Source organism: Pseudoclavibacter sp. CFCC 11306, from assembly GCF_008831235.1.
Taxonomy (GTDB): domain Bacteria; phylum Actinomycetota; class Actinomycetes; order Actinomycetales; family Microbacteriaceae; genus Pseudoclavibacter_A.
The window spans coordinates 1320164-1550849 of the sequence record NZ_WBKF01000001.1 but is presented as its reverse complement, the minus strand read 5'-3'; the positions used below and the strand labels follow the sequence as shown (position 1 = coordinate 1550849).

The 230686-nt window shown below is 64.2% G+C and carries 188 protein-coding genes, 2 tRNA genes, 1 other RNA gene and 2 pseudogenes (2 of these 193 cut by a window edge); 129 read left to right on the top strand and 64 right to left on the bottom strand.

The genetic code is table 11. From position 1 onward, the window contains the following. The 5 genes from F8O09_RS06855 to F8O09_RS06835 form a co-directional block, all read left to right on the top strand. Positions 1–122, top strand: the 3' portion of a protein-coding gene (locus F8O09_RS06855) for a DUF2304 domain-containing protein (protein WP_158054391.1). The gene continues 361 nt to the left of window position 1, outside the view; only the last 122 of its 483 coding nucleotides appear in the window; the start codon falls outside the window, past its left edge; it ends in the stop codon at positions 120–122. Beyond that, the gene (locus F8O09_RS06850; RefSeq protein ID WP_158054390.1) at positions 119–1288 is read left to right on the top strand and encodes a hypothetical protein; all 1170 of its coding nucleotides are present in this window, start codon (positions 119–121) and stop codon (positions 1286–1288) included. Before F8O09_RS06855 ends, F8O09_RS06850 begins: the two co-directional genes overlap by 4 nt. A 63-nt stretch (positions 1289–1351) precedes the next feature. Continuing rightward, entirely contained in the window at positions 1352–5431 is a 4080-nt protein-coding gene (locus tag F8O09_RS06845; RefSeq protein ID WP_158054389.1) for a family 16 glycosylhydrolase, read from the top strand. 197 nt (positions 5432–5628) lie between these two features. Continuing rightward, positions 5629–6657: a dTDP-glucose 4,6-dehydratase gene (gene rfbB, locus F8O09_RS06840; protein ID WP_158030491.1), complete on the top strand. Its 1029-nt coding sequence runs from the start codon at positions 5629–5631 to the stop codon at positions 6655–6657. A 199-nt stretch (positions 6658–6856) separates the two neighbouring features. Then, on the top strand, positions 6857–7867 hold the full coding sequence (locus F8O09_RS06835) for an adenosine deaminase (RefSeq protein WP_158030492.1): 1011 nt from the start codon (positions 6857–6859) through the stop codon (positions 7865–7867). Between the two features lie 146 nt (positions 7868–8013). Here the strand turns inward: F8O09_RS06835 and argG are convergent, their stop codons facing one another. Both argG and F8O09_RS06825 read right to left on the bottom strand, forming a co-directional pair. Next, entirely contained in the window at positions 8014–9435 is a 1422-nt protein-coding gene (gene argG, locus F8O09_RS06830; protein WP_158030493.1) for an argininosuccinate synthase, read from the bottom strand. A gap of 147 nt (positions 9436–9582) precedes the next feature. After that, complete coding sequence (locus F8O09_RS06825) at positions 9583–10506, bottom strand: LysR family transcriptional regulator (RefSeq protein ID WP_158054388.1); 924 nt, start codon at positions 10504–10506, stop codon at positions 9583–9585. A 390-nt stretch (positions 10507–10896) separates the two neighbouring features. Here F8O09_RS06825 and F8O09_RS06820 point away from each other — a divergent pair, with 390 nt between their 5' ends. The 6 genes from F8O09_RS06820 to F8O09_RS06795 all read left to right on the top strand — a co-directional run bounded on the left by F8O09_RS06820 (position 10897) and on the right by F8O09_RS06795 (position 17788). Then, positions 10897–12243 (top strand): flavin-containing monooxygenase, encoded by a 1347-nt coding sequence (locus F8O09_RS06820; RefSeq protein ID WP_158054387.1) that lies wholly within the window; start codon positions 10897–10899, stop codon positions 12241–12243. Further along, positions 12240–12713 (top strand): RidA family protein, encoded by a 474-nt coding sequence (locus F8O09_RS06815; protein ID WP_158054386.1) that lies wholly within the window; start codon positions 12240–12242, stop codon positions 12711–12713. The genes F8O09_RS06820 and F8O09_RS06815 overlap by 4 nt, the downstream gene beginning before the upstream one ends. Next, entirely contained in the window at positions 12713–13387 is a 675-nt protein-coding gene (locus F8O09_RS06810) for a DUF1028 domain-containing protein (RefSeq protein ID WP_158054385.1), read from the top strand. Before F8O09_RS06815 ends, F8O09_RS06810 begins: the two co-directional genes overlap by 1 nt. Before the next feature lie 20 nt (positions 13388–13407). Then, the gene (locus F8O09_RS06805; protein WP_225732905.1) at positions 13408–14547 is read left to right on the top strand and encodes a M20 family metallopeptidase; all 1140 of its coding nucleotides are present in this window, start codon (positions 13408–13410) and stop codon (positions 14545–14547) included. Between the two features lie 49 nt (positions 14548–14596). Next, positions 14597–16117, top strand: coding sequence for an aldehyde dehydrogenase (locus tag F8O09_RS06800; RefSeq protein ID WP_225732904.1), 1521 nt, complete (start codon positions 14597–14599; stop codon positions 16115–16117). A gap of 72 nt (positions 16118–16189) precedes the next feature. After that, the gene (locus F8O09_RS06795; RefSeq protein WP_158054383.1) at positions 16190–17788 is read left to right on the top strand and encodes a GMC family oxidoreductase; all 1599 of its coding nucleotides are present in this window, start codon (positions 16190–16192) and stop codon (positions 17786–17788) included. Here F8O09_RS06795 and F8O09_RS10670 read toward each other — a convergent pair whose 3' ends face one another. From F8O09_RS10670 to F8O09_RS06765, 6 genes are read right to left on the bottom strand one after another with little or no spacing between them, the layout of a single operon-like run. After that, a complete protein-coding gene (locus F8O09_RS10670) occupies positions 17789–18769 on the bottom strand; it encodes an alcohol dehydrogenase catalytic domain-containing protein (RefSeq protein WP_225732931.1) in 981 nt (326 codons plus the stop codon). A 29-nt stretch (positions 18770–18798) separates the two neighbouring features. Then, the gene (locus F8O09_RS06785) at positions 18799–20235 is read right to left on the bottom strand and encodes a flavin-containing monooxygenase (protein WP_192497599.1); all 1437 of its coding nucleotides are present in this window, start codon (positions 20233–20235) and stop codon (positions 18799–18801) included. A gap of 50 nt (positions 20236–20285) precedes the next feature. Further along, on the bottom strand, positions 20286–21422 hold the full coding sequence (locus F8O09_RS06780; RefSeq protein WP_158054380.1) for a tyramine oxidase subunit B: 1137 nt from the start codon (positions 21420–21422) through the stop codon (positions 20286–20288). After that, positions 21419–22195, bottom strand: a complete 777-nt coding sequence (locus F8O09_RS06775) for an ABC transporter ATP-binding protein (protein WP_158054379.1) — start codon at positions 22193–22195, stop codon at positions 21419–21421. The genes F8O09_RS06780 and F8O09_RS06775 overlap by 4 nt, the downstream gene beginning before the upstream one ends. After that, positions 22192–23040: an ABC transporter permease gene (locus tag F8O09_RS06770; protein WP_158054378.1), complete on the bottom strand. Its 849-nt coding sequence runs from the start codon at positions 23038–23040 to the stop codon at positions 22192–22194. The genes F8O09_RS06775 and F8O09_RS06770 overlap by 4 nt, the downstream gene beginning before the upstream one ends. A 50-nt stretch (positions 23041–23090) precedes the next feature. After that, on the bottom strand, positions 23091–24101 hold the full coding sequence (locus F8O09_RS06765; RefSeq protein ID WP_192497598.1) for an aliphatic sulfonate ABC transporter substrate-binding protein: 1011 nt from the start codon (positions 24099–24101) through the stop codon (positions 23091–23093). 353 nt (positions 24102–24454) lie between these two features. Here F8O09_RS06765 and F8O09_RS06760 point away from each other — a divergent pair, with 353 nt between their 5' ends. The 5 genes from F8O09_RS06760 (at position 24455) to F8O09_RS06740 (ending at position 32305) form a co-directional block, all read left to right on the top strand. Then, a complete protein-coding gene (locus F8O09_RS06760; protein ID WP_192497597.1) occupies positions 24455–26101 on the top strand; it encodes an amidohydrolase in 1647 nt (548 codons plus the stop codon). Positions 26102–26148: 47 nt separating this feature from the next. Then, complete coding sequence (solA, locus tag F8O09_RS06755) at positions 26149–27315, top strand: N-methyl-L-tryptophan oxidase (RefSeq protein ID WP_158054375.1); 1167 nt, start codon at positions 26149–26151, stop codon at positions 27313–27315. Between the two features lie 142 nt (positions 27316–27457). After that, entirely contained in the window at positions 27458–28261 is an 804-nt protein-coding gene (locus F8O09_RS06750) for an SDR family NAD(P)-dependent oxidoreductase (RefSeq protein ID WP_158054374.1), read from the top strand. Between the two features lie 773 nt (positions 28262–29034). Next, on the top strand, positions 29035–31491 hold the full coding sequence (locus F8O09_RS06745; protein WP_158054373.1) for an immunoglobulin-like domain-containing protein: 2457 nt from the start codon (positions 29035–29037) through the stop codon (positions 31489–31491). A 22-nt stretch (positions 31492–31513) separates the two neighbouring features. After that, positions 31514–32305, top strand: coding sequence for a hypothetical protein (locus tag F8O09_RS06740; protein ID WP_158054372.1), 792 nt, complete (start codon positions 31514–31516; stop codon positions 32303–32305). A gap of 456 nt (positions 32306–32761) precedes the next feature. Here the strand turns inward: F8O09_RS06740 and F8O09_RS06735 are convergent, their stop codons facing one another. Together F8O09_RS06735 and F8O09_RS06730 are read right to left on the bottom strand one after the other, a co-directional pair. After that, positions 32762–34402 carry a D-serine ammonia-lyase gene (locus tag F8O09_RS06735; RefSeq protein ID WP_225732903.1) on the bottom strand — a complete coding sequence of 547 codons (1641 nt, stop codon included), beginning with the start codon at positions 34400–34402 and terminating at the stop codon, positions 32762–32764. Positions 34403–34564: 162 nt separating this feature from the next. Next, the gene (locus F8O09_RS06730; RefSeq protein ID WP_158054371.1) at positions 34565–35335 is read right to left on the bottom strand and encodes a tyrosine-protein phosphatase; all 771 of its coding nucleotides are present in this window, start codon (positions 35333–35335) and stop codon (positions 34565–34567) included. A gap of 81 nt (positions 35336–35416) precedes the next feature. On the opposite strand from F8O09_RS06730, the gene F8O09_RS06725 reads away from it, so the two are divergent. From F8O09_RS06725 to F8O09_RS06705, 5 genes are all read left to right on the top strand, one after another. Then, a complete protein-coding gene (locus F8O09_RS06725; RefSeq protein ID WP_158054370.1) occupies positions 35417–36595 on the top strand; it encodes an FAD-dependent oxidoreductase in 1179 nt (392 codons plus the stop codon). A gap of 258 nt (positions 36596–36853) precedes the next feature. Next, positions 36854–38275: a Na+/H+ antiporter NhaC family protein gene (locus F8O09_RS06720; protein WP_158054369.1), complete on the top strand. Its 1422-nt coding sequence runs from the start codon at positions 36854–36856 to the stop codon at positions 38273–38275. Between the two features lie 134 nt (positions 38276–38409). Further along, complete coding sequence (locus F8O09_RS06715; RefSeq protein ID WP_158054368.1) at positions 38410–40005, top strand: N-acyl-D-amino-acid deacylase family protein; 1596 nt, start codon at positions 38410–38412, stop codon at positions 40003–40005. Further along, positions 39998–41203 (top strand): amidohydrolase, encoded by a 1206-nt coding sequence (locus F8O09_RS06710; RefSeq protein ID WP_158054367.1) that lies wholly within the window; start codon positions 39998–40000, stop codon positions 41201–41203. The genes F8O09_RS06715 and F8O09_RS06710 overlap by 8 nt, the downstream gene beginning before the upstream one ends. Positions 41204–41243: 40 nt before the next feature. Beyond that, positions 41244–42602: an aminopeptidase C gene (locus tag F8O09_RS06705; protein ID WP_225732902.1), complete on the top strand. Its 1359-nt coding sequence runs from the start codon at positions 41244–41246 to the stop codon at positions 42600–42602. Between the two features lie 18 nt (positions 42603–42620). Here the strand turns inward: F8O09_RS06705 and F8O09_RS06700 are convergent, their stop codons facing one another. From F8O09_RS06700 to F8O09_RS06670, 7 genes are all read right to left on the bottom strand, one after another. Continuing rightward, positions 42621–44213, bottom strand: coding sequence for a serine hydrolase domain-containing protein (locus F8O09_RS06700; protein WP_158054365.1), 1593 nt, complete (start codon positions 44211–44213; stop codon positions 42621–42623). Continuing rightward, complete coding sequence (locus F8O09_RS06695; protein WP_158054364.1) at positions 44210–44965, bottom strand: type 1 glutamine amidotransferase; 756 nt, start codon at positions 44963–44965, stop codon at positions 44210–44212. Before F8O09_RS06695 ends, F8O09_RS06700 begins: the two co-directional genes overlap by 4 nt. Positions 44966–45071: 106 nt before the next feature. Next, positions 45072–46160 (bottom strand): dipeptidase, encoded by a 1089-nt coding sequence (locus F8O09_RS06690; RefSeq protein ID WP_192497596.1) that lies wholly within the window; start codon positions 46158–46160, stop codon positions 45072–45074. Between the two features lie 109 nt (positions 46161–46269). Continuing rightward, positions 46270–47148 carry an aminodeoxychorismate lyase gene (locus tag F8O09_RS06685; protein ID WP_192497595.1) on the bottom strand — a complete coding sequence of 293 codons (879 nt, stop codon included), beginning with the start codon at positions 47146–47148 and terminating at the stop codon, positions 46270–46272. 100 nt (positions 47149–47248) lie between these two features. After that, positions 47249–48421, bottom strand: coding sequence for an o-succinylbenzoate synthase (menC, locus tag F8O09_RS06680; RefSeq protein WP_158054362.1), 1173 nt, complete (start codon positions 48419–48421; stop codon positions 47249–47251). After that, complete coding sequence (locus F8O09_RS06675; RefSeq protein ID WP_225732901.1) at positions 48418–49212, bottom strand: MurR/RpiR family transcriptional regulator; 795 nt, start codon at positions 49210–49212, stop codon at positions 48418–48420. Before F8O09_RS06675 ends, menC begins: the two co-directional genes overlap by 4 nt. Continuing rightward, positions 49209–50063: a GNAT family N-acetyltransferase gene (locus tag F8O09_RS06670; protein ID WP_192497594.1), complete on the bottom strand. Its 855-nt coding sequence runs from the start codon at positions 50061–50063 to the stop codon at positions 49209–49211. The genes F8O09_RS06675 and F8O09_RS06670 overlap by 4 nt, the downstream gene beginning before the upstream one ends. 171 nt (positions 50064–50234) lie before the next feature. Here F8O09_RS06670 and F8O09_RS06665 point away from each other — a divergent pair, with 171 nt between their 5' ends. Continuing rightward, the gene (locus F8O09_RS06665; RefSeq protein ID WP_225732900.1) at positions 50235–51467 is read left to right on the top strand and encodes a M20/M25/M40 family metallo-hydrolase; all 1233 of its coding nucleotides are present in this window, start codon (positions 50235–50237) and stop codon (positions 51465–51467) included. Between the two features lie 9 nt (positions 51468–51476). On the opposite strand, the gene F8O09_RS06660 is transcribed toward F8O09_RS06665, so the two are convergent. Beyond that, positions 51477–52619 carry a C39 family peptidase gene (locus F8O09_RS06660; protein WP_192497593.1) on the bottom strand — a complete coding sequence of 381 codons (1143 nt, stop codon included), beginning with the start codon at positions 52617–52619 and terminating at the stop codon, positions 51477–51479. A 326-nt stretch (positions 52620–52945) separates the two neighbouring features. Between F8O09_RS06660 and F8O09_RS06655 the strand changes: the two genes are divergently transcribed. The 14 genes from F8O09_RS06655 (at position 52946) to F8O09_RS06590 (ending at position 65453) form a co-directional block, all read left to right on the top strand. Then, entirely contained in the window at positions 52946–54793 is a 1848-nt protein-coding gene (locus F8O09_RS06655; RefSeq protein WP_158038660.1) for an ABC transporter substrate-binding protein, read from the top strand. Between the two features lie 119 nt (positions 54794–54912). After that, positions 54913–55956: an ABC transporter permease gene (locus F8O09_RS06650; protein WP_158030514.1), complete on the top strand. Its 1044-nt coding sequence runs from the start codon at positions 54913–54915 to the stop codon at positions 55954–55956. Beyond that, the gene (locus F8O09_RS06645; protein WP_225732899.1) at positions 55953–56879 is read left to right on the top strand and encodes an ABC transporter permease; all 927 of its coding nucleotides are present in this window, start codon (positions 55953–55955) and stop codon (positions 56877–56879) included. The genes F8O09_RS06650 and F8O09_RS06645 overlap by 4 nt, the downstream gene beginning before the upstream one ends. Positions 56880–56881: 2 nt before the next feature. Further along, positions 56882–58534: an ATP-binding cassette domain-containing protein gene (locus tag F8O09_RS06640; protein WP_158054359.1), complete on the top strand. Its 1653-nt coding sequence runs from the start codon at positions 56882–56884 to the stop codon at positions 58532–58534. Beyond that, the gene (locus F8O09_RS06635) at positions 58531–59541 is read left to right on the top strand and encodes a S66 peptidase family protein (RefSeq protein ID WP_158054358.1); all 1011 of its coding nucleotides are present in this window, start codon (positions 58531–58533) and stop codon (positions 59539–59541) included. The genes F8O09_RS06640 and F8O09_RS06635 overlap by 4 nt, the downstream gene beginning before the upstream one ends. 21 nt (positions 59542–59562) lie before the next feature. Continuing rightward, a complete protein-coding gene (locus tag F8O09_RS06630) occupies positions 59563–60093 on the top strand; it encodes an Lrp/AsnC family transcriptional regulator (RefSeq protein ID WP_158054357.1) in 531 nt (176 codons plus the stop codon). Then, positions 60090–60911: a serine hydrolase gene (locus F8O09_RS06625; protein WP_225732898.1), complete on the top strand. Its 822-nt coding sequence runs from the start codon at positions 60090–60092 to the stop codon at positions 60909–60911. Before F8O09_RS06630 ends, F8O09_RS06625 begins: the two co-directional genes overlap by 4 nt. Further along, entirely contained in the window at positions 60908–61999 is a 1092-nt protein-coding gene (locus F8O09_RS06620; RefSeq protein ID WP_158054356.1) for a C45 family autoproteolytic acyltransferase/hydolase, read from the top strand. The genes F8O09_RS06625 and F8O09_RS06620 overlap by 4 nt, the downstream gene beginning before the upstream one ends. Next, a complete protein-coding gene (locus F8O09_RS06615; protein WP_158054355.1) occupies positions 61999–62796 on the top strand; it encodes a serine hydrolase in 798 nt (265 codons plus the stop codon). Before F8O09_RS06620 ends, F8O09_RS06615 begins: the two co-directional genes overlap by 1 nt. A gap of 143 nt (positions 62797–62939) precedes the next feature. After that, positions 62940–63275, top strand: coding sequence for a 30S ribosomal protein S6 (rpsF, locus tag F8O09_RS06610; protein ID WP_225732897.1), 336 nt, complete (start codon positions 62940–62942; stop codon positions 63273–63275). 2 nt (positions 63276–63277) lie between these two features. Continuing rightward, entirely contained in the window at positions 63278–63907 is a 630-nt protein-coding gene (locus F8O09_RS06605; protein WP_158054354.1) for a single-stranded DNA-binding protein, read from the top strand. An 80-nt stretch (positions 63908–63987) separates the two neighbouring features. Next, positions 63988–64251 (top strand): 30S ribosomal protein S18, encoded by a 264-nt coding sequence (gene rpsR / locus F8O09_RS06600; RefSeq protein ID WP_158030521.1) that lies wholly within the window; start codon positions 63988–63990, stop codon positions 64249–64251. A 30-nt stretch (positions 64252–64281) separates the two neighbouring features. Further along, a complete protein-coding gene (rplI, locus tag F8O09_RS06595) occupies positions 64282–64734 on the top strand; it encodes a 50S ribosomal protein L9 (RefSeq protein ID WP_158030522.1) in 453 nt (150 codons plus the stop codon). Between the two features lie 218 nt (positions 64735–64952). Further along, positions 64953–65453, top strand: coding sequence for a hypothetical protein (locus F8O09_RS06590; RefSeq protein WP_158054353.1), 501 nt, complete (start codon positions 64953–64955; stop codon positions 65451–65453). A gap of 26 nt (positions 65454–65479) precedes the next feature. Here F8O09_RS06590 and F8O09_RS06585 read toward each other — a convergent pair whose 3' ends face one another. Both F8O09_RS06585 and F8O09_RS06580 read right to left on the bottom strand, forming a co-directional pair. Further along, the gene (locus F8O09_RS06585) at positions 65480–66919 is read right to left on the bottom strand and encodes an aminobutyraldehyde dehydrogenase (RefSeq protein ID WP_158054352.1); all 1440 of its coding nucleotides are present in this window, start codon (positions 66917–66919) and stop codon (positions 65480–65482) included. Positions 66920–67024: 105 nt separating this feature from the next. Then, positions 67025–68488 (bottom strand): APC family permease, encoded by a 1464-nt coding sequence (locus tag F8O09_RS06580; protein ID WP_158054351.1) that lies wholly within the window; start codon positions 68486–68488, stop codon positions 67025–67027. A gap of 209 nt (positions 68489–68697) precedes the next feature. Between F8O09_RS06580 and F8O09_RS06575 the strand changes: the two genes are divergently transcribed. The 5 genes and pseudogenes from F8O09_RS06575 (at position 68698) to F8O09_RS06555 (ending at position 73023) form a co-directional block, all read left to right on the top strand. Beyond that, on the top strand, positions 68698–70155 hold the full coding sequence (locus F8O09_RS06575) for an aldehyde dehydrogenase family protein (protein ID WP_225732896.1): 1458 nt from the start codon (positions 68698–68700) through the stop codon (positions 70153–70155). A 134-nt stretch (positions 70156–70289) separates the two neighbouring features. Beyond that, on the top strand, positions 70290–70766 hold the full coding sequence (locus F8O09_RS06570) for an Lrp/AsnC family transcriptional regulator (protein WP_158054349.1): 477 nt from the start codon (positions 70290–70292) through the stop codon (positions 70764–70766). Positions 70767–70793: 27 nt separating this feature from the next. Then, positions 70794–71099 (top strand): annotated as a pseudogene (locus F8O09_RS06565) (DMT family transporter); the annotation flags it as partial. Between the two features lie 125 nt (positions 71100–71224). Beyond that, positions 71225–72658, top strand: coding sequence for an NAD(P)/FAD-dependent oxidoreductase (locus F8O09_RS06560; RefSeq protein WP_158054347.1), 1434 nt, complete (start codon positions 71225–71227; stop codon positions 72656–72658). Next, entirely contained in the window at positions 72655–73023 is a 369-nt protein-coding gene (locus F8O09_RS06555) for a cupin domain-containing protein (protein ID WP_158054346.1), read from the top strand. The genes F8O09_RS06560 and F8O09_RS06555 overlap by 4 nt, the downstream gene beginning before the upstream one ends. An 85-nt stretch (positions 73024–73108) precedes the next feature. On the opposite strand, the gene F8O09_RS06550 is transcribed toward F8O09_RS06555, so the two are convergent. Continuing rightward, positions 73109–74500: an NAD(P)/FAD-dependent oxidoreductase gene (locus tag F8O09_RS06550; RefSeq protein WP_158054345.1), complete on the bottom strand. Its 1392-nt coding sequence runs from the start codon at positions 74498–74500 to the stop codon at positions 73109–73111. A 297-nt stretch (positions 74501–74797) separates the two neighbouring features. Between F8O09_RS06550 and F8O09_RS06545 the strand changes: the two genes are divergently transcribed. Both F8O09_RS06545 and F8O09_RS06540 read left to right on the top strand, forming a co-directional pair. Beyond that, positions 74798–75370 (top strand): cupin domain-containing protein, encoded by a 573-nt coding sequence (locus F8O09_RS06545; RefSeq protein WP_158054344.1) that lies wholly within the window; start codon positions 74798–74800, stop codon positions 75368–75370. A gap of 132 nt (positions 75371–75502) precedes the next feature. After that, positions 75503–76978: a peptide MFS transporter gene (locus F8O09_RS06540; protein ID WP_158054343.1), complete on the top strand. Its 1476-nt coding sequence runs from the start codon at positions 75503–75505 to the stop codon at positions 76976–76978. A 66-nt stretch (positions 76979–77044) separates the two neighbouring features. On the opposite strand, the gene F8O09_RS06535 is transcribed toward F8O09_RS06540, so the two are convergent. Beyond that, positions 77045–77689, bottom strand: a complete 645-nt coding sequence (locus F8O09_RS06535) for a TetR/AcrR family transcriptional regulator (RefSeq protein ID WP_158054342.1) — start codon at positions 77687–77689, stop codon at positions 77045–77047. A 567-nt stretch (positions 77690–78256) separates the two neighbouring features. Here F8O09_RS06535 and dnaB point away from each other — a divergent pair. The 6 genes from dnaB (at position 78257) to F8O09_RS06505 (ending at position 86437) form a co-directional block, all read left to right on the top strand. Further along, positions 78257–79711 carry a replicative DNA helicase gene (gene dnaB / locus F8O09_RS06530; RefSeq protein WP_158031742.1) on the top strand — a complete coding sequence of 485 codons (1455 nt, stop codon included), beginning with the start codon at positions 78257–78259 and terminating at the stop codon, positions 79709–79711. Between the two features lie 277 nt (positions 79712–79988). Beyond that, positions 79989–81821, top strand: a complete 1833-nt coding sequence (locus tag F8O09_RS06525; protein ID WP_192497592.1) for an N-acetylmuramoyl-L-alanine amidase — start codon at positions 79989–79991, stop codon at positions 81819–81821. Positions 81822–81879: 58 nt separating this feature from the next. Further along, positions 81880–83475 carry a C39 family peptidase gene (locus tag F8O09_RS06520; protein WP_192497591.1) on the top strand — a complete coding sequence of 532 codons (1596 nt, stop codon included), beginning with the start codon at positions 81880–81882 and terminating at the stop codon, positions 83473–83475. A 46-nt stretch (positions 83476–83521) separates the two neighbouring features. Next, positions 83522–84178, top strand: coding sequence for an HdeD family acid-resistance protein (locus F8O09_RS06515; RefSeq protein ID WP_158054339.1), 657 nt, complete (start codon positions 83522–83524; stop codon positions 84176–84178). Further along, entirely contained in the window at positions 84175–84705 is a 531-nt protein-coding gene (locus tag F8O09_RS06510; RefSeq protein WP_158054338.1) for a hypothetical protein, read from the top strand. The genes F8O09_RS06515 and F8O09_RS06510 overlap by 4 nt, the downstream gene beginning before the upstream one ends. A gap of 280 nt (positions 84706–84985) precedes the next feature. Continuing rightward, entirely contained in the window at positions 84986–86437 is a 1452-nt protein-coding gene (locus F8O09_RS06505; protein WP_158054337.1) for an aspartate ammonia-lyase, read from the top strand. Between the two features lie 232 nt (positions 86438–86669). Here the strand turns inward: F8O09_RS06505 and F8O09_RS06500 are convergent, their stop codons facing one another. Then, entirely contained in the window at positions 86670–87680 is a 1011-nt protein-coding gene (locus tag F8O09_RS06500) for a proline racemase family protein (RefSeq protein WP_158054336.1), read from the bottom strand. 1045 nt (positions 87681–88725) lie between these two features. Between F8O09_RS06500 and F8O09_RS06495 the strand changes: the two genes are divergently transcribed. The 13 genes from F8O09_RS06495 to F8O09_RS06435 all read left to right on the top strand — a co-directional run bounded on the left by F8O09_RS06495 (position 88726) and on the right by F8O09_RS06435 (position 101748). After that, positions 88726–89595, top strand: coding sequence for an amino acid ABC transporter ATP-binding protein (locus tag F8O09_RS06495; RefSeq protein WP_318655752.1), 870 nt, complete (start codon positions 88726–88728; stop codon positions 89593–89595). A 2-nt stretch (positions 89596–89597) separates the two neighbouring features. Then, positions 89598–90236, top strand: coding sequence for an amino acid ABC transporter permease (locus F8O09_RS06490; protein WP_158030535.1), 639 nt, complete (start codon positions 89598–89600; stop codon positions 90234–90236). A 1-nt stretch (position 90237) separates the two neighbouring features. Further along, on the top strand, positions 90238–90882 hold the full coding sequence (locus F8O09_RS06485; RefSeq protein ID WP_158030536.1) for an amino acid ABC transporter permease: 645 nt from the start codon (positions 90238–90240) through the stop codon (positions 90880–90882). Between the two features lie 120 nt (positions 90883–91002). Continuing rightward, complete coding sequence (locus F8O09_RS06480; protein ID WP_158054335.1) at positions 91003–91872, top strand: substrate-binding periplasmic protein; 870 nt, start codon at positions 91003–91005, stop codon at positions 91870–91872. 265 nt (positions 91873–92137) lie between these two features. After that, on the top strand, positions 92138–93373 hold the full coding sequence (locus F8O09_RS06475; protein ID WP_192497590.1) for an NAD(P)/FAD-dependent oxidoreductase: 1236 nt from the start codon (positions 92138–92140) through the stop codon (positions 93371–93373). A 374-nt stretch (positions 93374–93747) separates the two neighbouring features. Beyond that, entirely contained in the window at positions 93748–94122 is a 375-nt protein-coding gene (locus tag F8O09_RS06470) for a RidA family protein (RefSeq protein ID WP_158054333.1), read from the top strand. Then, positions 94119–94910, top strand: a complete 792-nt coding sequence (locus tag F8O09_RS06465) for an aspartate/glutamate racemase family protein (protein ID WP_158030540.1) — start codon at positions 94119–94121, stop codon at positions 94908–94910. The genes F8O09_RS06470 and F8O09_RS06465 overlap by 4 nt, the downstream gene beginning before the upstream one ends. A 79-nt stretch (positions 94911–94989) precedes the next feature. Beyond that, complete coding sequence (locus F8O09_RS06460; protein ID WP_158054332.1) at positions 94990–95979, top strand: C-terminal binding protein; 990 nt, start codon at positions 94990–94992, stop codon at positions 95977–95979. Positions 95980–95990: 11 nt separating this feature from the next. Continuing rightward, the gene (locus F8O09_RS06455; RefSeq protein ID WP_158054331.1) at positions 95991–97376 is read left to right on the top strand and encodes an NAD-dependent succinate-semialdehyde dehydrogenase; all 1386 of its coding nucleotides are present in this window, start codon (positions 95991–95993) and stop codon (positions 97374–97376) included. A gap of 73 nt (positions 97377–97449) precedes the next feature. Beyond that, entirely contained in the window at positions 97450–98598 is a 1149-nt protein-coding gene (locus F8O09_RS06450) for a tyramine oxidase subunit B (RefSeq protein WP_318655751.1), read from the top strand. 39 nt (positions 98599–98637) lie between these two features. After that, positions 98638–99792 carry an N-methyl-L-tryptophan oxidase gene (solA, locus tag F8O09_RS06445; protein WP_158054329.1) on the top strand — a complete coding sequence of 385 codons (1155 nt, stop codon included), beginning with the start codon at positions 98638–98640 and terminating at the stop codon, positions 99790–99792. A 79-nt stretch (positions 99793–99871) separates the two neighbouring features. Next, on the top strand, positions 99872–100810 hold the full coding sequence (locus F8O09_RS06440; protein ID WP_158054328.1) for an NAD(P)-dependent oxidoreductase: 939 nt from the start codon (positions 99872–99874) through the stop codon (positions 100808–100810). A gap of 74 nt (positions 100811–100884) precedes the next feature. Further along, the gene (locus tag F8O09_RS06435) at positions 100885–101748 is read left to right on the top strand and encodes a universal stress protein (RefSeq protein ID WP_158030546.1); all 864 of its coding nucleotides are present in this window, start codon (positions 100885–100887) and stop codon (positions 101746–101748) included. Positions 101749–101767: 19 nt separating this feature from the next. On the opposite strand, the gene F8O09_RS06430 is transcribed toward F8O09_RS06435, so the two are convergent. Next, positions 101768–102955, bottom strand: coding sequence for an MFS transporter (locus tag F8O09_RS06430; protein ID WP_225732930.1), 1188 nt, complete (start codon positions 102953–102955; stop codon positions 101768–101770). 544 nt (positions 102956–103499) lie between these two features. Here F8O09_RS06430 and F8O09_RS06425 point away from each other — a divergent pair. Further along, a complete protein-coding gene (locus F8O09_RS06425; RefSeq protein WP_158054326.1) occupies positions 103500–104378 on the top strand; it encodes an urea carboxylase-associated family protein in 879 nt (292 codons plus the stop codon). A 54-nt stretch (positions 104379–104432) separates the two neighbouring features. Here F8O09_RS06425 and F8O09_RS06420 read toward each other — a convergent pair whose 3' ends face one another. Next, positions 104433–105671: an MFS transporter gene (locus tag F8O09_RS06420; RefSeq protein ID WP_192496595.1), complete on the bottom strand. Its 1239-nt coding sequence runs from the start codon at positions 105669–105671 to the stop codon at positions 104433–104435. Positions 105672–106481: 810 nt separating this feature from the next. Next, positions 106482–107186, bottom strand: a complete 705-nt coding sequence (locus tag F8O09_RS10665) for a FadR/GntR family transcriptional regulator (RefSeq protein WP_158054325.1) — start codon at positions 107184–107186, stop codon at positions 106482–106484. A 269-nt stretch (positions 107187–107455) separates the two neighbouring features. Between F8O09_RS10665 and F8O09_RS06410 the strand changes: the two genes are divergently transcribed. Genes F8O09_RS06410 through F8O09_RS06390 form a run of 5 tightly spaced genes read left to right on the top strand, consistent with a single transcriptional unit; the run spans position 107456 to position 112183 of the window. Next, positions 107456–108250, top strand: a complete 795-nt coding sequence (locus tag F8O09_RS06410) for an amino acid ABC transporter permease (RefSeq protein ID WP_158054324.1) — start codon at positions 107456–107458, stop codon at positions 108248–108250. Then, a complete protein-coding gene (locus tag F8O09_RS06405; protein WP_318655750.1) occupies positions 108247–109032 on the top strand; it encodes an amino acid ABC transporter ATP-binding protein in 786 nt (261 codons plus the stop codon). Before F8O09_RS06410 ends, F8O09_RS06405 begins: the two co-directional genes overlap by 4 nt. A gap of 12 nt (positions 109033–109044) precedes the next feature. Then, positions 109045–110583, top strand: coding sequence for a gamma-glutamyltransferase (locus F8O09_RS06400; protein ID WP_192497588.1), 1539 nt, complete (start codon positions 109045–109047; stop codon positions 110581–110583). After that, positions 110580–111287, top strand: a complete 708-nt coding sequence (locus F8O09_RS06395; protein WP_158030553.1) for a YoaK family protein — start codon at positions 110580–110582, stop codon at positions 111285–111287. Before F8O09_RS06400 ends, F8O09_RS06395 begins: the two co-directional genes overlap by 4 nt. Further along, entirely contained in the window at positions 111284–112183 is a 900-nt protein-coding gene (locus tag F8O09_RS06390) for an ABC transporter substrate-binding protein (protein ID WP_158030554.1), read from the top strand. The genes F8O09_RS06395 and F8O09_RS06390 overlap by 4 nt, the downstream gene beginning before the upstream one ends. 91 nt (positions 112184–112274) lie before the next feature. Here F8O09_RS06390 and F8O09_RS06385 read toward each other — a convergent pair whose 3' ends face one another. Further along, positions 112275–113327, bottom strand: a complete 1053-nt coding sequence (locus F8O09_RS06385; protein WP_158054322.1) for an Lrp/AsnC family transcriptional regulator — start codon at positions 113325–113327, stop codon at positions 112275–112277. A 205-nt stretch (positions 113328–113532) separates the two neighbouring features. Here F8O09_RS06385 and F8O09_RS06380 point away from each other — a divergent pair, with 205 nt between their 5' ends. Then, positions 113533–114438 carry a substrate-binding periplasmic protein gene (locus F8O09_RS06380; protein WP_192497586.1) on the top strand — a complete coding sequence of 302 codons (906 nt, stop codon included), beginning with the start codon at positions 113533–113535 and terminating at the stop codon, positions 114436–114438. Between the two features lie 143 nt (positions 114439–114581). Beyond that, positions 114582–115178, top strand: coding sequence for a short chain dehydrogenase (locus F8O09_RS06375; RefSeq protein ID WP_225732894.1), 597 nt, complete (start codon positions 114582–114584; stop codon positions 115176–115178). Between the two features lie 130 nt (positions 115179–115308). On the opposite strand, the gene F8O09_RS06370 is transcribed toward F8O09_RS06375, so the two are convergent. Together F8O09_RS06370 and F8O09_RS06365 are read right to left on the bottom strand one after the other, a co-directional pair. Continuing rightward, positions 115309–115713: a tautomerase family protein gene (locus F8O09_RS06370; RefSeq protein WP_158042270.1), complete on the bottom strand. Its 405-nt coding sequence runs from the start codon at positions 115711–115713 to the stop codon at positions 115309–115311. 142 nt (positions 115714–115855) lie between these two features. Beyond that, positions 115856–117202: an aminotransferase class III-fold pyridoxal phosphate-dependent enzyme gene (locus tag F8O09_RS06365; RefSeq protein WP_158054319.1), complete on the bottom strand. Its 1347-nt coding sequence runs from the start codon at positions 117200–117202 to the stop codon at positions 115856–115858. 303 nt (positions 117203–117505) lie between these two features. On the opposite strand from F8O09_RS06365, the gene F8O09_RS06360 reads away from it, so the two are divergent. Further along, positions 117506–119146 carry a PucR family transcriptional regulator gene (locus tag F8O09_RS06360; RefSeq protein WP_192497585.1) on the top strand — a complete coding sequence of 547 codons (1641 nt, stop codon included), beginning with the start codon at positions 117506–117508 and terminating at the stop codon, positions 119144–119146. On the opposite strand, the gene F8O09_RS06355 is transcribed toward F8O09_RS06360, so the two are convergent. From F8O09_RS06355 to F8O09_RS06340, 4 genes are all read right to left on the bottom strand, one after another. After that, a complete protein-coding gene (locus F8O09_RS06355; RefSeq protein WP_158054317.1) occupies positions 119112–121082 on the bottom strand; it encodes an amidase in 1971 nt (656 codons plus the stop codon). The two genes, F8O09_RS06360 and F8O09_RS06355, sit on opposite strands and share 35 nt — an antisense overlap. Positions 121083–121155: 73 nt before the next feature. After that, positions 121156–122727 (bottom strand): amidase, encoded by a 1572-nt coding sequence (locus tag F8O09_RS06350; protein WP_158054316.1) that lies wholly within the window; start codon positions 122725–122727, stop codon positions 121156–121158. A 4-nt stretch (positions 122728–122731) separates the two neighbouring features. Next, positions 122732–124207, bottom strand: a complete 1476-nt coding sequence (locus F8O09_RS06345) for a sodium:solute symporter family protein (protein WP_158054315.1) — start codon at positions 124205–124207, stop codon at positions 122732–122734. Beyond that, positions 124204–124437: a hypothetical protein gene (locus F8O09_RS06340; protein WP_158054314.1), complete on the bottom strand. Its 234-nt coding sequence runs from the start codon at positions 124435–124437 to the stop codon at positions 124204–124206. The genes F8O09_RS06345 and F8O09_RS06340 overlap by 4 nt, the downstream gene beginning before the upstream one ends. A gap of 228 nt (positions 124438–124665) precedes the next feature. On the opposite strand from F8O09_RS06340, the gene F8O09_RS06335 reads away from it, so the two are divergent. Then, positions 124666–126306 carry a helix-turn-helix domain-containing protein gene (locus F8O09_RS06335; protein WP_158054313.1) on the top strand — a complete coding sequence of 547 codons (1641 nt, stop codon included), beginning with the start codon at positions 124666–124668 and terminating at the stop codon, positions 126304–126306. Positions 126307–126323: 17 nt separating this feature from the next. Here F8O09_RS06335 and F8O09_RS06330 read toward each other — a convergent pair whose 3' ends face one another. The 5 genes from F8O09_RS06330 to F8O09_RS06310 form a co-directional block, all read right to left on the bottom strand. Beyond that, the gene (locus F8O09_RS06330; RefSeq protein WP_158054312.1) at positions 126324–128123 is read right to left on the bottom strand and encodes an acetyl/propionyl/methylcrotonyl-CoA carboxylase subunit alpha; all 1800 of its coding nucleotides are present in this window, start codon (positions 128121–128123) and stop codon (positions 126324–126326) included. 2 nt (positions 128124–128125) lie between these two features. Next, on the bottom strand, positions 128126–129796 hold the full coding sequence (locus F8O09_RS06325) for a carboxyltransferase domain-containing protein (protein WP_158054311.1): 1671 nt from the start codon (positions 129794–129796) through the stop codon (positions 128126–128128). A gap of 1 nt (position 129797) precedes the next feature. Then, positions 129798–130595, bottom strand: a complete 798-nt coding sequence (locus F8O09_RS06320; protein WP_158054310.1) for a putative hydro-lyase — start codon at positions 130593–130595, stop codon at positions 129798–129800. Continuing rightward, on the bottom strand, positions 130592–131368 hold the full coding sequence (locus tag F8O09_RS06315; RefSeq protein ID WP_158054309.1) for a LamB/YcsF family protein: 777 nt from the start codon (positions 131366–131368) through the stop codon (positions 130592–130594). Before F8O09_RS06315 ends, F8O09_RS06320 begins: the two co-directional genes overlap by 4 nt. 162 nt (positions 131369–131530) lie before the next feature. Next, positions 131531–132838 carry an NRAMP family divalent metal transporter gene (locus F8O09_RS06310; protein ID WP_158042286.1) on the bottom strand — a complete coding sequence of 436 codons (1308 nt, stop codon included), beginning with the start codon at positions 132836–132838 and terminating at the stop codon, positions 131531–131533. A gap of 224 nt (positions 132839–133062) precedes the next feature. Here F8O09_RS06310 and F8O09_RS06305 point away from each other — a divergent pair, with 224 nt between their 5' ends. Further along, the gene (locus tag F8O09_RS06305; protein ID WP_158054308.1) at positions 133063–133725 is read left to right on the top strand and encodes a GntR family transcriptional regulator; all 663 of its coding nucleotides are present in this window, start codon (positions 133063–133065) and stop codon (positions 133723–133725) included. Between the two features lie 3 nt (positions 133726–133728). Here F8O09_RS06305 and purB read toward each other — a convergent pair whose 3' ends face one another. Then, positions 133729–135108 carry an adenylosuccinate lyase gene (purB, locus tag F8O09_RS06300; RefSeq protein WP_158030587.1) on the bottom strand — a complete coding sequence of 460 codons (1380 nt, stop codon included), beginning with the start codon at positions 135106–135108 and terminating at the stop codon, positions 133729–133731. A gap of 258 nt (positions 135109–135366) precedes the next feature. Here purB and F8O09_RS06295 point away from each other — a divergent pair, with 258 nt between their 5' ends. Genes F8O09_RS06295 through F8O09_RS06280 form a run of 4 tightly spaced genes read left to right on the top strand, consistent with a single transcriptional unit; the run spans position 135367 to position 139233 of the window. Further along, positions 135367–136305, top strand: a complete 939-nt coding sequence (locus tag F8O09_RS06295; protein WP_158054307.1) for an ABC transporter substrate-binding protein — start codon at positions 135367–135369, stop codon at positions 136303–136305. A gap of 14 nt (positions 136306–136319) precedes the next feature. Continuing rightward, positions 136320–137576 carry a M20/M25/M40 family metallo-hydrolase gene (locus F8O09_RS06290; RefSeq protein ID WP_158054306.1) on the top strand — a complete coding sequence of 419 codons (1257 nt, stop codon included), beginning with the start codon at positions 136320–136322 and terminating at the stop codon, positions 137574–137576. Between the two features lie 58 nt (positions 137577–137634). Continuing rightward, a complete protein-coding gene (locus F8O09_RS06285) occupies positions 137635–138438 on the top strand; it encodes an amino acid ABC transporter permease (RefSeq protein ID WP_225732893.1) in 804 nt (267 codons plus the stop codon). Then, complete coding sequence (locus F8O09_RS06280; RefSeq protein WP_158054305.1) at positions 138439–139233, top strand: amino acid ABC transporter ATP-binding protein; 795 nt, start codon at positions 138439–138441, stop codon at positions 139231–139233. Positions 139234–139313: 80 nt separating this feature from the next. Here F8O09_RS06280 and F8O09_RS10660 read toward each other — a convergent pair whose 3' ends face one another. After that, positions 139314–140066 (bottom strand): IclR family transcriptional regulator, encoded by a 753-nt coding sequence (locus F8O09_RS10660; RefSeq protein WP_225732892.1) that lies wholly within the window; start codon positions 140064–140066, stop codon positions 139314–139316. 149 nt (positions 140067–140215) lie between these two features. Between F8O09_RS10660 and hutH the strand changes: the two genes are divergently transcribed. The 6 genes from hutH to F8O09_RS06245 all read left to right on the top strand — a co-directional run bounded on the left by hutH (position 140216) and on the right by F8O09_RS06245 (position 148232). Beyond that, positions 140216–141781 (top strand): histidine ammonia-lyase, encoded by a 1566-nt coding sequence (gene hutH / locus F8O09_RS06270; RefSeq protein ID WP_158054304.1) that lies wholly within the window; start codon positions 140216–140218, stop codon positions 141779–141781. 76 nt (positions 141782–141857) lie between these two features. Continuing rightward, a complete protein-coding gene (locus F8O09_RS06265) occupies positions 141858–143057 on the top strand; it encodes an allantoate amidohydrolase (protein WP_158054303.1) in 1200 nt (399 codons plus the stop codon). Next, positions 143050–144387, top strand: coding sequence for a formimidoylglutamate deiminase (locus F8O09_RS06260; protein WP_192497584.1), 1338 nt, complete (start codon positions 143050–143052; stop codon positions 144385–144387). Before F8O09_RS06265 ends, F8O09_RS06260 begins: the two co-directional genes overlap by 8 nt. Then, complete coding sequence (hutI, locus tag F8O09_RS06255; protein ID WP_158054301.1) at positions 144384–145574, top strand: imidazolonepropionase; 1191 nt, start codon at positions 144384–144386, stop codon at positions 145572–145574. The genes F8O09_RS06260 and hutI overlap by 4 nt, the downstream gene beginning before the upstream one ends. Positions 145575–145603: 29 nt before the next feature. Further along, entirely contained in the window at positions 145604–147625 is a 2022-nt protein-coding gene (locus tag F8O09_RS06250; RefSeq protein WP_225732891.1) for a urocanate hydratase, read from the top strand. Then, positions 147618–148232: a HutD family protein gene (locus tag F8O09_RS06245; RefSeq protein ID WP_192497583.1), complete on the top strand. Its 615-nt coding sequence runs from the start codon at positions 147618–147620 to the stop codon at positions 148230–148232. Before F8O09_RS06250 ends, F8O09_RS06245 begins: the two co-directional genes overlap by 8 nt. A 19-nt stretch (positions 148233–148251) precedes the next feature. Here F8O09_RS06245 and F8O09_RS06240 read toward each other — a convergent pair whose 3' ends face one another. Continuing rightward, positions 148252–149025, bottom strand: coding sequence for a nuclear transport factor 2 family protein (locus F8O09_RS06240; protein ID WP_158054298.1), 774 nt, complete (start codon positions 149023–149025; stop codon positions 148252–148254). 278 nt (positions 149026–149303) lie between these two features. Between F8O09_RS06240 and F8O09_RS06235 the strand changes: the two genes are divergently transcribed. From F8O09_RS06235 to F8O09_RS06225, 3 genes are all read left to right on the top strand, one after another. Continuing rightward, a complete protein-coding gene (locus F8O09_RS06235; RefSeq protein WP_158054297.1) occupies positions 149304–150695 on the top strand; it encodes an NAD-dependent succinate-semialdehyde dehydrogenase in 1392 nt (463 codons plus the stop codon). A 102-nt stretch (positions 150696–150797) separates the two neighbouring features. Further along, positions 150798–151970, top strand: coding sequence for a pyridoxal phosphate-dependent aminotransferase (locus F8O09_RS06230; RefSeq protein ID WP_158054296.1), 1173 nt, complete (start codon positions 150798–150800; stop codon positions 151968–151970). A 26-nt stretch (positions 151971–151996) separates the two neighbouring features. Then, positions 151997–152455 (top strand): Lrp/AsnC family transcriptional regulator, encoded by a 459-nt coding sequence (locus tag F8O09_RS06225; RefSeq protein WP_158038616.1) that lies wholly within the window; start codon positions 151997–151999, stop codon positions 152453–152455. Positions 152456–152491: 36 nt separating this feature from the next. Here the strand turns inward: F8O09_RS06225 and F8O09_RS06220 are convergent, their stop codons facing one another. Next, positions 152492–153706, bottom strand: coding sequence for an MFS transporter (locus F8O09_RS06220; RefSeq protein WP_158054295.1), 1215 nt, complete (start codon positions 153704–153706; stop codon positions 152492–152494). A 172-nt stretch (positions 153707–153878) separates the two neighbouring features. Between F8O09_RS06220 and F8O09_RS06215 the strand changes: the two genes are divergently transcribed. The 4 genes from F8O09_RS06215 (at position 153879) to F8O09_RS06200 (ending at position 158746) form a co-directional block, all read left to right on the top strand. Next, complete coding sequence (locus F8O09_RS06215) at positions 153879–154979, top strand: histidinol-phosphate transaminase (RefSeq protein ID WP_158030603.1); 1101 nt, start codon at positions 153879–153881, stop codon at positions 154977–154979. Positions 154980–155008: 29 nt separating this feature from the next. Next, positions 155009–156202, top strand: coding sequence for a thiamine pyrophosphate-dependent enzyme (locus F8O09_RS06210; protein WP_158054294.1), 1194 nt, complete (start codon positions 155009–155011; stop codon positions 156200–156202). Further along, positions 156199–157203: an alpha-ketoacid dehydrogenase subunit beta gene (locus tag F8O09_RS06205; protein ID WP_158030605.1), complete on the top strand. Its 1005-nt coding sequence runs from the start codon at positions 156199–156201 to the stop codon at positions 157201–157203. The genes F8O09_RS06210 and F8O09_RS06205 overlap by 4 nt, the downstream gene beginning before the upstream one ends. A 61-nt stretch (positions 157204–157264) precedes the next feature. After that, a complete protein-coding gene (locus F8O09_RS06200) occupies positions 157265–158746 on the top strand; it encodes a dihydrolipoamide acetyltransferase family protein (RefSeq protein WP_158054293.1) in 1482 nt (493 codons plus the stop codon). Between the two features lie 126 nt (positions 158747–158872). Here the strand turns inward: F8O09_RS06200 and ykgO are convergent, their stop codons facing one another. Then, complete coding sequence (gene ykgO / locus F8O09_RS06195) at positions 158873–158995, bottom strand: type B 50S ribosomal protein L36 (protein ID WP_028245785.1); 123 nt, start codon at positions 158993–158995, stop codon at positions 158873–158875. Positions 158996–159166: 171 nt separating this feature from the next. On the opposite strand from ykgO, the gene F8O09_RS06190 reads away from it, so the two are divergent. The 15 genes from F8O09_RS06190 (at position 159167) to F8O09_RS06120 (ending at position 172707) form a co-directional block, all read left to right on the top strand. Further along, positions 159167–159808, top strand: a complete 642-nt coding sequence (locus F8O09_RS06190) for an ECF transporter S component (RefSeq protein WP_192497582.1) — start codon at positions 159167–159169, stop codon at positions 159806–159808. An 87-nt stretch (positions 159809–159895) separates the two neighbouring features. After that, the gene (locus tag F8O09_RS06185; protein WP_225732890.1) at positions 159896–161107 is read left to right on the top strand and encodes a permease; all 1212 of its coding nucleotides are present in this window, start codon (positions 159896–159898) and stop codon (positions 161105–161107) included. Continuing rightward, the gene (locus F8O09_RS06180) at positions 161094–161876 is read left to right on the top strand and encodes a TIGR03943 family putative permease subunit (protein ID WP_158054291.1); all 783 of its coding nucleotides are present in this window, start codon (positions 161094–161096) and stop codon (positions 161874–161876) included. The genes F8O09_RS06185 and F8O09_RS06180 overlap by 14 nt, the downstream gene beginning before the upstream one ends. Further along, entirely contained in the window at positions 161857–163110 is a 1254-nt protein-coding gene (locus F8O09_RS06175) for a hypothetical protein (RefSeq protein WP_158054290.1), read from the top strand. Before F8O09_RS06180 ends, F8O09_RS06175 begins: the two co-directional genes overlap by 20 nt. Positions 163111–163382: 272 nt before the next feature. Continuing rightward, complete coding sequence (locus tag F8O09_RS06170) at positions 163383–164372, top strand: metal ABC transporter substrate-binding protein (RefSeq protein ID WP_158054289.1); 990 nt, start codon at positions 163383–163385, stop codon at positions 164370–164372. Between the two features lie 231 nt (positions 164373–164603). Then, positions 164604–165449, top strand: a complete 846-nt coding sequence (locus F8O09_RS06165; RefSeq protein WP_158030611.1) for a metal ABC transporter ATP-binding protein — start codon at positions 164604–164606, stop codon at positions 165447–165449. Beyond that, positions 165446–166312, top strand: coding sequence for a metal ABC transporter permease (locus F8O09_RS06160; RefSeq protein ID WP_158054288.1), 867 nt, complete (start codon positions 165446–165448; stop codon positions 166310–166312). Before F8O09_RS06165 ends, F8O09_RS06160 begins: the two co-directional genes overlap by 4 nt. Next, positions 166309–167199, top strand: a complete 891-nt coding sequence (locus F8O09_RS06155; protein WP_158054287.1) for a metal ABC transporter permease — start codon at positions 166309–166311, stop codon at positions 167197–167199. Before F8O09_RS06160 ends, F8O09_RS06155 begins: the two co-directional genes overlap by 4 nt. A gap of 159 nt (positions 167200–167358) precedes the next feature. Then, on the top strand, positions 167359–167775 hold the full coding sequence (locus F8O09_RS06150; protein ID WP_318655749.1) for a transcriptional repressor: 417 nt from the start codon (positions 167359–167361) through the stop codon (positions 167773–167775). Positions 167776–167988: 213 nt separating this feature from the next. Beyond that, the gene (rpmB, locus tag F8O09_RS06145) at positions 167989–168225 is read left to right on the top strand and encodes a 50S ribosomal protein L28 (RefSeq protein WP_158030614.1); all 237 of its coding nucleotides are present in this window, start codon (positions 167989–167991) and stop codon (positions 168223–168225) included. After that, a complete protein-coding gene (gene rpmG, locus F8O09_RS06140) occupies positions 168225–168392 on the top strand; it encodes a 50S ribosomal protein L33 (protein ID WP_158030615.1) in 168 nt (55 codons plus the stop codon). The genes rpmB and rpmG overlap by 1 nt, the downstream gene beginning before the upstream one ends. A 5-nt stretch (positions 168393–168397) precedes the next feature. Beyond that, the gene (gene rpsN, locus F8O09_RS06135) at positions 168398–168703 is read left to right on the top strand and encodes a 30S ribosomal protein S14 (protein ID WP_158030616.1); all 306 of its coding nucleotides are present in this window, start codon (positions 168398–168400) and stop codon (positions 168701–168703) included. Between the two features lie 105 nt (positions 168704–168808). Continuing rightward, positions 168809–169096 (top strand): HU family DNA-binding protein, encoded by a 288-nt coding sequence (locus tag F8O09_RS06130; protein WP_158030617.1) that lies wholly within the window; start codon positions 168809–168811, stop codon positions 169094–169096. A 111-nt stretch (positions 169097–169207) separates the two neighbouring features. Next, on the top strand, positions 169208–171235 hold the full coding sequence (locus F8O09_RS06125) for a cytochrome c oxidase assembly protein (RefSeq protein WP_225732889.1): 2028 nt from the start codon (positions 169208–169210) through the stop codon (positions 171233–171235). Next, on the top strand, positions 171232–172707 hold the full coding sequence (locus tag F8O09_RS06120) for an ATP-dependent DNA helicase (protein ID WP_158054286.1): 1476 nt from the start codon (positions 171232–171234) through the stop codon (positions 172705–172707). The genes F8O09_RS06125 and F8O09_RS06120 overlap by 4 nt, the downstream gene beginning before the upstream one ends. A gap of 21 nt (positions 172708–172728) precedes the next feature. Here F8O09_RS06120 and F8O09_RS06115 read toward each other — a convergent pair whose 3' ends face one another. Further along, positions 172729–174714 (bottom strand): polysaccharide deacetylase family protein, encoded by a 1986-nt coding sequence (locus F8O09_RS06115; protein ID WP_192497581.1) that lies wholly within the window; start codon positions 174712–174714, stop codon positions 172729–172731. A gap of 164 nt (positions 174715–174878) precedes the next feature. Here F8O09_RS06115 and F8O09_RS06110 point away from each other — a divergent pair, with 164 nt between their 5' ends. Then, entirely contained in the window at positions 174879–176969 is a 2091-nt protein-coding gene (locus F8O09_RS06110; RefSeq protein ID WP_158054284.1) for a DUF6541 family protein, read from the top strand. A 77-nt stretch (positions 176970–177046) separates the two neighbouring features. Here the strand turns inward: F8O09_RS06110 and F8O09_RS06105 are convergent. After that, positions 177047–177120 (bottom strand) — tRNA-Gly (locus F8O09_RS06105). 653 nt (positions 177121–177773) lie between these two features. Here F8O09_RS06105 and F8O09_RS06100 point away from each other — a divergent pair. Further along, entirely contained in the window at positions 177774–178925 is a 1152-nt protein-coding gene (locus F8O09_RS06100) for a methylenetetrahydrofolate reductase (RefSeq protein WP_158054283.1), read from the top strand. Beyond that, complete coding sequence (metE, locus tag F8O09_RS06095) at positions 178877–181225, top strand: 5-methyltetrahydropteroyltriglutamate--homocysteine S-methyltransferase (protein ID WP_158054282.1); 2349 nt, start codon at positions 178877–178879, stop codon at positions 181223–181225. The genes F8O09_RS06100 and metE overlap by 49 nt, the downstream gene beginning before the upstream one ends. Before the next feature lie 169 nt (positions 181226–181394). Here the strand turns inward: metE and F8O09_RS06090 are convergent, their stop codons facing one another. Next, positions 181395–182219 carry a DUF2510 domain-containing protein gene (locus F8O09_RS06090; RefSeq protein WP_192497580.1) on the bottom strand — a complete coding sequence of 275 codons (825 nt, stop codon included), beginning with the start codon at positions 182217–182219 and terminating at the stop codon, positions 181395–181397. Between the two features lie 197 nt (positions 182220–182416). Here F8O09_RS06090 and F8O09_RS06085 point away from each other — a divergent pair, with 197 nt between their 5' ends. Both F8O09_RS06085 and F8O09_RS06080 read left to right on the top strand, forming a co-directional pair. Then, positions 182417–182683, top strand: coding sequence for a DUF1049 domain-containing protein (locus F8O09_RS06085; protein ID WP_192497579.1), 267 nt, complete (start codon positions 182417–182419; stop codon positions 182681–182683). A 118-nt stretch (positions 182684–182801) separates the two neighbouring features. Further along, on the top strand, positions 182802–184142 hold the full coding sequence (locus F8O09_RS06080; RefSeq protein ID WP_158054280.1) for a glycosyltransferase 87 family protein: 1341 nt from the start codon (positions 182802–182804) through the stop codon (positions 184140–184142). Here F8O09_RS06080 and metX read toward each other — a convergent pair. Beyond that, positions 184090–185295, bottom strand: coding sequence for a homoserine O-acetyltransferase MetX (gene metX, locus F8O09_RS06075; protein WP_412973582.1), 1206 nt, complete (start codon positions 185293–185295; stop codon positions 184090–184092). The genes F8O09_RS06080 and metX overlap by 53 nt on opposite strands. 125 nt (positions 185296–185420) lie before the next feature. Between metX and F8O09_RS06070 the strand changes: the two genes are divergently transcribed. The 4 genes and pseudogenes from F8O09_RS06070 to epsC form a co-directional block, all read left to right on the top strand. After that, on the top strand, positions 185421–186278 hold the full coding sequence (locus tag F8O09_RS06070) for an SDR family oxidoreductase (protein WP_158054278.1): 858 nt from the start codon (positions 185421–185423) through the stop codon (positions 186276–186278). After that, positions 186275–186970, top strand: a complete 696-nt coding sequence (locus F8O09_RS06065) for a uracil-DNA glycosylase (protein ID WP_158054277.1) — start codon at positions 186275–186277, stop codon at positions 186968–186970. Before F8O09_RS06070 ends, F8O09_RS06065 begins: the two co-directional genes overlap by 4 nt. Before the next feature lie 113 nt (positions 186971–187083). Next, entirely contained in the window at positions 187084–188019 is a 936-nt protein-coding gene (cysK, locus tag F8O09_RS06060) for a cysteine synthase A (protein ID WP_158054276.1), read from the top strand. 81 nt (positions 188020–188100) lie between these two features. Next, positions 188101–188631, top strand: a pseudogene (gene epsC / locus F8O09_RS06055) (serine O-acetyltransferase EpsC); the annotation flags it as partial. A 186-nt stretch (positions 188632–188817) separates the two neighbouring features. Here the strand turns inward: epsC and F8O09_RS06050 are convergent. Beyond that, positions 188818–189522: an aspartate/glutamate racemase family protein gene (locus tag F8O09_RS06050; protein WP_158030630.1), complete on the bottom strand. Its 705-nt coding sequence runs from the start codon at positions 189520–189522 to the stop codon at positions 188818–188820. A 165-nt stretch (positions 189523–189687) separates the two neighbouring features. Between F8O09_RS06050 and F8O09_RS06045 the strand changes: the two genes are divergently transcribed. Next, on the top strand, positions 189688–190941 hold the full coding sequence (locus F8O09_RS06045) for a carboxylate--amine ligase (protein ID WP_158030631.1): 1254 nt from the start codon (positions 189688–189690) through the stop codon (positions 190939–190941). Between the two features lie 39 nt (positions 190942–190980). Here F8O09_RS06045 and F8O09_RS06040 read toward each other — a convergent pair whose 3' ends face one another. After that, entirely contained in the window at positions 190981–191472 is a 492-nt protein-coding gene (locus F8O09_RS06040) for a hotdog domain-containing protein (protein ID WP_225732928.1), read from the bottom strand. 287 nt (positions 191473–191759) lie between these two features. On the opposite strand from F8O09_RS06040, the gene F8O09_RS06035 reads away from it, so the two are divergent. The 3 genes from F8O09_RS06035 (at position 191760) to dcd (ending at position 196275) form a co-directional block, all read left to right on the top strand. After that, positions 191760–192809: an enoyl-CoA hydratase/isomerase family protein gene (locus tag F8O09_RS06035; protein ID WP_158030633.1), complete on the top strand. Its 1050-nt coding sequence runs from the start codon at positions 191760–191762 to the stop codon at positions 192807–192809. Positions 192810–192847: 38 nt separating this feature from the next. Further along, a complete protein-coding gene (locus F8O09_RS06030) occupies positions 192848–195574 on the top strand; it encodes an energy-coupling factor transporter ATPase (RefSeq protein ID WP_158054275.1) in 2727 nt (908 codons plus the stop codon). Between the two features lie 95 nt (positions 195575–195669). Beyond that, positions 195670–196275: a dCTP deaminase gene (gene dcd / locus F8O09_RS06025; protein WP_158054274.1), complete on the top strand. Its 606-nt coding sequence runs from the start codon at positions 195670–195672 to the stop codon at positions 196273–196275. A 43-nt stretch (positions 196276–196318) separates the two neighbouring features. Here dcd and F8O09_RS06020 read toward each other — a convergent pair whose 3' ends face one another. From F8O09_RS06020 to F8O09_RS05980, 9 genes are all read right to left on the bottom strand, one after another. Beyond that, positions 196319–196582, bottom strand: a complete 264-nt coding sequence (locus F8O09_RS06020; RefSeq protein WP_158030635.1) for a hypothetical protein — start codon at positions 196580–196582, stop codon at positions 196319–196321. Between the two features lie 145 nt (positions 196583–196727). Beyond that, the gene (locus F8O09_RS06015; protein WP_225732888.1) at positions 196728–198074 is read right to left on the bottom strand and encodes an MFS transporter; all 1347 of its coding nucleotides are present in this window, start codon (positions 198072–198074) and stop codon (positions 196728–196730) included. Positions 198075–198194: 120 nt separating this feature from the next. Then, positions 198195–199679: a malate:quinone oxidoreductase gene (locus F8O09_RS06010; RefSeq protein WP_225732887.1), complete on the bottom strand. Its 1485-nt coding sequence runs from the start codon at positions 199677–199679 to the stop codon at positions 198195–198197. A gap of 106 nt (positions 199680–199785) precedes the next feature. Continuing rightward, positions 199786–200865: an aspartate-semialdehyde dehydrogenase gene (locus tag F8O09_RS06005; protein WP_158054273.1), complete on the bottom strand. Its 1080-nt coding sequence runs from the start codon at positions 200863–200865 to the stop codon at positions 199786–199788. Next, complete coding sequence (locus F8O09_RS06000; RefSeq protein ID WP_158054272.1) at positions 200862–202127, bottom strand: aspartate kinase; 1266 nt, start codon at positions 202125–202127, stop codon at positions 200862–200864. Before F8O09_RS06000 ends, F8O09_RS06005 begins: the two co-directional genes overlap by 4 nt. 159 nt (positions 202128–202286) lie before the next feature. After that, a complete protein-coding gene (gene recR / locus F8O09_RS05995; RefSeq protein ID WP_158054271.1) occupies positions 202287–202880 on the bottom strand; it encodes a recombination mediator RecR in 594 nt (197 codons plus the stop codon). 61 nt (positions 202881–202941) lie between these two features. Then, the gene (locus tag F8O09_RS05990; protein WP_158054270.1) at positions 202942–205161 is read right to left on the bottom strand and encodes a DNA polymerase III subunit gamma and tau; all 2220 of its coding nucleotides are present in this window, start codon (positions 205159–205161) and stop codon (positions 202942–202944) included. Positions 205162–205269: 108 nt separating this feature from the next. Continuing rightward, positions 205270–205366, bottom strand: an RNA gene (gene ffs / locus F8O09_RS05985) — signal recognition particle sRNA small type. Between the two features lie 25 nt (positions 205367–205391). Beyond that, positions 205392–205476 (bottom strand) — tRNA-Ser (locus F8O09_RS05980). 349 nt (positions 205477–205825) lie between these two features. Here F8O09_RS05980 and F8O09_RS05975 point away from each other — a divergent pair. Continuing rightward, positions 205826–208396 (top strand): isopeptide-forming domain-containing fimbrial protein, encoded by a 2571-nt coding sequence (locus tag F8O09_RS05975; protein ID WP_192497578.1) that lies wholly within the window; start codon positions 205826–205828, stop codon positions 208394–208396. Between the two features lie 499 nt (positions 208397–208895). Here F8O09_RS05975 and F8O09_RS05970 read toward each other — a convergent pair whose 3' ends face one another. Then, positions 208896–209408 carry a glutathione peroxidase gene (locus tag F8O09_RS05970; RefSeq protein WP_158054268.1) on the bottom strand — a complete coding sequence of 171 codons (513 nt, stop codon included), beginning with the start codon at positions 209406–209408 and terminating at the stop codon, positions 208896–208898. 62 nt (positions 209409–209470) lie between these two features. Next, on the bottom strand, positions 209471–211375 hold the full coding sequence (recQ, locus tag F8O09_RS05965; RefSeq protein WP_412973578.1) for a DNA helicase RecQ: 1905 nt from the start codon (positions 211373–211375) through the stop codon (positions 209471–209473). A 416-nt stretch (positions 211376–211791) separates the two neighbouring features. On the opposite strand from recQ, the gene F8O09_RS05960 reads away from it, so the two are divergent. Next, positions 211792–216243, top strand: a complete 4452-nt coding sequence (locus F8O09_RS05960) for a VWA domain-containing protein (protein WP_192497577.1) — start codon at positions 211792–211794, stop codon at positions 216241–216243. A 367-nt stretch (positions 216244–216610) separates the two neighbouring features. Further along, a complete protein-coding gene (locus F8O09_RS05955) occupies positions 216611–217714 on the top strand; it encodes a pseudouridine synthase (RefSeq protein WP_225732886.1) in 1104 nt (367 codons plus the stop codon). A gap of 117 nt (positions 217715–217831) precedes the next feature. Here F8O09_RS05955 and F8O09_RS05950 read toward each other — a convergent pair whose 3' ends face one another. Further along, positions 217832–218341, bottom strand: a complete 510-nt coding sequence (locus F8O09_RS05950) for an endonuclease domain-containing protein (RefSeq protein WP_158054265.1) — start codon at positions 218339–218341, stop codon at positions 217832–217834. Positions 218342–218516: 175 nt separating this feature from the next. Between F8O09_RS05950 and F8O09_RS10410 the strand changes: the two genes are divergently transcribed. From F8O09_RS10410 to F8O09_RS05930, 5 genes are all read left to right on the top strand, one after another. Further along, the gene (locus tag F8O09_RS10410) at positions 218517–218654 is read left to right on the top strand and encodes a hypothetical protein (RefSeq protein ID WP_192497576.1); all 138 of its coding nucleotides are present in this window, start codon (positions 218517–218519) and stop codon (positions 218652–218654) included. 707 nt (positions 218655–219361) lie between these two features. Further along, the gene (dnaK, locus tag F8O09_RS05945; RefSeq protein WP_158030646.1) at positions 219362–221230 is read left to right on the top strand and encodes a molecular chaperone DnaK; all 1869 of its coding nucleotides are present in this window, start codon (positions 219362–219364) and stop codon (positions 221228–221230) included. A gap of 11 nt (positions 221231–221241) precedes the next feature. Next, a complete protein-coding gene (locus F8O09_RS05940; RefSeq protein WP_158054264.1) occupies positions 221242–221910 on the top strand; it encodes a nucleotide exchange factor GrpE in 669 nt (222 codons plus the stop codon). A gap of 120 nt (positions 221911–222030) precedes the next feature. Beyond that, positions 222031–223053, top strand: coding sequence for a DnaJ C-terminal domain-containing protein (locus F8O09_RS05935; RefSeq protein ID WP_158030648.1), 1023 nt, complete (start codon positions 222031–222033; stop codon positions 223051–223053). 21 nt (positions 223054–223074) lie between these two features. Further along, positions 223075–223521, top strand: coding sequence for a heat shock protein transcriptional repressor HspR (locus tag F8O09_RS05930; protein ID WP_158031754.1), 447 nt, complete (start codon positions 223075–223077; stop codon positions 223519–223521). A 10-nt stretch (positions 223522–223531) separates the two neighbouring features. Here F8O09_RS05930 and F8O09_RS05925 read toward each other — a convergent pair whose 3' ends face one another. After that, on the bottom strand, positions 223532–224854 hold the full coding sequence (locus tag F8O09_RS05925; protein WP_158038560.1) for a threonine/serine ThrE exporter family protein: 1323 nt from the start codon (positions 224852–224854) through the stop codon (positions 223532–223534). Between the two features lie 158 nt (positions 224855–225012). After that, positions 225013–225627 carry a DUF5666 domain-containing protein gene (locus F8O09_RS05920; protein ID WP_158054262.1) on the bottom strand — a complete coding sequence of 205 codons (615 nt, stop codon included), beginning with the start codon at positions 225625–225627 and terminating at the stop codon, positions 225013–225015. Between the two features lie 375 nt (positions 225628–226002). Here F8O09_RS05920 and F8O09_RS05915 point away from each other — a divergent pair, with 375 nt between their 5' ends. Next, positions 226003–226929, top strand: coding sequence for a hypothetical protein (locus F8O09_RS05915; protein ID WP_158054261.1), 927 nt, complete (start codon positions 226003–226005; stop codon positions 226927–226929). Positions 226930–226968: 39 nt separating this feature from the next. Here the strand turns inward: F8O09_RS05915 and F8O09_RS05910 are convergent, their stop codons facing one another. Beyond that, on the bottom strand, positions 226969–228573 hold the full coding sequence (locus F8O09_RS05910) for a CYTH and CHAD domain-containing protein (protein WP_158054260.1): 1605 nt from the start codon (positions 228571–228573) through the stop codon (positions 226969–226971). A gap of 201 nt (positions 228574–228774) precedes the next feature. Here F8O09_RS05910 and F8O09_RS05905 point away from each other — a divergent pair, with 201 nt between their 5' ends. Both F8O09_RS05905 and F8O09_RS05900 read left to right on the top strand, forming a co-directional pair. After that, complete coding sequence (locus F8O09_RS05905) at positions 228775–229233, top strand: Hsp20/alpha crystallin family protein (RefSeq protein WP_158054259.1); 459 nt, start codon at positions 228775–228777, stop codon at positions 229231–229233. 248 nt (positions 229234–229481) lie between these two features. Continuing rightward, positions 229482–230686 carry the 5' portion of a circularly permuted type 2 ATP-grasp protein gene (locus F8O09_RS05900; RefSeq protein WP_158054258.1) on the top strand. Its footprint extends 505 nt past the window's final position, so 1205 of the gene's 1710 nt are visible here — the first part of the coding sequence; its start codon is at positions 229482–229484; its stop codon lies beyond the right edge, outside the window.

Here is a 230686-nt window from a genome sequence, read left to right as displayed (position 1 = left end):
ACCAACCTGATGACAGCGGGAGCACCGCATCCTCCGATGCGCCGAAGTCATGCACTGAACGCCTCCCGACGCAGATGCACGATGAGAACGGCGACAACCCGAAAGACGACTCGAATCGATGAAGACCCGCTTTCTCATCAGCTCTGTGACCGGAGCTCTCAGCATCGCCCTGGTGCCTCTGGTGCCCTTTCTGGTCTTCAGCGCCGAGCAGTCCGGCCGCTTCAGCATCATCTACATGGCTTTCATCATCATGTGGTCGACCATGCTGTCGACGACGAGTGACGTGCGACTGCGCGTCGAAGGCCGCGGCGGGTCGGTGGACGACGAGCACTTTCGTGGCGCTCAGACCACGATCGCACTGATCGGCGCGGTGGCGGGTGCGATCATCGCGATGATCCTCGGTGAGCAGCCACTGCTCTGGGCCGTGGTGTTCGTCGCGGTCGGCGCGAGCCTGCTGCGTGTGGCACTTCGCTTCGAGGCGATGAAAACGGCTGTCACTTTGAAACGGGTGATCGTCTCAGACCTGCTGACCGCGGTGTGCTTTCTCGGGGTCGTTGTCGTCGTGCTCGCTCGCGGCATCCAGGACACGGCTTTGGAATGGGTGCTCTGCGGATGGGCAGCTGGTGGTCTTGCCGGACTCATCGCTCTCGCCCCGTTCGCGGTCGGTTCGCCACGAGGCGCCGGACGCTGGATTCGCGACCACCGACGCGAGGCCCTGCCGTTGCTCGGCGACACCATTCTGCTCGACGCAGGCGGCAGCTTCGCGCCGCTGACCCTGCTCTTCTGGCTCAACCTCGGTCAGTTCGGCATCTACCGGGCGCTGACCAGCGTCGGCACCCCCGTGCAGCTGCTGCTAGACCCTGTGCGTCCGAAGATCTCTGGACTCAGCTCACGAGAGTTTCTGAACTGGCGTGTGCTCGGCGGCGTGACCGTCGGCGGGGGAGCGCTCGCCGGTGCCGCGTATGCCGTGCTTGCGATCATCAATAGGCTCGGCGTCTTTCACAGTGTGCTCGGCGACGTCGCGCACTATGCGCTGCCTGCCGCGCTCTACGTCTTCGGCAACGCCTTCGCCTACTTCGCCTATCTCGTGGCTCGCGGACACTTCACCCCGCGGCTGCTGCTGATCGGGCGTCTGTCACAGACCGCGCTGCAGTTTGCGCTGCCGATCGCAGGCGTGCTGCTGGGCGGCCTCGACCTCGCAATCGCAGGGTTTGCCTCGGCGATCGTCGTCGCTGCGGTGGTCTGGCTGCTGCTTCATGTCTGGTGGGTCGCCGCGCACCGTCGTTGAACATGACCTCCTTGGCTGGATCCCACTAGAGGAGACCAGAGACCCTGTGGATATACTGTGTCGATGGGGAAGAATCATGCTTCGCAGACGCTGAGAACAGCGCTCTTTTCACTTTCGGCAGTCATCACGCTTCTCGCGCTTGTGGTGACGCAGGGGCCATTGCCCGCAGCTGCCACGCCCTCGGGTGCAAATGCGGTTGCAGCGGGTGCCGTCACTCCGAAGGGGCCGACATTTCGTGATGAGGGGTCGGCTGTCTCTGTCTATATCCCCTCGGATGCCGGCGTGCGCTATTACATCTATGTTGGCGAGAGCCAACAGCCGGTGGTGAAAGAGGGCCTGGCATACTCGAAGCCAGGCACATACACGTCTGAAGATGGAGTGACTGCGAACGCAGTCATCCGGGTTGAGGCTCGATCCGCAGGGTCGAGTACTGTTCTCACAGGTACTCTCACATGGTCTCATGCTCTCGTCACCGCCGACCAAGCCCCTCAGTTCTCTGACGAGAACACCACGATCACACTGCCGCAGCTGCCCGGGGCGACCTTCGCCGTCAACGGCACCGATGCATCAGGCACTGTCTCTGGGCAACAGGGGCAGACAGCGACTGTCACTGCGCGCTCGACGCAGAGCAATGACGAAGTGGGGGTGTGGACGCACAAGTTCCCGACTCTTCGCACACCTGAGGCACCTGAATTCAACGCCTCTGCGCTGACTGTCAGGATTCCCTATGGCCAGTCTGGAGTTCGCTACTACATTCATGTCGGTGAAGAGAAGTCGCTCGTGGCAAAGGACGGGCTCGACTACTCCAAACCGGGCACGTATTCTGCCGCAGACGGATTGTCGAACGGAGCTGACGTCGCAGTCTCAGCGAAGCCCGCGAGCTCGCAGGATCTCGTGGTGGGGCAGAGCACTTGGAAGACGCATTTCTTCTCCGATGGCCAAGCCCCGGTATTCGATGATGCGCAGGCCAAGATCACGATTCCTGAGGTTTCAGGCATCGTGTTCACCGTCGGTGGGAATGTCATCGAACCTGGAACCCATCAGTACGCCTCTGGCGAATCGGTCGATGTAGCAGCTCGGTTCTCAGCAGAAGGTGAAGTCATCCGGTCTTGGGAGCATGCGTTCCCAGCTGCCGTCCCGACTGTCACCCCCAAGGGTCCGACGTTCCGTGACGATATCTCTGCTGTCTATATCCCGTCGGATGCGGGTGTGCGCTATTACATCTACGTCGGGAATGACACACAGCCTGTGGTGAAAGACGGTCTGCCGTACTCGAAACCAGGCACGTACTCACTTGCCGATGGTGTCGTGCCAGGGCAGGTCGTGCGCGTTGAAGCGAGGGCTGCAGGATCGAGTCCGCAGCTTTCCGGTACGGTCGTCTGGCGTCATCTGTTCTTCGACGAAGCCTCATCGCCAGCGTTTGACGGCAAAGAGACCGCTGTCACCATTCCTGATGTCGCCGGGGTGAAGTTCAGCATCAATGGAGCACAGGCGGATGCAGGCAGACATGAAATGCCCGGCGGCTCGAATGTGAGCGTGGTGGCAAGGCCCGCCGATGGCACCTCCGACGACGTGCTCGGCAGCTGGCAACACCAGTTCGGGTTGGTGCTGACGCCACGTGGACCGGCGTTTCGTGATGACGTATCGACGCTGACGATTCCTTCCGACCCAGGTGTTCGGTACTACATCTATGTCGGTGACAGCCATGTGACGCTTTCGAAAGACGCGTCGCAGGACTTCGCAAAGCCGGGTACGTACACATCGAGCGATGGTCTGGTCGCGGATCAGACGATTCGGGTAGAGGCGAAGCCTGTATCCGCTACGTCAATTCTGTCTGGTGTGACGTCGTGGGAGCACGTGTTCCCCGCGAAGACCCCGATTGGCCCGACGTTCCGTGATGACGGCTCCTCTGTCTACATTCCGTCCGACTCAGGTATTCGGTACTACATCTATGTCGGTGACAGCGATGTCCCCCTGTCGAAGGATGCCTCTCAGAACTTCTCAAAACCCGGTACATACACCGAGTCTGACGGAGTCTCTGAAGGCGTCAGGATTCGTGTCGAAGCGAGACCAGTTTCAGCGACAGCGATTCTGAGCGGAAAGACCGAGTGGGAGCATATCTTCCCTAAACGACCTACGTACTCTCTCACCTCCGGAGACGGATTCGACGATCCTTCGGAGCTGCTGGCCAAAGACTGGTCTGTCTATCGCAACGCGGGCAAAGGGCTGCCGCGAGGCCAGAACACGGTGTACCTCGCCTCAAATGTCAAAGTGAAGGACGGCAAACTCGAGCTGATCACAAAGCGCCATTGTGTCCGAGTGGATGCGGACGGCAGAGTTGACGAAGATCTCAGTGACGAGAACGTCAGTGAGAAGCCATGCGAGGATGGTAAGCGCTCGGTGTTCAGTTCGGGACGGGTGAGCACAGATTTCATCTACAACAGCGCTGCGCACGGCACCCAGGGGCCCTTCACTATGGAAGTGCGCGCCCGGATGAGCGACGGGACGATCCCCGGGCTGCACTTCGCTGGTTGGGTGCGAAACAATCAGCCGTACTGCAGCCCGACGATCAATAAGTCTGATATCGCCGAGATCGACACGATGGAGGTGTTCTCAGATCCAGGCCGCCAGTTTACGACGAACACCTCGCACATCGGCTGTGAAGGCAAATCTTCCACTGACACAAATCGGAACTACAACCAGCTCGACGCTCAGATTGCCGGTGCATGGCACACCTATCGTATGGAGTGGAACGGCTACTCCATTCGCTACTTCCTCGATGGGGTCCCAGTGCCTCTTCGATACAGTGCGCATTCGGAGTATGAGACGACCGCCGCGAGCTTAGGGCTGTCGGACGCTGATTTCAACCGCATGATGAATGACTATCCGTGGCAGCTGATCTTCGACTCGAGAGTCTTTGAAGACAAGACGGGCTGGATTCCCGGGCCCAATCACAACGCCGCGTTCAAGACAAGAACGGATGTTGTCGACTATGTGACGATGACACCGGTTCAGAGCGTCGCGCCTTATGGGGCTATCGGAGCGAAATGGCGCGACAACCAGTGGCTGGGATCTCCACAGTCGGCGGAGGCCACTGACGTCGATGGCACAGGTGCTCGTTTTCAGACGTTTCAGAATGGTGCCATTTTCTGGTCGCCGGATACCGGGGCAGTCGTGGTGTCTGGAGCGATCCGAGATACCTATCTGGGAGAGGCATCTGTGAGGTCAGCAATTGGGCTGCCGACCGGCACTGAGTCCAAGTCTGCAGACGGTCGTGGTGCATACCAGCCTTTCCAGCGTGGACAGATGCATTGGTCGCCGCAGTCCGGCGCGCATGCAACTCGCGGAGCTGTGCAGGACTATTGGGCCCACAGCGGGTGGGAATTCGGGGCCTTGGGGTATCCGATCGGGGAAGAGCTCGCAGTGAGGGGCGGAGCCTCACAACGTTTCGAAGGGGGTACGGTGTTTTGGTCTCCTTCCTCTCAAGCACATTTGGTGAAAGCCGCTGTGCTCGATGAGTACGCCGCCACCGGTTGGGAGGGCGGCGAACTCGGGTTCCCCCTGACCGACGAGATCGGTGGCCTTCGCGACGGTGGTGTTTTCCAGAGTTTCCAGAAGGGGCAGATTCACTGGTCGTCGAGAACTGGCGCACATGCCACGCGTGGAGCGATCAGCTCCTATTGGGGGACGAACAATTGGGAAAACTCCTATGCCGGCTATCCCGTCGGCGATGAGCTCTCTGTTCGCGGAGGGGCCTCCCAGCGCTTCGAGTCCGCGACTCTGTTCTGGGATCAGGAGTCGGGACGGACATTCGGAACGCGAGGGGCTATCCAGCAGAAATACGAATCAGCTGGTTGGGAACAAGGAGAACTCGGCTTTCCTTCAAGCGATGAGCGCGCTCTCTCAGGAGGTGCTTCCCAGAGTTTCCGCAGTGGTTCCCAGATTCACTGGTCGCCGGGCACAGGTGGGCATATCACCAAAGGAGCCATCCAAGGCATTTGGGCAGCTCAGGGATGGGAGACCGGAAGACTCGGCTACCCCACGACAGACGAGCGTGACGACCCGGGAACTCCTGGGGGGAAAGTGCAGTCCTTCTCTGGAGGGGAAATCCATTGGAGTCCGAATAGCAGTTATGTCTCCTGAATTCGGGCATGCCGCCTTCTTGAACACCGTCAGCGCTTGCTGACAGTGCACGCGAAAGCTGCACTGATGATCGTCTCTGTCAGCGACCGCAAAGCATGTGCGGAATCGAATTCGGTCTGTGCTGTACGACGTCTGCTGGGCTGAGCGCATCGCCGGGAAGACGAAGACGGTGCAGGTCTGTCACCTAGCATGACACTATGCACGTACTGATCACCGGGGGCGCCGGTTTCATCGGCAGCAACCTCGTGCGCTGGACGCTGAGACACCGGCCTGACGCTGAGATCACGGTGCTCGACGCCCTGACCTACGCGGGGCACCTGAGCTCGATCGCAGACGTGCGTGAGCGCATTCGCTTCGTTCGCGGAAGAGTCGAGGATGCTGCGCTGGTGAGCACGCTGGTCGGCGAGATGACAGATGCTGATGACGTGGTCATCCACCTTGCCGCCGAGAGCCATAACGACCGTTCGATCGCCGACCCCGCCCCGTTCGTGCAGAGCAACATCGTCGGCACGTTCACGCTGCTCGAAGCCGTTCGCCGTCATGGGGTGCGTCTGCATCACGTGTCGACCGATGAGGTCTACGGTGATCTGCCGCTGAACCCGAGCAGTGCCGCAGGCAGATCTGAGACGGCGGCAGGCGCTTGCCCTGACGAACGAGCAGAGGGGTTTCGCGAAGGCGACCCCTATCGACCGTCGAGCCCATATGCGGCGACCAAAGCCAGTGCCGACCATCTGGTGCGCGCCTGGGTGCGCACGTACGGCATCCGCGCGACGATCAGTAACTGCAGCAACAACTATGGTCCGTACCAGCACCCTGAGAAGTTCATTCCGCAGCAGATCACCCGGGCGCTGCGCGGAGAGCCCGCAGTCGTCTACGGCAGCGGCCTCAATGTGCGGGACTGGCTGCACGTCGACGACCACTGCGAAGCGATCTGGTCGATCATCGAGCGCGGTCGGGTCGGGCAGAGCTACGGCGTGAGCGCGGGCGAGCAGCGATCGAATCTTGCGGTGCTCGAGACGCTTCACACGATCTTGGGCGAGCGGGGCATCCCGTTTCACGTGAAACACATCGCAGATCGCGCGGGACACGATCAGCGGCTGGCGATTGACGCCACCCGACTGTGCGACGAACTGGGGTGGAAGCCGCATCACGCCGATTTTGGGGACGGGCTTCGCGCGACGGTCGACTGGTATCGCAGCAACGAAGAGTGGTGGAGCGCTCTATGACCAGTCGGCGGCGATGAACGACAGCGCCACGCGACGTGGGTTGATCTCACTCGTTCAGGTTGACGACAGCAGGTCGTCGTACGGCGGCTAGACCTAGACTGGTTGCTCGTGGGGGGCACAGCGTGCGAGAGTCGCACCGGCAGTGCTGCGTGAGGCTCTCAGACGAGCCGGCCACAGCACCGAGAGAAAGAACCGAACCATGACATCCACCCGAGAATTCATCACCGGCCTGCCGAAGGCCGAACTGCATCTGCACATCGAGGGCACGCTCGAGCCCGAGCTGAAGCTGCGTCTCGCGCAGCGCAACGGGGTCGACATCGGGCAGACGACAGTCGAGCAGGTGCGCGAGAGCTACGAGTTTCACGATCTGACCAGCTTTCTGGCCGTCTACTATCCCGCGATGAACGTTCTGGTCACCGAAGACGACTTCTACGACCTGGCCATGGACTACCTGCGCCGCGCTGCCGCCGACGGCGTCGTGCACGCCGAGATCTTCTTCGACCCGCAGGCACACACCAGCCGCGGGGTCGCGTTCGAGACCGTCATCGACGGGCTCTGGCGTGCTGTGCAGGATGCTCCCTCGCTTGGCGTCGACGCCGCGCTGATCATGTGCTTTCTGCGCGACTTGTCGGCAGAGTCTGCGATGGAGACACTCACGGCGTCGGCTCCGTACCGCGACCGCATCGTCGGCGTGGGGCTCGACTCAGACGAGCGCGACAACCCGCCCGAGAAATTCGCCGAGGTGTTCGCCCGCGCTCGCGAGCTGGGCTACCGACTGACCATGCACTGCGACATCGATCAGGTCGGATCGATCGATCACATTCGCACAGCGCTGCACACCATCGGAGTCGAGCGCATCGATCACGGCACGAACATCGTCGAAGACCCGATGCTCGTCGCCGAGGCGAAAGAACGCGGCATCGGCTTCACCTGCTGCCCCGTGTCGAACTCGTTCGTCACCGCAGACATGAAGGGCGCAGAGATCGCACAGCTGCTGCACGACGGCGTTAAGGTGTCGATCGCCTCTGACGACCCGGCCTACTTCGGCGGCTACGTCGTCGACAACATCGTCGCGCTCGCCGACAAACAGCACCTCACCCGCGACGATCTGGCGCAGCTGGCACGCAACTCACTCGAGATCAGCTGGGTCGACGAAGGCAGACGAGAGGCGCTGCTCGCTCGACTGGATGCGTATCTCTCTGAGCACTGACCCAGAGCGGCACGGCCTGACGAAAGCCCCAGCATGAGGTGCCGCCGAAGGCCGTCACTGAAAACACTGAACGCCCCGCGGCGCCTGCATGAGCAGAGGCGCCGCGGGGCGTTCAGCGATGTCACTGCCCGAAAGCAGCGGCGAGATCAGTCGGTGCCGGTGTCGAACGCGGCCGAGAGGCCGAGCTTGTCGGCCTTGGGGTCGACGCCGTCGACGCTGCTGGCGATCTCGCTGGCGCCGCCGTTCTCGAGCTCGCCGAGCAGCGCCGCCGTCTCGCCCTGCACCAGGCCGAGGCGTGCATACTGCTCGAGACGCTGGCGCGAGTCGGCGATGTCGAGGTTGCGCATGGTCAGCTGACCGATGCGATCCTCAGGGTCGAACGCTGCGCCGGCCGTGCGCTCCATCGAGAGCTTCTCGGGCTGGTAGCTGAGGTTCGGGCCCTCGGTGTTGAGAATCGTGTAGTCGTCGCCGCGACGCAGACGCAGCGTCACCTCGCCGGTGATCGCCGAGCCGACCCAGCGCTGCAGCGACTCGCGCAGCATGAGCGACTGCGGGTCGAGCCAGCGACCCTCGTACATCAGCCGGCCCAGACGGCGGCCGTCGTTGTGATATGTCTCGATGGTGTCTTCGTTGTGAATCGCGTTCACGAGGCGTTCGTAGGCCACATACAGCAGCGCCATGCCGGGCGCCTCGTAGATGCCGCGCGACTTCGCCTCGATGATGCGGTTCTCGATCTGGTCGCTCACACCCAAGCCGTGCCGACCGCCGATCTTGTTTGCCTCGTAGACGAGCGCGACCGGGTCGTCGAACTCGACGCCGTTGATCGCCACTGGGCGACCGGCCTCGAAACGCACCGACACCTCTTCGGTCACGACCTCGACATCCTCACGCCAGGCGGCGACGCCCATGATCGGCTCGACCGTATCGAGGCCAGCGTTCAGAAACTCGAGCTTCTTGGCCTCGTGCGTCGCGCCCCAGATGTTCGCATCGGTCGAGTAGGCCTTCTCAGTGGCGTCACGGTAGGGGTAGCCGTTCGCGACGAGCCACTCGCTCATCTCGTGGCGACCGCCGAGCTCGGCGACGAACTGCTTGTCGAGCCACGGCTTGTAGATGCGCAGCGCCGGGTTGGCCATCAGCCCGTAGCGGTAGAAGCGCTCGATGTCGTTGCCCTTATAGGTGGACCCGTCGCCCCAGATCTCGACGTTGTCCTCTTTCATCGCACGCACCAGCAGAGTGCCGGTCACGGCACGGCCCAGCGGAGTGGTGTTGAAGTAGGTCTTGCCGGCCGAGCGCACGTTGAACGCACCGCACTGCAGTGCGACGAAGCCCTCTTCGACCAGCGCGCGCTTGGCATCCACGTGACGCGCGATCTCGGCGCCGTACTGCTTCGCGCGACCTGCGACGCCCTCGATGTCGGGCTCGTCGTACTGGCCGATGTCAGCGGTGTAGGTGCAGGGGATCGCACCCTTGCTGCGCATCCACGCGACCGCGCACGAGGTGTCGAGGCCGCCGGAGAAGGCGATGCCGACGCGCTCGCCCACAGGAAGCGCCGAAAGAACTTTGGACATGACTGGATACTCCCTCATCGTTGCACTTGGTCTTTGCACGCCGATACTGTGCCGTGTCGTTGCAATGAGTACTGATTCTAGTCGTGACTGCGCGAGATCGCTGTAGGCGATCCCGTGGGTGGTACGCTGCGCCGTGTGGGTCGACACTCATGACCCTGCCTGCTCGCCTGACTGCTGCACCACCTTGCGACAGATCGAGGTGAATGCCTCTGCCTTAGCGGTGAGATGTTCGCCGGTGCGATATGCGAGAACGACGTTCAGCGGGGTGACTGGCTCAAGCACGGGCACAGCAGCGATCGGCAAGCCCGAGTACGTCAGCTCATGCGAAGGCGCTTGGTTAAGCAACGTGTATCCATGACCACCGGCGACCATGCTGCGCACGGTCTCGAAGCTCTCAAACTCGTAGCTGATGTTCGGGGCCACCCCGTTCGAGGTGAACGCGTTGAGAAAGTACTCGCGGCTGGCCGGCAGATTGAGCAGGATGAAGGGCTCATCGGCGAGCTCGCGCAGTGAGATCGCCGATCGGGAGGCCAGTGGATGGTTGCTGGCCAGCCCGATGTAGGCGGGCCGCTTCTGGAGCACTTCAAAGTGCACCGCCGCGTCGGCGATGATGTCGTACGTGATTGCGACATCGATGCGGCGTTCCTTCAACGCATGAAGCGTCTCTGGGCACGAGAGTTCGGTGACCTTCACCCGCAGCGTCGGGCAGGCGTCGGAGAGCCGCGCCCAGATGGGCGGCAGGAAGAATGGAGCCAGAGTCTTGAAACATGCGGTCTCTAGAACCCCGCTGAGCGCGTTCGGGCTGACTGAGTCGACGGCGTCTCGGATCGAGGTGAGGATTTGCCGGGCCCGGATCAGGAGCTCGCGGCCGTCAGCCGTGAGCTCCAGGCCTTTCGCACGCTTGCGCAGAAACAGAGTCGTCCCCAGCTTGCGTTCGAGCAGACTGATCGACGTCGACACGGCGGACTGCGCGACGAAGAGCTCCTCGGCGGCGGCCGTCATGCTGCCGTTCTCGGCGGCATGCACGAAATAGATCAGCTGAGCGATCGAGACCTCCGAACCAACTCCCACGGCAGCTCCTCAATCGAGTCCTATGCGTCGGCGACCAGACCCTTCATCTGGCATGCGTCGAGGCGTTCCATTCGCTGTTCACGCTACGGGTTCTGTGTTGCAGACTGATTTCATTGATATTGCAGCGAAAGCGTATCTATAACTCTGATGCGGGGCCTCGTCGAAACTGCGAATAGGGACATTCCGGGCGATCAGAGTACGTGCGGTACCACCTGAAGCAGAACCAGTGGGAGTGAGTTGCCCCTGCGCGTTACGAATGCGTTTCAGAGATATTACTGGGGCCGCAGCATCGATTTTTCTGATCGGCAAACCCACTTGTGGTTACTTGCTCTGTTTCACGGCTGATACCTACATTTGGGGCACCAGCGAGCCCAGTGGAATGGAGATCGGATGCCCAAGCAGGAAGAGACCGAAGTCGTCGTCGTCGGAGGAGGTCAGGCCGGGGTGGCGATGAGCGAGCACTTGAGCGCTCGCGGGATGCCGCACATCGTCTTGGAGCGTGGCCGTATCGCCGAGCGCTGGCGCACCGAGCGGTGGGACTCGCTCGTGACGAACGGTCCCGTCTGGCATGACCGGTTTCCAGGTCTGGAGTTCGCCGACGCCGACCCGGATGACTTCGTGCCGAAAGATCGGGTCGCCCGATACTTCGAAGACTATGCCGAAAAGATTCATGCACCTGTGCGATGCGGGGTTGAAGTCACCTCGGTCACGAAGACCGAGGGCGAACCCGGCTTTCTCGTCGAGTACACCGACGGAACGACGCAGGGCCGCATCCGTGCGCGAGCTGTCGTCGCAGCGACCGGCGCCTTCCAACAGCCGTCCATCCCGCCGATCGTCTCTGACGAAGCCGGCCTGACCCAGCTGCACAGCAGCCAGTACCGCAACCCTCAACAGCTGCCTGAAGGGAACGTGCTGGTCGTCGGTGCAGGCGCATCGGGGGTGCAGATCGCCGACGAACTGCAGCAGTCCGGCCGCCAGGTGTACCTGTCAGTCGGGCCGCACGATCGCCCCCCTCGACGGTACCGTGACCGTGACAACGTCTGGTGGCTCGGAGTATTGGGCCTTTGGGGCAAGGCGACGCCGCCTCAGGGCGCCGATCACGTGACGATCGTGGTCAGCGGGGCCAAAGGCGGGCACACGGTGGACTTTCGCGATCTCGCTGCCAGTGGCATCACTCTGGTGGGGCGTACATCAGCGTTCGACGGAACGCGGATGCGCTTCAACGAAGATCTCGCCACGAACATCGCCAAGGGCGACGCCAACTACCTGTCTGTGCTTGACGCGGCTGACGAGTACATCGAACGCAACGGCCTCGATCTGCCCGAGGAGCCCGAGGCGCGCGTGCTCGGCCCGCTGCCGGCCTGCGCGGTCATTCCCATCACCGAACTCGATCTCGCTGCAGCCGGAGTGACTGCGATTGTGTGGGCGACCGGGTTTCGGCTCGACTACAGCTGGCTGCACGTCGATGCGTTCGACCAGCAGGGGCAGCCAGTGCAGCAGCGCGGCGTGTCGAACGAACCAGGCGTCTACTTTCTCGGTCTGCCCTGGCAGTCGAGCCGCGGGTCGAGCTTCATCTGGGGGGTCTGGCACGACGCGAAGTACGTCGCCGACCAGATCGTGATCCAGCATGACTATCAGCAGTACGAATCGCACCGTGACCGTGCGGCGGCCGACACTATGCCTTCCAGCTGCGCCGATGCCCATGTCGAACACCTCGAGAAAGTGAGCCACAGTTGAGCACGCACATTCGCATTCGCCCGTTCAACACGAAAGACACCTACCCAGAGCAGAACTTGGACAATGACCTCTGTCAGGCCGTGGTCGCCGGGGGCGTCGTCTATCTGCGCGGCCAGATCGGGCAGGATCTCGACACCCGAGAGAACGTCGGGGTCGGCGATGCCAGAGCGCAGGCGGAGAAGGCGATGTCGAACATCGCCATGCTGTTGGAAGAGGCGGGTAGTCGCCTTGAAGACGTCGTGAAGGTCACGATCTACCTTGTCGACATTCGTCACCGAGAAGAGGTCTACCGGGTCGTCGGACGCTGGCTGAAGGGCGTCTTTCCCGTCTCGACCGGCCTCGTCATCAGCGCACTCGCACGCCCGGAGTGGCTTGTGGAGATCGATGCCACTGCGGTCGTCAGCGACCCGGAGACCGGGCTGGCGCCAGCATCCGCCGATGCCGACCCGACACGCAGAGTGGGCGCCTGATGACGTTCTCGCTCGCAGCCAAAGACCCGAAGACCGGACGATTCGGGCTCGTGCTCAGCTCGTCCAGCCCCGCTGTCGCCGCACGCTGCGTCAACCTGCGCGCCGGAGTCGGCGCAGTGTCGTCGCAGAACGTGACCAATCCAGGGCTCGGCCCCATCGGTCTCGATCTGCTCGAAGGAGGGGCCACGCCGGACGAGGTCGTCGCCAGACTGCGTGATGCCGACCAGTACATTGAGTATCGGCAGGTGACCGTGCTCGACGCCCAGGGGCGGTCAGCGGTGTTCAACGGCGAGGGAACTCTCGGCGTGCACGGTTTCGCACAGGCCGACGGCGCAGTGGCGGCAGGCAATATGCTGGCCGACCCTGCAGTGCCCCAGGCCATGGTCGATGGCTTTCTCGACAGCACCTCTGCCCAGTTCGAACAGCGCCTGCTCGACGGCATCATTGCCGGCCTCGCACTTGGCGGGGAGGCGGGGCCGGTGCGTTCGGCAGGGCTCGCCGTGGTCGACGACCGACCGTGGCGGCTGACCGATCTGCGCGTCGATGATGCGGATGACCCACTCGACGAACTGCAGCGCCTGCTGACCTTGTGGCTGCCGCAGCGCGACGAGTACGCCTTGCGAGCAGTGCACCCGGAGGCAGCACCGAGTTACGGTGTACCGGGCGACCGATGATCAAGCCGAGAGGCGGTGTCGTGGACGACATCGAACAGCGCATCAGAGATCGAGTGGAGCGGCTCGCTCCTAGCCTGATCGGCGTGCGCGACGCCCTGTTCGCCCACCCAGAGACCAAGTGGCAGGAGTTCGCATCGGCTGAGCTGCTGTGCACTCGGCTCGAAGCTGAAGGGTTCACGGTCACGCGGCGTGCGGCTGACCTGCCTACGGCCTTCGTCGCCAAGGCAGGCGACGGCAGCCGCCGCGTCGGTATCGTGCTTGAATACGACGCACTGCCCGGGCTGGGGCACGCCTGTGGGCACAACATCATCGCGGCTGCCGGGCTGGGCGCGGCGCTCGCGTTGGCATCCGTCGCCGACGATCTCGGCATCACGGTCGAGGCTATCGGCACACCGGCCGAAGAGGGCGGCGGAGGCAAGATCCTCATGCTGGAGGCCGGCGTTTTCGACGGTCTGGACTTCGCCATGATGGTGCATCCTGGGCCCGCTGATTCGGTCTGGGCGCGCCCGCTCGCCGTCGCCCATCTTGACGTGCGCTACACCGGAGTCGGCTCACACGCCTCGGCCTACCCTCAGGCGGGCGTCAACGCCAGTGACGCGATGGTGATCGCACAGGTGGCCATCGGTATGCTGCGACAGCAGCTGCCGCCCGGTGTGCGTGTGCACGGCATCGTCTCAGAGGCGGGAACGGCTCCAAATGCGATTCCAGCATCGGCTGCTGGGCACTGGTACGTGCGTGCGCAGACGTTGGAGCAGCTCGACGAGATCTTCCAGAAGGTCATCCGCTGTTTTGAAGCGGGAGCCCTTGCGACGGGCTGCACCTTCGATTACGAAGAGACCAGCCCCCGATACAGCGAGTTCCGCAACGATCATCGGCTGCTTGAGCGATTCGTGACCCGAGCAGCCGCGGCCGGGCGCGATATGGACGCGCAGGAGCAGCGGCCCGGCGGCATGAACACCGCCTCGACCGACATGGGAAACGTCTCGCGGCGGGTTCGGGCCATTCATCCGTACCTCGGTATCGACTCCCTGCCGGCGGTCAACCACCAGGCTGCGTTTGCCGATGCGACGATGACAGATGCGGGCCGAGAAGCCGTGATCGACGGAGCACTGCTCATGGCGCTCACGGCAGCCGACGAATGTCTCGACACGATTCCCTGACCACATCCGGCAGTGAAGAAGACCACGGCCCACTGACAGACAGGCATTGATGATGAACGCAGGAGACATCGAGAACGGCATGACCTGGCGGCAGCGTGCAGCGAGGCTGCAGCCGCGCACGCAGATCTTCATCGACGGCGCCTTTCGCCCGGCACGTGACGGGCGCACCTTCGTGACTCATGATCCGGCGACGGGGAAGGTGATCGCCGAGGTCGCCCGAGGTGGTGCGGAGGACATAGACGCCGCAGTGGTTTCGGCACGACGTGCCTTTGCCTCGGGCCGTTGGAGCGACGTGACACCGCGAGAGCGCCGGGAGACCCTGCTCGCTCTGGCCGATCTGATCGATGAGCACAGCGTCGAACTGGCGCTGCTGGAAAGCATCGACGGAGGCAAACTCATCTCGCAGACCACCACTGAAGACGTGCCGGGCACTGCGGCCATCTTTCGTTGGTACGCAGAAGCACTCGACAAGATGTACGGAGAAGTCGCTCCCACCGGCGGCGACGATCTGGCCATCGTGACACGGGAGCCTTTGGGCGTCGTCGGTGCGGTGATTCCCTGGAACTACCCATTGGAGATGGCCGCTTGGAAGCTCGCGCCGGCACTGGCCGCGGGTAACAGCGTGGTGCTGAAACCCGCAGAGGAGACTCCGCTCTCGGCATTGCGTCTCGCCGAGCTGGCTGCTCAGGCAGGGGTGCCCGACGGCGTGCTCAACGTCGTGCCTGGGCTCGGAGTCGAAGCAGGGCAGGCACTGGGCCTGCATCATGATGTCGACTGTGTGACGTTCACCGGTTCGACCGCTGTCGGCCGCATGTTCCTGGAGTATGCCGGGCAGTCGAACATGAAGCAGATCTGGCTTGAGTGCGGGGGCAAGAGCGCGAACCTCCTGTTCGACGACGTCGCTGATCTCGACCGGGCAATCGAATATGCGGCACGAGGCATATTCTCACTGAGTGGTCAGGTCTGCTCGGCGAACTCACGCCTACTCGTGCAGCGCTCGATTTACGATCGGGTTGTGGACGGCGTCGTTGCCAAGGCACGAAGCCTGCGTGTCGGCGACCCGCTGGACGAGAACACCGAGATGGGACCGCTGGTGTCGAACCAGCAGCTGCAGCGCGTGAGCAGATTCGTGGAAGCCGGAGAGCAGCAGGCCACGCTCGTGGCCGGCGGTCGGCGGCCGGCCGATCTCGGCGACGAATGCTCTGGCGGCAGCTTCCTGGAGCCGACGGTGTTCAGCGACGTCGCCGCGCATGCCACGATCGCCGTCGAAGAGATCTTCGGGCCAGTGCTGGCGATCATGCCGTTCGAAACCGAAGAAGAGGCTGTTCGACTGGCCAACGCCAGCGAGTACGGGCTGGCGGCATCGGTATGGACTGACAACATCCACCGAGCCCGTCGTGTGAGTCGAAGGCTGAGTGCAGGAACAGTCTCTGTCAACACCGTCGACGCCCTCGACGTGACCGTTCCGTTCGGCGGCGTTCGACAGTCGGGATTCGGTCGCGACCTGTCGCTGCACGCTCTGGACAAATTCACCTCTCTGAAGACGACATGGTTCGCCGCAGAGAGCTGACTGCGGGGCAGAGCGTCGAGATGATGAACGACTGTGCCTGACATGCGGGCGATCGAACCAGAGGAGCAGAAGATGAAGGCGGAACGCACCGACTACCTTGTGATCGGAGGAGGAACTGCTGGATGCATCGTCGCAGGCAGACTGGCCGATCTGCCACATCATCCGCGGGTCACCCTCGTCGAGTGGGGGCCGGATGATGCGCAGGAACCGCGCGCCCAGTCCATTCGCCGGTGGGATGAGATGGTCCAGAGCGAATATGCGGTGCAGCATCGCAGCGTGCCTCAGAGGCGAGGAAACAGCAATATCGACCACACCCGGCTGCACATCCTCGGCGGCTGCTCAACGGCAAACACCATGATCTCGTGGGTGCCGTTTCGCGGGGACCTGCAGGAATGGGAACGTCTGGGCGCCCAGGGGTGGGGGCCTGACGAATTCCTGCCGTATGCGCAGCGGCTGCGCACTCGGATCTCGGTCATCCCTGAATGCGATCAGAACCCTCGGCTGGCTCGCATGATCGTTTCGGCCAGTGAGGCGCTCGGTATCGAGCGGGTCAAAGAGTGGAATGACCATGACTACCGACCGGGTGCCGGCTTCTTCGAGATCGGGTACATTCCCGAGACGAATCAGCGTTCGAGTGGATCCAACGCCTATCGCGACCTGCTCACTCGAGCCGAGATGCGTGGCAACCTCACTGTTCACACGCGTTCGCGAGCTCTTCGGCTGCTCTTCGACCGAGACCGTGTCTCCGGTGCAGTCGTCGCCACAGAGACCGATGCGCAGTCTGTCGACGGAGAGACGCCTGCGCTGCGAGCCGCCGATGAGCGGGTGATCCAGGCTGATTGCGAAGTCGTCGTGTGCGCAGGTGCGTTCGAGACGCCCAGACTGCTCATGCTCTCTGGCATCGGCGATCCTGAGATGCTGCAGGCTGCAGGCATACCGGTACGCGCCGCATCGCCCGGTGTGGGACGCAATCTTCAGGATCACGCCGAGGGCATCGTAGTGTGGGAGGTGAGTCGGGCGGTCGAACCGCAGTCAGCCACGGGCTGGGACGCCGGTTACCTGTACGGAGACGAGCATGCTGACGACCCCGAGATGTCTGATCTTGACCCGGTGCCCGTTGTCACGACGCATCTTCCGAGAGAGCCGTGGGTCGAGCAGCTCGTGCGCACCGGGGTGGCCCTGCCCGAGCACATCGCCGGTGTCGCTCCGAACGTGTCGCGTCCGCGCAGTCGTGGTCGGGTCTGGATCGACTCAGATCGTTCGGACGCCGAGCTGCGCATCGACTACGGATACTTCACCGATGCCGAAGGCCACGACGAAGCAGCGCTTGTGCTGGGCGTGCGCAACGCGCGCCGCCTCGCGCGCCAGCAGCCGTTCGCAGACGAGGTGATTCGGGAGGTGTTCCCCGGCCCTGAGGTTCAGACCGACGAACAGATCTCGGCGTCCCAACGAGCGGTGCACCAGACGGTCTATCATCCTTGCGGCACCTGCCGCATCGGCGCCGCCTCCGATGCGAGCAGCGTCCTCGATAACAGGCTGCGGGTGAGAGGCGTTCAGGGACTCCGCGTGGCCGACGCATCAGCGTTCCCCGCGATCACGTCGATCAATCCAGTCATCACGATCATGATGCTGGCTGAGCGCGCAGTCGATCTTATCGCCGGTGAACAGTAACTAAGCGGTGAAGTCCACTACGACTTTCAGCGCATCCGGAGGAAGGTCGTCTGGCAGTGCTGTCGAGAACTCTTCCAGCGAGAGACGGTGAGTGACAATTGGTGCGAACCGATCGGGGTGTTCAGCAAGAAGCTGTATAGCCATCTCCAAGTCATCGGTGTCGAAACCGTTCGATCCTCTGATAGTGAGATCCTTCTCCACGATTTGCGAAGCAAGAACGGCAGAGGCGGTATGTGCTAGCGCAACCAGGCTGATAGCGGTGCCACGATGGGACAAACGAATTGCATCGTTGAGAGCCTCAGGATACCCCGCGGCCTCTATGATGGCATCTGGAGACAGGGCGCTGTCGGGCTGAAGGATTTGAGCTCCGTTTGCAGCGGCGGTCGTCGCGCGTGCCTGATTCCGTTCGACGACGAACACTGCCGCTGTTGGAAGCAGTAGTTCGAGGGTGGCATGGCATAGCGCTCCGATCGGTCCGTACCCGAAGATGACGACCTGTTGCGGCGAAGCTGCTGATACATGCCGCGTTGCTGCGATCGCCACAGCGAGAGGTTCGGCGAGCACCATAATGCACGGTTCCGTAGATCGGGGGACGAGGTGGACCAGAGAGGCGGGGACGCTGAGCAGCGTACTAAAGCCACCAGCTCGGGACTCACCTAGCCACGTGAGTCTTTCACATAGACGTGCGCTGGTCCGGCACCCTTTGCAGACACCACAGGCTATTCGTGAGTCGACCACCACCTGGTCTCCAGGCGTCAGTTCACGGCCGTTAGGGGACGGTGAGAGTGGCACTTCTCGTACGTACCCCGTCACTTCATGACCAAGTATTGCTGGCCAGTAACCAACCCAGTCACCAGTGTGGATCGCATGCAGATCAGAGCCGCAGAGACCGGCGCAAGAGACATCGATTAACACGTCAGCCGGTGAGCGGACGACATCGACTGACACAATGCTCAGCGTCAGATCCTGGTTCAGCGTCATAGCAGTGGCACAAACCGTGGCTGCGGCCTTCATCGCACTACTCCTCCGATTTTGATGTCACAGGAATGACGGTGTGTTCGCGATCCGGGATCCTGTTGACCTTGGTAGAAGTCGCGATCGTGTACGGAAGGGATCACCACGCCATATCTCTCGGCAATGGTCGCGAAGGCCTCTTCGAGCGCAGGCAGATGCACCTGATTGGCGTTCCTGTCGATGTTCAGGAAAGGGAAGCCACCCGTGAGATCGGGGTGAAAGTCGTTTCGCAGGTGGGCCATGCCATCGGCGTTCTCGCCGGTCAGCTCGGCGTGCGCATCTGCCGCCGCAAGCTGAACGACCCGGTCGAAGGTCGGGAAGGTGCTGCCGCCGAAGTGTATGGCTCCAGCGAAGTACAGCCCGCGTTGTGTCGGCGAGAACGTGCCGAGGTGCGTCACAGGGTGCCCATGGGCAGACGGCACGAGCTCGTCACCCAGCCACGGAAGCGACACGTTGTATCCTGTCGCCAGAACGATCATGTCGATCGCCTCTTCGGTCCCGTCGGAGAACAGCACGGAGTGCTCTCTCACCTCTGCAATGTCAGGTTTGTGAGCCAGCATGCCGTGTGCGAGACAGTGGATGACCTGACCGTTCACGATGGTGTGCGTCGCCCCCAATCGGTGATCCGGGGTAGGCAGCCCATACACGGTGAGGTCTCCGACCGAATCGATGATCATCTGCTCGATCTGTGCGGGAGTCTTGCCTGCCAGCGGCCCGCTCGTCTGGGGCGGAATGTTCCCAGCCATAAGATCGGGAACAGGAAGCCCGAACAGATACTTCGGCAGAAACCAGTAGCCGCGCCGCGTGGACAGATAGGCGTTCCGGCCATGAAAGGCGGCGTCGGCGACGATGTCCACGCCTGAGTTTCCCGCTCCCACGACGAGCACGTTGCGGCCGGCGAACTGCGCCGGGCCCTCGTAGGCAGCTGAGTGGATCACGTCACCCGCGAACGTTGACAGGCCCGGGATGTCGGGGACGACTGGATCCCATTGAGCGCCTGAGGCAACGACTACGCCGCGATAGGACCTGGTCTGCCCATCACTCGTCTGCACCTGCCAGTAGCGACCGGCGTCGTCGGTGTCAACGGGCCAGGCCTTCGTCACGGCGACACCGAAGCGTCCGCCCGAAGTGAGATTGAAATCGCGGGCGAAGGCCTGCACGTAGTCGCGAATCTGATCCCATCGAGGGTACATCGGGTAGTCAGAGGGCATTGGATACCCGATGAATCCGCCGAAGTCGCGGCTTGAGATGAAGTTGCATGAGGTGTACATGGGCGAACCGGGCTGGTCCTTGTTCCAGATCCCACCCGGTTGCGCATGGCGTTCGATGATCTCTGTCTCGATGCCGTAGCGGCGAAAGGCCCGTGCTGTCACGAGACCTGCCGGTCCGCCGCCCACGATGCAGTACTTGGTCGGCAGTCTGAAGTCACGCATTGTTGCTCCTTCGATCATAGGTGTTCTCTTAGTCAGGACCATCTCTGCGGTCAGCGCAGCTCAGGGGTTTCCCAGATCGGCAGTCGCACGCCGAGATCGCTCTCTGTCGCTCGGCGATACAGCTCGGTGGCCCAGGCGATGTCCTCGACGGGCAGTCCTCCGGTGCCGAAGAAGATGATCTCGTCGTCGCTGCGGCGCCCGCTGTGCCTGCCCGAGAAGACGTCGGCGAGTGAGACAGGTGTGGCGGATTCCGGATCGGCCTGGCACCGCTCAGCCAGCTGCACCCCGAAGAGTCCGCGAATTGACTCGCGGGGTGGGGGAACCTCGAGCATCCATTGGTCGTAGAGTTTCGTGCTGTCGACGATGGTGGTCTGCCCCCATGCCTCGTCGTCCAGGCTGATGTCGGCTGGCAGACACACCAGTGCGCCGGGCTTCAGATCGGCGGTGGCGATCGTCGGCGGGTCATCGCTCGAGATCGCGACACTCACGATATCGGCGTCGGCCACCGCCTCGGCGACGGATGCGACGACGACGATCTCGGGAAGCTGACGGATGCGAGCCGAAAGCGCCTGCGCGAAGTGATCGATGCCGGACTGCGAGCGGCCGACGACGACGATGCGTTCTATGCAGGGCCGCGCGACCAGATAGGCCTCGACCGCAGCGATGTTGATGGCACCGGGGCCGATCACTGCGAGCACCCGGGCATCCTCCCGAGCGAGCATCCGTGCGCCGACGCCGAGCACGCCGGCAGTGCGGTAGGCGCTGATCAGGTTGCCCGACATGATGCACAGCGGTGCGCCGGTGTCTTTGTCGTGCAGGGCGATCATGTGAATCGAGCGCGGCAGCCCCTTGTTGCGGTTGTCGACATTCGAGGCGTACCACTTGAGGCCGAGCATGTCGAAGCGTCCGCCGAGGTAGGCAGGCATGGCGGCGAATCGACGATCGGGGCCGTTCATCGGCATGTTCGCAAACGGGCTGCTGTCAGGAAAGCCCATTTCGAGGCCGTGCGATTCGCCGAGTTCGCCGGCCATCACGTAGTCGCCAGACGCGAGCAGGCGGAACATCTCGTCAAGCGTCGACATGCAGGCGGCCATGTCCCTGGCACCGCAGCGCACCAATGCGGGTTCGTCCAGATAGCGAAAGGCGAGGGGTCCGGCCGCGGTCGGCGAATCGACTCGGACGCTCATTCGAACGCGCTCAGAATGTCGGCGTAGAGTGCGCGGAACCGATCGCTGACGATCACCTCTTTGCCGCGTGGCCGAGGCAGGTCGATCGGCACTTCACGCTTGATGGTGCCGGGGCGCGAACTCATGATGACGACGCGGTCAGAGGTGAAGACGGCCTCTTCGATGTCGTGGGTGATCAGCATGACCGTCAGCTTGTGCTGCTCCCAGACGCGAGTGAGCAGCTCCTGCATACTGCGTCGCGTCAGGGCGTCAAGGGCACCGAACGGTTCGTCCATGAGCAGCACCTTGGGGCGGTATGACAGCGAACGAGCCAAGGCGACGCGCTGCTGCATGCCGCCTGAGAGCTGATTGGGAAACTTGTCTTCGAAGCCGTCAAGACCGACGAGGTGAAGATGCTCCTGCGTGATCGTCTTCGCCTCGGACTTGGACATGCCGGGCTCTCCGCGCAACGCGAACATGACGTTGTCGAAAACGGTCAGCCACGGCAGAAGCGTCGCGCTCTGGAAGACCACTCCGCGATCACGGCCGGGGCCGGAGATCTCGCTGCCGCCGACTGTCACGTCGCCTTCCGTAGCCGGTTCAAGACCGGCGATGATCGACAGCAGCGTCGATTTGCCGCATCCTGACTGCCCGACGATCGACACGAACTCGTTGCGGTGCAGGTTGAGCGTCACGTCGTGCAGAGCCGTGACGTCTCCGAAGCGTTTGGTGACCTCGGCGACTTGTACGACCACATCGGTCTGTTCGACGATTGGCTGGGTGGTGGCGTTCATGAGCGTCCTTTCAGATAGCGGAACATCCGTCGCCCGACCCCGCGCATGATCTGGTCGAAGACCAGACCGAGCACCCCGAGCACGATGACGTAGGCGATGATGGTGTCGGTGGCGAGAAAGCGCTGTGCCTGTGTGATGCGGTAGCCCATGCCGCTGGTGGCGGCGACGAGCTCGGCGACCACGAGCCAGGTCCAAGCCCAGCCGAGGCAGATGCGCAGTGTGTCCCAGATGCGCGGCATGGCAGAGGGAAGCACGATGCGAACCAGAATCTGGAATCGAGACATGCCGAGCGTGGCACCCAGATTCTGATATGAGCGTGGCACCTGACGTACTGCATCTGCGACCATCAGCACCTCCTGAAAGAAAGTGCCGAGCCAGATGATCAGAAACTTCTGCGTGTCATCCGTGCCGACCCAGAGAATGGTCAGTGGCACGAAGGCGACGACGGGCATGTACCGAATGAAGTCGACGAAGGGCTCGATGGCCGCCTCGAAGCGCGGGTCTGACCCGGCCAGGATTCCCAGAGGCAGAGCGACCACGCTGGCCAGCAGATAGCCGACCATGACGCGGTAGATGCTCACTGACATATCTCCCCACAGCTGGCCGTTCTCGGTCGTCTTGACGAGCACGTCGAGAACAGCCAGCGGCGAGGGCAGGAACATCTCTTTGACCAGGCCAAGACCGGTGATGATCGACCAGACCACGAGCACGACGACGAATGAGCTGATGGCGATGCCGATGTATTTCGCTCGCGCGATTGGCGTCGGCAGAACGTTCTTGAACCGCCGTGTGGTTCTGCGGCTCTCTGCACTGCTGCTGCCGTTGCTCTGTGCAACCGATGTCATAGCTGTGTGTCCTCTCTCTTCGATCTCAACGGTCTCGGCCTGAGCCAGCGTCACTTCACGAACTGGGTGTCGACGACTTTGCTGAGGTCGGTCTTCTTCGTGAGGATGCCGGCGCTGAGAGCCGACTCCTGAACGCTGGGCAGCACGTTTTCGAGGTAGTTGCCGCCGAGCTCTGTCTTGTTGTCTTCGAGGGAGAAGAACTTCACTCCTGCGAAAGCGGTTTTCAGATCGTCAGCCGACGAACCGATGTTGGTGGCGATGATCTTCTGCGCCTCATCGGTGTTCGAGTTGTAGAAGTCGACTGCGGGGCCCCATGCTGCAATGGTCTTGCGCACCGCTTCGGGCTTCTCTTCGAGAGCCTTCTTCGAGATGAACAGCACGTCCGAGATCAGCCCCTCTTTCTTGTCGGCTGTGTAGAGCTTCTTGATCGACGAGTTCTGAGCCAGCGAATCGGTGATGTAAGGCTCGTAGGTGACCGCGGCATCCACCCGGCCAGAGGAGAGGGCGACAGCGGCATCTGACGGAGCCATCGGCACCGATTCGACGTCGTTGATTGACATGCCGTTCTCAGTCAGCGCGTGATCGAGCAGCAGGTTGCTGACGGAGCCTTCTTCATAGGCGACTTTCTTGCCCTTCAGATCGGTGATCGACGAGATGCCGTCCGAAGCGAGCACTGCATCCGCGGTGAGCGACGTGTCGAGCAGCAGGCCGATATAGCCCTCCTGTCCGTTCTCAAGCCACTGCAGGGCAGAGTGCGAGGCGGCATTCGCGACGTCGACCTGGCCCGAACCGAGTGCCGCGGTCATCTGGGAATCGTCGTCGACGCTGGTGATCTTGGCGTCGACCCCCTGATCTGCAAAGTAGCCTTTGTCCTGTGCGATGTACCACGGCCCGTAGCCGAGCCACGGCTGCGTCGCGATCGTGATGGTGTCGGTGGCACTGTCAGAGCTGTTGGAGTTCGCAGAGCTGCAGCCGACGAGGGCACTTGCAGACAGAGCGGTGATGAGGGCCGTGGCGGCCAGAGCGCGTCGCCGAGAAGGGCGTGATGTGATGGTGAACAAGGTGCTCCTTTGATCGTTCGTCGCACGAAACCGAGCTTCTGCCGTGCGTTTCATGGCTCAAGATTCGACGTGTGGCGGGGCGTAAGCAAATGCGCATCCATTGCTCAAAACATCAGAAAAACTGATACAGCACATTCGTAATAACGAAGAAATGAATGTGTAACACCGCGGCAATGTGGTGCGCCTGCAGGGGCAGATCAGTGTCGCCACGGTTTACAGGAATGACATATCTGAATCCTGTATCCACACCTTGTGCCCAGGTGATTTGCAATGTCTGACTGACAATCGGCTCAATGAGTGTGAGAACGGTTGACCCCAGCCGTCGACCAGCGGCTCACAGCGACAGGAACCTCATGCAGACCGACCGCACTTTCACGATTGTCAACGCGAACCTCTACCTGGGGCAGGGACGCTGGGTCAGAGGACAGATCAACGTGAGCGATGGGCTCATCACCGACGTCACAGAGGATGGGTCCGGTACGTCGCCGACCGGGCGAGTGATCGATGCACGCGGAGGAAGCCTGCTGCCGGGCTTTCAAGATGCGCATGTGCACCCGGAGCATGGCGGCAGTGGCCTTCTCGGCGTCGATCTGGCGCCTGTGCATGACGTCACCAGCTACCAGCGGCTGCTGCGGGACTATGCCGAGCAGCATCCTCACGACGAGGTTATCGTCGGGTACGGCTGGTACGGAGATCTCTTTCCGGGAGGGATGCCGAACGCCGCTGTCCTGGACGAGGTGATCAGCGATCGACCAGTCATCGTGAACGGCCATGATGGTCACAGCATGTGGTGCAACTCACGTGCGTTGGAACGGGCGGGAATCACGGTCACGACGCCTGACCCTCGTGGCGGCCGCATCGTTCGCGACGCAGCGGGTCGGCCTCTGGGCACACTGCTCGACGCTGCAATGGATCTCGCGGCAGCCTTGCGGCCGGTCAAATCTCTGGATGGCGTGAAAGCCGCGCTACTCGCCGCACAGCGTCGGCTCAACTCCGTCGGCGTGACCGCTTGGGCGGATGCCATGGTCGGCGTCAGCGAACTGGGCCCTGACCCGTTCGAGGCGTACCTGCAGCTGGCTCATGAAGGAGCGCTGCACAGTCACGTCTCGCTGGGGCTTTGGTGGGATCGAACGCGAGGCCTGGAACAGATCGAGGATTTCGTCAGGCGGCGTGAGCTGGTGCGTGACGAGCCTCTGCTCAGTGCTTCGACTGTCAAGATCATGCAAGACGGCATGGTCGAGAATCACACGGCCGCCATGCTCGCGCCATACGCCGATGCCACAGATCCGGCGCAGGCCGGTGAGTCGTTCATCGCTCCGCACGAGCTGAACGAGATCTCTCAGCGTCTCGATGCGCAGAACTTCGACATCCACTATCACGCCTGTGGGGACCGAGCCGTGCGCGAGTGTCTGGACGCGGTCGAGGCGGTCCGTCGCTCGGGCGGGGGAGTGGGGCGGCGGCATCAGATCGCCCATCTCGATGTCGTGAGTCCTGCCGACTTGGAACGTTTCGCAGAGCTCGACGTCACTGCCAACATACAGATGCTCTGGGCTCGTCGTGACAAAGAGATGATCGAGCGCAAGCTGCCGCAGCTCGGCGTCGCCCGCGAGACGGCTCAGTTCCCGTTCGCCTCTCTGAGACGAGCCGGTGCGCGTCTGGCAGCGGGCAGTGACTGGCCGGTCTCCGATCCCAATCCGCTCTGGGCGATGCACACAGGGATGCTGCGGACTGCCCCATCAGCCGATGTGCACGCGATCGGAGACGAGGCGCTGACGCATCCTCTGGAACGGCAGGAAGGCATCGAGTTCAGCGCGGCCTTGGACGCCTATCTGACCGGTGCTGCCTGGGTGAACCGACTCGACGACCGTGGGGTGCTGCGTCCGGGGCTGGCAGCAGATCTCGTGCTGCTGCGCCAGAGCCTTCGCACGACTCCCGACCTGTCGACGGTCGAGGTCGTCGAGACCTTCGTCGACGGCGTGAGCGTCTACCGAGTCGAATGACGAGGCATGGCAGCACGACTGAGTAAGAGGCAGAGAGGCGGAGACGGATGCGAGCAGATGTTGTCGTAGTCGGACTGGGAACCATTGGGGCGCTGACCCTGGCCGAGCTGAGCGCCGTTCCTGGCCGCAAGGTCGTCGGTGTCGAACGGTTCGGCCCGGTGCACAGCCATGGCGCCTTCACCGGGGAGTCAAGGGTGTTTCGCACCGCGGTGCACGAAGGCGAGCGCTATGTGCCCGCTCTGCTCGAGGCACGACGCCTGTGGAAGAGCCTCGGCGCACAGGTCGGACGCAGCCTGCTGCTTGAGACGGGGGTGCTCTCAATCGGCCCGAGCGGTTCTGCAGCCATCGAGACCACAGCATCCGAAGCGCAGCGCTTCAGCCTGCCTCACGAGGCTCTCGACCACGCCGAGCTGCATCGGCGCTACCCGCAGCACGACCTCGATTCAGACGACGTCGGCTTTCTCGATCTGCTCGGAGGCGGTCTTCGCCCCGAGTTGGCCGTGCTGAGCGGCTTGGAGATCGCCTCGGCAAATGGGGCAGAGATCGCGGTTCGCTCGCCGGCAACCGCCATCGAGCATCGTGGGGATGCCGTGGCTGTGATCACAGCCGAGGGCGAGATCGTCGCCGACCGTGTGGTGGTCTGCGCCGGCAGCTGGGCGGGAGAGCTGCTTCCTCAGCTCGCGGGGCTCCTGCGGGTGACGCCGCTTTCGCTCACGTGGTTCGCGCCGCATCAAATCGATCGATTCTCGCCCGACCGTTTTCCTGTCTTTCTTCGAGATCGGGGCGGTGCACATCTCTTCGGCGTGCCGACACTCGACGGATTCAGCATCAAGGCCAGCGCCGGCGAGCTCTGGGGAAACTACGCGAGTCTCGGAGAGTCTCCCAAAGAGGTCGATCTGCCGACGCTCGAGCACATCGCGCGCACAGCCTCGTGGTTCTTGCCGGATCTCAACCCAGAACCGGTGCGGGTGAGCATGCACTACGACGCCTACGCGAGCGACCGTGTGCCGATCATCGACTCGTCGGACGACGGAAGGCTGACCGTCGTCGCCGGGCTTTCCGGGCACGGTTTCAAGTTCGCGCCGATCTTCAGCAGGTGGGCAGCAAGACTGGCGTTGGGCGAACTGCCAGACGGCTACGATCCACTGGTTTACGGTCTCGACGCTCATCGCTCATGTGAGCCGGCATCCAGTCAGATACCGTGCGGGGCGTGACGAACGTGTATTCGTCAGCACGCAGTGAGACGGGTTCGTCGCATGAACCTTGGCGTCGCCGGGCCCTGCGCGAGATCGCTGCAGGCGATTCCGTGGGTGGTACGCTGCGCCGTAGACGAGGGGGCTACGAGAAGGAGTGAGCATGACCGCACACGTCCAGGCGACCGGAAGCACCGTCAACCGTTACGCACTCGATGACAAGGTGGTGATCGTCACCGGCGCCGGCAGCGGCATGGGGCGTGCCATCGCACGAGCCTTTCTGGGCAACGGTGCCACGGTGGTGACCGTCGGTCGCCGACCCGAGCCGCTGAAAGAGACGCTGGGCGATGCGCCCGCCTCGCAGGCGGTGGCGATCCCCACTGACATCTCTGATGCGGATGCCGTGCGCACTCTGATCGACACGGTCGTCGAACGCTTCGGTCGTGTGGACGTCGTGGTGAACTGCGCGGCGATCTATACGACAGGAGACATCGCCGAGACCGCCGAAGACGCCTGGCGCAAGCTGTTCAGCGTGAACGTCGACGGGGTGTTCCACCTGGCGAAGGCGGCACTGCCGCAGCTGACCGAGACGCGTGGCAGCTTCATCGCGATCACATCGGTCTCTGGTCTTGCCGGTGATTGGGGGCAGTCGGTCTACAACTCGACGAAGCATGCCGTCAACGGGCTGGTGCGCTCGCTGGCGCTCGACTACGGGGAGCGCGGCGTGCGCGTGAACGCGGTGGCACCGGCGTTCACCGAGACCGATCTCAATGCCGATGTGTGGGCCGACGGCCGCGACATCTCGGCGTTCACGAACCGCATCGCGTTGGGGCGGCCGAGCACGCCGGATGACATCGCGCCCGCGGTGCTTTTTCTGGCCAGTGACGACGCGAGGTACATCACGGGCACAGTGCTGACGGTCGACGGCGGCACCACCGCTTCGACCGGACAGCCGCACCAGGAGTAGGGGCGCAGGGGGTTGTAGCAGGCCGCCCAGGCCACGAGTAAGCCTGTAGCAAGCCTCCAGCTGAGAGGCAATGCGGCCAAGATGTGGGCGGCCGGTGTGGGTACGCTTCATCGCACACGAACACTTGCGCACGGATTCGCTGATGACTGCACCGTTCCGCTGAATATGGGCACTTTGCAGCGGAACGGTGCACTTCCCGGCCCAACGGTGCACGTGACCCTGTGGCCAAGGCCACAGCTTCTGCACTTTCGAGGGGCTATCCCACAGCTTCTGTGCACTCGCGTGAGAGACGCAGGGTGCTCCTCGTCGAGTTGGCAGAAGCCGTGGGCATCAGCGAGTGGATGCCACAGCTTCTGCACTTTCGGGTGCGGGTGCGGGTGTAGGTGTGGGTGTGGGGTGTCCGCATCCGAGTTGGCAGAATATGCGGGCATCAGCGGGCGAAGGTCACAGGTTCTGTGCTTTCGCAGGGCGGCTCTGGCTCATTCGGCACGTTCTGCACTTTCGTGGGTCATTCCGCAGGTTCTGTGCTTTCGCGGAGCGGCTCTGGCTCGATCGGCATCGCCTGCGCAGAAGCAGCAGGGGCTGTCACACAAGGCAAGGAGCTGAGCTGGCTTCACCTGTTGTTCAGCTGTGATCAGGCTTGGCGTCATCTGAGAACCGTACTGTCGCCGAGTCTGATCACTTCGGATGGCCTGATGCTCGTTTCTGCGACATCCTGCTGCGAGCGTTCAGACGACATTCCCCGAAACCCCTGAAACAGAGGAGTCATCTTCGTGAACGTCCCCCTCCCCGCGGCTGGAGCCCATTCGGGCGCCGGCCGTCGGCGCACCAGACTCACAGCCATCATGACCGGCATCGCCCTTGTGGGTGCTCCGCTCGTCGTCGGCGCTTCGTTCGGCACGACAGCCGAGCCGCAGGCCATCGCTGCCGAGGCGGTTCAGCCGCTGCTCAGCACCGCATCGACGACCTGGAAGTACTCAGACAACAACACCGACCCGGCTGCGGGCTCGGCTGATCGACTCAGCTGGACCACTGCATCCTTCGACGACTCGAAGTGGAAGAGCGGCAAGGGCTCGTTCGGTGCGAAGCACGGCGCTGCGACCGGCATCGGCGGCCACACCGCGAACACTCTGCTGACCCAGTACATCGGCGACAGCAAAGACGACGTGCCGACCTTTCACTTTCGCACCAAGGTGAACGTCACGAAGCAGCAGCTCGCGTCGGCGACGGAGTTCACCGGCACCGCACTCTACGACGACGGCGCGCAGATCTTCGTCAACGGCGCCAAGGTCGCCGGGCTCTCGGACGAACGCGTCGAGCAGGCTCCTGAGGCTCAGCGCAATCTGATGTATGCCGGCAGCGGGGCGAGCGATCCGGCGCCGGCGACGTTCAGCGTGCCGTCGACCGCGCTGCACGAGGGCGAGAACACGATCGCAGTGGCGCTCTACCAGGATCGCAAGAGCAGCTCCGACGTCTACTTCGATCTGCAGTCGCTTGCCCCGGCGCAGCCTGAAGCTCCGGTTGACCCGACCCCGCCCACTGACGTGGTGCTCACCATCGGCGACGACGAATCGCAGCGTCGCCTGAACTGGTACACCGCCACTTCGACCGATCAAGCCGTGCAGGTCGCGAAGCAGACCGACGTGACCGGCGATCAGTTTCCGGCCGACAAGGCCAAGACGATCGCCGCATCCGCCAAGGGCAAGACGACCAGCGGCGAGTTCGCGCACGACGCGACCATCACCGGGCTCGAGCCGAACACGACCTACGTCTACCGCGTCGGCAGCGACGCGACCGGCTGGGCGGCGACCGAGACCTTCGCCACCAAGGCCTTCTCGGGCGACTATGAGTTTCTCTTCTTCGGCGACCCGCAGGTGGGCGCCTCGGGCAATCTTGCGAACGACGAGAAGGGCTGGGTCGACACCGTCGACGTCGCCGAGCAGACCTACCCGAACAGCGAGATGCTGTTCTCGGCAGGCGACCAGGTCAACACCGCCTCGCGTGAAGACGAGTACGACACGTTCCTGAAGCCGAAGCAGATGCGCCAAGTGCCGCTGGTGCCGGTCAACGGCAACCACGACGTGGGGTCGAAGGCCTACGAGCAGCACTTCTCGGTGCCGAACTGGGATCAGGATCACGGCAAGGCGACCAGCGCGACAGCATCGGGCGGCGACTACTGGTTCATCTACAAAGACGTGCTCTACGTGGTGCTCAACTCGAACAACGGCGACACGGCCAGCCACAAGGAGTTCGTCGACCGGGTCGTGAGAGAACAGGGTGCCAAGGCCAAGTGGAAGGTGCTCGCGTTCCACCACTCGATCTACTCGATCGCAGCTCACGTCAACGACAAGCAGATCAAAGACCTGCGAGCCGCACTGCCCACGATCGCCTCTGACGCCGGCTTCGACCTGGTGCTGCAGGGCCACGATCATTCGTACACGCGCACCTACCTGATCAAGGACGGCGAGCTCGCGAACCCCGACGAGACCGCCGCGCAGGGCACGGTCACCGCCAAGCCCGGCGAGGTGCTCTATGTCACGGCCAACTCGGCCAGCGGCTCGAAGTACTACGACATCACCGCGCCCGATGCCTGGTACGCCTCGGTGCAGAACCAAGAGAAGGTGCGCAACTACTCGCACATCGCCGTGACCGACGACTCGATCACCGTGAAGACGCTGCGCAGCGAGCAGAAGGGTGACGACAAGCCGGTGAACAGCGTCGTCGACGAGGTCAAGCTGCAGAAGGTCGACACGACTGCGCCTGCGCTCACCGTGCCGGCTGACGGCACGATCGAGCAGGGCGCCGAGTTCGACCCGCTCAACGGGGTCAGCGCCGTCGACGTTCGCGACGGCGACCTGACCGGCTCGGTGAAGGTCGAGGGAACGGTCGACACCGCGACTCCCGGTGCCTACACGCTCACCTACACGGTGACTGACGCCGCGAACAACGCAGCGACCGCGAAGCGCACGGTGACAGTGGCTGCGAAGGCCACGCCGACGCCTGAGCCTGGTGAGGACACGGGCGAAGAGGGCACGGGGCAGAACGATGCGCCGCAGTCGCCCGCTGACCAGTCTCCTGCATCCGCTGACCAGCCCACCGCTGAGCTACCCGCCGCTGACCAGCCCGGGCGCCTCGCTCAGACCGGTGCAACCGGGGCCGCCCTCGCCGTCGGTCTGCTGCTCGCGGCCGCCGGTGCGGTCACCCTGATCGTGCGGCGTCGCCGCGCATGACGATGACCTGCGAGGCTCGGCGATGACCGTCGCCGACCTGAGGCAGGCCCGTGCCGCTCGCTCGCGTTCGTCGGTCGTTCCGACGTCGCGGTGGGCGGCACGGGCGTTGCGCCGTCTGGCCGTGATCGCGAGCGGAATGTCGCTCGTCGTGGGGGGCGCCTGCGCGGCATCTGGCTGCGTCGCGGATTCCGACCAGCCCGAGCAGCCGCTCAGCGCCGCGACCGCGCCCACGCTGTCGGCAGAAGCCGCGGAGGCCGGCTCGGACGCCGCATCCGCCGCAGCCGGCTCGGCAGAGGTGGTCGACGTCGCCGGCGCGACGATCGCACCAGATGCGCTTGCGACGACGTCGGCGAGGTTCGGCTCGGTCGTCGTGGTCGTTCCGGCGGATGCCGCAGGCGACGCCCGCAACGCATCTGCGGCCGTGATCGAGGCCGTTCGTTCGCACGCCGACGCTGTGCGACGCGTCGACCTCGCCGTGGCAGAGCAGGACGACGCCCGGCTGCAGGAGCTGGTGGACGATCATCCCGCCCTGATCATCGTGGTGGGCGCAGCGCTCAACGCGGTCGTCGACCGCGTCTCGGCCAGCAGCCTCGATCAGCGGTTTCTGCTGGTCGGCGCACAGCTGCCCGAACCCACTGACAACGTGGCGGCGGTCGTGTGGCCGGGCGCCGACCAACGTGACCGGGTCATGGGCGGCGGGGGAGCATCCGCGTCATCGGGCGGGGAGCTTGCGGCTCGTGCCGCCGAGGCCGTGCCGATCGGTCTGCGGGCGGTGTCTTCAGGGCGCTCTGGCCCCGTCGTCGCGCTGGGGTAGCGGGGCGCGGGCGAGTGTGGAGGGCAGGCTGGCCTCGGTTTGAGCGCCCGCGCAGAGTCGCGTCACATTGAGGGCTGACGAGTGGGAGGCCGGCGCGTGCACGGATCCGCTGAGGCGGGCGCCGCTCCGCTGAAATTGAGCTGATCTGAGCGGAACGGTGTCGTGGCCGGCGGATCCGTGCACGGGACTCACTGCGCGGGGCCGAATCTGTACTTTCGGTGGATGCTGTGGCTGGTTTTGACGCGAGTGTGCAGAAGACGTGGGCATCAGCGCGCGAAGGTCACAGCTTCTGCACTTTCGGTGGATGCTGTGACGGGTTTGGAAGTGAGGCGGCAGAAGGTGTGGGCGTCACCGAGTGATGGTCGCGCGTTCTGTACTTTCGGGCGGCAGAGTTGGCCCGGTCAGCAGGCTCCGCGCGCAGATTCTCACGGATGAGCCTGTGCGCAAGTGACCAGCTCACCGCCCGCGTGCGATGTACGCAGCCATCTCAGCGGCTGGGACCATGCTGCCGCCGGTCGCCCAGGCCACATGCGTGGCGCGAGCCATGCGCTCGTCGGTCAGTCGCATCCGCAGGCGGTACGGATCGTCAGCGGGCAGTGACGCAAGCCTCACGAACGAATCGATGCCCACCGTCGATGAGGGCTCTATGTCGATGCCCTCGCTGTCGTGCAGCAGGGCGAGCAGCTCGAACATGTGCGCATCGGGCACGGTCGCGCAGGCGTCGACCAGATGCCGAACGGTGTGGGCGACAAAGCCGGAGGGGCGGGCACAGGCGAGTCCGTCGGCCGCGGTCACGTTGTCGAGGCCGGCCGCGTGCACGTCGATCTGGTCGTCGAGGCTGGATGCGAGGCCGAGCAGCATGCTGGGGCTGCGGGCCGGCTCGACGAAGACACAGTGCACGGCGTCGCCGAACGCGTGCTTCGCGCCGAAGGTGATGCCGCCGGGCCCGCCGCCGACGCCGCAGGGCAGGTGCAGAAACAGCGGATGCTCCTCGTCGATCACCACGTCGAGCGCCTCGAACTGCGCTTTGATGCGGTGGGCGGCGACGGCGTAGCCCAGAAACAGGCTGGGAGAGTTCTCGTCGTCGATGAAGTGTGCCAGCGGGTCGCCCTGCGCGCGCTCACGGCCGGCGGCCACAGCCGTCGAGTAGTCGCCTTCGTACTCGAGCACCTCGACGCCGTCGTGGCGCAGCCGGTCTTTCTTCCATTGGCGGGCGTCGGCCGACATGTGCACCGTGGTGCTGAACCCGAGCTTCGCTGCCATGATGCCGATCGAGAGCCCCAGGTTGCCGGTCGAGCCCACCGACACCGAATGCCGCGCGAAGAACTCGGTGAACGCCGGGTCGGCGAAGCGCCGGTAGTCGTCGCGGGTGGTGATCATGCCGGCGTCGAGGGCGAGCGACTCGGCATGGCGCAGCACTTCGTAGATGCCGCCGCGTGCCTTGATCGAACCCGAGATGGGAAGGCGGCTGTCGAGCTTCAGCCACAGGTTGCCAGGCAGCGGCGTGCCGGGCAGCGACATGCCGGGTTGGGTGCTGCTGAGCTGGGCTCTGCCGGTCTGGGTCCTGTCTATCGTGCCTGCGGATGCCATGCTCGCGCCCGCATGACCGGCCGACGCCCGGTCTGGTGACGGCGCCGCAGCATCCGCTGACACGCCTGACAGGTTCAGGCTCTCGCTGAGCCGCTGCTGCAGACTCGGCACTGCGACCACAGGCGACTCGATGACGCCGAGCGTTCGCTCGGTCTCGGGAAAGACCAGTGCGAGGTATGGGGCGAACCTGCGCAGGCGCTCGGTCGCATCTGCGATGTCTGCGGCGCCGAGCACGGGGTATTGAGACGGTGCTCGTGCGGCTGCAGCTGCTGCAGCTGTGGCAGGTGTTGTTGCTGTTGCTGCTCCTGTCGCTGATGCTGTAGCAGGCGCTGGTGCCGCGAGCTCTGTGGCCGTCGGCGCCGGGGCCAGTGCCTCGTCGGCTGCAAGTACGTCGGGGTCGGGCCAGAACACTGATTCACCGGCACGAAGTCGCATGAGTGCGGCTGCGCCCAGGCGGTCTCTGAGGCGGTTCTCCAGACTGTTCGTCAGATCGGTCACTGCATCCATGCACTGATGATATGCGCCTGTTCGCCGGTGCAGCTACAGCATGGTCTGGTCTGCCTGCAGCGATCGCTCGGAGCAGGCACGGTTCGCTCAGGATCGCTCGATCTGGAGCGAACGAGGTACAGACGGAGCGAACGCTGCAGGTGCGTGCCGGAACCACAAGTCTCAGACACTCAGCGAGCTCTGCAGCGCCGCAACCTCGGCATCGGTGAGTCCGTTGCGCAGCAGGTATTCGACCGCACTGCCATACCGAGTGTCGAGGTGGTCGATCGCAGCCTCCAACGCTTCGGGCGGGGCTTCGGCGATCAGCGTGCGCAACGCATCCGTCACCACCGCACCGGCGGCCTCGACCTTCGCAAGCGTGCCCTGCAGCCAGCGCCCGGCCAGGTTCGCGGTGGTCTCGGCGTAGTCGGCGACGACGGCATCCTGCGGCACACCGACGGCGAGCAGCAGCAGCGCGACGGTCACGCCGGTGCGGTCTTTGCCCGCCGTGCAGTGCACCAGCACCGCGCCGCGATCTTCAGCCACGTCACGTGCGATCGCAGCGAAGACCTCGGCATCGTCGTCGAGCATGCTGCGGTAGAGGTCGGGCAGCGTGGGCAGTCCGGCGAGGCTCGCCTGCAGGGAGCCCTCGAGCAGCGGCAGGTTGAGCGTGCGTACGGCCCGCCGAATGCCGAACGCGTTGGGCAGATCCTCGCGCTCGCGGGCGGTGCGCAGATCGACCACCGTGTCGATCGGACTGGCCTCGAGCCACTGCGATGCCTCTGGGCTGAGCGTGCCCGGCGCCGCGCTGCGATACAGACGCTGCGAGCGGGTCTGCCCACCGTGTGCGAGCGGCAGCCCGCCGACGTCGCGCAGGTTGATGAAGCCCGGCAGGCGGATGTCGCGGGAGCGCATCGAGTCAGATTGCGTGAAAGCGTGGTCGGCGGCAGGCATGTGTTCAGGCTATCGTGCGGGCACGACGCTGTGCAGCGCGCGTGAGATGGGCCATGCGCCGCAGCTCGCTAGGCTGGTTCGATGACTGCAGATGCCAGCTACGACCACATCATCATCGGCGGCGGAGCGATGGGCTCGGCGACCGCCTGGCAGCTCGCCCGTGCCGGCAGGTCGGTGCTGCTGATCGAGCGCTTCGCACAGCTGCACGCTCATGGCGCGTCGCATGGGGCGAGCCGCAACTTCAACATCGCCTACACCGAGCCCGACTACCTCGATCTCGTTGCCGAGGCCGGGTATCTGTGGCGTGCGCTCGAAGCCGAGACCGACACCCGCGTACTCGACTTGGTCGGTCTGGTCAACCATGGTGCCGGCGAGCCCGAGCATCACGACGAGCTGCTGCATCAGCATGGCTTCTCGGCGACCACGCTGACGCCGCACGAGGCGCAGGAACGCTGGCCAGGCATCCGCTTCGACACCCGCGTGACATACACGCCTGACGGCGGCCGGCTGAACCCCGATCGCGCGATTCCCGCGCTGCAGGCTGCTGCGGTCCGGCACGACGCCGAGTTCCGGTACGACACCGCGGTGCGCGCGATCGAGGTCGCCGCCGACGGCCAGACCGTTCGCGTGAGCACCGATGATGCGACCTACTCCGCACCCAGCCTGGTCGTCACAGCAGGCGCGTGGGCGCATCCGCTGCTTGACGGGCTTGTGGCTCTGCCGCCGCTGCGGGTCACACAGGAGCAACCGGCCCACTTCGCCCTGACCGCAGCCGGCGCAGCCGATGGCGCCGCAGCACTCGTCGGCGTCGACGAGGCCACGCAGGCGCTCTGGCCCGGTTTCAACCACCTTGCGGCCGCAGGCGACCACCGCACTGACTGGTGGTACTCAGATGTCTACGGCATGCTCACCCCCGGTGAGGGCGTCAAGGCCGGCTGGCATGGCACCGGGCCGGTGGTCGACCCCGATCATCGCTCATATCAGCCCGAACCCCGTCAGCTGGCTGCGCTGCAGCGCTACGTGCGCGAATGGCTGCCGGGCGCCGACCCCGATCGTCTGGTGCCGGTGAGCTGCACGTACACCACAACTCCCGATGAAGACTTCGTCGTCGACCGACGCGGCCCGATCGTGGTCGGCGCCGGCTTCAGCGGGCACGGCTTCAAATTCACTCCCGCCGTGGGGCGGATGCTGGCTGATCATGCGTTGAACGCCGACGCCCGCCCGATGCCACGGTTCGCGCTCTCGCGGTTTGGGCTGTAAGCAGCATCAGACGAGGCCTGCTCGAAGATCATACGATTCAAATCATTAAGGACGTATGCGATTATCCGTCGCGAGAATGATCAACGCTGCAGCCGTCCGGCCCACAGATGTGCCGGGTACTGTGCCCTGATCGTATATTTGTGCCTGAGATCGGTGACGAGCGTTCGCTGCGATCTTTAGGATTCGAAACACAACTGCAACATCCTTGCACTAGCTTTGCCTGAGCTCGGCTGTAGATCCCCCCGCGGAAGGAACCTGATGTCCACAGCGCTGCATGCCCACCTCGAGAAGAGAGGACCGCTCTCGACGAAAGAGCGCATCACCTATGTGATCGCTCTGGTCGGTATCGTCGCCTCGGCCGTACTCGGCGCGTTCAACAGCGCTCCCACGCTTTGGGGAGTGCTGCCGATCGTTCTCTACGCCGTGCTCTGCCTGATGGGCATGGACGTCGTGATCGCCACGGTCGCGGCAATTATCGCAGGCTTTGCCATGCTGCATCCCAGCCCGAAAGACGCCGGGGTCATGCTCGGCGACTCCTTGGGAGACTCGCTCGTCGTCATCGGTCTCATCATCATGCTTGGGGCCGGTGTGGGCGAGGTGCTGCGCGAGACGGGAGTCGCCGAGAAGATCGTGCGAAGCATCATGGGTGTGGTCGGCGGCCGCGGACAGACCGCGATCAGCATCGGCATCATGGTGTCATGTCTGGTTCTGGTGCTGAGCCTCGGCACGCTGGCCGGCGCCCTGGCGATCGCAGCACCTGTGCTGATCCCGATCGCAGCTCGCGTGGGCTTCACGAAGTCTGCGACCGCATCGATGATGTTCACCGGTGGATGCGCCGGTCTCGCTCTCGCCCCGTTCGCCGGTTCGAACGTGGTCATCATGGAGGCCGCCGAGGTCGGGTACCTCGACTTCGTCATCTACGGTGCCGGCCCGCTTGCTCTGCTCACCATGATCTTGGGCGTCTTCGTCGTGCGTTGGATGCAGAAGCGTACGAAGGACGATGCGAGCGACTACTACGAGACGATCGAGCCTGTGCAGAGCGAACCCGGTGAGAAGCGCCGTGTGGGCGCGGCCACTCTTGCCTTCGTGATCACGTTGGTCGCCAGCGTCGCCTATGCGATCGTCTCGAACTCGGGAACGTCGTTCCCGCTGTTGGCCCTGCCTGTCATCGCCGTGGCCACGGGCCTGGCCGGCGGGCTGTCGCTCGTCGGTGTGCTCAAACGCATGTACGACGGCATGTCGGGCATGATCAGCATGTTCGCGCTGTTCTGGCTGCTGGCCGTGCTCTTCGCGCAGATCGACGCATTGGCTCCGTTCCAGGTCATCCTCGACAGCTTCGGCGACAGCCTCGCCAGCGGATCGGCCTATGCGTTCACCATCATCATCGCGCTGCTCGGCTGGGTCGGGGTTCCCGGAGGAACCGCAGCGCAGGTGGTGCTCATCGACAAAGTGTTCGGGGGAATCGGAGCCGCCCTCGGCGTTCCGGCCAGCGCCTGGGTCATCGTGCTGCTCTTCGCCTCGAAGGCCGACACCTATGGTCCGTTCCCGAACGGCAACATGATCGGGGCCATGGGTCTCGCAGGGTCGAGAAACCTGAAGAACATGATCATCACCGGATGGCTGCTGCTTGTGCCGACCTGTCTGATGTACTTGGTCATTCTCTTCTTCGAGACCCGATGAGTCCCTCTCGCTGATCCGCGATGAGTCTGCGCCTCCTCTGACACCATGTCGCGGCGCAGACTCATCGCCCGTGTCAATGACCATCTGCACGATCGACAATTACGCGACAATCACGAACCGAGGAGTCGGAACCCATGGCTGAATGCGATCTCTCTTTCGACTCGGCGACCGTCATCGACGGCACGGGGCGTGCGCCGTTCACCGCCAACGTCGGCGTCAGCGACGGAATCATCGCCGCGATCACCACAGAGCCGCTCGCAGCGCGAGAGCACGTCAACGCAGTGGGAAAGGTCGTGTGCCCGGGATTCATCGATCTGCATTCGCACGCCGACTTCTCGATTCAGGGTGCGGCCTCGTCAGAGACACAGCTCACACAGGGAGTCACCACTTTGGTCACGGGCAACTGCGGATTCTCGCCGTTTCCCGTGATCGATCTCGACATGATGCGCGAATCCATCGGCTTCATGGATACGTCTGGGACGACGTTCGACTGGACGGACCTGCGTGGATTCCGGCGTGCGATCAATGCCGCGCATCCTGCCGTCAACATCGCTCCTCAGGTCGGACACAATGCGCTGCGCATCGCCGCATTGGGCATGGAACGACGACCGCCGACAGAACCTGAGTTCGCACTCATGCAGACCATGCTCGAGCAGGCGGCCGATGATGGCGCCTTCGGCTTCACCTCGGGGCTGATCTACACCCCGGGCGTCTTCGCCGACCCCGAGGAGCTGCGGACGCTCGCGGCGACTGCGCATCGACATGGCATGCTCTACTCGACGCATATGCGCAACGAGACGAATCGCCTGGTCGACGCCGTCGACGAAGCCCTCGACGTCGCCCGTGCCACAGGGGTTCGACTCGAGATCTCTCATCTGAAGGCCATGGGGCCCGAGAACCACGGAACGGTCGTCGATGCGCTCGACCGTATCGAGGCGGCGAGAGCGGAGGGCGTCGATGCGACCACCGACGTCTACCCGTATACGGCATCCAGCACCACGCTGACATCGCGGATGCCGCCGTGGGCCATGGACGGCGGGCCTGAGGCGCTGGTGCGCCGACTCGCTCACGCAGAGACGCGCGCCAAGATCGCGGGTGAGCTGGCTGCTCGCTTCGGCCACGATATCGACCCGGCCGGAGTCATCATCGCCGACCTCCCGGCCGGGCGCTACTCTTGGGCCGTCGGGCACTCGCTCGTGGACATCGGAGCTCGCGAAGGGTGCACTGCGCAGGAGGCGGCCCTGCGGGTTCTCGAACACCACCATGCGGCCGTCTCGATCATCAACCACTCGATGGCCGAAGCCGACGTGCGCACCATTCTGCGGCATCCGATCACTGCCGTTGCGAGTGACGGCTGGATACTCGACATGAGCCGTGAGGGCAATCCTCACCCACGCAGCTTCGGCACGTTCACCCGTGTGCTCGGGCATTACGCCCGTGAGACGGATGTGCTCGATCTCGTCGAGGCCGTGCGCAAGATGACGTCACTGCCGGCATCTCGGATCGGGCTCGCGAGGCGGGGACGTGTCGCCACCGGAGCGATCGCCGATCTCGTCATGTTCGACCCGATCACGGTGGCCGACCGGTCGACCTACCAGAGCCCATGGCAGCTGTCAGTGGGCATCGAACGGGTGCTGGTCGCCGGAGTGACCGCTCTCAACGACGGACGCCCCACGGGCGCGCGGGCCGGGAGCGTGCTCGACCGCAGAACGGAGGCTGCTCATGCATGATCTGCTGACCGAGCACCTGCGCAGGCGGCTGTCAGAGACCACCGCCACCGACATCGAGCGGCGCAGCGCGGCAGGCATGCTGTCAGAGCTGAGTGCGGTGCACAGCCTGTCGCAGGCCGTTCACGACGACCCTGAGACCGCATTCGACGAGCATCGAAGCGCGCAGCGAGCCCGCGACTTTCTCGGCCAGCGCGAGTTCGTCGTCGAAGACGTCGCCGATCTGCCCACAGCCTTCACCGCCGTGTACGACGCAGGCGAATCCGCTGGCAGCGGTTCGTTCACGGTCGCCATCTGTCTGGAGTACGACGCACTGCCGCAGATCGGCCACGCGTGCGGACACAACATCATTCTGGGGCAAGGGCTCCTGGCCGCTGTCGGGCTGGCTGCAGTCGCCGAAGAGACCGGCATACGGGTCGTCGTCATCGGCTGCCCCGCCGAAGAGCACGGTGGCGGCAAGATACTGCTGCTGGAGCAGGGCGCCTTCGACGACGCCGACATCGCGATCATGGCCCACCCCGTGCCAGACGGATACAGCCATGACGCCCACAGTGCCCGATCGCTCGCAATCGGGCGCTTCCGCGCGGAGTTCACCGGAGTCTCAGCACACGCCGCGGCAGCACCTCATCTGGGCCGCAACGCCAATGATGCGGCAGTCATCGCGCAGGTCGCGGCAGGGCTGCTGCGTCAGCAGATTCGGCCGCAGGAGCGCATGTCGCTCATCGCGCGAGACGGGGGATGCGCCACCAACGTCATCTCTGACCGTGCGGTTCTCGACTTCGAGTTCAGAAGTGACACGCTCACGGGCTTTGCAGCGTTGTCAGCACGCGTGACGCGCTGCCTCGAGGGCGCCGCGCATGCGGCGAACGTCGAACTCGCCATCACCTCGACCGAGCCGACATACGAACCACTGGAGCAAGACCCGGCGCTCGCCGATGCCTGGAACGAGGTGATGTCCCGGTTCGGTCGATCGCTGCTGCCCGACCGGCTGCCGGTGCCGGGCTCCACAGACATGGGCAATGTCTCCCAGCGCATCCCGAGCCTGCACCCATGGGTCAGCATTCCGGGAGTGCAGCATCCACTGCACTCTCAGGGGTTCTGCGCGGCAGCCGATACGATCATCGCCTATGAGACGATGATCGACACGGCACTCGGACTCACCTGGGCCGCCCTGGCCTCGACCCCGAGAAGCCGCGAGTGACCTCGCACCGCCAACTCCACCAGAGATGAAAGAAGCAACTGTGTCCATTCCCGAACCCTCCCTCTCACCTGATCTGCTCGGTCAGCTCCGACAGCAGTTTCTCGCCGACCCCGCACGTGTGCGCGCGGAGAACGCCGTCACCAAGTCGAAGATCGACGACATCGCGCTGAATCGTCAGCGTCTGATCGACACGCCTCGCAGCATGTCGAATCGCCTTGACGACTGGGAGGCCGCCAACCAGAAGAACAGCGGGCGATGCTGGCTCTTCGCCGCGCTCAACCTGCTGCGCAGCGACACGCGAAAGAAGCTGGGGGTCAAGAACTTCGAGTTCAGCCAGAACCATGCCATGTACTGGGACAAGATCGAGCGAGCCAATTACTTTCTCGAAGACGTCATCGCCCTGGCCGACCGTGAGCCGGATGACCGCCTCATGTCGTTTCTGCTGAAGAACCTGCTCAGCGACGGCGGGCAGTGGAACATGGAGGTCAGCGTCTTTCTGAAGCACGGCGTGGTGCCCAAAGAGGTCATGCCAGAGACCGAGTCGTCGGGCAATACGAGCCGCATGAACTCATCGCTCAGCACCCTGCTGCGCAAGGGCGCCAAAGAGCTGCGCGAACTCGTGCGCTCCGGCGCCAGCCTCGACGACGCCCGTACGTTCAAAGACCGCCTGCTGGCCGATACGCACACCATTCTGACCATTCACCTCGGTGTGCCGCCGACCGAGTTCGAATGGCAGTGGAACGACGACAAGAACGAGTTCCATCGTGCGGGCGTGTTCACTCCCCAGCAGTTCCTCGCGGAGTACACCGACATCGACCTGCGCGACTACATCTGCCTCGTCGACGACCCGCGCCCTGAGCATCCCAAAGGCTCGACGCTCACCGTCGCCCACTTGGGCAACGTCGTCGGCGGAGACCCGGTGCTCTATCTCAACGCGGACATCGACACGATCAAGAGCGTCACGGCAGCCACGATCGCCGACGGCGAGCCGGTCTGGTTCGGCTGCGACGTCGACCCTCAGTTCTACCGGGAAGACGGCGTCTGGGCTGCCGACCTGTTCGACTACTCCGGCGTATACGGGGTTGATCTGAGCACGACGAAAGAAGACCGCATTCGCTACGGCGACAGCGAGATGACGCACGCCATGCTCTTCACCGGCGTCGACCTGGCCGGTGACGATGCAGAGCAGCCCGGCGCACCCCGTCGCTGGCGAGTCGAGAACAGCTGGGGCATCGAGAAGTTCGACAAGGGCTTCTGCACCATGCATGATTCCTGGTTCGACGAGTACGTCTTCGAGGTCGTCGTTCGCAAGGACCGTCTGCCTGCCGAGCTGCAGGCCGCGATCAGCGCCGAGCCGATCGTGCTCGACGCGTGGGATCCGATGGGCGCGCTCGCCTGACCTTGCCGGGTGGCTGCCTCACCGACCAGGTTCGGCAGTCACCGGCAGGCTGCGCATGGCACTCGGCCGATCGTCGGCAGCGGCGTCTCCTGCGACCACGCTGAATGCCTGGACGAGCGGGTGGCTCAGCCCGACCATCCGCAGCGTGCAGATCAGCTCGCCGGCTGCACCCGGCACACGCCATCGCAGCACGGCCTCAGTGGGGGCGTCGATCAGGCGGGTTTCGAGGGCGGATGCTGCGGCAGGCACGCCTCCGACGCGCGCCCTGGCTGCGTTCAGAGCGGCGTCTCTCACGTCGGCGGGCTCGTCAGTGAGGACGTTTCGTGCGAAGAGATCGCTGAGCGAGGCGATCGACTGCTCGCCGGTGCGCACGTGCGCATCGAGCAGCCGGGCGGCGCGCAGCGTTTCGGGCCATGGGCGCAGCTGAGCCCCGAGCACACCGGCGGGCTCGGCTCGGCTCGGCTCGCCAGTCGATGTGAGCACGACCTCGTCGAGCAGCCGGTCGTGCACGTCGATCGCGATGGCTGCGGCACTGGTGGCGTCGCTGTTGCCGAAGACGACCACGCCCACACCGCTGTCGACGTGCCAGCGCATATGCGAGGTGAACCCGGGCAGACCTCCCGAGTGCTGCACGATGCGGCCGAGACGTCGATGGTGTTCGACGACCAGACCGTAGCCGTATCCCGCACCGGTGAGCGGCCGGCTCGACAGCCGTTCGTCAGTGCCGGCGATGATGGTGTGCACCCGCTGCAGCTCGCGACGTGACGCAGCCGAGAGCACGTCTTCGCTCAGTGGATGGTCCGTGAAGGCAGAGCGCAGAAAACCTCCCCATGCGGCGATGTCGTCGACGGTGCTGAAGAGCGCCCCAATGCAGCCGAGCGCGCCGCAGCCGACATAGGGCTCGTTCGCCCACGACGCACCGGAATCGAAGGTGCGCCAGCCGGTCGCGGCGTCAGGCCGAGCAGACTCGGTCGCGATGTCGTCGAGTGAATAGGCGGTGTGGTGCAGGCCCAGAGGGCGCAGCAGCCGCTCTGAGACGAACCGTTCGACAGGCTGCCCGGTCACCTGTTCGATGGCGCGCCCGATCAGCGAGATGCCCAGGTTGGAGTACTGATAGGTCTCGTCCGGGGGCAGGGCGAGCCGAAGCCCGTCGCTGAGCACTCGGCTCATCTCGGCCCGAGAGGCGCCGAGGTGGTTGTCTCCCCAGGGATTGTCTTCGGCCAGGCCGGCGCGGTTCGACATCAGCATGTCGAGCGTCACATGCACCGGTCGACCCTGGTAGGTCGCCGCTGCGAACTCGGGCACATAGTCTGTGACCGGCGCGTGCATGTCGAGTCGGCCCTCGTCTCGCAGCACCAACGCCGCCGCACCCAGAAAGCTCTTCGACATCGAGGCGATGCGATAGATCGTGCCACGTGTCGGTGTGGCCGCATCTCGTCGCTGGTGACCTCGGCCGACCCAGGCGACCACGCCGTCCGCGTCGAAGACCGCGGCGCTGAACGAGGGTGCCAGGCGCAGTGTTGCCGCATCGAGACGCTGCTCGAGCGCCGCCGCACCGGCAGCCGCCAGCGCGTCGCGATCAGGTCGCAGATGATCGACGTGCAGACTCATCGAGAGACCTCGGCATGCTCGCGCACTTCGCCGGCGAAGGCGTCGGCCAGCGCGCGGCTGATCGCGGTGTTCTCGCCGTCATGGGCGTCGGCCTCGGCGATCATGCGAGCCAGGTCGAAGTTCTGCTCTGCCAGCGCTGCGTCGTCCCAAGTGCGCAGCCGCTCGGCATTCACCTCAGGGTGAAACTGCAGCCCGCGCACATGCCGACCGAGTCGGAAGGCCTGGAACTCGCAGTCGGCGCTGCTGGCCAGCAGCACGGCCTGATCGCCGAGCGCGGTGATGCGATCTTCGTGGTTCTCGATCATGGGCGCAGAGGGGGCCAAGACGCCGATCACCGGGTCTGCCGTTCCCGCCGATGTGGTGCTGATGCGGGTCATCCCTCGCTCTGGCACACCCGTCTTGGCCTTGACTGTGCCGCCGCACACCTGGGCAAGCACCTGACCGCCGAGGCAGATGCCGAGGGTGGGCAGATCACGGTCGATGGCCTCGGCGGCGAGCCGGCGCTCCTGAGCGAGCCAGGGCGCACGCTCGTCGTCGTCGGGCATGAGCCCCCCGCCGAGCATCACGAGCCCGTCGTACCCGTCGTACCCGTCGAGGCCGGTGGGCAGGCCCTCGCTGCCGATCCGTTGGTCGAGGTCGAGCCCGGCCTCTTCGAGCCACCGCTCCAGACGGCGCAGGCCGCTCGACGTGGAGTTGACGACGACGAGCACACGAGGTGCGGTGCGGGCTGTCAGACGGTCGGTGGTGGTCATGGTCGCTCTCTTCTGTTGGTGCAGCGGGTCTGCCTATGGAGCCGGTCTCTCGGTGCAGCCGGTCTGTCGATGAATGCTGGTCGTGGGACGCCGCGCGGGCGTGCCCTCAGCGCTCGCCTGCGAGAAAGGCGAGGTGGTTCGCGTCTGAGGCCTCCAGAACGCGCAGCACGTTCTCGTGGGCGACCTTGTCGAGATCTGCGTGCGACCAGCCACGGTCGGCGAGCTCGGCGAGCAGCCGGGGGTAGCCGCTGACGTCGTCGAGTCCGCTGGGCATGCTGCCGGTGCCGTCGTAGTCAGCGCCGATTCCGACGGCGTCGACGCCTGCGAGGTCGCGCACGTGCTCGATGTGGTCGGCGACGTCGGCGACAGTCACCATCGGCGGCTCTCCCTGCTCGCCGCCGATGACCCAGTCGCGTCGCGCCTGGCTGACGAACGATGGCACGAAGGCCACCATGTGCACGCCGCCGCTGGCACCGATGCGCCGAATCAGCTCGTCAGGAACGTTGCGCGGGTGGTCGCACAGGGCGCGCGCTCCTGAATGGCTCACCAGCACGGGCAGTGTGGATGCGTCGAGCGCGTCGCTCATGGTCGCATCCGAGACGTGGGCGAGATCGACCAGCATGCCGATGCGGTTCATCTCGGCGACCACCTCCCGGCCGAACTCGCTCAGCCCATGACTGCGCGGTTCGTCAGTCGACGAGTCTGCCCACGGAATCGTCTGAGCCCAGGTGAGCGTCATATAGCGGGCGCCGAGCCGGGCGTACGAGCGCAGTACCCCAAGCGACTCGTCGATCTGGTCGCCGCCCTCGATGCCGATCAGCGATGCGATGCGGCCGCGCTGCATGGCCTGCCGAGCCTCTGCCGCGGTGCGGGCCAGTTGCAGATCGTCGGGATACTGCGCCGCCAGCCGATGCACGAAGTCGATCTGCTCCAACGTCGCGGTCACCTGCTCGGCGCCGTGCAGCGCCTCGTCGTCGACCCAGACCGACCAGAACTGGCCCCCGACGCGACCGGCTCTCAGCCGTGGCAGGTCGGTGTGCAGATCTGGCAGACCTGTTCCGACTCCGTCGACACGGTAGTCGTGATGCTCGCGGCAGGCCCAGGCAAGATCGTTGTGCCCGTCGAAGACGAGCGGCAGCTCGGCTGCTGCGGGGAATGCCGCTGATGCGGAATCAGTGAGGCTCTGTGACGACATGGTGCTCCTCTGTGCTGCTGTGCTTGCGCGTGTGCTGCTCTCCTGCAGTGCTGGCGCGCGTGTGCAGTGCTGGCAAATGTGTGCTGCTGTGCTGCTGCGCTGGCGCGTGCTACTTCGTGCGCACCAGCAGCGCGTCGTTCAGCTGATCGGTGATCTCACGAGCGATCGGCACGGCATGCCCGTCGAGCTCGCGAACGGGAGCCGCGCACCGGGTGCTCGACAGCATCCACAGGCCGTCGACACGACCCAGCTCGTCGGCGGCGACCTCGCGGTACTCGGTCTCATGGCCCAGTGACTCGAGCACGGCGAACGCGTCGGCCTGCGTGGTGCCCGCGAGGATGCCCTGGTCGGTCGACGGGGTGACGAAGCGCCCGTCGATGAGCAGGATGACGCTCGAGGTCGGCCCCTCGAGCACGAAGCCGTCGCTGCTGATGAAGATGACGTCGTCGGCGCCGCGACGGGCGGCCTCGCGAAGCACGGCCTTGTTCACCGCGTACGACAGAGTCTTCGCTCCCTGCAGCAGCCAGGGCGACGTCTTCGCCACGTCGTGACGGTAGCCGCGGTCGAGAGTGACGGCCGAGATGCCATGCTCGCGCTCGCCGTCGTGCTCATCGCCCTCGAAGACGTACACCCAGCCGACCGGCACCCCAGTGCCTTCGATTCCGCGGGTCATGATGAACTTCGCCGAGAGCAGATCAGCCGGCTCATGTGCGGCGACGGCGGCCTCGATGGCCGCCTGCCAGACGTCGAGCCGCGGCTTCGGCAGATCGAGCATGGCGGCCGAGTGCGCGAAGCGGGCGAGATGCGCGTCGATGGCCATCAGAATGCCGTGCTGGGCGCCAGCCGTCTCGAAGATGCCGTCACCGCGGGTGACGCTCAGATCCATGACGTTGATGTGCGGCGCATCAGGATCGGCCTGGTGGAACCGCTGTTCAGCGCTGACGCCTTCGGCGAGTTCGTCGACGAAGAACAGGACTGGTGCTGACATTGTGACTTCTTTCGTGCGGGTGCTGGGGTGCTGGTGGGGAGACAGGGTGAATGGGGGAGCTGTACGCGGTTCCGTCGAGATGTACGCGGTTCCGCTGAGATCAGGCCGATGTGAGCGGAACCGTGTGCATCTCAGCGGATCCGTGCGGAGCAGACTCAGCCAGATCGGTGTCGAGGTGGCGCAGCCGGTTCTCGGCGACCCAATCGGCATCGACCTCGTGCCCGATGCCCGGGGCCGACGGCACGGCCACGGTGCCGTCGTGGGCGACGACCGGCGGCACGATGACGTCGCGAGCGTAGTACTTGTCCGAGCCTGAGACGTCTGAGGGCAGCGTGAAGCCCGGCAGCGACGAGATGGCCACGTTGGCAGCGCGCCCCACGCCGAACTCGTGCATGCCGCCGCACCAGACGGGGATGCCATGCTCGGTCGCAAGGTCGTGTGCCGTCTTCGCGACGGTGAGCCCGCCCATGCGGGACACCTTGATATTGAGCACGCGGCCGGCGTCGAGCGCGATCATGGTCTGCAGGTCGTCGAGAGAGACCACCGACTCGTCGAGGCACACCGGGGTCTGCAGGCGCTGCTGCAGTCGGGCGTGTCCCACGAAGTCGCGTGGAGCGAAAGGCTGTTCGATCATCGTCAGATGCGCAGCGTCAAGGCCCAACAGGTAGTCGATCGTCTGGTCGTCGCTGGTGTAGGCGCCGTTGGCGTCGACATGCAGGTCGATGTCGGGGTGCGCGGCACGCACGGCATGAACCGGCTCGAGATCCCACCCCGGTGCGATCTTCAGCTTGATGCGGTGGTAACCGGCGACCAGCTGCTTCTCGACCTGCTCGAGCAGCGCGTCGATGGTCGGCTCGATGCCGAGAGACACGCCCGCGCGCACCTCGTGCCGGGTGCCGCCCAGCGCCGACGCCAGCGAGACGCCCTCGGCTTTCGCCCACAGATCCCAGGCCGCGCCGACGAAGCCGGCCTTGGTGAACTCGTGCCCGCGGATCTTCGCCCAGGCGGTCTCGAGCTCGGCAGGCGTCGCCCAGTCGGCGTCCAGCGCACGGGGCACGAGATAGCGCTCTGAGATCAGCCAGGCGGTGTCGGTCGTCTCTGGGCAGTAGAAGGGGTCGGCGGGCGAGGCGATCTCGCCCCAGCCGGTGCGACCTGCGTCGTCGGTCAGCTCGACCAGAATGTGATCGAGGCTCGACTTGCGATGCGAGCTGGTCTGAAAGCTGTGCACGAGTGGCAGACGCACCTCGTGCAGCTGGATGCGGGTGATCTTCATCGGTCGGAGTTCCCTCTCTGGTGGTCGTGCGTGCGGTGCTTCCGGGTTGCGCTGCGCTGCGCGCCCGTGCCCTTTTCTGCGGGGTCGCTGCCGGCGGCGGACGCGTCGGTGGCGACCGGCTCTGCATGATACAGCCCCAGTGTGGCGCTGATGCGATCGCGCAGGGTCAGCCGTCGTCGGGCGCCCTTGGCGCTCGCAGCGGTGAGCGCGCTGAGCACGTGGCAGACGGCTGCCACGGATGTGGGGGAGTCGGCATAGGAGGCCGAACCGGTCTGTACGATCACGAGACATGACGCCAGCGACGCAAGCGGGGCATCCGCCGAGTCGGTGACGACCACCAGCGTGCCGCCGGCCTCGGCGAACAGGCGACCGAAGCGCACGCTCTCGGCGCGGTAGCGACGCAGCGAGAAGACCACGAGCACGTCGGTGGCGCGCACGTCGGTGAGCACGGTGAGCTCGGTCAACGACTGGCCGTCGACGCTGAACACGTTCGAGAGTGCCGCCGAGAGGTCGGCGGCGAGCAGCGCGGCGTAGGTCGCCGACTTGCCTGCGCCCACGATATAGCGACGACGAGCGCCGAGCAGAGCAGCAGCGGCTGTCGGCAGCGCGCCCGATTCGGTCAGATGCTCGAACGTGGTGTTGAGCGAGGCGACCTCTGCCTGCATCAGACGGGTCTGCAGCACCTCTGCGGTGGCGTTCGTCTTGAGACGCTCGCCGAACCGGTCGTGCGGTGACGAGAGGGTGCGGTCGTGCAGGCGCTCGGCCCGTTCCTGCGGGGTGTCTGGCGTCACTTGGCGGCCTCCTTCGGTGCAGGCGTCGGAGCATCATCGGCTCGTTCCACCGCGAGGTAGACCGACGTCTCAGCGGTCAGACGCCGGCAGCTCACGATGACGAAGCCCTGGTCGTACAGGTCGTGCAGGCTCGACCGCAGGTTGGCCCGGCCCCAGCTGATCGCCTCGGTCTCGTCGTCGCCAGAGCTGATGCCCGCATCGATCGGCACCCAGCGCCGATCGCCATCGGCGATCACGTGCCCCCAGTCGCTCTCGCCCAGTGCGCTCTGCGGAGCGAGGCTGCGGTATTGGGCATAGGGATCGGGGCGGTCGTCGAGAATCCACTCGACGAGCACGCGGTCGGTGCGCTCGCGACCGTAGTAGTCTTCGACGAACTTCACGCCAACGCCGCCCAGCGAGTTGAAGTTGAAGTGCCCGTTGCGTGAGAGCATCGGGTCGAACGTCCAGTGCATGCGGTGAGAGCCCCAGCCCAGCGCCACCTGCTTCTGCTGCTCTTTGAGCATGCGGCCGATGCCGTGCCCTTGGAATGCCGGGTCGACGACTGCCGCCTGAGAGTAATGAAATGAGTGGGTTCCGTCGGTTCCCGGGAAACCGTAGGCGAAGCCGATCAGGTCGCCCGAGGGCGCGCGCACGCCCACAGCCGAGCCACCGTTGTGCACCAAGGCGCTGAGCAGGTTGCTGTTGAGGGCCAGCCCTTTGTCTCCGTATCGGAAGACGCGGTTGTAGAGCGCGCTGGCCTCGATGAACTCGGCGTGCTCTGAGAGCGTGCCGCTCCAGAGCGCTAAGTCTTGCGGGGCCGCGGCCCCGGCCGCTCGTTTCGAGCCGGGCTGAGAAGTCGTGCAAGTGTTCACAGAAGACGAGTATACGTATCCTATGTTTCAGGTTTGTTAGCAAGATATACGGTGACTCCCGCATTTCTTCAGGAAAGGTATCCTCGGTTTATGTGTCACATCGTCGGTAATAAAGGCGAGATGACAGACTGCCTCGGCAGGCAGCAGAACGAGAGACCAGAGGAAGCGACGATGAACGCGGTGACGACGAGCAGTGAGATCCACGAGCGAGTGCAGAATGGCCGAGAGCGGGTGTTCGAACGGCTGCGCGAGCTGGTCATGCTTGAGACTCCCTCGTTCGCCCTCGAAGCGTCGCGGCAGATCACCGATCTGCTCGGCGCATGGTTCGAGGCGGTCGGCGGCACGGTCGAGCGCATCGAGACCGAAGCCGGCGTGCACCTGCTGATCGAGGTGCCGGGCACCGGCCGGTTCGACGCGCAGGCCGCTGAATCCGCCCCCGTTGCCCCCGTCGCCGCAGCATCTGCCGTTTCGGGCGCGCCGAGCGAGGCCGATCTGCGGCCGCTGCTGCTGATCGGCCACTCCGACACGGTCTGGCCGTTCGGCACGCTGCAGGGCGACGTGCCCTGGGTCGTCGACGGCGACGTCGTTCGGGGGCCGGGTGTCTACGACATGAAGAGCGGCGTGATCTGCATGCTCACGGCGCTTGAGGTGCTGCGTGATCGTGAGCATCGCCCCGTGCGCATCATCATCGTGGCCGACGAAGAGGTCGGGTCGCCGACCTCACAGCAGCTGATGCGGCGTGCGCTGCAGGGCGTCGCCGGAGCGATCGGGTTCGAGTCGCCGCACCCTGACGGAGCGCTGAAAGTGGGTCGTCGCGGCAGCACGCGAGTGCGCATCGCGGTCACCGGGCGTGCCGCCCACGCCGCGCTCGACCCGAAGAAGGGCATCAGCGCGATCGACGAGCTGGTCGACCAGCTCGTGCGGGTGCGCGGCATCGTGGCGGCAGCGAGCGAGCACACCGAGGTGCTGTGCAACTCGGGCACTGTCAGCGGCGGTACCCGTGCCAACGTGGTGGCGGCGCATGCCGAGGCCGAGCTGGGGCTGCGCTTCATCGACGGCGAGTCGGAGCGCACCGTGCTCGACGCCCTGCAGCATCTGACTCCGGTTCGCGAGGGAGCAGTGGTCGACGTCGAGGTGCTCAGCCACCGCCCGGCCTGGCTGGCGGGGGATGCCGACGCGGCGCTCTGCGATCGGGTCGCGCGGGCCGGTGCGGCGATGGGGGTCGAGATCTCAGGCCGACCGGCCGCCGGCGCCGGTGACACGAATCTGGTCGGGTCGCTTGGCGTGCCGACCGTGGACGGATTCGGCCCGCTGGGCGGCGGAGCGCATGCGGTGAGCGAACACATCGTGCTGCCGACGCTGTACCAGCGCATCGAAATGCTGGCGGTGCTGCTGTCGGAGTGAGCCGCCCTGTTACCAGGCCGGCTCGTGGGCGGGCGAAGGCGGAAGCGGCACGTCCGTCGGGTGCACGAGATAGACGGTTCGGTTGCTGCGCCGCCATGCCAGGTCGAAGACTCCGCGAGGGTATGTGCGTCTCACGCCGGAGTCGTCCGGTGCGGCCGGGTCGTTCACGACCACGTCGCCGCTCGCTGTGAAACCCGCGATGACGAGCAGGTGCCCGTCGGTCTCGTAGCCGGCCTCTGGCAGCTCGTCGCTGGTGAACGACACTGAGGCCGCCAGCGGAATGCCGCCGTCGGTCAGCGTCTGCGCCTCGGCCAGACTGTGCAGCCGAGTCACGAGAGCCTCGAGGCCCTGACCGTCGGCTTCGCGGCGGCCGACATGGGCGACGTTGAACGACCAGTTTCCGGCGCGTGAGTATGCGGCATCGTAGGTGCGCAGCGCCGTCCACGGCACCGGGTGCTCTTCCGTCTCGGCGTCGAGGGGACGACCGCGCCAGAACTCCTGCAGCATCACCATCGAGGTCGGCGAGCACCACGATTCGCCGCCGCCGCCGACCGCTCGGTGGGTGTCGGCGTGCAGCATCTGTGATCGCACCGGCACGGCGAGCGGTGCTGTCGGGGGCTTCCGAGAGGCGTCCGCACCCTGCTCGTTCGCGCTCTGCCCGTGATTCTGGGCCTGTGCGTGATTCTGGCCCTGCTCGTGATTCTGGATCTCTTCGCGATGCTGGCACTTGCCGGGAGCGAAGCCGGAGAGTGTGGCAAGATGCAACACCACTTGGGCGGGCGTCTCTCCGGCTGGCGGCGCATCGATCTCTATCTTGAGTCGTGCGGCGGTCAGTCGTCTGGGGGCGACGGCCGTCAGCGTGTCGACCTGCAGAGACGCGCCCTGCGAAGTCGTCGGCGCGGAGGCGACGGAGGATTCGCTGGAACGCGTCGTCGCCGACGGCGTGGTGATGTCGGCAGGCAGGTCGTTCCAGCGGGCTGTCGGCAGCCAGCCGGTGGTGGTGCCGTCGTCGAGACGAGCCTCCAGCGAGACGACGACCGTCGCCTCGGGCGGGGCCGAGAGATTCCACGACGGCACGATCTCGGTGGCTCCGAAGTCGAATGCCGCCCACGGAGAGATCCACTGGCCCTCGATGGCGAGAGGGCCGGTCATCCGGCGCAGAAGACTATGAGGGGCGTGAGGGAGTTCTGGCATGATACGCATCATATATACGTTGCGTCATCGTTCGGCATATGCCCGGTCACCCGACTAAACTGATGCAGTGGGAAGCGATGGCGCTGGAAAAGATCCATGATTCATGCAAGGGCGCATGAATTCAACGAGCGATTCTGCTAAGTCACAACATTGTTTCCGATACGTAAAAAGATCAACGAAAGCCCTGTTTCGGTTTGACGTGTGTCGGGCCATCGGCTTGCATCATGTTAGCGAGCTGATGATCCCGTCATGATCATCGATCTCTGAACAAAGGAACAGCTACTATGCGATCTGGAAAAATCTCTCGGCGGGTGCGACCGCTGGCCGCCACGTTCACGACCGCGGCATTGGTGATGGGCTCTGCCTTCGGCATCGGCGCTGCTGCATTCGCCGAGCCGGCGCAGTCGTCTGTGACGACGCAGGCAGAGGGCGAGGGCAGCGAACAGGTGCTGCGCATCGCCACGTCGGGCCACGTCGACAGCTTCAACCCGTTCACCTCGATCTATCTCACGCCGACGCAGATTCTGCGCAACGTCTATGAGAACCTCGTGCAGAACGATCAGCAGGACGGATCTCCGACCAAGGGCCTGGCCGACTCATGGACGGTCGAAGAGGACGGCAAGCGCTGGGTCTACAAGATGCAGTCCGACCTGAAATGGTCTGACGGCCAGCCGATCACCTCGGCAGACCCGAAGTTCACCTACGAGCAGATGATGAACGACTCAAAGCTCGGCACGGCCAACGGCAACCTGGTCTCGAATTTCGAGAGCGTCGAGGCCCCCGACGACCAGACTCTGGTCATCAACCTCAAGACCCCCCAGGCGCCGAACCCCGGCCTCGAGATTCCGGTGGTGCCGAAGCACGTCTGGGAGGGCATCGCCGACAAGGGCGACTACGCCAACGACACCGATGTCGTGGGGTCAGGGCCGTTCCTGCTCTCGAGCTATTCGGCCAACCAGTCGATCACGCTCAAGGCCAATGACAACTTCTGGCAGGGTCGTCCCAAGATCGACGGCATCCAGTACGTCTACTACACGAACTCAGACGCACAGGTGCAAGCGCTGCGCTCAGGTGATATCGACTTCGTGACCGGGCTGAGCCCGACGCAGTTCAACGCGCTCAACGGCGCCGACGGCGTCACCACCCATTCGGGCGAGGGCCGCAGGTACACCTCGATCAGCATCAACTCCGGGCTCAAGACGCCCGAGGGCGAGGCCTACGGCACCGGATCGCCGGCACTGCAGGACAAGGCCGTGCGACAGGCCATTCGACAGGGCACCGACTCCGAGGCGCTGCTCAAGCAGGTGCTCGACGGTCAGGGCACTGTGGCGACCAGCTTCATCCCCTCGGCCTTCGACCAGTGGCACCTGCCGGATGACGACTCAGTGATCAAGAGCTTCGATCCGGACGCCGCCAAGCAGCTGCTCGAAAACGACGGCTGGAAGGCCGGCGCCGACGGCATCCGCGAGAAGAACGGGCAGAAGCTGTCGCTGCGACTGCTCGTCGACGCCGACGAACCGACCGAGCAGTCGATCGCCGAGTACTTCAAGCCGTGGATGCAGTCGATCGGCATCGCCGTCGACGTGCAGTCGTCTGACTCCGACACGATCAGCGATCGCGCAGCCAAGGGCGACTACGACATGTACTTCAGCGGCTGGAGCGTGAACCCCGACCCCGACTACCAGCTCGGCATCAACACGTGTGAGAACCTGCCCGACGCCGAAGGAAACAACGGCACCACGCAGGACGGCTACTGCAACCCTGAGTTCGACAAGCTGTACGCACAGCAGCGCTCAGAGCAGGATCATGACAAGCGCACCGAGATCGTTCGCGACATGCTGCGTCTGAACTACGACGACACCGCTCAGGTCGCGCTGTGGTACGGCAAGGCGCTTGAGGCCTACCGTTCGGATCGGTTCACCGGATTCGGCACGCAGCCCGCCTCGAACGGCATGATCGCCGGTCAGGCAGGCTACTGGAGCTACATCAACGTCGAGCCGGCGTCAGAGGCTGGCAGCGGGTCAGGCACCGCAGTCGGTCTGTGGGTGGGCGCAGGAGTGCTCGTCGTGGTGATCATCGGCGGCGTCATCTTCTTCGCTCGTCGCAAGAAGCGCGCTGACGACGTCGAATAGGTCGAGAATGCTTCATAGGGGTGCGCTCGCAGAGGTCGGGCGCACCCCGCTTCGTCTGCCGGCCGTCTCGCGACGGTCGGCAGACACAACTGCAACAGTCGAGATTTCAAGGAGTCGACATGCCTGATGTCGTGGCGCCCGTCGGGGCGGTGCTGCAGAACGAGGCAGACGAAGAGAGCGTCGCTGGCGGCGGCTCAGGTCTGCGGTATCTGCTGAACAAGGTCGGCGGGGCGCTCATCAGCCTCGCCATGGTCATCGTGCTCGGATTCTTCGCGTTCAAGATCCTGCCCGGCGACCCGGTGCGTGCCATGGCGCGTGAGAAGCAGATGAGCGCCGAGCAGATCGCCCAGCTGCGGCAGGAGTACGGCCTGGACAAGCCGCTGCTCGCACAGTTCTGGGACTATCTCGTCAACGTGTTCTCGGGCAACTTCGGCGAGAGCTATGTGTACCACCAGTCGGTGTCATCGCTGATCGTGCAGTACCTCGGCCCGACGCTGCTGCTCACGGCGACCTCTGCGGTCATCGCGATCGCACTCGGCCTTTGGCTCGGGCAGAAGGCGGCCTGGCAGGCCGGCGGTCTGTTCGACAAGATCACGACCGGCACGTCGCTGGTGTTCTGGTCGGTGCCGACCTTCTGGCTCGGTCTGATTCTGCTGATGGTCTTCGGGGGCACGCTGCACTGGTTCCCGACCGGCGGCATGGTCTCGCCCAACGCACCCTCGAGCGGCTTCGGGCTGGTGCTCGACGTGATCAGCCACATGATTCTTCCCGTGATCACCATGGTCGCGGTCATCTACGCCCAGTACGTCATGGTGATGCGCGCATCGCTGCTCGAAGAGATGTCGGCCGACTACCTCACGACCGCACGGGCCAAAGGCCTGCGCGAAGATCTCGTTCGTCGCCGTCACGCAGTGCCGAACGCGCTGCTGCCGACGGTGACTCTGGTCTTCATGCATCTCGGCGGTCTGATCGCCGGCGCCGTCACCGTCGAGACGGTGTTCTCATGGCCAGGTCTCGGCAAACTCACCTATGAGGCGATCAGCGGTCCTGACCTGCCGCTGCTGCAGGGCACCTTCGTCGTCTTCTCCGCGATCATCATCCTGATGAACCTGATCGCCGACCTCATCTACCGGCAGCTCGACCCGAGAGTGAGGCGGGCATGACCACCACGACCGAAACCACCATGACATCCACCACATCACCCAGACGGCTGGCCTGGCGTCGTCGCACTCAGGCCATCGGCGACTCGTTCCGACTGTTCAGCCACAGCCGTTCAGGCATGGTCGGTCTGATCTTCCTGGTCGTCATCGTGCTGCTGGCCATTCTCGCTCCCGTGATCGCTCCCGCGCGCATGCTCGACGTCACGCAGCTCATGGATCAGCCGCGCTTCGCACCGCCGTCACTGGCGCATCCTCTCGGCACCGACCATCAGGGCCGTGAGATCTGGGTGCGGATGCTGTGGGGCGCCCGAGTCTCGTTGATCGTCGCGTTCGCCGCCACGGCGATGTCGATGATCATCGGCACCGTGATCGGTATGGCGGCCGGCCACTTCACCGGGTTCACCGGCGGGCTGCTGATGCGCATCGTCGACTTCTTCTTGGTTCTGCCGTCGCTCATTCTTGCGATCGTGCTCTCGACCGTGCTGTCGCGCGGCGTGCTGACGATCGTGATCGCCATCGGCATCACCTCATGGGCCTCGACCGCCCGAGTGGTGCGGGCGCAGACGCTGTCGGTCGAGTCGCGCGCCTACATCGAGCGCTCGCGCGTGCTCGGCGCCGGGCACTGGCACGTCATCTTCAAGCACGTGCTGCCCGCAGTCATGCCGCTGGTGATGGCCAATACGACGCTGACCGTCGGGTCTGCTGTGATCTCTGAATCGACGCTGGCGTTCTTGGGCCTCGGCGACCCGAACCAGCAGTCTTGGGGCACCATCCTGAAGAACTCCATGGACGTCTCGGCTGCGACGAGCGGGTACTGGTGGTACGTGCTCGTTCCCGGCATCGCGATTCTTCTGGTCGTGCTCGCCTTCACCTTGGTCGGCCGCGCCGTCGAGTCGATCGTCAACCCCACACTGAGGAGCCGCTGACCATGCCGGATCTCGTCTTCGACAACGTCTCTATCACCTATCGCACCTCGGGTCGCAACGACCGAGGCACCGTCGCCGCGGTGAAGGGGGTCTCGCTCGCTCTTCCGGAAGGCGGCACCCTCGGTCTCGCCGGCGAATCGGGCTCGGGCAAGTCGACGCTCGCCATGAGCGCGCTCAGGCTGCTGCCCAAGAACGCACGCATCGATGGCGAAGTGCTGCTCGGCGACAAGCGAGTCGACGAGCTGAGCTTCGGCGAGCTGCGAGCCGTGCGCTGGGCCGAGGCCTCGATCGTCTTCCAGGGGGCCATGCACTCGCTCAACCCCGTGCGCACGGTGGGGCAGCAGATTCTCGAGGCTCTCGAACTGCACACCAAGGGCAAATGGAAGACCGCAGAGGCACGGCGCGCCCGTCTGCACGAGCTGCTGGAATCGGTCGACCTGGCCAAGGCCAAGGCCGCCAGCTACCCGCACGAACTCTCGGGTGGGCAGAAGCAGCGCGTGATGATCGCCATGGCACTGGCCTGCGAACCGCAGATCATCATCGCCGACGAACCGACGACCGCGCTCGACGTGATCGTTCAGAAGCAGATTCTCGACATGATCGCCCACCTCGTCACCGAGCGTGGCATCTCACTGCTGATGATCAGCCACGACCTCTCTGTGCTCGCCACCGCATGTGAGCGCATCGCCGTGATGCGCGGCGGCGAACTGGTCGAGGTGGGCGAGTCGCACCGCATCTGCACGGAGCCCAGCGAGCCGTACACGCAGCAGCTCGCACACGCCTTCCCGACGATCGGCGACCCCGCATCTCGCATGCATCCGGTGACGCGCCAGCATCAAGACAAACCCGATGACGGGCTGAACCACGAGATGACCGATGAGGTGCTGCTCGAAGCGCGCAACGTGTCGATCACCTACCGCACCGGCAAACGCCCGCACACGGCTGTGCACGATGTCAACCTCGCCTGCCATCGCGGCGAGATTCTCGCACTGGTGGGCCAGTCGGGGTCGGGCAAGACGAGTCTCGCCCGTGCACTGCTCGGTCTGCAGCCCGTCGATCCCGGCGGCGAGGTGCTCTACTCGGGCAGCCCCATTCCGACGCGGTCGAAAGAGCTGAGGCGCTTTCGTCAGCAGGTGCAGCTGGTGCTGCAGGATCCATCGGCGGCGCTGAACCCCAAGCTCAGCGTCTACGAGTCAGTGGCCGAGGGGCTGCGCATCCAGGGCTACGGCGGTGACGAGCACGCACGCGTGGTCGAGAGCATCGAGAACGCCGAGCTGCGCCCCGCATCGCGCTATCTGGGAGCGATTCCACAGGAGCTCTCGGGCGGGCAGCGCCAGCGGGTCGTGATCGCAGGCGCGCTCGCACTGCATCCGTCGATGCTCATCGCAGACGAGCCGGTCGCCTCGCTTGACGCGTCGGTTCGCGGCGAGATCCTCGCCCTGCTGCTGGGGCTGCGTCGTCGCCTGGGGCTCTCTGCACTGGTGATCACGCACGACCTCGGTCTGGCCTGGAACATCGCCGACACCGTCGCTGTGATGCATCAGGGGCGCATCGTCGAACACGGCACGACCGAACAGGTGCTGCTCGACCCTCAGGACGACTACACCAAGAAGCTGCTGCAAGCGGCTCCGCAGATCGAGCGGGTGACGGCGTGAGCGCGGCGCCCCAGACCGTCGGCGTTGCCGACCACGGCCATGCCAGCACGGATGCGGGCTTTCTCGACGACGCCTTTCTCAGCGAGGCGCCGCTGCGCCCGGGCGATCGCGTGCGCTTGGTGGCGCCCTCCGGCCCGAGCAGCGCGGCCAGCATCGCGTATGCCGTCGAGCAGCTGAGCATATGGGGGCTGCGTCCTGTCGTCGGTCGCCACGCCCACGACACCGACGGGCAGCTGCCCTACCTTGCGGGCACCGACGACGATCGCCGGGCCGACCTCGTCGAGGCATGGCTCGACCCGGAGGCGCAGGCGGTGGTCTGTCTGCGCGGCGGGTATGGCGCGATGCGGCTGCTCGACGAGATCGACTGGTCGGCGATGCGTGACGCACGCATCAGCGCGTCCGGGCGAGTCAAGCTGCTCACCGGGTCATCAGACGTCACCGCCCTGCATCAGGCCTGGGGTGCGAACGTCGGCGTTCCCACGCTGTTCAGCCCGATGCCGGCCAACGCGGTGTTTCACGATTCGTCGTTCATTCGAGCCGATGTGCATCGTTGGATGATGGAGCCGTGGGGCGGTCGGGTGATCACCGGGCCCCAGGCTGAGACGCTCGTCGCCGGCGAGGTGCGAGGGCGTACCTTCGGAGGCAATCTGAGTCTGATCGCGGCGTCGATCGGCGCCCCCGAGTTCACGCTGCCCACGGGGGGCATCGCGATTCTCGAAGACATCGAAGAAGACCTCTATCGACTCGACAACCTCATGATCCAGCTGCAGCGCTGCGGCTGGCTGCGTGCGGCCGCCGGCATCGTGTTCGGCTCATGGCACGACTGCGCTCCGTCCGACGACGTTCGTGCGCTCATGATGCACTACGTGGGCGATCTGGGCGTTCCAGTGGCCTGGGAGCTGGGCATCGGGCATGACCCCGAAGCGCCGAGCGTCCCCATGGGCGCGACTGCCCGGCTGTGCGCTCTCGCGACGGAGCATCCCCGTCTGGTCGTCGAGTCGATCTGAGACGCAGAGAGGTGGTGGCTGATGACTGAAAGAGTCGACGAGATCGACCGCATCATCATCGATCTGCTGATGCGCGATGGTCGGGCGCGTCTCGCCGCACTGGCCGAGGCGACCGGGCTGTCGACGTCGGCAGTGCAGCTGCGCCTGCGCCGGCTCGAGAGCACGGGCCTCATCACGGGTTATCAGGCACGAGTCGACTACGACCGGCTCGGGCGCTCGCTGACCGCCCTCATCGAGATCACCCCGGTCGATCCCGGGCAGCCGGACGACGCCCCCGAGCGGCTGCATCACGTCGAGGGTATCGTCTCGTGCTACTCGGTGGCAGGCGCGGCCAGCTACGTGCTGTTCGTGCGCGTGGCAGGGCCCGACGCGCTGGAACAGCTGATCGGCAGCATTCGTCTTCATGCACGGGTCACAACTCGAACCACGATTATTCTGAGTACGCCCTTCGAACATCGCCATGAACAGCTGGCCTGCACGCCGACGGGAGCGCAGACCATGACCGACACCGCAACGACCGACACCGCAATGACCGACAAGGAGCCGCAGTGACCATCGAGATTCCCGAGCTGCATCCACGTGTGACCTGGTCGATCCAGGCTGCCGATGCGCAGACCGGCGAGGTGCTCGCCTCGCACCAGCCCGATACGCAGTGTGAGACCGCAAGCATCGGCAAGATCTTTCTGCTGATCGAGACTGCGCGGCGACTCGACGAAGGCAGCCTGGTCGCGGAGCAGCGTATCGAGATTCCCGACGAGCTGCGTGTCGCCGATTCAGGTCTGCTGTATCGCATGCACGATCAGCGCATCACCGTGCATGACGCCGCTCTTTTGGTCGGTGCGGTCAGCGACAATCTGGCGACCAACGCGCTCATCCATCTGTGCGGCCTCGACTCAGTGCGCGCGGTCGCACCGGCGCTGGGGTATGCGCGCACGTCACTGCATGACTACATTCGCAACGAGCGCACCCCCGATCTGCCCTGGACGCCGTCGTACGGCACCGCCGCCGAGCTCAGCGACGTGATCGGGCGGCTCGGGCGTCGCGAGATCATTTCGGCTGCCGTCAGCGAGCAGGTGCTCGACTGGCTTGCCGCAGACGTCGACACCTCGATGGTCGCCGATGCGTTCCTGCTTGATCCTCTCGCACACGTCGAACCCGAGTACCAGCAGATGGTGCTGCGTCATAAGACCGGCAGCACCGACTTCGCCCGCATCGATGTGGGCGTCGTCAGCGGGCCGCAGTCAGGCGTCGCCTATGCGGTGGCCGCCAACTGGAAGGGTGAGCCCGACGATCTGCGTGCTCCTGTGCTGCGGGCGATGCATGCCATCGGCGAGCAGATTCGCGAGCATGTCACCGGGCTGCCTGCATGACCGCCCAGGTCGAGTCGCTGCCGACTGTCGCGGGTCTGCCGTGGACGGTCTTTCGCGGTGACCGCGAGTCGGTCTTTCTCGCCCTCGGCCGCGAGCACGCCGAGCTGATCGCCTCGGTGCGCAGCCGCGTCGATCAGCAGTGGCAGTCGCTGATGAGCCGAATCGACGACCCGCAATGGGCCGAACGACTGAGCCGCATCATCGACAGCACCACACGACAGCTGCCCGTTGAGGCCCAGGAGCTCGCCTGGATCGCTGCAGGGGCCGGTCAGCACGAACTCGATCTCTGGGTGTACAACCTGCGCGGTGATCTCGGTCGCGACGGCACTGGGTGCTCAGACGTCTGCACCGCCAACGACGGCCACGTCGTGCTGGGCCACAACGAAGACGGAGACGCCCATCTCCGCGACGATGTGCGTCTCATCACACTCGACATCGATGGCGACCCCAGCTGCACCGTGATCTGGTACCCGGGAATGCTGCCCGCGAATTCGTTCGTCGCGACCTCGGCGGGCCTGGTCTTCGGCCTCGACCACGTTCCCGTGACGACCCCTGCCGTGACCGGGTGTGGGCGACACTTCGTCGCGCGTCACGCCCAACGCCAGTCTGACGGGGAGGCGGCGCGCCGTGTGGTGCGCGAGACTCCGTGCGCCGGAGGCTTCTCGTTCGACATCGCAGATGCCCTCGCCGGTCGAGCCGACGTGATCGAGAACGCGGCCGGGCGGGTGAGCGAGGTCTCCGCAGCCTCCGCCGCGGTCTGCCACACCAACCATCTGCGTCTCGTCGACGGCGCGCAGGCCGGGCTGAGCGTCGCCGATGACGACGAGTGGCTCGCCGAGAGCCGCGCTCGGCGTCGTGCCCTGTCGTCGGCGGTCGAGAGTGCTGAGACGTCGTCGGGCACGGTGGATGCCGCCGGTGTGCTGGCGGCACTGCGCGCGCCCGGCGTGCTGAACCGGCGTGACGACCTGTATACGCTGGCGACCGCGGTGGCCGACCTCACCGGCGATCGCATCACGGTGCAGGCGTCGACGAAGGCGTGGACAGGGCGTCTGAGCGCCTTCGTCCGCGGAGAGCAGGAGGAGATCTGATGCAGGTGCACGACGATGAGACCATGCAGTGGTCGGCCAAGGTGTTCGACATCGACACCGGAGAAGTGCTGCTGGAGCACTCCGTCGATCGAGTGCTCAACACCGCGAGCGTCGGCAAGATCTTTCTGCTGCACACTGTGCTCGATCAGGTCGATCGCGGAGAGCGGGTGCTTGAGGAGCAGATCACCCGTCGCCCGTCGGAGATCATCGACAACTCCGGGCTCTGGTATCTGCTGCAGGCTGACACGCTCAGCGTCTACGACATCTGCACGCTGATCGGCGCGGTGAGCGACAACGCCGCCACGAACACTCTGTGTCGAGTGGTGGGGCTGGACGCCGTGCAGCAGCATACCGAGCGACTTGGCTATCGAGACTCTGGTCTCGACGACATCGTGCGCTGGCCCATGCAGCCAGGGCAGTCGCCGACGCTTTCGCATGGCAGTGCGCGAGAGCTCGCGGACTTCGTGGCGCGCATCGCCCGCGGCGAGACGCTCACGTCGTCGAGCATCGACGTCTTCACCCGGTGGCTGGGTGCCGGCATGGACTGCTCGATGGTCGCCAGTGCATTCAACGTCGATCCGCTCTCGCATTACTACTACGACCCTGAGGTGTGGCTCTGGAACAAGACGGGCACGATCGGCTGCGCCCGTGCAGACATCGGCGTCGCGATGTCGCAGACACGTCGAGTCGCCTACGCGGTGCTCGCGAACTGGCGTCGCGGCGATGACCGGCGCGACGAGGCGCTGGCGCAGATGCGCGCGGTCGGCGAGGGCGTTCGGCGGCATCTGCTCGAGTGACTCTGGCAGAACGGCTCCTGCTGCTGATATGATTGGCCAGTCTGTGCCGTCGCACCCCATGTGTCGACGACCGGGCAGTGAGATTACCCTCCTGCTGCAGAAGAGCTCTGCGGCCGTTCGAGTCCGAAGGAGGTGGGTGATTCATGTCTCAGAACATCAACAAGTATGAGCTGGCCGTGATTCTCGATCCGTCGGTGGATGACCGAAAGGTTGCCACGACCATCGAGAAGTTCCTGGCTGTCGTCCCGAAAGAGGGCGGCACCGTCGACAACGTCGACATCTGGGGCCGTCGTCAGTTCGCATACCCCATTCAGAAGAAGACCGAGGGCAGCTACGCCTTCGTGCAGATCAGCTCGACCCCTGACACCATCAACGAGGTCGACCGTCTGCTGCGTCTGTCAGATTCCGTGCTGCGCACCAAGGTGCTGCGCGCCGAAGACGCGCGTGTCGTGCTGCGTCAGCCCCGGAAGGCCAGCTGACCATGGCTGGCGAGACCGTCATCACGGTCGTCGGCAACCTGACCGGCGACCCTGAGCTGCGCTACACCCAGAACGGTGTCGCAGTGGCGTCATTCACGATCGCCTCGACCCCGCGCAGCTTCGACCGCGCCTCGGGTGAGTGGAAGGACGGCGACGCGCTGTTCCTTCGTGCGAGCGTTTGGCGTGACTTCGCAGAGCACGTCGCGAAGAGCCTGACCAAGGGCATGCGCGTCATCGCCCAGGGTCGGCTGCGCCAGCGGTCATACCAGGATCGTGAAGGCAACAACCGCACCAGCTACGAGCTCGACATCGATGAGGTCGGTCCGTCGCTGCGCTATGCGACGGCTCAGGTCGAGCGCGTCGCTCGTGGTGGTGGCCAGGGCGGCTTCGGCGGCGGCCAGAGCAACCAGGGCGGCGGCCAAGTCGGCGGCGGCCAGGGTGGTTACGGCCAGCAGGGCGGTCAGGGCGGCTTCGGCGGTCAGCAGGCACAGCCTGCCGGCGGTCAAGGCGGTCAGAACCCGGGTGGTCAGAACCGCGGCGGTCAGCCCGGCGGCGACGCATGGGGCGAGCCCGTCTCGAGCGGCGACGGCTGGAATCAGCCGGGCGTCAACCTCGACGACACTCCGTTCTAAGCCGGTCTCAGACACCGCGGAGGCAGGGGCGACCCGGCATCCGCAACACACAGTTTCAAGAACTCAGAAAGAAGTAGAAAATGGCTGGTAAGGGAGCAGCGCGCGCCAAGGCCGCGCGCAACGCCAAGCTCAACCAGAAGGTTGTGCCCTCCAAGGTGATTCGCGTCGACGTCGTCGACTACAAAGATGTCAACACCCTGCGCAAGTTCGTGTCGGAGCGTGGCAAGATTCGCTCACGTCGCATCACCGGTGTGAGCGTGCAGGAGCAGCGCCTGATCGCACGCGCTGTCAAGAACGCCCGTGAACTCGCTCTGCTGCCGTACTCCGGCGCGGGCCGCCACTGAGGCGCGAGAAGCGAAAGGGACTGAAACACAATGTCGAAACTCATTCTGACTCAGGAAGTCGACGGACTCGGCACTGCCGGTGACATCGTCGACGTCAAGGCTGGCTACGCGCGCAACTACCTGCTGCCGCACGGCTACGCCGTCGCTTGGAGCGCCGGCGGCGCCAAGCAGGTCGAGCAGATTCGCGCGGCTCGTGCCGCTCGCGAGCTCGCGACCATCGAAGAGGCCAAAGACCTCAAGCTGCGCATCGAGAACGTGCGCGTGCGCCTCGAGACGAAGGCCGGCCGCGAAGGCCGTCTCTTCGGTGCGGTGAAGCCCGCCGACATCGCCGAGGCGATTGAAGCCGCAGGCATCGGCAAGGTCGACCGCAAGCGCATCGTCATCGCCGATCCGATCAAGGCGACCGGTGACCACAAGGCGCAGCTCAAACTGCACCCCGACGTCGTCGCAGACATCACGCTGCAGGTCATCGCCAAGAAGTAGTTCAGGCAGAGCCGAACGGCACGGGCTGTCAGCCCGCTCAGTCGGCTGATGCGGAGAGGCCCCGACATCCATCACGGATGTCGGGGCCTCTTGCCGTTTCCATGCTGGCGTCAGCAGCGCATCCGCCGGCCCCGAGTTCCGGCTCGGGCCGCACGGAGCCTCTCGAAGCTGCTCCGCTCGGCTACGCTAGGCGAATCGTCGTATCGGAAAGGCACCTGATGTACGCCAGACCCCTTCGCAGACCGACCGTCACCGAGCGCATCGACCGCGCAGTGCTCGGTGTGCCTGCCGAGCGTCGCAGTTCGGTGATCTTCGTCACGTCGCTGTTCGGTCTCACGGCCTGCGCCGGCCTTGCGACGCTGGCTCTCGGCCTGTCACTCGGCTCAGCAGGGGGTGCCCCAGTTGTGGCGGGATCACTGCTTTTCGGCCTCACCCTGCCCTGCTTGGTGCTGATGGTCGCGGTCGTGCGCAGAAGAGCGCCTGGGCGAATGATTTGGACAGCCATGCTGACGGCCGGTGTGATTGTCGCTGGTGGGCCGCTGCTCGTGCTCATTAACGGTGGATGGGATGCTCCGGTCTTCGTCGGCGGTCGCTGGGGAGGCAGCTTGGTCGCCCTGCGAGACGCTGTATGGGTGCTGTGGGCGGTCGGCGCCGCCCTGATCGTGTCGGGCGTTCTCGGACTGGCGAGCGCCGGGCGAATCTCTGCGGTGGGCCGCTGACAGACAGAGTGCGCGTCGTCGCGCGTTCACGGCCCGGTGTAGCTCATGACGTGTTTGACTCGTGTGTACTCGTCAAAGGCGTAGTGTGAGAGGTCTTTGCCATAGCCAGAATGTTTGAACCCGCCGTGAGGCATCTCTGAGACGAACGGCAGGTGGGTGTTCACCCAGACACAGCCGAAGTCGAGGTCTCGCTGAAATCGAACGGCTCGCCCATGCTGCTGCGTCCAGACAGAAGCCGCCAGAGCATAGTCAACTCCGTTGGCGAGCTCGAGTGCCTCGGGCTCATCGCGAAAAGACTGCACAGTGATGACGGGGCCGAAGATCTCCTCTTGCACGAGTTCGTCCTGTTGGCGCACTCCGGTGATGACCGTCGGTGCTATGAAGAAGCCCAGCTCGCCTACCCGATGCCCTCCCGTGCGCACTGTCGCATGACTGGGCACGCGGTCGAAGATGCCAAGCAGTCGTTCGAACTGGTTGACGTTGTTCACAGGCCCATAGAACGTGTCGGCTGATCGGGGATCGCCTGTGCGCACATGTCGTTCGATGTGCTCGACCAGGCGCTGCACGAATGCGTCATGCACCGGTGCCTCGACGAGCAGTCGAGTTCCGGCCGTGCAGTCTTGTCCGGCGTTGAAGAATGCCGCGGTGGCCAGCGTCTCGACTGCACGGTCGAGATCGGCATCGGCGAAGACGATGACCGGTGCCTTGCCGCCCAGCTCGAGATGCAGTCGTTTGAGATCCTCGCTGGCCGTCTGCGCGACCTCGCGCCCGGCCCGCACCGAGCCGGTGATCGAGACGAGTCGGGGCACTGGATGACCGACCAGGGCATTCCCAGTGCTCGCGTCGCCCAGTACGACATTGAATGTGCCCGCAGGCAGATGGGCAGAAGCCAGTTCGGCCAACCGCAGAGTGGTCAACGGCGTGGTGTCTGAAGGCTTGACCACGGTCGCGTCTCCTGCGGCAAGCGCCGGACCGATCTTCCACCCCAGCATGTTGAGCGGGTAGTTCCATGGCGTGATCTGCCCGACAACGCCCAGTGGCTCACGCCGAATCGACGACGTGTGGTCTCTGTCGGAGTACTCGGCGGTGGCCGCGCCCTCGAGATGCCGTGCGGCACCGGCGAAATAGCGCAGGTGGTCGACCGTCGGCAGCACTTCGTCTTCTACCAGTGAGGCTCGGACCTTGCCGGTGTTGGCGCTTTCGAGGTCGGCAAACTCGTCACGATGCGCATAGAGCTCGTCAGCGATCGCCAGCAGGGCCTCCTGTCGCTGCGCGGGAGTGGTCGTGCCCCAAGTGCGTTGGGCCACTGCGGCGCTCTGAAACGCGCGGTCGACGTCGCCGGCCGTCGACACCGGCATCGTGGCGATGGTCTCTTCAGAGGCGGGGTCCACGATCGGCAGCGTCCGTTCGCCGTCGCTGTTCACGAATGCGCCGTGAATGAAATTCTGGAGGCGGTTTGCGGTCATGGTCTGCTCTTTCTGAGGCGTCGGTCATGGGTTTCGGGCTGCGCATCGAGGTGGGCGTGAGGCGTGAAGCAGCTCGCGCCGCCTCACGCCTCACGCCTCAGTCTGTCATGGTCGTTCGCCCTCAGACGTCGATGTGCTGGAAGGGTCTTCTGATGCAGGTGGCGGCGCTGCTGCGTGTGCACGCGCTGAAGACTGCACCAACCACCAGATCACGATACCGAGCAGGAGCAGCCCGAGCGCGATGCCGAGTTCGAGAAAGCCGCCGTATCCGGTGACGGAGAATCCGGTTGCCCCGACGACCAGAATGATCACCAGCACCACACTCAGCATGATCGACAGCGGAACGAAGAAGTTCGGCAGCCGTACGGGGCGTACCGCATCAGGACGGTCACGGCGCAGAAGGAAGAAACCAGACACGGCCAGAAGATGAGTCAGGATGTACCCGAGGTTGCCAGTCACGATGATCGCCAACGGGTTCTGCAGCACGACGAGAATGACGATGTTCAGCACGAGCATCACGGTGAGCGCTCGAACCGGCACGCCGCGTCGATTCAGTACGCCCAGAGCCGGAACCGTCACACGCTCCTTGCCCATATTGAACAGCACGCGGGACGCGTCGGCCACCGAGGTGGTCATGATGAGCAGCAGCGAGGCGATCAGACAGAGCACCATGACGTCTGAGGCGCCACCGACGAGCGAGGCAAAGCTTGCGACGAAGAAGGTGGCAGGGTCCTCAGCGATGGCGGCTTCCCCCGCGTATCCGCCAAGAGTGAGCGGCACGACGAAGAACACGCCGAGGCAGAACAGCACCGAGGCCTTGATGGCTTTCGACGTGTCTTTCACTGAGTCACGGTATTCCGGAGCGAAGGTGGCGCAAACCTCGATGCCGAAGGTGGTCCACGCCATGATGTAGAGCCAGACGACCGCTGTGTGCAGACCTTCGAGGCCGTGCAGGTTCCATGTCAGATCGAGCGGGGCCCAATCTGCACGGAAGAGAGGGAAGACGATGAACACGAACAGAGGGATCATCAGGATGGCAGCGGTGACGTAGACGAATGACATCGTCATGCGCACACCGACCAGATTGATCAGGTACATGAAGACGATGACGCCGAGGCCGATCACGATCGGCAGGCTCAGGGTGATCGGGCCGAACGCGAGCTCCCAAGTCTGTTCGGGAAACCACTGTGCCTGGACAAGAGCTCCAGTGACGGCGCCATAGGTGGCGAGGTTCGTTCCCCAAGGAAGCCAGTAGCCGACGCCGGCGAGCGGTGCCACCCATGGAGCACGACTCTTCCAAGCTTCGGCTGCGTAGTGCGCGATGCCACCGGATGAGTTCGGAAACATCGTAGCCAGCTCCGTGTAGAGCCAGTTGACTCCCAAAGAGATGACCATCGAGATGGCCCAGAGCACCGCTGCTCCCCAGCCGCCGAGGCCTGCGATCGAGGCTCCCAGTGTGGCGATCAGCGCGGCGGGCATGGTCATCGCCAGAGCGAACCCGTCGAACCAGCGCATGCGCTTCGGCAGCTGTTCGGCCTCGGCCACAGCTGCGAATTGTTCCGTGGACATTGAGTCTCCTTCAGGATGGGGGCGAGTGCCCAATTGGCGTGAAATGAAGGTTGAGGGGGTGGTTCCAACTCGACAACGACTTAAAGCTAACTATTACGTGTTTCTCGCAAGTAACAAGAATGATATTTGCTTTTTCGACAAGATCGATTCGGTCTAAGGTGGTGAACGACAAGCGACAGAAGTACTCGAGACTCAGAAGGAGGTGCAGAGTGAACGCTCTGCCTCAAGCCCCCAGAACGCAGCTGTTCATCGCCGGAGAGTTCACTGACGGCACATCAGACGAACGAGTCGAGGTGGTCAGCCCGGTGACTGGCGACGTGATCGCAGCCATTCCCTCGGCAACCGCCGAAGATCTGGACGCGGCCGTCAGCAGGGCCCATGACGCGCAGCGGAAGTGGCGACGAGTCGGCGTCTTCCAGCGTGCGGAGATCCTGCACCGCGTCGGTGACGAGCTCGAGAGGCGCGTCGACGACCTCGCACGTCTGCAGACGCTGGAACAGGGAAAGCCGGTCAGCGAATCAGTTGCCGACATTAAAGAGGCCGCACAGCTCTTCCACCTGCATGCGGAGGATGCCCTGCGTCTTTACGGCGAGACGCTTCCGTCGTCTGACGTGGACAAACGCATGTTCACCTTCCACGCCCCGGTTGGGGTCTGGGGCATCATCACTCCGTGGAACTTCCCACTGCTGATGTTCACGGAATTCGTCGCGCCCGGCCTCGCCACAGGGAACGCTTGCGTGGTCAAGCCGCCGAGCAACACGCCACTGGCCGTGCTCGCCGCAATGGACGCGCTGACCGCAGCCGGGGTGCCGGAAGGTCTCGTCAGCGTGCTGCCCGGAGACGGCGAGTTCGGCTCGCAGTTGGTCGCCCACCCCGGCATTCATGCCGTCGGGTTCATCGGCTCATCGGCGACCGGAGCAAAGATCGTGCGCACCGCCGGGCTCAAACGCACGCTCATGGAGTGCTCGGGCAACGGCCCGATCGTCGTGCTTGAAGACGCGAACATCGAACGTGCGGCCGCGGCCGCCGTCGACTCGGCCTTCTACTGCGCCGGGCAGGTCTGCTGTGCGACGGAACGTCTGATCGTGCACGAAGCCGTGCACGATCAGTTCGTCGAAGCCGCACTGAGCTATGCCCAGAGCCATGTGCGACTCGGTGACCCCTTCAGCTCGGAGGTCAACCTCGGTCCTTTGAACAATGAGGGGGTGGCGGCGAAGATGGATCGCCACCTCGATGAGGCGCGGGCTCGCGGGTTCGACATCCTCCTCGGCGGCGGGCGTGCCACAGGCTTCGCCACGAATCTCTACTACGACTTCACCATCGTCGACGGTGTGACCGAAGACAGCCTTCTGGCCCAGGAAGAGTCATTCGGACCGGTGCTGCCGATCCTCAGTGCGACCTCTGACGATGAGATCCTGCGAGTTGCGAACGCCGACGCTCTCGGTCTGCAGTCGGCCGTCTTCACCGAGAGCCTGTCTCGCGCCTACCGGTTCATCGAAGAGCTTGAGACCGGCCAGGTGATCGTCAACGATTCGAACGGCTGGTGGGACATCAACATGCCGTTCGGCGGAGCCGGCGGCAAGGGCACTGGGTGGGGGCGTATCGGCGGAATGTATACGCTGCACGACATGACCGACCTGCGCACCGGGGCCATCCACGTGAGATAGCGGGAAAGCTGCAGGCCTCCGACTCCTCCGGTGCCGCACGGTCTGATGTCCGTCAGAGCGGCACCGGAGAAGGTCGTGGAATTGTGAGAGGACAACCGGTGTGGAAAAATCACACGTGATATGGGCAGGGCATCATGCATCCGAAGCGGGGCGGCGCAGTGAACAATCTCGACGAGATCGACAAACGACTGATCGCCATCCTGCAAAAGGACGGACGCAAGTCGTTCAAAGACATCGCTCTGGAGACCGGAGTGCCCGCGTCATCCGTACGATACCGCGTACAGCGTCTGGAAGACGCGGGTATTCTGCAGATCGTCGGCATCGCGAACCCGCTGAACATCGGCTTCGATCACCTCGCCATGATCGGCATCTCATGCAAACCGGGGCAGGCTCGTCAGGTCTGCCGACTTCTCGCCGAGCACGACGAGACCAGCTATGTCGTCGTCACCAGTGGCTCGTTCGACGTGATCATCGAAGTCGTGTGCCGCGATATGCAGCACTATACGGAGTACCTGCTCGAACGGCTGCAGAAGACGCCCGGCGTTGTATCGACAGAGACGTTCTTTGTGCTCGAGGCGCACAAACTGGCCTACGGCTGGGGTGTGGCCTGAGCTGTTCCTCTCACGAGGAGCAGTGACATGCCTTGGATTCTGCTGGCCTGCGCCATCGCAGCAGAGGTCTTCGCCACGAGCATGCTGAAGACGACACAGGGCTTCACCAGGCTCTGGCCAAGTGCCGCGGTGATTCTCGGCTATGCGGCCGCTTTCTACCTGCTGAGTCTGGTGGTGCGCACGCTGCCGGTCGGCCCGGTCTATGCGACGTGGTCGGCCCTCGGTACGATCGCGGTGACGATCATCGGCGTGTTCTTCTTCTCTCAGCACCTGCGGCCCTGGCAGATGGCGGGGCTCGTTCTCACCGTGATCGGTGTCGTGCTGCTCAATCTTGGAGCAACCACGCATGATGACGGCGCTGCGGCGGGCAGCCGGTCCGAACCACCCGAAGTGGGCGCTCACAGCGCCAATCTGCACGACCGCTGACACCTCAGCGGCGATCTGACCAAGGAAGACACATGACTGTATTCGAAGACGCTGAGGCTCGTTTCACCGACGCTCAGGAACGCGAGCTGCTCGGTGGGGCCAGACGCACGCCGTACTGGCTTGAGAACACATCCCGGCCTGCAGCGAGAAGACCGCTTGCCGAGGACGCCCGTTGCGATCTGGTCGTCGTCGGCGGAGGCTACACGGGTTTGTGGACGGCGTTGCTCGCTAAAGAGCGCGACCCGGAGCGAGATGTGGTCTTGCTCGAAGCGAAGCGCATCGGATGGGCGGCATCTGGCCGCAATGGGGGCTTCTGCGAGGCGAGCCTCACACACGGGGCGTCCAACGGCATCCGGCGCCTGCCCGACGAGTACGAACGGCTTGCAGAGCTGGGGCAGCAGAATCTCGACCAGCTCGCTGAGACGGTGAGCCGATATGCGATGGACTGCGACTTTCAGATGTCGGGTGTGCTGCGCACTGCTACAGAACCGCACCAGGTCGAGTGGTTGCGTACGGCGGCGCGAGATGACGCGCATGCACGCTTTCTGAGTGCAGAAGACCTCGCTGCCGAGGTGTGCTCACCTCTGTACCAGGCCGGTCTCTTCGAGTCGCAGGGCACGGCGATCGTGCATCCGGCAAAACTTGCCTGGGAGCTTGCACGCGTGTGCGAGGAGCTCGGGGTCAGAATCTTCGAGGGCACTCTTGTCGAGCGCATAGTCGCAGACGCCGGTGCGGTGTCGGTCAAGACGCCCGGGGGAGTGGTGCGTGCCCAGCGTGTCGCGTTGGGCACAAACGTCTTTCCCTCGCTGATTCGCAAAGAACGCAAGTACACGATTCCGCTGTACGACTATGCGCTCATGAGCAACCCGCTGAGCGAGCAGCAGGCGGCACAGTTGGGCTGGGCCGCGCAGTACGGGATCACCGATCTCAACAATCGGTTCCACTACTCACGATTGACCACCGACGCCGACGGTCGGCTGCGCATCCTGTACGGCGGCTACGACGCCATCTACCACTATGGAGGGCGAGTGAAACCGCAGTACGACCAGCGAGATGCCTCGTTCCGACGGCTCGCCGCACACTTCGCGGCGACATACCCGTATCTGGCCGATCTTGGATTCTCGCATAAGTGGGGTGGTGCCATAGACACCTGCAGCCGGTTCTTTCCGTTCTTCGCGACGCAGCACGACGGCAGAGTCGCGCACACCGCCGGTTTCACCGGGTTGGGCGTCGGCGCCACACGTTTTGCTGCGGGAGTCATGGTCGACCTGCTCGACGGGCGGTCGACGGAGCTGACCCGTATGGACTATGTCACGAAGAAGCCGTTACCATTTCCGCCGGATCCGTTCGCATTCGTCGGGGCTCGGCTTTCGTACAGCGAAATGGCGCGTGCTGATCGCCATGAGGGGAAGCGCGGGCTCTGGCTGCGCACGATGGACGCTGTGGGGCTGGGGTTCGACTCATGAGCGGCACGGAGGGGGCACTGCCGGTCGGCAGCGCGGTGGATGTGGGCGCCCAGCCGATTCTTCATTCCTCGGTGCCTGAGGCACAGGTCGTCTCGGGCACTCCGACGACCGGGGTTCGACCGGTCGGAGAGCTCGGCGATCTGCGTGTCGGCATCTGGGAGATGTCGGAGGGGTGCATGTCGGACGTCGAGCAGGATGAATTCTTCGTGGTGATCTCAGGCGCTGCGCAGGTCGAGTTCCTGGAACCGCACGGCAACGCGGTCGAGCTGCGCCCCGGGTCACTCATGCGTCTGGGCGCAGGGATGCGAACACGGTGGACAGTGACGCAAGGGCCGCTGCGGAAGGTCTATCTGACACGATCATGACAGGGCAACTCACGACGGTGCGAGAGTGAGCCTCTATCTGGTGACCGGTCACCGGCCTGTCTTCGTGATCGGGAGGGGGAGGCGATCAGTCCATTCCGGTGATCTTCGCGGCGAAGCGTGCGATGGGCGCCGTGCGCTCGGCGTTCGCCCGCTCCTCTTGGGTGTCTGCTACGCCGAAGAGGCCGTACATGCTGGTGATGCCGATCCATCTGGCGGGCTCGGGCTCCCACAGGGGCGGGCGGTGTCCGAACCAGGGCAGCCTGCTGTATCGGGAGTCGACCCCGCAGATGCGATCGGCCAAGGTGTTGGCTGCGACGAACGCCGTGGTCACACCGTGACCGGCGTATCCGCCAGCCGTGCCGATGCCGGTCTGTTGGTCAAGATCGACGAATGCGCACCAGTCACGTGTGACGCCGATCACGCCGCACCACGCGTGTGCAAGCGGTATCTCTCCTGCATCGGGAAAGTACTCGGTCAGGCGACTGTGCAGCAGCTGCACGGTCTTGTCATCGACCTCGCCGGCGTGATCCGTTCGTGAACCGTATCTGTACGGCTTGCCGCGGCCGCCGATGGCGATGCGGCCGTCGGCCGTGCGCTGCGCATAGGTGAAGACATGAGCCGAGTCGCCGAAGCATTCGTCATCGTTCCAGCCGATCGTCGACCACTGTGATTCGGTGAGCGGCTCGGTGATCACGATCGATGAGTTCACAGGTGCGATGCGGCGCTTCGGCATGCCGTCGATCTGACCGCTGTATGCCTCAGTGCAGACCAATACGTACGGTGCTCGCACTCGTTGGCCCTGCGCTGTGCGCGCGGTGTGTGCAGCCACGGCGGCGACACGAGTGTTCTCGTGAATGACTGCGCCTCGGCGTTCGACGAGCCGAGCCAAACCGGTGACGAGCAGCGACGGATCGATGCGTGCGGTCGTCGTGTTGAACATGCCGCCCACGGTGCCGTCGACGCGGATGCGTTCGTCGGCCTCCTGTCGGCTGAGCATGGTGATGTGCTCGGGGAGGTATCCCCAGTCGAGCGCGCTTCGCTGAGAGGCCTCCTGGCGGGCAAGGGCGGCAGGAGTGCGCGCCACGCGCAGATGCCCGCCCTTGACCTGATGAGCGTCGATGTTCTCTTCGCTGAGAATGTCGATGATCTCGTCAACGGCTTCGATCATCGTGCGCTGAAACTCGATGACGGCGTCTCTGCCGGATGCTGCTGCGAGTTTGCGGCGATTCGCGCTGAGCAGCGCCGAGACCCAACCGTCGTTGCGGCCGGATGCTCCGTGGCCGACAAAGTCGCTCTCGAGGATGTGAATGCGCAGCGCAGGGTCGTGTCTCTGCAGCAGATACGCGGTCCACAGGCCGGTGAATCCTGCGCCGACGATGCAGACGTCTGTTTCGAGGTCGGCTTCGAGGCGCGGACGCTTCGTCTGCAGACCGTCGAGATCTCGATCCATCCAGAAGGAGATGTGTCCGTTCTTCATGATCGTTTCGCTTTCGGCTGGTGGAGCAGCCCCGGTGGTCGACTCCGTGAGAGTTCCCCTTGTCAGAAGCTGACTGCAAGGTGAAGGCCTGCTGCTGCCCGGAAGGGGGGAGAAACCAGGCAGCAGCAGGTGATATGCATAATACCGTCGTATGGGAATTTGGCAAACGATGTCGGAGCAGGCTCCCTAGTAAGAAGCTCTTTCCCCTACAAAAACAAGGTTCGTCAATTGTAAAAAATGTATTACCAAAAATATATTCTCTTGAGCCCCAGCGGAATCTGGGATTGACTACTGCTCATGACAGACCAGCAGGATCCCACGCTCATCGCCGGCATGCGCATCCGTCGACGCAGACAGGCGCTTCACCTGCGCCTCAGCGACGTGGCGTCTCAGGCTGGAATCACCGAGGGGCATCTCTCACAGATCGAACGCGGCAAGTCGAACGCGAGTGTGGCGACGCTGCAGCGCATCTGTGCAGTGCTTCGGCTCGAGGTGGGAAGCATCTTCGCACCTTCTGAGAGCGACCAGTCGTCATCCGTGCTGCGCCACGCAGACGCTCAGGGCATTCACTATGGCGAGGGCGCTTCGAAGATCAGGCTGAACCCTCGAGGCTTCGACCATCTGGAGCTGCTGTTGGGAAGCTTCGATCCCGGCGGTTCGACCGGGCCCGAAATGTATACGCACGGAGACTCAGAAGAGATTCTGCTGGTCGTCGAAGGCGAGGTGGACGTCTTCATCCAAGAGGAGAAGCACCACCTCGCAGCGCTCGACTCGGTGCACTATCGCAGCAGCCAGCCGCATCGAGTCGTTGAGAGCACCGGCATCCAGCCGGCGCGTGTGGTCTGGGGCATGTCGCCCCCGACGTACTGACGGGCGTCACGTCCTACCCCAAGCTCGCCGCGCTCCTGTTGCGGAGTCGCGGCATGCGGGCGCCGTCCGGGCCCGCACCATCCGCTCGGTTCCCCCACCTCTCCGAGCACCGAATGTCGAGGAGAACGCACGATGACAACAGCACCATACGTCCAGACGCCGCCGGGAGACGCGCCTCACGGCTCGCGCCGAGAACACATTCCCAAAGGCATCTGGCAGATGGCCTTCACCGAGCTCTGGGAACGATTCTCGTTCTACGGGCTCCAAGGGATCCTCTCGTTCTACCTGCTCTACTCGTTGGACAAGGGCGGTCTTGAGATCGCGCCCGCCGCGGCCGCGGGAATCGTCGGCGCCTATGGAGGCTCGGTATACCTCGCGCAGCTGCTCGGCGCCTGGGCCGGCGATCGACTGATCTCTCCGAAGCGCATGGTGCTGATCGGCGGCATCGTCATCACCGCAGGACACATCGCTCTGGCAGCGTTGCCAGGGCTGACCGGCCTCGGTGTGGGGCTGGTGCTGATCATCGTCGGCACAGGTGCCCTCAAAACCAATATCACCACGATCGTCGGCTACATGCTCGAAGGGGAGGAGACCAGTCGTCGGGATGCCGGCTTCTCGTACTTCTACATGGCGATCAACGTGGGCGCCGTGGTCGGTCCGCTGCTCACCGGGCTCGCGCAGAATCAGCTGGGCTTTCACTACGGCTTCGGTCTGGCCGCGATCGGCATGGTCGCTGCCCTTGTCCAGTACATTCCCTCCATGAAACGGCTGCCGGAGCGGGCCGGCCAGGTCGACAACCCGCTGCCGCGCGAACGCCGGTTCGTTCCTCTCGCGTGGATCGCCGCGGCGATCGTCGTCATCGCAATCGCCTGGTTCACCGGTCTGCTGCATGCTGAGAATCTCTCAAGCATCGTGACGGTCATCGCCCTGATCGCCGCTGGCGCCTACTTCGCGGTGATGCTGACGTCTCGGAAGGTGACAGCGTTCGAGAAGCGCAGGGTGGCGGCGTTCCTGCCGCTCTTCCTGCTCTCAGGCATCTACTTCGGTCTGCTGTTCCAGAAGTTCACCGCGATCTCGATTCTGGTGACCGAACGCATCGATCTGCACATCGGGTCGTGGACGTTCCCGGTCGCCTGGATCACCATGGTGAGTCCGCTCTCCGCTGTTCTGATCACCCCGCTGATCGCACGTCTGTGGCAGCGGCTGGGCAAACGGCAGCCGAAGCCGGCGACGAAGTACGCCATCGGCCTGATGCAGATCGGCTGCGCGTACGCCTATCTGCTGCTCATCTCGAGTGTCACCGGGGACGCGACGATTCCGCTGCTGCTGATCCTCTTGTTCATGTGCCTTGCCGGCTCGTCAGAGGTGTTCGTCGGGCCGATCGGTCTGGCTCTGGCGACGAAGATCGGTCCGAAGTCATTCGAGGCGCAGATGGTCGGGCTCAACTTTCTCTCACTGGCACTCGGCTCGTCGCTCTCGGGACTGCTGGGCCAGCTCTTCACCGCGATTCCGAACGGCACGTACTTCACCATCGTCGCTGCCGCGGGCATCGTTCTGGGCGGTCTGCTTCTGCTGCTGCGCCGGCCGCTGAACCGCATCATCGAGTAACGTCGCCGGGGCGCGGCGAGAGCGCTGTCTGCACGTGAGGGTCGGACTGCCTGAAGGCGCCGGCCCTCACGCTGCATTTCTGCCGACCAACGCCGCGGCAAGCCCCACGAAGATCGCTTCTGTGCGGTCGTCGACCCCGGGAACGGTGTGGTCGGCGAGCGTGCTGCTCAAGGCGGGCCCGCCGGTGAGGCTGGTCGCCTCGGCCATGGCGTAGCCGTCTGTCAGCCGCAGCAGAATGTCGACGCAGGTCTCAACCGGCATCAGCGGGTGAAAGACTCCCTGTTCTGCTCCGCGTCGGATGACCGTCATGAACGGGCGCCCCCACTCGAAGTAGAGCGACTCGAGCAGAGTGCGATGTCTGGGGTTGTTCATCGCGGAGTTCGACAGTGAGATCCAGATTCGTGCGCGCTGACGAATGTCGCCAGAGACGCGGTATCCGTGCAGCAGCGACACCAGCCCCTGCCAGGGGTCGCCCGCATCGGGAATGTTCGACCAGATCTCGCTGATCGTTGCGAGAGTGTGTGCCGAGAGCGCTGCGTCGATGAGATCGTCGCGAGAGCCGAAGTAGTGCTGCACTGTGCCGATTGACACATTCGCCGACGCGGCCACGTCCTGGAACCGCGTGTTCTCGATGCCGCGCTCGGCGATTGTCTCGATGGCATGCCGAAGAATCTCATGGCGCCGAACTTCGCCGCGTCGAGTGACAGTCATGTCATCACGTTACCTGAGGGCGGGCGTGTCGTTGGGGCTCGTCAGCGATCGACTCCCGGCGCGGCAGATCTGCGCCTCACGATGCACGTCGCCCGGAATCACGGAGATCCGCCTGTGGATAACCTGGGGATAAAGGTTGTGGAATGAGGCCGTAGTGCGCTGGTCGGGGTGTTGTCAAATGCTGGAAAACCTTCAACATGAGCTTCAGGTGAACTTGTGGTGCGAAGTTATCCACAAGAAAATCCCCGGAATTCCGGGGGATTTCGGCGCGCTTGTGGAAGGGTGTGCACAAAAAGGCGAGTTATTCACATGGTTATGCTCAGGTTGGGGAGAGTTCTCACCAGGTTATCCACAGAAAGATTTCGTGGATGGGGATAACCTGCAGTCCGAGGGGTGCACAATTCGGCCTGAGGTGCATAGAGTGGTGCGGGCTGTCTCTCGACGAGGTGCGGGCAGCCACCTCGACTGACCACGGTGTGACCGTGCGGCGCTCCGCACGAGGAGCGATGTCGCAGGGTGCTGTCATGCTGACGGCGACGGATCGCACGGCGGAGGAGGCCACTCATGATGAGCATCGCAAACATCACGGGCGACGCCTCTGGTGGGTCTCGCTCGAAAGGCGACTGGAAGGACGACCGCCGTGGTGGGTCTCGCGGCGAAGGGTTCGCAGGCACGCTCTCCGGAGTCGACCGCACTCCGCCGCATGACGATCTGAGCGAGCAGTCGGTGCTCGGCGGCATGCTGCTGAACAAAGACGCCGTGGCAACCGCTCTCGAAGAGGTCAAAGCCACCGACTTCTATCAGCCGAAGCACGAGATCATCTTCAACGCGATCTTCGACCTGTACTCTAAGGGCGAGCCGACCGACGTCATCGCCGTGACTGACGAGCTGACCAAGACCGGACAGATCTCGCGCGCCGGGGGCATCGAGTATCTGCACACGCTGACCGCCATCGTGCCGACGGCCGCAAACGCCGGCTACTATGCGCGCATCGTCCAAGAGAAGTCGCTGCTGCGCCGCCTGGTCGAAGTGGGGACGCACGTCGCACAGCTCGGGTACAACGCCGAGGGTGAAGTCACTGATCTGGTCAATGAAGCGCAGGCCGAGATCTACGGGGTCGGCGGCAAAGATCAGTCCGAAGACGTGAGCCCGCTGTCGGCGGCGGTCGAGAAGGCCATCGCCGAGATCGAATCGGCCAAGGGACGTGACGGTTCGATGACCGGCGTGCCCACGGGCTTTGTCGATCTCGACAAGCTGACCAACGGCCTGCATTCCGGCCAGCTGATCATCGTGGCTGCTCGACCTGGTCTCGGAAAGTCGACCCTGGCGCTCGACTTCGCCCGCTCTGCGGCCATCGCGCACAATATGCCCACGGCGTTCTTCTCGCTCGAGATGGGGCAGACCGAGATCGCGATGCGACTGCTCTCGGCCGAGGCGGGGGTCGAGCTGCAGAAGCTGCGCAAGGGCATGCTCGACGGTCAAGACTGGACCACAATCGCTTCGACGCATGGGCGCATCAACGACGCGCCGCTCTATCTGGACGATTCTCCCAACCTGACGTTGGTCGAGATTCGTGCGAAGTGCCGTCGTCTCAAGCAGCAGATCGGCCTGAAGCTCGTCGTCATCGACTACTTGCAGCTGATGACCAGCGGCAAGAAGGTCGAGTCGCGTCAGCAAGAGGTCAGTGAGTTCTCGCGCGCACTCAAGCTGTTGTCGAAAGAGCTGAACGTGCCGGTCGTCGCCCTGTCGCAGCTGAACCGTGGCCCAGAGCAGAGACAGGACAAACGGCCTGCTCTGAGCGATCTGCGTGAGTCGGGCTCGATTGAGCAGGATGCCGACATGGTGATTCTGCTGCATCGCGAGTCGAGCTACGAACCCGGAGCGGTCTCGGGCCTGGGAGAGGCCGAGATGATCGTGGCCAAGCACCGTAACGGCCCGACGGCGAATCTGCGAGTGGCGTTCCAGGGGCATCTGTCGCGTTTCGCGAACATGGCGTACAGCGACGTCGAAGAACCGGTCTAAACGAACGGTGTATTTGCTGTGTTCCATATTTTTTGTCGGATAATATCCGACAAATGTGCAATATTGCAGCAAGGTAAACGATTGTTGCGAAGTGGTGAATGCGCGGTGACTCCACGGTCCACGCTCCTAGAGTGACTCTTGTCCCCCAGGGCTGACAGCCTGCCCAAAGGTCACTGTCAGCTCAGTCACATGTGCCTAGTGTCGCGCCTTCGTGAAAGAGTCCCACATGCCCATCTCTCGACGTCACTTTCTTCTTGCTCTGAGTTCGGCTGCTGCCGTGAGCACACTGAACGCCTCGCGGCCACCGGCCGCCGTCGCCGCAGAGGTCTCCGCCGGCCTCGAAGCGGCGGCCGCAGACCATCAGGTGCCGATATCCGTCATCGCCGCCTTCTGCGTGCTCAACCACGATGGCTCGAACTCCCAGTCGGGCCTTCCGACGACCCTCGTCGACGGATCCTCTGCGCGTCAGGCGAGAGACGCAGCGTACGGCGGCAGCGCGCCGGCACCTGTCGACCAGCTGGGTGAAGCCGTTCGGCTCTCCGGCCGACCTGCACAAGAGGTCGTGAGTGATCCGGCGGCCAACCTCCAGGCGGCTGCAGCGCTGCTCGCCGACGCTCAGCGGCAGTCCGGTGGAAGCCTGGGCCGGGACACCGACCCCGCCGACTGGATCGCGGCGGCGACGCTGGTGAGCGGCCGCCCGTCTCTCGACGCTCAGACTTCGTTCGCTGACGGTCTTCGCGAGCGTCTGGAGCAGGGCACGACGCTGAAGGTCGGCCGTGACGTCGTACGCCAGCCGGGTCGGTCAGTCGACCGAACCGGGAGCGACAGGGCGCTGCGCCGACGCCGCGACCGGTGGCATCACGCAGTGCCGTCGTCATCGCCCGTCGACGCGCCGCGCGACCTCGGCGTGGAGTGGGTCGAGGCGCCATACCTGCAGACGGGCGCCGGCGCCGGAGACTACGGCAACCATGATCTCGGCGACCGGCCGCGCAGTCCCTCGCTCGACATGGTCGTCATCCACGACACCGAGTGCTCATACGATCAGGCGATGAACCTCGTACAGGACCCGAACTACTTGGCGTGGAACTACACCGTTCGCTCCTCAGACGGAAAGATCGCCCAGCACCTGCGCACGAAAGACATCGGCTGGCACGCTGGCAACTGGTACGTCAACACGCACGCCGTCGGCGTCGAGCACGAGGGGTACGCGATCAGCGGCACCGAGTGGTACACCGACGCCATGTACCGCAGGTCGGCTCGTCTGGTCGCGTATCTGTGCGAGAAGTACCGCATCCCGGTCGATCGCGGCCACATCCTCGGACACGACCAGGTGCCCGCTCTCAAGACTGAGGGCATTCGCGGCATGCACTGGGATCCGGGACCGTTCTGGGACTGGGAGCGCTACTTCCGCCTGCTGGGCAGGCCTCTCGACCGGGGGACGACGCCGGCAGGACGTCGTCTGCGCCCGGGCAGCACCGTTCGGATCCTGCCCGGATTCGCCGAGAACCTGCAGGTGATCACCGGCAGCTCCGCGCAGGGCACCCTCGACGGCTCGCCGACCTCGTGCAACTTCGTGCCGCTGCGCACCGCGCCCGACGACAACGCCCCGCTGCTCGTCGACGTCGGACAGCATCCGAATGACACCCCCACCACCGACGTCGCCGATGTCGGCGCTCGTGCCTCGGCGGGCACGGACTACGTCGTCGCCGACGTACGCGACGACTGGATCGCCGTCTGGTACCTCGGCGCTCGCGGCTGGCTGCGCAACTCGGCCCGGCGGCCCGTCGTGCGGGTCGTGTCGCGCCCGACGGTCGCTGAGATCCGGCATGACGACACGGCGGTCTTCGGCGCCGCCTACCCAGAGGCCTCGGCCTTCACGAATGCGGCGGATGTGGTCGAGGCCCCGCCTCTCGTCTACCGGCTCGGGCGAGGGCAGCGCTATGTGGTCGTCGACGACCGACCGGCGACCGACTACTACCGCGCGCAGACCTTCGATCCTGACACCCCCGGCGATCATGTCGACATCGTGGGACGCACCCAATACCTCTTGGTGTATCTCGGGCACAGACTCGCCTTCATCAAGCGGGATGACGTGAGGCTGCACCGCTAGGTCTTGAGCCGAGGCAAGACCGCCGTCATCCCACAGCATGCGTGGAAGGAAGAGATTCGTGAACAGACAGACGCTTCGTGCGGCGCTTTCCGCCCTGACCGCGATCGGGGCCGTGCTCATGATCGGGGTGCCCACCGCGACAGCCGATGAGCTGCCGCAGAGTGAGGCCCAGCCGAGGACGGCCGACTTTCAGGCCTGGGACTCCGCAGCAGACTTCAGTCTCGGAGAGAGGAAGGGAGTCGAGATCGACCGCAACGAGACGCTGAGTCTGACGTCGATGCCCGAGGGGCGCACGTCGTATGCCGACCCCTTCGCAGATCATCGTGCAGCTGTCGAGTATGAGACGGGCACATGGACGTCACCTGTGCACGACATCGGCTTCGAGGCCTCAGACGCCATCGTCTCGTGGAACGCGACGACTCCGACCGGCACCTGGGTGCAGAGCGAGATGCGCGGCCGGCATGCTGACGGAACATGGACCGACTGGTTCGTGATGGGGCGTTGGGCCAGCGGCATGGACTTCGCCGCCGGCGACATCCACCGCACCTCGGTCGACGGGCAGTCGAACGCCGACGGAGACGTCTACACCGACACGTTCTCAGCCGCCGACGGCAGACCGATCGTGAGCGACCAGGCGCGGGTGACCCTGCTGCGGCCGGTCGGGGCGCTCGCCGATGTGTCGGTCTCACTGGTCAGCGTCGTCGCCTCTCGTCTTGGCACGGGAACCACGACGACCAGCACGTCGAGCATGACAGAAGACACCGTGCTCGACGTGCCGCAGCTGTCACAGGAGATCCATCGCGGAGAGTACCCGGAATTCGACAACGGCGGCGAGGCCTGGTGCTCACCGACCTCGTCGAGCATGGTGCTCGGGTACTGGAAGAAGGGGCCGACGTCGGCAGATCTGCAGAGCGTCACAGCGCCGAACGGCGACCCGCAGGTCGACTGGGCGGCGATGCACACCTATGACTTCGCATACGAAGGGGCAGGGAACTGGCCCTTCAATACGGCGTACTCCGCGTCATTCGGTCTGAAGAGCTTCGTGACCAGGATGCCGAGCCTGGCCGAGGCCGAGACGTACATCGCCGCAGGCATTCCTCTCGTCGTATCGGTGGCGTTCACACGCGCAGAGCTGCCTCAGGCGGGGTACTCGACGAACGGACACCTGCTCGTCATCGTCGGATTCACCGCTGCGGGCGATGTCATCGTGAACGACCCGTACTCGCCGACCAACCAGGACGTGCGGCGAATCTACCCCCGTGCGAACTTCGAACGGGTCTGGCTGAACGGCTCGAACGGCACCGCCTACGTCACGCTGCCGCAAGGTCACCCGCTGCCCGGAGAGGCCTCGCCCGTGTCTCCCACGACGCCGACAGACTCCGACCCTGCGAACCCGGAGCCGTCTCCGGCTGGCCCGACGGCACCTGCCGTGCAGCAGAATCCCGTGCCATCAGCGGGTGCGGAAGACCAGCAGGGTGTGCCGAGCTCGTCTGTCACGGCAGGCGACCAGCCGCAGCAGCTTGCGCAGACCGGATCTGACCTGGCGGCTTGGCGTGCCGCTGCTGCTGTCGCGGCAGGAGTCACGCTGGCCGGGCTCTTCACCGCCATGGTCGGACGTCACAGGAACGTGCGTCGGCGCGCTCGCGGCAGGTGAGACGATGGCGCTGGTCGAAAGGCAGCTCGACTAGACTCAAGTCGATATGAATGAGATCTCTGCGAGCGAACGAGCGCTCATCACGACTGTGACGCCCAAAGCCTGGTGGTGGGTGCTCGCTCGCGGCGTCGTCAGCGCTGCCGTGGGCGTGATCATCACTCTGAGCCTGAACCACACCGATCAGTTCACCGCAGTGCTCTTCGCGATCTGGGCCGTCGGCGTCGGCATCTCGCTGGTCGGTTTCGCAGCCGCAGGCCTCACCGAGACGATGTCTCGTCTCTACGTCGGCGTGCTCGCAGGCGTCACGGTGCTGGCCGGCGTGCTGAGCACGTTCTGGCAGGGAATGACCGACCAGCCGATCTCGACGCTGATTGCCGTCTGGGCGATCGTGGCCGGGCTGGTCGAGCTCTTTCTCGGGCTGCGTCTCTCGGCCGGGTCGGACATGCGGGCCGACCACATCATCGCCGGAGCGCTCACGGTGCTCTTCGCCGTTGCGGAGTTCTTCGGCGGGTCAGGCACCACTTGGGCGGCCGGTCTGCTGGGCTTCTACGCTGCCCTGGTCGGCGTGCAGCTCATTCTGGCCGGCGTCGGACTGCGCAGCGTCGGCCGCAGGGCTGCTGCCGACGGCTCGGCTGAGATCCACCAGTCTGGCGTGCATCGTGCAGACGGCGAAGAATCTGAAACGGAGCAGCGCAACGCATGACTGAGCAGCACGAATCCGCGTCGAGAAAAGAACCCGAAGACGCGAACCGCAGGGCACAGGAGCAGAAGCGCCCGCCGATGCAGGCTCGCGCGAAGCCGTACGAGATCGTAAGCCTCGCGGGAGTCTTCAGCATCTTCGCCGCGGTGGTCGTCATGATCGGAACCCGTTCGGTCACCCTCACTGCGACCGCTTTCGGCGTTGCGTTCATCGTGGTGCTTGTCGTGTTCGCGACTCTGGCGCTGACGGTGAAACCCGATCAGAGCGAGAAGCAGGAGATCGAGCGCGAGCGGCGGCAACGCGAGATCGACGAAGCGATTCGCCAGGAGGCCGCTCGCATCGAGGCACAGACTGAGCGCGTCAAGAGGCTCAACGACCGCATTCAGGAAGAGCAGGCCGCAGGCGGCGCAGGGCGCAGCACCACTTCGGCAGCGGGTCGCACAGCGCCGGACGCAGCTGCGGACGCAGCCGCAGGCGAGGCCACCGGTGACGGCAACTCTGAGGGCAAGACGGGTGACTCGCAGCACTGACCGCTCAAGGCCGACTCTCACCGATCTCAGCCGCAGTCTCGTCGGCTGACGTGTCGGGACTGCTGACGCCTGCGCTGTCAGCATGATGGCGTCGCAGGGCTGTGCACGGACCTGCGCGGGCAAGAGCCGTGGCGGACCACCGTTGGCCGTGACGGCCGGTCTCTGTTAACACAGACGACACAGCTGCTCTTCTAGACTGTTCGACATGCAGCCGGCAGACGAGGGCCGGCTGCGCAGGTCATGCGACCGCTTCAGTTCCCACAAGGAGAAAACACCGCGCATGAGCAAGATCATGGATGCCCAGACCGTTACCCCGCCCACCGCGGACATACGCCAGGAGACAGACCTGCTGGGCTCGCTGGACATCGACAATTCGCACTATTACGGCATCAATACGGAACGTGCGCTGCACAACTTTCCGATCACGCACAAATCAGTCGGCAACTATCCGGAATTCGTCAATGCTCTGGCCGTGCTGAAAGAGGCTGCGGCCTCGGTGAACGCCCGTCTGGGGCTCATCAAACCCGACACCTCGAAGGCGATCGTCGACGCCTGTGAGCGCATCCGCTCGGGAGCGCTGCACGATGAGTTCGCCGTCGGCATGATCCAGGGCGGCGCAGGCACGTCGACCAACATGAACGCCAATGAGGTCGTGGCCAATGTCGCCCTCGAAGAGATCGGTGCCGCAAAGGGACGCTACGATCTGATCGACCCGCACAATGACGTCAACTGCTGCCAGTCGACCAACGACGTCTACCCCAGCGCCATCAAGATCGCCCTGCTGCTGATGCTCGACGAGCTCAGCGAGGCATTGGCCTATACAGCCGATGCCTTCGCGGTCAAAGAGAGCGAGTTCGCGCATGTGCTCAAGCTCGGTCGCACCCAGCTGCAGGATGCCGTGCCGATGACGCTCGGCCAGGAGTTCGGCACCTATGCAGAGATGATCCGCGCCGACATCAAGGTGCTGGCGGCCGCACGTGCGCTGCTCAAAGAGCTGAACATCGGCGGCACCGCCATCGGCACAGGCATCAACACTCCACCGGAGTACGCGCCGGCGATGATCGTCGAGCTGAACCGACTGACCGGGCTCGGTCTCTTGGGCGCCGGCAACCTCGTCGAGGCGACACAGGACGTCGGTGGTTTCGTGCAGCTCTCAGGCGTGCTCAAACGCATCGCGGTCAAGATTTCGAAGGTCTGCAACGATCTGCGGCTGCTGTCGAGCGGCCCGCGTTCGGGCCTGGGCGAGATCAACCTGCCTCCGGTGCAGGCTGGCTCGTCGATCATGCCCGGCAAAGTGAACCCGGTGATTCCCGAGGTGGTCAACCAGGTCGCGTACGAGATCATCGGCCACGACGTGACCATCTCGCTCGCGGCCGAAGGCGGGCAGCTGCAGCTGAATGCCTTCGAGCCGATCATCGCGCATTCGCTCTTCGAAGAGATTCGTCATCTCGAACGCGCTCTGCGCACACTGACCGATCGCTGCATCGTCGGCATCACGGCCAACACCGAGCATCTTCGCGAGCAGGTGTGGAACTCGGTGTCGATCGTCACCGCTCTGTCGCCTGTGCTCGGCTACCAGACGGCCACGCGCGTTGCGCAGGAAGCGCTGGAACAGAAGCGCAGCATCCCCGACATCGTGCGAGAAGAAGGACTCATGAGCGATGAGCAGCTTGAGGCCGCTCTGCTGCCCGAGCACCTGATTCACCCGTGGATCCCGGTGGTCGAGGAGTGAACTGACCCCGCGAACGGCGATCGGGCTGCCACTGTGCCGCACGGTATCTCACAGACCGTCAGTCCGGCCAACACCATGTCCGAGGCCAATGCCGGTTTTGCATCTGCAGTGACGTACGCAGACTTCATTCGTTGATGCCGAGGTCGGTCATCGGCAGGTCTCTGAAGCGCCCGTTGACCATTACCGACTCAAGTGAACGTCTTACGTGGTCGGTGGTGCGCGAGGCCTGAAGTCACACAGTGAAGCCTGTAGGGAACGGGTCTGTCGGGTCGAGCATCCACTGAGCCGTACCTGTGACCCAGGCTCGGCCTGTGATCTCGGGGATGACTGCGGGCAGGTCGCCGACCATGGTTCTGCCGACAAGCATTCCTGTGAACGTCGTGCTGATCAGAGACTCATTGACGAACGGCGTCTGGAGCGGGAGTTCACCACGTGCGTGCAGCTGAGCCATGCGTGCACTGGTGCCGGTGCCGCACGGCGACCGATCGAACCACCCCGGGTAGATGGCCATGGCATGACGAGAATGTCGAGCGGTCGAGCCCGGTGCCTGCAGATACACATGGTGACAGGTGTTAATGCTGGGCTGCTCAGGGTGCTCAGGGTGCTCAGGGCGGTTCGTCGCGTTGATGGCGTCCATGATGCGCAACCCGGCGTCGAGCATCTCTGCGCTTCGAACTCGATCGAATGGCACTCCGATCTGGTCGAGCCGCACAATCGCATAGAAGTTGCCGCCGAATGCGAGGTCGTAGGTGACCATGCCGAGCTCCGGCACGCTCACCTCCTGATCCAGCGCTTGAACGAAGGAGGGGACGTTGCGGATGGTGACCGCTGTGGCATGGCCCTCGCTGACATGTACGCGCGCCGTGACCAAGCCAGCCGGCGTATCGAGCCGGATGACCGTAACCGGCTCGACGGCAGGCACCATACCGGTCTCGACGAGCACGGTGGCAACGCCGATGGTGCCGTGACCGCACATGGACAGGCAGCCGGAGACTTCGATGTAGAGCACTCCGAAATCGGCGTCTGGGCGGCAGGGCGGCTGTAAGATGGCGCCGCTCATGGCACTGTGCCCGCGGGGCTCAGTCATGAGCAGTGTGCGCAAGCCGTCCTGGTCGGCCATGAACCGTTGTCGGCGCTCTTCCATGGTTGAGCCGGGAAGGACGCCCACCCCGCCGACGACGACACGCGTCGGCATGCCCTCGGTGTGCGATTCGACTGTGCTGATGATCCGTGCAGTTCTCAAGTGTCCTCCTGCGAACGCTTATCCCGCGAAGTCTTCACCGCACAAGCCGTTGCAGAGAGGGGGCGTCCGATGTCGGGGCGTTCTGAGCTTGTCGGTCATGAAGATCGCTCGATTCGTTGACGACACGGAGGCTCCTGACTCGAGTCGGCGAACACACCGCCGCATCCTCTGGTGCTCTGCTGTTGGCGCTTCGAAGGTGTGTCTGAAGATGCCGCACTTATGCAGCATAGATCTGCGGAAGGTGCTCCGCCTTCGAGTAACGAGGAATTAACGACAGAACAGGAGCGAATATCGAGACGTAGCCATTGAGTAATCAGTGTGCAATACTCGGATACCTCGTTCTCGAGAATCATGGCACTTCCTGATGTCTTGCTCGCCAACTGCAAAGAACGTCCATGGCTCCTGCCACGTGTCAGTCTCCAGAATCGCCTCGCTCGTTCGCGAAGAACACTTCGACATGCCAAGGAGGTCATGGGGGGTCCGAATGCGCCTCATTCCTCAACCAACGAATTCGAATCGGCTCACGTCGTACTCTTCTTGAGGGTGTGGACGCCCGTGCGATTGAGAGGTACGGGGACTCGCCGAATCTGTGCCTCGTTCGGCAGAAGGCCGCAGGTTACGGCCGCGTGACGGAACACGCCTGACATGGTGTCATGACCGTGACTCTCGCATGAGGTGCCTCATCTAGACAAGGCGGGATCCATTGGTGCGGCGTGGGCGACCGGACATCTGGCTTCCGTAGCGATCTTCATTGGAAGCTGACGCGCGGTCAAGACCGATTTCAGACTGGCGGAAAGCTCTGAGCTGTTGTGAACAGACCGCATCGGGTTCCTCGTCGTTTTTCTGGCAGACGAGATGTGCGGACGAGTCGATGCGTCATACGCGGATCGTACATTCTGCAGACATCGTGCTCGGTGAAAACCGATTGATGAAGTGAACTGCAGCGGACACCTCTGTGAAACACACAAGAAACAGCTCGTCGATAGTGTGATGTCACGTTCGCTGCAGGGGTGAGTTTCGTAATCGAGTCTCAGCGTGCGAACACGTGCGACTGTGCTGGCTGCACGGTTCTACAAGCTCGATCTCTGAACTCAGAAGCTGTTTCATTCGAGAGTCTAAGGAACGGAAAATGGAAGCACCGATTATCACGATGCCGAATGATGTTGTGCATCTCGGCGTCGATCTGGAGCACATCTCCAAACGATTCGGCGATCATGTCGTACTTGATGATGTCTCTCTTCATGTGGAGCCCGGAAGCGTTACGGCATTGATCGGCCCATCAGGAGCAGGAAAGAGCACGTTTCTGCGGTGCATAAACCTGCTGGAAGTCCCTGATTCTGGAGTGATTAAAGTCGACGGACACACCATCGAACCCGGTAAGCAGGTGTCGGCAAAAGACCTCACCGCTCTGCGTCGCACGGTCGGCATGGTCTTCCAGTCATTCAATCTCTTTCCCAACCTCACGGTTCTCAAAAACGTAAGCTTTCCCCAGCAGAAAATACTGGGTCGTTCGAAGGCAGAGGCAGATGAGCGTTCGCTTGAACTGCTCGACCGCGTCGGCCTGAAAGACAAAGCCGACCAATATCCTGCGAGGTGTTCGGGCGGTCAGCAGCAGCGTATTGCGATTGCTCGAGCCCTTGCACTCAACCCCAGCATCATGCTCTTCGACGAGCCGACCTCAGCGCTTGACCCGGAGCTCGGGCTTGAGGTGCTTGCGGTCATGCGTGAGCTTGCGGCTGCGGGTATGACGATGATCGTGGTCACACACGAGATGTCATTTGCTCGTGACGTCTCCGATCACCTCGTGGTCATGGCCGACTGCAAGATCATCGAGCAGGGAGACCCTCGAGAGATCATGAGCAACCCGAAGGAAGAGCGCACCAGGCGCTTTCTTCGCGCAGTCCTGGAGCGCTGACCGTGGGCGCCCTCACAGCTGTTCTTCTCGGCTTGCCACTGACCTTGCTGATCACCGTGGTCTCGTTCGTCATCGGTTTCATCTTGGCGATTCCTCTCGTCGTCGCACTCCGATCCGAGTGGGCGCCGGTGCGTCTGTTCTTCCGTTTCCTGGTCGATCTCATACGCGGTATTCCGATCATTGTTTGGCTCTTCATCATCTACTTCGGCATCGTCATCGGTCACTTCAAGTTCAAGCCGATTCAGGCTGCGATAGTGGGATTCAGTCTGATCTCCGCGGCGTATCTCGCAGAGATTCTTCGAGGTGGCATTCAATCAGTGCACTTCGGACAGTGGGAGGCTGCGGAGGCGCTTGGGCTCAAACGTTCCACAGCGTTCCTCAACATCGTCGCGCCGCAGGCGTATCGCATCACTTCGCCTTCGATCGCCACGTATCTGATCGGTCTGCTGAAGGACTCATCAATCGCGTCAACGATCGGAGTGACGGAGATGGTCTACTACTCCACCAACTTCGCGAGGCAGAACCCAGGACCGGATGCGCTCACCCCGTTCTTCATCGCGGCACTGGTGTACATCGTGGTGAGCGTGCCGCTGGCCGTGCTCGCGCGCAGACTCGACGCTCGTCTGAGGAAGGCTGCCTGACATGGATATTCTTCAGTACTTGCCGCGTTTCCTGAGCGGCCTGCAGATCAGTCTGTATGTGACGGTCGTCTCCGTCGCCCTGGGCTATGTGATCGGGCTGCTGCTGGCTGTCGTGGTCTCTGCCCGGAACCCATGGCTGAAATGGCCCGGGCTCGTCCTCGTGGAGCTCGGACGCGGAACGCCTGCGCTTGTGATGCTCTATATCGTCTACTTCGGGTTGCCTGCGATCAACGTGCTCTTCGACAATGTGGTGGCAGCGATCATCGCATTGACCATCACCACTGCCGCCTATTCATCAGAGATGATTCGCGGTGGTCTGCAATCAGTGGCGAAGGGACAGGTGGAGGCCGCACAGGCTCTCGGCCTCGAACGACGAACTGTCTTTGGACGAGTCATCGTTCCCCAAGGGCTCCGGTCGGCGATCCCCTCGCTTATGGGTCTTGCCATCCAGATGTTTCAGGCGACGTCGCTGGCCTACTCGATCGCCGTTCCCGAGCTGATGAGCGCGGCCTACCAAGTGGGCAATGCGACATTCGAATACCTGAAGGTCTTCCTGATCGCAGGAGCTATCTATGCGGTGATCTCGATGCCCGTCACCTGGCTGTCGGTGTTCGTCGAGCGTCGTATGAACCGGAACTACTCATGAGGAGGAACACGCTGTGAGGCGCTCAAGCACAGAGTTCTGCTGCGCCTGACCCCGACATGAACGGTGCCTGTCCTCTTCGACAGCCACCATGATCGAGCTGTACTCGAAAGGATCATTGCAATGAACAAGAAACTGACGACGCTGACCTCGGGCACGGCGATCCTCGCATTGGCGGGCATCGCGCTGGTCGGCTGCTCAAGCGACTCGGGCAGCTCGCAGAACAAAGACTGCACTCCCGCACACTCAGGTCTGAGCACCGCCGCTGAAGGGAAGCTCACCGTGGGCGTTACCGACACACCTCCGTTCAGCGCCAATGCGGCCGGAGGTGCCGCCACTGGTCTCGACATCGACATCGCGAAGAAACTGGCGGAGATGGAGTGTCTCGACGTGGCGTACACTCAGGCGACCTACGCCAATTCGATCCCCATGATCAGTCAGCAGAAGACCATTGATATCACTACCGGCGCCTGGTACCCGACTGCTGAGCGCAACAAAGTCGTCGACTTCTCAGGGCCCATGTACACCGACTCCATGTCGATTGTGTCGAAAGACGGTGTCAGCACGGTCGCCGGTCTCGAGAGTCTTGACGCCGTCGGCACCGTTGACGGCTACCTCTGGACCGAGGACCTCAAGTCGGTGCTGGGAGACAAGCTGCAGACCTACCCGAGTTCGGTCGAACTTCAGCAAGACCTCCTCAACGGACGGGTGGGCGCCGCCGTGGACTCCTATGGTGTGCAGGTCTCGGAATACAAGGATCAGACTGATTACACGGTGAAGATCGCCGAGCCTGACAATCGGGTCGTGGCATCGGTGGAACCAGCTCAGACGGTGTTCCCCATCTCGAAGGAGAACTCGGGACTGAAGGAGGCTTTGGACGCTGATCTGAAGAAGATGCGGGAAGACGGATCCCTGGCGGAGCTGGTCAAGTCCAACGGCTTTGACGAGAGCATCGTCGTTCCCGCCGAGACAGATCTCAAGATCATCGGCTGATCAGACTGATTCGAAGTCGGAACTCGAGCGGGTGAGACATCTTTTCCCATGGTGTCTCACCCGCTCTTCTCTCAGGGCGGCTGCTGTCACCATTCCGGTGGTCGCAAACCTCCGCCAACGTTCGAGATCAGCAGACCATCTTCATATAGGGCGTCTTACCGGACAGTCCGGGCGGCGACGCCACGACGCGGTTCTCGGACGTCGACCGGCAAATGCCGGACGTCAGAAACGAATGAACGATTTCAGTCAGAGAAAGGAACGAACGATGAGAATCGCAGTCGTCGGTGGGGGAGTCGTCGGTCTGATCAGCGCTTACCAGCTGGTGCGCAGCGGGCACGAGGTCACCGTTTTCGAGAAGCACCGCATCGGGGCGGGAGCGTCCACGGGCAATGCATGCCTCGTGAACCCCGGGTCATCGTTCCCTGTGCCCGCACCGGGCGGCTTCAGTCAGGCAGTCAGATCGTTCGGTGGGGGTACAGCCCTGTTGATTCGGCCCCATCTTCGTCCTTCGTACGTGCGATTCCTGCTTGGCATGGCTCGGGCATCCAACCAACGTGTCTTCGACAGACAGACAGACGCGTACTCATGGCTCGGCAGAGAGGCGCTGGCCGCCTTCGACCGTCTTGACGACACCGGGCTCGAGTACGAGCGGCACAATCGAGGGCTGGCAGAAGTGTTCACCGAACGAGACCAGCGAGATCGGTATCTGCAGCAGTACCAGCGCGTGAGTTGGATGGCACCCAAGGTCAGGGCTGTGGAGGGAAACGAGCTCGCCACCCTGGAACCGGCCCTTGCCGACGTTTACCGTTTTGGCGTCTGGACCCAGGAAGCGCGGCAGGTGAACCCCACCAGTCTCATGCAGGCGCTGCGTGACGCGATCGTCACAGCGGGCGGGGCGGTGCGCGAAGAGACGGCGGTGCGTCGTCTTCTGCGTTCGTCCAGCGGACAGGTCAGCGGTGTCAGCACTTCGAGCGGAGAATTCACGGCAGACCGTGTGGTGATCGCTGCAGGCTACACCTCGCCTGAGCTGACACGTGCCCTCGGTCTGCGTCTGTGCATGGAAGGTGGCAAAGGGTACAGCGTCGACTACGTGGCCCCGGGTCATGGCATCGTCGGCACGGTGATTCTGGAAGACTCGCACCTCGCGCTATCCGTCTTCGGCGATCGTCTCCGGGTCACCAGCTTCATGGAGTTCGGTGGGGATTCGGCGGTCAAAGACCGGGCGATCTCGTACATCACAAGTCACTTTGAGCAGGCGTTTCCCGGCGTTGACAGTTCCCAGCGCACGGCGGGGTGGGCTGGGTTCCGTCCCATGGCGCCAGACGGCATGCCGGTCATCGGCAGTGTGCCGGGGGCACCGGAGGTCATACTCGCCACTGGGCACGCCATGCTCGGCCTGAGCTTGGGGGCGATCACTGGAGAGGTCATCAGGGATTTGGTCGACGGCACTCTGGACGAGGCGAGCATTCCCAAGGAGTTCTCACCCGGAAGGTTCGCATGAGCCGCAGAGAATCTCTGCGACTGATGCCGTTCTCGGCGCTCAAGTGTATTTCGACGAGTTTACGAACAGTCGGCTCTCACCCCGCAGCGCTATCGCATTGAGCACGAGCTGGCCGTTGCGATGCGCAGGCGCATCTTCCGTGGCGGTCTGGGCCCATCGGCTGCACACGCTCGTGAGAGCTCGTTCGCTCTCATGCGCGCGGCGTCTGCTTCGCTTCGCAGTCGCAATGAGCAGGAAACCACGGGGAAACATCCGGTTTCTACCATCACGGAAAGAGGGATTCAGAGCGAGCCCTCGGCCTCCGGCTCTGCACTCGGTATCTGGGCCGAACACCCGCAGCATCCACATCGAGCAGTTGGAGAGAGGAACACCACATGGTAGAAACCATCAGCGTCGGATCAAGCGTAGCCGCCTACAGCCATGCCAAGGTCGTCGGAGGGCTCATCTTCACATCAGGGGTCACCAGTCATGATCTTGAGACCGGCGAGGTGCGTGGAACGACCATTGAAGAGCAGACCGAACTCGCTATCGGTCTACTGCGGAAGATCTTGGAGAAAGCCGGAGCCGGCCTTGGCGACCTCGTGCAGGTGAAGGTGTACCTGAACGACATCACCACAGATTTCGCCGGTTTCGATGCGGTCTATCGACGCCTGATACCGGCACCATTTCCTCCGCGTGCGACCGTGGGAGCCACGCTGCCGGGCTATCACATCGAAATGATGGCCGTCGCTGCGGTGCCGGAATCATGACCCTGCATTGGCCGAATCGGGTCTACGGCGAACTCGGTCCTGAAACGGACGGTCTGCGACTGCGTGTCGGACAGAACCAGAACATGGGCGGGTTCCCCATCGGCATCGTGTTCATCGACGGTGTGCGTTATCCATACATGCCTGGAAACGTGTGCAACGGGTGGACCTATGATTTTCCGGTGCGCCTCGCTGCCGTTCCCGAGCTGCAGGTCACAGAGCTCTTCGCCGCCGATGACAGCATTGCCGAGCGGGTGATAGACACCTGCCTTGGTCTGCAGCGCGAGGGTGTGCGTGCCATCAGCTCAGGGTGCGGATTCTTCGGCAACTTCCAGCGTGAGGTGCGTGACGCGCTCGATATTCCAGTTGCGCTGTCCAGCCTCGTGCAGATTCCATGGATCGAGCAAGTGGTGCGCTCAGACGAGTCGATCGGTGTGCTCACCGCTTCGTCTCCGGATATCACATCGAAGCTCTTAGAAGGATGCGGGATTGCGCACCCCGAGCGTCTGGTAATTCGCGGGCTGCAGGAAGCCCCCGAGTTCTCAGCCATCATTGAGGGCCGAGGGGAGTTCGACAACGGCGAGGTCCGTCGTGAACTGGTGGCGGCGGCTACGGCGCTTGTGGCGGAGTCATCAGCGCCGATCGGCGCGATTCTGCTGGAGTGCAGCGACATGCCTCCGTACGCATCCGCCGTTCAGAGCGCCACGGGGTTGCCCGTCTTCGACTTCATCACGCTGATCAGATGGCTCGAATCGAGCGTGTGCCAGACACCGTATCGAGGTTTCCATTGAGATGCGACGACCACGGTGAGCCCCCACGAGCACTGCACGACGGATGCGTGAGAGAGACACGCATGAGAGGAGCACGAACATGACAATCCCCAAAGTGGTCTACTTCAACATCCCGGATGACCTCGCCTACGAGCGCCAACTGCTCGCTGAGTGGGGTATCGCCGATCAGATCGATCTGATCGAGGTGAAGACTGAGGACAACAGGCCCGAGACGTTTCTTGAGGCTGCGCAGGACGCCGACGGCGTGATCGTGGAGTACTTCGAACTCACGGGTGACGTGATGAGGCAGATGCCGAATCTGAAGATCGCCTCTGTGCAGGCGATCGGCTCGAACAACATCGACTCGGCGACGGCGAGCGAACTCGGCGTCGCCGTGAGCAACACCCCGGGGTTCTGCGTCGATGAGGTGGCCGTGCACACTGTGGGGCTGATTATCGACCTGTCCCGGAACATCTCTCGTCTCGACCGCAGTGTGCGGGCGGGCAAGTGGGATCCGATGGACGCTCCGATGCCGCACCGACTCGCCGGCAAGACCGTCGGGCTTGTCTTCTTTGGTGGCATCCCCCAGCGAATGGTCCCGATGCTGAAAGCTCTGGAACTCGACGTGGTGGTCTTCGCTCCGACTAAGTCCGCAGAGATGCTTGCTGAGTTCGGTGTGCGCAAGGCAGAGTCGCTCGAAGAGCTTCTGCGCGAGAGCGACTACGTCTCGTTGCACACGCCTCTGCTGCCCGAGACCCGAGGACTGATCGGAACCGAGGAACTGGGGATGATGAAGCCCACGGCGTTTCTGATCAACACCGCACGTGGTGCCGTGGTCGATGAAAAGGCTCTCGTCTCCGCACTGGAAGCCGGAGGCCTCGCAGGGGCGGGAATCGACGTCATCGAAGACGAGGACACCGAGCAGACTGAGCTTCGTCGCTTCGAGAACGTCGTCATCACACCACACGCTGCGTTCCTCTCGGAGGAATCGTTTCTCCAAGCCAGGCGACAGTCGCTACAGTGTCAGATCGACCGACTCGTCCACGGGGTAGCGCCTCGGCACTTGGTCAATCGCGACCTCCAGATCTGAACGAAGGACTCATGAGCTACATCTCTCGCAATCCGTATACCGAAGCAATCGAACACGAGTACCCGGACGCCACTGACGCTCAGGTGGAACAGGCATTGGCCACTGCGCACAGCGCGTTCCTCGACTGGAGCCACACCGATCATGCGCAGCGCGCAGAGCTGCTTCGAGCCGTGGGGCGCCTGCTCACAGAGAGGACCGAAGAGCTGGCAGCGGTCCTCACGCGTGACATGGGCAAGACCATAGGCGAGGCCCGAGCCGAGGTGGGAACCTGCGTGCGCATCCTCACGTGGTATGCGGACCATGCCGAGAAGTTCCTGCAGCCGCGCACTGAGCTCGCCGCGAACTATAAGGGAGGCACCTATCAGATCGTGCCGTCTCCTCTCGGAATCATCTTCATCGTCGAGCCCTGGAACTTTCCGTACTACCAGATCGCCCGTGTGCTTGCGCCTCAGCTGGCAGCAGGGAACACGGTGATTCTCAAGCACGCCTCGAACGTGCCGGGTGCAGCCCAGGCCTGGCAGACCGTGATGGACGACGCCGGTGCGCCCCGAGGACTCTTCACCAACCTGTTCGCCACGCATGATCAGAGCGCCAGAATCATCGCAGATCCACGAGTGCGCGGCGTTGCACTGACCGGCAGTGAGGCCGCAGGTGCCGTCATCGCCGGGCAGGCGGCTCAGGCGCTCAAGAAGAGCACCATGGAGCTGGGCGGCGCTGACGCACTGATCGTCCTGGAGGACGCTGAAGTCGAGAAGGCGGCTCGCTGGGCTGCCTACGGCCGGCATCGCAACGCGGGCCAGGTCTGCGTTTCATCGAAGCGCATGATCGTCGTGGACGCGGTCTACGACCGCTTCGTCGCAGCCTATCTCGCCGAGGTGGGGAAGCTTCGCACCGGTGATCCCTTCGATCCCGACACCACTCTCGCTCCGCTGAGCACAGAAGGAGCTCGTACGGATCTTCAGGCGCAGGTGGAGCGCGCAGTGGCCGCCGGCGCGACCGCACAGTACGTCGATCTGCCAGTTCCGGAGCACGGCTGGTTCTTTCCACCGGTGGTGCTCAGCGACATCAGCCCGGACAACCCGGCGTATCACGAGGAGTTCTTCGGGCCGGTCACGCAGCTCTACCGCGTGGCGGACGAGGACGCCGCGGTCAAACTGGCGAATGATTCGCCGTATGGACTGGGAGGATCAGTCTTCACCGCAGACGAGCAGCGGGGACTTCATGTCGCTCGCAGGCTCGACACCGGAATGGTCGCCGTCAATCGTCCGTCTTTGGGAGGCCCCGACGTGCCGTTCGGGGGAACCAAACGATCAGGCTACGGGCGGGAACTCATCGACCTCGGACTTCTGGAGTTCGTCAATCAGAAAGTGATCGGTCTCGGCGATATCGACGCATAGGCTCTCAGACTGTGTTTTGGAGGGCCTTGACCGTGCACAGGGAGCCAGACCAGCAAGATCGAACAAGAGTGGAGTGAACGAAGTGAGTGAATCGACCAAGCTTGACCTTTTGTACCTCAGCGAGCCGGACATGATCACAGCGGGGGTTCGAGACATGTCCAGATGCATCGACACGATGGAGGAGGTCATGGGGCTGCTTCATGACGGTGACTACCGCATGGGCGGCTCGGATCACAATTCCCACGGCATGATGATCACCTTCCCTGATCATCCACTCTTTCCCGCCATGCCGCATAATGCGGCGGATCGACGTTTCATGGCCATGCCTGCCTACATCGGCGGCCGTTTCGATGTCGCTGGAGTGAAGTGGTATGGGTCAAACACGGAGAATCGTGAGAAGGGCCTGCCCCGTTCGATTCATCTCGTCGTACTGAACGACAAAGATACCGGCGCTCCCATCGCTGTCATGGCAGGAAACCTGGTGAGCGCCTATCGAACGGGTGCCATCCCGGGGCTGGGCGCGAAGCTGCTGGCACGGGAGGATGCACACGTGCTCGCGGTGATCGGCCCCGGCGTCATGAACCGCACGGCGGTAGAGGCGTTCGTCTCCGCACGACCAGGAATCGACACTCTGCGCATCCATGGGCGGCGACGGGTCACATCAGAGCGGTTCGAGCAGTATGTGCGGGAGCAGTTCCCCTCCATCGTCACGATCGAGATCTGCGACACGATCGAAGAAGCCGTGCGCGGTGCGGACATCATCAGCTCGGCGACAACCGGTGCGCGGGGCTCTGAGAATTATCCGTATATCGCCGAGGAGTGGATCAAACCCGGTGCTCTGCTGACTGTGCCTGCGAACCTGCGGCTCGACGAGGACTTCCTCATCGAACGAGCGCACAAGTTCGTCGATCACATGGGGCTCTACAAATCCTGGGCGAGTGAGTATGACGTCCCGAAACTCCATGAGTTCATCGGCATCATCGGCACTCACTTCATCGATCTCATCAATGAAGAGGCGATTCCGGAAGCAGCGGTGACCAGTTTGGGGCAGGTGGTTCGCGGAGATCGTCCGGGACGCACCTCGGACGACGAGATCATCGTGCTCAGCATCGGCGGTATGCCGGTGGAAGACATGGCTTGGGGCGTCGAGCTGTACAGGACTGCCGTCGAACAGGGAGTCGGTGTGCGGCTGCCGTTCTGGGACCAGCCGGCGTTGAGCTGAGCCGAGACAGCCTCGGAAGAAAGTCGAAGGAGAGAGCAGATGACTGAACAGAGCGAAGCCAGTGACATCGATGCCGACGTCGTCGTCGTCGGGTTGGGCACGATGGGGTCGATGGCACTCTGGCGAATCGCCAGAAGGCGCAATCTGCGCGTCGTGGGAGTCGAGCAGTATGGTCTGGTTCACAGTCACGGTTCGTTCACGGGTGAGTCACGCGTCTTTCGCACGGCCTATCATGAGGGCACCCGCTATGTTCCTCTCCTTCTAAGCGCCCGAGACATCTGGCACGAGCTCGAAGCCGACAGCGGCCGACAGCTGCTGCTCGAGGTGGGCACGCTGACCATCGGGCATGCAGGAGAACCGGCGGTCGAGAACGTCTTGGCGAGCATCCGCGAGTATGAGCTACCGCACCAGGTGTTCGACGCAAAGGAGCTGCGCAGCTCCTATCCTCAGCATTCCGTCGGAGACGACGCCATGGGGGTGCTCGACCTCTACGGGGGCGGCATGCGGCCCGAACTCAGCGTGTTCAGCGCAATCGAGAGCGCCGCGGCCAATGGTGCGACAGTGCTGGACCATGAAACGGTTCTCAACGTCGAAGCCGATGGCAGCGGTGTTGTCGTCACTACCGAGCGGCGAGTGATTCGCGCGAAACGCGCCGTCATCGCCCAGGGATCGTGGGCGCGGAGGCTGAACCCGGACCTGGCCGCAGTTCTTACCGTGCAGCCGCTCCCGTTGACCTGGTTCATGCCGCACCACCTCGAGCTGTTCACTCCCGATCGTTTCCCCGCTTTCATCCGCGACGAAGGCCCGGTGCACTTTTTCGGAGCGCCCTCACTCGATGGCTACTCGGTCAAGGTCACCCCGAGAAGATTCCACGACCCGGTTGCAGATGTGGATGAGGTGCCGACGACGATCTCTGCGGAGAAGCTCAGTGAGATCGGCCATCTCGCACAGGAGTTCTTTCCCGACCTCAACCCTGAACCGGTGCACTGGAGCGTTCACCACGATGCGTTCACGGCTGACAAGGTGCCCGTCATCGACGCGGGGCTCGACGGGCGTGTGCTCACACTCGCCGGGTTCTCGGGGCATGGGTTCAAGCTGGCTCCGGGCGTCGGGGAGATCGCTGCGCAGTTCGTCAACGATGAGGAGTCCCCGCTGCTTGCCTCTGACTACTCGCTGGCTGCTCATCTGAGGTGATCACCGGCCCGTGGAAGCGGGGCGTCCGGTCTACGAGGGAAGAGCTGCGTGGTCGTGGGCGGAAAGAAGAGGTGAGACGATGAAGCGTGTTGTGCTGGCGACACGTCTGCCTCTTCAGCGTGCGCAAGAGATTCTTCAGTACCGTCTGAGTGGCATTGCCACCGTACTCTGCAGCGCGGAGCCAGAGAGTCTCTCTGAGGTGACCGCGGTGATCGCCGAGCCGGACATCACTCTGCGTGCCGAGCAGCTGCAGCACATCGACGGCCTGCGACACATCGTCATTCCGTCGGCAGGCACGGACAACGTGGACCTGCAGGCGGCCCACAGCTTGGGCATCGACGTGTGCGAAGTGCGTGAGCTGGTGCGCCGAGACGCCTCGGATCATACCTTGGCGCTGATCCTCGCCGTCGTCAGAGACGTGCGCACCGGCCAGTTTGCGGCCGCTCACGGACAGTGGGACGTTACCTTGACCCATCCCCGCCAGGTTCAGGGCACCCGTCTGGGCCTGGTCGGGTTCGGTACGGTGGCTGAGGCTGTGGCACGTGGCGCGATCGCGTTGGGGATGGAAGTGCGCGCGCACAATCGGCGCGGTCTCAGCGTAGATGCGGCTGCGCGGGGAGTGAGGCTGGCCCCAGACCTGCGTTCACTGCTGGCCTGGGCAGACGTGATCTCTGTGCACGTTCCTTTGACACCGGCCACGAAAGGACTCATCGGCATGCGCGAGCTGTCGGCCATGAGACCGGGGTCTGCGATTGTGAACATCGCGCGTGGAGCCATCATTGACTCACGAGCACTGCGTCAGGCTCTCGACTCCGGGCATCTGCGCACCGCTGCGCTCGACGTCATGGACCCTGAGCCGCCGCCAGCCGACCATCCACTGCTGCATCACGCCCAGGTGCTGGTCACCCCGCATATGGCTTGGTATTCGCCGATATCCGTTCTGGCCACTTACGAGCGCGTCGGAGACGAACTCCGAAACATCCTGACACGCGGCGCCGACGAACGGTTACACGGCTGAAACGCTGCAATGAAAGGCTTCACAAGTGACGTGGTGATCGGTCTGATCGCCACTCGCCCGAACAGGAGGAAACCATGTCCATTCTTGTCGCATACCGTAACTCTTCAGCAGGCAGAGACGCTCTGCAACTCGGTATCAGACTGGCGTTGAGCGCCGGCACCAGCCTCGATATTGTCACTGTGGTGCGACCAGGCACGAAGGCCGCGACCTTTGCCGCAGGAACCGCTCACTCGAGCGACTCGAGCGACCCGCGCCGATGGCTGGAGAGCGCGCAGAAACTCGTGCAGGCCAAAGTGGAGGTTCATACGCACCTGTCGCTCCATGAATCCGAAGCCCGTGGAATTCTCGATACCGCCCACGAGCTGGGGTCGCGGATCATTGTGCTTGGTACCGCATCAGGGGCGCTGCTGGGACGATTCTCGTTGGGCAGTGTGAGCAATGTGCTGCTGCACAGTGCAGACGTGGCGATCGCCCTGGCCCCTGACAGCGCCCGGGAGATCTCGCAAGGTCAACCGCTCTCTCGCGTCTCAGTGGCGATCGGCGACATCGGTGGCAACCGGACCATGTTCGAGACCGCCCACTATCTCGCGTCGCGCAAACACATTCCCGTTCGCCTGCTCACCTTGGCCACCTCTGACGGCGGACGCGAAGAAGAGGAGAAGGCCCGCACCGCAGCCATCAAGGTGCTGAAGACCACGGCTGCGCGTCATGCTGCCGACACCGGGCCGATCACGACTCAGGTCGAGGTGGCGGGCAGGCTTGACAGGGCTGTCGAACAGGTCTTTTGGGACGACAAAGAGGTCGTGCTCATCGGTTCGGCGCGCATCGCTCGTCAGCGTACGACCTTCCTGGGGTCGACTGCCGCCAAACTTGTCCGACAGCTCACCGTTCCCATGGTCGTTGTTCCACGTGACGACCAAATGCCGGCAGAGGGCTAGTCTTCCCGCCCCGGTGATGTCACATTGGACCGCCTGTGACTCGGCGGCGTGGAAGACGGATCACCGGCACTGCTGAGGTGTCTGTCGGAGGACCAGCGTGCAGGCTGAGATCCGGGAGAACCCGGAGGGCCCCAAAAGCCAGAGCGATGGCAGACGCGCTGAAGAGCGCTGCAAGACAGATCGCGCTGGTCGCGCCGAAATGGTCGACCATGTAACCGCCGGCCGCACTGCCTATTGCGATTCCGCTCAGCATTGCGCTGCCCATCCAGCCGACCGCCTCCGCCGCATCCGCTGGGCGCAGGCTCGATGAGATTGTGTTGTGCATGACGGCCAGCGCCGGGGCCGCACCGAGACCGGCAACGGCCATGCAGGCGCCGAGCCACCAAGGGTCGCCTGAGAGCGTGGCGACGATCAGCGCGACGAATGTGGGAATCTGCCGCACCGCAAGCGAGCGTCGATGCATCTGGAATGAAACGCTGATGGTGCCCGCGATGACCGAGGCGACGGCGAAGGCGGCGAGTACGAGACCAGCGAACGCCGGAGTGGCCGCGAACGTCGCGACCACTCCGGTCTGAGCCGCACCGTAGCTCGCGTTGAACAGGATCGACGACAGAACGGCGATCAGCACCGGCCACTTCAGCAGGACGCCACCGAGGCCATGTCGGGAACTGGCGAGTCTGAATGTCTTCGTCAAGGGGAAACCGGCGATGAGAAGCCCCCCGACGAGGCCGGTCAGGCCAAGTGTGAGAAATGCCGCAGAGGTGCCGATCAGGGGAAGCAGCACTGTCGCGATGATCGGGCCGACGGCCCAGACGACCTCCTGTGTGATTGAATCCAGCGAGAACACCTGCGCACTCATCCCGGGAGGAGTGAGCTGTGGGTAGAAGCTTCGAACAGCAGGCAGGATCGGAGGGGTGAAGAGGCCGATGACGACAGAAACTGCGAACAGAGCCGGGGGAGACGGTGGTAAGACTCCGAATAGGGCTATGGCAGCAGAGTCGACGACGACGGTGATCAGAAGTATTATGCGCATTCCGAAAACGGAGAGCATTCTGCCCAGAAGCGGGCCGGAGGCCGCCGCTGCGACAGAGAATACCGCCACGACGAGACCGGCGGCCGCGTAACTGCCGAGCACGATTTCGGAATGGACCAAAAGCAGAATGCTCAGGGCGCCCTGCGGCAGCCGTGAGAGGCACTGCGAGCCCATGAGCCGAACGATATGAGGGATGCGGCAGACCTCGACCAGCGTTGACAACAGGCCTCCTGACGATGTGACAGAGAACACGAGGTGTACCCGGTCCGCATCGACATGTGACGAGACCGCGTAGAGAGGAGACTAAACACAGATTGTTTCTCAGAGGAGTCGGGGCTGAATCGATCTCACGACGGCAGGCGAGACGACCATGATCTCTCGGTTCCTCCGTCGGCGTTCGTTCTTGCCTGTCTGAGATTTCTCCCGGGCACGTCGGATGTGCGTTCCTCAGTCGTGCGCGCGAAAGTGTGCCGGACGCAATAGAGGTCCAGGTGAGGCTGACATCCATCGACTGCTTCGACGAAGCAGTCGTCCGCTTGATGGATCCCGTCTCGGAGGAGGGGAACTGAATCTGTTACAGCACCGTCATGCTGGTGGCACATAAGACCGCTGAACAATCGATAGTCTTCGAGACGATACGCGGTGGCAGGGCAATCAGCTGGGCAAACAGATGTGCCACACCCTCCGCGATGACGTTTCGACGGAAAGCGTGGAGACCATGGCAGGCACAGAAGCGGCATATCAGGCATTTCCAGGAGGACCGCTCGATGTGAATCGTGACTTCTACGATGCAGTCGCCGACGAGAGCGGCCGCGAGCTCGCCGACGACTTCGAGATCGAGGTCAGATCGGCTCGAGCTTGGCCTGTGAACTCTGGGCAGGTCTGCAGAATCCTTCAGACGGATGGTCCCCAGGTCGGCGATCTCAACGTCTGGAATCGGCACGATCCGCGAGAGCGTCTGTGGGCGGCTCGCACCCGCCAGCTGCAGCGAGCGACTGTCACCACCTACGATCACCTGTGGTCGACTCTTCCCTCGCTGCGACCACTGCTGACGTTCACCGCGGACACGCTCGCCGACCACCCAGAGGCACTGGTCATCCACGATCTGTTGGGAACCCGATGCGATCCCTACGTCAATCGCATGCTCTCCGGCTACGACTTCGATTATCACTGCCACTCGAATCTGACTCGAGCGGTGCAGCCGTTCGGACTCACGGAGTACGACGTGCACGATGTGCTGAATGTGTTTCAGTGTGCAGGGCTGAACGACGACACGCAGTATTTCATGAAGGACTGTCCAGCGCGCGAGGGTGACTACCTGGAGTTCTTCGCTGAGATCGACCTGCTCTGCGCCTTGTCATGTTGTCCGGGCGGCGATCTGTCACTGGCAATGTGGGGGCCGGATGCCGCGAGCACGGAAGAACAGCTGCAGCACTGCCACCGACTTCGTGTACAGGTCTTCGACGTCGACCCCGGGCGGCTGGCCGGATGGGCGCCGCCGCAGCCATCGCGGTACCGTGGGCAGAACGGGCGACACGGTCTGCACGCCACACCCTTCCGACAGCTGCCGCCCGATCAGCAACGCGGCGGGGCATGAAGGTCGTTCCTCCAGCGGCCGGGTGCGTCGATCGCGGCACGATGGCCAACGGGCTCAGCGCTGAGGAGTAACTGAGGCAGGTCGAGCAGGCAGCAGCATCGCCGCGAGGAGAGCAGCGATTGCGCACAGTGCGATGATGCCGATGCCGACACCGGGCCAGTCGAACACCTCGAAGGCGCGCCCGAGCATCCACCCGAAGACGCTGTTGCCGATGTAGAAGACGAGCTGATATATGGCGGTGGCCTGTGATCTGCAGGGCCCCGCCATCAGCGATGTCATGGCCGACGTCACCGGGCTCGTGACGAAGTATCCGGCGGTGAAGACGGCGACGCCGAGCACGATGATCGTCAACGGGCCTGCCAATGTGAGTGCGGCGCCCACTGACATCAGTGCGATACCCGAGTAGAGCAGGCGGCGGTGCCCTAGGCGTCCTGCGGCGGCGCCGGACCAGCGCGCGGTGAACGTTCCGACGAGATACACGGTGAAGACCATGCTTGTGACGGCCGTACTCAGACCGTACGGTGCCGCCTGCAGATGATAGCCGAGAAAGCTGAACAACGAGATGAACGACCCCATCAGCAGGAACGGCTGCGCATACGCGCCCCACAATGAGGGAGTGGTGAGTGCAGTGGTGAAGCGCTGCCAGGCAGACGGCAGGTTATCGGGTCGCCGCCCCTCGTGACGCAGACGGGACGGCAGGTATCCGTGCGGTGCTGGAACGGCGATGACGAACACGGTGCACGCGACGACGCACAGAGCCGCAACCGTCATCAGTCCCAGCTGCCACCCGAAATGCTCGGCGACGAGGCCGGCTACGAGTCGCCCGAGAAGCCCACCGATGCTGTTGCCAGACACGAACGCGCCAGCTGCTGCTGTCACTCGCCGGGCTGGCAGCTCATCCGTGATGTAGGTGATCGCGATGGCCGGTATCGCCGCGAGTGCCAGTCCTTCGATCAGACGTGAACCGAGGATCAGCGGCAGGGAGTGCAGAAACGGTGTGATCAACCCGATCACCGCAGCCGAGACTGCAGAGATCTTCATCACTCGGACGCGCCCCCATCGGTCGGCTGCGAATGCCCAGGGGAGGACCCCCGCTGCGATGCCGGTCGTGGCCATAGAAATAGTCAGAGCTGCGCGCGACGGGTCGATCCCGAAGTCTGCGGAGATCTCTGGCAGCACCGACTGCACGCCGTATAGCTGCGCGAAGGTGGCGAATCCTGCGGCGAACAGCGCAAAGACGATGCGTCGAAACAGCGCATCGTTCGCCGCTGGATCGTTCGCTGCGTCAGACATGGTTCTCCAGAGAGACAGGTTCGGCGGGGAGTGAGGCCCCGACCCACTGTAAGCACACCATGTTTCCATCGGGTGCCAATGTGGCGTGTGCTGGTATGACGGTCGCTGCCAAATCGAAGAGTCGTTAGCCCGAACAAGCAGTCACCAGTCAGGGAGGGCACTATGGAAGGGCAGCCGCCTAGGCGCTTGACAGTCAGCAATGAGGCCATCGTCACCAGTCGCGGCAGTAAGTCTAGCATCGACGCCCATAGTCAGGACTATATTGAGTGGCTCTTCACCGATCTCGGCGGTGGATGCGATCATCACCGCATTCGGTGAGGTTGCGTTCAAACCGGTGCTGGAACTCACGCGTGAGGACTTCATCCAGGCCTCACACAGGAGACGCTCGCGCAGCTCGACGTGCTGAGCCTCGCCACTCCACACATCAGCGATGGGGGGATCAATCGCGCTGACCACTGGCATGCTGGCGCGAGAGGTCGTTCCTGCCGCCTCGGCCTTGGCGGGGCGCTCGAGTTGTTTGTCCTAACGGCCGCGAAGGGCATTGACCAATGTGGTGAGCCCGAGCTTGCTTGACTCTACCTCGGAGAACTTCGACACCTTCCCGGACTCGTCCCGGTGGTCGCCGTGTGTGCCGGGTTCGCACTCAAACGCGCGGCCGACGGAGTGCGGACCGGGCAGATCTACCGTCTCGACTGAAGCTCACAACCCCAAGCTGGGCACAAACCTGTGACGGCGGATACCGCGGTGCGAAAACAAACGATCGATTACCGGTATTGCTTGACGGCCAGACAGACGAGCGACCGCCGAGTTCTAATGCGAGACGAGTCTCGATCGCAAGGAGTCAATGTGGTGACTTGCGGCATCCGACGCACGCGCAGGGTCATGATCGAGGATTGCTGCAAGTATTGCGTGGTGCTCTTTGATTGACGACTGCTGGCGCGCGGCAGTCAAATACGGGCTCTGTCGACTGACTGTGATGATTTCAGTGACTCGATCCAAGAGTGAGACTAACATCGGATTGTGGCTGTAGACGGCGATGGTGCGGTGAAAGAGTTGGTCTAAGATAGCGAACTGGCTTGGGCTGAGGCCAGTGTCTGACATGCGTTGCTCAAGTCGAGCGAGATGGCGAAGATCGACTTCAGACGCTCGGTCGGCGGCTAACGCTGCCACTGGGGGCTCAACACAGGCACGCACCTCCAGTGCTTGCCATAAGGGGGCATCTGTTCCCCCTAAGCCGTCCGTAAGTGCTACTTCATGGGGGTGCGCCGCGGGGCCTTGGACAATGGTTCCCCGACCGCGGCGTCGGTCTATGAGTCCACGCACTTCGAGCTTTCGCAGAGCGTCTCGTAAAGTCGAGCGGGATACACCAAGCTCCCGCGCGAGAACTGTTTCTGGGGGCAGTTTGGTATCTGGGGCGAGTTTTCCTCCAATGATCGCTTCCTCCATGGACAGGGCGATCTCATCCGGCTTCAAAGCTTGTGGTGACTCGTTACCTCTGTCTGTATGGAATTCCACTTGGTTCCCCTCGTTGCTCCAGGAGTAAATACTGCAAGCTTATTAGTCCGACTAAGAAGGTGCTCGGTAAAACCTAGTTCGGTAACAACCTTGTAATAGTCGCGCTATTCTCTTGAAATCCCGCTGAGAGCACACTTGCTGCAATTTAGATGACATCTAAAAGTCGGACTAAGTCAGCTGCTTCGTGACCCTTGATTACTACCCGGATAAGCCAGGTATTTGCGGATAACGAGCACAGAGGAGATCGGGAGAAGAACGGTGGAAGCGTCATGAAGTTTGACTGGACATATTTTTGGAAAGCGCTCTTTTCGCCGAGTGAGGCATTTCTTAACGGGTTCTATCTGACTATTGGAATCTCGGTTGCCTCAATGGTGTGCGCGCTGGTTCTTGGCCTTGTGATCGCTCTGTTCGGACGAGCCCGTTGGCGATTGCTTAACTGGTTGGCAGCAGGGTACGTCTGGCTAATTAGAGGGACACCACTGCTCGTGCAACTGGTCATCATCTATATGGGCTTTGCTGTTGCAGGCATTTACACCTTTCAAGACACCGCATTCTTTGGTATCCAGCTCAAGGCCGCTGTGCAGGCTGCAATTGTGGGGATGACTATCCACGAAGCGGCCTATATCTCTGAGATTATTCGTGCTGGCTTGGGTGCGGTTCCCCCTGGGCAGTTCGAGGCTGCCAAGACTCTTGGGATGTCCGCACCCAGTGCCATGCGTTGGATCATTCTGCCCCAAGCACTTCGGACTATGGTGCCTCCGCTTGGCAACATTTTCAACGGCCTTATGAAGAGTACCTCGGTATTGAGCATTATCGGCGTGAGCGAGATGTTCCTCGTAGCTCAGTCCATCAGTTCAGCAACGTTTAAGACATTTGAGATTTTCATAGTGGCCGCGATTTACTACCTGCTGCTAACGACAGTGTGGACATTTGTTCAGAATGCGATCGAGCGGGCACTGGATCACCAGATTGGGCTGGAGACTCGACGGAACATGATCGACATGCTGTTCCGAAGAAGAGGCAGAGGTGCTTTGCGTGAGGGTGAGATGAGGGAAGCCGTATGAGTGCACAGTCGATGACACAACCGGTGGTGAAAATTGAGCACATCAAGAAGTATCGTGGTGGAAAACTTGTACTTGATGATGTGAGCCTCAGCGTCAGAGCGGGTGAGGTGGTCGTTCTCTTAGGGGCGTCCGGGGCTGGGAAGACCTCGCTGCTGCGAACGATCAACCAACTCGATCCAATCGATAGTGGAAATATCGAAGTCGGGGGCCCGATGGTCGGGTACCGAAAAACCAAGTCTGGTCGTCTCATCCCTGTCGAGAACCGAGAGCTGAAATTGCAACGGCGTGAAATCGGGTTCGTGTTCCAGCATTTTAATTTGTTTCCGCATATGACCGTTTTGGAGAACATCTGGCATGCACCCGTGCGTGTTCGGAGACAGGACCGAGCGAGCTCTATTCAGGAAGCCAGAGACCTCCTCGCTCAGGTAGGGCTTTCTGACAAAGCGGATGCCCATCCAAATAATCTATCTGGAGGTCAGCAGCAACGAGTTGCAATAGCCAGAGCTCTGGCCATGCATCCCACGGTCATGCTTTTTGACGAGCCAACGAGCGCTTTGGACCCTGAAATGACGAGGGAAGTCCTCGAGGTTATGAAATCTCTAGCTCGTAAAAATATGTCCATGATTATCGTGACACATGAAATGGCCTTTGCCCGTGAGGCTGCCGATCGGATCGTGGTTATGGACGCAGGGCGAATTATCGAGAGCGGATCGCCACAGCAGGTTTTTGACAATCCTGTGCAAGAGCGTACTCGAGAATTCTTCGCAAAGACTATGGACTGAATGGAGCTACAGGTGACTTATCAGGGAGCAATCGCGACTGCGCATGATTCCGCAACGAAAGCGGGTGCTGAAACGTACAAACGGGGAGGGAATGCCGTCGATGCCGCTCTAGCTGCTGCGCTAGCGCTGGCGGTCGTATACCCGCACAATACATCGATTGGTGGGGATGCGGTCATCATTGTCAGAACGCCCGAAGGTGAGGTGCGTTGCATTAACGCGACCGGATGGGCCTCTAAGAACATCGACTTGGACGCACTCACTTCGCGCTATGGCCAGTGTCTGCCAGACCGAGGGATCGATACCATCACTCTGCCCGGAGCGATCAGAGGATTTGAATCGCTTCACCAAATCGGTGCTCAACTCCCTTGGGAAGCACACTTCGACGAGGCTGTCCACCTTGCGCTCCACGGCTCTACTGTTGGACGATCACTGGCAAGTGCCATTGCGGCATTCCCCTGGCAGGATTCGGGGAGCACGAGTCTTCAACAGCTCTTCCTTCCTAATGGAGCGCCCCTTCGTGAGGGAGATCGCTTCGTACAGCCGGAACTGGCAGCCACACTGGACACCATTGCGCATAAGGGGGCTGATTCCTTCTACCAAGGATCAGTGATGCAAGATGTCGTGAGTGGCCTGCAGGCAATGGGAAGCGTGCTGGAAGAAAGTGACTTCACTGACTATTGCGTCGAGCTCGTCGCACCGATTTCTACCGCTATCGGCGATCTGACCGTGCTGACCAGTCCTCCAAATACTCAAGGCTTTTCACTCATAAAGTATCTTAATACGCTTAAGGCCGAGCGAGTCAGCTTGGCCGAGGGGTTACACAATCGCGCAGATCTGTTTGCGTCATGCTTCTTTGAATCCAATCGTCTGCGCGATTCAGAGTTAGCAGATCCACATTTCTCCGTTCAGGACACCGAGTATTTTTGCTCTCCGCTGGGGGCGCAGAGATCTGCCCTACCGCAGCAGATCGGTGACGGAGATACTGTAGGGATCGCCGCGGCAGACTCAGATGGATGGGCTGTCTCTCTCATCTTCTCCGTGTTCAAATCTTTTGGCGCCGGGATACGTGACAGTCGAACCGGTGTGCTATTTCAAGACCGTGGAACTGCTTTCAGCCTGTCCTCGTTATCTCCTAACGTGATCGCAGCGAGAAAACGTCCGCGACACACATTGATGCCGGTGCTGGTTCTAGACGATAAAGATGAACTGGCGTGGGTCCAGGCGACGATGGGCGGGTCAGGGCAACCACAGATCCATGCGCAACTTCTGAGCCATATCTCTTGCGGTGCAACGCTGTCTGAGGCTTTAGCCGCTCCGCGGATGAACGTGGGAGCTCGTGGCATTGCAGATGCCCTGAACACCGTTTATGTAGAGCGTTCAGTGTCGGCCTTACCTCGTCAGGCTTTGTCGAAATGGGTTTTGCGTGAGGTTCCTGATCTTACGGACTGGATGGGGCACGCCAATATCGTACGTGTTGCCGGCTCAATGCTTGAAGCAGCTGCAGACCCTCGCTCGGATGGGGCAGGCATGGTCGTGAGGCTGAATCGATGAAGTGGCGAGTGCAGGCCTCATCAAGTGAAGGGAAGTGGAGACGCGAGGTCATCGGGCTCTTGGGGCTCACTGCCTGTACGGGGGTACTCGATGCCGTCAGCTACTTGGCACTCGACGGAGTCTTCACTGGCAACATGACAGGAAACGTTCTGGTCGTCGGGTTCTCCCTAGGAGGTAGCCAAGGGTCGACCCTCATTTCTGGGGTGACCGTTCTTCTGACATTTGTTCTGGGAGCGTTTGCATCCGGTAGCGCGTTGCGTGCGGCAAAGAATGCTCAACGTTGCGCCTATCGCCAGCTTCTGCTCGGAGGCGTCCTCATGGCGATTGCTGGAGTGGTGATGCTCATGACGACTCGCTCTCAGTATTTGGATATGGCCTTTGCGGCGACTCTTGCTGTGGTTATGGGAGTTCAAGGAGCAGCAGTGAGAACCCTTGGCAATAAGAACATCACGACGATCGTGGTCACATCGACATTGGTTCGTTTAGGTGCTGAAGGTATGGCTGCTGTACTGCGGAAACCTCGGGACTTCGCTGAACAGCTCGGAGCCGTTTTAGCTATGGGGATTGGGGCGCTGGTGGGGGCAGTATCAGTTCAGCACATACTACCGGGCATTACGGTTCTCATCACCGGGTTGGTCTATCTATTCGTCACTGTGTTCTTGAAGAAAGTCTTCATTCTCCCCAAACAAACGGGTGGCGTATGAACACCGCCCACAACGAAAGGAACAGCAAGATGCAAATGAAATTCTCTCGCAGAATGGGTACTGCAGTGGCGTTGGCGTTCTTCGCTTCCGCGGCGCTGAGTGCCTGTAGCTCTTCAACGGGCGAGACAGAGACAAGCCCCTCGAAAGAGCCGGTCGTTACTACTCCCACGATCATCAGCGACGGTAAGCTGACAGTTTGTGCGTCGTTCTCGAACCCGCCGGACAATTTCAAGAATGACTCCAATGAACCTGACGGTGCTGAGATTGACATTGCAAAAGCAATTGCAGGTGAGATGGGGTTGGCAGTTGACTATAAGCAGTATTCGTTTTCCGGTCTCATACCTGCACTTCAGGCATCCCAGTGCGACGTGATCATGTCGTCTTTGTACATCAAACCTGAACGTGAAGAGGTAGTGGATTTCGTGCCTTACCTGCAGTCGGGGTCAGCTGTGATGGTTTCAGCGGCGAACGCTCAGGGCGTGACGGGATACAATGACACGCTCTGTGGGCGGAAGGTGGCTGCAGCGAACGGGTCGACCGGGGCGTCCAACGCTCAGACTCAGTCTGGTGCATGTGAGGCTGGGGGGAAGAGCGCTATTGATCTGACCTTGACGGAGAATACCACGGATGCCCTCCATCAGCTGCAAGCTGGTCAGGTCGACGCGGTGTTGTCGACGACTGAACTCGTTGACTATTACGCGAAGAAGACGGAGGGAGAACTGGAGCGCGCTGGTGACTCTTTCTCGCCCATCACAATCGGTGCAGCAACCCAGAAGGGGAGCGCTGAGCTGCACGATGCGCTCTCAACGGCTTTCAAATCGATTGTGGAGAGCGGTGAGTATGGATCGATTCTCGATGAGTGGGGTCTTTCTGAGACTGCTGTTCACCCTAGCTAATCAACAGGGAAACAGTGATGCGCTGATTCCTGATGCGGCTGTGAAGGTTCGTTCAAAGTGACGCTGAAAGAGTTCGCGTACTTTGGGGCCTTCACAGCCCTAAGCTGGGCACGAACCCGTGACGACGGCCATCGTTGTCGATGAGGTGGCCGGCACGCTTGGCGAAACGGGTCGACAACCACCGATCGAGGATGCGGGTGCCGGGGAAACGCTGGATAAGCTGTGCCTCGAGCAGATCGACAGCCGAGAGATCCTGCACCCACATGTGTACATAAAGGTTGGCCTGACCGACCATCGATACGCATTCGCGAACGGTGCGCGACTGCCGTCTGAGAAAGGCTCCGATCTTGTCGAGCTGGTTCTGATCCGCCTCGATCCAGAGCGTTGAGAGGAGTTTGTATCCGATGACGTGCTGGTTGAAATCAAGCCGGAACGAGAGCAGGCCGGATGCCTCCAAACCGTGAAGAACACGGCTGACGCCGGAGATCGAGCGCCCAGTGGCATCCGCAATCTGCGCCATCGAGAGCCTGCCGTCGGCGGCGAGCACCTTGACGATCTGGCGTTCGAACGGTGACGGCTGCCGTCTGCCGGAACCGGGATCTGGTGCATGCTGGTTTGTGCGCATCGTGAGGATGGCCTGCTCCTGATCAGCAGTCAGGGCGTTCAGCCGCCAGTCACCCGGCTGTACGTAGAAGCGGCGCAGAGGGTTCGTCACGGTCTTCACGACCCCGTCAATTCGTCCCAGCTGTTCTCGGACGATACGGTCGAGCTCGGCCCAAGACGGAGTGGTGACGGTCAGAAGCAGGTCGCGCGAGCCTGTTGTGCATTCAACGGTCCATACGCATGGAATGCGGCTCAGTGCTGAGATCACAGAGTCCTGGTACCCGGCCTCGCAGGTCACTTCGACATAGGCTGTGGAACCGTACGGCTGTGAGTAGTACCAGTCGGCACGATATCCGGGTTGACACGCGATCCAGGCTTCGCCGGCGTCGTTGAGACGCCGCCAACGTCGGGACAGTGTCGAAGAGTCGACTCCGAGGACGCCGGACAGCTGTGCCCACGGTGCTCGAGGTGCCAGCTGCAGTGCGTGCAGAATCTGCAGCTGCTCCAGCCCCTTGGAAGAATCATGCAACTGAATTGCCATAAATCAATTATCCAGCAATGAAACAGGCCGGTAACAGGAGATCGTGATTATCGGTATGAGCGTGTTTGGGTACCTCGAACGGCCGAGAGGCCACTCCGGGTAAAAGCAGTTCTCGCAGGTGACGTGATGGCGCAGCCAGCGTCGGGGGGATGCCCGCTCACGTGGGCACGCCTGGTGCCGAGGAAGAAGAATGGAGAGCATACGCATGAGCGAAAACATGAGGGCAGGACGCAAGCGGTGGTCGAAGACGCGCTGGACGGTCTCGGCTGCAGCATGTCTGGCTGTGGTCTCAGCCGCAGCGCTCACTGGCTGCAGCTCAGACAGCGGCAGCACGGTGGCCGAGGGGTGCACACCTGCCCACGACGGGCTGACGACGACGACATCAGGAAAACTGTCGGTCGCCGTGGTCGATGCGCCGCCGTACAGCTCGAATGTCACGGGCGGCGGAGCCGAGGGGCTTGAAGTCGAGATTCTCAAGAAGCTCGCCGAAGTCGAGTGCTTGGACATCGCCTACTCGGCGTCCTCATTTGCCGGTGCCGTACCGCTGATCACTCAGCAGAAGAGCGTGGACATCGCGGCTGGCGCATTCTACCCGACAGCCAAGCGCAACGAAGTGGCCGACTTCGTCGGGCCTCTGTACTACGACAACATGTCGATCGCTACCCGCAGCGGAGCGAAGAAGGTCTCAGACCTGGAATCCCTGGGGTCGATCGGAACTGTGGACGGGTTCCTGTGGACTGACGACCTTCGCACCGTGCTTGGAGACAAGATCCGCACGTATGCAAGCTCGACCGAGCTCAGTCAGGACATGCTGAACGGTCGGCTCGATGCCGCAGTCGACTCAGTTGCGACATCGCAGCTGTACTACAAGGATCAGAGTGACATCTCGGTAGAGGTCGCCGAGCCAGATCCGAGAGTCGCTGTCACTGAGAACACGCCGCAGGTGATCTTCCCGGTGTCGAAAGACAACGCGGCGCTTCGTGACGCGCTGATCGCGGATGTCGCGAAGATGCGCGATGACGGCACTATGGCAGATCTCATCAAGTCGTCAGGATTCGATGCCTCGGCGAACATTCCAGCAACTGATTCCACGCTTCGCATCATCAGCTGAGAGTAGATTCATTGGGTGCAGTCGCCGGAAAAGAGGAGAGGCGGCTGCACCGGATGCCACTGACCGCACCGTCGGTGAACCATGGCGGCTGCGGGCCAAACTGTGAGCAGAATTATGAGTCGGGCTGTGAGCAAGGAGTATCAGTGAAGCGAGTGGTGGTCTTCGGCGGACATGGGCATGTCGGCCGAGCAGCGGTTGAGGCACTCCAAAGTGATCATGAGGTAATCGTCGTCGGTCGCAGAACCGATCCGGGGGCTGACGCCAGAGACCCTCAGAGCGTTACGGCGCTCTTCGGTCGGCTGAGCAGGGTTGACGCGGTCGTCGTGGCCCTGGGCGACGTGCCTTTCAAGCCTGTCGTCGAACTCACCGGAGACGACTACCAGCAGGCTTTCGCCGGGAAGGTGCTGCCGCAGGCAAGCATTGTGCGCGCTGCGGTGGAGCATCTCGCCGATGGGGGATCGATCACCCTGACAACCGGAATTCTCGCTCGACAGGCGATTGCGGCGGGTGCCGCGGCAGCAATGGCGAATGGAGCTCTCGAGTCGTTCGTCATCGCAGCGGCTCCGGAGATGCCGCGTGGAATTCGGCTTAACGCGGTCAGCCCCACCGTGCTGGAATCGGCTCCCGAATACTTTGACTCGTTTCCCGGCTTTGTCCCGGTTTCAGATGCAACGGTCGGGCAGGCGTTCAAAAAGTCAGTCGACGGAGTGCAGACCGGGCAGATCTACCGCATCGACTAACCGGCTGGCGTGGCGCCGAGCCGTGCTGCACCTGGGTATGGCTGTCCTCCCGGTGCGAACCGAGCGAGGGCTGCCGGCCTGCTGACAGTACAGTCGCAGGCCGGCAGCTGCTTTGCTAGATTGCTGCGCGTCAGCGCTTCGGCACCCCCAGCTCGCCCGTCACATACTGGGCACGCCCGAACCCGAAGGTCCAGTCATTGGGCGTGTTCTCGAAGTAGCCGAGAAAGACGTCTTCGCCTGCCACTCCGACGGCCGCGAGGTTCTCGGCGATCTTCGCGTAGAGCGCCTGCTTCGCCTCCGGCGTGCGGCCACCCTGCGTGAACACGTGAATCATCACGACGCCGTCGCTGCGCTCGAAGCCCAACCCGGCATCTTCGGCGATGATCTCGCCCGGCTCGTGCTTCGTGATGATCTGGAACCGGTCACGCACCGGGATCTTGTAGACGTCGACGATGGCGCTGTGGATGCTGTCGGCGATGGCACGCACGCTGGCGTCGTCGCGGGTCTTGTTCACGTCGATTCTGACGAGGGGCATGTTGGGGATTCTCTTTCTTTGTGTTCGAACGGATGCGGAATTACGTGAGTGGTGTGCGGCCCGCAGGCGTCAGGGGAGGTGCGCCTGCGGGCCGCGGCTTGAGACGTGTGGCGAATCGTCGGCCACACGCACGGGTCGGAGGTCAGGCCTGAGCGGCCTCGTCGGCGATTGACAGGGTCTCGTCGATGATGTCGAGGCCCTTCTTCAGCTCGTCGGCGGTGATGATCAGGGGAGGCGCGATGTGCACGCGATTGCCGTGCACGACCGGCCACAGGCCCTTCGCGATCGCAGCCTTCTCGATGGCGACCAGCGGGTTGTTCTCTCCGCCGGCCTCGATTGCGGGCAGTGCCTCGCGGGTGGTGCGGTCGCTCACGAGTTCGATCGCTGCGAACAGGCCTTTGACGCGGAACTCGCCGATTGAGGGATGCTTCGCCTGCATCTGCTCGAGCCACGGCAGCAGCACGGTGCTCTCGAGCTCGCGCACATGCTCGAGCAGGTGATCGCGTTCGAACACTTCGAAGGTCTTGACGCCGATGGCTGCGCCGAGCGGGTGCCCCGAGTAGGTGAGGCCGCCTGAGTACTTGCGCTCGTCGAACGTCGCGGCGATGGCGCCGTTCATGATCACGCCGCCCAGGGGCGAGTATCCCGAGTTGACGCCCTTGGCGAAGGTGAGCAGATCCGGTGTCACGTCGAAGCCCTGCACGGCGAAGAGGTAGCCGGTTCGGCCGAAGCCGACCATGACCTCGTCGGCGATGTACTGGATGCCGTACTTGGTCGCGAGCTCGCGAACACCCTGCAGATAGCCGGGCGGTGGCACCAGCACGCCGTTGGTGCCGACGACGGTCTCGAGAATGACGGCCGCGATGGTGTCGGCGCCCTCAGAGAGGATGGTCTGTTCGAGGTGGGCGAGTGCACGCTCGGTCTCTTGCTCCGGGGTCTCGGCGTAGAACGCCGAGCGGTAGGCGAAGGGGCCCCAGAAATGCACGACCGAGGGGTCGGGAACGACAGGCTGCATCGTGCGGCGGCCCTCGCCCGTGAGCGCGATGGCGGTGCCGGTCGCCCCGTGGTAGCTGCGGTAGCTGGCCAGCACCTTGCTGCGGCCGGTGAACTCGCGGGCCAGTCGAACGGCGTTCTCGTTGGCGTCTGCTCCGGCGTTGGTGAAGAACACCTTGCCGTCGTTGATCGGGCCGTTCTGCACGATGAGGCGAGCCAGTTCGCTGCGTTTGTCGTTGGCGAATCCCGGGGCGATGGTCGCGAGGGTCTGAGCCTGGTCGATGATGGCCTGGATGAGATCGGGATGCTGGTGGCCGAGATTCAGGTTTACCAGCTGTGACGCGAAGTCGAGGTATTCGTTGCCGTCGTAATCGCTGAAGTAGACCCCATGCCCGGTCTTCACTGGAATGGGGTGGATCTTCTTCTGCGCCGACCAGGAGTGCAGCACGTAGCGTGCATCCTCTTCGACGACGGTTGCTGCATCGAGCTCAGTCATGAGTGAACCTCTCTGTGTGGTGCATCGCGAGTGGGACAGTGCCTGTGGCGTGCCGGCTGCGCGGGTTGATTGCTGTCAACGATATGAGGCTTGAGGTGCGAGAACGCGCATGATTCCGTTCATCTTCGCACTGTAATGTAGACGATATGCTGCATGTGGGGTGCTGGCAGGGCGAAAAAGCGCGGCAAGTCACGCCACGACAGCGGGGATGAGACCCACCTCGGCATATGAAGGCTGGGTTACAGGGTGCCGTCGGATCGTCCGATGCAGCGCTCACGTGCATGTCAGTCAGAGGAGCAACGCATGAACGCCATCACTCTGCGAGGGCTGCTGCAGCGTCAGGATCTCTCGCTGCAGTTGGTGAGCGCGATCACCGACGAGGGCAACGGCGCGCTCGATCACCCGATTCGATGGGGGTACAGCACCGATCTGCTCGATCCCACCCCGTTCCTGCGAGGCAGCGAGCTCATTCTCACCACAGGGCAGCAGCTGCTGTCGGCATCAGACGTCGAGACCGTGACGCGCGACTATGTCGAGCGCATCGCACGGGGCGGAGCGGTCGGTCTCGTGTACACCCTCGAGCACCCTGACCCCCGATGGGAGGCTGTGCTGCGGCGAAGCTGCGTCGCAGCGGGCATGCCGCTGCTCGAAGCTCCCTTCTCGACCCCCTTCATCAGCATCAGCGAGGCCATCAGCTCCGGCCGTGCGGATCCTGAGCGAGAGAGCCTGCGCAAGGTGCTGCATGCGCAGCACGCCCTCACCCTCGCCTCTCTCGAACGAATGCCCGCACAGGCGCTCGTTCGCGAGCTCGCGCTGCTGCTGGGCTGCTCTGTCTGGCTCTGGGGAGGCGGAGCTCGTCTGCTCGGAGTCGCCCCGGTCGACCCTCCGCCGAGCTGGGTGGCGCCGCTCGTGCGAGATCGGATGCACGATGCCCGGCGTCGCCGCCAGGCGGGACGTGAGGAGCACGACGGTCAGCGCCTGATCATTCACATGCTCAACGCGCCCGAGGGCACCGCACCCATTGGGGCTCTCACCCTGCTGTGGGCCGCACCGGCCGCAGGGCGGCTCGCCAGACGAACGTCGCAGCGGCGCAGCGCCGAGGCGAATGAACGTGATGAGCGCATGATCGTCAATACCGCCGTCGCCATGCTGCAGCTGGCGCTGACCAGCAGACCGCCCGGGGGCGTCGACCATGACGAAGTCGTTCAGCTGGGGCTGCGTGCGCTGCTGACTGACGAAGTGGGCACGGGCCGCGCCCTGCTCGAGCGGTCATTCGCCGACGGAGGTCGACTCGACGCGGGTGCGCACCATTGGCAGCTGGTGTGCTCGGGGCGTGCGCTGGCGACGCGGGGCGAACCTGCGCTCAGCGTTCGCGACGTCGCCGCCGGTGTCTGGGTGACCTTGGTCGCGACGCCGCTGAACGAAGACCCCGACGACACGCTGCGTCGGCTCGCGCGGGTGAACTCGAACGGGCCGGTCGAGAGCGCGGCCCGGCGTGCCCCGGTGGTGGCGGTCGACCTGCCCGCATTCGGTCCGGCGCAGATCCATGGCCTGTCGGCTTCGTTCGCCGCCGCACTCTGGCGATACCGGCGGCTGCCTGACGCGGCAGGGGTGATCGAACGTCTCGATGCCGGCCAGACAGCCGTGCTGCGTGCGCTGTCGACTGATGCGGATGCCGCCGCGGTGCTGCGGCGTGTCGCGACGATGGCCGACCCTGCTTTGGCTGCCACGTTCACCGTCTGGTGCGACTGCATGTACGAATGGCAGGCGGCTGCCGACCGGATGGGTGTGCACCGCAACACCGTGGTGCGTCGCGTGCGCGCCTTGGGGGCCGCACTCGGATGCGACCTGGAGCACGACGCCGACGCCTGTCGCGTCACGTGGCTCGCACTTGCGGTGCAGGCCGAGCTCAGCGGCCCTGCGTCGGCAGAGCCTCGAACGTGAGCGAGGCCGTGGCATGCCCGGCCTTGACGACGATCATGACCTGGTCGTCAAGACGAGGCCGGTGCACTGAGATGGTGCCACGATAGGTGCCTTCGCCATCGGCGACGGGGCGAAGCAGATGCCCGTCGGCCCACACTTGGGCAGCCGTATCGGCGGGCAGTCGCACCTCCACCTGCCAGAATCGTGCGCGCCGTGAGATGCTCACCTCGGGCACCACGTCGGCTGCGGATGCGGGCGTTCGACTCGCCGTGTCGACCTCGATCTGGTCGCTCGGCAGGGTCGGAGTGAGGAATGCAGGCTCGCGTCGCTGTGTCGCCTGCTCGTAAGCCCAGGCGGCATCGATCAGATGGTCGTCGCTGTACGCCGCCCCGGCGAAGGTGAGCCCGACAGGCATGCGAATGTCGGCCATGACGCCCATCGGCACGGTGACCGTCGGAATGCCCAGGTGACGAATCACCCGATTGCCGTTGGAATACGCCACGCCGTTTCGCGACGCCGACTGCAGACTCTCGGGGCGTGTGAACAGGTCGTCTCGGCCCACGTCTCCTGCGGCGGGAAACACGACGAAGTCGAGTTCCAGCTGCGCCATCCACGTCTCGAAGTCGTCTTTGCGCGCCTGCTCGAGTCCGTTCAGCAGATGATCGAGCTCGGGCACATCGTCGTAGCTCTGCGGCAGGCCCTGCTTGACGAACTCGGCGAGTCGCTGCCAGTCGAAGCCGCCGCGCGTGCGAGTGACCCAGAGCGGCACCGGCTCGTCCTCCAACGGGAAGACATCGTCGCCGTCGACATCGGCCCAAGTGCTGAGGTCGGGATCGTCGTTCGTGCGCAGAAAGGCGTCGAGAGCCATCGCTGTCAGGGTGTCGCCCTCGATGGCGCGCCAGCTCGCAGGCACCAGCCCTCGTTCCGGCAGCCCGCGAGCTCCTGGACGGTCTTCTTCGTAGTTCGAGACGACCGGAAAGTCGACCTCGACCACCTCGGCGCCGAGGTCGCGCAGATCGTCGGCGGCACGATCCCACAGTGCGCGAACCGAGTCGCGAATCGCCGGAGCATCGGTCGTTGTGTCATCCTCGCCGATGTACAGCTTCGGTACGCCGATGCGCACGCCTCGCAGATCTGTGGGGCGCTCGCGTGCCGACGGGTGGTCGAAGACCTCCTTCGGCGAGGGCAGCGCCACGGCGCTCTGTTGACGCCAGAAGTCGCCCGTCGTATCGGGGTCTTCGACGGCGAGCACATCGAGCAGTAGCAGCAGATCGTGCACCGACCGAGTGTGTGGAACCACGACGTCGCAGGTCGGACGCAGCGGCCAGTTGCCGCGCAGTGACAGCACGCCGCGAGACGGCGTATACGCCACCAGGGCGTTGTTCGATGCAGGCGAGCGGCCCGACGACACGGTCTCTTCGCCCATGCCGAAGGCGCACATGCTCGAAGCCGTTGCGGTGCCCGAGCCGTTCGACGACCCTGAGCCGTAGGCTGCGGTCAGATACTCGGGATGGTAGGGGCTGCGTGCGTAGTCGTAGACCCCGGGCTGGATGCCTCCGGCGGCCATCGGCGGCATGTTCGTCTTGCCGAGAAGCACCGCACCGGCCGCTCGCAGCTGTGCGACCGAGGCGGCATCCTCAGTCGCGATCAGATCTACCAGTGCGGGACTGCCCGAGGCGACGGTCAGCCCTTTGGCCTTGTAACTGTCTTTGATCGTGAAGGGGATGCCTTCGAGGGGCCCTGCGACCCCCTTGCTTCGGCGGAGGTCTGATGCCTCTGCCTCGGCGAGGCAGTTCGGGTTGAGCACCGGGACGGCGTGCAGACACGGGCCGGTGCGGTCGTAGTAGGCGATGCGGTTGAGATAGGCGCAGACCAGATCGACGCTGCTCACCTCCCCACTGCTCAGCGCGGCGAGCAGTTCGGCGATGCTTTTCTCGACGATGTCGAAACGGGTCATGGGCGTGTGCCTTTCAACGATGGGTGGTGGTGAGGTCGGATGCCGTGCGGCGCGCCGAGCGCGTCAGTCGGGGTCAGAGCGCCGGGCGGCGACCGGCCCAGGGGCGGACCGATTCGACGGCGGCTCCGATCATGAAGGCGTCGTTCTGCGCATAGGGGTGCGCCACGATCTGCAGGCCGGTGGGTACGCCTGCGTCGCCGATGCCGGTCGGCACCGCAAGCACGGGGCAGCGGTTGTTGATGTTGAACGGCACGGCCATCTGCTGCTGCCAGTAATGGCGGCCATGCTCGTCGACCGAGTTGATCGGAGCCTGCGCAGGCAGCGCTGTTCGCGCCGTGACCGGTGCGAGCAGGGCGATCGCGCCGTTCATCATGGCGCTCAGCTCGTCTCGAACGGCCGTTTCGCGACGCAGCGTCTCGTGCAGCGGGATGCGCGCCGCGGTTGCGAGCGCGTGCTCCACGAACTGCGTGATGTATGGAGACACTGCGGCGTGTGCACGGTCGATCTCGTCGCTCATCGACGGAGCGAGCATGTGCCCGTAGTGGGCGAAGGCGAGCTCCATCAGCGCATCGGCGTGCCAGGCGGGCTCGCGCTCGACGACGTCGACGCCGAAGTTCGCCAGGGCCTCAGCCGTGGCATGCAGCTCGCGAAGGGTGTCGGCGTCGACGTCGTAGTCGCCCAGGCGCGAGCTGAGCACCACACGACGGCCGGCGAGCTGCGCCTGCAGCTCGGCTGAGTCGCCCGGAAGCGCGGGGACCGGCGTCGACGGTATCGAGAGTTGGTCTGCCGCATGCTGCCCGGCGATCACGTTGTGCATCACGCGCACATCGTCGACGGTTCGTCCCATGGCGCTGTCGCTCCGGTACCAGTCCATGCTCGAGGGCTGCAGACCTGGTACGACGCCGTATGGCGCCTTGTACCCCACGATGCCGCAGTAGCAGGCCGGAATGCGCGTCGAGCCTCCGATGTCCGAGCCCGTCGCGAGCGGGGCGTATCCGGCGGCGAGCGCCGCTCCAGACCCGCCGGATGAGCCGCCCGGGGTGCACTCGCTGTTCCACGGGTTACGCGTGACGCCCCACTGTCGTGACTCGGTGACGGTCGCGGCGCAGAACTCCGGCACCGTCGAACGAACGATCGGCACGGCGCCGGCCGCGATGAGTCGCTCGACGATCGGATGGTCAGCGGTGGGCGTCTCGGCCAGCTCGATGACGCCCTGGGTCAGCGCGTGACCTGCCAGCGCATGCTTCTCTTTCAGAATGACCGGCACCCCCAACAGGGGCTGTGACGCGAGACTGCTCGTCTTCGCGGCCTCGGCATCCACGTGATCGGCATTCACGTGATCGGCCTGACCGCCGTCAGCCTGTGCGTAGCGTCGGTCGGCTTCGGCCGCTCGCGCTCGAGCCGAATCGGCGAGCACCTCGGTGACTGCGTTCAGCTGCGGTTCGAGACGGTCGACACGCTGCAGCAGAGTGTCGACGACGGTCGAAGGCCGCAGCGCTCCGCTGCGATAGGCCCGCACCAGATCTGCCGCGCCTGCTGCGGCTATCTGTGCCTCGTCGGCTAGGGACGTGCGGCCGACCGCCGTTCCTTCGTGCGATGACGCGATGTGCGACGCCGCAGGCTCAGCAGATCTGGAATCACTCATGAGGTCATGCCTCCAAATCAGCGATCAGCGGTGCACGGGTCGCAGACGGTCGTGCGGCCCCGCGATCCTGCGGCCATGCCGGGCGCACAGCCGGGCCGGTGGCGGCAGACACCGCCAGCATCACGATGATGTTGATGACCAGGGCGACGACGCCGATGTTCAGACCGAAGATGCCGATCTTGCCGAACGTGCAGACGATGACGACTGTCTCTGAGACGATCAGACCCGCGATCAGGCCCCGGGCGTTCACGAACTTCTGCCGTGTCACCGAGAGCACGTTCGAGGGAGCGAGCTGGGCCAGCCCCGCATAGGTGAGCAGATAGAGGTTCGCCATGAGATCGGGCCGTGAGAGCGCAAGGCCGAGCGACAGGAGGAGGATCACCCCGGAGGAGACGCGACCGACGAGCAGTTTGCGCTCTTCGCTGATGCCCGTCGGCGTGAGGTTCGACGAGACGAGCGTGGCGATCGCCAGCACACAGTGCGCTGCGGGAACGATGGCACAGGCGAGACCCGAGATGATCACGAGGCCCATGAGCCACCCGGGCAGCGAGTCCGACGCCAGGGTGAGAATCGCGGAGTTCTCTTCGCCCTTGTTGATCTGCAGGTGGCTGACGGCGAAGAAGCCGAGCACGATCGGAATGAACGTTGCGAGGGTGTAAAGGGGCAGCATGATGTGGTTCTTCGAGACTGCACGAGACTTGTTCGCAGCCAGCACCGCCGGCCAGCTCTCGGGAAGAGTCATCGCGCCGAGCCCGATGCCGCTGATGATCACGCTCGAGACGAACCAGACGATCCCGTAGGTCTGCGTTCCCGGGCTGACCACAAGCAGCTTCTCGGCGTTGGTCATCACGTCGGCCATCACGTCACCCGCGTGGTACGTCGCAAGGGAGCCGATCAGGATGATCACCAGAGCGACCACCATCGCGACGTCTTTGAAGTATGCGGTCAGTGCGACGCCGCGCAGGCCCGCCCACGAGACGAAGAGCAGAATCAGCACGGTGGCAACGATCATGCTGAGCGTGCCGGCCTGCTTGTACCCGGTGCCGAACGACACCATGGTTCCGAGCCCGACGATCTGCACCTGCACGATCGGCATGAAGAAGACCACCGCGAGGAATGCGACCAGGCGCCCGAGGAAGGGACTGGAGAACTGATGGCCGACCATGTCTGCGTTGGTGTGGTAGTTGAAGACCTTGCCGAGCTTCCACACGATCGGGCCGAGCAGGAACATGCCGATGTAGCCGATGACGAGGTAAGCCGGCAGGTAGGCGGCAGAGACCCCGCCGAGCACCGTGAGGCCGGACATTCCGAGGAACGTGAAGCTGGTGAAGATCGCGCCCGCCTGCAGAAAGAAGGTGGTCAGCGAACTCATGCCGCGGTCGCCGATCGACCAGCCGCTGTTGGTGTTCAGCGACCTTCGTCGACCGAGGAAGCCGAGCGTCGCGATGACGGCGAGACCGAGAACTGTTGCGAAGATCATGCGTGGGGCTCCTGTTCGGCAGTGTCTGCGATGGTGTCGTCGAGCTCAGGCTCGCTGCGGTACAGCATCGACAGGATGAGCGTGGTGGCGATCGCCCAGCCGCCGACCCAGAAGAGGATCGGTGGGAGGCCGAGCATGCTCGCCGGAGTGTTGATGAACGGGAAGAACGGAGTGAGGACCAAGGCGGCGATCGGCAGGATCAGCGCCAGGTGCGCTTTCGTGAGATGCATGGTGGGTTCCTGGGCTTTCTCATCTGTGCTGCGTGATTGCTGACGAACTTACGGGCCTGGCCGGAGGGGAATCTGGACGCTTTGTTCGGATTCACTGCCCTGACACGCCGAAATGTCCAGTGAGAAGACTCCATGCCTACGGATCAGGGGTTCGTCAAACGGCACCTCTGAACACCTGTTACGGGAGCTTTACACCGTCGAAACAATTCACACCGTACGGTGTGCCCCATGACCCTGTGCATCAGCGACGTGATCTCACATTTCGCCAGACAGCTGCAGCCAATCGTCGGCAGTGCAGCTCCGGAGTGGCAGCAGGCGATGCACTGCCCTGTTCGATGGACGACATACACCAACCTGATCGACCCGGCTCCGTATCTGAGAGCGGGAGAGCTGGTGCTCACCACGGGGCCGATTCCTGGCGCCGCAGACGATGATTCGAGCGCATCGGGATCAGCGGAGGACGGCATCCGCCGATCTGCGACTCTGCAGGGGACTCAGGCCCGGGAGTACGTTCGGCGTCTTCGAGAAGTCGGTGCTGCCGGAATCGTGGTCGGCCCGGTGCATCCGGACGGAGGCGACACGTCGTCGGGGGAGCACGAACAGGCGAGACGGCTGTTCGAGAGCCAGTGGCACGACCTGATCGACGCCTGTGCTGCGCAGGGGATGCCGCTGCTCTGGGGCAGGAACACCGTGTTCATCGAGTTCGCACGCGAGCTCGGCGCCCTGATCAGAGCCGATGAGCATCGAACTGATGCCTGGCTCACCGGCGCGCAGCAGCGCATCACCGACGCTGCGCTGACCGATGGAGGCCCGGCCGCTGTGGTCGAGCAGCTGGCCGAAGAGCTCGGATCGTGGGTGGTGTGCTTCGACGACATGGCACGTGCCCGGTATCGTTCAGCTCGTGCCGACGACCTGACCGGGGCACAGCTCGAGGCCCTGCAGTCGGCGGCCGCTCGTGTGCTCGGCAGCGGTCTCAGAGGTGCGATGCGCCTCGACGTGAGCGATGTGCAGGGAGAGCTTCAGACGCTGGGCCCCTCGCACGGGCTCGTCGGAGTGGTGGCAGTCGGCACTGTCGACTGGGCGGACGCCGACCGTCGCGACGCAGGCAGGCATCTTCTCTCGAGAGCCCGCGCACTGCTGTCGCTGTCGTTGGTGCGCACACAGGAGGTGCGTCGGGCCGAGTCCGGGCTGAGTGCAGCAGTGCTGCGGCTGCTGCTCAGCGGCGCGGTCGAGGCGGCGCACCACACCGCGGCGTCGTTCTCACCGCTGCCCGACTCCCCAGTCGTCGTCGTTGCCGGATGCTCGAACACCATGTCGGTCGACCAGGTGGCGAGCCTGCTCGGGCGTGCGCATCGTGGCACACGCTCGCTGACGACGGTGCACGAGGGAACAGTTCTGCTGGTCGTCGCATCCCACGATCTCAACGTCGACGGTGACACTCACGAAGACCTGCGCCTCGGGGTCTCTCAGCCGGTGCTCTACGACTCGATGAGCGGCGGCCTCGATCAGGCGATGGATGCGCTTCGACGAGCGCTCGCGGGCGATCAGCCGACAGTGCGCTACGAGCCGGCGGTGCTGGACGATGTGCTCACCGCCGTGCAGCGGGTGCCGGGCATGGAAGACCTTGCCCGCAGCCTGCTGCAGCCACTCATCGATGTCGACCGCGGTCGGTCAGACGCGCTTCTCGAGACCCTGCGTGTGTGGCTCGAGACCGGGGGACAGTGGGAGGCGGCATCGGCGCGGCTGCAGGTGCATCGTCACACACTGCGAGCCCGCATCGAGAAGTGCGCGCGGGTGCTCGATGTGGATCTGCGCGATCCGAAGGTGCGACACGAACTGTGGCTCGCGCTGCAGGCGCTGTCTGAGTGATGTGGCGCACCCGGCGTTCACCGCACGAGAGCGATGCATGCTCCGCCGCTGATCAGCGCGCTGCCGACCTCTGCCTCGCGGTGCAGCACCCCCGCGCACGGCGCGAGCACCTGTGTCTCCATCTTCATCGCCTCCATGACGGCGAGCACCTCGCCTTCGGCGACCGACGCTCCGTCTTCCGCCTTCCACGCGACGAGCGTTCCGGTGATCGGCGCGCACACCGCACCGGGCTCGTTCGAGCCGACGCCGTCGGCTGCGGCATCCGCGGCGGATGCACTGGCTGCGACCGCCTCGCCGCCGGGGCCGCTCTGCAGCACGGCGGCCGCAGAGACTCCGCCTGCCAGCGAGCCGACCAGCTGTGCCGGAAGCCCGAGCTCGACACGGCGACCGTCGAGCTCGATCCAGGTGCGTGTCAGCGGTTCGCTCGGCATCGGGTCAGAGAAAGGCTGGTGCAGCTCGTCGAGCCAGGAGCATTCGGTCTCGATCCACCTCGTGTGCACCGCGAAGTCGTCAGCATCGGCGGCGGCGAACGCTGGATCGTCGACGACGCGCCGGTCGAAGTCCAGCAGCGTCGGCACACCGTCGACCTGGAACTCCCGCAGCGCCTGGCGGGCCTTGCGCAGTGCCTCGTCGCGATCGGCACCCCAGACCACGAGCTTCGCCAGCAGCGAGTCGTACAGCCCGCTCACCACACTGCCTGCGACGACCCCGGAGTCGAGACGCACGCCCTCGCCACCCGGAGCGTCGAAACGGCTGATGCGCCCGGGTGCCGGCAGAAACCCACGCCCGGCGTCTTCGGCGTTGATGCGGAACTCGAAGGCATGGCCCCGTGGCAGCGGAGTCTGGTCGATCTCGAGCGGCAGCCCGTCGGCGACTCGCAGCTGCTGTCGCACCAGATCGACGCCGCTGGTCAGCTCGGTGATCGGATGCTCGACCTGCAGGCGGGTGTTCACTTCGAGAAACGAGACCGTGCCGTTCGCCCCGACCAGGAACTCGACCGTGCCGGCGCTGACATAGTCTGCGGCCTCGCAGATGCGCTTCGCCGCCGACTCGATCGCGCTGCGCTGCTCGTCGGTGAGGAACGGCGCCGGTGCCTCTTCGACGACTTTCTGATTGCGTCGCTGCAGTGAGCAGTCACGAGTGCCGACCACGACGACGTGACCGTCGGCGTCGCCGACGACCTGCGCTTCGACGTGTCGCGGGTGTGGCACGTACTGTTCGATGAAGCATTCTCCGCGGCCGAACGCGGCGACCGCCTCTCGTTCGGCCGACTCGAACTGGTCGACCACCTCGTCGAGTCTCCAAGCCACCTTCAGGCCTCGTCCGCCGCCTCCGAACGCGGCTTTGATCGCGATCGGCAGACCGTGCTGCTGTGCGAACGCCAGCGCCTCGGCTCCGTCGGCGACCGGCCCGGGAGTGCCTTCGACGAGTGGGGCCCCGACCGAGGAGGCCAGCTGGCGAGCGGTCACCTTGTCGCCGAGCGAGCGGATCGTCTGCGGCCGCGGGCCGATCCAGACGAGTCCTGCGTCGATGACGGCCTGAGCGAAGTCGGCGTTCTCTGACAGAAAGCCGTAACCGGGGTGCACGGCGTCAGCATGCGCACGTCGGGCGACGTCGATGAGTGCGTCGATGTCGAGGTACGTGTCAGCGGCAGTGGCCCCGGGCAGGGCATAGGCCTCGTCGGCGACGCGGGTGTGCAGCGCATCGGCATCGGGGTCGGAGTACACCGCGATCGAGGTCACTCCATAGGCGGCGCAGCCTCGAGCGATGCGCACGGCGATCTCGCCGCGGTTGGCGATGAGCACTCTGCTGATCATGTTCAGTTCTCCTTCGTGAGAGATGCGTCGTCGGCGGCGGATGCCTGCCCCGGAGGGGCGGTGACCGCACGAAAGCGAATGCTGGCGCCGATCGGCACCTGCCCGGCGAGATTGAGGTGATACGAGGCGACCGAGCCGATGACGGGGTAGCCGCCGGTCAGCGGGTGATCGGCCATGAACAGCACCGGCTGCCCGTTGGGCGGCACCTGCAGAGCACCAGAGGAGGTGCCCTCAGACTCGAGCTCTCGGTGGTCGCGGCGCTCCAGCGGCGTCGGCCCGTGCAGGCGCAGACCGACGCGGTTCGACTGCGCCGTGACCTCCCACTGCTGATCGAAGAGTGCCTGCACCGCGTCATCGGCGAACATCTCGGTACGCGGCCCGAGCACCACATCGAGAGTGACCACGTCGCCCGGGGCGGGCAGACGGCTGTGCAGAGTGTCGTCGGGTGCATCCGCACCCCAGATCTGTGCGACCGCAGCGACCGCGGCACGGCGCACCGGCAGCACGTCACCGGCGCGCAGAGGCTTCGGGCCAAGGCCCGAGAGCACATCGGTCGAGAGGCTGTCGAGCACCGGGGCGACGGCGAACCCACCGCGTACGCCGACGTATGCGACGCTGCCGCGCGTGGGAAAGCCGAGCTCGAGCGTCTCGCCGTCGCGCAGAGCGAAGGCCTGCAGCTCGGGAGCCGAGCGGGGAGCCTGCATCCGGGCTGCTGGGCGTTCAGCGCCCGTCTCCGGCGTCGACGCGGGGCGGACGGTGGCCGACACCTGCGCGCCGGTGACGGCGAGCACCAGTTCGCCGATCGCTCGCAGTCGCAGACCGCCGTGCGTCTCGATGCCTGCGGCATCGGAGGAGTTGCCGACGAGACGGGCCGCCAATCGGGCGCTGTCATGATCGAGAGCACCGGAACGTGAGACGCCGAGATCGGCGTGTCCCGGTCGCCCCAGATCCTGCAGCGTCGAGCCGAGCCCGGGCTCGACGACCTCCAGTGCGGTTCGCAACCCGCTGTCCTCGCCTGCGATGGCAGAGGTCTGGGGTGCAGTCGGCTGCTGCCGCGTCGATCTCTCGGCCTCGACGAAGCGCACGCGCATGCCGGGGCGCAGGGTCGCGGGAGGATCCAGGCGCAGATCGAACATCGGCAGCTCGGTGGTGCCGATGATCTGCCAGCCGCCGGGGCTGACGCGCGGATAGATCCCGCTGTACGTACCGGCCAGACCGACGGCTCCGGCGGGAATGGCAGTGCGGGGGATGCTCCGGCGCGGCACGTTCAGCCTCGGGTCGCCGCCGACCAGATAGCTGAAGCCGGGAGCGAAACCGGTGAACGCGACGGTGTAGGTCGAGGCGGTGTGCATGGCGATGACGTCTTCAGGAGTGACGCCGAGCAGATCCGCCACCTCGGCGAGGTCGTCTCCGTCATAGCTGACCGGCACCTGGACGATCTCTCCGTCGGCACCGAGCGGCGCGCTCACGTCGCGTTCCAGCAGCAGCGCGGTGAGCTCGGCGGCATCGATGCGGGTCGGATGAAAACGCACGAGCACCGTGCGGGCGGCAGGAACGAGCTCGTGCACTCCCGCAATCGGATCGTCCAGCAGCGACTGGTTGAGAGCCACCGCCTGCGAGAGCTCGTCCAGCTCGACTAACAGCACATCGGTGTTGACCGGCAGCACGCGCATCTCAGACCTCGTATGTCGTGTCGGAGACGTCTGAGACGAACATGTATCCCGGGGCGTGCGTGATCGCGAACGGAAGTCGCGAGGCCATGACGGCCGCCTGCGGAGTGACGCCGCACGCCCAGAACACCGGCACCTCGCCGTCATGCACGGGCACTGCATCGCCGAAGTCGGGTCGCGCCAGATCGGAGATGCCCAGGCCGGCCGGGTCGCCGACGTGCACGGGCGAGCCGTGCACCGCCGGATAGCGACCCGAGATCATCGCCGCCTCGGCCACTCGATCCGACGGGATCGGCCGCATCGACACGACCATCTCGCCGTGGAAGGCCCCCGAGGGGCGACACTGCCGATTCGTGCGATACATGGGAACGTTCGTTCCCTCTGCGATGTGCCGAACCTCGATGCCCGCCCGCTGCAGCGGCGTCTCGAAGGTGAAGCTGCAGCCGATGAGAAATGCGACCAGATCAGGGTGCTCCGCCCAGGCCTCCGTCGCATCGGTCGGCTCGTCGACCAGCTCGCCGTCGCGCCACACCCGATACTTCGGAAGGTCGGTGCGCAGATCGGCGGTCGGCGCCAGTACCGTGCGAGGCGAGCCGGGATCGGTCACGTCGAGCACCGGGCACGGCTTCGGGTTGCGCTGGGCGAAGAGCAGAAAATCGTAGGCGTACTCGCGTGGCACGGCCAGCAGGTTCGCCTGCGCCATGCCCGGGGCGACGCCGGCGGTGGGCAGGCACTCGCCGGCGCGGTAGCGCTCGCGGGCGGTTCGGGCTTCGAGCTGCGCGGATGCGATGGGGGAATTCATGCGGCCTCCTCGGTGTCAAGCGTGGAACGAACGGCAATTCCTTCGTGCTGTAAGCGGTCACGAATCGCCCGGGCCATGTCGAGAGCACCCGGCGAGTCGCTGTGCACGCAGACCGATTCGGCATCGAGATGGAGCCGGCTGCCGTCGACGGCGATCAGCGTGCCGGTCTCGGCGAGACGAACGATGCGATCGGCCACGGCATCCGCATCACTCAGGACGGCACCGGGCTCGCGACGTGAGACGAGCGTGCCATCGGGCTGGTAGCCCCGGTCGGCGAAGGCTTCGGCGATCACCCGGAGGCCGGCTTCGTCGGCGACACGGGCGAAGACCGAGCCGGCCAGTGCCATCACGGCCAGGTCTGAGTCGTACTCGCGGATCGCCTCGACCACAGCCGCCGCCTGCACCGGATCGACGGCGATGCGGTTGTAGAGCCCGCCATGCGGCTTGACGTAGCGCATGCGCCCGCCGGCCGAACGCGTGATGCCGTCGAGCGCGGCGATCTGATAGAGCACGTCGGCGGTCAGCTCCGGCGAGGCGACATCCATCGCGCGACGCCCGAAGCCGGCGAGATCTCGGTATGCAGGGTGGGCGCCGATGACGACGCCTCGGCCGACGGCCGACTTCGTCGTGTTCATGAGACCGATCGGGTCGCCGGCGTGAAAGCCGCAGGCGATGTTCGCGCTGGTGACGATGTCGAGCATGGCGTCGTCGTCACCGAGCGACCACCGGCCGAAGCCTTCGCCCATGTCGCTGTTGAGGTCTATTGCTGTCATGATGCTCCAATTCTGCGCCCGAAGTCTCGACGACGGGCGGTGCAGGTGTGGTGCTGCGGTGATGATGCTGCGAGGTCACCGCGGTGATGGAGGGCCGGCGGGCGCTCCGGGGAGGGGAGAGCACCCACCGGCCCGGTCTGATGCCGGGTCTGAGCAATCAGGCTACGAGAGGCCGAGCAGAGCGAAGATCGGCTGGATCGACGAGATGCCCATCCACCAGGTGAAGACGCAGACGAGCGCTCCGAGGATGAGCAGCCAGATCGGGTAGCGGTAGTTGCCGAGCAGATCGCGCCGGGCGAAGCCGATGTAGATCATCAGCGTGAGGCCGATGGGCAGGATCAGTCCGTTGAAACCGCCGGCGAAGACCAGCAGTGCTGCCGGAGCCGTGCCGAGCAGCAGGTAGACGACCAGCGAGACGGCGATGAAGCCGATCGTGGTGATGTTGCGCAGACGCGGTTCGAGGAACTTCGGGCTGAAGACGTTGAAGAATGACACCGAGGTGTACGCGGCGCCGATGGTCGACGTCGTGCCGGCCGCCCAGAAGATGACACCGAAGATGCGGAACCCCCATTCGCCGAGCGCGACCTGGAAGGCCTGCGCGGCGGGGTTGGCGGTGTGACTTGCGAGATCGATCGTGACTCCGCTGGCTGCGACGCCGAGAATGGCGAGGAACAGCAGGTAGCGGATGACGCCGGTGATGGTGACGCCCCAGAACGATGCCGTGCTGATGGCTTTGATGTTCTCGCTGCCGGTGATCTTCGCATCGAGCAGGCGATGCGCGCCGGCGTAGGTGATGTAGCCGCCGATGGTGCCACCGACGATCGTGGTCAGTGCGGCGAGGTTGACGTTGTCGGGCATCACGGTCTCGGTGAGCGCGTGGCCGACGGGCGGCTGCACGACGAAGAGCACGACCACCACGATGGCGACCTTGACCGCGGCGAGCGCGATCACCACTCGATCCATCACCTTTCCGGCGCGTTTGTACAGAAAGATGCCGATCGCCAAGAGCGCGCCGATGAGCCCGCCGATCTTCGGGTCAAGCCCGATCGCGGCGTTCAGCCCGAGGCCGATGCCGGCGATGTTGCCGATGTTGAACACGAGCCCGCCGAAGATGACCAGCACGGCGAGCACGTAGCCGGTGCCCGGAATGGCGGCGTTGGCGAGCTCTCCGGCGGTCTTGCCCGAGAGCCCGATGATGCGCCAGACGTTCAGCTGCACGATGAAGTCGATGACGATCGACAGCAGGATGCCGAATCCGAAGGCTGCGCCGAGCTGCACGGTGAAGGTCGCCGTCTGCGTGATGAAGCCGGGGCCGACTGCAGACATGGCCATCAGGAAGACCGCGCCGATCAGGGAGCTTCGGCGTTCTTTCAGAAACTGAGCGGTCTGGCTGCCCTTCGAGGCAGAAGGACTGACGCTCGATGATGAGGGCTCTCGGGTTTCCGACCCGGGAGAGGTCTCTGCGCTCATGGTGCTCCATTCGAACAGGCGGGCGTCGGCCCGCGGTCATCGTTGACTGTGCGATATCGTACAGGTTGTTCAACAAAGAGCATGAACACTTGAAATATGATCGGAGTTTCGTTCATGTTACAAGTAGGTGAAGTGAACAATTACCGACCGGTTCAGGCCGAATGCATTGAGCGTGTCACCATGGGGCAGCCGGGAGCCGAAACGGGGCGGGTAGAATTTCTGCTGTGACCCAAGCGCTCCCACTCTCCGTGCCTGAGAAGGCGGCGCAGGCTCTGCGTGTGCTGATCACCGACGGCGAGGTCTCGCCGGGAGACAAGCTTCCAGAGGCCGATCTGGCCGAGCGGCTGGGCGTGTCTCGGAACACACTGCGAGAGGTCTTCCGCCTGCTCGCTCGCGAGCGCCTGGTCGAGCACGTTCCCAACCGCGGGGTGTTCGTCAGCCGCCCCGGTCTTCCCGAGGTCTTCGACGTCTTCCGGGTGCGGCAGCTGATCGAACCCGAGGCGATCGCCGGTGCCGCACCGGGGCATCCGTCGCTCGAGCGCATGAGAGACTGCGTGCTGCGTGCTCGAGCCGCGGCCGAGGCCGACGACTGGCGCGCTGTCGGCACGGCCGATGTGACGTTTCACGAGGCGGTGATCGCCCTCGCCGACAGCCCGATACTCGCAGACCTGTATCGGTCGCTCGCCGCGCAGCTGCGGCTGATGTTCGGGCTGATCGGCAGCCCGCGCTACATGCATGAGCAGTACATCGACCGCAATGAGCAGATCGTCGGCCTGATTCAGCGAGGCGACTCTGCGAGTGCGGCGCAAGAGATGCGCGCATACCTGCACGACGCCCAAGAGCAGATCGTCAACGCCTACGTCTCCGGGCGAGTCTCCTCAGTCTGAGCCTCACCGCGTCTTCGCCAGCTGAGGCGCGAGCCCGATGTAGGTCTCGGGGCGCAGAGCGAGCAGACGCTGCTTCGCCTCGTCGCCGATGTCGAGGCCCTGTACGAACTCTTCGAGATCGGCCTGACCGATGCGATGCCCGCGAGTGAGCCCTTTGAGCAGCGTGTAGGGGTCGTCGATCTTCGAGCGACCGGCTGCGACCTCGGCGCGGATCACGGTCTGGATGGCCTCGGCGAGCACCTCCCAGTTGTGGTCGAGATCGTCGAGCAGTGTCGGCGCGGCCAGCTCGACCGTGTTCAGCCCCTTGGCGACGTTGTCGAGTGCGAGCAGCGAGTGCCCGAACGCCACGCCGATGTTGCGCTGCGTCGTCGAGTCGGTGAGGTCGCGCTGCATGCGGCTGGTGATGAGCGTCTGAGCGAGTGATGAGAGCAGCGCGTTCGAGAGCTCGAGGTTGGCTTCGGCGTTCTCGAAGCGAATCGGATTGACCTTGTGCGGCATGGTCGATGACCCGACCTCTCCTGCGACCGGGATCTGATGGAAGTACCCCATCGAGATGTACGTCCAGAAGTCGGTGGCGAGGTTGTGCAGGATGCCGTTGAAGTGCTCGACCGTCGAGTAGAGCTCGGCCTGCCAGTCGTGCGACTCGATCTGCGTGGTCAGCGGGTTCCAGGTGAGGCCCAGGCCCTCGACGAAGTCGCGTGAGACGTCGGGCCAGTCGGCACTCGGGTCGGCGACCACGTGCGCGGCGTAGGTGCCCGTCGCGCCGTTGAACTTGCCCAGATACTGCTGTTCGCGCACATGCCCCAGCTGGCGACGCAGGCGGTGGGTGAACACTGCCAGCTCTTTGCCCATCGTGGTCGGCGTCGCCGGCTGCCCGTGCGTGTGGGCGAGCAGGGGCACGTCGCCGTAGCGCTCGGCGAGCTCCGCGATCTGGGCGACCACGGCATCCGCCTTCGGCAGCCACACCTCGCGCACCGCGTCGCGCACGATCACGGCGTAGGAGAGGTTGTTGATGTCTTCGCTGGTGCAGGCGATGTGCACCAGCTCGGCGCGATCTGCCAGCCCCAGGGCAGGCAGATGCTGGCGGATGAACACCTCGACGCTCTTCACATCGTGCTTCTTGACGGCCTCGAGCTTGGCGAGCTCGTCGATGCTGTTCTGATCGAAGTCGGTGACCAGTGCTCGCAGACCGGCCTTCTGCTCCGCGGTGAGCGGGCTGGTGCCGAACAGGCCGTTGTCGGTCAGAAAGATCAGCCATTCGACCTCGATGTGCACGCGCGCGCGGTTCAGGCCCGCCTCGCTGAGGTACTCGCCGAGGCCGCTGACGGCCTTCTGGTAGCGGCCGTCGAGAGGGCTGAGTGGCTGGTGGTCGAGAGTGCTCACGGTAACTCCTGCGAAGTGGTGTGGTCGCGTGCGGCGTACCGCACATCATGGCTAAGTCTACCCGGGGGTGGTGCGTTGCTCGGGAGGGCATGTGTCGTCGCGATCGCGCGCCGTCTGTATATGCAGATGTGAAATCAGGTGGAAATTCCGTCGATATCCTCGAGCAACTTTTAAGCCATAAGTTTCAAATGTCCAAAATCGATGGTTTGGAATCGTCGTGCAGATGAAGTCTTTGAACGGTAATGAGGAGTGGAATCTATGAAGTCCGAAATGACGAAACGATTCAAGGGCTGGACGAGTATCGTCTCAATTCTTGCGGTCAGTGGAGCGCTCTTAGCCGGTTGCTCAGGCACTTCAGAGAGTCAGACAAGCAGTGATGGAGATACGATTCCCAATGTGTCGTTGGACGGGGTGCAAAAGAGCGAGCAGCTCAGTGCTAGGGTCCCAAGTGACATTGCTGCAAGAGGGAAACTGATTGTTGGCTCTGATACCACCTTTGCTCCAGCAGAGTTCCTAGCGGGACCAGATGGTAACACGCCCGTAGGATTTGACGTGGATCTTTCAAACGCGATCGCAAAAAAACTGGGCTTGGATCTTGATTTTCAGAGCGCCAATTTTGATTCCATTCTTCCTGCACTAGGAACAAAATACGACATTGGTGCTTCAGCATTTTACATAACGAAGAAACGCCTCGAGGCAGTCAATATGGTCTCGTACCAGAAGGGAGGGTCGACTCTCCTAGTGAAGGCGGGAAACCCGCACGGACTGACTCTAGACAACCTATGCGGTCAGACCATTGCTGTGCAGACTGGTTCGACACAACTAGACGACCTCCAGGAATTCTCGAAGAAATGTCAGGATTCCGGTGAGCAAGCGATCGATGCAATCGAGCTGAAGACAAATGCTGAAGCTATTACACGCCTCAGTACGGATGGTGCAGTCGGAGTGCTCAGTGGCCAAACGCTGCTTGGGTATGCCGCGACACAGAGTCATGGTCAGCTGGAGACAATCGATGCGACTTACAATGCAGGAATTGATGGTATTGCAGTAGCGAAGTCGGACACCGAATTTGCGCAGCTAATTGCCGACACAATCAACGAACTGATCAATGATGGAACGTACGCACAGATCATGTCGGCTTGGGGGCAAAAGGGCTTAGTGGAACGCGCAGATGTAAATCCAGAGACATCGATGTGAGTAGGGTGTAAGTAATGTCCGACGAGTCTATGATATCGACCGCGAGTCTTCTCAAGAACCGCAGAGTACAATCCGTTCTGACCTCGATTAAAGATCGTGAGTCAGTGACTATTGAGCAACAGGTTGCCCTTAGCGAGACCGCAGCTCCAACTTTTGATGAGGGGCTCCGAAGCCAGCTCTTTCAAGACCTGCTCGTTCGCACTGGCGTTCATGATGTTCTGCCAGACGCAGACGGCAATGTGATCGGTCGGATCGGCAACGTAGGAAATGGGCCTGTCCTGATGATTACTGCACACCTTGATACTGTCTTTGACGCTGATACTGATGTCGCTGTTACCAAGAAGGGTGCCAAACTGTATGGCCCAGGTATCTGCGACGATTCCAGAGGCTTAGCCGCTGTTTTATCAGTAGCGAAAGCGCTCGTTGAAATCGAGGATGAGCTTTCAGGTGGAATTCTGATTGGAGCGAACGTTTGTGAGGAGGGGAAGGGGAATCTCAACGGAATCAAGCAGTTGATGAATGCGTATAATTTCGATGCATTTATCACAGTCGACGGCGCAACCCCTGACCGACTCATTACACAGGCCACTGGATGTCTGAGCTATGTAGTCGAGTTTGAGGGACCAGGCGGTCACTCCTTCGGCAACTTCGGGCGACCGAGTGCTATTCACGCTGCTGCTCGGTCGGCAACTGCAATTGCGGATATCTCCGTGCCTGAAGAGCCAAAGACAATCTACAATGTCGGGGTGCTCAGAGGAGGAGTTACTGAGACTGCTATTGGATTCTCCTGTCGAATGGAGATCGATCTTAGGTCTACCGACGACCGTGAGCTCGCGATCTTGGACACAAAAGTCAGGGACATAATTATTGCGGCAGTTGAGAGAGAAAATGATATCTCGGACTGCGAAGCTGGAAGAGTGAGCTTCGACATGCGGCAGACTGTCGACATTCCAACAGGGTCGCAGGCTCCGGATGCTCCGCTGGTACATGCTGCAGCTGAGGGTCTTCGATCAGTGGGGTTGGAACCTCAGATGCAAGAGGCTGCGACTACGGATGCAAACGTGCCAATTAGTCGTGGAGTTCAGGCAGTCTGCATGCCGGGGGGTGGAACGGGTAGTGGGCTTCATTCAACAAATGAATCCTACGACATCACGAACAGTCACTTGGGACCGCAGGCGGTGTTCATAGCTGCTCTGTTAGCAGTCGGACTCACGGGCATCTCTCCCCTATTAGAGGCCGAAAGTAAGGTAAACTGTGAAAGTACGAAGTAGCGGCCCTGAGTCTGTCGACGCATCTACTGCTGATATCGAACTGATTCATGCTCGGGCAGTGAGACATCCTGGCAGGTGGATCTCGTCGATAGTTGTCGTCTTTCTTCTTGTCTGCTTTATTGATGGGCTTTTCTCTAATCAGAATTTCCACTGGGACATTGTCGGTCAGTATCTGTTTGCGCCAAATATTCTGAAGGGCGTCCTCTGGACACTTATTCTGACTATCTCGGCGATGGTCATTGCGATCGTTTTGGCCTTGTTGCTGACCATCATGCGTGAATCAGAGAATCGACTGCTGAGATACGTCGCCAATGTCTGGCTCTGGTTCTTTCGTGGGACGCCTGTTTACACCCAGCTGGTCTTCTGGGGCCTGTTTGCTGTGATCTATCCCAAACTTGGGATTGGTCTCCCCTTTGGAGGGCCTGAGCTGTTCTCGATTTCGACTCAGGACTTCTATAACGCAACGGTCGCGGCGATCGTTGGGCTTGCTTTGAACGAATCAGCATATCTCGCGGAAATATTCCGATCAGGTGTGAATTCGGTTGCGTCGGGACAGCTGGAAGCGTCTGCAGCCTTAGGGTTGTCTCGTCGATATACATGGACAAGAGTCGTGCTACCGCAGGCTATGCGTATCATTATTCCCCCTACAGGCAATGAAATGATTGGCATGCTCAAAACGACATCGTTGGTTCTAGCTGTCCCATTCACTCTAGAACTTACTTACGCTGCAAATGCTGTAGCGAATAGGCTTTATCTGCCGATCCCCTTGCTTGTGGTGGCTGCCACATGGTACTTGGCTATCACCAGTTGTCTTATGATTGGTCAGCATTTTCTTGAGAAGCACTTCGGTAAGGGGCATTGAATGTCTGATCAGTTCTCAACGAACCACAGTAAATCGTCTTGCGCAGTTCGTCTAAGTGGTGTTCACAAGTTTTTTGGAGATGCGCACATCTTGACGGGCGTTGATTTGGAGGTCAATCGCGGGGAAGTTGCAGTCATAATAGGACCTTCTGGGTCTGGAAAATCGACAACTCTGCGTACTATTAATCTCCTCGAGAATATCCAAGCCGGCGAGATCTGGGTGGACGGTCAGAGAATGGGGCTTCGTGAGAAGGAAGGTACGCTCTACGAGCTTACGCCCGCTCAGACTGCCGCTCAGCGAGCCAGAATCGGGATGGTCTTTCAGCATTTTCATCTGTTTCCGCACATGACGGTCATTGAGAATCTTGAGCTTGCGCCGAAACTGATGCAACATCGGTCTTCACGTGATCTCCGAACAGAGTCTCTGAGTTTGCTCGAATCAGTGGGATTGAAGTCTAAAGCAGAGAGCTACCCGAAAGACCTTTCCGGGGGGCAACAGCAACGTGTCGCTATCGCGCGAGCTCTTGCTCTCAAACCTCAGCTGATGCTGTTCGACGAGCCGACAAGTGCACTTGATCCTGAGCTGGTCGGCGATGTGCTGGGCGTCATGAAAGACCTAGCCGAGAGCGGAATGACGATGATCGTTGTCACTCACGAGATGGGATTTGCCCGAGAAGTGGCCGATTCAATGGTTTTTATGGATCAAGGACGGGTTATCGAACGTGGAACTCCGGGCGAGATTCTTGATCATCCGAAGAATGAGCGAACGCGTGCATTCCTCGAGCGAGTTCGGTAGGTCACTTCAGCCAAATCGAACTCTAGAAATCCCAGCGGTGAGATCGTTGATCGTTTGCCTGAGCTGTAGATGTGCTTGAGCTAACGTCCTTGGACTCTTCTCGACAGTTCAGCTGATGTGGCTATGAGATCGGGTAGGAAATCTTCTCGTGCTCTATCAAGGGCAACTTCATTCGAGGATGGTTTGAATGTCACGGCAATGCTAGCTACTGGCCAGCCCAAAGCATTGACAATTGGTACAGCAATCGAGGCCAAACTACTCGTAACTTCTGACATCTCGAACGCGAAGCCTCTTGCTTGATCTGTGCGCAAAGTTTCCAGGAGTTGCTTGAGGGTTCTCGGCGACCTGTTCGGGTGTCTCACAGGTAGGTGCTGAGGGGTCGGAAACATGGCATTCACCTGCTCACGAGAAAGGCAGCTAAGCATCGCCCGTCCGCTTGCGGTTACGCTGCTTGGCAGGGTTACTCCTACGTCGGTCACCAAGGAGGGCCTGTTCCAAGCTCGTGCTTCGACGAGATAGACGACATCACTTCCACGAAGCACGGTGAGGTGAGAGCTCTCACGAAGCTTATCTGTCAAACGATCTAGAAGGGGCTGACCCAGCAGAGTAAGGGGTTGTTGGGCAGAATACGCTGAACCTAGCATAAATGCGGCTGTGCCTAAACCGTAGAGATGTTTCTCCGGAAAATGCACAACGAAGCCATGGTGGCTGAGCGTCGATAAGAGTTCATAAGTGGAGGAGCGAGGAAGGTTGAGGCTCCGTATGAGCATGTTCGCTGTTACAGGTGATCGTCGTTCTGAGAGATATTTCAGTATATTCAAGGCATTATTCACGGCAATTTTCTGCAGTCCGGCTTTTGTAGACTTTGGGTTAGTAATGCTGAACCTCCTTAATATAAGCAATATGTTTCATGTCTGTAAATGTAGACGCCAATTGCAATTCCGTAAGTATATCCCCCACACCAACGACAGATACTGAGCACATGACACAGAACTTGATAGATCAGCGGACCATCATCGTTTCACCGTCCGGCGTCTCTGCACGGGAGCTTGTGGAAGTCGCACGAGACGACGCAAAGGTCGTTCTCAGTGCTGACGCAATCGCGGCGCTGACTCACGGCGCGAGAGTGATCGCTGCTCTGGCTGATGATGCTGAACCGCATTATGGAGTGTCGACGGGGTTCGGCGCACTTGCCGCGGTCTCGATCCCCAAGCAGAAACGACAAGCTCTGCAACTGAGTCTGGTACGCTCTCATGCGGCATCAACTGGCCCCTTGGTTGAGCGAGAAGTTGTGCGGGCTTTGATGCTGCTTCGTCTCGCCACATTGGCGTCCGGACGCACCGGAGTTCGAGCTGAAGTCGCTGCCGTGTATGCAGATCTGCTGAATGCGGGGATCACACCCGCAGTTCGCGAGTACGGCAGTCTGGGGTGTTCGGGTGATTTAGCGCCTCTGGCCCACTGCGCGCTCGCTGTAATCGGCGAAGGCGATGTCTTCACCCGTGACGGCAGACATCTGCCTGCAGCGCAGGCTCTGGCTGAGTGCGGCATCACTCCAGTGCAGCTTCGTGAGAAAGAGGGCTTAGCTCTCATCAACGGTACAGACGGAATGCTGGGAATGCTGGTGCTGGCGGGCGAAGATCTACACCATCTCTTGAGCCTGGCAGATGTCGCAACGTCGTTGAGTCTCGAGGCGTTGCGTGGCAATGACCGGGTGTTTGCTGCTGACTTGCAGCGAGTGCGTCCGCATCGAGGCCAGAGCGATTCCGCCGCGAACATCTTCCACGCGCTTCAGGGATCGGAGATTATTGCAGCGGCTCGTGCCGCGGGCAAAGTACGTGTGCAGGATGCCTATTCGCTGCGCTGCGCACCTCAGGTGAATGGTGCAGCGCGCGACACACTTGAACATGCTTGCGCCGTGGCTGACGTGGAACTCAACAGCGTTGTCGACAACCCCGTGCTCACAGACGATGATCGTCTCGAGTCGAACGGCAACTTTCACGGGGCCCCATTGGCCTATGTCTTGGATTTTCTTGCGATCGTGGTTGCTGACGTTGCGAGCATGGCGGAGCGTCGCACAGATAGGATTCTCGATCCTGCTCGCAATGGAGGGCTTAACGCCTTCCTCGCGGCAGACCCCGGGACAGACTCCGGGCTGATGATCGCGCAGTACACACAGGCTGCGATCGTCAGTGAGCTGAAGCGGCTGGCGTCACCGGCATCAGTCGACTCTATACCGACATCTGCGATGCAAGAGGACCACGTCTCGATGGGGTGGTCAGCTGCCCGTAAACTCCGGCGGTCCATCGACGGTCTTGAGCGTGTGCTGGCTGTTGAGATTCTCACGGCCTGCCGGGGGATTCGTCTGCGTGAGGAAAAGCCAGGGCGGGTGGCAGCACAGATTGTGTCCTTGATCTCTCCGGAGGCTGTTATCGGAGCAGATGAGTTCTTGTCTCCTGAAATCGAGCGTGTGGTGGCGCTCGTAAAATCTGGTCAACTCTTGTCCTCGGCTCAGGAAGCATACCGAGAAACCGGCTCTGAACTGCGCTGACCTGCTTCTGCTGCCGGCTAAGCGGATGTGCTGTGGTGAAAATCTCCCAGCCGACCAATATCAGACAAGGAATCACATGCACATCTCACTGCAAGATCTCTTCGAACAGATCGACGGGATCGGCAACGGAGGAGAACTCGGATACACACGCCTCGCCTGGACCGAAGAGGACGCTCAGCTCCGCGCTTGGTTCCGCGAACAGGCCGAATTACGAGGTCTCTTGTACGAGGTCGATCGAGCTGGCAACCAATGGGCGTGGTGGGGTGGTCGACCTACGCCCGAGGACCCTGCGATCACCACAGGGTCGCACCTCGATTCCGTCCCTGGCGGTGGGCAGTTCGACGGGCCCCTCGGCGTCCTGTCTGCGCTGGCGGCGATCGACCTGCTGAGAGACCAAGGCTTCGAGCCGCGGCACCCGATAGGTATTGTCAATACGAGTGACGAAGAAGGGGCTCGCTTCGGCATCGCCTGTTTCGGCACCCGCGTTCTGACAGGAGTGATCGATCCAGACCAAGCCCTCGCTCGTGCTGATGCCGACGGCATCACGCTCGCTGAGGCACTGGACGAACACGAGATCGATACCGATGACTACGGTGCTGACCCGATGCTTCTGAAGAGCATCGCTTGTCACCTCGAGCTGCACGTCGAGCAGGGCTACGCGCTGGGAGAGATCGGCTCTCCTATTGCGGTGGCCAGCCACATTTGGCCGCACGGCCGGTGGGAAGTGCGTCTGCAGGGTGAGTCGAACCACGCAGGAACCACACCGATGGGACGCCGCTGTGACCCCATGAACCAGCTTGCAGATCTCATCGTGGCCGTGCGCGAGAGCGCTGTGCGGCACGATGCCGTCGCCACTATCGGACGACTGACAGTGATCCCCAACGGGGTCAACGTGATTGCAGCTGCGGTGATAGCTTCACTCGACGTTCGTGCGTCTCATGAAGACGCGGTGGGCGCAGTGCTGGCAGACCTTGCGCGGTTCGCTCCACGCCGTGAGTCCTGGACAGCCTCCACCTACTTCGACACTTCCGTGAGCGGCATCGTGTCTCAGGCCGTGAGCGAAGAGATCGGCTCAGTGCCGCCGGTGCTCGGCACGGGCGCTGGGCACGATGCCGGTGTGTTGCAGAACGCCGGAGTTCCTACAGCGATGCTTTTCGTGCGCAACACGACCGGAGCGTCGCACACACCTGCAGAGCATGCAGACCCCGAAGACTGCGAGACCGGTGTGGTCGCGCTCGCTGCAGCGCTGCAGACAATGGATGCAGGAGATGAGTGAGATGAAGAGCGTCACCTCCACGTTCTGGTGTGAACATGCCTGGCTCAACGATGGCATCGCTGATTCCGTGCGAATTGTCGTGACAGACGGCCGTTTTGAGTCGATCACCGCCGGTGCGCCTCGACAGCCCGATGACCATGTTCTGGAGGGGCTTACGCTCGCTGGTGCGGCGAACGGTCACTCTCATGCGTTCCATCGTGCACTGCGCGGTGCCGGGGCGCCCGGGGGCACGTTCTGGGAATGGCGAAAGACCATGTACCGTATCGCGCAGGCGCTCACCCCTGATTCGTATTATCGTCTCGCGCGCGGTGTCTACGGAGAGATGGTGGCTGCCGGTTACACCAGTGTCGCAGAGTTTCACTACGTGCATCACCAAGCTGACGGCACACCCTACGACGATCCAAATGAGATGGGGCATGCTCTGCGTCACGCCGCAGCAGATGCGGGCATCCGTCTGACTCTGTTGGACACCTGTTATCTCTCGGCGGGCTTCGGCGAACCTCTCGCACCGGAGCAGCTGCGGTTCTCAGACGGCGACGCTGACTCATGGGCTGATCGGGTGACGCAGCTGGCGCCGACACCGGACTTTCGTGTCGGCGCGGCGATCCACTCCGTCCGAGCCGTTGACGAAGCCTCGATGCGGCGGGTCGCCGAATGGGCGCAGGAACACCAGGCTCCACTTCATGTACATCTCTCCGAGCAGACGGCCGAGAACGATCAGTGCCTGGACCATACCGGCCTCACCCCGACGGCTCTGCTCGATCGGGCCGGCGTCTGGAACGCCCGCGCAACCGGCGTGCACGCAGTCTTTGTCACAATGCAGGACATACACACACTCGGTGAGCGCGGTGCATCGGTGTGCGTCTGCCCTTCGACCGAATGCGATCTCGCCGATGGCATCGCACCGGCGAGCAGCCTCGCCGCAGCCGGCGTGCGTCTCGGCGTGGGCTCCGACCAGAACGTGCTGGCAGACCCGTTCACCGAGGCGCGTGAAGTCGAGATGCACGAGCGTCTGCGGCTCGGAACCCGAGAGAACTTCACGCCTGCCGCGCAGATTGCCATGCTTACCGCAGACGGTCAGCGGCTCTGCGGGTGGCCTGAAGCCGGACGACTCGAGGTCGGTTCTCTGGCGGATTTCGTCACCTTGGACACCCGGAACTCGGTGACGGCCGGAAGCCGCCTTGACCGAGTTGTGCAGATGTCCACAGCTGCGCAGGTCGTCGAGGTGTATGTGGGAGGTCGGCAGGTCGCCCACGACGGTCACTGCAACGGCGTTGACCAGGTGCAGGAACTCGCAGAGACCTGCGCGCAGCTGAGAGGGGAACGATGAGCCACTCAACGACGATCACCGGCATCTCGGAACTGGTGACCAATGACGGAGCAGACTGGGAACTCGGCATCAGACAAGATGCCGCAGTTGTCGTCGAAGACGGCAGGATCGCTTGGATCGGACCGAGACAAGCGGCCCCATCGACAGACGATCAACGTGATCTGGGCGGACGCACACTCATCCCCGGATTCGTCGACTCACACAGCCACATTGTGTTTGCCGGCGATCGTAGTGAAGAGTTCGCGCATCGCATGCAGGGGGAGCCGTATACAGGTGGCGGCATCGGACAGACCGTGCGCGCCACTCGCGCGGCTTCGGACGACGACCTTCGCGCTTCAACGCGCCGTCTCCTGCGTGAGAGTCGCAAACAGGGAACGACAACCGTCGAGATCAAGAGCGGTTACGGACTGACCACCGCTGAAGAGCGGCGTCTCCTGCGGATCGCTGGAGAGCACACTGATGAGGTCACTTTTCTGGGTGGACACGTCGTTCCCGCGGAGTACGAGCATGATCCAGACGGCTACGTGTCGCTGATCGTGAACGAGATGACCCCGGCCTGCGCTCCTCTGGCGCGGTGGGCGGACGTCTTCTGCGAGCCGCACTCGGCACACGCGTTCACGGGCGAACAATCCCGAGCCATTCTTCAGGCGGGGCTGCAGAACGGACTGCAGCTGCGTGTGCACGGGGCGCAGTTGGGGCCAGGGCCAGGGCCGCAGCTCGCGGTCGAACTTGGTGCGGCATCTCTCGACCATGCGACGTTCCTGACTGATGCCGACATCTCGGCGCTCGCATCGGTTCGCGCCCAAGGAGGACCTGTCGTGACCTACCTGCCGATCGTCGAGTTCTCGACCAAACAGCCGTTTCCCGATGCGAGACGCACCATCGACGCGGGCATCCCAGTGGCGATCGCCACTGACTGCAATCCCGGCACGTGCTTCTCGAACTCGATGCCTTTAGCGATCGCTTTCGCGGTACGAGACATGCGCATGAGCCCCGACGAAGCCCTTTGGTCGTCGACGGCAGGCGGTGCAAAGGCACTGCGCCGCAGCGACATCGGTCGGATCCGTGTGGGAGCGCGTGCCGATCTGGCAGTCATCGATGCCCCCAACCACTTGCACATCGCCTATCGCGCGGGAGTCCCTTTGGTCTCCGCGCTCGAGCTGTACCCCAAGGCGAACCGCTCATGACGAAGCTATACGACCGACAGGAGATCACCATGACAAACACCAGCAGAACGGTTTTCACCGCACCGCTCATCGACGAGCTGCCCCCTTACCCGGAGTTCGAACCCGGTATTCGACGAGCTCCGTCACGAGGGTTCCACCTGACCCCAGCACAGACCGAGACCGCGTTGAAGAACGCCCTCCGTTACATCGACCCGGCCCTGCACGAACAGGTCATCCCGGAGTTCCTGCAAGAGCTGACGTCGCTTGGGCGTATCTACGGATATCGTTTCCGGCCCCAGGGCCGAATCCACGGACGCCCAGTCGACGAGTATCCCGGCGCAACGCTCGAAGGTCGAGCCTTTCAAGTGATGATCGACAACAACCTCGACTTCGAGGTGGCCCTCTACCCGTACGAACTCGTCACCTACGGCGAGACTGGCTCCGTCTGTCAGAACTGGATGCAGTACCGTCTCATCACGCGCTATCTGCAGCAGCTCACGCAGGAGCAGACCCTGGTGGTTGAGTCTGGGCACCCGTTGGGGCTCTTTCCCTCCCGCCCTGAGGCTCCTCGCGTGATCATCACCAATGCACTCATGGTGGGTATGTTCGACAACATGTCGGACTGGGAGATCGCCGAAGAGATGGGTGTTGCGAACTACGGCCAGATGACAGCTGGCGGCTGGATGTACATCGGCCCGCAGGGAATCGTGCATGGCACATACAACACGCTGTTGAACGCCGGACGCCTGCAGCTGGGCATCCCGAATGACGGCGATCTCGCCGGCAGACTCTTCGTCTCGAGCGGTCTGGGCGGCATGAGTGGTGCACAGCCGAAGGCAATGAAGCTGGCCGGCGGGGTCGGAGTGATCGCCGAGGTTGATCCCTCACGTGTGCAGACCCGCTTCGATCAGGGGTGGGTCGACGAGCGGTACAGCGATCTCGACAAGGTCTTCGCTTCGGCGAAGCGGCATCAAGCCGCTGGAGAGGCGGCGTCGATTGCCTATGAGGGCAACATTGTCGATCTGCTGCAGTACGTCGTCGACAACGACATCCATATCGACCTGCTGAGCGATCAGACGTCATGCCATGCTGCGCATGAAGGCGGCTACTGCCCGCAGAGCCTCTCGTTCGCAGAGCGCACCGCGCTGCTGGCCGAAGACCAAAAGAGATTCGCTCAGCTCGTCGATGAGAGTCTGCGACGGCAGTACGAACTCATCGAGAGACTCGTCTCTACAGGCACATACTTCTTCGACTACGGCAATGCCTTTCTCAAAGCAGTGTTTGACGCCGGAGTGCGAAGACTGTCGAAGAACGGCGTCGACGACAAGGATGGCTTCATCCTGCCCTCATACGTCGAAGACATCATGGGCCCTCACCTTTTCGATTACGGGTACGGGCCGTTCCGTTGGGTGTGCCTCAGCGGCAAGCGTCAAGACCTGCACGCGACCGACGTCGCAGCCATGGAGTCGATCGATCCGGATCGTCGCTATCAGGATCGCGACAACTACAACTGGATCCGTGACGCTGAAGAAGCCGACCTGGTCGTCGGCACGCAGGCTCGCATCCTCTATCAGGATGCTGAGGGTCGCATCCGTATCGCGCTCCGGTTCAACGAGATGGTACGCAACGGCGAGACCGGGCCGATCATGCTGGGACGGGATCATCATGACGTCTCGGGCACAGATTCTCCGTTCCGCGAGACAGCGAACATCAAGGACGGATCGAATGTGATGGCGGACATGGCTGTGCAGTCATTCGCCGGAGATGCAGCGCGCGGCATGAGCCTAGTGGCGCTACACAACGGCGGCGGCGTCGGAATCGGCAAGTCGATCAACGGCGGGTTCGGGCTTCTGCTCGACGGGTCGCCCAGAGTCGACGGAGTCATTCGTTCGGCGCTGCTATGGGACGTCATGGGCGGTGTCGCTCGCCGAGCATGGGCGCGCAACGATCACTCGATCGAGGTCGTCTCTGAGTTCAACGACACGTATTCGGAGCTCGGGCACATCACTGAGCCGGCAGTGGCCGATGACGACCTCGTCTCACGTGCCGTCGCAGGTCATTTTCGTGGCTGAGAGAATTGAGGTCATCCGCTTCCGGGACCTTTCGGAAGTGCGTTGGCGAAACGGTACCGGCCGCACCGTGACATTGGTGCAATCCCCTCTTGACGCACCGATCGACGAAGTCGACTGGCGTCTGAGTATTGCGACGATTGACAGCGAGGCGACGTTCTCTGACTTCATCGGATACGATCGGTGGCTGATGTCCATCGGGCCGGCCGGTCTGACCCTGAGAATTGACGGTGAGCAGTGCGAGCTGGCACCATTCGAGTCGGTGCGGTTTCGTGGCGACGACCCTGTGACGTCGAGGCCCCATGGGTCTGGTGAGCGAGATCTCAACCTGATGGTCCGCTCCGGTTCTGTGCACGCAGACCTGCGCCTCAGCACGCTGCGTCCTGAGGAGCATCTGCTGTTGCAAGGCGGCGATGCACAGGTCGAGATCGGCATACTGGTCTCGGGGACGGCTTCAGCCGCGTCGCCTAAAGGCTCGGAACGGGTGCGTGAAGTCATCGAGCTAAACGATGCCATAGTCGCCCGGAACGACGATGTCGGTCTCGATGCCGGTCACACCGGCGCCGTTGTAGTGGTCGCACAGCTGAGGCAGGCGCACGTCGACAGATGAGAGTCGTCGAGACGGAGACTCAGAAGAGACCGTAGGGATGCACAGCCTCGCTGTCTGCCGGAATCTCGGCGATCGCATCCCACAGCTCGACGATCTTGCCGTCGGCCACGCGCCACAGTTCGAGAAAGGCGTGTCTGACGCCGTCGATGCTGCCCTCTGACTGGGTCAGCACGAAGTCGTTCTGTGCGACGCGTCTGTGCGTGCGGTCGTAGACGAGGGGAGTGCCTTCGCTTTTGAGCTGGTGCAGAAACTTTACGACGGCCTCGGTGCCGTCGGCGATGTCGGGGCTGTGCTGGCGAAAGCCCTCGCCGTTGCTGAACGTCGCCCACTCGTCATACTGCTGTTCGACCAGCACGGTCTGGAAGAAATCAGCGACCTGGCGGCGGCTGGTCTCGGTGTCGACGCTTCGGTCGGTGTGCACCGGCCCGTCGAGCTGTGTTCTGCCGCTCGCATTCGGGGGCGCTTCGGGAACGAGGCCGTCCCAGTGCTCGACGATTGCCCCGTCGGCCACCCGATAGATGTCGAATCCGATCAGCGGCTCGTCGTCCAGTCCGGTGTAGCGGCCGTGCAGTGCGACGAGGTCGCCGTCGACGAACTGTCGGACGAGCCGATATCTGAGCGTCGGTGCCTCATCGACCAGCTGCTTCAGCCCTGTTCGGCCGTCGGCGACGAGTGGGGAGTGCTCGATGAAGTCTGGAGCGAAGGCGTCGGTGTCGAGCACGCTGGTGTCTCGGTCGCCGAACAGCCGCTGGTGGGCGGTGACGACGAGCTCGAGGGTCTCTGCTGCAGTCATGTCGGGCCTTTCTGAGAAGAATCCGCGGCACAGCGAGCTGCTGGTGCTCAGGCATCGCCTGCTGTGTGGAAGGCCCTGCACGAATCGTCGATGAGGCGACCGAGATGTGGGCCGGGTGGCACGTCAGCGGGCTGCCCGGATGCGGCCAGCCTAAGCGATGCTCCCTCGACCGCGGCGGTACGTATACGATCGCCGGCGATTCCTCCCATTCCGTCCACTCCGATGACGCGGCGGATAGGCTGGCCGCCAACCGACCCCAACGACAAGGAGACCTCACTATGTCAACGTCGACATATGCTGTGACCAATCCCGCCACGGGCGAGACGCTGGCCGAGTACCCGGCCATCCAAGACGCTGCGCTCGCCGAGGCGATCAGCCGAGCCACTGAGGCACACGCACGCTGGAGCACGACTTCGATCGCCGAGCGCGTCCAGGCCATCCATCGCGTCGCCGCGCTGCATCGGGAACGCCGAGATCGGCTGGCTGAGATCGCCACCCGCGAGATGGGCAAGCCACTCGAGCAGTCGCTGGGCGAAGTCGACTTCTCGGCCGACATCTACGACTACTATGCCGACCATGCTGAGGCGTTCCTGGCGGATGACCCGATCGAGCCGGCCAATCCCGGCACCGCGTTCGTGCGCAAGGCCTCGCTGGGGCCGCTGCTCGGCATCATGCCGTGGAACTTTCCCTACTATCAGGTGGCCCGCTTCGCCGGCCCGAACCTGATCATCGGCAATACGATTCTGCTGAAGCCCGCTCTGCAGTGCCCGGAGTCGGCGCAGCAGATCGAAGACATCATGGCTGAAGCCGGAGTCATCGACGGGGCGTACGTCTCGGTGCTCGCCACCCATGAGCAGATCGAATCGGTCGTCGCCGACCCACGTGTGCGCGGGGTCTCGCTGACCGGCTCTGCCCGTGCCGGTGCGGCGGTGGCTGCGCTCGCGGGGCAGCACGTGAAGAAAGTCGTGTTGGAGCTGGGAGGCTCCGACCCGTTCATTCTGCTCAGCACCGACGATCTCGATGCCACGGTCGAAGCTGCCGTCGCCGCCAGACTCGACAACAACGGGCAGTCGTGCAACGGGGCGAAGCGCTTTCTGATCGTCGACGACCTCTACGACGAGTTCCTGCGGCGTTTCGTCGCGGCGCTCAGCGACGTGCATGCGCAGAACCCCGAAGTGGCGCCGGACATCGCGCTCGGGCCGCTCAGCTCGCTGTCGGCTGCCGAGCTGCTCAGCGACCAGGTGCAGCGAGCACTCGACCAGGGGGCCACTGCGGTGCTCGGCGGCCCCGAACACCGCGGCGCCTACTTCGATCCCACGGTGCTCACCGGGGTGACGCCTCAGAACGACGCCTATCGCGAGGAGTTCTTCGGCCCGGTGGCGCAGGTCTATCGCGTCAGCGACGAAGACGAGGCGGTGCAGATCGCCAACGACACGGAGTACGGCCTCGGCTCCTACCTGTTCACGACGGATCGCGCCCAGGCGCTGCGCGTGGCAGATCGCATCGACGCCGGCATGGTCTACATCAACGAAGTGGGCGCCGACTCTGCTGAGCTGTCGTTCGGCGGAGTCAAAGGCTCAGGCAACGGACGCGAACTCGGTGCGCTGGGCATTCAGGAGTTCGTCAACAAGAAACTGATCCGCTCTGGAGACACCGATCTGCTGAGCTGAACACAGTCAGCCGGAAAATATCCGGCAGATATTGCAAACACCGGAATTCTTCCGTAATCTGAATGTGGTTGTCTACTCATTCGCAGGTTCAGGAGGACGCAGATGGTTCCGGGAGATCTCTCGCTCGTCGCACAGAGCACGCCGCGCTCGGGAATTCGTGACGTCTTCGACGACTGCGAGCTGATTCCCGACGTCATCACCTTCGCCGTCGGCGAGCCGGCGGAGTCGGTGCCCGAACGCGCGGCCAAGGCCGCATGCGAGGCGATCAGCCGAGGCGACACCCACTACACCAACGTGCTCGGCGTGCCCGAGTTTCGTGCCGCCGCAGTCGCATACACCAAACGGGCCAAAGGCCTCGAGTACGACGCAGAGACCGAGGCCCAGGCGGTGCCTGGAGCGACCTTCGGCCTGTATCTCGCTCTGCGGGCGCTGCTCAACCCCGGTGACGAAGTCATCATTCCCTCACCGCACTTCACCTCGTACGATGCGCAGGTGCTGCTCTGTGAGGGGCGGCCGGTGACGGTGCCGCTCCGGCCTGAGAACGGCATGAGGCTCAACGCCGAAGACATCGAGCGCGCGGTCACCTCACGAAGCAAGGTCGTGATCGTGAACTCGCCCGGAAACCCCACCGGTGCGGTGACCTCGGCGGCCGAGCTGGAGCGTATCGCCCAGGTCTGTCAGCGACATGGTCTGTGGGTGATCTCAGACGAGGTGTACCATGCCTTCGTCTACGGCGACGCCCCGGTCGCTCCGTCAATCGCGTCGTGCCCGGGCATGCGCGATCAGACCGTCATCGTCGACAGTCTGTCGAAGACGTATGCGATGACCGGGTGGCGCATCGGCTACCTGCTGGGGCCGAGCGCTCTGGTCGAAGAGACGGCGAAGATCGCCGAGCTGATCCATTCGTCGAACAACACCCCTGCGCAGTTCGCCGGCGTCGCGGCGCTCAACGGCCTCGACGCCGACATCGCACGCATGCGCAACGCATATGCCGTGCGCCGTGACGCGGTGCTCTCTGCTCTGCAGGATGCGCCGAACCTGCGCGCAGTCGCGCCCGACGGCGCTTTCTACGTCTTCGTCGACGTGCGCGACAGCGGTCTGGACTCTGCCGAGTTCAGCAGCCGTCTGCTGCAGCAGGAGCACGTGGCCGTCGTACCGGGTGAGGCGTTCGGGCCGCTCGGGCAGGGGTTCGTGCGCATCTCCTACGCGGGCGATCTCGATGAGATCGTCGAGGGCATGGGACGGCTGGTCCGGTTCGCCAATCAGCTTGACTGAGCGGTGCGAGCCGTAGACTCGGAGTCATGGACAGCATCGACCAAGCCATCGTCACCGCACTGCTGACCGAGGGGCGGTCGACCCTCGCGCGCCTCGCCGAGGTCTCCGGGCTCTCCACTTCGGCAGTGCAGTCGCGGGTGCAGCGTCTCGAACGAGACGGCACGATTCGTGGGTATCGAGCGGTCATCGATCACGAGGCTGTGGGTCGGCCGCTGACCGCATTCATCGAGATCACGCCGTTCGACCCGGCCGCCCCTGACGACGCCCCCGAACGTCTGCGGGGCGTCGCGGGCATCGAGGCCTGCTATTCGATTGCGGGGGATGCCAGCTATCTGCTGCTGGTTCGGGTTGCGGCTCCGAGTGTGCTCGAAGAGCTGCTGCAGCAGATTCGCAGTGTGGCGAACGTCAGCACGCGCACCATGGTGGTGCTGCGCACGTACTTCGAGGGTGAGCCCGAACCCATCGGCGAGCCGCAGCGCGACTGAGGTCGTCTCTGCCATGCCAGTGAGATCCGAGCGCGATCAGCGCTCGCCGATATGAATCACCGGCACCGCGCTGGTGTCGAGCAGCGGCCCTGAGCGCACCGTGAGATCAGGCAGCTTGGACGTTCCGAACGCCGGCAGCAGCACCGCCAGGACGGCGAGCCCCGCACCGAAGAGCATCGCAGACTGCGCCCCGACGTGGTCGACCAACACGCCTGAACCGGCGCTGCCCATGGCAATGCCGGCGAGCAGCCCGCTCGACATCCATCCGAAGGCCTCTGTGGCATCCCCGCTGCGCAAGCTCGACGAGACCACGTTGTACATCACCGCAAGCGAGGGGGCGGTCCCGAGCCCTGCCACGAAGAGTGCGGCCCCGACCCACCACGGGTTCGGCGACAGCGCCGCCGCCAGCGTTCCGATCGCCAGGGCGCTCTGCCGGGTGGCCATCGACCAGGGCCGCATGGCCACCCGCGCCATCACGATGCCGCCGACGATCGAGCCGATCGCGAACACCGCGATGATGATGCCCACCGTGAACTGCTGCCCGTCGAACATGGCGACCGCCGCAGCCTCGACGGCGCCGTAGCTGGCGTTCTGCAGCGCACACGAGACGATGGCGATCAGCACCGGCCATTTGAGCAGCACACCGCCGAGTCTCTTGCCGCTGACGGGAAAGGTCGCGAGTCGAATCGCCGGAGCCGTCAGCAGCAGCACACCGCCGACGAAGCCAAGCGCGGCGACCAGTGCCAGTGCGATGCTGGTGCCGGCCAGCGGTGCCACCGCCGTGACCAGCACCGGGCCCACCACCCAGATCAGCTCCTGCGTGATGGAGTCGAGCGAATAGACCTGCGCACTGAGCCGAGGCGGCACCAGCACCGGATAGAGGCTGCGCGTGATCGGCAGAATCGGCGGCGTACAGAAGCCGAGCACGATCGCCAACAGCATGAACGCCCACAGCCGATGCGGGCCGAAGGCGATGGTCGTCATGGCCGCTGCGTTCAGCAGCAGCGTGGCCCCGAGCAGACGCCTGGCGCCCAACACGATCATCCAGCGCCCCATCAAGGGGCCGGACACCGCAGCGCCGATCGAGAAGGCGGCGACGGTGAGTCCGGCGTCTGTATACCGCCCGAGGACGTGCTCGACGTGCATGAGCAGCGCGATGCTCAGCATGCCCTGCGGCATGCGGGCGATCAGCTGCGAGCCCATCAGGCGCACCAGGCCGTCGACGCGCACGACCTCGCTGAGAGAAGCCATCAAAACCTCGCAGACACGACAGCGTGAACCACAGATCACTCAGTTGAAAGGGAAGATCAGGTCGAGGAGCCGCGGCTCGGATCGGCATGACGCTGTTGATTGTCGCACAGAACAGAGGGCTTCGGTGCGTGTGGGGCGGGCGAATAGTGCGCAGACGGCATACACTGAAAGAATGGATGACCCGCGACAACAGCCGTCCGTCGAGACGGCTCCAGTGAAGATTCGACCCGAGATCGCCAGTGCAGCTGCCTATCGACAGGGACGCCCCGCTCCGACCGGCGGGTTCAAACTCAGCTCGAACGAAGTGCCCTTTGCCCCGCTGCCCTCAGTCGTGGCGGCCATCGAAGGAGCTGCCGAGAGCATCAACCGCTACCCCGACTCTTCGGCCGCCGACCTGGTGCGCCGTCTGGCGGCGCTGAATCACGTGAACGACGATCAGATCGCGGTGGGCCCGGGATCGATCTCGGTGCTGCGCCAGCTGATCACCGCGGTGGCCGTGCCCGGCGACGAGATCGTCTACGCCTGGCGTTCGTTCGAGGGCTACCCCTCGGTGGTGACCCTCAATGGTGCCACCTCGGTGCAGGTGCCGCTCACTGACGACGGCCGGCACGATCTCGATGCGATGCTCGATGCGATCACCGATCGCACTCGCGCGGTGCTGCTGTGCAGCCCGAACAACCCGACCGGCACCACGCTGACTCATGACGAAGTCGAGCGCTTCGTGGCGTCCGCCCCACGCGACGTGCTGATTGTGATCGACGAGGCCTATACCGAGTTCGTCCGTGATGAGGATGCCGTCAACGGGCTCGCGATCATCGCGGACCACCGCAACGTGGTCACGCTGCGAACCCTGTCCAAGGCGTACGGGCTGGCCGGACTGCGCGTCGGCTATGCCGTCGGCGATCCCATCGTGATCGCCGCAGTGCGTGCGTCGGGGCTCCCGTTCGAACTCACGACCGCCACGATCGAGGCTGCGAAGGCCGCGCTCGACGCGCGTGAAGAGCTGGACGAAAGACTCGAGATTCTGGTCAGCCGGCGCAACCAGATCGAGGCCGGTCTCGTCGACCAGGGCTGGCAGGTGCACGAGTCACAGGGAAACTTCGTGTGGCTGCCGACCGGTGACCAGACCGAGTCCGCCGCCGAGATCCTCGAAGGGCACGGCATCATCGCGCGAGTCTTTCCCGAGGGCATTCGTGTGACGGTCGGAGAACGCCAGTCTATAGAACCCCTCCTAAGCGCCACCGCTGAAATTGTGCGTGGTCTGGAGAATTAACACAGAAGTGCGCGCCTAGATTGGGGAGCATGACTTCGACTTCGTCCGCTTCGACGCTTCGCCCGGCTGAGGCCGAGCACACCGCGACGTCAGATGCGCCATTCGACTCAGCGACCGGAGTGCAGCTGCTCGACCCCTCAGGGGCACGACAGCGGAACGACCGCAATGAGCCCTACCAAGCCCTTGTCGACGGTCTGTCGCTCGACGAGCTGCAGCAGTTCTACCGGGACATGGCGATCATGCGTCGCCTCGATGCCGAGGGAACCGCGTTGCAGCGTCAGGGGCAGCTCGCGCTGTGGGTGCCGTCAGTGGGGCAGGAGGCCGCGCAGGTCGGCGCCGGTCGCGCGACTCGTCCCCAAGACTGGGTGATGCCGTCATACCGCGAACACGTGATCGGCATGATCCGCGGCGTCGACTTCGTCGACATGCTCGACATGCTGCGCGGCAACACCCACGGTGGTTGGGACTGGCAGCGCACGCATTTTCATCTCTACACGCTTGTCATCGGCACGCAGTCACTGCACGGCACGGGCTATGCGCAGGGTGTGGCGCTCGACGGGCTGGTCGGCACCGGCGACATCGACCGCGACACGGCGGTGCTCACCTGCTTCGGCGACGGCGCGACCAGCGAGGGCGACGTCTCAGAAGCGATGATCTTCGCTGAGAGCCTGCACGTGCCCGAGGTGTTTCTCTGCCAGAACAACCAGTGGGCCATCTCGGTGCCGGTGGGCATCCAGGCCGCACGGCCTCTCGCCGACCGCGCGGCGGGCTTCGGGCTCAACGCTGTGCGCATCGACGGCAACGACGTGCTCGCAAGCTATGCCGTCGCTCGCAGCTTGCTCGACGACGCCCGCTCGGGCGAGGGGCCCGGGTTCATCGAGGCGGTGACCTTCCGTCGCGGGCCGCACACGACATCCGACGACCCCACGAAGTATCGCACCCGTGAGCTCGAGGCGTGCTGGGCCGACCGCGACCCCATCACTCGCTACGAGACCTGGCTGCGCACCGATCGCGATGTGCCGCAGGCGTTCTTCGACGAGGTCGAGCAGCAGGCGGGCGATGAGGCCGCGCGCGTGCGCGAGGCCGTGCTGCACCTGCCCGACCCCGAACCTGCGAGCATGTTCGCCCATGTCTACAGCGAACCGCACCCGGTGATGCAGGCGCAGGCTGCCTGGCTGGCCGACTACGAGGCGGGCTTCGCAGACGAGGAGGAGCAGGCATGAGCGCCCAGACCGAGACGCAGAAGCGCGTGCGTGAGCTGCCGATGGCCAAGGCGATCAACGCCGGGCTGCGTGAGGCGCTCGCGAATGACGACCGCGTGCTGCTCTATGGCGAGGATGTCGCCGCACTCGGCGGCGTGTTCACCGTCACCAGCGGGCTGCAGCAGGAGTTCGGCGTGCGTCGCGTCTACGACTCGCCGCTCTCTGAGGCGGGCATTGTGGGCACGGCGATCGGTCTTGCCATGCGTGGCTATCGTCCTGTGGTCGAGATCCAGTTCGACGGCTTCATCTTTCCTGCGTTCGATCAGATCACCAGCCAGCTGGCCAAACAGACGAACCGTCACGAAGGCACTCTGTCGATGCCCGTGGTGATCCGCGTGCCGTACGGCGGCGGGGTCGGTGCTATCGAGCACCACCAAGAGAGCCCTGAGGCCTATTTCGCGCACACTCCCGGTCTGCGCGTGGTCGCTCCGTCCAATGCGAACGACGCCTACTGGATGATTCAGCAGGCGATCGCGAGCGACGACCCGGTGCTCTTCTTCGAGCCGAAGCGTCGCTACTGGCAGAAGGGGCCGGTCTCGCTGGATGCCGCTCCCGGCGAACTGCATGGCTCGCGCATCGTGCGTCCGGGCGATCAGGTGACGGTGATCGGGTACGGTGCGATGCTGCCCGTGCTGCTCGATGCCGCAGAGATCGCCGCGAAAGAGGGCGTCAGCCTCGAAGTGGTCGATGTGCGCTCGATCTCTCCGATCGACTACGGGCCTCTGGTGGAGTCTATCGAGCGCACCGGGCGCGCCGTCGTCGTGGCCGAGGCCCAGGGGTCAGTGTCGGTCGCGAGCGAGATCGCCGCCCAGCTTGGGGAACGGGCGTTCTACTCGCTCGAGGCGCCTGTCGCCCGCGTCACCGGTTTCGACGTGCCGTTCCCGCCCGCGAAGCTCGAACATTTTCAGGTTCCCGACGCCGATCGTGTGCTCGACGCCGTCGATCGTGTGCTGGAGTACTGATCGACGTGCAGTGTGAGACGACACCGGCGGCCGGCAGCAGACAAGAAGTGAGGAACGACGCATGAGTGAGACCTTCGCGCTCCCCGACGTGGGAGAGGGCCTCACCGAGGCCGAGATCGTCAACTGGCTGGTCAAGCCCGGCGACTCTGTCGTGGTGAACCAGGCGGTTGTCGAGATCGAGACGGCGAAGTCGGTCGTCGAGCTGCCGGTGCCGTTCGCCGGCACCATCGAGCAGCTGCACGCCGACGTCGGCGACATCGTCGAGGTCGGCGAGCCCCTGGTCACCGTCGGCGTCACGGCAGAGGCAGCGCCGTCGACATCGGCGCCGCGGTCAGCCGAACCGGTGCCTGCCGAGCCGGAGCCTGCCACCGCCGACACATCCTCATCGCCCCGCGCCGAGCAGCGGCCTTCGGCCGCGACAGCGAAGGCCAGTCGACCCGCCGATGCAGACGAGGGCGGAGCCAACCTGGTCGGCTACGGCGCGAGCAAACGGCCGAAGTCGCGACGCGCGCGACGCCACGCGGCCCACAGCACCTCGCAGCACACGCAGACGGATGCACATACCGGGGGCTCACCCAACAACGGAGCCGCCGCCTCCCGCGCGTCGACTGCCGGGGCGCACGCACAGCATCCGCGAACGGGCAGTCCGAGCCTGCCCGCGATCGCCCGTCCGCCGATCCGAAAGCTCGCCAAAGACTTGGGCGTGACGCTCTCAGAGGTCACCGGGACCGGGCACGGCGGAGAGGTCACCAGACAGGATGTCGTCGCGAACGCGAAGCAGATGAGCGTGTTCCGCAACATTGAGACGCCTGAGTGGCCGGCAGGCCGTGAACAGGTGGTGCCGACCAGTGGCCGTGACGAAGTGGTCAAAGTGCACGGGGTGCGCCGATCGATCGCCAAGGCGATGGTGTCGTCGGCGTTCACCGCGCCGCACGTGACCGTGTTCGTCGACGTCGATGCGACTCGCACCATGGAGTACGTTCGTCGGCTGAAGAACTCGTCTGCGTTCGCCGGCGTCAAGGTCTCGCCGCTGCTGATCATGGCCAAGGCCGTGATCTGGGCTGCCCAGCGCAACCCCGAAGTGAACTCGAGCTTCGACGACGAACGCATCACGATTCACCACTATGTGAACCTGGGCATCGCTGCGGCGACCCCCCGCGGGCTGCTGGTGCCGAACATCAAAGAGGCTCAGTCGCTGAGCCTGCGTGAGCTGGCCCAGGCGCTCGGCGATCTGACCGCGACCGCTCGTGCCGGGCGCACACCGCCGGAGGCGATGCAGCACGGTACCATCACCATCACCAATATCGGCGTCTTCGGCGTCGACGCAGGCACCCCGATTCTGAACCCGGGAGAGGTCGCGATCACGGCGATGGGTGCGATCAGGCAGAAGCCGTGGGTCGTCGACGGAGAGGTGCGGCCGCGCTTCGTGACCACGGTGTCGGCCTCGTTCGACCATCGCTGCGTCGACGGGGATGTCGCCAGCCGATTCACCGCCGACGTCGCCTCAGTGCTCGAAGAGCCGGCGCTGCTGCTCGACGTCTGAGTGGTGCGCACCATCGCGAACTGCTCGCCGCGAGCGCGTGGCTCGCAGAAATGAATGAACCCCCGATCCAATGGATCGGGGGTTCATTCTGTCACCGGCGAAGCCGACGACGAAGTCTCGTGTGGATCAGCCCTGACGGCCGTTCCAGCGCGGGTTCTTCTTGTTGATCACGTAGGTGTGGCCGCGGCGACGAACGATCTTCGAGCCCGGCTTGTTCTTCAGTGACTTGAGCGATGCACGAACCTTCATGGTCACTCCTCTCTTCTCGGTTGTACGACATTTACCGAGGCGGCAAATACGTCAAAGCTGTGTGGGTATGCAACCCGACGCTCAAGCATAGCCCATTAACCGCCTCGGCGCATGATGCAATGAGCGGACGAACTGGCGTCTCGATTTGACTCCACCCCTATGATAGTGAGTATGACTCGCAATAGCCCTTCTCGTTCTCCTCAGTCTCAGCACTTCGACGGTGTCGCGGGTGCTGAGGCAGGCTCTGCGCGCGGCCTCTGGCACTGGTCGACGCGTGAGCTGCTCGTCGCCGCAGTGATCGGGGCGTTCGGAGCCGCCATCACTGCGGCGACGAAGGTCGCGGCGGTTGCCCTCTATGCCGTTTCTCCCATGCTCGCCGCCCCGATGACCGGCACGGCCTTGTTCGTGGGTGTCTTGGCGGCCAGTCTCATTCGGCGCCCGGGAGCGGCGCTGGTGGCCGGCTTCGTCGCCGCGGTGGTGGTGACGCCGTTCGGCGGCTTCAACCCGCGCAACATGGTCGCGGCGCTCGTGGTCGCGATCGCGGTCGAGCTGGCTCTGCTCATCGGACGGTACCGACGCTTCGGTCTGTTGAGCTGTGTGGTCGCGGCGCTGATCAATGCGGCGTTCCTCTTCAGCATTCACTGGTTCGTGTGGCATCTGGCACGCACTCCGCTCTGGGTGCAGATCGGCACCGGTCTCTCGCTGCTGGTCGGGCAGCTGCTCTGGGCCGAGATCGGCGTCTGGCTCGCAGCAGCGCTGCGTCGCGCCGGGCTGGCCTCGACGGGGCGGACGGTGCGCACGCGTCAGCCCTGACGCCAGGGGTAGGATGCCCGAGCCTGAGCACAAACCGACGTTGATGCCGCTGGGCTGTGCACAGGATCCCGTGGAATAATGAGCGCTGTGTCAGCCGCATCCGATAATGAGAGCAGGTCTCGGCCCGCCCCTCGCCGCGACCGCAGCGCTCTTCGAGAGCCTCCGATCGAGGTCGATCTGCGGCCGGCAGTCGAACGCGCAGAGGCACACCGTGCGGTCGCGGCGCAGCGAGTCGCCGCAGAACCGGCTGCCGGGCCCGCCCGCGACGAGCACATGACGATCTCGAGTCGCGAGAGTGCTCGCGCCGGTCGGCGTCGGATGCTCTGGCCGCTGATCGGGCTGCTCGCGTTGGCGGTCTTCATCGTCATCCGCATCGCGAGTCCGCTGCAGGATGTGACGTTGGGCGATGCGCTGAGCGACTGGGTCACTCTGTCGCTCAGCGTGCTCGTGGAGTCGACGCCCTTCGTGGTGCTTGGCATCATCATCGCCATCGCGCTGCGCTTCTGGCTGCCGCAGGGTCTGCTGCTCGATCATCTGCCGAGCAACGGCTTCACTCGCCGAATCATCATCTCGCTGTTCGGCATCCTGCTGCCGGTGTGCGAATGCGGCAATGTTCCGGTGACCCGAGGGTTTCTGAGTCGCGGCATGAACATTGGCGACGCGTTGACGTTTCTGGTGGCCGCCCCGATCGTGAACCCGGTGACGATCATCACGACCTATCAGGCGTTCGGCTGGCAGAACGGCGTGCTCGTCGGTCGTGTCGCCGGTGCCCTGGTGCTGGCCAATCTGGTCGGCTGGCTGTTCAGCCTCTATCCCGAGCAGCGCCGTCTGCTGACCTCTGCCTTCGACGAGGCCTGCCGACTTGACGCGCATGAGCACGCGGGAGGCGGCTTCGTCGGGCGGCTGCGTTCCAGCGGTGGGGTCTTCCGCACCGAGACGCAGGCCATGCTGGTCGCCTTGATCGGTGGCGCGTTCATCGCCGGGGCCATTCAGGTGTTCGTGCCGCGTCATGTGCTGGTCGATCTCGGCGCCGACCCGGTCTGGGGCGTCGTCGCTCTGATGCTGCTGGCGTTCATCGTCTCGATCTGCTCGAACGTCGACGCCTTCTTCATCCTCGCACTGGGCTCGACGTTCCTGCCGGGGGCTCTGGTCGGGTTCCTCGTGTTCGGGGCGATCATCGACATCAAGATGCTGGCGCTGCTGCGCACCACCTTCTCGACGCGGACGCTGATCTGGCTGACGGTGATCGTGGCACTGTTCGTCTTGGTACTCGGATCGGGGATGAATGCACTGGCCTGAGCACTTTCGACGTTGGCACGGCGTCGTCATCGCCGTCGCGCTCTCAGCCTTCATCCTGTGGCTGGCAGCGCAGCATCATCTCGATCTCTATGTGAGCCCGCGGTACGTCTGGTTCGCCGTGGCCATGGCTGCGGTCGCTCTGCTGCTGGGCGTGGTCGCGGTCGTGCTGCCAGACCGCGATCACGACCACGGCGACGACGACCACAGTCACGGCGACGACGGGCGGCATCCCACGCGAAGCATCCGACGCTGGCCTGTGGTGAGCGGCGTCGGCACCGTCGTCATCGTGGCGATGCTCGCCGTCGCGCAGCCCACGACGCTCAGCGCCTCGCAGGCTGTGACGCGAGACGCCGCCGTCGGCGGCACCACGCTCGCCCAGACGATGACCGGCGACATCGCGACGGTCGGCGCTGGCCCTGAGTCGTTCACGATGTCGGACTGGGCGTCGACGATGCAGCTGCGTGGCGATCTGTCGTTCTACGACGGACACAATGCGACGTTCTCTGGCTTCGTGACGCCGGATCGACAGGATCCCGACAACGTCATGCTCGTGACGCGGTTCATGGTCACCTGCTGCACGCTCGACGCTCAGCCGGTGTCGATTCCTGTCTACCATCCCGGCTGGCAGGCGACGTATCCGCCGCAGTCGTGGGTTGAGGGCAGCGGCGGCTTCGCGGTGAACGCGAGCCAGTCGAGCCCGTATGCCGTCGTCTTCGCGCCGACCGATCTGCACAGCATCGAGGAGCCCGGTGATCCGTATCTCAACTGACCGCTCTGGCGTGACGCCTCGTGCACGTTGGCCCTGGCGAGTCGGGGTCATCTGCACGATTGTGCTGCTCGTCGCGGTGTTCGTCGGCGCACAGTGGTACGGGCAGCGCGAGAACACCGTGCTGACCGATGCCAACGCGGCGGCTGTCGCCGATGAGGCGCCGGTGCTCTCGCTGCGGCGCGGCGGCGGGTACCAGGACGACAGCGCGCTGCGCGGCGACGACCGGATCGTGCGCTCCGGCATCAGCGACACGGGCATGCAGACCGTGTTCACTGCGCCGCGCATTCAGACGTTTGTGGTGGACGACCGCTGGATCGTGGTCGCCGTGGCCGATCGCAGGACGGCTGCCACGAAGCTGGAGCTGCTCGATCGTCAGGCCTCCGATGCGACCTCCAAGGATGCCCGCGAGCTCGTGCTTCCGCTGGATGCGACGGTCATCGGTCTTGCGCTTTCAGGAGACACTGTCTCGGCGACGATCAACCCCCTCGACTACGGCCAGCCCGGCGGGCAGGTCGTCGCCTGGAACCTGGCGGGTGCGGACGGCGCGGTGACGGGCGCACCTGTGCATACGCCGGACGGCGAGCTGGTGCAGGGCAACCAGGTCGTGCTGACCGATGACGGTCGGTTCGCGGTCGTTCGGCAGTGGGACAACACCATGCTGCGGGTCGCGCTCTTCGAAGTGCGCACCGATCAGCAGTACGACGACGCAGAACAGGCCCCGCTGCCGCTGGGCAGCTACACCGAGGTGCTCGGGTCGGCTGCGCAGCAGCGGCTGCTGATGTCTGATCAGAACGGGACGTTCGCTCTGGTCGACCCGGTCAACGGCGGGCGCCAGCGCCTGGACACCTCGCAGCCGAAGGGCGTCGACAGCGGATCACGGCTCGTGCGGCTCGCGCCTGCGCCGTTCGGCGCGGTCGCAGTGTATGAGAGCAGCTCTGGAGATCAGACCACAGAGACGGTCTATGCGCTCACCGGTGACGGCGCCCGTCGTATCGCCACATCGCCGGGGCGTGGGTCGGTCTCTGGTGTGTGCGCATCGCCATCGGGAAAGTTCATCGCGGTCACGACGGAACCTGCCGACGCCTCGGACGACGGCTATGTGATGATGCCGAACGTGATCGGTGCGAAGACCGAGGTCTTCGCCGCCGATCAGCCGGTGTCGATCGGCACTCTGCCCGGGCTTCGTCCGAGCTGGTGCCAGGGGTATCAGCAGGTGCTTGCCGGGCTGTACTGAGCCCAGGAGACGACGCGCGCCGCCGCTAATTGACATCGATTCCCATTAGCGCTTAGAGTGGGCGCGTGGTTGTCGTCGCTCCGGCGCCGGCCTGCCGCAGACATCGAGGATGCTCTGCTCGGCGGCTTGCGTCGGGGCGGCACATCTGTCGTCAGACTCGGTCTCGACTCTGACGATGCTGCGCTCTGGCGGCAGAAGCTGGCCTGCAGAGCATTCGCATCGTCATAAACGACACCGCACATTTCACACCAGCATTTTGGAGAGAAGTCTCGATGAAGTACACCCGCACCGCATCAGTCATCGGTGTCGTCGCCGCGAGCGCTCTGCTGTTCGCTGGCTGCAGCAGCCAGAGCAGCAGCCCGTCGGCAGCACCGGCCAAGAGCGATCTGAAGATCACGGTCTCGACCACGCAGCTCGGCGATTTCACCAAACAGGTCGTCGGTGATACTGGTGCCGAAGTGACGCAGATCGTCGCTCCGAACCAGAGCCCGCATGATCTCGAGCTCACCGCCGCCAACTCGGCTGCGCTCGCCGACTCGGGAGCGGTCATCGTGAACGGATTCGGTCTCGACCAGGTTGTCAGCGACGCCGCGCCGGCTGACAAGATCATCGACACCAGCACAGGCGTCACGCCGATTCCTGCGACTGAGGACGAGAAAGAGGAGTCTGAAGAGGGGCACAGCCACACCGAGCTGGTCAATGACCCACACATCTGGACAGACCCGGCGAACGCCAAGATCCAGGTGCAGAACATCGCAGACGGGCTGGCCAAAGCCGACCCAGACCATGCCGACGACTATAAGAGCAACGCCTCGGCGTACGAGGCCAAGCTGGACGACGTCGACAAGTGGATCAAAGACACCTTCGCCCCGGTGCAGCCCGATGCTCGTAAGTTCGTGTCGACGCACGATGCATTCGCCTACTTCGTGAAGGCCTTCGACATCACGCAGGACGACTCGGTGCTCAACAGCCTCGATGACCATGCTGAGCCCAGCGAAGCCGAGCTGCAGTCTCTGGTGACCAAGATCAAGGGCACCGGGGTCAAGGCCGTCTTCGCAGAGGCCTCGGTCGATCCGAAGATCGTGCAGCGCATCGCCGACGAGTCGGGTGTGAAGCTCTACTCGGGGGACGACGCGCTCTACGGCGACTCGCTCGGCGAGGCCGGCTCAGAGGGCGAGACCTACCTGAAGGCCACCGTGCACAACGTCACGCTCATCGGGCAGTCGTGGGGGCTCGACCCCAAGGCTCCCGAGGGACTCTGAACGTCATCGGGGGCTCTGCCCCGCGTCTGACAGGCATGGCCTTCATGCCCGTCACGCCGCCATCGTTGCGACGCGCATGCGCTCGCGACTGATGACCGCATCCGCTCGATCACGCGCATCAGTGCGCGCGGCCGGGCGGTTTGCGCTTTCCGGCGACCTTTTCGACGTCACGGCGACGCGGCGGGCCGATACCTCAGCAGATCAGAACCGAGTGCCGATACAGTGAACACCATGCACGCCCCCAAGCCGACCCTGCAGTTCTCCCATGCCGATCTCGGCTACGACAGCACCACAGCTGCGCTCGTCGACGTCGACGGCACGCTGTGCGAGGGGCAGGCACTCGCGCTGATCGGACCGAACGGCTCGGGCAAGTCGACGCTGCTGAAAGGCGTTCTCGGGCTGCTTCGCGTGCAGCGCGGCTCGATCACCGTGCTCGGTCGCCGCCCGGCCGACGCTCGAGAAGACGTCGGCTACCTGCCGCAGACCACTGACATCGATGCGGCCTTTCCGGTGACGGTGCGTCAGGTGGTGGCGATGGGGCGCTACCGCAGACAGACCGGTCGGCCCTTCGGGTGGGTGCGTCGGGCGAGCGCCGCCGACCGTGCGGTCATCGAGCGCAGCCTCGACCGGGTCGGACTCACCGGGCTCGCGAGCCGGCGCTTCGGTCTGCTGAGCGGCGGCCAGCAGCAGCGAGTGCTGCTGGCGCGTGCGCTGGCGGGCGACCCGCGCATCCTGCTGCTGGACGAGCCGTTCAACGGTCTCGACGAGACCAACCGCACCGCCCTCGAACGCATTCTCGAGACCCTGCTCGCAGACGGTCTCTCTGTCGTGCTCTCCACACACGACATCGGCCTCGCACGAGTGGTGTGCTCGCACGTGGCGGTGCTCGCCGGACGACAGGTCGCCTTCGGGCCGATCGACGAAGTGCTCACCCCGGAGGTCATCGAAGAGGCCTACAGCGGTGGCAGCGACGTGGCAGAGGCCTTCTCGTCGAGCTGGCGCCCCCACCACCCGGATTCGGGCACGCATGACACCGGGTCCGATCCGCACATCGCGGCGCTCGGAGACCACCGATGAACCTGATCGCCCCGTTTCTGCAGTACGACTTCATGCTGCGCGCGCTGCTCGCGTTCGTCGTGCTGGCCGTGCTGGCCGCGGCCATCGGCCCATTCGTCGCTCTGCGCGACCTCGAGTTCGTCTCAGACGGTCTGGTGCATGCGGTGTTTCCCGGGCTGGCGATCGGGGCGCTCGCGTTCGGTCGTGACGGGGCGCTGCCCGGAGCGATCATCGCAGGGGCGATCGCGGCCGCTGTGCTCACGCTGACCGCGACCCGGGTCAGGCAGGCGGACGCCCCGGTCGCGGTGGTGCTGACCACGGCGTTCAGCATCGGCGTGATCGCCGTCTCGGCGAGCGGCTTTCCGGGGCAGCTCGAGCTGCTGCTCTTCGGGCAGATGTTCGCGATTCGTCCGGCGCAGCTCTGGTCGATCGCGATCGTCGCCGCAGTCGCTGTGGTCGCGATGATCGTGACCCGACGCGGGCAGCTCTATCGGGCGTTCGACCCAGAGGGCGCGCGTGCTGCGGGCTTTCGGCCTGTCGTCACCGACCTCGTGCTGAACATGTCGCTGGCCGTGGCGGTCGTCGCAGGCTCGCAGGTGCTCGGCAACCTGCTGGTGCTCGCGCTGCTGATCATTCCGGCTGCGTCTGCGCGCAACTTCGGTGCGGGCATCATCGGCATGGTCGTGCTCGCAGGGGTGTTCACCCTGGCGGCTGGGTGGGCCGGGCTGGCGATTGCCTTCGACGTCTCGATGGGACGCGGCGTGAACCTGTCGCCGAGCGGCGCCGTGGTGGGGGCGTTCGTGGTGATCTACGCCGCGTCGCTCATCGTCGGTGCCGTGCGACGAGTCGGGCTGCACCGCCTGCGACGGGGGAGTGCGTCATGAACGTGCTCACCGACGCCATCGGGTTCTTCGGCCAAGCGCTCGTCGAGGCGGTGCTGGTCGGTGCGCTTGCCGGGCTGGTCGGCGTGCTCGTGGTACTGCGCAAGCGCACCTTCTTCGCGACGGCGCTGACGCATGCCACCTTTCCCGGAGGCATTATCGCCGTGCTGCTCGGCTGGAACGTGCTCATCGGCAATGCGATCTTCGCGGTCGTGCTCACGCTGGTGATGCTCGCGCTGACGACCTGGTTTCGCCAGCGGGCCGCCGTCGCCAGCGGTGTGGTGCTCACCGGCGGGTTCGCTCTGGGCACCGTGCTCACCGGGCTGAACCCGTCGCTGCCCATTCGGGTCCAGACGTTTCTCACGGGGTCGATTCTTGCGGTGGACCTGCCGGATGTGCAGTTCGCCGGCATCCTGCTCGTGATCTCGATCTTTGCGATCGTGCTGCTGCGGCGGCAGCTGCTGTTCTCGACCTTCGACCCGGCGGGCTACGAGGCGGCCGGGTTTCGCGGCTGGCGCATCGATGCGGTGGTGCTCGTGCTGATCACCGCCACCGTGGTGGCGCTGATGCCCGCGGTCGGCGCGATCCTGGCGATCGCGCTGCTGGCTGCCCCGGCTCTCGCGGCAGCGCAGCTGACCGTGAGCATGCGCGGGATGCTTTTCGTCGCTCCGATCCTCGGTGCGGCGAGCGGAGTCGTCGGGCTGCTCATCTCGGCACGGTGGCCGGTGCCCGCCGGGCCTGCGATCGTACTCAGCGCCACCGGAATTCTGCTGGTGTCGTGGGGGCTGCGTCGCGCACTCGGGCTGATGCGTCGAGGCGGGCCGAATGCGGCATCCGCACGAAGCGCACGCACACGGGCCGACAGCCCGAGGGCGTCGACCTCACGCTGACCCGAGGTGCTCGTGCGGCAGAGTCGCCGAACCTGAGACGGCCGTGAGCCGTGAGCCGTGAGCCGTGAGCCCAGGCCGTCGCGGCTGCCTCCGGCATGCGGGGCCGCGTCGAGAAAAGACTGACGAGACGACGTGTTCGGGTGGCACAATGGAGGCATCATGACCGATGTGAAACGGCGCAACACCTGGCAGCAGACCGCGGTGCGCGAGGCCCTCGAACGCGAGCACGGCTTCATCAGCGCGCAGGGTCTGCACCTTCGTATGGCCAATGCCGGGTCGACGGTCAGCGTCGCCACGGTCTACCGTGCGCTCAGCCGCATGGCTGAAGACGGCGAGGCCGACGTGCATATCGACGCCGATGCGCAGCAGCTCTTCCGGGCCTGCGGCAACGAAGCTCACCATCATCACCTGATCTGCCGACAGTGCGGGGCGACTGTCGAGATCTCGGCTCCTCCAGTCGAGCGCTGGGCGCATATGGTGGCCGCCGAACACGGATACACCGACGAGGCGCACGTGATCGACGTGATCGGTCTGTGCCCGGACTGCACTGCAGAGCGCGCGGGGCAGCGCCGCTGACCGGTTGCGGTCGCGCTTCTCCCGCTGAGCCGGCGCAGATGATGCACGGCCGTCGGAACACCGGTGTCTGTTGCGGTCGGGGCGTGAAAACCAATAGACTGCATAGGTTGCAGATCTTCCACGTCTGCATCGCGTGATGCGGAACCCCGCATCACAGCCGACAAGAGATCTTGGGTGAACGCCATCGGGGCGGTCACGGTACAGGAGGAAACCATGGCAGCAGTCTGCCAGGTGACTGGAGCCACGCCGGGCTTCGGACACAGCATCTCGCATTCGCACCGGCGTAACAAGCGCCGATTCGACCCCAACGTGCAGAAGAAGACGTACTTCGTTCCTTCACTGCGTCGCAAGGTCACGCTGAACGTCTCGGCGAAGGGCATCAAAGTCATTGACAGCCGCGGTATCGATGCCGTCGTGCAGGAACTGATCGCTAAAGGGGTGAAGCTCTGATGGCTAAGAAGTCTGATGTTCGTCCCATCATCAAGCTGCGTTCGACCGCAGGCACCGGGTACACCTATGTGACTCGCAAGAACCGCCGCAACAACCCTGACCGCATCGTGCTCAAGAAGTACGATCCGGTCGTTCGCAAACACGTCGAGTTTCGCGAGGAGCGCTAAGAAGCATGGCTAAGAAAAGCAAAATCGCGCGCAATGAGCAGCGCAAAGTGATTGTCGAGCGGTACGCCGAGAAGCGTGCTCAGCTCAAGAAGCAGCTGGTCGACCCCAACTCGACCGACGAGCAGCGCGAAGAGGCCCGCGTCGGCCTGCAGAAGCTGCCCCGCAACGCATCGCCGGTGCGCGTGCGCAACCGCGACGCCATCGACGGTCGTCCCCGCGGCCACCTGAGCGCCTACGGCATCTCTCGTGTGCGCTTCCGTGATATGGCTCACCGCGGTGAGCTTCCAGGCATCACCAAGTCCAGCTGGTAGCCTGATGATCCGTCGGTTCTGCAGCGTTTCGGCGCTGGACCGCGGATCTCAAGCACAGAACGAACTGTCCGTAGCCAAAATCGAACTGAACACTAGGGAGCACTCATGGCTGACAACACCCTGAACCGCAGCGAGCTCGTCGCTGAGGTCGCGAACAAGACCGGCGAGACCCAGGCCGCTGTGAACGGCGTTCTCGATGCCGTCTTCGCGACCATCTCGGAGAACATCGCCAATGGCGTCAAGGTGAGCGTGCCCGGCTGGCTCTCAGTCGAGCGCACCAACCGTGCCGCACGCACCGGCCGCAACCCGCAGACCGGCGAGACCCTGAACATCCCCGCAAGCAAGGGTGTCAAGATCTCGGCAGGCAGCAAGCTGAAGGCTGCAGTGAAGTAGTCTTCACCGCTTCGTTCGAAAGGGCGCATCCTCTGGGATGCGCCCTTTCTGCGTCTGCAGGGGGGCTGCACCCGATCTGCGTGCGTCTGCGGGTGGCACTAGGCTGGTGTGGTGCAGCGCAAGACCCTTCTCTCTCTTCTTCTCGGCGTCGTCGCCACCGGCATCGGGCTCGTTCTGGCCTTGGTGCATGGCGGTGCGGCGGCGACGTCCGTGCTGCTCGACCCCGGTGCGGTCGTGCGGTGGGGGCTGCCCGCGACCAAGGCTCTGAACAACATCTCGATCGGTGTCACGATCGGTGGCCTGATCATGGCAGTCTGGGCGCTGTCGCCGAAATGGAAGAGCGCCTACAACCGATCGCTGAACATCGCGGCGGTCGCCGCCGCACTCTGGACGATCAGCGGCGCGCTGTCGACCATTCTCACGTACATCTCGCTCGACCCTGACTCTTGGGGCTCGGAGACCTTCGGAGCCAGACTCTGGCTGTTCCTCACGCAGGTGCAGGTCGGCCAGCTCGCTCTGTGGAGCATCTGCATCGCCGCAGTCGTCACGGTGCTGACAGCCGGCGTGCGCGGCCAGATCGGCGTGCTCTTCGTGCTCCTCGCCGCGTTCGCCGGGCTGATCCCGCTGGCCTCTGCCGGGCACGCTGCGGGCACCGCAGGCCACAACCTGGCGGTCAGCGCGATGCTGCTGCACTTGGGCGGAGCCTCCATCTGGATCGGCGGTCTCGTCGTCCTCGCTGCAGTGTCGCCGAAGCTGGGGCGCCATCTGCAGGCGGTCACCGAACGCTACTCGTCGCTCGCCTTGGTCTCGTTCCTGCTCGTCGCGTTCTCTGGCGTAGCCAACGCCGTGCTGCGCGTCGGAACCTGGGACCAGCTGTTCAGCACCGCTTACGGCCAGATCGTGATCTGGAAGGCGATCGGGCTGATCCTGCTCGGCGCTGCGGGTGCGATCAACCGTCTGCGGCTGATCAGGCGACTGAACGCGTCAGAGACTGCGAAGCGGGCCTTTGGGTGGATCGTGACCTGCGAGTTCGCGCTGATGGGAATGGTCAGCGGCTTCTCCGCTGCTCTCGGCCGCACGGCGACACCGATTCCGCAGCAGCTGTCGAGCGATCCGACGCCGGCCGAGCTGCTCACCGGCGAGCCGGTGCCGCCCGAACCCACCTGGCTGACGTACATCACGGTCTGGCGCATCGACCCGATCTGGCTGGTCGTGTGCGCGTTCGCCCTCGTGCTGTACTTCATCGGGGCCTGGCGCCTGCATCGGCGGGGCGATCGCTGGCCATGGCATCGCACGCTGCTGTGGAGCATCGGCGTGCTCTTCCTCTTCTGGGCGACCAACGGTGCGTTCAACCTCTATCAGACGTATCTGTTCAGCGTGCACATGACGATGCACATGATGCTCACCATGCTGATTCCGCTCTTCTTGGTGCTCGGGGCGCCGGTGACCTTGTGCATGCGGGCGATCACCCGACGCACCGACGGCTCACGGGGAGGTCGCGAGTGGATTCTCTGGGCCGTGCACAGTCCGTGGGGGCAGTTCGTGGCCGGCCCCGTGGTCGCAGCGTTCATCTTTGCGTTCTCACTCGTGGTCTTCTATTACACGCCGCTGTTCGGCTGGGCCACTCGCGACCATCTCGGTCATCAGTGGATGATCGTGCACTTTCTGATCAGCGGCTACCTGTTCGTGCAGTCGCTGATCGGCATCGACCCGGGGCCGAACCGGCCGCCGTATCCCGTGCGGCTGCTCTTCTTGGTGGTCACGATGGCCTTCCACGCCTTCTTCGGCATCTTCATGATGATGGGCACGGGTCTGCAGGAGGCCGACTGGTACGGGGCCATGGGTCGCACCTGGGGAGATAGCGCGATTCGTGACCAGCAGATCGGCGGTGCCATCGCGTGGGGGCTGGGCGAGTTCCCGACGATCGTCCTGGCTCTGCTGGTCGGGCTGCTGTGGTCTCGCAGCGATGCCAAAGAGCGTCGGCGCAGCGACCGCAATGCGGCTCGAACCGACGAGGCGGAGCTCAATGCCTACAACGAGATGCTGGCCGGTCTGCGGCACCCGGTCTCTGACGAGCCCGACAAGTCTGCTGACGAGGCGTCGGCAGAGGCCGAGAGGTCGAAGGGAAGCAGAGCATGAGCGACGCCGCAGCGAGCAAAGGCGCGAAGACCGAGAGCAGCGAGGCAGACGACGTCGCGGCGACTGCGGCGAGTTCTGAGGCAGAGGTCGAGACGGCGTCTGAGACGACGACCGGCGGGCGAGCCGGCTCGGAAGCCGACCCGACGACAGACGCGACCGGGGTGCATCAGAGCGCTGCGGCATCCGCCGACGGCATCACGCTCACCGGCGAACAGCAGGCCGTCATCGACGCTGCCATGCGCGGGCAGAGCGTGTTCGTGACCGGGCGGGCGGGCACCGGCAAGTCGACGCTGCTCGCGCGGCTCATGCGCGAGCTGCCGGGCAAAGTCGTGGTGTGCGCCCCGACCGGTGTCGCGGCGCTGAACGTGGGCGGTCAGACGATCCACTCGCTCTTCGGACTGCGCGTCGGCGTGCAGGACGTCGCCAAGATCGCGCGGTACATGAGCCGCGAGACCCGCGAGGTGCTCGCTGCCGTCGACACCGTGATCATCGACGAGGTCTCGATGGTGTCGGCTGACCTGCTCGACGCGATCGACCGCAGCCTGCGGCTGGCCAAGAAGCGCAGCCGAACACCGTTCGGCGGGGCGCAGATCGTGATGTTCGGCGACCCCTACCAGCTGGCACCGGTGCCGCCGCGCTCGACCGATGAGCGCGCGTTCTACACCGAGCACTATGCGAGCCAGTGGTTCTTCGACGCTCATGTGTGGGCCGAGGCGACGGTGAGTGTCTACGAGCTGACGAACATCCACCGACAGAACCACGACGGGTTCAAGCAGCTGCTGAACGCGGTGCGCGAGGGCACGGTGCCCGATCACTGGATCGCGCGGCTGAACCAGATCGGCCACCGCGACCCCGATCCCGATCAGCCGATCATCACGCTGGCCACCACGAACCGCATCGTCGACGAGCGCAACGCCACCGAGCTCGCGCGGCTGCCCGGGCGCACCAAGGTCGCGCGGGCGCAGATCGACGGGGAGTTCGGCAACGCGTTCCCGGCCGACCCCGAGCTCGAGCTCAAGGTCGACGCGCAGGTGATGTTTCTGCGCAACGACCCCGACGGCCGATGGGTGAACGGGTCGATCGGCAAGGTGGTGAGCATCCGCCCCGACGTCGTGGTCGTCGAACTCGACGGCGAGGACGTCGAGGTCGAGCCGGTGGTCTGGGAACGCTACGAGTACACCTTCGACCCGAACGAGAAGACGATCGAGCAGGATCAGATCGGCGAGTTCACGCAGTTTCCGCTGCGGCTCGCGTGGGCCGTCACCGTGCACAAGTCGCAGGGGCAGACCTATGACCGCGCGGTCATCGACTTAGGCACGCGAGCGTTCAGCCCCGGGCAGACCTACGTCGCGCTGAGTCGGCTGACGAGCCTCGACGGGCTCTACCTGGCGCGGCCGGTGCGACGAGGCGACATCATCGTCGACCGTCGCGTGCTCGAGTTTATGCGCACGGCATCCGCTCCGATGTTCTGACCGGGCCGGCACACCGCGGGGCTACCCGAGACGGTGAATGACGTTCTGCGTCTGCTGCTCGGGCACTCGGGCCAGCAGCGTGTCGAGATTCACCAGAGTGAGGCCCGAGGCGCGCAGATCGTGCAGCAGCTTCGGCATCATCTCCATTGTCGGCTCGTGCACGTCGTGCATCAGCACGATCGACCCGGCCTTCGCCTCGCGCAGGATCTTGTCGTGCACGACGCTCTGTCCGGGCTCCTTCCAGTCGAGCGAGTCGACGTCCCACAGCACCAACGGGTGCGGTGACGCCTGCGCGACCGTATCGTCAAAGAAGCCGTACGGCGGCCGCACATGAGCAGGGCGCACCCCGCAGATGCGTTCGACCGCGTCATCGGTGCGAGTCAGCTGGTCTCGAACCTGCGCCGAGGTGAGATCGGTCAGCGCGGGATGATCCCATGTGTGGTTGCACACCGTGTGCCCCTGTGCGATCTCGTCGCGAATCTGCTGCGGATAGATCACGGCATGCTGCCCCTCGACCATGAACGACGCGTGCGACCCTGCCGCAGCGAAGTCGCCCATGATCGTGTCGGTGTAGTCGCTCGGCCCGTCGTCGAAGGTCACCGCGGCACATGCGACGAGGTCGGCCGGCGTCGGCCAGACGTATGCGCTGGGGTGCACCGGCCCGTCGTCGTGCGGTTCGGCCTGCGCGCTCTGGTCGGCGCTCAGCGTGCTGACGGCGGATGCCATGGTCGCCTCCGCCGCAAGAGGCGCGGCGAACGACACCTGCGTTCGAGCCGCCTGCGCATCGGTCGCGCCGGCGCGAGCCGGGCCCGACCATGGCATCCGCCGCACGGCCGCCTGCCGAACCACACGACCGAACTCGGTGCAGTCGTCGTCTGCGACCGCCACACGCACGGTCAGCAGGCCTGGCGTGGCGAGACCGGCCGCCCACTGCTCGCGCTGCTCGTCGCCGAGGCGCCCGGTCTCGACGGCCAGACGCAGCACGAGCTGTCCGCTGTGGTCGAACGAGACATCGTCGAGCAGGGTGCCGCGGTCGATCGCGTCGCGCAGCGGGTCGTAGCCCGGCGCGTCCTTCTTCGACGAGCCGATGGGGGCATCGAGATCGGTGCCCAAAAGGGTGGCGATGGCGGCGATAGCGCGATTGCGTCCGCCGGAGGTGAGCAGGCTGCCGCCGACTCCGGCGGTGCCGCTCGAGATGTCGACGAACACGCTCTGTCGCTGCTCGAAGAGCGTGTGATGGGCGTTGTCGACGGTGGCGGCGCGGGTGGCGCGCAGCTGCACGCCGAGCACGGAGCCGGTGGCCTGCGTCGTGTCGCAGCTGACGGCCAGCAGGTGCCCGTGCGCCTGTGGCTCGGGAAACTCGGCACGGTCGGTGAGCCTGGAGTTGGCATCGCTGCGCGTCGATCCGGGCAGCGGCACGGTGTCGAGCAGACTGCCCGCGCTGAAGCCCACGACCTGTGCGGCATCGGGGCGGCTCCAGGTCGAGCCGGCGGTCGAGGTGCCGGCGCGCAGTGCATCGGCGGTGTCGACCGCCTCTGCCGGTGCGACGTATGAGCCGTCGTCGGCATGGCCGGGCACCGGTGTGAGCATTGGGGAGAACCCACCGGAACGGGCGTACTCGTGGGCGTAGTCCTGCAGCGCTCGGCGAACCCAGGCCTCGACGCGGCCGTTGAACGCATCCTGCCCGGTGAGCACGGGCCAGCGGCCGGCGAACGACACTGAGGGATCGAGCGTGAAGGTGCGCTGCACGCCGAGGCCGGTCACCGCTGCGGCGATCACCGGCACCGTTTCGCCGAATCCTGCGTCGACCACCGGCGCGGCGTCGGCATCAGCGGTGTCGCCGGTCTGGACGAACCCGAGTGCGCCGCGCTGGTGGTTCTGCACCGCGGTCACGACGCCTGCGGCGACTCCGGATCCGACGACGAGCGTGCCCACGACGAGCCCGAGAAACCGTCGACGAGGAAGCTCCGGCTGGTCGGTAGACGCGTCGGTCGAGCTGTCGGTCATGTGTGAATCGCCTTTCGAATGCAGAAGCCATTCGAGCTCTGTGGTGGTGCTGTGCATGGCTGCGCGTTCACGCGCGCTTGCATACATCAGCGTATCGCGCAGGGCAGAATGGAAAGACCGTGCACAGCAGGTGCTCAGGGAACGAACGAGAGCAGAGAACGACGATGGACCTCACACAGGCGCAGACCTGGGTCGAGCTGGTGCCCGCCATGCTCGTCGCTGTCGCACTGCTGCTCGTGCCGGGCGCAGTGCTCGCCCGTGTGCTCGGGCTGCGCGGTATGGCCGTCTGGGGCGCCGCTGCGCCCATATCGGTCTCGGTGATCGCGGTCAGCGCGATCGTCACCCCTCGGCTCGGCCTGCGCTGGTCGCTGTGGTGCCTGCTGATCGGCTGGGCGGTCGCTCTCGCGCTGGTCGTCGTGCTTCGTCGTGTCATTCGGCGGATGCTGGCTCGTCGTCCGGCGTCGGTGGCGTGCGGTGCGCAGCCCGTCTCGGCCGGGCCCGATGTATCGCGGCCGATGACCGGTGCCTGGCGCCGCGGTGTGATCCCCGGGCTGCTGGCGCTCGTCGCCGCGGTGGTGCTGATCTCGACGACCTTCTTCAGACTTGTGCCCGACGCCGAGTACATCATGCAGCTGTTCGACACGACGTTTCATCTCAACGCCGTGCGCGCGATTCTCGACAGCGGAGACGGATCGTCGCTGACACTGTGGTCGATCACGAACAAGGCCAACAACTCGTCGTTCTACCCGGCCGCCTGGCACGACGTGGTGGCCTTGGTCGCACAGCTCAGCGGAATCGGCGTGCCGCAGGCCACGAACGTCGTGGCGCTTGTGGTGAGCGCCGTGATCTGGCCGCTCGGAGCGATCTGGCTCGCACAGGCCATCGGCGGGCCGAACCTGGCGAGCAGCCTGGCCGGCGGTCTGCTGAGCGCGTGCTTTCCGGCGTTCCCCTGGCTGTTTCTGCACTGGGGGCCGCTCTACCCGAACCTGCTGGGCAACTCGCTGATCGCCGCGGCGCTGGCGCTGACGCTCTCGATCTGCCGTCAGCGGCCTGACTCAGTGCAGCACCGTCTGAATGCGGCAGCCGCCCTGCTGCTCGTGCTGCCGGGGCTCGCTCTCGCACACCCGAACTCGCTGCTTGCCGCCGTGGGGTTCGCTGCCATGATCGTCTTCGCGACGCTGGGACCGCAGCTGCGCCGACTGCGGGCCGGCGGCGGAGAGGCGGGAGTGCGCGGGGCATCCGGCGAAACGCTCGTCGGCTGGCTGGGCGTGCGCGGCACCCGCATCGCGATCTGGTCGGTCGCCGGCGTGTTCGTGCTGCTGTGGGGCGTGCTGCGCACCGGGCTCGACGTGGCACCGTGGAAGGCCGACGAGAACCTGCGCGACGCTCTGACAGACATCGTGACGAACGGGCCGGTCGACCGCCCCGCGGCCATCGCAGTCAGCGTGCTGGCGCTGATCGGACTGGTGCGCTGCCTGCGCTCGCGGCGGTGGTGGCCGATCATCGTGTTCGGCTTCACCGTGGTGCTGTATCTGGTGGTGGTGGCGTCGCCGGTTCCGCTGCTGCGCGACGTGCTCACCGCAGGGTTCTACCGCGACCCGAAGCGCATCGCCGGGCTCACGGTGTTCGGCTTTCTGCCGCTGGCCGTCATCGGTTTCACGACGGTCTGGGCGCTGGTGACGATCGTGGTCATGCGCATCGGGCCGAAGCACGCTCATCGACTGTCACGGTCTGCGCAGGCCATGCGGCGGGCGGTGGCCGGGGTGCTGCTGCTGATGCTGGTCGCGGTGCTCGTGCTGCCGATTCGCAACGGGGCGATCGCGCAGGTGGTGAGCTGGGCGCAGCGTGACTATGTCATCTCGCCCACGTCGAAGCTGCTGAACACCGATGAGCGCGATGTTCTCGCGCATCTGCGCGACTTCGTGCCGGCGGGGCAGACCGTGCTGGTCGACCCGGGCAACGGAGGTGCGCTCGCCTATGCCTTTGAGAACGTGCCGGTGACGCGCGTGCACATTCTCAGCGACGTGTCTGACGACCTGCAGACGCTGGACTGGCACCTGAGCGATGCCAGTTGGAAGGATCGCACATGCCCGATCGTGCGTGCGAACGATCTGCACTTCGTGCTCGACTTCGGCGACGCGATCGTCGACAACGTGAAGAAGCCCGGGTTGAGCGACATCCCGCCCGAAGTGGGCACGGTGGTGTACTCGCAGGGGAGGGCGCGACTTGTCGAGCTGACCGGATGCTGGGAGTGAGCGGATGCTCGACGCGTGTGCCGCTGGGGCCGGTCGAGCGGCTGACTGGTGCGAGCTCTGCTGCAGACGGAGCTGAATGGAGCGGCTGACGGGAATCGAACCCGCGTATCAGGCTTGGGAAGCGTGCGCTCTACCATTGAGCTACAGCCGCATGGTCTGTGACCGCCTGTAAGGGTATCAGAACCGTGAGCCGCTCAGCCACCTGCACGGATTCTCGGGTCGCTCTGCTTGCCGACGCGGTCTTGTGCCTCGAACTTCGACTTTCAGCTGCGCAACAGCCCAGACGTGCAGCCACAGATCAGTCCCTTTGCTCAGAAACCCGGTTGCTGAGCTGCCTCGGCTGGTCGGCGTCGCCACGAAATTGCACGGAATGCGGGCACCACGGATTGCACCGAATGTCGCCTCACGGATTGCACGGAATGTACCGGGATCGCTCGAGAATGCCCCCTTTCTGCCAATCCGTGGCGGTGAGGTGCGATCGCGGCAGCTCCCGAGAGTGCAGAACCTGCTCTGAGCCCCGGGGATGCCGCCCCGAGAGTGCAGAACCTGTTCTGAGTCCCGGGGGATTCCGCCCCGAGAGTGCAGAACCCGTTCAATGTCGGCGAGTGTGCAGAAGACGTGCGTATCAATCGGTTTTGGCCGCGTCTTCTGTGCTCTCGATGCCCGAATTGCACTGAAACGATCTTGCCGACAACCGCACCGAAACCAGACCCCCGAAATCTGCGCAGAAGCAGCGCCCCGCGATGTAACGTGACGTCACACGTGTGGCATCGGCGCAGCGACGCAGAATACGATGAGACCACTATGACCGCCAGCTTGCAGCCCGCAGCAGACCGTCGACCCCAGGTCGCGCGGTCGAACGATGCTGCCGTCTCGACCGGAGCCAGCGCCGAAGAGCCTATTGCTGAGCGCCGCTTCAGCGCGAGCCGCTTCGGTCTGTCCGGCGAAGACGCGTTCGACGACGGCGATGATGCGGCGGATGCTCTGCATGCGCCCGCAGCGCACATCACGCCCGCATGGGACACCCTGCCGAGCGTCGAAGCGCCCACGCTTTCGCTCGAAGTCTTCCCAGCCAGGGGAGTGCCGCAGCTGCGACGCAACGTCGCCGCAGTGCGCAAGCTCCTGAAACTCGGTCCCGACTTCGTCACAGTGACATACGGCGCGGCGGGCAGCCGTCAGGAGGGCACGAAAGAGCTGGTCACCTGGATCGCACAGTCCGGGGTGCCCACCTATGCGCACCTCACCTGCCAGGCCACGTCTCTGCGCGAGCTCGACGAGACGATCGACGAGCTGCTCGAAGCCGGTGTCACGGGCATCCTCGCTCTGCGCGGCGACGCCCGGGACGACGGCAGCGGCCTGGTGCTGCCGCACGCCACCGACCTGATCGCGCGAGTGAGCCAGCGTGCCGAAGCGGCGGGGCAGCGCATCCGCATCGTCGTCGCAGCGTTCCCGACCGGGCATCCCGACAGTCGAGATCTGCGCGAAGACGCCGAGAACGTCGCTCGCAAACAGCAGGCGGGTGCAGACTTCGCGATCACGCAGCACTTCTTCGACGCCGAGGACTACGCGCGCTTTCTCGACCTGGTCGCTGCGACGGGTGCGACGCTGCCGATCGTTCCCGGCCTCACCCCCACGACCACGGTGCGCCGTCTCGAGCGCATCTCAGAACTCTCCGGGCTGACCCCGCCGCCTGCGCTCGCTGCAGCGCTCGGCGCTGCACCGGATGCACAGACTCGCCGCGACATCGCGGTGCAGAACACAGTTGAGCTGGCTGAGAAGCTGGCGCGAGCCGGAGCCCCGGGCATACAGCTGTTCACCATGAATGACGAGCCGACCGCGCTCAGGGTGTTCGACGCCCTCAGCTCTTCGCCTGCAGGTGCGCTCGGCCAGAACACAGGAAGAGAACCATGGCTACTCAACACACAGGGGCCGGCCTTGAAGGCGGCACTGCACTAGGCTACCCGCGCATCGGTCGCAGCCGAGAGCTCAAGAAGGCGCTCGAACGCTACTGGGGCGGCCGCATCGAGGCACAGGAGCTGGCCGAGACGGCAGCCGAGATCCGTGCGACCAACTGGCGCCGTCTCCACGACCTCGGGTTCGAGGCGCACAACGCCAGCATCCCCAGCGACTTCTCCTACTACGACCAGGTGCTCGACGCCACCGTGCTCGTGGGCGCCCTGCCGAAGCGCTTCGACCAGTGGGTCGACGAAGACGGCAGCCTGAGCCTCGACGGCTACTTCGCCGCCGCTCGCGGAGTGGACCGCGTGCAGCCGCTTGAAATGACCAAATGGTTCGACACGAACTACCACTACCTCGTGCCCGAGATCGGGCCCGACACCACCTTCCGCCAGGGCAGCGATCAGCCGGCCCTGCTCTTCGCCGAGGCGCTCTCGCACGGGTTCGTGACCCGCCCGGTCATCGTTGGCCCGGTCACGCTGCTCGCGCTGGCGAAGCCGACGGCCGACGCCCCAGAGGGGTTCGACCCGCTCGACCGCCTCGACGACCTGTTGCCGGTCTACGCCGAGGTGCTCGCCGGCCTCGCCGAGCTCGATGCACCGTGGGTGCAGCTCGACGAGTCGGCGCTGGTCAGCGAGCTGCTGCCCAGTGATCGCCCGAAGCTCATCACAGCGGCGAAGCACGCCTACGAAGTGCTCGGCGCGCTCGAGGCCCGCCCGCAGATTCTCGCCCAGGCGTCGTACGCCGCTCTCGACGAGGCATTGCCTGCACTTGCCGAGGCCCCGATTGAGGGAATAGCACTCGACCTGGTCGAAGGCGACGTGCCTGCCGCAGACACCCCCGGCGTGACCGGACTCAAAGACAAAGTGGTGGTCGCCGGTGTGATCAACGGTCACAACATCTGGCGTGCCGATCTGGATGCCGCGCTCGCGAAGCTCGAAGAGCTGCGCCCGTTGGCGGGTCGAGTCGTGGCCTCGAGCTCGACCTCGCTGTTCCATGTGCCGCACACGCTCGACGATGAGTCGAAGCTGAGCGACGAACTGCGCTCCTGGCTGGCCTTCGCAGCAGAGAAGGTCGTCGAGATCGTCACACTCGCCCGCGCCTACGACGGCGACAAAGCGGGGGTGCAGGCAGCGTTCGACGAAGCGGCTGCCGCGCTGGCATCCCGCGCTGAGCATGCCGGCGTGCACCGCCCCGAGGTGGGTGCACGCATCTCGGCCCTCACCGACGCCGACTTCACACGCACACCGTATGCTGAGCGTGCGCAGGTGCAGCAGGCCGAGCTGGGGCTGCCGCTGCTGCCGACGACCACCATCGGATCGTTCCCGCAGACGCCGGAGATCCGCCGCACGCGCTCGCAGTTCACCAAGGGTGAGATCGACGAGGCCGCCTACAACGAGCAGATCAGGGGGCACATCGCCGACGTCGTGAAGTTGCAGGAAGAGATCGGTCTTGACGTACTCGTGCACGGCGAGGCCGAGCGCAACGACATGGTGCAGTACTTCGCCGAGAACTTCGAGGGCTTCGACGTGACCGAGAACGGCTGGGTGCAGTCGTACGGGTCGCGCTGCACGCGCCCGAGCATCCTCTGGGGCGACGTGGTGCGCCCGAAGCCGTTCACGGTCGAGTGGATCAGCTATGCGCAGTCACTCACCGAGAAGCAGGTCAAGGGCATGCTCACCGGCCCCGTGACGATTCTGGCCTGGTCGTTCGTGCGCGACGATCAGCCGAAGGGCGTCACCGCTGACCAGGTCGCCTTGGCGCTGCGCGACGAGATCGCCGATCTCGAGGCCGCAGGCATCGACATCGTGCAGGTCGACGAGCCGGCCATTCGCGAGCTGCTGCCGCTGAAGCGCGCAGACCACGCCGACTATCTCAAGTGGTCGGTCGGGTCGTTCCGTCTGGCGACCGCCGGCGCCGCAGACCGCACGCAGATTCACACCCACCTCTGCTACTCGGAGTTCGGCCAGGTCATCGACGCCGTCGACGGGCTCGACGCCGATGTGACCTCGGTCGAGGCCGAGCGCTCGAAGATGGACATCGTGCGCGACATCAAGGCCGCCGGCTTCAGCCGCGGGGTCGGGCCGGGCGTCTACGACATCCACTCGCCGCGCGTGCCCACTGAGGCCGACATCGAGGGGCTGCTCGACATCGCGCTCGAGTCGATTCCCGACCAGCTGCTGTGGGTCAACCCCGACTGCGGGCTGAAGACACGCCGCTACGAAGAGGTGGTGCCTGCGCTGACCGACATGGTCGCCGCCGCCCGTGCCGAGCGTGAGAAGCTCGGCGTCGAGGCCTGAGCGTTGGCCGGTCGTCTGATCGGCTGAGATGACAGCAGGGCCGCGACCCACATGTGGTGGGTGCGGCCCTGTTTGTCTTGTCGCCGTCTCTGCCGTCGCCGTCTCTGCTGTCTCTGCCATGTCGCGGGGCGGGCGGATGCGGTGGGCGCGCCGGCTCTGCGGCCTGCGGTCAGATAGTGGTGCCGAGGCGGGTGGCGCCCGTTCCGGTCCCTGCGCCGGAGCCCGAACCGCTGCCGTACTGACCTAGGTCGCCTAGGTCGCCCAAATCGCCCAGGTCGCCGTAGTCCTCGTTCAGATCGTTGTTGTACTGCCTGCCCAGGTCACCGTAGCGCTTGCTGAGGTCGCCCAGCCCCGGCACGTCGATCTTCATGTTCGAGGTGTCGATGCCCGAAATCTTCCAGCTGCCGCTCTCTTTGACCAGCTTGTAGTCGTATGTGCCTGAGACGGTGACCTTCGTGAGTCCGGAGCCGGACTCGCCGTCGACGGCGTAGGTCACCGTGGCGGAGTCGCCGGTGATGCTCTCTGACGAGAAGTCGTTCGAGATGCCCATGCCGTTCGTGGTGTCAGAGCCCGAGCCGCTGTCGTTCAGACCGTTCGGCAGGCTGCCGATCTGGCTGCAGCCTGCCTTGATCTGCGAGGCCATCGACGACGTGTAGTACTCGGCGGCGCCGTCGCAGTCCCCGCTCTCGGCCGATGCGATGGCTTTCGCGACGACCTCTTTGGGGCTGCTCGTGGCGTTGCCGATCACCGCGAACAGGCCGATGGCGATTCCGGCCAGAAGCAGCACACCGGCCACGGCGATGCCGACGATGAGCCAGGTCTTGCCTTTACGCGGGGTGGGCGAGCCGTATCCGGGGGCAACCGCCTGCTGATCGGGTGCGGTGTGCTCGGTCCACTGGGAGCCGTCCCACCAGCGCAGCCAGCCGGTCTGAGCCGGATCCGGATACCAGTTCGCCGGCGGAGTCGTCGGGTTTTCAGGGGGAACGGAACTCATCGTGATCCTTCTCATCTGGCGAACATGACGGACGGCATACGTCTCTGAGCCACAGTGTATCGAAGGCCGTCGCCCGCAGAGCGCATCGCATACGACCGCATTTCTGCGCAGGAGCATGAGAACGGTCATACTGTTGAGCACAGGGAACTGTGGGGTCGATCGGAGCGATCAGCCCCAGACACAGGCAGGAAGAGACCATGGCTGACAAGAGAAACCCCACACCGCACCACGAGGTCACCGCTGGCGAGCGGGTCGGCGGGTGGCTCAAGAAGACCTGGCCCGCGCTGGTGCTCGTCGTGCTCGCCCTGATCTTCATCTTCCAGAACACCTCGACGGTGACGCTGGTGCTCTTCGGCATGCAGCTCAGCGGCTCGTTCTGGATCTTCACCGTGATCCTGCTGCTCATCGGCATTCTGATCGGCTGGCTGCTGGGTCGCGGCGGCAGAGTCGACCGAAAGAACTGACCATCGGCCTGCTCTCGCCCGCATCAGCTGGTCAGACGCCGCAGAGATGCAGAGCACGGAGGCAGAGACGTCGCTGCCGGATGAGCACGTCGTCAGCGCCCGGTAAACTGAACCTTCGATGACGAGCAGCGCACCGAAGACGGATTCGACCGATGTGATGGCCGCGCCCCGGCGAACGAGACTCATGACCGTCGTCAGCCGGGTTGCCGCACGACCGACCGTGCTCATCGTGGCGTTCCTCATGGTGCACCTCTGGCTCGCACTGAGCGGTCGCCATCAGTACGGGGCGCCCTTCGGCGATGTCACCAGCGTCTATCACCTCTGGTCGTTCGACGCAGTCCGGTACGGCACCTGGTACGGCATCACCGACCCATGGGTCTATCCGGCGCTCGCCCTGGTGCCGATGCTCCTGCCACTGACGCTCTGGGCCTCGACCGGCCTGGACTACACGTTCAGCTGGCTGATCATGGTCACTCTGCTGAACGTCGTCGCGCTCGGCGTCTTCACCGAGGGGTTCCGCAACGAGCGCCGCATGCGTACCGCATGGTGGTGGGCGGTCTACCTGCTGCTGCTCGGGCCGGTCGCGTTGGGGCGCATCGATACGGTTGCGCTCGCTCTGGTCGTCATCGCGCTGTCGCTGCTCGAACATCGCCCGGCGCTCGCCGGGCTGCTGCTGGCCGTCGGCACGTGGGTCAAGGTCTGGCCGGCGGCTGTGCTCGCGGCTGCCGTCACGTCGCTCTGGGGGCGTGGCCGGCGGATGCTGCGCGCGCTGATCGCACCCGGCGTCGCGCTGACCGGAGGACTCGCCGTCGTGGCCGCCATCGCATCCCTCGTCAGCGGGCACGGCTTCGTCGGCGTCGCCAACCTGCTCGGCTTCGTTGGCGGTCAGGCCTCGCGCAATCTGCAGATCGAGGCGGTCGGCGCGACCGTCGGACTCTGGCGGGCGCGTTCGGGTGACGGTGCAGTCGTCTACAACCACGAGATATACACCAACGAGCTGATCAGTGCGTCGTCACCCGTCATCGCGACGACCGTCACAGTGCTGATGGGCATCATGGTGCTGGCGATCGCCCTGCTCGCCTGGCGGCTGCAGCGCGTCGGCGTCGACCGGCTGCAGGTGTTCGCCTGGGCGTCGCTTGCGCTCGTGACGACTTTCATCGTGTGCAACAAGGTGGGGTCGCCGCAGTTCGAGGTGTGGCTGGTGGCACCCGTGCTGCTGCTCGCCGCGGTGCGGCCGCCGCGCTGGTGGGTGCCGATGGTGCTGACGTCCATGATCGGAGTGCTCACACAGGTGATCTACCCATCATGGTACGGCTACCTGCTGAATCTGAGCGCGTGGATGCTCTGGGTGATCACCGTGCGCAACCTGCTGCTGGTGATGCTGCTGATCTGGGCCGTGGCCGAGCTCAGGCCGCGAGGATCCGTTCGAGCTGCGCCCCGATCGCCTCTCGCTCGATGAGGAACGAGTCGTGCCCGTAGGGGGAGTGCACCACGACCGCTTCGTCGCCGGCGATGTGCGTGCGCAGACCTGCGACGATGGCGTGCTGCTCGTCGATGCCGTAGAGGCGGTCGGAGTCGATGCCGACGACCAATGACTTCGCCGTGATGCTGCCGAGCGCTTCGACGACCCCGCCGCGGTCACGGCCGATGTCGTGCGAGTTCATCGCCTCCAGCATGGTGATGTAGGTGTTCGCGTCGAAACGCCGAGTGAACTTGTTGCCGTGAAAGTCAAGGTACGACTCAATGGCGAAGCGTCCGCCTTTGCCCAGCGGCGAGACGCCGGACTGGGCCGAACGGCCGAAACGGGTGTTGAACTCTTCGGCGCTGCGGTAGCTGGTGACGGCGACCCGACGGGCGAGCGCAAGCGAATGCCACGGGCCGCGCCCTTCGGGAAGGTCGTAGTAGTCGCCGCCGAGGTAGTCGGGGTCGCTGCGGATCATGTCGACCTGTACCGAGTTCACGGCGATGCGGTCGGCGCTCGTGACCGCCGGTGCGGCGATGACCACGAGTCGTTCGAGGTCGTCGGGATACATGATCGCCCACTCCAGCGCCTGCATGCCGCCCATCGAGGGGCCGATCACGGTGTGCCAGCGGTCGATGCCGAGGGTGGTCGAGAAGTTGTGACTGGCGTGCACGATGTCACGGATCGAGACGTACGGAAACTGTGACCCCCACGGCTGACCGGAGGGGCGCATCGTGCTCGGCCCCGTCGTACCCTGACAGCCGCCGAGCACATTCGCGCACACCACATAGAAGCGATCGGTGTCGATCGGGCGCCCAGGGCCGATCTGATCGGCCCACCAGCCGGCGGTGTGATGCCCGAGCTCTCGCACGCCGGCGACGTGGCTGTCACCGGTCAGCGCGTGCAGGACGAGCACGGCGTTACTGCGGTCGGCGTTCAGCTCGCCCCAAGTCTCGTATGCGACGCGCACGCAGTCGAGGTGCCCGCCGAACTCGAGATCCTGCTTGCCGACGTGCACGAACTGTCGGCGCCCCGGAGGATCGCCGACCAGCCAGGCCCCGGTCACCGGAGGCTTGCCGGCCACGCGGGCGATCATGCGGTCGGTGACCGGTGAGAAGAGGTCGCTGTCGTTGTCGCGTGCCCGATCGATGCGGTGCGCGTGTGCTCGGCCGTCGCCGTACTGCTGCATGTGAAGGCCGCCTCTGCAGAATGGGTGAATCACCGTATTTTACCAAGTCGGCGATTCTGCGAGGGGCAGCATCTAGGATGTTCTGCATGACACCAGCGACTCCAGAACCGCAGGCATCCCATCCCCCGCTCAGCGCGAGCGTCGTCGAGCTCGGCGAGACCGACGACCGACAGCGCACAGCGCTGGTGACCGGCGCCAGCAGCGGCATCGGGCGCGCGACGGCGGCACTGCTGCGCGAACACGGCTGGCAGGTCATCGCCGTGGCACGCCGTGCCGAGCGGCTCGACGAGCTTGCGGCGCAGACCGGAGCGATTCCGTTCGCCGCCGACCTGACGTCGCCGGCCGAGGTGCAGGCGCTTGCCGAGTTCGTCGACGAACATGGTCGGCTGGACGCGCTGCTGAACATCACCGGTGGAGCCATCGGCGTCGACCCGGTCGAGCGCGGTCGTGTCGAAGACTGGGTTCAGATGTATGAGATCAACACCGTGGCGACGCTGCGCGTGACGCAGGCGCTGCTGCCGGTGCTGCGACGCACCGCCGCCGAGCACGGCTGGGTCAGCATCCTCACCCTGACCTCGACGGCCGGGCTCGGCGTCTACGAAGGCGGCGGCGGGTACACCGCGGCCAAACACGCCGAGCAGGCGCTCGTCGACACGCTGCGGCTCGAGCTCAGCGGCGAGCCGATCCGTGTCATTGCGATTGCTCCGGGACTGGTGCACACCGAGGAGTTTTCACTGAAGCGGCTGCACGGCGACCAGGCGAAGGCCGACGACGTCTACGCCGACGTGGATCATCCGCTGAGCGCCGAGGACGTCGCTCTGGTGAACGTGCAGACGATCGAGCTGCCGCCGCACATCAACCTCGACTTGGTCGTGGTGCGTCCGGTCGCTCAGTCGGCGCAGCACAAGCTTTATCGCGGCCCGTTGCGTCCGAAGCTGTCGTGACCGATCCCCAGCGGCATCCGCACCCGGTCACCGACCTGGTCGATCCGTCATGGGCGCCGGTGCTCGCGCCTGAGACCGAACGCATCGCGCACATCGGCGAGTTCCTGCGCGGCGAGGTCTCCGACGGGCGCCACTACGCTCCTGGCGGGCCCAACGTGTTCCGTGCCTTTCAGCAGCCGCTCGACGCCGTGCGGGTGCTGATCGTGGGGCAGGATCCATATCCGACGCCCGGTCATGCGATGGGGCTCTCGTTCTCGGTGCGGCCCGACGTGCGGCCGGTGCCGAAGTCGCTGCAGAACATCTTCACCGAGCTGCACGACGACATCGGTGCGCCGACGCCGGCGAACGGCGACCTCACGCCGTGGGAGCGACAGGGCGTGATGCTGCTGAACCGCGTGCTCACCTGCGAACTCGGCCGACCGGCCTCGCACCGCGGCATCGGTTGGGAGCAGGTCACGGAGCGTGCCATTCGGGCGCTCGGTGAGCGCGATTGCCCGCTGGTCGCCATTCTCTGGGGGCGAGATGCGCGCAGCGCGGCGCCGATGCTGCCCAATGCGCATCTGATCGAGTCGGCGCATCCCAGCCCGCTCTCGGCCTACCGAGGCTTCTTCGGATCGCACCCGTTCAGTCGCGCATCCGACTGGCTGCAGCAGCAGGAGGGACAGGGCGTCGACTGGGCGCTGCCGATCTGACTCTCTGTTACGAAGTGCGACGGCCGGTTCGTCGGGATGCCGTAGACGCTCGATAGTCTGCGAGAGGCGCGCCGTTCGGCGTGTGCGAAGAGACCGGCGGAAGGCATCACGACATGGCTGAGATTCACGACAGCATCCTCGATACGATCGGCAACACCCCACTGGTGCGCCTGCACAGGCTGCCGGGTGACAGCGATGCCGAGGTGCTCGCCAAAGTCGAGTTCACCAACCCTGCAGGCAGCGTCAAAGACCGCCTCGCCGCTGCGATCGTCGAGGCCGCCGAACGCAGCGGCGAGCTGAAACCCGGCGGCACCATCGTCGAGGGCACCAGCGGCAACACCGGCATCGGCCTGGCATTCGTCGGCGCGGCCAAGGGCTACCATGTCGTTCTCACGATGCCTGAGACTATGTCGGTCGAGCGCCGCGTGCTCGCCCGTGCGTACGGTGCGGAGATCGTGCTCACACCCGGCTCTGAGGGCATGAAAGGGGCTGTCGCCAAGGCGAAGGAACTCGTCGAGCAGAGCGACAACGCCATTCTCGCGAGCCAGTTCGCAAACCCCGCAAACGCCGCCGTGCACCGTGCGACCACCGGCCCTGAGATCGTCGAGGCGACAAAGGGGCGCGTCGACTACTTCATCGCAGGCATCGGCACCGGCGGCACCCTGACCGGAGCCGGCCAGATCATCAAGGCAGCCAATCCAGACGCCAAGGTGATCGGCGTCGAGCCCAGCGACTCGCCGATTCTCAACGGCGGAAAGCCTGGACCGCACAAGATTCAGGGCATCGGAGCGAACTTCGTGCCCGATGTGCTCGACACCGAGCTCTACGACGAGATCATCGACGTGGAGTTCCCCGATGCGACGGCGACCGCACGCGCGCTGGCCAGCGAAGAGGGCATCCTCGCCGGCATCTCGGCGGGTGCCGCGACATGGGCGGCACTCGAGGTGGCCAAGCGTCCCGAGGCTGCGGGCAAGACCATCGTGGTGATCATCCCGGACTTCGGGGAGCGCTACCTGTCGACGTCGCTGTACAGCGACCTGCTCGACTGAGTCGATGCGAAGATGTCGGTCGTGACCGGTGCTGCGTCTGCTGAGCCGATTGACCAGGTCGACGGCACAGCAGATAGAGTCGTGGGCGTGTTCAGCAGACTCCGGGAAGACATCGACAACGCTCGTCGACACGATCCTGCGGCGCGGTCGGCGGCCGGCATCTTCTTTCTCTATTCGGGCCTGCACGCGATCTGGAACCATCGTCTTGCCCACTGGCTGTGGAGCCATCACGCGAAAGGGCCTGCGCGGTTCGTCTCACAGCTGAGCCGTTTTCTCACCGGTATCGAGATTCATCCGGGTGCGCGCATCGGGCGGCGCTTCTTCATCGATCACGGCATGGGAGTGGTGATCGGCGAGACGGCTGAGGTCGGCGACGATGTGATGATCTATCACGGGGTGACTCTCGGCGGCACCAGCCTGGCGGCTGAGAAACGGCACCCGACCATCGGCGATCATGTGCTGATCGGTGCGGGCGCCAAGGTGCTCGGGCCGGTGACCATCGGCTCGCACTCGTCGATTGGAGCCAACGCCGTCGTCGTCAAAAGCGCACCACCCGACTCGCTGCTGGTCGGCATTCCGGCCAAGCCGCGCCCGCGCCCGCAGACCCGACCACGAGACGTAGAAAGTCGGCGCGACGGGCTCAGCCCGGCGTCCTCAGACCGCACCACGATCGATGGGCTCTCCCAGGGATCGACGAGGCCGGGCCGTTCGGCGGCGAACGTCGAGCCCGAAGACATGGAACAGTTCCGCGATCCGGCGATGTACATCTGAGGGCGCTGAACCCTCCCGGAGCAGCTCTCAGAGCTTCAGCGTGCCGCCTGCCCTCACGATGGTCGCGCGGGCCAGCACGTCGAGTGCATCCACACTCGCGTAGTCATGCGCGAACGCGTGTTCAGGCACGCTCAGCTCGGTGCAGCCGATGAGCGCGATCTGAGCTCCGGCTTGCATCGTGCGCTCGAGCACGCTCATATAGAGGTCACGATCGAGCGGCTGGTTCGCCTTGACCTGGTCGAAGATCAGGGTGTCGACGTCATGTTGGACGGCTTCGCTCGGGTTCAGCGCATGCAGGCCGACGGCTTCGAGGGCATGCTGGTACAGACCTGACGAGATCGTGCCGCGGGTGCCCAGCACGCCGACGCTGCTGCCCGGAGGCACGAGTTCGGCCACGTGAGCCGCAGTCAGATCGATCATGTTCAGCACGGGAGCCTCGCTTGCGGCCGAGATCTCGTCAAAGAAGAAATGCGCAGTGTTACACGGAATGGCGATCACCTGCACCTGCCGACGGTTGAGCTCGCGCACGTCGTCGAGAATCGGGACGACCGGGTTCGGCTGGGTGTGATCGAGGATGTAGGCCGTGCGATCAGGGATGCTGCAGTGCTGCAGCAACTCGACATCGAGGTGATCCTGATCGCTCGCGACCTTCGTCATGCCAGTGAGCGTGTGCAGAAAGAGGATGGCAGCGTCTGGCCCCATACCACCGATCACACCGACATCTGGTCTCACGTGGGTCTCCTTCGTGTGTTCGCCGTGGCCGATTCGTCTGGTCACCGGGGCTTGAGGACGCAGAGATGCACCCGACGGCCGCAGACTCAGTGTACGGCGTGCCCCCGACTACAATTGCAGCGACGCAGGGCTTCCCGGCAGCGTCAGACACCCAGTGAGGATGATATGACCGCCACAACGACACATCGGTTTCAGCCTGTGCTGCTCGGCACGGACATCAACGCCTATGGCATGGCTCGCTCGTTCCACGAGGAATACGGTGTGGTCTCATGGGCGCTGGGATCGTTCCCGCTGACGCCGACGCGCGACTCGAAAATCGTGCAGGTGAGCATCGACAGCGAATTCGCATCGGACGACGGGTTCGTGCGGGTGCTCAGCGAACTGGGCCGACGCGAACGGGCGGCTGACCCGAATCGCAGCCTGTTGCTGGTTCCGTGCGGCGATGCGTACTCGGCTCTGCTCTCGGCCCATCGAGAGACGCTTGCAGAGTGGTTCGACTTCGTGATGATCGATGACGAACTGCTGGCGAGCCTCGTCGACAAAGCCTCGTTCTACCGACTGTGCGAGCAGCACGGCCTGGACCACCCAGTCACCCGAACCTACAGTCGGCAGCAGTTCGTCTCAGGCACCCCGATCGAACTGCCGAGCGAGTTTCCGATCGCGCTGAAACCGGCTGACAGCGTCGCCTACCTCGACTGCCAGTTTCCTGGGCGCAAGAAGGCCTATGTGCTGGCGAATCGGCAGCAGCTGGACGAGACGGTGCGACGGATCTTCTCTGCCGGGTACCCCGGAGAGCTCATTCTGCAGGACTTCGTGCCCGGCGACGACTCGCAGATGCGGGTGCTGAACGCCTACGTCAACCGTGACGGTACCGTGGCCATGATGAGTCTCGGCAACCCGCTGCTGGAAGACTATGCGCCGGCGAGCATCGGCAACTACGTCGCGATCGTGTCAGAGAGCAATGACGCCGTCTATGCTCAGGCGAAACGTTTTCTCGAGGCCATCGGATACGTGGGCTTCGTGAACTTCGACATGAAGCTCGACCCCCGCGACGGGCGATACCGATTCTTCGAGCTGAACCCGCGCCAGGGACGCAGCAGCTTCTTCACCACGCTCGCCGGTCTCAACCTGGCGCGGTGGCTGGTGCGCGACGTCGTCGAGCAGGAGTACGGCGAGACCGTCTACGGGCGGGAGCACGCACTGTGGGTCGGAGTTCCCCGGCCCATCCTGAAACGGTACGCCGCTGAAGGTCAGCTGAAGGCTGAGGCGCTGCAGCTCATTCGCGAAGGCCGATGGGGCAGCACGGTCTTCTATCGACGTGATCTCGGGCTGCGACGTCGGCTCAACATGTGGAAGCTCTGGCTGTCGTACTACCCCGACTACCGTCGCAACTTCGGCAACCGCGAACTCGATCTCTGAAACCGCCGACGCTGACGGAGGCCGTCACCTGGTGTGCGCTCAGCGCGCCCGGTCGTCGTTGATGTCGACTGAATGCGCGTCTTCGGGATGAACGACCGGGAGCACTTCGGTGATGGGCGCGCGGGGAATCGGCCCGCCGGTGCGCTTGGGGATGCGGTCGCGCAGATACGTGATCTCGGTGTAGCCATGAGGGGCGGGCTTGCCGTCGGGGCCGAGGTTCACGAACACGATCTCGTTGATGGTGAGAATCGTCTTGCGCGTGATCATGTTGCGCACGATGCAGCTCATCGTCAGCGACGTGCGGCCGAACTTCGTGGCGACCAGACCCATCTCGATCAGATCACCCTGCCAGGCGCTCGAGACGAAGTTGATCTCGGAGTAGAACTTCGTGACGCAGCGTTCGTTGCCGAGCTGCACGATCGCATAGATGGCGGCTTCTTCGTCGATCCATTTCAGTAGCGATCCGCCGAAGAGCGTGCCGTTCGCGTTGAGATCCTCGGGGCGCACCCAGCGGCGGGTGTAAAAGTTCATGTGATGGCGATTGCCCAAAGGCCGATCGTCGTACTGCTCGGCGTCGTGGGCGTCGAAGGCAGCGCCGGTGCCGCCTCGCCGCGAGGAGGCGTCGTGGTCGGGAGTGTGTGCGTTCATGCGGTTAAACCTAGCCCACACACGTGACGTCCGGATGAAGTCGTGAGCACTGCACGTGCTTCGACGGACGCCGCGGTGAGACAGTGACGATCAGCCGGGGCATGCCGGTGAGCGTATATCATCATCGACTGGTGCGGCGCTTCTCAGCAGCACGTGCTTAAATCGGGGGCATGACCACTGAGCAGACGACACAGACGCATGTGCTGACCACCGTGCGCGGCCACCTCGGTGAGATTCTGCTCAATCGGGAACGTGCCATCAATGCGCTGACCTCTGACATGATCGCGACCATTCACAGCCAGCTCGACGAATGGATCGATGACGACCAGGTGCAGGCGGTGCTGATTCGCGGTGCCGGTGCTCGAGGGCTGTGCTCTGGTGCCGACATCCGGGCGCTCTCGCAGGCGTCCGCCTTCGAACGCTATGACTTCTTCGACGCCGAGTACTCACTCGACCTCTGCATCGCGCGGTATCCCAAACCCGTCGTGGCCTTCATGGACGGCATCACGATGGGCGCAGGCGTCGGCATCAGCGCGCACAGTGCGTTCCCCGTGGTGACCGAGCGCTCTCGCGTGGCGATGCCCGAAGTGCGCATCGGCCTGATGCCGGATGTCGGCGCCACCTGGCTGCTGGCTCGGGCTCCTGGTCGCCTCGGCCACCTGCTCGCCTACACTGCGGGCGAGATGACCGGCTCCGATGCGATTGCGATGGGCTTCGCCGGCCACTTCGTTCCGAGCGACTACCTCGGCGACGTCGTCGACGGGCTGATCGCCGGAGTCGGCACCGGTGACGAAGCCCTTGAGAACACGCGACGGGTCATCAGCAGTTCTGCGGTGGAGCCGCCGGCTTCGGTGCTGGTGCGCAATCAGGCGGGCATCGACGAGGCCTTCGCCGATACGTCTCCCTCGAAGGTGATCGCATCGTTGCACGATCACGGCGATGACGGTGCCGACGAGGCCGCCGACCTGATCGCCGGCATGTGCCCGTTCTCACTGATCGTGACCGAGCGAGCACTGCAGCTGGCTGCCGAGAGCACGCTGGAGCAGGTGTTCGAGACTGATCTGCGTCTGTGCAGCGGGCTCACGGCCCGGCCCGACTTTCGCGAAGGAGTGCGTGCACAGGTCATCGACAAAGACCGCAACCCCGTCTGGAACCCGTCTCGACTCACTGACGTCGACCCGGCCGACGTCGACGCCCTCTTCGGCGACCTCGACAGGTGACACTTGTGTGCAGCGCTGGGCGCTGCCACCATTGAGGCATGTGTGCGCGCTCATCCCTGCCCGTCGGGGGCGAGACCATCGTGCAGGTGCGCGACCTCGGAGTCACCTATCCGGAACGCGCACAGACAGCGCCTGACGGCGTCACCTTCGACCTGCAGACCGGCGAGGTCGCGCTGCTGCTCGGGCCCTCTGGCGCCGGAAAGTCGACTCTGGCGCTCACGCTCGACGGTCTGATCCCTCATGAGGTGTCGGCGACCGTCAGCGGCTCGGTCATCGTGGCGGGAACGGACGTCGCGCGTTCCCGTGTCGCGCAGATCGCCACAGATGTGGCGATGGTCTTTCAGGATTCCGACGCGCAGATCGTCGCCGCCACCGTGCTCGATGAAGCCTGCTTCGGGCTCGAGAACCTGCAGAGACCTCGCGAAGAGGTCCTGGCAGCTGCCGAGCGCGCGCTGCGCCGCGTCGATTTGTGGGACCGCCGCCGAGACGATCCGGGCGACCTCAGCGGAGGCGGTCGACAGCGGCTGGCCATCGCCTGCGCACTGGCGCTGGGCTCGCGGGTCATCGTGCTCGACGAGCCGACCGCGAACCTCGATCCGCAGGGCGTGGTCGACGTCTATGCGCTGCTCGGCGAGATCGCGGCCGAGCGCACCCATGCCATCCTGCTGATCGAACACAACCTCGATGAGGCGATGAGCATCGTCGACCGGGTGATCGTGCTCGACTCGGCCGGGCGGGTGCGATTCGACGGTCCCGCGCGCAGTATCCTCGAGACCTATGCCGACGAGATCGACCGACTTGGCGTCTGGCTGCCCGTCTCGACGGTGGCCGGTCGACGGCTCGGTCTGCGAACGCTGCCGCTGACTCCCGCCGAGCTGACGGCTGCGGTCGACGCGGGCGTCGCCTCCGGCGCATTGCCCACTGTGCCGAGCGCGGTGTCGCAGTCGGCGGATGCCGGCGCTCCCGTCGTCGATGGCGTGCCCAGTGGCGAGGCGGCCCTCGAAGTGCGACACCTGAGCGCGCACGCACACGGCCGCGACCGGCCGCTCGTCGACGACGTCTCGCTGCAGGTGCCCCGTGGGGCGTTGGTGGCCATTGTGGGTCGCAACGGCGCAGGCAAGACGACGCTGCTGCACCGTATGGCCGGAGTCGTGTCGCCGCCGCAGGGCAGCGTGCACATATATTCCGCTCAGGGAATGATCGATGTCACTACGGCTTCGCCCCGGCGTCTGGCACGTGAGGTGGGCTTCGTCTTCCAGAACCCCGAACATCAGTTCATCACGCCCACAGTGGTCGAGGAGCTGGCGCACGGTCTGAGCCTGCAGGGACTCGGCGAGGACGAGATCACAGCGCGGGTCGAGGCGATGCTGCGGCGCCTGGGACTTCAAGACTGCCGTGAGACACACCCATATCTGCTCTCGGGAGGGCAGAAGCGACGTCTCTCGGTGGGAACCGCGTTGATCACCGGTGCACCCGTGCTCTGCCTGGACGAGCCGACATACGGGCAGGATCAGGCTCGGGCGGCCGAACTCGTCACCCTCTTGAGAGAACTCGTCGACACGGGCTCCACGGTGGTGATCGTGACCCACGACATGCAGCTCGTGACCGAGCAGGCGACCCATGTCGCGGTCATGAACGACGGCCGGGTCGAGACATTCGGCCCGACTGAAGACGTGCTGGCCGGTGACGCGCTCGAACGCGCCGGTCTGCTTCGACCCCCGTTGGCACGTGCTATGGCCGCAGTGGCGGCTCCCGCGTGGCATGGCGTCACCAGACTGCAGCAGCTGGAGAGCCTGCGGACAGGGGCGGCGGACACGAGCGATCTGCTCCCGCCGACCGTGCCGACCGTCAGCCGATCGCCAGCGTTCCCTGCGATGCAGACACAAGTGACCCCGGCATCCGCCGAACACCGGCCGCGTCGTCGGCCCAAGCCCCGACCGACCACAACCAGTATGTTCGATCCGGCCGTTCCTGCGGCAGACCGCCCCCGCTGGGCGCCGCTGGCCACGCTCAACCCGGTGGCCAAACTGATCGCGATGATGCCGCTCACGATCGTGGCTCTCGCGCTGCACGACATCGGCGCGCTGCTCGGCATGCTGGCCGTCGTGCTGGCGGTCGTCATCGTCGGCTCAGGCGCGGGCTGGCGACGGTTGACCGTCGTGATCGGCGGCATTCTGATCGGCGTCTCGGTGCTCTCGATCAGTGTGGGAGTGTGGATGGACCCGGCCAAAGCCGACCAGCAGCAGACGCTCTGGCAGATCGGCGACTGGCGATTCACGGTCGGCATGTGGCTGGTCGGTCTGGGCGTCACGCTGCGCGTCGGCACGGTGGCGGCGCTCGGCATGCTGCCGGGGCTCACAGCGACAGGCGTCGATACGATTCGGGCGCTGGTGCGTCGCCTGCACGTGCCCTACCGCCTGGGCTACACGGCGCTCGCGGCCTACCGATTCGTGCCGCGCTTCGGCAAAGAACTCGAGCAGATCAGGCGGGCACACCGCGTGCGCGGCGTCTCGAACGGACGCGGACCGGTCGCTGCCCTGCGGCGGGCGGCCGGGTACGCGCTGCCGCTGCTGGCCAGCGGCATCCGTCATGCCGAGCGCGTCGCTCTCTCGATGGATGCGCGGGCCTTCGGCGCCGGATCGTCGCGCACTGAGCGGTATGAGATTCCGTGGCGCACACGCGACTGGGTGTTCGTCGTCGGGTTCTGGGCGCTCGTCGTAGCCGGGCTGCTGATCGGCGCGGCGCTGCTGCCCGTCTCGGTGTGAGCGATCCGCTCGACGGGCGTTCACCGGGGCGCCGCGGACGAGAGTGCGCCGGCGCCGACGCCTCTGCCTGCGGTGCAGCCGTCTACACTGGAGACATGCTGCTTTCTGATCGCGACATTCGCCGTCAACTTGCCGAAGGGCGCATCAAGCTCGAGCCCAGCGAAGACAAACTGGTGCAGCCAGCGAGCGTCGATGTGCGTCTCGATCGATACTTCCGTCTGTTCGACAATCACAAGTATCCGGTGATCGACCCGGCCGAAGAGCAGTCAGAGCTGACCCGACTGATCGAGGTCGATCGCGACGAGCCGTTCGTGCTGCACCCCGGCGAGTTCGTGCTGGGCGCGACGTTCGAACGGGTCACGCTGCCGAGCGACATCGCCGCACGGCTGGAGGGCAAGAGCTCGTTGGGGCGTTTGGGACTGCTGACTCATTCGACGGCAGGCTTCGTCGACCCGGGGTTCAGCGGCCACGTGACCCTCGAGCTGTCGAACATGGCGACGCTGCCGATCAAGCTGTGGCCGGGCATGAAAGTCGGCCAGCTGTGCTTCTTCAGGCTGTCGAGCGAGGTGGAGCATCCGTACGGCTCTAAGAGCTACGGGTCGCATTACCAGGGACAGCGCGGGCCGACGGCGTCGCGGTCATGGCTGAACTTCTCTCGCATCGACGTCAGCACGACCGATGCCGGGTCGCTCGGAGCCTGAGGCGCTGCCGAGTCACTTGGTGCGAGCGGCTCGGCCCTCGAGATCACTCGTCGTCGAGTGAGTCGTCGAGATCGTCGCCCTCATCCTCTTCGGCATCGCGAGCCAGTTCGGCGTCGACCGCCTGAATCAGGTCGTCTGGGTCGTCGGTGAGCAGCTCCTGGAAAGTGTCGTTGTCTTCCATCGCCTCAAGACCGGCCTCAATCGCCTCATCGACTGTCGAGCCCTCGTCGACGGCATTCCAGAGCACCTGCTTGTACCGGTGCAGGGCGTTCTCGACGGCTTCATCGTTGGCGTAGTTCTCAGTCATGCTCACATTCTTCCACCTCGTGGGCCGCTGAGCGCAAACGGCATTGTCGGCGGGCATGGCGTGGCACACACCGCCAGGGTCTCTGTGATCCAGCCGTGCCGAATGTCACTTGTCAGTCCCCACGACGCCCGGGCATCCCGAGTGATCAGGCCAGACGCTGCCGTCGCGGTCGCAGATCGAGCCCGAACGACACGGACATGAACACCATGCCGCCGAGGGTCAGCCAGATGCCCAGCTGCAGCGTCGACAGATAGCCGGCGCCGGATGCCACCACGAGCCCGCCTAAGAACGCACCGATCGAGTTGGCCATGTTGAATGCCGCGTGATGGCTGGCCGCCGCGATCGTCTCGCTGCCCGGGGCGACCTGCATGAGCCTCGACTGGGCGGCCGGCCCGAGCATGGAAGACCCAATGCCCATGAGAAACACGAACGCGAAGAGCATCAAGAAGCTGCCGCTGTACTTCAGCCCCAAGACGAACTGACCGGCGAACATCAGCACGAGCATCAGCCCGAACGACGCGAGGATCGTGAAGAAGATGCTGCGGTCGCCGAAGCGCCCACCGAGGATGTTGCCCAACGTCATGCCCAACCCGGTGACCACCAGCACCGCCGGCACCCAGACCGGTTCGATGCCGGCGACCTCTGTGGCGATCGGCGAGATGTAGCTGTAGAACGCGAACCATCCGCCGAACCCGACGGCGCCCATGCCGATCGTCAGCCACACCTGCACACGGCGATAGGCGCTGAACTCGGTCGAAAGACTGGCGTCCGGATTGCCTCGGTCGCTGGGCACGAAGACGGCGATGCAGGCGAACGTGAGCGTGAACGTCGCCGCCACCACGAGATAGGCCGAGCGCCATGAGGTCTGCTGCCCGAGAAACGTGCCCAGCGGCACGCCGATCACGTTGGCCACCGTGAGGCCGCCGAGCACGAACGCGCCTCCGCGCGACTGCGCTCCCGGGCCGATCAGTCGCGCGGCGATGATCGACGCCACCCCGAAGTAGACCCCGTGCGGCAGGCCCGAGAGAAAACGCGCGATCGCGACCTGCCCGAGCGTGGTGAGCAGCGCGACGGCAAGATTCGAGAGCACGAGCCACGTCAGCACCACCAGCAGCAGGCGCTTCTTCGGCCAGCGGGCCGTGAGACCGGTGATCAGCGGAGCCCCAACCACGACGCCGGCCGCATACGCCGAGATCAGATGCCCCGCGCTCGCGTTCGCGGCCTCGGGGTCGCTGGCGGCGAGATCGGGCAGCAGGCCCTCGGCCAGCTGCGGCAGGATGCCCATGGTGACGAACTCGGTCATGCCGATTCCGAACCCGCCGAGGGCCAGCGAGAGCAGGGCGATGGTGCGCATCGGCCTGCTGAGCACACGGGTGTGCATGGGGATGTCGAACGCACCGGTCGTGGTCGGCGGCTCTGACGGCAGGGGAGCCTCTCCAGTGCGTTTTTGGGCGTCTGGATTCTCAGAGAAGTTTGGGGGTGTGGAAGTCACCCGCCAAGTGTAGACCGTCGCTGTTACAGGTGTGGAAACGGAGCAGACGAGACGGGGCGGCCCGGCGATGTGCATCGCGGGGCCGCCCCGTCGGACGTGCTGAGAGACTGCGGTCAGGGACTACGCAGTGAGTCCGAGCACCTCTGCGGTCGACGCGAAGGTCTTCGCTGCGAGATCTGCGTCATCGCTGAGGTTCGTGCCGTAGGTGGGCACGAGGATCTTGATCTGCTCGGCCCACGCGCCGTCGAACTCGGAGGGGAACGCCTGCTTCAGCAGCTTGAGCATGATCGGCACTGCAGTCGAGGCACCCGGCGAAGCCCCGAGCAGGCCGGCGATCGAGCCGTCTGACGATGCCACGACCTCGGTGCCGAACTGGAGCACGCCGCCTTTGCCCTTCTTCTTGATCACCTGCACTCGCTGGCCGGCCACGATGAGCTCCCAGTCGTCGCCGTTCACCTCGGGGTAGAACTGGCGCAGGGCCTCGACACGTTTGGTGTGATTCTGCGCGACCTCGCCGACGAGATACTTCACCAAGTCGAAGTTGTGCAGACCGACGTCGATCATGGGCACCATGTTGCCGAAGCGAATCGAGCCGGGCAGATCGGTCCAGGAGCCGCTCTTCAGAAACTTCGGAGACCAGCCCGCGTACGGGCCGAACATCAGATGCTGCTCGCCGTTGACGTAGCGGGTGTCAAGGTGAGGCACCGACATCGGCGGTGCGCCCACAGCAGCCTGACCATAGACTTTGGCGTGATGACGCTTGGCGATCTCCGGGGTCTTGGCCCGCAGGAACTCACCACTGATCGGGAACCCTCCGAAGCCGGCGATCTCGGGGATGCCGCTCTTCTGCAACAGATGCAGGGCACCGCCGCCGGCTCCGATGAAGACGAACTTCGCGGTGAACGTCTCGGTGGCGCCATTGCCGCGGTTCTTGACCTTGAGCGACCAACGGCCGTCGCCCCGACGCTGGACGTCGCGAACCTCGGCGTTGTATGTGATCGAGGTGTCGCGCTCGGCGGCGAACTTGAGCAGGCTCTTGGTCAGTGCGCCGAAGTCGACGTCGGTGCCGGCCTCGGTGCGCGTCGCGGCGACCTGCTGCTCGCCGTCGCGGCCCTTGATCAGCAGCGGTGCCCACTGCTGGATGGTGCGCTTGTTGCCGGTGAACTCCATGCCCTGGAACAGCGGGTGGTCTTTCAGCGCCTCGAAGCGTGCCTTCAGAAAGTCGCTGTGCTCTTTGCCCATGACAAAGCTCATGTGCGGCACAGTGTGGATGAAACGGTCGGCCTTGAGGTGGCCTTCGTTCACGAGATGCGCCCAGAACTGGCGGGACAGCTGGAACTGCTCGTTGACGTTGACGGCCTTGTCGATGCTGACGGTGCCGTCTGCGGCCTGCGGCGTGTAGTTCAGCTCGCACAGCGCCGAGTGCCCGGTGCCCGCATTGTGCCAGGGGTCTGAGCTCTCACGCCCAGCGCCGGGCAGGCGCTCGAACACCTCGATCGACCAATCGGGCTGCAGAATCTTCAGGAAGGTGGCGAGCGTTGCGCTCATGATGCCCGCCCCGACGAGAATCACGTCGCGGTCGTTGCGGGAAAGCGGTGTAGTCACTGACGGGTCTCCAGTTTCACTTCGGCCTCGTGCCGGCCTCTTCGCCGACGGGGTGTCGAGCACGCCGACACCTCATCCATCATAGCGCCGGGTCAAATCGCGCTGCTCAGGCGCCGAAGCGCTCGTCGGCGATCAGTTCGCCGATCTGCACGGTGTTGAGGGCCGCGCCCTTGCGCAGGTTGTCGTTGGTGACGAAGAGCACGAGGCCACGGTCGTCGTCGACGGTCTGATCCTGCCGAATGCGACCCACGAAGCTCGGGTCTGCTCCGGCGGCCTGCAGCGGGGTCGGCACCGCGCTCAGCTCGACGGCAGGCGCCGCTGCCAGAATGCGCTCGGCATCCGCTGGCGAGATCGGGCGTTCGAACTCGGCATGAATCGAGAGCGCATGGCCGGTGAACACCGGCACGCGCACGCAGGTGCCCGCCACACGCAGCTCGGGCAGCTCGAGGATCTTACGGCTCTCGTTGCGCAGCTTCTGCTCTTCGTCGGTCTCGAGCGAGCCGTCGTCGACGAGGCTGCCGGCCAGCGGCACGACATCGAAGGCGATCGGCGCGACGTACTTCTGAGGTGCCGGAAACTCCACCGAGTCGCCCTCGAAGGTGAGCCGGCGGAAGTCCTGCTTCACCACGGCCTCGACCTGCGAAGCGAGCTCCTCGACGCCTCCGAGCCCCGAGCCCGACACCGCCTGGTAGGTGCTCACGACGAGCTTCTTGAGCCCCGCCGCATCGTGAAGCGGCTTGAGCACCGGCATGGCCGCCATGGTCGTGCAGTTGGGGTTCGCGATGATGCCCTTGTGCAGCCCGGCCAGCGCATGCGGGTTCACCTCGCGCACGATCAGCGGCACATCCGGATCGCCGCGCCAGGCCGATGAGTTGTCGACCACGATCGCACCGGCGGCTGCGAACTTCGGCGCGTACTCGCGTGATGCTGCGCCGCCTGCCGAGAAGAGCGCCAGATCGATGCCGGCGAGATCGTCGGCGGATGCAATGGTCACGTCTTCGACGATGATCTCGCGGTCGCGCCAGGTCAGGGTCTTGCAGGCAGAGCGTGGTGACGAGAAGAAGCGCAGCTGATCGACCGGGAAGTCGCGTTCGTCGAGCAGGCGTCGGATGACACCGCCGACCTGGCCGGTCGCGCCGACCACGGCGACGTTCAGCGGGCGGGTGGGATGTGTGTAGGTGCTCATCGTCCTGTTCCTCCGTAGACCACGGCCTCGCCGTTGGCGTCAAGGCCGAAAGCGGTGTGCACGGCGCGCACGGCCTCGTCGAGGCTGTCGAGCCGGGTGACCACTGACACGCGAATGTCACTGGTCGAGATCATCTCGATGTTGATGTCGTTGTCGGCCAGCGCAGAGAAGAAGCGAGCCGAGACACCGGGATGCGTTCGCATCCCCGCACCGACGATTGCCAGCTTCGCGATCTGGTCGTCGTACTGGATCGACTCGAAGCCGAGCGCCTCTTGATGACGACGCAGCGATGCGACCACCCGAGGGCCGTCGCCGGTCGGCAGGGTGAACGAGATGTCTGTGCGACCGGTCGCCGCGGCCGAGATGTTCTGCACGATCATGTCGATGCTGGTGCCCTCGTCAGAGACGACCTTGAAGAGGTCGGCGGCGCGACCGATCTTGTCGGGAACCCCGATGACGGTGATCTTCGCCTCGTCTTTGTCAGTGGCGACTCCGGTGATGATGGGTGCTTCCACGGTCTCTCCCTCTTCGGGCTCGGCGACGATGGTGCCGGCCTTGTTGCTGAACGACGAACGCACGTGCAGGGTCACGTGATGACGGCGGGCGAACTCGACGGCGCGAATATAGAGCACCTTCGCGCCCGACGAGGCGAGCTCGAGCATCTCTTCACTGGTGACGAAGTCGAGCTTGTGCGCGGTGGGCACGACGCGCGGGTCTGCGGTGAAGACGCCGTCGACATCGGTGTAGATCTCGCAGACGTCGGCGTGCATGGCTGCGGCCAGCGCGACGGCGGTGGTGTCCGAGCCGCCTCGGCCGAGTGTGGTGATGTCGCCGGTGCTGCGGTTGAACCCCTGGAAGCCGGCGACGATGGCGATGGCCCCGTCTTCGATGGCTGCGAACACGCGCTTAGGCGTGACGTCGACGATGCTGGCGTTGCCGTGGATGGCGTCGGTGACCAGGCCGGCCTGCGACCCGGTGAACGACCGGGCCTCCTGCCCGAGGGCGATGATGGCCATCGCGAGCAGCGACATCGAGATGCGCTCGCCTGCGGTGAGCAGCATGTCGAGCTCGCGGCCGCTGGGAGTGACCGAGACCTCGTGTGCGAGGTCGATCAGCTCGTCGGTGGTGTCACCCATGGCGCTGACGACGACGACGACGTCGTTGCCGGCCTTCTTCGTCTCGACGATGCGCTTGGCGACGCGCTTGATGCCCGTTGCGTCCGAGACGGATGATCCCCCGAACTTCTGTACGACGAGTGCCACGCGGTCTTCCCTGCCTTGTCTGAGTCTGCGGTGGCCGAGATCTCTGCGCGCAGCGCCTTCGAGGCCCCACGCGTCGGATGACAGCCAGACTCCAGTCTAACCGGTGCTGCCTGCGCCTGTGGAGTGCGATCGGCGCTCTGCTGCGCGTCGAAGCGGCTGTCAGACCTTGCGCCGGCCTTCGAAAGCCCGCCCGAGGGTGATTTCATCTGCGTACTCCAGGTCGCCGCCGACAGGGAGCCCGGATGCCAGGCGGGTGACCGAGATGTCGAGATAGCTGAGCTGTCGAGAGAGATAGGTCGCGGTCGCCTCGCCTTCGAGGTTCGGGTCGGTCGCGATGATGATCTCCTGAACCGTGCCGTCGGCGAGTCGGGGCATCAGGCTCGTGATGCGCAGCTGATCGGGGCCGATGCCGTCGATCGGGCTGATCGCGCCGCCGAGCACGTGATAGAGCCCGTGATACTCATGGGTGCGTTCGATGGCTGCGACGTCTTTCGGCTCTTCGACGACGCAGATGACCGTCTGGTCGCGTCGGGCGTCACTGCAGATGCTGCAGATCTCGCTCTCGGTGAGATTGCCGCAGATGCTGCAGAAGTGCACGTGCTCGCGCACCGCCGCGAGCGTCTGCGCGAGCTTGGTCGGGTTGTAGTGCTCATCCTGCACGATGAAGAACGCGATGCGCTGGGCAGACTTCGGGCCGATGCCGGGCAGCTGGCCCAGCTCGTCGATCAGATCCTGGATCAGACCTTCGTACATGTGTTCCTACTGTTCGTGCTTCGTGACAGGTGACTCCCGGCGGAAGACGGGTGCACCGCGCTCAGCGCTCATCGATCGGCTTCGCATGCAGCATCTGGCGAATCACGGCTTCGCCATACTGTGCTCTGTGGTGTGGGGTGGTCGGCTGCTGTGCTGGCGCAGACGGTGGGGTCGCTGGTTCGACCGCCCGTTGGCGCTCGGGGCCGAGGTCGTCGGGGGCAGGAGCATCGTACTCGTCTTCGGGGGGTTCGGGCGGGAGCTCTTCTGGCCAAGGTGCGTCGGCGGCAGGGGTGGCGGGCTGCGGAGGGTTTGACGTCAGCGAGGCCGACGACTCTGCGGCTGCGCTCTGCGAAGACGACGTCGCCGTTGAACGTGATGCGGCTGAATCGCCTGTTGTCGTGCTCGTCGGTTCTGCAGGAGCAGATGCCGGGGCACCAGCGTCACGAGGGACGGGGCTGCCGGTCACCTGCGGGGCAGGGCGGGTGCTGCCGCTGTGTGCGATGAAGCGCATCCGGATGCCGAAGATTTGCTGCAGTGCATCGCGTACGCCGTCTGCGGCCGGGTTCGATCCGGTGCGGCTGCCGCGGAAGCTCTCAGCGTCTGTGGACGAAGCGAAGCTCAGCGTCAGGATGTCGTCGTGGAAAGCCACCGGCTTGGCGTTGATCGCAACGATCCAGGCGCGACGGTTTGTTCCCTCCAAATGCGCGAGCACTTGATCCCAGCCGGCTCGAATCTGATCGAGCGTGAGCGCAGTTGCCGGTGGGCTCGGCTGCTGCTGGTCGGCCGTGCTCTCGCGGGATGCGGAAGCGGCGCCGTCGGCTGCGGGAGTCTGCAGCGTCGAGGGCGCGGGAGACTCGGCTGGGGCCGACGTCCTGCTCGCTGGGCTCTCGCCCTGAGCGATGGGACGCTGGGCGGACTCTCTCTGCTGCTCGGTCGAATGACTCGGTGCCGGTGCCGGTGCCGGTGCCGGCTGTTGGGCTGCCGGCTGAGCTTTGGGCTGTACCGCAGGCTGCGGGGGAGTCTGCTCGGGCTGTGCCGTCGGAGGCGCTGCATGCTCTGGCGAAGAGGCCTGTGGGGCGGCCCCATGGTTGATCGGGGCGCCATTGGTGGCGGTGCTCTGCACGCCGATGCGGCGTTCGAGGCGGTCGATGCGGCTCAGCGCACCGAGCTCGTTCGCGTCGGCGGCTGGGACGAGCAGTCGTGCACACATGAGTTCGAGCTGCATGCGCGGGCTCGTGGTGCCCGCCATGGTGTTCAGTGTGTGGTTGACGATGTCGGCGGCACGCGACAGCTCGGCCGTGCCGAACTCGCGAGCCTGTCTCTGCAGCACGTCGAGTTCGTCCTGGCTGGTGCCGCGCAGAATCGCCTGCGCCTGGTCAGGGGCAGCCTGCACGACGATGAGGTCGCGCAGTCGTTCGAGCACGTCTTCGGCGAAGCGCTTTGGATCTTGCCCGGTCTGCACGACTTTGTCGACGCTGAGGAACAGCTGCTCGGCCTGCTGCCGCCCGATGGCGTCGATCACTTCGGCGAGCAGATCGCCGGGCGTGTAGCCGAGCAGGCCGATCGTGCGTGCATACGAGATCGTGCCGGTCTCAGAGCCTGCGATGAGCTGGTCGACCACCGACAGGGTGTCACGCACCGAACCGCCGCCCGCACGCACGGCCAGAGGCAGCACGCCGGGCTCCGCCGAGACATCCTCGGCAGACAGGATCTTCTCGAGAAACGGCAGCATCGTGGCAGGGGGCACCAGCCGGAAGGGGTAGTGATGCGTGCGCGACCGGATCGTGCCGATGACCTTCTCTGGCTCGGTGGTCGCGAAGATGAACTTCACATGCTCTGGTGGCTCTTCGACGAGCTTCAGCAGCGCGTTGAAGCCGGCTGCCGTGACCATATGGGCCTCGTCGATGATGAAGACTTTGTAACGGTCACGGGCCGGGGCGAACACGGCGCGCTCGCGAAGGTCGCGGGCGTCGTCGACGCCACCATGACTGGCCGCGTCGATCTCGATGACGTCGAGTGAGCCGGACCCGCCGGTCGCGAGTTCGCGGCAGCTGGCGCATTCGCCGCACGGGGTGTCGGTGGGGCCTTGCTCGCAGTTCAGGCAGCGGGCCAGAATGCGTGCCGACGTGGTCTTGCCGCAGCCGCGCGGGCCGGAGAAGAGATAGGCGTGGTTCACGCGATTCGTGCGCAGTGCGGTGGACAGGGGAGTCGTCACCTGCTCCTGACCGATCAGGTCGGCGAAGGTGTCTGGGCGATAGCGTCGATAGAGTGCGGTGACCACAAGTCCAGAGTACCTGCCGGGTACGACACGAACGATGGATGCCGTGCATCTGTGAGCGAACACGAGCACGTCGTGCCGGTGTGTAGAGGCGAAGATCGGTGTGCCGAGAAAAAAGACTCCTCGCGCACCCAACAGAGCCCGGTTACCCTTGCTGCGTTTCCGCCCTGGGGGAATTGGCCTGGATGTCGTCGCACGAGGAGCCGACTGCAACAGTAGCACAGCCGTGAGAGCGGAGGATAGGGGATTCGAACCCCTGAGGGCTTGCACCCAACTCGCTTTCCAAGCGAGCGCCATAGGCCACTAGGCGAATCCTCCAGGCGTTGTCGTCGTGAAGAAGGCAACTCTCGGAGTATACCGGCTGGCGGTCCCATCGTGCATTTCACGGAAAGGTGTCCGTTCTCGAGTTCGGTGGGGCTTGTCCTGGAAGCAGCTGCAGATGCTGACACGGTTATTTCGCTCACCGGCATTGGGCAGGGTGATTTCCGGGGTGAAATTTCTCTCCCAGGTCGAAGCTGAGCAGTATTCGCGGTTAGTTTTGCGACGGATCTTTCTAAGCATTCACTGTGCATCTCATAGACAAGGAATCAGGGGGGCCGCTTTGAAACCGGACACCATAACTCCTGCATCACGCAGGAACTCACCACCTCGCGGCGCGCGCGCCGCGATGGCATTACTCATATCCGTTTTACTCGTGCTTATGCAGTTGGCTGCTCAGAGTTCGGCGTTCAACATGGCTCCGCGTGCAAACGCGGCAACCGGAGACCTTATTTGCACGCCAGGCACGATTTACACTTTGAGCTCATCGGGTGAACTGGCTCAACTGGACGTGGACGGTTCTCAAGTGCAGGTCACATCGTTCGGTACGTGGGATCGTAGTGTTGCCAACTCCCTCGGCATCAGCAAGGGGGGCAAAGCCGCATATGCAATGCAGCGTGCCACTTCTGGTACTTCGGTGAATGTGCTGAAGTATACAAAGGATGGCGGCTTCCAAATGTTCGGCACGGTAACCGGTGTCGACTCCAGAGTTGCTGGAGGAGCAATCGCTGGTGCCGTTGACCCAGTGAGCGGAAACTACCTTTTTGCGGGTTGGGACTTGCAAGGGCAGTTCCACATCTATGGCGTGAACGTAGAGTCAGGTGCTGAAACACAGCAGGCCATCGACTACGGCAGATTCGCGAATCCATTCTCAGACGCGACTAACGGTGACTTCGCCTTCGATAAGCAGGGCAACCTCTACGTCGTGCTCTCGCCCGGTGGCCCCAGCGTCACGAACAAGCTGTTCGTGATCTCTTCCGCATCGCTCCACTCGACGGCTGGTACGCTCCAGGCCAAGGAGATCGCGTCGAAGGCTGGGCAGAAAGGCAACTTCAATGGTGTGGCCTTCGACAGCACTGGACACCTCTTCACACAGACGACGTCGGGTGGAAACAGTATCCAGCAGATCAACCCCAACACGATGGACCCGTACTCGGGGACGGTGGCGGACATCAACGTCGACCAGCCAGTTGACTTGGGAAGCTGTCTCTACCCGGGCACGGTACAAGCCCAGAAGAACTATGTTGCGACCGCAGATTTTGCCAATGGGCGTCATGCAGTCGGAGACCAGGTCCAACTGAGCATCCAGCGGCAGAACGATCCAGCCGTCACGGCCACGACTGCCGGTGACAAGGCCGGCATCCAGGACGACGTGGTCGGCCCCATCATCGGCGTGACCGGTGAGACCTACAAGATTGCTGAGGCCACAGCTACTGGTTCGGATCTTGCTACCAACTACACGTCAACCTATGACGTCACTTCTGACGGGCAGGCTCAGGGCAGCGCTACCGCAGGAACGTCTGCGACGCTTCAGTCGTTCCCGCAGCCGACCGGCGACAGCGGTCCAGATGTTGTCTACACGTTCAACAACACGCCAAACCCACTTCCCAAGCCGGGGTATGAGTTCTCGAAGTCGTCGGATCCTGTGTCGGGTACTTCGGTGAATCCGGGTGATGTGGTTTCGTACACGCTGACGGGTAAGAACACCGGTGAGACGGTGCTGGATCCGGTGAACGTGTCGGATGATCTCTCGCAGGTGTTGGCGTTTGCTGATCTGCAGGGTGAGCCGGTTGCGAAGATCGGTGATCAGGTGGTGGATGCTCCGAAGGTTGATGGGGCGAAGCTGTCGTGGGCTGGTTCGCTGAAGGCTGGCGAGTCGGTGTCGATCACGTATCAGGTGAAGGTCAAGGCTGATGCTGCTGGCAAGCTGCTGAAGAATGTGGCGAACTCGCAGGCGACGCCTCCTGGTGATGTTCCTCCGATTACTCCTCCGGAGCAGACGACTGAGAACCCTGTTCCGACTCCGGGGTATGAGTTCTCGAAGTCGTCGGATCCTGTGTCGGGTACTTCGGTGAATCCGGGTGATGTGGTTTCGTACACGCTGACGGGTAAGAACACCGGTGAGACGGTGCTGGATCCGGTGAACGTGTCGGATGATCTCTCGCAGGTGTTGGCGTTTGCTGATCTGCAGGGTGAGCCGGTTGCGAAGATCGGTGATCAGGTGGTGGATGCTCCGAAGGTTGATGGGGCGAAGCTGTCGTGGGCTGGTTCGCTGAAGGCTGGCGAGTCGGTGTCGATCACGTATCAGGTGAAGGTCAAGGCTGATGCTGCTGGCAAGCTGCTGAAGAATGTGGCGAACTCGCAGGCGACGCCTCCTGGTGATGTTCCTCCGATTACTCCTCCGGAGCAGACGACTGAGAACCCTGTTCCGACTCCGGGGTTCACTTTCGTAAAGCACTCGGACGCCAGCGCAGTCACCAATCCGGCTAAGCCTGGCCAGAAGATCGTCTATAGCTTCGAGGTGGCAAACACCGGCGAGACTGTGCTCACGAACGTGCGCATTGATGATCGTCTGGCAGGTCTGAGCACGATTCAGTACCAGTGGCCCGGTGCTGCCGGTGTGCTGCAGCCCGGTCAGAAGGTGACGGCGACTGCGGACTACGCAATCACCGACGCGGACATCCAGGCAGGCAAGGTCGACAACAGCGCCCTGGCCTATGCCACACCGCCCGGTGGCAGCGAGGTTCCGTCGAACCCGAGCACGACCCACGACCCGCTCACCCCTCCGGCGCCTCAGACGCCGCTGGCGAAGACGGGCGCTGAAGCAGGTGCACTCGTCGGTGGCGCTGGTCTGCTGGCCGCTGGTGCATTGCTGATCGAGGCAGCTCGTCGCAAGCGCAAAGCATCTGCCCAGCGCTGACGTGTGAAGCGGAGAGACCGCGGGTGAGCCTCTGAGCGAAGCAATCCCAAGGCTCGCGAAGATGGCCCCACAGATGAAAGTCTGTGGGGCCATCTCTCGTTAACCGTGCGCCTCATCGCCGCGAGCAGGCCAGCGGGTAGGGGGATCAGCGTTTGTGCTCGCCACATTCTGAAGCACGGCTTCCGCACAGACGCGTGGCTAGACTCCAGAAATGCCCGGTGCTCCCCGTCAACGCCGCCATCCACGCCACCCTGCCGCAGCATCCTGCTCGATCTGAACCCGCTGAGAGCGAGCCGGCCCTTCGCTCGGCTCTACTCCGGCAACCCAGGCATTCGCGCTTGGAGCATTGCGGCCGCCGTCTGTCTGATGGTCTCGGGAGCCTCGGACAACATCAGTATGGTCTTTCGCCAGACGGAGCTGCAGACGACAGCATCCGATCAGATGGGCGGCCGCATGCAGGACACTTCACCATCGTGGTCAGCGACGATGGGTAAGTCGATCACTGCGTGAGAGACGCCTCGATCGCTTCGATGACCTGGGGTGCGTCAGGCTCGGTGCGCGGCCTGAAACGGCGGATGCCGGGTACGGCGTCTGCGTCGTCTGCGGCTGGTGGCGTGATCAGGAATTTCTCGAAGTTCCACTGCACACGTCCGGCCTTGCCGTTGTCGTCGGGCACTTCGGTGAGCACCTTGTAGAGCGGATGACGGTCGCGGCCGTTCACCTTGAGCTTCTCGAACATCGGGAAGGTCACGCCGTAGGTCACCGCGCAGAAGGTCTGGATCTGTTCGGCGCCGCCTGGCTCCTGGCCGAGAAACTGGTTGCAGGGAAAGCCCAATACGGTGAAGCCGCGTTCGGCATAGGTGCGCTGCAGCTCTTCGAGCTTCGCGTACTGGGGCGTCAGCCCGCACTTCGACGCCACGTTCACGATCAGCAGCGTCTGGTCGCGGTACTCGGCGAGGGTCGTCGGGGTGCCGTCCAGCCGGTGCAGGGGGATGCTGTAGATGTCGGTCATGGCGGCAGTCTAGCCGCGAGGGTGGGCGCTGTCAGCAGCGATCGCCGACTGCCGGACCGAGGCTAGAAGTCGGCGACGATCTCGAGCAGGGCCTCGCCGTAGGCGGAGAGCTTGGTCTTGCCGACGCCGCTGACCTCGCCGAGCTCGTCGAGGGAGTGCGGCTGGCGCGTGGTGATGCCGCGCAGCGTCGCGTCGTTGAACACGATGTATGCGGGCACGCCCTGCTCTTTGGCCGTGGCGGTGCGCCAAGAGCGCAGCCGCTGGTAGAGCGGGTCGAGCGCCTCAGGCACGGCCTCTGGCCCAGCTGTGCCGCCCCCACGGCGCCGTGCGCCGCCTGAGGAACGACGGCCGATCAGATCGCGGCGCAGCTCGAGCGTCTGCTGCCCCTGCAACACTGGCACCGCAGCCTGGGTGATCGACAGCGTGGCGTATTTGTCGCCCGAGGTGCGCAGATAGCCGAGTGCCAGCAGCTGGCGGATGACGGCGCGCCACTCGGCGGCGGAAAGCTCGCCGCCGATGCCGAAAGTGGGCAGCTCGGCGTGACCGTACTGCTGCACGCGCTCGTTCTCATGCCCCAGCAGCAGATCGATCAGGTAGCCCGACCCGAAGCGGCGGTGGTAGTCGCGTTCGAGGCGCACCACGGTCGACAGCAGCTTCTGCGCCGGGACGGTCGCGTCGAACCGCTCAGGGGGCGTCAGACAGGTGTCGCAGTTGCCGCAGGGCTCGCTGGCCTCTCCGAAGTGGGCGAGCAGCCGCACCCGACGGCAGTCGAGCGTCTCGCACAGCGCGAGCATCGCATCAAGCTGCCGGCGCTGCACCTCACGGTGCTGCTCGTCGCCGCTGCCGCGTTCGATCATCTGGCGCTGCTGCACGACGTCTTGCAGCCCGTAGGCCATCCAGGCAGTCGCGGGCAGTCCGTCACGGCCGGCTCGTCCGGTCTCTTGGTAGTAGCCTTCGATGCTCTTCGGCAGATCGAGATGTGCGACGAAACGCACGTCGGGCTTGTCGATGCCCATACCGAACGCGATTGTCGCGACCATCACTAGGCCGTCTTCGCGCAGAAATCGAGCCTGGTTCTGCGCCCGCACCTCGGCGGTGAGCCCGGCGTGATAGATGAGCGCGGGGATGCCTTGGCCTCGCAGAGAGTCAGCCGTGCGTTCGACGCTCGCGCGAGACAGACAGTAGACGATGCCCGCCTCGTGCTCGTGCTCGCCGGTGATGAACTCGACGAGCTGTTCGACAGGCCGGCTCTTCTCGACGATGCGGTACTGGATGTTGGGTCGATCGAAGCTCGACACGAACTGTCGAGCGCCGTCAAGCTCAAGGCGCTCGACGATCTCTCGTCGTGTGGCCGTGGTGGCCGTCGCAGTGAGCGCGACACACGGAACGCGCGGCCAGCGCTCATGAAGCATGCTGAGACGCAGATAATCAGGGCGAAAGTCATGGCCCCACTGCGACACACAGTGGGCCTCGTCGATGGCGAACACCGAGATGCCGGGCCCTGAGGCCAGACGATCGAGCAACTCGACGGCCTGTTGACTGCCGAGGCGTTCGGGCGCCAGATAGAGCATGTCGAGTTCACCGGCGAGAGCCTGCTGCTCGATCATGCGCTGTTCGTCGAGTGGCGCACTGGAGTTCAGTGCTGCAGCGCGCACGCCGTTGGCGTTGAGCGCAGAGACCTGATCTTGCATGAGTGCGATGAGCGGCGAGATGACGATGCCGACCCCCGGGCGCAACAGCGCCGGGATCTGGTAACAGACGGATTTGCCGCCGCCGGTCGGCATGAGCACGAGTGCGTCGTGGCCGGCCGCGACCTCACTGACGATGTCTTCTTGCTGCCCGCGAAAGGCGTCGTACCCGTAGACGTCGTGCAGGATGCGACGTGCTCGTTCTCGCAGTGCCGTCTCGTCGGGCATACCTTGCCTGGTGGCGGAGGGCTGAGGTTGCACGAGGTCTGGAGAAGACATGTGGCCATGCTACGCGCCGCCTCTGACGTCGAAGGGTGGCGACCCAGGTGTGTGAGGGCGTGCCGACGGCCGTTCTTCAGATGGCCGTTCGTCATTTGATATACGTTCCGATCAGGCTGAGGCGCCCCGATCGCGGGACTGCTAGCGTGGCATCAAGATAGCGATCTCAAGGGGCCAAAAGGGGCGATATCCGCTGACGCACGATGCTGTGCGTCGGCAGAGCACGCTCGGGGGATCGATGGCGAAATGTCATCGAGAGGGCCTGAATCATGTCTGGTGAGAAGCGCAGTCAGCACCGCACGCACACACATCGCTCAACTCGGCGAAGGCGGCCGCACTCCCCGCCAGGGAGTGTGCGATTGGGAGAAGAGAGTTCCGAGCCGCTTCGGCTCAGGCTCCTGCCCCGCATTGCGGCCATGGTCGTCGCCACAGCCGCAAGCTTCGCGCTGGTGGCGAGCGTTGGGTACGGCAGTGTACCGGCCACCGCAGACCAGGTGACTCCAGCATCCTCGTCAGAGTCGGTCGACGCAGGAGTCGTGACCTCGCGGTCGGCGCAGGCCGTCACGGCCGAAGTCGACGCAGACGAGACGCAGCCCGGCGAGGCGTCAACGCCTCCGGCAGAGCAGTCAGGGTCTGCGGCGGAGCCCACTCCGACGCCTGATCAGTCACCGGCTCAGACGGAGTCCAAGGCCCCTGCGGCGAGGCCGTCGCCGGCGTCTGGCGCTGCTGACGTAGGTGACAGCAATGCCACTGACGACCCGCCGGCGACACCCGATGCAGAGTCGGTCATGCCGCTGAGCGTGCCGACGCCGGGTCAGGGAGAAGCCGTCATCACCGTGAAAGTCGGCAGTGACCGGTCGGGCGTGCAGACGGTGTCGGTGCTCGCCGGCGTCGTTCTGCACCTGCGCACGGGCGGCGACAACGGCCCTTCGAACTCTCGCGCCGACGGGGTCGCGAGCGATGGCGCCGGGTGGGCGCGATGTGTCTCGGACGCCCAGGGCGACTGCAGCTTCGTGGTGCCGAACACCGGTAACGGCGGGCAGAATCGCAATGCACGCTTCTGGGTTGTGCAGCACGCTGCGCCTGATGGGTACTTCGCGAACCAGACACTGCGCACCGGTAACGGAGATGGCAGCAACTCGGCACAGCAGCAGTACACGTTCAGAACAGGTCAAGAGCTACTTTCGGGACAAACGTACTCGTCGACCAACCAGTTCATGATCGCGACGAACAACAGCACTGCGAACGCGTCGGGCGGCATCTGGCAGCAGTCTCGGGTCAACCCCTCCTTTCCAGCGAAGTGCGGGCTCGACGTCGGTTTGGTCCTGGACATCTCCGGGTCGGTCGGGCAGAGCATGCCTCAGCTGAAGGGCGCGAGCGACACGCTCGTCAACTCGCTGGTCGGCACCCCGTCGCGCATGGGGCTCTTCTCGTTCGCTACGGTCTCACCGGGGGGCGGTGCCACGCAGAACTATCCATCGCTCGCTCCAGTGGCCACACAGGCACAGGCTGACTTGGTCAAGAGCCGGTACGCGGATTGGACGTCCGAAGGCGGGACGAACTGGGATCGCGCACTCGCCGTGACAGCACAGTCGCCGGCGCACTATGACGTCGTGATCGTGCTCACCGATGGCAACCCGACCTATTACAACGATCCTGCTGTGGGCCCAGGAAACTTCACACGTATCCGTGAGGTTGAGAACGGCATCTTCTCTGCGAACGCGGTGAAGGCCAAGGGCACGCGCGTGATCGCACTCGGTGTGGGATCAGGCGTGACCACCCCAGAGACCGCGCTGAACCTTGCGGCGATCTCGGGACAGACGAAGTTCGACGGCAGCAACGCCACCGCTGCTGACTTCTTCCAGACCGGCGACTACACTGCGGCGGGCAATGCGCTTCGCGAGCTTGCGCTGGCCAACTGCAAGGGGTCGGTCTCAGTGGTCAAACAGATCGTGCCTTCGACCAACACCGGTGACGATGTCAGCGGCGCAACCACTGCCGGAGCCGGCTGGACGTTCGACGCGACCACGACATCCCCGGGAATCACCGGTCTGCCGAAGAGCGAGACCACGACGACCGACGGCACGGGCGCCGTCAACTTCCCGCTGACCTTCACCGGAGGCACGACCGCCGGCCCAGTCACCGTCACTGAGAATCAACAGCCGTCATACTCACTGGTCACGCCGGGCGGCAAGAATGCCGTCTGCCGCAACCTGACGACCAACCGTCCGGTGGACGTCACGAACGCTGGCGAACTCGGCTTCACCATCGACACCGCGGCCACGGCGGCGATCAGCTGCACAATGTTCAACCGAGAGGCGCTGCCACACGCAGACGTGAAGCTGAACAAGCGCTGGAAGGTCAACGGGGTCGAGTTCGCGAACGGCGCTCAGCCGGCGGAGCTCTCGGCAGCGGCAACGCTGACGGGGCCGGGTGACGGCGGAGCGACCGCGCAGGCCTGGGGGCAGGTACGCGGCGGTTACAAAGTCGGCGACGGCGTGACCTTCACCGAGAACGTGACGCTGCCGAGCGGTGGGCTGTGCACGTCGACGCCAGAGGTCGTCTTCAACGGCACTGCTCTGCCGAATCCGGCAGACGGAGCGCTTTCCTGGCAGGCGTCCCTGACGCAGCAGAGCAACGAGGCGACCATCACCAACGTGGTGACCTGTGAGAGCCAGCTGACACTGACGAAAACGGTGCAGGGCGGATCCGCCGCAGCGACAGACTGGACGCTGGGCGCGTATCTGCCTGACGGCACCAATCCGGTGATCTCAGGTGCGACGGGCAGCCCGGGCGTGACGGCACAGACTGTGACAGCCGGTCAGAACTTCATGCTTCGCGAGACCGGAGGCGACCCACGCTATCGGCAGTACGACGTGCGCACAGAGCCGGTGCAGTACCCACAGGCAAGCGGGTCATGGCAGTGCCGCGAGATCGATGCCGACGGCAACACCGTTCCGGGCTTCAACCTCGGTCTGAGCGGCGTGGTCGCCGTGCCACTCGGCAAGCGCATCATCTGTGACGCCGTCAACCAGACGGCATCGCTGACGCTGCTCAAGGCCGTGGTCAACGACAATGGCGGCACTGCCGTCTCAGGTGACTGGGATCTGACGGCCACTCCGGCGTCGGGCGTTGACGGCCTGCAGGCGAGCACGGTCGCCGGAGCCGACACCGCGTCGGCGGCCAACACGTTCAACGTTCGGCCAGAGCACACCTATACGGTGAGCGAGTCGGCCGGGCCCGCAGGCTACGTGAAGACGAAGCTGCAGCGGCTTGAGGGCGGCGACTGGGTCGATGTCGAAGGCTGGGACGTCAGAGTTCCGATCTTGGGCGATGCGACCTATCGCATCGTCAACGATGATCAGCCGCGTCCCTGGACGGTCAAGAAGTCATCGGATCCGGCGACGGGTTCGACGGTCAAGCCGGGTGACACCATCACGTATTCGGTCACGGCGAGTGCGGCGGATGCTCCCGGCGCGATTCGAGACGTGGTGCTGACCGACCGCCTCGACGATGTGGTCTCTGGAGCCGACTTCGTGAGCGGATCGGCGAAGCTGACCATCGGCTCGACCACGACCGACGTGGCTGACCCCACAGGTGAGCGTCTGCAGACCTCCGCTTTCCATCTGCCAGCAGGGTCGACTGCGACGCTGACCTACCAAGTCGTCGTCAAGGCGGATGCCTATGGAGCGACCCTGCGCAACGTGGCGACCGGCACGGGCGACGTGCCGCCGACGATGTGTCCGACTCCTGAAGGCGACGGGCCGGTCGACGGCCCGGAGTGCACCACGACCCACGTGACCGCGAAGTGGTCGCTGTCGAAGTCGTCTGACCCGGAGTCTGGAGCGCAGGTCGTGCCTGGTGCGACGATCGACTACTCCCTGACGGCGACCAACACTTCGGGCAACGGGGCGGTTCTCTCCGGCGCGACGGCATCGGACGACCTTGGCGGCGTGCTCGATCACGCCACACTGGTCTCACCTCTGCCGCCCGGGCTGACGCTCAACGACGACGGCAGAACGCTGACTTGGGCGGTGCCGACGCTGGCAGACGGTGCGTCGGCGACCACGACGTACCAGGTGCAGGTGAACTCGGACGCTGTGGGCGTGCAGGTCAGGAACCTGGCGACGCCGGGTGCTGGCGGCGAGTGCGTGCCGGTCGAGGGCCAGGATGTGCAGTGCGAGACGACGCATTCGGTGCCGACTCCGGGGGTCACTCTGGAGAAATCGTCGGATCCGGTGACGGGTTCGACGGTGGCCCCGGGGCAGGTGATTACATACACGGTGACGGTCTCGAACACCGGTGAGACGGTGCTGACGCCGGTGACGGTGTCGGATGACCTGACCGGCGTGCTGGTGCATGCGACGTTCGACCCGGGGTCGGCGAAGCTCGCAGTCGGGGATGCCGCGCCGATCGATGTCGCAGACCCGGTGGATCAGCGGTTGGGCAGCGGCGAGTTCGAGCTGGCGATCGGGGAGTCGGCGACGCTGACTTACCGAGTCACGGTCAACGGTGACGCCCATGGAGTCACGCTGAAGAACGTGGCGACGGCAGAAGCGACTCCACCGGGATTCCCCCCGATCACCCCGCCTCCCGGCGAAACCACGCACAACGTGCCGCCGGTGACACCAGACCCAGATGATCCCGGCACACCGGGCGATCCTGGGCATCCAAATGATCCAGGCGGAACCGTCTCGACCCACCGCTCGTACGGCGGCGGCGGAGGCCTTGCGAGAACAGGCGTCGAAGCCGGAGGGCTCATCGCCCTCGCCGCGATGGCCGCCCTCTTCGGAGGGCTGATGGTGGTCGGCTCGCGTCGACGCCCGAAAGGAGCCGAACCCAGCCAGTCGTCAGCGAAGAAGAAATAAGCTGACTGATGTGAGACTGCGGCGCTGAGTTCCCCTTGTCAGCGTCGCACCCAGAGATGCAGTCGTCGGGTAGGCCCCTTTGCCCGGCGGCTGCATTTCGCTGCGTGGCGCGGTTCGGCAGGGCTGCGCTGTGTGGCTGATGCAGTTCGGCAGGCATGTGCACGGTTCCGCTGGGATGTGCACGGTTCTGCCGAGATGTGCCCGGTTGGGCCGATCACACATGGTTGGGCCGAGACGTGCACGGTTCCGCTGAGAAGTGCATTGTTCCGCTGAGATCAGGGTGATTTGAGCAGAACGGCGTACATCTCAGCGGAACGGTGCGAGACAGATGTGTCTGCAGCGTCCGGCCGAGGCTACGCTGATGCCTATGCCTTCTGCACCGTTCGCTCCCCGCGACGGCGTGTCAGCAACGCGCGTGGTCACCCCGCCACCGGTGCGCCAGACACAACCCGCGGGTCAGACCCCGCCACGCACGATCGGGGAGTGGCTGCGCGTGCGCTTTCCAGCATCCGTCGATGTCGATGCAGGCCTCGCCGACGGACGATATGTCTATGCAGGCGGGCAGCCGGTCAACGCAGACGATGCATACCGCCCGCGCACCGAGATCTGGTTCGAGCGTGACCTGCCAGATGAGGCGGAGGTGCCCGGCAGCATCCACATCGTGCACCGAGATGCCCGGCTGATCGTCATCGACAAGCCTCCGTTCCTAGCGACGATTCCGCGTGGGCAGCACGTGCGGCAGACGGTCGTGGCTCGGCTGCGCTCCGAACTCGGCCTGCCAGAGCTGCAGCCGGTGCACCGGCTCGACCGGCTCACCTCGGGCCTCGTCGTACTGACGACGGAGCGGCGCTGGCGCGGCGCCTATCAGACGCTGTTCCAACGGCGTGAAGTGCACAAGGTCTACTGGGCGCTTGCCCAGCTGTCTGCAGAGCGGGTGGCGCTGATGTCTCTGTGCGAGGGTGCGCCGCGCAGAATGGGGGATGCCGGTGTGCGCCCGTTCTGGACGGCCGGGCAGGCCGTCGAAGTGCGCAGCCGCATCGAGAAGCGTCGTGGATGCTGGCAGGCTGAGGAACTGCCGGGCGAGGCCAACGCGATCAGCAGCATCGTGCTTGAACGCGTGCTTGAGCGCGCGGGCGCCGAACGCGCATCGAAGGAACTCTTTAGTTCCGGGGCGAATTTCGGCGGTGCCGAGGGCGTGACTGCTGGCGTCGGCGTCTTCCGGCTGGAGCCCTCGACCGGACGCACACATCAGCTGCGAGTGCACATGAACCGGTTGGGGGCGCCGATTCTTGGTGATCCTCTGTACCCGGTGGTTCGAGAGGCATGGCCCGGCGGGCCGCCTGCGGATGGCGTCGAGCAGCCGCTGCAGCTGCTGGCAGCCGAGCTGTCGTTCACGGATCCGGTCGATGGCGTCGCCCGACACTTCGAGGCGCAGCGGCGGCTGCCGATCAGCGTGCAAGAGTGCGAGTGAGGGACGCTGGCCTCTTAAGCTGCTTGGCCCCTTAACCTGCCTGGCCTTTTCCAGCTTGGCTTCACCTGCTTGACCTTTTCCTGCCTGGCTTCAGCGTGCTGCCCTGGAGCGGGTGGCTCAGGCGCGAGCGAGTCGACTCAGGACGTCGCGGTACACCTCAGGCCACTGATGCAGAATCTGATGATAGGTGTACCTGGCGTTGACATATCCTGCACGCTCGATGGCAATATCCTTCGCATGATCACGACGAAACTGCTCGGCGTCGCGATGCGTGCCTCCATTGAGCTCGATGGCCAGCACTCCGTCGACGACGAGATCGATTCGCTGACGGTTGTCGAGCAGAACCTGTGATTCAACGTGGTGACCCGCCAAAGTTAAGAGCACCCGAGTAATGCTCTCAAGACCAGACTCAGCCTGGGCGTCGACGAGCGCGAGCACAGCGCGACCGCGAGGAGTGCGCCGCAACTCGGCCATGACATCCACAGTGCTGATGTGCAGATCAAGCTGGCGTCGCGCGCCGTTGCCCGGGCGCAGCGTGGCATGGCGCAGCAGTGAATCGACGACCGCGACGGTCTCGGGTATCGACACATCGTTCAGGCCATGGCGCAGGGCGGTCACCGGAGGCACGACGCCATGCTGCAAGACGGTGCGATTGTAACGAGGGTGGGTGTGGGTTATCACCAAACGGCCTGATGCGGCGGGGGGCAGGCGGCAATGTGGTGTTGACGTGCAGGTGCATCTGAGCCTGTGAGGGCAGCCAGATGTCTTTGTGTAGCAGTTTCAGCCGGTGGAGCCCAGAGAGATGCCCGCCGAACTTGACGGCTGCGACCACCCACGCGTCGGCGTCGAGAGTCGCGAACCAGCCCTGTCTGAGCCGGACGAGCTCGTTCTGCCGCAGGAGCTGGTCGAGCCTGCGTCGCGAGATGCCGGCGAGCGCTAGGGCTCGTGCGTTGGATACCCCGAATGGTGTTGAAGGAACGGCCATGTCGCCTATGGTCGTGCCCCGGGGCCTGAGCTGCCAGCGGGGCGGCTGCACTGTGGTGAAAGCGATGGCGCCCAAACTGCTGTGCAGAACTGGGTGTGGCTGTGGCTGTGGGGTGTGGGCTCGGGCGTGGGGTGTGTGGCCGTGACTGTGGGAGGGGCGCAAGTTGGGAGGTGTCGGGCGTGCACAGTTCGACCCGGGTGTGCACGGTTCCGCTCAGATGTGCACGGTTCCGTCGACATTGGGGTGATTTGGGCGGAAATGTGTACAGTGCGGCGGAACCGCGTGCATGCGGCGGAGTCGCGCGGCCGCAGAGATGGGTTGGTTGGCCTGGCTGGCCGGGTGAGCTGGTGGGCCGCCGGGTGCTCGAGCTGTCGGCGGATGCGCGGAGAGAGCGGGTGAGGACCACCGCTGAGAGGATGGTCGGGTTCGTTCCGGGCCCGTCTGATTTCGAAGACCTATGAAACTTGAGTGAACTTTGCTCAACATTTCGGGAATAGCTTGACTAGCGGATGCCGTTGTGTAACCTTGAGCGTAGATGACTCAAGGGTGTGCATCAGAAGCTGATGTGCGAATGACCTGGAGGTCATCGAAGAAGACTTATATTGCGCGGGTGCAGAGCCCGTGCATGCGTGGCTCGGTTCGCCGAGCAGAAAGGACACACAATGTCACGTGCAGTAGGAATCGACCTCGGCACTACCAACTCGGTCGTCGCGGTTCTGGAAGGCGGCGAACCCACAGTCATCGCGAATGCTGAGGGCTTCCGCACCACTCCATCAGTGGTCGCATTCGCCAAAGACGGGGAGGTGCTCGTCGGCGAGACCGCAAAGCGCCAGGCGGTGACGAACGTTGACCGCACCATCGCATCGGTGAAGCGCCACATCGGCACCGATTGGAAGACTGATGACATCGACGGCAAGAAGTTCACTCCGCAGGAGATCTCGGCTCGCATTCTGCAGAAGCTGAAGACCGACGCCGAGAGCTACTTGGGCGACAAGGTCACCGACGCGGTCATCACCGTGCCTGCGTACTTCAACGACGCCCAGCGCCAGGCCACCAAAGAGGCCGGTGAGATCGCAGGCCTGAACGTGCTGCGCATCATCAACGAGCCGACTGCGGCTGCTCTGGCATACGGCCTCGACAAGGGCAAAGAAGACGAGCTCATCCTCGTGTTCGACCTCGGTGGCGGCACGTTCGACGTCTCGCTTCTGGAGGTCGGCAAGGATGACGACTTCTCGACCATTCAGGTGCGGGCCACCTCGGGCGACAACCACCTCGGTGGTGACGACTGGGATCAGCGCCTCGTCGAGTACCTCATCAAGAAGTTCAAAGAGGCCACCGGCGTCGACGTCTCGGGCGACAAGATCGCTCTGCAGCGTCTGAAAGAGGCCGCCGAGCAGGCGAAGAAAGAGCTGTCGAGCCAGACGACCGCCCACGTGCAGCTGCCGTACCTGTCACTGACAGAGAGCGGCCCGGCCAACCTCGACGAGACCATCACTCGCGCGAAGTTCGAAGAGCTGACCGCAGATCTCGTGCAGCGCACGGCCAAGCCGTTCACCGACGTGATCAAAGAGGCCGGCGTCAAGGTCTCGGATCTCGACCACGTGGTGCTCGTCGGCGGTTCGACTCGTATCCCGGCAGTCGTCGAAGAGGTCAAGAAGCTCACCGGCGGCAAAGAGCCGAACAAGGGCGTCAACCCTGACGAGGTCGTCGCAGTCGGCGCAGCCATCCAGGCCGGCGTGCTGAAGGGCGAGCGCAAAGACGTGCTGCTGATCGACGTCACCCCACTGAGCCTCGGCATCGAGACCAAGGGCGGCATCTTCACCAAGCTGATCGAGCGCAACACGGCCATCCCGACCAAGCGCAGCGAGACGTTCACCACGGCTGAGGACAACCAGCCGTCGGTCGCCATCCAGGTGTTCCAGGGTGAGCGTGAGTTCACCCGTGACAACAAGAGCCTCGGCACCTTCGAGCTGACCGGTATCGCACCGGCTCCGCGCGGTGTGCCGCAGGTCGAGGTCACCTTCGACATCGACGCCAACGGCATCGTGAAGGTCTCGGCTAAGGACAAGGGCACCGGCAAAGAGCAGGAGATCACCATTCAGGGTGGCTCCGGCCTTTCGCAGGAGGACATCGACCGCATGGTCAAGGAGGCCAAGGACAACGAGGCCGAAGACAAGAAGCGTCGCGACGCCGCTGAGGTGCGCAACAACGCCGAGCAGCTGGCCTACTCGATCGAGAAGCTCATCAAAGAGAACGAGGACAAGCTCTCTGACGAGGTCAAGACCGAGGTCACCGCTGATGTCGAGGCCGTCAAGAAGGCACTTGAGGGTTCGGACGACGACGCAGTGAAGGCTGCGTTCGACAAGCTGAACGAGTCGCAGGTCAAGCTCGGCCAGGAGATCTACAAGACCGCGCAGGAAGAGAGCGCCGCTGGCGCTGCTGACGGCGAGGCCAAGGCAGACGGCAAGTCGGGCGATGACGACGACGTGGTCGACGCAGAAGTCGTCGACGACGATGACGACAAGAAGTAAGGCGATTCACCATGGCTGACAACAACGTGGCTGGCACTCCGAACGAGTCAGGGCTTCCTGACGACGGGGCCCAGCCGACGAGCCAGCAGCCAGACGCCCAGCCGAACGGGCAGCAGGCCGAGGGCGCGCAGGGTGCTGACACAGCATCCGCCGCCCCCGGCCGGCCCACCGGCGAGGCTGACCAGGCTGCAGGCGAGCATGATCAGGCGGATGCCGGCGTGAGCGCCGAGGGCACCGCGGCAGACGCTGACGGCGAGGCCTCACGCGAGGACAAACTGTTGGACGAGCTGCAGCGTCTGGCGGCGGAGTACAAGAACTACCGCCAGCGCACCGAGGCCCAGCAGATTCGTGATCGCGAGCGTGCGGTCGGCGATGCGGCCAAACGGCTGTTCCCGATCTTCGACGACCTCGACCGGGCTGAGAAAGCCGGCGATCTCGCAGAGGGCACGGCGTTCGCGACCATCGCGTCGAAGCTGAGGGCCGTCGGCGAGGGGCTCGGCATCGAGCGCTTCGGAGCGAAGGGCGAGCCGTTCGATCCGAACCAGCATGAGGCTGTGCTGCAGCAGCCCAGCCCCGATGTCGATGCGCTGGTCATCGGTGAGGTCGTCGAACCCGGCTACAAGCTGGGCGACACACTGCTGCGCGCGGCCAAAGTGGTCGTGCTGGCACCTGCTGAGTGATCGGCCGCATGAGAATGCGCCCGACGGGCAGCGCGCCCCGTGGCGGGATGCGGATCCTCTCTGGATCCCTTCCGTCACGGGGCGCTCGATACATGAAGACGACAGAAGGAGGCGAGAGGCATGGCGAGTCAGGATTGGCTTGAGAAGGACTTCTACGCCGTGCTGGGAGTGTCAAAAGACATCTCCGACGCCGATCTGAAGAAGGAATACCGCAAGCTGGCGCGCAAGTATCACCCCGATGCGAACCCGGGCGACGCTGCGGCAGAGAACAAGTTCAAAGAGATCAGCGAAGCGTATTCGGTGCTCTCTGACCCCAAGCAGCGCAAGGAGTATGACGCGCTGCGGGCCATGGGCGGAGGTGCGCGCTTCACCGCGGGCGCCGGCGGCCAGGGCGGTCAGGGGTTCGAGGATCTCTTCGGCGGGCTGTTCGGCCAAGGTGCCGGGGCACCCGGCGGTCAGCGAGTGCGCTTTCAGACCGGGGGACAGCCCGGCGGCGCAGGTGCGGGCTACGAGGACCTCTTCGGCGGGCTGTTCGGAGGCGGAGCCGGCGCCGGAGGGTTCGGCGGTCAGGGATACCGCGCTGCGCCGCAGCGTGGTCGTGACGTCGAGGCTCGTGCGCAGCTGACCTTTGCCCAAGCGGTGCATGGCGCGACGGTGTCGTTGGCATCGCCGCAGGGCAAGCGGGTCAAGACGAAGGTTCCGGCCGGAGTTCGAGACGGTCAGAAGATCAAGGTTCGCGGCAAAGGCGAGCCCGGTCAGAACGGCGGTCCGGCTGGCGATTTGATCGTGCGTGTGCACGTGGGCTCCCACCCGGTGTTCAAACGCGACGGCGACGACCTGCGGGTCGAGCTGCCGGTGACGTTCGCCGAGGCGGCGCTGGGCGCAACCGTTCAGGTGCCGACCTACGACGGCGAACCGGTCAAGGTGAAGATTCGCCCGGGCACCCCTTCGGGCCGCGTGCTGCGAGTCAAAGGCAAGGGCGTCAAGGCAGGTCGGCACACCGGCGATCTGCTGGCAGAAGTCCAGATCGTGGTGCCGAGCAAGCTCGACAGCGCGGCAAAGAAGGCATTGGACGACCTCACCGAGGCGATCGGTGACGCCGACCCGCGCGCAGAGCTCTACGCGCAGGCCAAAGAGAAGTAAGAGAGCAGGTGAGTCGCCATGATGGATGAGACGGAGCATCTGTTCAGCATCTCGGCGGCCGCACAGCTGGCGGGCATGCACCCGCAGACGCTGCGGCAGTACGACCGAATCGGTCTGGTGCAGCCGCAGCGCACTGCGGGTCGCTCCCGTCGGTACTCGCTGCGTGACATTGTGCAGCTGCGAGAGGTGCAGCGTCTCTCGAACGCTGGCGTGAGCCTAGAGGGCATTCGCCGCATGATCGATCTCGAGAACCAGGTGCACAGGCTGCAGAGCCGTGTGGCCGAGCTCGAGGCCGCTCTTGACGATGCACTCATCTACCGCCCCGGTGCGCGCACGTTCGCCGCCGGCATCGCCGGTGAAATCGTCACGCTCGACCAAGGTCGCCGTCGCGTCCAGGCGACGGGCGGCGAACTCGTCGTATGGCGGCCGGTCCGTCAGAACGGCCGGAAGCCGCCGTCAGAGGCCTGACAGTGCATCCTCACCCGCGCAGGGCGTCGAACGACCACTCGCGCTCGGTGAGCATGCGCGCGATGGTCAGCCCGACGGCCAGCGACACGATGGTCGCGAGCGCCTGCACGCCATAGCCGCCGGCCTGCACGATATCGCCCTGGTTCAGATACACCAGGGCGCGATAGGCGCTGGAGCCCGGCACCATGATGAGCACCGCGGGCACGGTCAGCGTGATGCGTGGGGCCTCCAGACGCGAAGCGATCATGTAGGCGAGCAGCCCCACGAGCAGGGCGGCCACGACCGTCGACACCTGCGGCGGCCAGCCCATGTCGCCCGTCGTCAGACGGAACACGTTCGCGACCGCGCCGATCCAGGCTGCGCTCAGAGCGAGCCTGAACGGGGTGTTGAACATCATCGCGAATCCTGTGACGGCGACGAAGCCGGCGACGAGTCGTGATGCGATGACGATCCAGACCGGCCAGGTCGAGGGAGTCGGCGCAGCAGTCGGCTGCAGATCGAACATCATGGCGACCGCCCACGCGCCGAACGACACCGACATCAGCACCAGCCCGGCGAACGTGAGGCGGCCGATCGCCGAGTTGAGATCGAGCCGAGCCAGATCGAGGGTCGCGGTCACCAGCGGAAAGCCCGGCACGAGCAGCAGCAGCGCCGAGGTGAAGCCGGCATCGTGCAGCGGGCTCACGTGCCCGCTCACCGCCGACAGGATGCCTGTGAACAGCACGTAGCAGAGACTGGCGATGAGGCCGCAGACCGCATACATCGCGAGCTGGTTGATGCGCAGCTTCACCAGCGTCACGCGCAGCCACTGTGCGATCGACACGGACAGCGCGACTCCGACGCACTCCTGCCACCCGCCGTTGTTCAGAAACGCGAACCCCGAGCAGGCCATTATCGCGGCGATCAGCGTCAGCCACGTCGGATAGTGTCGAGGCCTCTTCTCGATGACGTCGAGACGCCGGTTCAGCTCCTCTGCCAGCATGCCCTGCGGCATGTGATGTGAGAGTCGCTCCAACTCGACGATGCGATCGGCGTCGACCCCGCCCACTCGTGCCTCAGCGACACGCGTGCGAAAGATGGCGCCGCGAAAGAACGTGCAGACGATCTCTGTGGCGGTGATCTGCGTGTGCAGTGAGGTCATGCCCAACGCCTGGGCGGCGCGTGACATGGCCTGCTTGACGCGGAACGAGCTCGAGCTCGCCTGCAGCATCATCCGTCCCAGCCGCATGATCGCGTTCGACTTCTCGATCAGATGGATCGGCTCGAGCAGAATCTCGCCGGTCGGTGTCGGGTCGACGGGGGTCGAATCTGGGGAGGGCGAAGACGGACTCATATTCTCTATTGTGCCGCTTCCGCCGGTGGACCGTTCGACGCGTTCCATCGCCGGAGACCACCCAGCGTGCGCGATTGCCGGTCGAGAGGCCTTCTGGCGAAGATGAGAGAGGATGTGCCTCCGACTTGCTTGCGGAAGGCAGGACTCAGGAGGAACGATCAGTTCGTAGTGCTCTGCGAGTTCTGCTGCGGACCGGGCGCGCCTTGCCCCGGACCGCTCTGTGTCCCAGCCATCGGCGTGTCCGCAGCGTCATCGCCTTCGGTGATCGACTGAGCCATGATCGAGCCGTTCGACTCCTCGCCTTGGACGCGGATCGAGTCTCCGACGGCCAGATCCGAGACAGAGCCCTGCTGCGTGGTGGTCACTGAAGTGCCTGATCCGGTGTTGATCGTGGTCGTTTCGCCAGACTGCGTCTTGATCGTGATGGTCCCGTCTGAGACTCCGGTGATCGTGCCGCTGGTCAGCCCGCTGAGCATGCCGCCGGATGCGGCCTCGCCATCGGATGCACCCATTGGGGCTCCCTGTCCGCCGGTTCCGCCAGGCCCCTGCTGTATCGAACCGGCTGAGGTGGAGGCCCCCTGAGCGAAGACCGTGCCTCCGAGGAATCCGAGGCCGATGAGGATCACAGCGGTCAGCCCGCCGGTGAGCCACCTTCCGACCTTCGATCTCGACTGCGAGGTCGGCTGTCCGGTCTCGGGTGCGGTGGGTGGGGTCGAACGCGATTCGGCGCCGTCTACGTCGCCGAGCCGGTTGTTCGTCGTCGGGGTGGTCAAGGTTGCTCCTTCATCTCAAGGCGTGTCGGCCGGTGACCGACGAGTGCCGCTGGGCTGGTGATTCCCAGTGTTGCGGCGCACCCTGTCCGGTGGGTCTTCGACTGCTGTGTCGTCTCTGTCTCTCTCTTGTGGGGCAGCCAGCACCTCTCGTGCGAGCCAGCCAGCGGAGCCAGCCAGCGGTGCCGTTGACTCGAAGAACGCCGCCTCTGTTCGGGTGCACCGGCAGTCGCCTGCTGACGTCGGTCGGCCCGCCGCGGGTGGTCTGCGACAGTCTGATGATCGAAGTCGAGGAACTCACAGCTCGGCATCAGCCGGAGGCCAGCTGAACCGATCACACTGTGAAATGGCCACCATCGTCACGACAGGGAGGACCCCATGCAGATTCAAGAGTTCGCTCGCGTCTACCAGACGCCATACCGTGTGCCGCAGCGTCGCGGCAGCGAGACAGACACGATCATGCTGCCGGCGCGAACGTTCTCATGCGCGTGGGGAGAAGTGCTGTGCCAAGCTCTCGACGGGCAGCCGGAAGGAGTGCTGCGTGCGCGCGTGAAGACGCTGCAGACCGCGTACCAAGGGTGGTTCGAGACAGTGGGAGACGTGCTCATGCGGCAGCTGAGCCATACCCTCGAAGCATCTGACGCCGAAGTGATGACGGCGCTCGCCGAGATGGCTTTTCATCGTATGAACACGCATCTCGGCGCCGCGTGGCTGCGTCTTGCGAGGAGTTCCGAGACCCACGGGGCACGTCGACAAAGCGGTGAGGTCGCGGCCGATGCGACGGCCAGCGCCAGAATCGCCATCCGCGCCGACATCGATCGGCTCAGCGGCGCCCACCGAGGCATCGAGACCTCGGGCGAGTTCGCGGCCGACGATGTCGCCGAGCTCGACGACTGGTATTCCGCGCTGGTGACGCAGATGCGCGCCTTCGACGATCTGCTCGAGGTCGCTCAGATCGATCCGGATGTCGTGGTGCTGCCCGCCCCGGTTCAGTTCAGCACGCAGGGAGCGGCGAGCTGCGACGTGGTACTGGTGAACCCGGCCACTGATCGAGCGATCGGCGTGCGAGTGCCGCACCGGAGCGGCTGGCGATCCTCTCTGAGCAGCAGCTCTGGGATGCCGCGGGCAGGCCGCGTCGCCGCAGCCCAGTCTGCCGACTCGGGGAAGGATACTGAGGACACATCGCCATCGGGCGTCGGCCAGCGCATCGATCACTCCCGCGTGCTTGAGATGGGCACGCTGCGCCCGGCGCAGATCGTGACCATTGCGCTGCATCAGCTGCGGCCGGTGGAGGCGCAGGCCTGATTCCGGTTGTGACTGCCTGACCGTCGAGCCTGGTCGGGATCAGTCGTCGAGCGCGGCGTTCGCTGAGGCGAGCAGCTCGTCTCGGGCCTCGCCGTAGCGGCCGAGCGCTTCGGCCCCGCGTTCACGGGCGCGCAGAGCGAGCAGATAGTAGGGAAGTGCGGCACGCTGTGTCTTGCGTGCTCGTTCGTCGTCGGCGGCCACATGCAGCACGTGGTCGGCGAAGAGCGCGTCGTCGCGGTGGTCGCCGAGCAGATCCTGCAGTCGTTTCGCCGCCTTCGTCAGGCGCTTCGCATCTGTGCGCTCCAGCACCCGCACCGGGGTGTCGGCGAGCCCGAGCGAGATCGCCTCGGCCGCATACCGGATGCGACGGGCGTCTTTGCGCACCTCGTGCAGGGCGTGCTCGAATCGCAGGCGTGCGCGCACCCCGGCTCCCGTGGGTGGGAGTCGATCCCAGACCTCGACCAAACCGTGGTCGTCTGCGACGAACGAAGCGACTGCCTCTGCGAGCTGTGCACGCAGCGCGGGTACGGCATCCGTCTGGCCCTCGGGTGAGGCCGCTTTGGGATCGGCCAGACGCCGAAGCTGCTCGGCGATGTCGTTGCGACGTTCGTCGGTGAGATCGGCAGTGAGCCGAGCGTGCTCCACGGCGTAGAGCCGCCATGCCGGTTCTGACAGACGGCCGACCAGACGCCTCGCCGCGGGCACACCCTGCAGCTGCAGCACCTGCTGCTCGGCGTCGCGGGCACGCACTTCGGCGTCGCGGGCGGCACCGAGATCGTCGCCGAGACGTTTGAGGTGGCGGCGGGTTGCCCGAACGATCGCCGGGTCGACGAAGACACCGTAGACGTCGAGCAGACTGCGCAACCGGCGGATGACGATTCGAGCCTGATGCACGCCGTCGGGTCGGTCGGCGATCGCGTCGTCGAGGCGCGAGTCGAGCTCGGCGGCCAGCCCCTGCGCGATGTGCGCGACGGTCTGCGCCGCCGTCGCCTGTGCTCCCCGGTCGAGGCCGAGCGCGCGCTGCAGCTTCGCCACGGCCGACGAGGGGCGGGCTCCGGCCTCGACCAGACGATCGGAGACGGCCTGCAGCAGCAGTGCACCGAAGCTGCCGGGAGTGTCGTCGAGGCGTTCGTCGAGCTCGGCCTCCCACTCATGCCACTGTCGCACCGATCCGTCGCGCAGGTCGGTGGTGCGCACTTCGTCGTCGGCGATCTCGGCGAGCGGTCGTCGTTCGGCGTCACTCAGCTCGGTGGCCGTGCGTGTGGTCTCGATGCGTGCGACCGGAGCCAGCTCGTCGGGCTTGGCCCAGGCCTCTACCAGACGCAGTGCGCCGACAGGAATCTCGTCGGGGGCGGCCGAGTCTATGGGCCAGTGCCGCTCGATGCGCCCGTGCTCACCGGTCGTCTTCACGTGCCAGCCGGCATCGTGGCCGCCGGTGCGGCGGCGCAGCGCCACTTTGGCCTGTATCAGCATGAGCGACGGGGTGTCGTAATAGGTGGCGTCGAGATGCGCAGGATCAGCGGTGACCGCATGCACGACGATGCCGATCTTGGTCAGGTCGGGCAGGGTCGCGGCACCTGGAACGTCGAACTTGCGCTCGATCTCGACGTGGCGTTCGCCAGCAGAATCGGAGGTTGCAGTCATGCTCCAAGACTAGCCGCGGCACCCGGGGCGATGCCGCCTGTCAGAGAGTTGAGCGAATCACACTCAAGTTTGGAATAATGTCGATGACGCGACGTTGATACAGATGCAGCCGTCAAGAGGCGGTCGCACCGCATGATCGTGTCGATGACCCGGCGAGTGCCGGGCACCGAATCACAGACATTGACGAGAGGATGAAGCATCATGGCCATGGTTTTCGACCCGTTCCGCGAGATTGATCGTCTGGTGTCGAGCGCACAGCGAGGCCCCAAAGGCATGCCGATCGACCTGTATCGCAAGGGTGACCACTATGTGCTGTTGGCAGACATTCCGGGCGTAGAACCCGATTCAATCGACATCGACCTCGACGGTCAGCAGCTGTCGATTCGAGCCGAGCGCAAGGCACACCGCAGCGAGGAGGTGCAGTGGATCGCGCAGGAGCGCCCCGCAGGCACCTATCTGCGGCAGCTGACTCTCGGCGACGGACTCGACGTCGAGCACATCACGGCCGACTACAGCAATGGGGTGCTCACGCTGACGATCCCGGTGAGTGAGAAGGCGAAGCCTCGGAAGATCCAGGTCTCGACTTCGGCCGATGAGTCTGGGGCGGCGGTCGCTGGCGATGCGGCGAAGGCCTCTGTCGAGGCCCCGACGCAGGAGTGATCGGTCTGGCGGGCTGTCTGAACGACGGCTCGTTGTGGCTCGTCTCCTGAGCCACCTCACGCTTCGACGGGCGGGCTGCGGTCTTCTGCGACCGTGGCCCGCCCGTCGCTCTCTGCGACAGACCCGGCGAAGGCACTGCGCGTGTAACATTCCCGACACCTGAGACTGAGAGACTGCTCAGTGTTCGCAGAACCGACGACATCCGATCCCCTCGTCTCAGCCGCTCGGCTCTGCAGGAGGGGAGACAGATGAGCGATCTGTTCGCCGGGTATCACACAGCTGCGGCACGGCATCCGTTCGGATCTGACGCTTGGGACGAGATGTTCTCAGTGCTGCCGGGCACGCCGGGAACCAGTGTGCAGGTGCGTGACGGGTACGATCGAGTGCTCAGCGTGCTCGAAGGCATGCCGCGTCGAGAGCTGAGCGCACGCATCGACGCGCTCGCGAACTCGTACCTCACTCAAGGCGTCACTTTCGACTTCGCCGGTGAGGAGCGTCCCTTTCCGATCGACCCGATTCCACGCATCATCGAAGACGCCGAGTGGCGGCATGTCGAGGCTGGCATCGCTCAGCGCGTGCGCGCACTCGAGGCGCTGCTCGACGACGTCTACGGGCCGCAGAACGCCATTCGGGATCAGGTCATCCCCTCGCACATCGTGGCATCGTCGAAACACTTTCATCGGCAGGCGGCTGGCATCCGGCCGGCCAACGGGGTGCGCATCCAGGTCGCCGGCATCGACCTGATCCGTGATGCCGCAGGCACGCTGCGCGTGCTCGAAGACAATGTGCGAGTGCCCAGCGGGGTCAGCTACGTGATGTCGAACCGCAGCGTGATGGCCCAGTCGCTGCCCGAGCTCTTCGGAACCCAGACGGTGCGACCCGTCACGGAGTATCCCTCTCGCCTGCTCGCGGCCCTTCGCGCTGCGGCACCCGCTGACGTGGAGGATCCCACCGTGGTCGTGCTGACCCCGGGCATGCACAACTCGGCGTATTACGAGCACACCCTGCTGGCGCGACGCATGGGCGTCGAGCTGGTCGAGGGTCGTGACCTGTTCTGCACCGGCGGCCGCGTGTACATGCGCACCACCGGCGGCCCGGAGCGCGTCGACGTGATCTATCGGCGCACGGACGACGAGTTCATCGACCCGCTGAACTTTCGGGCCGACTCGCTGCTCGGCTCGCCGGGGATCATGCTGGCGGCTCGCTTGGGGCACGTCACGATCGCCAACGCCGTCGGCAACGGCGTGGCCGACGACAAACTGATGTACACCTACGTCCCCGATCTCATTCGCTACTACCTGCACGAAGAGCCGGTCATCCCCAACGTGCCGACGTGGCGACTCGAAGACCCGGTGCAGCTCGAAGAGGTGCTCGATCGGCTGGACGAACTCGTCGTGAAGCCGGTCGACGGGTCGGGCGGCAAAGGCATCGTGCTCGGCCCCCAGGCGAGCCG

Coding starts and splice junctions, on each gene's coding strand:
- F8O09_RS06080 (WP_158054280.1), top strand. CDS start 182,802: ATGACGAGCAGCGCACCGAAGACGGATTCGACCGATGTGATGGCCGCG.
- F8O09_RS06485 (WP_158030536.1), top strand. CDS start 90,238: ATGGATATTCTTCAGTACTTGCCGCGTTTCCTGAGCGGCCTGCAGATC.
- F8O09_RS05935 (WP_158030648.1), top strand. CDS start 222,031: ATGGCGAGTCAGGATTGGCTTGAGAAGGACTTCTACGCCGTGCTGGGA.
- F8O09_RS06770 (WP_158054378.1), bottom strand. CDS start 23,040: ATGACATCGGTTGCACAGAGCAACGGCAGCAGCAGTGCAGAGAGCCGC.
- F8O09_RS05925 (WP_158038560.1), bottom strand. CDS start 224,854: ATGAGTCCGTCTTCGCCCTCCCCAGATTCGACCCCCGTCGACCCGACA.
- menC (WP_158054362.1), bottom strand. CDS start 48,421: ATGAAGATCACCCGCATCCAGCTGCACGAGGTGCGTCTGCCACTCGTG.
- dnaB (WP_158031742.1), top strand. CDS start 78,257: ATGAGCATCGCAAACATCACGGGCGACGCCTCTGGTGGGTCTCGCTCG.
- F8O09_RS06700 (WP_158054365.1), bottom strand. CDS start 44,213: ATGAGTCTGCACGTCGATCATCTGCGACCTGATCGCGACGCGCTGGCG.
- F8O09_RS06365 (WP_158054319.1), bottom strand. CDS start 117,202: ATGACTGAGCTCGATGCAGCAACCGTCGTCGAAGAGGATGCACGCTAC.
- F8O09_RS06320 (WP_158054310.1), bottom strand. CDS start 130,595: ATGAATTCCCCCATCGCATCCGCGCAGCTCGAAGCCCGAACCGCCCGC.
- F8O09_RS06360 (WP_192497585.1), top strand. CDS start 117,506: ATGAACGCCATCACTCTGCGAGGGCTGCTGCAGCGTCAGGATCTCTCG.
- solA (WP_158054329.1), top strand. CDS start 98,638: ATGACTGAACAGAGCGAAGCCAGTGACATCGATGCCGACGTCGTCGTC.
- F8O09_RS10670 (WP_225732931.1), bottom strand. CDS start 18,769: ATGACGCTGAACCAGGATCTGACGCTGAGCATTGTGTCAGTCGATGTC.
- dcd (WP_158054274.1), top strand. CDS start 195,670: ATGCTGCTTTCTGATCGCGACATTCGCCGTCAACTTGCCGAAGGGCGC.
- F8O09_RS06580 (WP_158054351.1), bottom strand. CDS start 68,488: ATGTCCACGGAACAATTCGCAGCTGTGGCCGAGGCCGAACAGCTGCCG.
- F8O09_RS06085 (WP_192497579.1), top strand. CDS start 182,417: ATGGCTGACAAGAGAAACCCCACACCGCACCACGAGGTCACCGCTGGC.
- F8O09_RS06590 (WP_158054353.1), top strand. CDS start 64,953: ATGTACGCCAGACCCCTTCGCAGACCGACCGTCACCGAGCGCATCGAC.
- F8O09_RS05905 (WP_158054259.1), top strand. CDS start 228,775: ATGGCCATGGTTTTCGACCCGTTCCGCGAGATTGATCGTCTGGTGTCG.
- F8O09_RS06115 (WP_192497581.1), bottom strand. CDS start 174,714: ATGACCGACAGCTCGACCGACGCGTCTACCGACCAGCCGGAGCTTCCT.
- F8O09_RS06265 (WP_158054303.1), top strand. CDS start 141,858: ATGCACATCTCACTGCAAGATCTCTTCGAACAGATCGACGGGATCGGC.
- F8O09_RS06330 (WP_158054312.1), bottom strand. CDS start 128,123: ATGATCAGCAGAGTGCTCATCGCCAACCGCGGCGAGATCGCCGTGCGC.
- F8O09_RS05915 (WP_158054261.1), top strand. CDS start 226,003: ATGCAGATTCAAGAGTTCGCTCGCGTCTACCAGACGCCATACCGTGTG.
- F8O09_RS06110 (WP_158054284.1), top strand. CDS start 174,879: ATGGACCTCACACAGGCGCAGACCTGGGTCGAGCTGGTGCCCGCCATG.
- F8O09_RS06665 (WP_225732900.1), top strand. CDS start 50,235: ATGAACGCGGTGACGACGAGCAGTGAGATCCACGAGCGAGTGCAGAAT.
- F8O09_RS06440 (WP_158054328.1), top strand. CDS start 99,872: ATGAAGCGTGTTGTGCTGGCGACACGTCTGCCTCTTCAGCGTGCGCAA.
- F8O09_RS06155 (WP_158054287.1), top strand. CDS start 166,309: ATGAACGTGCTCACCGACGCCATCGGGTTCTTCGGCCAAGCGCTCGTC.
- F8O09_RS06550 (WP_158054345.1), bottom strand. CDS start 74,500: ATGAAGAACGGACACATCTCCTTCTGGATGGATCGAGATCTCGACGGT.
- F8O09_RS06325 (WP_158054311.1), bottom strand. CDS start 129,796: ATGCGCGTGCTGCCGGTCAACACCGATGTGCTGTTAGTCGAGCTGGAC.
- F8O09_RS06240 (WP_158054298.1), bottom strand. CDS start 149,025: ATGACTGCAGCAGAGACCCTCGAGCTCGTCGTCACCGCCCACCAGCGG.
- rpsR (WP_158030521.1), top strand. CDS start 63,988: ATGGCTGGTAAGGGAGCAGCGCGCGCCAAGGCCGCGCGCAACGCCAAG.
- F8O09_RS06310 (WP_158042286.1), bottom strand. CDS start 132,838: ATGAGCGCAGAGACCTCTCCCGGGTCGGAAACCCGAGAGCCCTCATCA.
- F8O09_RS06220 (WP_158054295.1), bottom strand. CDS start 153,706: ATGGCTTCTCTCAGCGAGGTCGTGCGCGTCGACGGCCTGGTGCGCCTG.
- F8O09_RS06645 (WP_225732899.1), top strand. CDS start 55,953: ATGACCACCACGACCGAAACCACCATGACATCCACCACATCACCCAGA.
- F8O09_RS06260 (WP_192497584.1), top strand. CDS start 143,050: ATGAGTGAGATGAAGAGCGTCACCTCCACGTTCTGGTGTGAACATGCC.
- F8O09_RS06480 (WP_158054335.1), top strand. CDS start 91,003: ATGAACAAGAAACTGACGACGCTGACCTCGGGCACGGCGATCCTCGCA.
- F8O09_RS06165 (WP_158030611.1), top strand. CDS start 164,604: ATGCACGCCCCCAAGCCGACCCTGCAGTTCTCCCATGCCGATCTCGGC.
- F8O09_RS06695 (WP_158054364.1), bottom strand. CDS start 44,965: ATGACCACCACCGACCGTCTGACAGCCCGCACCGCACCTCGTGTGCTC.
- F8O09_RS06800 (WP_225732904.1), top strand. CDS start 14,597: ATGATGAACGCAGGAGACATCGAGAACGGCATGACCTGGCGGCAGCGT.
- F8O09_RS06685 (WP_192497595.1), bottom strand. CDS start 47,148: ATGTCAGCACCAGTCCTGTTCTTCGTCGACGAACTCGCCGAAGGCGTC.
- F8O09_RS06395 (WP_158030553.1), top strand. CDS start 110,580: ATGAAGTGGCGAGTGCAGGCCTCATCAAGTGAAGGGAAGTGGAGACGC.
- cysK (WP_158054276.1), top strand. CDS start 187,084: ATGGCTGAGATTCACGACAGCATCCTCGATACGATCGGCAACACCCCA.
- metE (WP_158054282.1), top strand. CDS start 178,877: ATGGCTACTCAACACACAGGGGCCGGCCTTGAAGGCGGCACTGCACTA.
- F8O09_RS06555 (WP_158054346.1), top strand. CDS start 72,655: ATGAGCGGCACGGAGGGGGCACTGCCGGTCGGCAGCGCGGTGGATGTG.
- F8O09_RS06515 (WP_158054339.1), top strand. CDS start 83,522: ATGAATGAGATCTCTGCGAGCGAACGAGCGCTCATCACGACTGTGACG.
- rplI (WP_158030522.1), top strand. CDS start 64,282: ATGTCGAAACTCATTCTGACTCAGGAAGTCGACGGACTCGGCACTGCC.
- dnaK (WP_158030646.1), top strand. CDS start 219,362: ATGTCACGTGCAGTAGGAATCGACCTCGGCACTACCAACTCGGTCGTC.
- F8O09_RS06690 (WP_192497596.1), bottom strand. CDS start 46,160: ATGTCGTCACAGAGCCTCACTGATTCCGCATCAGCGGCATTCCCCGCA.
- F8O09_RS06720 (WP_158054369.1), top strand. CDS start 36,854: ATGTCCACAGCGCTGCATGCCCACCTCGAGAAGAGAGGACCGCTCTCG.
- F8O09_RS06315 (WP_158054309.1), bottom strand. CDS start 131,368: ATGACAGCAATAGACCTCAACAGCGACATGGGCGAAGGCTTCGGCCGG.
- argG (WP_158030493.1), bottom strand. CDS start 9,435: ATGTCCAAAGTTCTTTCGGCGCTTCCTGTGGGCGAGCGCGTCGGCATC.
- F8O09_RS06130 (WP_158030617.1), top strand. CDS start 168,809: ATGGCTGACAACACCCTGAACCGCAGCGAGCTCGTCGCTGAGGTCGCG.
- F8O09_RS06640 (WP_158054359.1), top strand. CDS start 56,882: ATGCCGGATCTCGTCTTCGACAACGTCTCTATCACCTATCGCACCTCG.
- F8O09_RS06230 (WP_158054296.1), top strand. CDS start 150,798: ATGGTTCCGGGAGATCTCTCGCTCGTCGCACAGAGCACGCCGCGCTCG.
- F8O09_RS06350 (WP_158054316.1), bottom strand. CDS start 122,727: ATGAGTGATTCCAGATCTGCTGAGCCTGCGGCGTCGCACATCGCGTCA.
- F8O09_RS06850 (WP_158054390.1), top strand. CDS start 119: ATGAAGACCCGCTTTCTCATCAGCTCTGTGACCGGAGCTCTCAGCATC.
- F8O09_RS06570 (WP_158054349.1), top strand. CDS start 70,290: ATGCATCCGAAGCGGGGCGGCGCAGTGAACAATCTCGACGAGATCGAC.
- F8O09_RS06545 (WP_158054344.1), top strand. CDS start 74,798: ATGACAGACCAGCAGGATCCCACGCTCATCGCCGGCATGCGCATCCGT.
- F8O09_RS06620 (WP_158054356.1), top strand. CDS start 60,908: ATGACCGCCCAGGTCGAGTCGCTGCCGACTGTCGCGGGTCTGCCGTGG.
- F8O09_RS06100 (WP_158054283.1), top strand. CDS start 177,774: ATGACCGCCAGCTTGCAGCCCGCAGCAGACCGTCGACCCCAGGTCGCG.
- F8O09_RS06660 (WP_192497593.1), bottom strand. CDS start 52,619: ATGACCGGCCCTCTCGCCATCGAGGGCCAGTGGATCTCTCCGTGGGCG.
- F8O09_RS06740 (WP_158054372.1), top strand. CDS start 31,514: ATGACCGTCGCCGACCTGAGGCAGGCCCGTGCCGCTCGCTCGCGTTCG.
- hutI (WP_158054301.1), top strand. CDS start 144,384: ATGAGCCACTCAACGACGATCACCGGCATCTCGGAACTGGTGACCAAT.
- F8O09_RS06235 (WP_158054297.1), top strand. CDS start 149,304: ATGTCAACGTCGACATATGCTGTGACCAATCCCGCCACGGGCGAGACG.
- F8O09_RS06615 (WP_158054355.1), top strand. CDS start 61,999: ATGCAGGTGCACGACGATGAGACCATGCAGTGGTCGGCCAAGGTGTTC.
- F8O09_RS05960 (WP_192497577.1), top strand. CDS start 211,792: ATGGTCGTCGCCACAGCCGCAAGCTTCGCGCTGGTGGCGAGCGTTGGG.
- F8O09_RS06340 (WP_158054314.1), bottom strand. CDS start 124,437: ATGCATCTCACGAAAGCGCACCTGGCGCTGATCCTGCCGATCGCCGCC.
- F8O09_RS06775 (WP_158054379.1), bottom strand. CDS start 22,195: ATGAACGCCACCACCCAGCCAATCGTCGAACAGACCGATGTGGTCGTA.
- F8O09_RS06355 (WP_158054317.1), bottom strand. CDS start 121,082: ATGACCCGTTTCGACATCGTCGAGAAAAGCATCGCCGAACTGCTCGCC.
- F8O09_RS06535 (WP_158054342.1), bottom strand. CDS start 77,689: ATGACTGTCACTCGACGCGGCGAAGTTCGGCGCCATGAGATTCTTCGG.
- F8O09_RS06045 (WP_158030631.1), top strand. CDS start 189,688: ATGACCGCCACAACGACACATCGGTTTCAGCCTGTGCTGCTCGGCACG.
- F8O09_RS06560 (WP_158054347.1), top strand. CDS start 71,225: ATGACTGTATTCGAAGACGCTGAGGCTCGTTTCACCGACGCTCAGGAA.
- F8O09_RS05970 (WP_158054268.1), bottom strand. CDS start 209,408: ATGACCGACATCTACAGCATCCCCCTGCACCGGCTGGACGGCACCCCG.
- F8O09_RS06785 (WP_192497599.1), bottom strand. CDS start 20,235: ATGCGTGACTTCAGACTGCCGACCAAGTACTGCATCGTGGGCGGCGGA.
- F8O09_RS06385 (WP_158054322.1), bottom strand. CDS start 113,327: ATGGCAATTCAGTTGCATGATTCTTCCAAGGGGCTGGAGCAGCTGCAG.
- F8O09_RS06405 (WP_318655750.1), top strand. CDS start 108,247: ATGAGTGCACAGTCGATGACACAACCGGTGGTGAAAATTGAGCACATC.
- F8O09_RS06435 (WP_158030546.1), top strand. CDS start 100,885: ATGTCCATTCTTGTCGCATACCGTAACTCTTCAGCAGGCAGAGACGCT.
- F8O09_RS06465 (WP_158030540.1), top strand. CDS start 94,119: ATGACCCTGCATTGGCCGAATCGGGTCTACGGCGAACTCGGTCCTGAA.
- F8O09_RS06170 (WP_158054289.1), top strand. CDS start 163,383: ATGAAGTACACCCGCACCGCATCAGTCATCGGTGTCGTCGCCGCGAGC.
- F8O09_RS06810 (WP_158054385.1), top strand. CDS start 12,713: ATGACGTTCTCGCTCGCAGCCAAAGACCCGAAGACCGGACGATTCGGG.
- F8O09_RS06150 (WP_318655749.1), top strand. CDS start 167,359: ATGACCGATGTGAAACGGCGCAACACCTGGCAGCAGACCGCGGTGCGC.
- F8O09_RS06345 (WP_158054315.1), bottom strand. CDS start 124,207: ATGATCTTCGCAACAGTTCTCGGTCTCGCCGTCATCGCGACGCTCGGC.
- F8O09_RS06335 (WP_158054313.1), top strand. CDS start 124,666: ATGACCCTGTGCATCAGCGACGTGATCTCACATTTCGCCAGACAGCTG.
- F8O09_RS06020 (WP_158030635.1), bottom strand. CDS start 196,582: ATGACTGAGAACTACGCCAACGATGAAGCCGTCGAGAACGCCCTGCAC.
- F8O09_RS06710 (WP_158054367.1), top strand. CDS start 39,998: ATGCATGATCTGCTGACCGAGCACCTGCGCAGGCGGCTGTCAGAGACC.
- rpsF (WP_225732897.1), top strand. CDS start 62,940: ATGTCTCAGAACATCAACAAGTATGAGCTGGCCGTGATTCTCGATCCG.
- F8O09_RS05975 (WP_192497578.1), top strand. CDS start 205,826: ATGGCATTACTCATATCCGTTTTACTCGTGCTTATGCAGTTGGCTGCT.
- F8O09_RS06205 (WP_158030605.1), top strand. CDS start 156,199: ATGAGCGCCCAGACCGAGACGCAGAAGCGCGTGCGTGAGCTGCCGATG.
- F8O09_RS06295 (WP_158054307.1), top strand. CDS start 135,367: ATGAAGTCCGAAATGACGAAACGATTCAAGGGCTGGACGAGTATCGTC.
- F8O09_RS06715 (WP_158054368.1), top strand. CDS start 38,410: ATGGCTGAATGCGATCTCTCTTTCGACTCGGCGACCGTCATCGACGGC.
- F8O09_RS06420 (WP_192496595.1), bottom strand. CDS start 105,671: ATGTCTGACGCAGCGAACGATCCAGCGGCGAACGATGCGCTGTTTCGA.
- F8O09_RS05955 (WP_225732886.1), top strand. CDS start 216,611: ATGCCTTCTGCACCGTTCGCTCCCCGCGACGGCGTGTCAGCAACGCGC.
- F8O09_RS06725 (WP_158054370.1), top strand. CDS start 35,417: ATGACTGCAGATGCCAGCTACGACCACATCATCATCGGCGGCGGAGCG.
- F8O09_RS06390 (WP_158030554.1), top strand. CDS start 111,284: ATGAACACCGCCCACAACGAAAGGAACAGCAAGATGCAAATGAAATTC.
- F8O09_RS06225 (WP_158038616.1), top strand. CDS start 151,997: ATGGACAGCATCGACCAAGCCATCGTCACCGCACTGCTGACCGAGGGG.
- F8O09_RS06845 (WP_158054389.1), top strand. CDS start 1,352: ATGGGGAAGAATCATGCTTCGCAGACGCTGAGAACAGCGCTCTTTTCA.
- F8O09_RS06735 (WP_225732903.1), bottom strand. CDS start 34,402: ATGGATGCAGTGACCGATCTGACGAACAGTCTGGAGAACCGCCTCAGA.
- F8O09_RS06820 (WP_158054387.1), top strand. CDS start 10,897: ATGCCCAAGCAGGAAGAGACCGAAGTCGTCGTCGTCGGAGGAGGTCAG.
- F8O09_RS06370 (WP_158042270.1), bottom strand. CDS start 115,713: ATGCCCCTCGTCAGAATCGACGTGAACAAGACCCGCGACGACGCCAGC.
- F8O09_RS06630 (WP_158054357.1), top strand. CDS start 59,563: ATGACTGAAAGAGTCGACGAGATCGACCGCATCATCATCGATCTGCTG.
- F8O09_RS06160 (WP_158054288.1), top strand. CDS start 165,446: ATGAACCTGATCGCCCCGTTTCTGCAGTACGACTTCATGCTGCGCGCG.
- F8O09_RS06190 (WP_192497582.1), top strand. CDS start 159,167: ATGACTCGCAATAGCCCTTCTCGTTCTCCTCAGTCTCAGCACTTCGAC.
- F8O09_RS06430 (WP_225732930.1), bottom strand. CDS start 102,955: ATGGGCTCGCAGTGCCTCTCACGGCTGCCGCAGGGCGCCCTGAGCATT.
- F8O09_RS06650 (WP_158030514.1), top strand. CDS start 54,913: ATGCCTGATGTCGTGGCGCCCGTCGGGGCGGTGCTGCAGAACGAGGCA.
- F8O09_RS06585 (WP_158054352.1), bottom strand. CDS start 66,919: ATGACCGCAAACCGCCTCCAGAATTTCATTCACGGCGCATTCGTGAAC.
- F8O09_RS06410 (WP_158054324.1), top strand. CDS start 107,456: ATGAAGTTTGACTGGACATATTTTTGGAAAGCGCTCTTTTCGCCGAGT.
- F8O09_RS06730 (WP_158054371.1), bottom strand. CDS start 35,335: ATGCCTGCCGCCGACCACGCTTTCACGCAATCTGACTCGATGCGCTCC.
- F8O09_RS06455 (WP_158054331.1), top strand. CDS start 95,991: ATGAGCTACATCTCTCGCAATCCGTATACCGAAGCAATCGAACACGAG.
- F8O09_RS05940 (WP_158054264.1), top strand. CDS start 221,242: ATGGCTGACAACAACGTGGCTGGCACTCCGAACGAGTCAGGGCTTCCT.
- ykgO (WP_028245785.1), bottom strand. CDS start 158,995: ATGAAGGTTCGTGCATCGCTCAAGTCACTGAAGAACAAGCCGGGCTCG.
- F8O09_RS06200 (WP_158054293.1), top strand. CDS start 157,265: ATGAGTGAGACCTTCGCGCTCCCCGACGTGGGAGAGGGCCTCACCGAG.
- F8O09_RS05910 (WP_158054260.1), bottom strand. CDS start 228,573: ATGACTGCAACCTCCGATTCTGCTGGCGAACGCCACGTCGAGATCGAG.
- F8O09_RS06780 (WP_158054380.1), bottom strand. CDS start 21,422: ATGAGCGTCCGAGTCGATTCGCCGACCGCGGCCGGACCCCTCGCCTTT.
- F8O09_RS06280 (WP_158054305.1), top strand. CDS start 138,439: ATGTCTGATCAGTTCTCAACGAACCACAGTAAATCGTCTTGCGCAGTT.
- F8O09_RS06605 (WP_158054354.1), top strand. CDS start 63,278: ATGGCTGGCGAGACCGTCATCACGGTCGTCGGCAACCTGACCGGCGAC.
- F8O09_RS06540 (WP_158054343.1), top strand. CDS start 75,503: ATGACAACAGCACCATACGTCCAGACGCCGCCGGGAGACGCGCCTCAC.
- F8O09_RS06215 (WP_158030603.1), top strand. CDS start 153,879: ATGGATGACCCGCGACAACAGCCGTCCGTCGAGACGGCTCCAGTGAAG.
- F8O09_RS06090 (WP_192497580.1), bottom strand. CDS start 182,219: ATGAGTTCCGTTCCCCCTGAAAACCCGACGACTCCGCCGGCGAACTGG.
- rpmG (WP_158030615.1), top strand. CDS start 168,225: ATGGCTAAGAAGTCTGATGTTCGTCCCATCATCAAGCTGCGTTCGACC.
- F8O09_RS06210 (WP_158054294.1), top strand. CDS start 155,009: ATGACTTCGACTTCGTCCGCTTCGACGCTTCGCCCGGCTGAGGCCGAG.
- F8O09_RS06040 (WP_225732928.1), bottom strand. CDS start 191,472: ATGAACTTTTACACCCGCCGCTGGGTGCGCCCCGAGGATCTCAACGCG.
- F8O09_RS06750 (WP_158054374.1), top strand. CDS start 27,458: ATGACCGCACACGTCCAGGCGACCGGAAGCACCGTCAACCGTTACGCA.
- F8O09_RS06425 (WP_158054326.1), top strand. CDS start 103,500: ATGGCAGGCACAGAAGCGGCATATCAGGCATTTCCAGGAGGACCGCTC.
- F8O09_RS06760 (WP_192497597.1), top strand. CDS start 24,455: ATGCAGACCGACCGCACTTTCACGATTGTCAACGCGAACCTCTACCTG.
- F8O09_RS06120 (WP_158054286.1), top strand. CDS start 171,232: ATGAGCGACGCCGCAGCGAGCAAAGGCGCGAAGACCGAGAGCAGCGAG.
- F8O09_RS06030 (WP_158054275.1), top strand. CDS start 192,848: ATGTGTGCGCGCTCATCCCTGCCCGTCGGGGGCGAGACCATCGTGCAG.
- recR (WP_158054271.1), bottom strand. CDS start 202,880: ATGTACGAAGGTCTGATCCAGGATCTGATCGACGAGCTGGGCCAGCTG.
- F8O09_RS06035 (WP_158030633.1), top strand. CDS start 191,760: ATGACCACTGAGCAGACGACACAGACGCATGTGCTGACCACCGTGCGC.
- hutH (WP_158054304.1), top strand. CDS start 140,216: ATGACACAGAACTTGATAGATCAGCGGACCATCATCGTTTCACCGTCC.
- F8O09_RS06180 (WP_158054291.1), top strand. CDS start 161,094: ATGCACTGGCCTGAGCACTTTCGACGTTGGCACGGCGTCGTCATCGCC.
- F8O09_RS05930 (WP_158031754.1), top strand. CDS start 223,075: ATGGATGAGACGGAGCATCTGTTCAGCATCTCGGCGGCCGCACAGCTG.
- F8O09_RS06290 (WP_158054306.1), top strand. CDS start 136,320: ATGTCCGACGAGTCTATGATATCGACCGCGAGTCTTCTCAAGAACCGC.
- F8O09_RS06460 (WP_158054332.1), top strand. CDS start 94,990: ATGACAATCCCCAAAGTGGTCTACTTCAACATCCCGGATGACCTCGCC.
- rfbB (WP_158030491.1), top strand. CDS start 5,629: ATGCACGTACTGATCACCGGGGGCGCCGGTTTCATCGGCAGCAACCTC.
- F8O09_RS06005 (WP_158054273.1), bottom strand. CDS start 200,865: ATGAGCACCTACACACATCCCACCCGCCCGCTGAACGTCGCCGTGGTC.
- rpsN (WP_158030616.1), top strand. CDS start 168,398: ATGGCTAAGAAAAGCAAAATCGCGCGCAATGAGCAGCGCAAAGTGATT.
- rpmB (WP_158030614.1), top strand. CDS start 167,989: ATGGCAGCAGTCTGCCAGGTGACTGGAGCCACGCCGGGCTTCGGACAC.
- solA (WP_158054375.1), top strand. CDS start 26,149: ATGCGAGCAGATGTTGTCGTAGTCGGACTGGGAACCATTGGGGCGCTG.
- recQ (WP_412973578.1), bottom strand. CDS start 211,375: ATGTCTTCTCCAGACCTCGTGCAACCTCAGCCCTCCGCCACCAGGCAA.
- F8O09_RS10410 (WP_192497576.1), top strand. CDS start 218,517: ATGCCCGCCGAACTTGACGGCTGCGACCACCCACGCGTCGGCGTCGAG.
- F8O09_RS06470 (WP_158054333.1), top strand. CDS start 93,748: ATGGTAGAAACCATCAGCGTCGGATCAAGCGTAGCCGCCTACAGCCAT.
- F8O09_RS06380 (WP_192497586.1), top strand. CDS start 113,533: ATGAGCGAAAACATGAGGGCAGGACGCAAGCGGTGGTCGAAGACGCGC.
- F8O09_RS06505 (WP_158054337.1), top strand. CDS start 84,986: ATGAGCAAGATCATGGATGCCCAGACCGTTACCCCGCCCACCGCGGAC.
- F8O09_RS06475 (WP_192497590.1), top strand. CDS start 92,138: ATGAGAATCGCAGTCGTCGGTGGGGGAGTCGTCGGTCTGATCAGCGCT.
- F8O09_RS06835 (WP_158030492.1), top strand. CDS start 6,857: ATGACATCCACCCGAGAATTCATCACCGGCCTGCCGAAGGCCGAACTG.
- F8O09_RS06070 (WP_158054278.1), top strand. CDS start 185,421: ATGACACCAGCGACTCCAGAACCGCAGGCATCCCATCCCCCGCTCAGC.
- F8O09_RS06795 (WP_158054383.1), top strand. CDS start 16,190: ATGAAGGCGGAACGCACCGACTACCTTGTGATCGGAGGAGGAACTGCT.
- F8O09_RS06250 (WP_225732891.1), top strand. CDS start 145,604: ATGACAAACACCAGCAGAACGGTTTTCACCGCACCGCTCATCGACGAG.
- F8O09_RS06510 (WP_158054338.1), top strand. CDS start 84,175: ATGACTGAGCAGCACGAATCCGCGTCGAGAAAAGAACCCGAAGACGCG.
- F8O09_RS06655 (WP_158038660.1), top strand. CDS start 52,946: ATGCGATCTGGAAAAATCTCTCGGCGGGTGCGACCGCTGGCCGCCACG.